The following is a 230,686-nucleotide window of genomic DNA, read 5'->3' on the forward strand; positions in this document are numbered from 1 at the left end:
TCGTCGGACGTCGCGCCGCCCTCCCCGGTGTCCGACAGCGGGGCGGTGCTCGCGCCCTCGGCGTCGTCGGCCGGAGTCGGTGCCGCCGTCATGATGTCCGCGGGCAGCTCAGCCACAGCCAGGCGCGGCCGCGCCGGCCCTAGATCATGGTCCCAGTAGCGGGTTGGAAACTCGTGGTGGAGAGCAGCGCTGACCTTGGCCTTCTTCCGGGTCGCGCTGAGCTTCGCGTGCTCGGCCTCCGTGCTGGCCTGTGAATGCACGGAAAGCTGAGCGACCAGCACGCCGTCACCGATGTGCAGCGGGCCGAAGCCACCGGGACGGGCAGCGACCTGGCGTGCCTCGCCGCGGGTGGGCAGCGCCCACAGCTGGGCGTCGTCGGACGACTCGCCGTCCTCTCCGGTGCGCTTGGCGGTGAAGTACGTGGTGCCGTCCTCCGCGAGGGCCACGGCGCCGATGTTCGCGGCGCCGCGCGTCAACCGTACGGGCGGGGCTGCGGCATCCCCTGAACCGTCGGCGTCGGCGTGAGCCGGATCCAGGTACTCGGCGATGTGCGTGGTGTATCCGGTGCCCTTGGCGTCGAGAGCGGAAACGTGGGCAAGGACGCGGCCGCCCTCCGTGGTGGACAGGCCCGCGAGGCGAGCGGCATCAAGCAGTTCGGTGAGAGTCGTGGAGGTCATCTGGCAATCCTGCCAGGTCATGTGGCGCGGTGCGGGCGGTTTCCAGATTCCGCTTCGACACGGTGAGTCGACATGACCACAGGATGGTCCCACCATCAATGACGCGCCTCCGCCTCATAGGATCACGGTGGCAGGGAGGACGTCGACGTTGATCCCGTGCCTGTTCAGACCCCCGCCCCGGATGCTCGCCCCTGAGCTCCCGACACCTGATTCAGGAGCCGCCATGACTGCTCGACCCCGCACCCTCGGCCGCCGTGGAATGCTCGGCCTGCTCGGTGCCGCCGCCGCGGTTCCCGCCCTGGGCGCCTGTGGCAGCGCGATCACCGGCAAGGATTCCGACTCCGGCAGCGCGACGGTGAAGGTCGGTCACCTCGCCTCCACGCTGTTCTCACCGCTGTATGTCGCTGAGGCGAAGGGGTATTTCTCCGATGCGGGTCTGACGCTGGAACTCGTGGCGATCACATCCGGGCAGGACGGTGTCCCGATGCTCGCGGGCGGCCAGCTCGACGTGATGGTCGCGGGCTTCAGCGCAGGCATGTTCAATGCGCTGCACGAAGGCGTCCAGTTCCAGATCGTCGGCTCCATGGGCATCTCCCCGGGGGACAAGGAAAACTCACCGACTGCTCTCGAGGTGCGCCAGGAGCTGCTCGACGACGGCTCGGTCAGCTCGGTCACAGACCTTAAGGGCAGGAAGATCGGTGTGGCTGGCGGGCCCGGCGCCACCGGCGGATACCTGCTGGCCTCGATGCTCGAGGAGGGTGGCCTGACGCTGAACGACGTCGAGGTCGTGAACCTCTCCACCCCGGACCAGGAGCCCGCGCTCACCAATGGGTCCATCGACGCAGCGACTCCGTCAGCTCCGTTCTCCACCTCGATCGAGGAGGCCGGCGTCGGCTCCCCGCTCGCCGTCCCCGCGCAGGGCGTCACCGGAACCGGGGTCGTCTACTCCGAGAAGTTCGCCGGCGGCGAGCTCGCCCAGCCGTTCTTCTCCGCCCTCGCCAAGGGGGCCGGTGACCTCTCCGATGACGGTGAGCAGACCGACGAGATCTACCAGATCCTCGCCGATGCCACCGGCCAGAAGATCGACGTGCTCAAGGCTTCACCGATGTACACGTACCTGCCCGATCTCGCCCCGCAGCCTGACCAGCTTGAGGCCATGCAGCAGGTGTGGATGACTGGCGGTCAGATCAGCTACGAGGAGCCGCTGGATGTGAGCTCCGTCGTGAATGAGTCCTTCGCGAAGAATGCCGGCTGAGCAGCTGTCGCGCAGGTCACATCCCTGCTGGTGATCAGTACTAAATAACGAAACATCCATGTTGTTCAAGTCGGTGAGGGTGCACTAACCTCCCGCTGTGATCAACGCTCCCCGTTCCCAGCCCACCGTCATCGGCCGCCGCTCCGCCCTGCTTGTGGGGGCCGGCGCCCTCGGTGCGGCTCTGTCCGCCTGCAGCACCGGCCCTTCGGGTGATGCTGAAGCTGCCGCCTCGGATCGCGGTGGCGCGGCCAACTCGGCCGGTTACCCCCGCACCATCACCCACGCCCTGGGCAGAACCGAGATCCCGGCGCCCCCGCAGCGCGTCGCCACTGTCTCGTGGGCCAACCAGGACATCGTGCTTGCGCTCGGCGTCATTCCCGTGGGCGTGACCCGGGTGGACTGGGGCGGCAACGAGAACGGCTCCACTGACTGGTTCGACGCCGCCCTCGACGAGATCGGTGGCGACAAGCCCGTTCAGTTCAGCGAGACCGACGGTCTGGACACCGAGGCGATCGCAGAGGTCCAGCCGAACCTCATCGTCGGCGCCTACTCCGGGCTGACAGCCGAGCAGTACCAGGAAATCTCGAAGATCGCCCCGGTCATCGCCTACCCCGAGGGGGACGTCCCTTTCGGCACCGCCTGGCAAGACGCGACCACCCTGGTCGGCGAGGCCCTGGGCAAGGAGAAAGAGGCTACGGCGCTCATCGAGGAGGTCGAGAGCGCGATCGCCTCCGCCGCCCAGAAGCACCCCGAGCTCGCGGGGACCACCGCCCTCTACGGCACCATCGACCCGGCCGCGGCCGACCAGATCAGCATCTTCACCGCGGTCGACAACCGCCCCCGATTCCTCACCGAGCTCGGCATGGAGAACCCACCGTTCCTCGAGGAGAACACCCCCGACGATGAGACGTTCTTCTTCACCTGGAGCCCGGAGCGGGCCGATGAGCTCGACGCCGACGTCATCATCACCTGGGCGGCGGACGACAACGTCGGCACGACCATCGCTGCTGATCCGCTCCTGAAGAAGATCCCGGCGGTCCAGGCCGGCACCCTCGTCCTCCAGACCGATCCTGCCCAGGTCCTCTCGATCTCCACCGCCTCGCCTCTGTCGATCCCGTGGGCTCTCGAGCACACCCTGCCGGCGATCGCCGAGGCCGCGGCCACGGCCCGGTCCTGACGACACAGCGTGAAACGCCCCGCCGGACCAGCACTGATGGTGCTGATGCCGTTCACCGTGATCGTTCTCCTCGCGTTTCTCGCGCTGGCGCTCGGTGCGCGTCCCGTCCCCATGGACGTCGTGGTCGACGTCCTGGCCGCCGGGGTGCGCGGGGACCGGGGCGTGTCATCCGATGGCGGCATCGAGGCGGCGGCCGTGCTCTCCCGGATCCCGCGCAGCGTCACCGCACTCGTCGTCGGCGCGGCCCTTGCGGTGGCGGGATTCGCCCTGCAGGGCGCCACCCGCAACCCCCTGGGCGACCCGGGACTGCTGGGACTCGGCGCCGGAGCCTCTCTGGCCATGGCCGTCGGGATCTGGGCCGGACTGACCACGGCGCTGCCGATGGTGATGCTGCTCGCGGCCCTCGGGACCGTGGGCGCGGCCGCTGTGGTCCAGGTGGTGGCTGCGGCGGCGAGCCGGACCGCTGACGGCACCGGCCGGGGATCCCCGGAACCGCTCGCCCTCGTGCTCGCCGGCGCCGCCGTGACCGCCGGATCCACCTCGGTGACCACAGCGTTGCTCCTGCTCGCGCCGAACGTGCTGGAACGCTTCCGCTACTGGACTGTGGGCACAGTCGCCCGCACCGACCTGGACGACGCGCTGATGGTCGCTGTGGTCGTGCTCGTCGCGATCACTGCGGTCCTGCTCCTCGCCCCGGGCCTGGACGCGCTCGCACTCGGGGATGACGTCGCCCACGGACTCGGTGCCCGCCCCGGACTGCTGCGAGGGCTGCTGCTTGCGGCCGCCGTGATCCTGACCGCCGCCGCGACCGCACTTGCCGGGCCCGTCGGCTTCATCGGGCTGATGGTGCCTCACGCCCTGCGGCGGCTGCGCCCGGCAGGCACCCGGCTCATGGTGCTCGGCTGTGCACTGTGGGGCGCTGCGCTGCTGCTGGCTGCCGACCTCGTCGGTCGCGTCGTCGTCGCCCCGCAGGAGATCCACGTCGGCATCACTGTGGTGCTGCTGGGCGTTCCTGTGCTCCTGCTCCTCCTGCGCCGACGAGTGATCGCACTGTGAGCGCCCCGGACATCATCACCGCAGCCCGCGGGCGCGAGGTCGGCCGGGCACCGTCGACCGCGCGCACAGCGGTGGCCGCATCCCGCCGCCGGGACCGCACCAGGCTCACCATCGCTCTGTGCGGGCTTGTCATGCTGCTGCTGGCCGCCCTGGCGACACGGGTTCTGCTCGGCGGGTACACGGTGACGGTCGCCGACTTCGTACGGATACTCCGCGGCACCGTCATCCCGGGTGCGAGCTACATCGTGCTGGAGAGCAAGCTGCCGCGGGCGCTGACCGCCGGCTGCGCGGGAGCCGCACTCGGTGCAGCCGGGGCCCTGTTCCGCCGCACTCTGCGCAATCCGCTCGCGAGCCCTGATGTGCTCGGCGTGACCCAAGGAGCCGCAGCGGCGGCCGTCGGCGCACTGCTGGTCACCGGCGGGCGCGGCACCGCTCTGATCTTCGCTGCCCTCGCCGGAGGCCTCGCGGCCACGGCGGCCGTGCGCGGACTGTCCGGTGCCGACGCCCGCCTGCGGGCAGCTGGGGGAGTGGCAGGATCTGCCGGCGGGCAGCGGCTGATCGTCGCCGGGATCGCGGTGGCGGCCCTGTGCCAGTGCGTGGTCGCCGGCGCGATGCTGCAGATGAACGAGCACGACCTTCCCGCCGCAGCCGTGTGGTTGGCCGGGTCACTGTCGGCCGTCACCTGGCCGCAGCTCACCGTCCTGGCGATAGCGCTGGTACCGCTGTTGCCGGTGGCCGGAGTGCTGCATGCCCGTCTTGCTCCGGCCGATCTCGGCGGTGCGCTAGCGCATGGACTCGGCGCGCACCCGTCCCGCACCGGCACGGCGGCGCTGCTGGTCGGGTCGGTCCTCGCGGCCGCGGCCACCGCCGTCGTCGGACCTCTGGCGTTCGTCGCTCTGCTCGCCACCCCGCTCGCCCGCGGTCTCGCCGGCGGTCGTCCCTCCCTGCCCGCCGCCGCACTCACCGGCGCTGTCATCGTGGTCCTCGCGGACTTCCTCGGCGGCGAGGCCTTTGGCTCCTCACGCCTGCCCGCGGGTGTGCTCACCGGAGCCTGCGGCGCCCCTCTGATGCTCTGGCTGCTCATCCGATCCAGGAGACACGCATGACTCAGCACCTGAGCCCCGTCGTGGACGGAGCCGACCCCGCGATCCGCCTGCGCGATGTCGAGCTCGGTTACGGGGGGCACCGCGTCGTCGGTCCCGTGGACCTGGACATCCCGCGTGGTCGCATGACCGTCGTGATCGGTGCGAACGGTTGCGGCAAGTCGACTCTGCTTCGCGGACTGACCCGTCAGATCCCACTCATGGCGGGACGTATCGAGGTGCTCGGCGAGGACGCGCGCGGCATCGGTGCCCGCGACTATGCCCGCACCGTCGCGCTGCTCCCGCAGTCCCCGGTCGTCCCCGAGCACACGACGGTGGCGCAGCTCGTGGATCGTGGCCGCTACCCCCACCGTTCCTGGTTCGGGGCCCGTAGTCGCCAGGACGAGGCCGCCATCGCCGAGGCCGTCGGCCGCACCGGGCTGGTCGACCTGGTGGACCGCGACGTCGCTGAGCTCTCCGGTGGGCAGCGGCAGCGAGCCTGGCTCGCCCTCGTCCTTGCTCAGCGCACCCCGATCGTCCTGCTCGACGAGCCGATGAGCTTCCTGGACATGAGCCACCAGGTCGAGCTGCTGGACCTGGTCGGGACGCTCACAGACCCCACCGACCCCACGGGCCCCGCTGGCCCCACGGGCCCCACTGGAGATGGTGCCCCTCCCGTGCTGAGCGGACCCGCCGATGCGGCGTCGCAGCCGCGACGCGCCACCGTGGTCGCCGTCCTGCACGAGCTCAGTCTCGCCGCCCGCTGTGCTGACCACATCGTCGCCGTCCACAACGGCCAGATCGCAGCCCAGGGCGATCCCGCCGACGTCATCACCCCGGACGTCCTGCGGGAGGTCTTCGGGCTGCACGCCGACGTCATCACCGATCCTCTGCTCGGGCACCCCGTCGTGCTGCCGCGCAGCGAGAAGGAGGCCCAGCCGTGACCGATATGACCTGCGCTCCTATCGAGGTCCTCGCCGTCGCCGATCCCGACCCCGGATTCCGCCGTCTGCTTCTGGCAGGAGCCGCGATCGATGAGGCCTGCCCGCTCCTGCGTCCCGGCCCCGACATCGTCGGTATCCAGCAAGCACTCGACGGGACCGGTGTGCGACCTGTCGCTGACGCGTTCGTGAAACTCCTCGTGCCCGCCCCCGGACGCGAGGTGATCGAGGTCGACGTCGACAGTCCGCTGCGTGAGCAGCTCCACCGCCTCGAGGTCGAGGAGGCCGGGTGGATGCGCACCTACACTGCACGCGCCGTCGCCCGGGTTCGCACCGAGCAGGGGGCTGTTCCCGCGATGCTGGTCGATGTCGCGCTGCACGGCGACCCCGAGGACGCCGAGGACCCTCACCAGGGCCCTGGGCTGCGCTGGGCGCGGGCCGCCCGCCCTGGCGACCGGCTCAGCATGCTGCTGCCCGGCCCTGACATCCCGGCGTGGTCAGCCTGGGCGCCGCAAGGTGCCACCGGCATCCTGGCCATCGGCGACGAGACAGCAGCCCCGGCACTCGTCTCCATCGCTCTCGAGCTCGCAGCGGATCCGACCGCCCCACCAGCCGATGTGCTCATCGAGCTGCCCGCCGGCATCGGCCTCGCCGACACGGTGGATGCCGCGCTGTGCGCCGACGAGGGTCGTGTGCGACTGCGGGTGGGCAACCGCAGCGCGGGCGAGCGCGCCGGTGACTGGGCGATGCGCACCACCATCGACCTGTTGCGCCTGAACGTCGCCGCGGGGGAGGTCCTCTCCCGTCCCGCACCGGTGGCCTGCGGGCCGTTCCGCGAATGGTCGCTCGCGGAAGAAGCTCAGACCGTCGGCGGCCAGGACGTCCCCTATGTGTTCATCGCCGGGGAATCGGCCATGGTCCGTTCCCTGCGTCGGCTGGTCGTCGGGGATGCTGGCATCGATCGCAGCCGTGTCTCCTTCATGGGGTACTGGCGTGAGGGTCGCCCCGAGAGCTGACCTCCACGGCGGAGGCGAAACACCGGGCAGCGCCTCAGCCTGTGTGGTGCTGGACACCTTCTGGCCGGTGAGTATGACGCCGTGTGAACGATGTCGTGCCTGGAACGGCCGCAGGTGGTCCACTGTCGGCTGTGATCGTTCTGGAGCAGCTCACCAAGAGATTCCCGGCGCCGGATGGCGGTGACCCCGTCACGGCGCTCGACGGCGTGGACCTGCACGTGCGCAGGGGCTCGATCCACGGCATCGTCGGCCGCTCCGGTGCCGGCAAGTCGACCCTCATCCGCTGCCTGACCGGTCTGGAACGCCCCACCTCCGGCCGCGTCGAGATCGACGGCGTGGACATCGCCCGCCTCGACGGAGCTGCCCTGCGCCAGGCGCGCCGACGGATCGGCATGGTCTTCCAGCACGCGAATTTGCTGGATTCCCGCACAGCGGCGCAGAACATCGCCCATCCGCTGGAGATCGCGAAGGCAGATCCGGCACACCGCCGGCAGCGTGTTGCCGAGCTCGTCGACCTCGTCGGACTTACCGGCCGGGAGCACAACCACCCCGCGCAGCTTTCCGGCGGGCAGATCCAGCGCGTCGGCATTGCCCGCGGTCTCGCCGCGGAACCGCAGGTGCTGCTGTGCGACGAGCCCACCAGCGCACTGGACCCGTCCACGACCCGCCAGATCCTCGATCTCATCCGCGACCTGCGGGATCGACTCGGGATCACGGTCGTGATCATCACCCACGAGATGAGTGTGGTGCGCGAGATCTGCGATGATGTCACGCTGCTCGTGGATGGCCGCGTGGCCCAGAGCGGATCCCTGCTGGAGGCCGCTTCCGATCCGACGAAGCCGCTGGCCGCTGAGCTCATCCCGCTGCCGCCGGCCCCCACCGGTATCGACGCCGTCGCCGTGGACTGCGACTACGGCCGGAGCACGCGGGTGCATTCCGCCCAGGACATCGTCGACATCGCCGGCACCTACGACGCCGAGGCGACGATCGTCGCCGGCACGATCGAGACGATCAGCGGCGTCCAGGTGGGCCGGGTGCAGATCACCCTGCGCAACCGCGACCACACCGCCATCTCCCGCCCCGGCCTCGAACGTTTCCTGGATGAGCTGCGCGAAGCCGACGTCGTCGCCACGGAGGTGACCCGATGACCGACCTGTTCGAGACCCTGCAGGGCCCGGTGTTCACCGGCCTCGACGCGAACTTCAGCATCTGGACGAACACCCTGATCACCCTCTACATGACCGTCCTGACCATGCTGTTCACCACGCTGATCGGTGTGCCGCTGGGCGTGCTGCTGTTCGAGACCACGGGCTCACGCAACCCCCGCGTGCGTCGCCTGCACGACGTCCTCGGATTCATCGTGAACGTCGGCCGGTCCTTCCCGTTCATCATCCTGATCATCGCCCTGCTGCCGGTGACCAGGCTCGTGGTCGGCAGCGTGACCGGTCCGAATGCGGCGGTGTTCGCCCTGACGGTCTCCGCCATCCCGTTCCTGGCGCGACTGGTGGAGATCAACCTGCGCGAGATCCCCGCCGGGAAGATCGAGGCGGTGCGCATGATGGGCGCCACCCGCTCCCAGGTGATCCGCCAGGTGCTGCTGCCGGAAGCCCTTCCCGGCCTGATCGGTTCCCTGACCACCACGGCGATCGCCGTCATCGGCTACACCGCGATGGCCGGTGCCGTCGGCGGTCAAGGCCTCGGCGACCTCGCCATCCGCATGGGCTACAACAGCTACGACACCGTGGTCATGACAGCCACCGTGCTGGTGCTCGTGCTCATCGTCATCACCATCCAAGCGATCGGCTCTCGCTGTGCTCGCGCCGTCGATCATCGCGCCCGCAACACCTGACCCGAACCCACCACAAGGAGCATCATGTCCGCGTTCACCCGACGCACCCTGCTGACCGCCTCGGCCGGCGCTGCCGCTCTCGCCCTGTCCTCGTGCGGCCTGGCTGGCGGAAAGGACGAGGGGCCGACGGAGAAGGACGGTGTCACGACCATCGTCGTCGGCGCTTCCCCGAAGCCGCATGCCGAGATCCTGCAGTTCGTCCAGGACGAGCTCGCGCAGGAGGCGGGGCTGTCCCTGAAGATCACCCAGTACACCGACTACCAGATCCCCAACCAGGCACTGAACGACGGTGATCTGGACGCGAACTTCTACCAGACCCCGAATTTCCTCGAGCAGCAGGAGAAGGAGAAGGGCTACGAGTTCCACGGCTTCGAGGGCATCCACGTCGAGCCGATGGGCCTGTACTCGGACTCGCTCGCGTCGCTGGACGAGGTGCCCGACGGCGCCAAGGCCGCGATCGCCAATGACCCGGCCAACACCGGTCGAGGTCTGGCACTGTTCGAAGCAGCGGGCCTGATCACGCTGAAGGAGGGCGTCGACGTCATCTCCGCGACCCCTGCCGACATTGCGGAGAACCCCAAGAACATCGAGTTCACCACGCTCGAGGCCGCCCAGATCGCCCGCTCGCTCGGCGATGTGGACCTCGGGGCGGTCAACGGCAACTACGCGCTCGAGGCGGGGAAGTCCCCGAAGGACGACTCGCTGTTCCTCGAGCCGGGCGAGGACAGCCCCTACGGCAACATGCTCGTGGTGCGCGAGGCCGATAAGGACAATGAGGCCCTCGTGAAGCTGAATGAGCTGCTGCACTCCGACGAGGTCAAGGCGTTCATCGAGGAGACCTACAGCGACGGTTCGGTCATCCCGGCGTTCTGAGTGCTCGGGGCGGCCGCGGAAAGGTGAGCGGCCGCCCGCTCAGATCCAGCCGTGCCGTCGGGCGATCGCGACGGCCTCGTGCCGGTTCGCGGCCTGCAGCTTCGCCTGCGCGTTGGACAGATAGTTCCGGACCGTGCCCGGCGCGAGGTGGGCGCGCCGCGCGATCTGCTCAATCGAGGCGCCGTCGGCCGCGAACTCGAGCACATCTGATTCGCGCGGCGTGAGCGGGGACTGGCCGGAGGAGATCGTCTCGGCTGCGAGCTCCGGATCGATCGCGCGGCGCCCCTCGGCGATGCTGCGGACGGCCGACGCCAGCTGATCGGCGGACGCCGTCTTCGGCAGGAAACCCAGCACCCCGGTCTCGAGGGCACGCTTGAGGTAGCCCGGTCGCGGATGCGAGGTGAGGATCATGCATCGCGTGCCGGGGGAGACCTCCTGGGCCTGAGCACAGACTTCCAGGCCATCGCCATCGGGCAGCTGCAGATCCACCACGGCCACATCGGGTGTGTGCTCACGCAGCGCCGCCGTGCCAGAGGCGAGGTCCGACGCTTCGGCAACCACGTGCAGGTCCTCTTCGAGGTCCAGCATGGCGGCCAGGGCACCACGGATCAGGTGCTCATCGTCGATCAGGATGATGCGCAGCGGGTCGGAGCTCACGGTTCCTCCTGGGGTGTGGCCATGCTGGGTGGTGCCGTATCGGAGTCGACGATGAGCTCCACGGTGACACGATCCTGATGCTGCCGGGCATGGAGCCGACGGCCCGGCCCGATGCGTTCGCGCAGACCGGTGAGGCCGGCGCCGGCCGGCAAGTCAACCGGAGTTTCTGCGGCACCCTCCCGGGGTGGGGCGCCGTCATTCGTCACCCGCAGCCCACCCGGATGCAGCGTGATCTCGACACGGCGTGGATGGGCATGGCGCAGCAGGTTCGTGCCCGCCTCACGCAGCGTCCACGCTGCCGCCTCGGCGTGAGCAGCTGGAACATCCTCTACCGCGCCGTCGAGGTGGGTTCCGATCCCGGCTGAACGCAGCAGGGACAGCGTGCCCTGCAGCTCCGCGACCAGGTCAGCGCTGCGATAGCCGCGCACGAGAGCCCGCATCTCCGCGAGGGACCCGCGGGCGGTGTCGGCGATGGTGCGGGCGTGCACGGCGGCCCGCGGATCACCGCGTTCGGCCAGGCGCGTGACCAGCTCGGCGGTCACAGCGATGGTGGAGAGGTCCCGCCCCATCACGTCGTGCACGTCGCGGCTGAAGCGCAGCCGCTCTTCCGCGAGCGCCAGACGCCCTTCGACGGCCCGAGCCTCACCGACCTCGCGCACGAGCTCCAGCAGCCACAGGGAGCTGCGGATCGCGAGCGTCGCGGCCAGCACGAAGCTCGCCATCGGCAGGGCTTCCCGCCAGGTCAGCCCGAGCACCATGGCGAGAAGGGGGACGGCGGCCGCCGGGACGAGGGATGCCTGCCAGGGCATCTGCGTGCTGGGGATCATGGCTGCCGCCATCAGTGTCACCAGGCCCAGCAGAACCTGGGCGTCGGTGAGGCTGCCGTGAAGAAGGTGAACCAGGATGAGCAGCGCCGCGACCGCGCCCGGAAGCATGCACGGGACGGCGATGGTGCGCGAGATGCCAACGCCCTGCAGCCAGCGCCGGAACCACAGGTGCACGAAGGCACAGGTCGCGAGGACCTGCGCCACGAGCATGCCCAACAGGGCCGGGAATCGATCCAGCTGTGCGAGTGGAACGACGGGGGAGGAGAGGAGCGCTACCAGCAGCAGGCCGACGACGACGGCGAGCACCGACCAGACCGTGTACCGCCAGAATGCCGTGAGCGGACGGGCCGCGGGGGACCCGGCCGGCGGTGAAGCCTCTGCGGGTGCAGGCTTCTCGGCATCGTGGAGCTCGGTCACGCTCCCGAGTCTGTCACGACCCTCCGCCGCGTCCGGGTCCACCGCCGCCGCGTCCGTTTTCACCTCCGCCGTGCCCGCTTTCACCTCCGCCGCGTCCGCGTTCACCTCCCCCGCGTCCGGGCCGTTCACCCGCGGGGCTCCCAGCGGAAGGTGCGCGCGACCAGCACGAGGCCGAGCGCGAGCCAACCCAGCAGCACCGCGGTCGGTGCGATCGCCGAACCCCACACCTGCGCGGTGGTCCGCGCCGCACCGTCGGCGTCCACGCCGAGCCATCCGGTGCGGGTCAGCTCAACGATCGCGGAGCTCGGAATCAGCCGCACCAGGCGGCCGAACCACTCCGGCATGAGATCCAGCGGCACGACAGCGCCCGAACCGATGAGGAGCACCGCCATCAGCGGTAGCGAGGTCACCTGGGCGGCTTCCACGGTGCGCGTCATGGTGGCCGTCACGAGTGCGAGCGGCACCAGGACCACGGCGCCCAGCGCGACGCCGAGCACGATCATCAGAGGATGTGTTGGCAGCGGCAGGCCGAGCATCGGCGTGGAGAACGCGCCCATCAGCAGGATCATCGTGACTGCGATGGTGAGTGCCGGCACCGCCGTCGAAGCCAGCACGGTCGCATCGGAGGCTTCACCGGTGCGCAGGCGCTTGAGCACCAGGTCTTGTCGCCGCGCGACGTAGGCCGACAGCAGGTTGTAGTAGACGACGAACAGTAGCGCCATCACGATCATCAGCCCCATGGCTCCGGCCAGTGTCTCGGCCGGGACGCCGCGATTGACCAGGGGCAGCAGCAGGAAGGGGATCGCGACGGGCATCGTGATGGCGACGATCAGTTGCATCCGGTTGCGCAGCAGCAGGGTGAGCTCGGCTCGTGCGAGGCCCAGCAGGCGGAAGCCGGGGCGTCGAGAGGGACGATCCGTCATGGTGGTGGCGGTGGTCTGGGTGTCGTGTGCAGCAGTGGTCATCGGGTGCCTCCGGTGGTGTCGGCCGACGGGTCAGTGCCGGCGATGTCGAGGAAGACGGATTCGAGGCTCGCGGCTCGGGCATCGAGGCGTTCGAGCGTCAGATCGTGCTCGTCGGCCCAGCGCAGCAACGCGCCCAGATCCCGTTGCAGATGGGCGGTCTGCAGCTGGAGGAGGTCGTGATCACGGGTGGCAGTGCCGCACAGATCCGGCAGGGCGGGCGCATGGCGGGGGATGATGGCCCGGATGCTCGCGGGGTGATCGGCGACCACCTGGTCGACGGTGCCCTGCCGGACGATGCGACCGTGGTGCATGATCGCGAGCCGATCAGCGAGCTGCTCGGCTTCGTCGAGGTAGTGGGTGGTCAGGACGATCGTGGTGCCTTTCTCCCGCTGCCGTCGCACGAGGTCCAGGGCACGGGAACGGGATTCGGGGTCCAGGCCGGTGGAGGGCTCGTCGAGGAACAGCAGCTCGGGATCCCCGGCGAGGGCGCAGGCCAGGTCCAGGCGCCGCACCTCGCCGCCGGAGAGGGAAGAGATGCGCGTCGAGGCGCGGTCGCTCATATCGACCTCCTCGAGCAGGGCGCCGACGGGCCGCGGCGTGCTCAGCGTGGAGCACCACATACTGAGTGCTTCGCGGGCGGTGAGATCGGCGGGGAAGCCGCCGGTCTGCAGCATGAGTCCCTGGCGGGGACGTACATGGCGGCGGTGCCGGTACGGGTCCCGGCCGAAGGCGCGCACCGTTCCCGAGCTGGCGGGGGCGAGCCCTTCGAGGACCTCCAGGGTGGAGGTCTTGCCGGCGCCGTTGGTGCCCAGCAGCGCGAAGAGTTCCCCGCGTGCGATCTCCAGGTCGATGCCGTCCACGGCGGTGAACGCTGTGCGTCCGGTGCCGTAGCGGCGGGTGAGGTTCTGTGCGCTGAGCACGACTGTCTCGGGCATGGCAGGTTCGGTGGGTGCAGATGGGGTGGTCGATGCGGTCATGGTGGTCCTCCCAGTCGAAGGGTGCAGCGCCCGATGCGGGGCAGCGGTGCACTCCGGCGTGATCAGCGGTCGGCGCTGAACCAGCCGTGGCGCAGGGCACCCCAGACGAAGCGCGCGCCCATGACCACGATCACGAGACCGATGACGAAGCCCACGATGTGCAGCGGCGGCGCGATGACGAACAGCACGACGCCGGCGATAGCCAGCGAGATGACCGCGCACAGCAGTTCGCGGCTCATCGTGTGCGCCGGGGTGGCGGCCATGAGGTCCACCAGCAGGCCGCGGTCCTCGGTGGGACGCTCGGGGGCCCGGTCGGTGTCGGCGGCGGTCTCAGGGGCGGAACCGGTGTTGTGTGTCGTGTTCATGCCTCCACACTCCCGGGTCGCGGGCGCTGGCAGTAGGGCGCCACATCACCTGGTCATGTGTGGTTCTCACAGCTCTGTGATGACAGATATCACGGGCCGCGCATCGACGGTCGTCTGCCGGAGACGGTCACAGCGCCGCGCTCTCGCCATGACGAAGGGCTCCCCGTCCGAGTGAACGGGGAGCCCTTCGAGCTCGGCGCCTGATCAGCGCCGTGCGGGATCAGGTCGGGGCGTCAGATCATCTCGGTCGCCCCGATCTGGTCGAGCAGCCATGCCATCTCGTCGGCCCGCTGCTCCCACTTCGCGTAGCGGCCTGAGCGGCCGCCATGCCCGGCGACCATCTCGCAGCGGAACACGATCGGGCGCTTCGTCTGGTCGCTGGTGACCGTCTCCCGCAGTCGGGCGATCCACTTGGCGGGCTCGACGAAGAACACGCGGGTGTCGTTGAGCGAGGTCGAGGCGAAGATCGCCGGATACTCGACGGCCTTCACGTTCTCGTAGGGGGTGTACTCCTTCATGTACTGGTACACCTCGGCGGAGTCCACCGGGTTACCCCATTCCTCCCACTCGCCGACGGTCAGGGGCAGCGACGGATCCAGGATGGTGGTGAGCGCGTCCACGAAGGGCACACCCGCGATGATCGCGCGGAACCGCTCCGGTGCGAGGTTCGCGACAGCGCCCATGAGCAGGCCACCGGCAGAGCGGCCCTCGGCGGAGAGGCGATCTGTGGCCACCCACTTCTCGTCCATCAGGAACGCGGCGGAGTCGACGAAGTCGGTGAAGGTGTTCTTCTTGTTCAGCAGCTTGCCGCTCTCGTACCAGCTGCGACCCATCTCGCCGCCACCGCGGATGTGGGCGATGGCGAGCACGACGCCGCGATCCAGCAGCGACAGGCGGGTGGCCACGAAGCTCGGGTCGATCGAGGCCTCGTAGGAGCCGTAACCGTACAGGTAGCCGGGGTTGGTGCCGTCGGCCTGCACTTCCTTGCGAGTGACCAGGGAGATCGGGATCTGCGTGCCGTCGGCGGCAGGCGCCCACAGGCGCTTCTCGACGTACATCTCCGGGTCGTAGTTCGGTACCGGGGTACGACGCAGCACGGTCGATTCGCCGGTGGCGACGGAGACCTCCGCGATGGTGGGCGGGGTGAGCATGCTGGTCAGTTGGTAGCGGATGATGTCCTGCTCCCAGTTCATGTTCTCTGCCAGCCACACGGAGTCGAGCTCGCCGCCGTGGGTGACGTCCCTGGCTCCGTCGATGTCCCAGATCGCAGCGAGGTCGGAGGCGTCGGCGGCGCTGCGCTGCAGGATCCGGACCGTGGCGAGGCCGCCGGAGCGCAGTTCGATGGCGGCGGCACCGGCGAAGGCGCTCACGGACTCGATGCGCTCGCCGTCGGCGGCCTTGACGAGGGTGGTCCACTCGGCGGGGGCGTCGAGCGTGGCAGCGGCGATCTCGAAGCCGACGCAGTCGCCGTTGTGGACGATCAGCAGGTGGTCGCCGGCATGCTCGACCTGGTACTCCAGGCCGGGACGGCGGCCCGCGGTGGGGCGCGGCGCGGAGGTCGGGTCGTTCAGGTCCAGCAGCCAGAACTCGCTGGTGGTGGTCGAGCCGGCACCGATCACCAGGGTCGAGTGATCACCGGAGACGGAGAAGCCGATGGTGAAACGCTCGTCAGGCTCCTCGATCACCAGCTCGTCGGTGGAGGCGTCGGATCCGATGCGGTGGCGCCAGATCTGGTGTTGACGCCAGGCGTCGTCGACGCGGGCGTAGAACAGGTACTGCAGGTCGGGGGAGAAGGCGAGGCCGTAGCCGGTGTTGGTGACGGACTCGTCGATGATCTCGCCGGAGGCCAGGTCCTTGATGCGGATGGTGAAGCGCTCATCGCCGGCGACGTCCACTGCGTAGGCGAGCAGCGCGTGATCGGGGGAGGGCCGGAAGCCGCCGAGCTGGTAGAACTCCTGGCCGGCGGCTTCGGCCTGCGCGTCCAGCAGCACCTCCTCGCCGTCCAGCAGCACGCCCGGCTCGATCTGCGGGACGCCGCCCGGGCCGCGGGTCAGGCCCTGGTGGTCCTTCACACGGGTGTACTTCGGGTAGTCGTCACCTTCGGTGGTGCGCACGATGTACCAGTACTCGCCGTGGCGCACCGGCACGGACAGGTCCGTCTCCTGCGTGTGGCCGATGAACTCTGTGACCAGCTGCTGGCGCAGATCTGCGAGGTGGGCGGTGCGGGCGTCGGCATAGGCGTTCTCCGCCTCGAGATGCGCGATGACCTCCGGGTCGGTCTTGTCACGCATCCACTCGTACGGGTCGACGACGGTGTCGCCGTGAGCAGTGCGCTCGGTGTCGCGGTGCGGCGGGCGGGGTGCTGCGGGGATCGTGTGCGTCATGGTGCAGAGCCTACGGCCGCGGGGGCGCTGGCTCCCATTGCACTCCCGCACAGGCTGGCTGGAGCAGGCTGATTCGATCAGGCGGACCAGATCAGGGTGGCTCGATCAGACCGACCGGATCAGGCGGGCCGGATCCGACCGACCGTGGCGGTATTCGTGGAGCGATGGCGATATTGGCACGGTCCCACGAATACCGCCATGGCTCGACGGCAAGGGTGGTGGTACGACGGACTGCGGCGGAGCCGATCCTGCAGACCGGCCTCCCCGGCCGCATGCGGAGCGGCCCCGCCCCGGGGATGATCCCGGGCCGGGGCCGCTCGGCGAGAGCAGGTGCTCAGGCGTCGTCGGTCGACGGGTCCTGCACGTCACCCTCGTCGGACTCCGCCGCCGCTGGGGCCGGAGCCGCGCCGCTCTTGCGCTTGGCAGCCAGGGCGCCGCCCGCGCCCAGCAGTGCTGCAGCCGCGGCAGCCGGAGCGGCCAGGCCGAAACCGGTGCGCGCCAGGCCCGAGCCGCCGGAGGAACCGGTGCGGCCAGCCGAGCCACCGCCGCTCGTGTCACCGCCGGAGCCGCCGCGTCCGTCGGAGCCGCCGCGTCCGCCGGAGTTGCCCGAGCCGCCCGTGTCGCCGGAGCCGCCCGTGTCGCCGGAGCCGCCCGTGTCGCCGGAGCCGCCCGCGTTGTCCGAACCGCCAGTGTCGTCGGAGCCGCCCGTGTCACCGGAGCCACCGCCGTCAGAGGGGTCGGGCTCCGGTGCCGGCTCGCCGCCGCCGTCGGAGGGATCGGGATTCGGCGCCGGCTCTGCCGGAACAGGCAGCACCTGCACGACCGTCGGCCGCGGGCCCTTCTTGTCGTAGTCCGGGAAGAAGGAGTGCTGGTCTTCGAAGGAGCCGTCCTCGCCCGGATGCTGCACCGAGACGAAGGCCGTCATCTCGGCATCACGCACGACCGGTCCGCAGGTCTCCGCCTCACGAGGAACCGACAGGAACTGCTCGACGCGGCCGCGGGCATCGCCGTTGAGGGTGACGCGGAACAGGCCATCGCAGTAGCCGATGCCGTCGGGGGCGCCGTCCGTGGAGATCCACAGGTTGCCCACCGAGTCGAAGGCCAGGTTGTCCGGGCAGGAGATCGGGGAGACCTTCTCGGTCGGGAAGCCGGAGAAGTACGTGGCGTCGCCCTGGGCGGGGTCGCCGCAGACCATCAGCAGGTTCCAGGTGAAGTCGGTGGAGGTCTGGTCGCCAGCCTCGTCGATCTCCACGATGTGGCCGTCGCGGTTCTCGTAGCGCGGGTTCGCCTCGTCCACGCCCTTCTCCGGGGTGCGCTTGGAGTTGTTCGTGCAGGCCATGTACACGCGACGCGAGTGCAGGGAGGGCTCGACATCCTCGGGGCGGTCCATCTTGGTGGGCTGGACCTTGTCTGCCGCCACGCGGGTGTGCACCAGCACCTCCTCAACGGTCATGCCCTCGACCATGGACTTCCCGTCCTTGACCAGCGGCAGCCATTCGCCGGTGCCGTCGAAGGAGCCGTCGGCGGGGACCGTGCCGGAGCCGTCGATCTCGGAGGCCGGGGAGCTGCCGGTGAAGCGTGCGACGTACAGATCGCCCTTCTCCAGCAGCGTCATGTTGTGGGCGCGGTCGCCCTCGACGTACTTCTCGGCGGAGACGAACTTGTACAGGTACTCGAAGCGCTCGTCATCGCCGGTGTAGGCCACAACATGGCCGTTCTCGGCGACGATGACGTTGGCGCCCTCATGCTTGAAGCGGCCCAGTGAGCTGTGCTTCTTCGGGGTCGATTCCGGATCCCACGGGTCGACCTCGATGATGTAGCCGAAGCGGTTCAGCTCGTTCTCGTAGCCAGCATTGGTGGTGTCGAAACGGTCCTCGAGCTTCTCGAAGCCGTACACCGAGGGCTCGTTCGTGAAGCCGTAGCGCTCCTGCTCGGGGCTGGTGCCCTCGGCCACGAAGTAGCCGTGGAAGTTCTCCTCGCCGCTCAGCAGCGTGCCCCACGGGGTGAGGCCGCCGGAGCAGTTGGCGAAGGTGCCCAGGATCGTGCGGCCCTCGGAGTCATCCGTGGTCTTGACCAGGTCGGAGCCGGCAGCGGGGCCGGTCAGCTCGAACTTGGTCTTGTGGATGAGGAAGCGACGGTTCAGGTCCCCGCCCTGCACGTACCGGTACGGTTCGGAGACGGAATCGCGCTTGAGCTCGACGACGGACAGGCCCTGCGCAGCACGGGAGATCTCCAGCTGCGTTTTCTCGTCCATGGTCTCGGGGAACATGATGCCGGGGTTCGTGTACTCCTGGTTCACGAACATGACAGCGCGAAGACCGTCGGAGCCGGGGATCTCCTGGATCTCCGTGTAGTCGTTGTTGTAGCCGAACTGCTGCTCCTGCGCTTCCGGTGTCTGGTTGTCCCAGTCGAACTCCGGTGCCTCGGAGAACAGTGGGTCGCCCCAGCGGACCACGACGTGGTGCTCGAAGCCCTCCGGCACGACGAACTCGTCGGTGTCCTTGTCCACGGGCGCGATCGCGGTGAACTCAAGCGTGCTCCCGTTGGGGGCCTTCGCGGGCATCGGGCCGACGACCTCAGCACCGGTGGGCTGCGCGAGGGCGCCCTGGGTGCCGGCGAGCGCGATCGCCACGGCGCCTGCGGAGCCGCCCAGAAGGGAGCGGCGGCTGAGCGCCGACTGCGCGATCTCGCGGAAAGTTGTGCCGGCCGAGGTGTTGCAGACCTCGCGAGCGCACTGGTTGTCGCACTTCAGGGCGCAGGTGACCGCCGAGCGCTTGCCGCGGGTATGGCCCTGCATGAGGAGGGGGAGCTGGAGTCGAGCCACGTGTCATTCCCATCGTGAGGTGTGCCGCGGCGGCTCCGCGGCAACTGGAAAAGCTCGGCCTACCTTCTCGTCTTGCTATGGCGAAATGGGGACGACAATGTGAACGCCAGAGGACGGATTCATGTTCTGCATCACAGCTGGTTGATGACTGGGGAGCGGGGCGTCGACGAGCAGCGTCGGGCACGACGTGCGTGATCCGCCTCGCGTCGCGGGCCGCAGGATTGAACGCCGGGTGTCCACGCCGTTACGATGGCCGACGGTAGCGTGTCCGAGCGGCCGAAGGTGCATCACTCGAAATGATGTGTACGGTAACCCCGTACCGCGGGTTCAAATCCCGCCGCTACCGCCGCTGACCTGGGGAAATGCCTCCGGGTTGCGAAAGGGTCCTGCGTGGGCAGGGCCCTTTCTGTATGGGGGCGGGGGTGCAACCGGGGGTTATTGGCCAAAATGTGTGTATGGCCGGGGCGTGTCGTGGCGGGGTCAGGGGTGTGTTCGGCCGGCCCAGCCGTGTTGGATTCCGTTGCCGTCTTCCCAGGAGAAGCTGGTGCCGAGGGTGGGGCCGGGCTCCGGGCCTGGAGTGATCGCCGGTCGCGCTGGTGGCGGTTTCCAGTGCTCTTCGCGTGCGAGTGACCAGGGCTCTCGTGGGGTTGCGGTGAGGGAGTCCAGGAGCCATTCCGCGGCTCGTCTGGCGTGGTCCGCGGGCATTCCGCGGTGGCGTCTGAGGAGGTCCTTGACGGCCGTGTTCTGAGCGCCTTCCAGGGGTGATGTCGTCCGGGGCAGCGGCTTGTCGATGTCGGGGGCGAGTTCGAGCCAGGCGAAGAGGTTCTCGTGCTTGATCAGGCCGCGGAACAAGCCACGAACACTGCGGAGGTCTCGGTGCGTGTACCACCACGGCTTCGCCAATGGCACTGATCGTGGGCGTTCTGTGCCGGTTCGTGCGTAGGTGCGTTGGCGGAGGAACTCGTTCCAGCGTGCTTCCCAGGACGCGTAGGCACCGAGCCAGAGAGCGGCCTGATCGATGTTCTGAATCTTCATGAGCGCCCTGGTCAGTGCCAGGATCTGCCTCCCGGCCTCGAGGCGTGGGGCAAGCGTGGTGTAGCGGCGGACGTTCTGGAAGATGTGGAAGTAGCAGCGTTGGACGCGTGCTTGGGGCCAGTGCTCGTGCACGGCTGCGTGCAGTCCCGTTCCACCGTCTGTGACGACCAGACGTGGTGCGGGCCAGCGCTGCAGGATCTGAGCCCAGGCGATCTTCTTCTCCCGGTCGCACCACTGCCAGTCCAGCACGTAATGACCGTTAGTCGCGATCAGCAGGCACCAGTTCTGGAAGTAGGTGCCATCGAGCATGACCACGTCGTGGAGCTCGCCCGTGGGCAGTGGCGGCGGGACCTCGATACGCCAGCACCAGCGCAGACGGCGGCGGAGCGTGCGATCGCTGCCGGCCCAGGCCGGTGGCCTCTCGCCCTTCAGCAGCCAGGCATGGAACCACTCCAGCTCAGCTCGATGGCTGATGTCGGGACGGTCCAGGACGGTGCTGGAGCCGCAGGAGCGACACCGCCACCTCGTCCGCCCCGCTGAGGTCTTCCCGCTCTTGACCAGGGACTGATCACATACACGACACCGAGGCCGATTACCAGGAGGCGACACCCAACATGCTTCCAAAGCATGTCAACACCCCTAAACCCCCAGGTCAGGGCCCAGAATCAGCCGGATCCATACACACAATCTGGCCTATAACCCGCAACCGGGGTAGGGGCGCTTCAAGCGTCCGGCCTGCCGAGCATGCCCCGAGATCTGCATCGTCCGCCCGATTCGCGCCGCGTCGTCAGTCGTGACGCATCGTCTGATTCGCTGAACGGGCCACCTCGTCCGCGCGCTATAACCTCCGTGTGTTCAGGCGTGGTTCACCTTGGGGTCATCCGGAGTGCACTTGAGATTCGTGCATCCGTCCATAAGGGGGCTCTGCCTGCGGCGTCACCCCATGATGCGATCGTCCGCGTGGTAGATTCACCCCTGCCCGTCAGGGGAAGGCGACACTGTCGCCCCGCCCTCGGCCCCGATGTGGGATCCGGGGGCGGGGGCGGCCCGCCCGTCCAGAGCGCGGCGGGATGCAGAACCGTCGGCCGTGCGCATCTAGCGGTGCCGACCCACCACGCCCGGGGAGTCGTACCCGGACATCCCTGGGCCGAGCGCCTGCACACCGGTGGGACCCAGCGCGTCGCGCCCCTGATCGGTGAGCCGGAACCACGCGATCATGTCGCGCCCAGGTTCACGACCGCCGATCGCCAACCAGGTGGTACCGATGTGTTCGATGATCTGCTCGATCGGCATCGACCACGCAGAGAAGGCACCGTCGGTGACGAAGCCGGCCTCCAGCTCGCCGCGCACAAGCAGGCGCGCGAGAACCAGTGGACCGCGACGTTCGAACTCGTCGTCCGCCACGGCTCCGGCCTGGGTGAGCGCGGCCACCACATGCCCCGGGTGGATGAACGGCTCATTCTGCGCCGCCCGCAGGACCGCCCGCTCGACCCCACCGATCGACGATTCGCGATGTCGGGCAAGAGCCTCCGCTGTCGCGTGGACGGGCCCGCTCGGGCCCGCCGAGCTCACCTGGCCGGAGTGATCAGCCCGCACCACAACCCCGTACGGGCCTGTCACAGTCCACGGCGCCCTGGTCTCGAGCGGCAGTGGGCCGGCCGGTCCGTCGAGGGTGACCAGCAGATCGCCGTCGCGCCCTACCGTGCTCTGCGCGCACCGCGCCCCGAGTGCTCGCGGATCTCGCAGCGTGAGAGCGATATCCGCCAGACGCTGCTCACGAGATTCGATCACCCAGCCACGATCGAAGACACATCGCGTCCCGCGCCGCTCGACAGCGGTGTGGATGATTCGTTGCCCGGTCAATGCCTGCAGCGGGGTCAGAGCCGACGGATCGGGGTCGCCGTGAAGAAAGGGGAGCATCCCTTGATTGTGCCCGCCTGTGCTCACACCTGCATGGCGCATACTCAGAATCCTGCAAGATCCTGCATAGGATGAGGGTATGGCGCAGATCGATGAGAGTGAGGGCAGAGTGACTGGTGGCGTGGACGCCTCTCAGAAGGCGACGGAGGAACTCGGTGGAAGGCAGACGCAGGGCACCGAGACACCTCTGAAGAAGCCACGCGCAGCGGATCCGCGACCCGCCCGTACTCGCGCGGCGATCTTCCGTGCAGCCACGGAGCTGAGCGTGGAGGGTGGCGACCTGACGGTCAACGACATCGTCAAGCGTGCCGGCGTCAGCCGCGCCTCGTTCTACGCGCATTTCTCCAACCTGGAGGATGTCGCCTTCGGCCTCATCCGTCGAGAGCTCGATGAGCTACATCGGCGCGCCAAGGAGTCCGTCGGCGGGGAGATCCCGGTCGATATCCGGGTGCGTGATGCCATTCGCGCCACGACGGCGTTCCTGGCAGAGAACCGTGCTCTGCTGCGCGGCGTGCTCAGCTGGAGGATCTCCCATCAGTCCTACGCCTATGTGGTCGACGTCCTCGCGGAGTACTGGGAGATCGCCCTATCGCGGCTGAGTGATCGCATCCCGGAGGGCATGCCCGCACAGACCTCGCATTTCCTCTCCGGCGGTGTCACGCAGCTGTATGTTGACTGGCTGCTCGACGACTCGGTGGGACCAGACGCTGACCTGTCCGTCGAGGCTGAGCGTCTGGCCTCCGACATCATCGCGGTGCTGCCCCAGTGGATCGTCGGCGACGAAGGGTGGCGCGCGAGCAGCGTCTGATGTGCCCGCGGGGCGGCGGGAGAACACCACTGGCAGGTGACGTAGCCATCACTCCGGGTCACTGCCCGCGCAGCAGCCTCGCAAGCACGCGTGCGCCGAAACGCACGGCATCGACAGGCACGCGCTCGTCGACGCCGTGGAACAGCGGCGCGAAGTCCAGGTCCGCCGGCAGCTGCAACGGCGCGAAACCGTAGCCCGCGATGTCGAGCTGGGTGAGCGACTTGTTGTCGGTGCCTGCGCTCAGGCAGTACGGCAGCAGGTGTGCTCCGGGGTCCTCGGCGCGGATCGCAGCGGCCATCGCGTCGATGAGCGGGCCCTCCCGCGGGGCATCGACCGACGGGTAGACCTGATCCATGATCACCTCGACATGCTCGCCCGTGAGCTCGTCGAGCAGAGCCAGCAGTGACTCCTCGTGCCCGGGCAGGAAACGGCAGTCGATCGTCGCCTCAGCGATCTGTGGGATCACGTTCCCCTTGTAGCCAGCGTTCAGCATGGTGACGTTTGCGGTGTCCTGGAGGGTGCCGCTGACGAACTGACGCGCACCGCGCAGCATCGGTAAGAACCCCTGCAGATCCTCCGGATCCCAGCCGGTGCCGGTGATCTCGGTGACGCCGTCGTAGAGTGCGCGCACGCTTGCCACGGCCTCCAGAGGGAACTCGTGCTCATCGATCGCGACGATCGCGCGGGCAAGACGCACGATCGCGCTGTCCTCGGTGGGCACGGAGCCATGCCCAGCCCGGCCATGCGCACGCAGTCGCCCCCAGGCGAGCCCTTTCTCCGCGGTCTGCAGCAGGTAGGCCCGCACGTCCGCGCCGGTCTCGCGCTCGGGCAGGGTGATCGAATACCCGCCCACCTCGCTGATCGCCTCGGTGCAGCCGGCGAACAGATCCGGGTGCTCGGCCACCAGGTAGCGGGCGCCGTACACGCCGCCGGCTTCTTCGTCGGCGAAGAAGGCCAGCACCAGGTCCCGACGGGGGCGATGGCCGGTGCGCTGCAGGTGCCGCGCCACGGCAAGGATCATCCCCACCATGTCCTTCATGTCCACGGCGCCGCGCCCCCAGATCATGCCGTCGTGGATCTCGCCGCCGAAGGGGTCGTGGCTCCAGTCGTCGGCATCGGCGGGCACGACATCCAGGTGACCGTGGACAACCAGCCCGCCGGCGTTCGGATCCGTGCCGGGGATACGAGTGACCACGGAGTCGCGGCCCGGCGCTGAGCTGAATCGCTGCGTGGGGAGGCCGACGTCGGTGAGGAGCTGTTCAACCAGATCCGCGGCGGCCGCCTCGCCGGGCCCCCATGTCTGCGGGTCGCCGGTGCCGTAGTTCGAGGTGTCGATGCGGATCAGAGCGCGGGTGATATCCACGGCCTCGTCCTGCAGGCACGCGAGCTCGTCGGCGTCGATCATGAGGCTCGCGCTCGAGGAGGCGTTGTCCTCTCCAGCGTGCGGATGCGTCACTGTGTCTCCTGGCGGGTGCGATGGTCGGGTCCATCCCAGCGTAGAGGCATGGAGTGCAGGCAGGTCTGTGCCGTCAGCGTCCGGGCCCGGGGGTGCGGCGGGCCCGCACTCCGCCGCCGAGCTCGCCGCTGGGTCCGCGCACCCCGTCGCGTCGGCGCTGCAGTGCCTCCCGCAGGTACGGCAGAGCGAACTCGACGTATCCGCGGCCGGCCGGCCGGATCAGCTCGTCCTCGATCAGCCGATCCCGATACACCGACTGGTAGCCGTGGTAGGTGCCCAGGCGGCTGGCGACGTCGCTGACGCGACTTGGCCCCTCGTCAGCGAGCATGGCTTCGAGGTATTCGAGCTTGCGCGGCGCGAGATCCCGTAGCGCCGGGCCGTGGATGTTCGTGGCCATCTGCTCGATGGCGCTGGCCAGGGCACGATCGGCGTCCTCCCGCATGATCGTCGGATTCTCTGCGGCGTTCGCCCAGGTCTGGGCGCCGACGTACTGGATCAGATAGGGGTAGCCCTGGGAGATTTCGGCGGCGCGCACCGCCGCATCCGGTTCGATGGTTTTCGACGTCGACGCCACGGTGGCCTGGATCGACGCGGCAGCCGAGCCGATGTCCACCATGCCGATCTCCACTCGGCGTGCACGGCGCAGGAACGTCGTCTTCGGGGAGTCCAGCAGGGTGTGCACGCCCGCCCCCAGACCGGCGCCGACGAAGGCCACGTTCCGCTCGGACCGCACGAGATCCTGGTACGCCTGGGCGAAAGCCGCAAGCGATGCCGGATCCACGGACTGCACCTCGTCGAGCGTGAACAGCAGGCCCGTCTCTGTTCCGAGCAGGTCCGTGAGCCTCTCGAGTGTTGCGGCAGGGGAGAGCGGCTCGGTGTAGCGGTCGACGTGCTCGCCCCGCACGGAGCCGACGGTCGCGAGCGAGCCGCCGGTGAGTCGATAGCCGCGCGCATCCGGGTCCAGTTCCCGCAGGATCTCGACGGCCCGCACACGTGCTTCCTCCAGTAGGGACGCCGCGGAGGTGTGCAGGGAGATGACGTGCCAGTCGTGGTCGCGGGCGATGGACTCCATCTCTGTGAGCAGCACCGTTTTGCCGGTGCCGCGGGCGCCGATCACGAGGCTTGCCCTGGCCTCTGCACCGGGCGCGTAGTCCAAGGCCTGCTCGAAGCCATCGAGGGCATGGTCACGCCCGGCCAGGAACAGCGGCACGGCGCCGAAGGACGCCCTGAACGGGTTGCGCACCGGACTCAGCTCTCCTGCGGCGCGTCGGTGGCGGCGTCAGCCTGGTCGAGAGCCAGGTCTTTCGTCGGCCCCTGCGCCTGCACGCCGTCGCTGTCCAGCAGTCGGGCGGCACGGTCCTCGAGATCTTCCGGCGGGCGGCCCGACAGCATGTGCAGCTCGAACTCCTCGCTGAGCGTCTCGAAGGCCACCGAGCCGCGCACGGAGTTGCCGTGCCGGTCGAGCTTCGGGGCATAGGTGGCGATGCCGAAGCGGGTGGGCAGTGCAGCGATGATGCCGCCAGCCACACCGGATTTCGCCGGTAGGCCGACGTCTGTCACCCAGTCGCCGGCGTTGTCGTACATCCCGCAGGTGAGCATCACGGACAGCACCTGCCGGGACGCGCCCTGCGAGAACACGCGTCGACCGGTCAGCGGATTCACGCCACCGTGGGCGAGCGTCGCCGCCATCACGGCGAGATCGGAAACCGTCACCAGCACGCAGCAGCCGCGGATGTAGCCGTCGACCACCTCGCGTGCATCCTCCTGCATGCTCCCGGCAGCGCGCAGCATATGGGCGAGTGCGAGGTTGCGGTCAGCGGTCCTGAGCTCCGCGTCGTAGGTCGCCTCGTGCATCGCGAGAGGGCGGCCAGCCGCAGCATCGAGGGTGTCGAGCAGACGCTCAGTGCGCTCGGACTGCGTCGCGCCCAGCATGGCATGAGTGCGGATCGCCCCGATGTTCACCAGTGGGTTCTTCGGTCGCCGGGTGACGGCGTCGAGGCTGATCGCGTTGAACTCCTCGCCACTGGGCTCCTCATCCACGGCCTCGCGCACGTAATCGAGGCCGTGGAGATCCAGGGCGGCGCCGTAGGCGAACGCTTTGGAGATCGACTGGATCGGAAACGCGTGCGCTGTGCCGGCGGCGGTCACCTCACCGTCCAGGTCGCACACGGCGATGCCGAGCTGGTTCGGGCGCGCCCCGGACAGCCGGGCGAGTGCAGGGATCTCCCCACCCAGATCGAGATCGCGCAGATCCTCGGCGAGGGACAGAAGGTAGCGGTGCAGTGCGGTCACGATGCGACCGTACAGGGCTCAGAGCTCGGCCTTGTCCTGAAGCTGGCGTTTGATGCGGGTGAGCATGCCGGTCATGCCGCGCAGTCGCAGCGGGCTGACCACGCCCTCGAGGCCCAGCGCGTGCGGGGCGTCGATCGGCACGCTCATCACCTCGCGCACCGGATGCCCGTCAAGGGACTCGGCGAGGATGCCGGCGAAGCCGCGGGTCGTCGGCGCCTCCGCCGGGGCGGAGAAGAACAGGCGAGCCGTCGCGTCAGGGCCGGTGCCGTCGACCTCCGTGACGAGGAACAGGGGGCTCTGGCACTCCGGCACCGGCTCCAGCCGCTCCGGGTGGTCGCCGTAGCGCGCTGGCAGCTCGGGTAGGCCTTCGGAGAACTCCAGCAGCAGTTGCAGTCGATCGCGCGGCTGCAGTGCGTGGAAATCATCAACGATCTGCTGGAACGAAGCCGGCAGCGGGGTCTGGTCAGTCATCGGGTCGCCTTCCCGGGGACCTCGCCGGGAGCGTCGCCGGTGACGACCGGGACGCGGACGAGGTTGCCCCACTCAGTCCAGGATCCATCATAGTTCCGGACGTTCGTGAAACCGAGCAGGTAGCGCAGCACGAACCAGGTATGGGAGGAGCGCTCACCGATTCGGCAGTAGGCGATCACGGGCTGTGACGGATCGAAATCGAGCTCCTTGCGGTAGATCGCCTCGAGTTCGGCGCGGGGCTTGAAACGACCATCCTCCTGCGCGGCGCGCCCCCACGGCACGGAGCGGGCGGTGGGGATGTGACCGCCGCGCAGCGCACCTTCCTGCGGGTAGTCGGGCATGTGGGTGCGCTCGCCGGTGTACTCCATGGGGGAGCGCACGTCGATCAGCTGACCGCCGAGGAAGTCGAGCACGTCTTCGCGGTAGGCGCGGAGAGGTGCGTCCTGCCGTTCGACGACGGGATAGCTCTCGGTGGCCGTGCGCTGCGGCGTCTCGCGGGTCATCTCGCGCCCCTCGGCCTCCCAGGCGCTGCGACCGCCGTCGAGCAGTCGCACGTCGGGGTGCCCGAACAGCTCGAACACCCACAGGGCGTAGGCCGCCCACCAGTTCGACTTGTCGCCGTAGATCACGACCGTGTCCTCGCGGCGGATGCCGTGCGAGTCCATGAGGCGGGCGAACCCGGCACCGTCGACGTAGTCGCGGGTCACCTGGTCATTGAGGTCAAGGTGCCAGTCGATCTTCACGGCACCGGGGATGTGCCCGGTCTCGTACAGCAGCACATCCTCGTCGGATTCGACCACCACGAGCCCGTCACTGTCGAGATGGTCGGCGAGCCACTGGGTGGTGACGAGCTTCTCGGGATGGGCGTAGTCCTGCAGGGACGTTGCCGGGTCCAGATCGACGGGCACAGAGCACCTCCGGTGCGGGTGGGGTCTCAAAGGTGAACGACCCCAGTGTGTCACTTGGCGCCGAAGTCTTCACCGTCGGGCCACCGAGCCGTGACGTGTCAGGCCGCACGCTGCGCTGGGCAGTGCTGACTGGGCAGTCGACGTCGCGTGGATCCGACGGAAGGGCAACACGTGCCAGAAAAGAGTCGGTGAACAGAGTGGCGCCAAGGATTTGATGTCTGGCCATGTCTGCTCCCATCGCGCGTGACCTGCGCTCCTTAGCGTGGGAGCGCACTCACTGCTGATGGCGCCGATCGCCGACGGGCGCAGACGGCCACTGGTGGTTGCGGGATCGTGCTGTGCTGGATCGTTCAGCTCTGGCGAGCATGGCTCCGGTTGCCATCGCAGTGCACCGGGTGCGTGTTGCGCTCGCGATGCTGAAAGGACGCCGACATGACCACTGACCCCAACGCAGGCCCGACCATCGACTCGACCGCAGTTCCCGCTGTGAACCGCACTCATACCCCCACCGTCGGCTCATCCGTTGCTCCGGCTGCTGACCCGACCGTCGGCTCAGCCACGCCCGCGGCCCGCACCGAGCCCCACCGCCTCGTCGTGATCTCCGTCGACGCCATGAGCGACGTCGATGTGCCCTTCGCCCGCACGCTGCCGAACTTCGCGCGCATCTTCGAGGGCGCCTGGGCGCGGGCCACGGCCATTTACCCGAGTGTCACCTACCCCAACCACACCGCGCAGGTCACCGGTCGCACCGCCGCCGGGCACGGCATCTACGCCAATGAGCTCGTGCAGCCCGGCGTTCGCCGCCCCGACTGGTTCTGGGACGCCCGCGCGATCGCCTGCCCCACCATCTTCGACCTTGCGAAGGCGGCGGGTCTGCGCACCGCCACCGTGAACTGGCCCGTCACAGGATGGGCTCCGAGCACTGACTTTTCGGTGCCGGAGATCGTGGACCGGCGCGGGCTCGAGGAGACCCGAGCCCTCGTGCGTGAGGCCGCCTCGGAGTCGGCCCGGGAGTACGTGGACCGTCACAGCGAGCTGATCGAATGGACGAAGAAGCCGCACTTCGGCCGGTTCGCCACGTCAGTCGCAGTGGACGTGATCCGTGAGCAGCAGCCGCATGCCCTGTTCATCCACCTGGTCGATGTGGATTCTGAACGCCATGCGACCGGTCGTTTCACGCCGGAGGTGAAGGCAGCCCTCGAGCGCGTTGACGGCTGGATCGGCGAGATCCTCGCGGCCATCGAGGACGCCGGTCTCGCATCGAGCACCAACGTCGCGATCGTCTCCGACCACGGTCATGTCGAGGTGGGTCGCTGCTGGCGACCGAACACGCTGCTGGTCGACGAGGGGCTGGTGCGCGTGGACGCCGACGGCGAGGTCGAAAGCTGGGATGCCTGGGTCCACGCCTGCGGGCTCACCGGTCAGCTCCATCTTCATCCGGAAGCGTCTGACGATGTACGTGCTCGGGTGCTGGAGCTGGTGCAGGGCTGGGTGGCGGATCCGGAGGTGCCGCTCGAAGCGTTCCACCCGTCGGCGGATATGCGGGAGCGTTACGGGTACGACGGGCCCTTCCTGGGCGTGCTCGAGGGCACAAGCGGAACGAACTTCCAGAACATGTGGGACGGCCGCAGCCTGTACACGCGGTTCGACGAGGACTACTCCTTCCTGCTCAGCCAGCATGGGCACCTTCCCGAGCAGGACATCCAGGCGGTGTTCGCGCTACAGGGCCCCGACGCGGCGCAGGGTGCGCGCATCCCGCGCTGCACCGTACCGGATGAGGCCGTGACCTTCGCTCATCTCCTGGGCCTCGAGATCCCGGAGGCGGATGGCGCGGTCGTGCGGGAGATGCTCACCGGGGATGCTGCGCGGGGTTGACGCTGCGCGGAGCTAACGCTGCGCTCCGCTCGAGCCGCACCAGAACCTCGGCGTGCTCGGTGTGCGGGAACATGTCGACGTACCGTGCGGCGGTGATCTGCAGTGACGGCATGGCCTCCAGGTCGCGGGCAAGGGTCTCCGGTTGGCAGGAGGAATAGACCAGGCGCGCAACGCCGCTCGCCTCGATCCAAGCGGCGAGGTCGCGCCCGAGGCCACGACGTGGAGGGTTCACCACGAGCACATCTGGCGGGCCGTCGGTCTGCGCGGTGCGCTGGGCCCAGGTGGTCGCGTCGGCGCTCAGGAAACGGAGGCGTTCGCCGAGCCCGGCGTCCTGCGCCGAGCGGCGTGCCCCCTCGACCGCATCGGCACGGGTCTCGACGCCGGTGATGAGCGGCAGCGGGTGCTGCGGGCCGCGGCCGACGGGGACGCCTGCGCGGGCGTCGCGTGCGCGCAGGCCCCGTGAGTGGACGCCGCGGGCAGGTTCGTTCGTGCAGGCCAGGGCCGCGTGCAAGGCGAAACCACCCAGCCCGCAGTACAGGTCCCAGACGGTGTGGGGTGCCCAGGCGGCAATCCACCGACCCGCTTGACGGTACAGCTCCCCGGCCACGGCAGTGTTGGTCTGGACGAAGGAACGCGGCCCGGCGTGCAGGGTCGCGTCGCCGGTGGTGATCGGCAGCGTGCGCTCGCCGGCGAGGTGGATGTCGGTGGGGCCGGTGATCGCGGTGGTGTGGTCGGGATGGATGTTCGCCCACACGGAGGTGACCAGTGGAGCGGGTCCGAGCAGTCGGGGCATATGTTCGCGGATGCGCTCGAGGGCCCGCTCGCTGCGCAGGACGAGCTGGACCATCGTGCTGCCATCCGGAGCGGCGGTGACGATGACGTAGCGGATCTCGCCGCGCCGGCGTGCGACGTCGTACGGCGGCACCTGGGCGCGACGGATCAGGTCGCGCACCTGCTGCAACACCGTGAGGACGGGCGGTGGGTACAGCGGGCAGTCGGCTAGGGCGTGTTGCTAAACACCTCTGGCTGGGGTGCGGGTGAGCCTTGGAGGATGTCGCGTGATGTGATCTCGGATCAGGTGTGGGCTGTGATCGGCCCGTTGTTTCCGTCGGTGAGGGCTACGGGGCGCCCACCGGTGGACCGGCGCACTGTGGTGGAGGCCGTGGCGTGGCGGTATCGCACCGGGGCGCCGTGGCGGGATTTGCCGTCGCGGTTCGGGAACTGGAACACCATTTATAGGAACTTTCGCCGGTGGGCGACGGCCGAGGTGTGGGCGCGGGTGTTGGAGAAGGTCCAGTCGCTGGCGTACCAGCGGGGAGACCTGGACTGGGTGACCTCGATCGACTCCACGGTGGTGCGCGTGCACCAGCATGGGGCGACCTTGCCCAGGGACACAGGGGGCCGGATCGAACTACAAGAAGTTCGGGCCGGAGACGCCTGACCACGCCATCGGTCGCTCTCGGGGCGGGCTGACCACAAGGACGCATCTGGTCTGTGACGGGCGCGGCCGGGCGCTGGCGTTCATCCTCACCCCGGGGCAGGCGGCCGATACGAGCATGTTGGTCCCTACGCTGGGCCAGATCCGCGTGCCCGGTGCGGTCGGCAGACCGCGGACCCGTCCGGACCGGGTGCTGGCCGACAAGGGCTACCCCTCGAAAGCGAACCGGGCCTGGTTGCGCGCGCACGGCATCGCCGCGACGATCCCCGAACGCGACGATCAGATCGCCCACCGTCGGAACAGGCCGGGCCGACCGATCGATTTCGGGGAGCAGCAACGGGCCCGTTATCGCGGCCGGAACGTCGTGGAGCGATGCTTCAACCGGCTCAAGCAGTGGCGCGGGATCGCGCTGCGATCAGACAAGACCGCCGGCAGCTACCACGCCGGTCTGTGCCTGGCCGCCGCCCTCCACTGGCTCGCCACCGGTCAGCGTAGCGCGGCTCAGACGTAACGGCAGACCTGGTCGGGGCCGCAGGTGTCGGGGTGGAGGGTGGTGGCCTCGTCGCGGAGAGCGGTGAGGGTGTCGCGCAGTGCGCTCAGGCTGCGCAACTGGTCCTCGATGTCCGCCAGGCGTTGGTCGAGCAGGTCGCGGACGTGGTCGCAGGGCGCCTGCCCGCCGTCGCGGATCTCCAGCACCTGCTGGATCTGGGCCAGCGTGAGCCCGGCGGCCTGGCCGCGGCGGATGAAGTCCAGCCGGTCGAGCACGGTCGGGTCGTAGTCCCGGTACCCCGCGGCCGTGCGGTCCGGGGCGGGCAGCAAACCCTGCCCCTCATAGAACCGCAGCGTCTTGGTGCTGGTGCCCGCGGCGGAGGCGAGTTCACCGATCCTCATGACAGCCCTCTTCTCGGGGTCTCCGGCGGGGTGGGCTTGACCTTGCCCTGCACTGGAAGGTCCATTCTGGCCTCAGTGGAGTATTTCGCCAAGTGATGGGGGTATCTCAAGTGGACCAAAAGGTTGACCTGGCGGTGATCGGCTCCGGGGGTGCGGCGTTCTCCGCCGCGATCCGGGCCCGGAACCTGGGCAAGTCGGTGGTGATGATCGAACGGAGCACGGTCGGCGGCACCTGCGTGAACATCGGTTGCGTGCCGTCCAAGGCGCTGCTCGCCGCCGCCGAGGCCCGGCACGTCGCCGCCGACGCCCCCGGCCGGTTCCCCGGCATCGCCACCGCGGCCGGCCCGGCGGACATGCCGGCCCTGATCCATGCCAAGCAATCCCTGGTGGAGAACCTGCAGGCGGCGAAGTACGTCGATCTCGCCGCCTCCTACGACTGGCCGATCCGGCAGGGGGTGGCCTCCTTCGGAGGCTCCCCAGAGGCGCCGGTGTTGCGGGTCACCGGCCCGGACGGGAGTACCGAGGTGCTCGAGGCTGCCCACTATCTGGTCGCCACTGGCGCACGCCCCTGGGTCCCGGACCTGCCGGGACTGGAGCATGTGGACTACCTGACCTCGACCACCGCGATGGAACTCACCGAGGTGCCCGAGTCCCTGCTGGTCCTCGGCGGTGGGTACGTCGCCCTGGAGCTGGCCCAGCTCTTCGCCCGGCTCGGCTCGACGGTGACCATGCTGGTCCGCTCCCGGCTGGCCTCCGCCGAGGAGCCCGAGGTCAACCAGGTCTTGGCATCGGTGTTCGCCGACGAGGGCATCACGGTGCTGCGCCACGCCCAGCTCGAAACGATCGCCCAGGACGAGACGACCGGTGAGGTAACCGCCACCGCGACGGTCGAAGGCCAGGCCAGCCAGTTCCGCGCCCAGCGGGTGTTGGTGGCGCTGGGCCGCCGTCCGGTCACCGACGACCTGAACCTGGACACCGTCCAGGTCCCGACCGGCGTGGGCGGGGAGGTCGTCGTCGACGACGCGCTGGCCACCACCAATCCGCGCATCTGGGCCGCCGGGGACGTCACCGGGCACCCGGAGTTCGTCTACGTCGCAGCCCACCACGGGGCGATGGTCGTTGACAACGCCTTCACCGGGGCCGGACGCACGGTCAACTACGGCCACCTGCCCCGGGTGACGTTCACCAGTCCCGCTATCGGCGCGGTCGGGATGACCGAGACACAGGCCCTGGCGGCCGGCTACCGGTGCAACTGCCGCGTGCTGCCGCTGGACAACGTGCCCCGCGCACTGGTCAACCGGGACACCCGCGGATTCATCAAGGTCGTCATCGACGACGACACCGGCCGCATCCTCGGCCTCACCGCCCTCGCAAAGGACGCCGGTGAACTCGCCGCCGCCGGCGTCTTCCTCCTCGAGGGACACCAGACCTACCAAGACGTCGCCGCCATGTGGGCGCCCTACCTGACCATGGCCGAAGGCATCAAGCTCGCCTGCCAGTCCTTCACCACCGACCCCTCCCAGCTGTCCTGCTGCGCTTGAAACGGCCACGCAATAGTCGCGCGGCCACCTTTAGCAACACGGCCTAGGTCGACGCCGGTGCCCTGCCCGGGCAGGCCGAGCACAGGGTCGCTCGCGGTGCCGGACACGGCCATCTTGGCGCGGGCGCGGAACCCGGACTCGTCGCCTATGATCGGCGGACCCCACACGGCGCTGTCTTCTGTGCCAGGTCCCAGCAGCGCACGCACGCGAGCCTCGCCGTCGCTGACCTGGCGGGCATGCGGCAGCGCGAGCAGCGTGCACGACCGGCAGGTCGCGGCGTCGAAGTGGGGGCAGTGCACGCGGGGAGTCTAGGCGAGCGCGACGATCCTGCCCGATGGGGAGCCTCGGCTACTGCCGATCCGTGAACCGCTGGGGCCGACGGTGATCGTGCCAGTTCACGGCCGCAGGCGGTGGTGGATCCACCAGTCGTGGTGCGCTCGCGTGAGCCACGCGCCCGGTGCTCGTCTCCCAGTGCGTCACATGACGGCCGATGATCCTGCCCGGTCTCACCGCGGGCAGCAACTCTTTGATGCTGTTGCAGTGCCGGCACAGGCCCTGCAGGTTCTCCAGGGACGTGCTGCCTCCGCGGGACCAGGGGCGAGCGTGGTCGATCTCTCGCACCGGTGCGTCGCAGAACGGTGCACGGCAGCGCTGATCGCGCCAGCGCACCAGCCGTGCGAGCCCTTCCGGCACGGCACGGGACCGAGACTCGACGGCGACCAGCTCTCCACTGGTCGGATGTGTGAACAGGCGGCGCATGACCGCTTCGGGCGCATGCCGAACCCAGTCGGGCACCACCTCAGCGGCGACCGGACCGTACCCTTCGAGCACAGCGGGCTCGCCATGGGAGGGCTCCATCAGCGAGCGCTCGGTGATCACAACGCCGAGGTCGATCCGTACGGGGCTCGTCCCGTCGGCGCGTCCCAGCAGGTGGTCGCACAGCAGATCCGCCATGATCGCGCCGTGGCCACGACGGTCACCGTGCGCACGTAACCGTTCCGCCTCCAGTGAGAGTCGCTTGCGGATCGCGGTGGCCTCGAGCGCAGGCAGATGCGCGTGCAGATCTGCCATGCCGTGCGGTGCGGGACGCACGCTCACCGACCGTTCGCGACCGGCGCGAACAGCACGCCCCGCATGCCCTGCAGGGTCTAGTTGATGGGCCACACGCCCCGCTTCCCGCGCCCACTCACCGGGGCTTGCACTGTCCATGTAGGGCAGAGCCCGAGATAAATGCTCGTCGATCTGCGTGCGCTCATCGGGCCGTAACGGGCCGACGCTGCGTCCCACGGCAAGGGCAGCGGATTCGTCGATCTGCCCATGGGCGAGAGCAGCGAAGAGCAGAGGCATGTCTGTGACAAGACGGTGGGATGCGCGCAGCCGTCGGCGTGCATCTGCGAGCCCGCGACGTGATGCGATAGCCGTCTCGAGAGCAACGGTGCGGCCCTGGTCAGCCTCGGGCGTGCCCGTTGCGGCTTCGTCGGCGCGTGATCGAGCATCACGGGAGGTGAGAAGCCGCGCCTCGAGAGCGCCCGCGGCGTCGCGCACACGGCCAAGAGCGGCGAGCGCGTGGTCCAGATCCGCAGTACTGAGCCTGGGCGGGGCGCCGTCGTGAGTCCCGATCTCGCTCAACCCGGATGCTGCGGACGGTGCGAGCGCGAGCCGTGCAAGCTGTTGCGCGAGCATCTCGAGATCCAGGCCGCCGGCGAGCACGGCGCCATCGGGGCCGACGACGATTCGTGGCCCCTCTGCGTGACGCTCCGGTGCGCCCGACTGCTCGATGTCCATGACTCCACCCTCGGGGAGGGGTCTGACAAACGAAGGCGCCCAAGCCCCACCGAAGGTCACGGAAAGGTCACGAAAGGGTGGGTGGGCGTCGTCTGCGGGGCCAGGTGGTTGATGCTTGCCCGGCCGGGGTGTCATGTGCTGGGCCCGGGTGGATACCGTCTGCTCGGCCAAAGCGGCTGCCGCCCGCCCGGCGTTACGCACCTACTGTCACCCGCCGGACGTGCCTACGGTCACCCGCAGCCCGAGCACATCTCGAGCGGCACCCTCGCTTTCCTCTACCCCTCGTCTTCATCTGCACCGTGCGGCACACTGTTCGCGTGATTCACACCACTGCCTCAGAACCCGCGCCCGCCCACCTCAGCCTGTCCTCCGAGCTGTTCCTGCTGCTCACGAAAGACTCTGGTCGACAGGACTCCACGTCCTACCGGCAGTACGCCCTCGTCGGCGCCGTGCTGGCCGAGCTGCTGCTGCACCAGCGGATCTCGCTGGATGATCGACGTGACCCGCGCGTGCAGGTGATCAGCACCGAACCCACCGGTGATCCTGTGCTCGACCAGTTCCTTCCCGAGCTCGAGAGACTGGACGGCACAGCGATCTCTCGCGTGATGGGTCACCGTCGGATGAACCCCACCGAGGCGATCGGCGGTGCTCTCGCATCCGTCGGCATCCTCGAGCAGCGGCGCGGGCTGTTCGGCAACAGGTGGCCTGTAGTGAACCCGCAGCCCGAACAGGCTCTTCGGGAACGGATCGCGAGGAGTGTTCGCGGTGAGGGAGAGCCCGACAGTCGTGACGCGATCTTGGTGGGTCTGCTCGATGCGACGCAGGTGCTTCACGCGATCCTCCGGCATGATCTGCCGGAGCTGTCTCGCCGTGAGCTGAGCGCTCGCGCGAAGGAACTGATCGAGACGGCGTCTGCCCCAGGCGTCACCAGTGCTGTTGCGAAGCAGATCCGCAGTGCGATGGCCGCGATGATGGCCTCCATGGCCGCTATCACTGCGGCCACGACCGCGACCGCCGCGCACTGAATCCGTGGCCGCGCGGTGACCGGGCCGCACTCGGTCGTGTGTCAGGGCCCTGTCCTATCCTGCCTCTGTCACTCGTGGGATGGAGAGGGAGTCGATGAGCATCCGCATCAGCATCGGGCACGGCGGTCAGACCACCGTCGATGTCCAGGGCGTCGTGCATGCCATCGAGGAGACGGCGAGCGACCTGGCTGAGGCGCGGGCCGTCCGCATCGTGGCCGCACATGCACAGGCTCAGGGGCACCCCGTGACAGCACAGGTCCGTGAGGCCGGGCGCGAGCACCTGCTTCGCATCTACCCCGACGGCCGTGCCGAACGGGTCGCTGGCGCCATCGCGAGCGATGACGCGAGCAGCGTGACCGCCGCTGAGCCGGGGCGCCGCTCCGCGCCGGCCTCTCGTCCTGACCCGGTGGTGCCGATCGATGACGGCATCGACGTCTGGTCCCAGGACGCCGACGGTACCTGGGCCGACGGCGCCATGGCGGATGGTCCTGGTGATCGCGATGCTGCAGAGCAGAGCGCCGAACAGCCCGCTGCACCGCTGGAGATCGCGCCGCACCCGGCGCAGACTCCGGCGCCTCGCTCCGCCTCCAGCCCATCGGCCGCCGAGACGTCCGAGGCCGACGCCGCATGGCAGGCCCAGGCCGCCGCACCCGCGCGAGACGGTTTTCGGGGCCTGCTCGCGAGCATGGGCATGGCCGTGCGGCCCAGCGCCGAGGAACTCGCACGCCGGCGTGAAGCCTTCGACGCCGACCAGCAGCGCAACACCCAGCGGGCGACCGATACGCCACAGAACGCGACGGGTGAGAGCCCTTCACCGGATGAGGGCGGCCCCGACCTGTCGTTCGCGCCGCCCGCCCCCGCGTCACACGATTCGCAGATGCCGGAAACCGCGCAGACCGCAGGACACCCGTATGACCCCCGAGACAAGGAGCACGAGCCGATGCAGGACCCGCAGCGACCCGCCCAACCGTTCCCCGCAGACGATGCTCGCGCACGTCAGCAGGCAAGCGCCCAGGAGCAGCGCGAGCAGGAACGCGCCCGACGCGCCCTGATCCAAACGCAGTACGACGGTCCGCGCACCATTCTGGTGGCGAACCCCAAGGGTGGCTCCCGCAAGACGACCAGCACGTACCTGCTGGCGGCGATCATGGGCATCGCCCGTGGCGGGTTCGTCGTGGCGTGGGATGCGAACGAGACGATGGGAACGCTCGGGGATCGCTCCCTGGCCAGCATCAACACCCGCACCTCGATCGACCTGCTCGAGGAATCCGCCGAGCGGTTCGGCTCGGTGCAGAGCTCGCGGATCAGCGAGATGGACCGCTATGTGCGTCCGCAGGGCGATGCGCATTTCGACGTGCTCGCCTCTGACGACACGCTCATCCGCCAGGACATCGTCGATGCCGACGGCTTCGAGACGGTTCACGAGATCCTCACGCGGTTCTACCGAATGGTGCTGGTGGATACCGGTAACAACATTCGCGCCGGGCACTTCCAGGCAGCGGTTGCGGCCGCAGATCAGCTGGTGATCCCGGTGACGGCAAGCCGCGACTCCGCCAAGGTGGCGCTGCAGATGATGCATGCCCTCACGTCCACCGGTCATGACGAACTGGTCCGACGCGCAGTCGTACTGCTGCAGGATCTTGAGCCGCGAGCAGCCGCCGACGAGGCCTATCTGCGTACCGTCGAGGAGATCAGCGCCGAGTTCGAGAAGCGGGCCGCCGCGGTTGTGTCGGTGCCGTTCGACCCGGCGTTGAAGGCCGGCGACCGGATCGACATCGTCGCGCTCGCCCCGGCGACCCGTGCCGCCTACTCAGAGGCAGCCGCTGCCATCGCTGAGAGCCTGCGATCCGCGATGGAGCCGGACAACGCGCCAGCATCGAACGTGCCGGACCGCGCGCCAGCATCGAACGTGTCAGGTAACGAGCCAGCAGCGACGGCGCCGGCCACGCAGGAGGCGTCGCAGGACCCGGCGCACGATGATGCGTCGGCCGCGAACGCCTTCGTGCCGGATGCGGCCGCGTTGGACCAGACCGTGCCGCGCATGCCGAAAGTCGCCCCTCAGGCCGACGCGGCAGCGGGGGACCAGCAGGGGGCCGACGGCTCAGCAGTCGATGAGCTGAAGACCGACCGCATTCCGCCAGCTCCCGGCGTGGACGGCCGCGAACCGCGCGCCTGAGTGTGCAGTGGCGGCAGCCGTGCCGCCACCGGCGAATACCCGCGAATCAGCGCCCGCGCGTTCGGGCGGTGGCTGGTCGTGCGCTGCGTGATCGCACGCCGTCGGGCCTCAGCGTGTGCGTGTGCGTGCCGTGGCCGGAGCGCTCCACGGATCCTCCGGCCACGGGTGTTTCGGGTAGCGGCCGCGCATGTCCCGTCGGACCTGCTGGTACGGCCCGTCCCAGAAGGAACGCAGGTCATCAGTGACGGCGAGCGGCCGACGAGCAGGGGAGAGCAGCTGCATCTGCACCCGCACGCGTCCGCCCAGCAGCATCGGCGTCTCGGCCAGGCCGAACATCTCCTGCAGCTTCACGGCGGCGACCACGCGTCCGTCGGTGTCATCCGGGTCGGGATACAACAGCCTCACCCGCGACCCCGAGGGCACCTCGAGGTGCTCCGGAGCCAGCGCATCCAGCTGTGCGGCCTCCGGCCAAGGCAGGAGCGCGCGCAACGCAGCGAGCAGGTCGATCCGGTCCAGGTGCCCGGAAGCATCCGCAGCCGCGGCGCCGAGCCAGGCGGCGAGGTCCGCGCACAGCGCAGCCGCGCGTACGTCGGGCCACGGGGCACCCAGTTCGCGGTGCAGCACTCCGAGCCTGTATCGCAGTGATACGGCTGCATCGCTCCAGGTCAGAGCGTCCAGGCCGGCCGCCGTTACGTGGTCGAGCAGTGCCTGTTCCGCCTCGTCGCGTGTCGCCGCCACCGGGGTGGCTCGCAGGGTGATCGCGCCAAGACGCTGCACCTCGCGCACCGACACCGTGCCGTCCCGCACCGTCACCTCGCGAGCCGCGGTACGCAGCGGCGCGCCGATCGCGAGGGCGTCGTCCTCATGCAGTGCCGCGGCGGCTCGTACCACGGCGCCCGTGCCGTCGGCGTGCTGACCCGCTGCCCGCTGCACGTCCCACACGGCGACCCAGTCGCAGCCGATCAGGGTCGAGGCTGGCGGCAGCGCTGCCCGCGTCCCGGCAGCGAGAAGCACGGTGCGTCCACCGGGAAGGCACCGGGCGATCCAGTCCGGGCGGGCGAGCGCGACCACGGCACCCACCTGCTCCGCCTCGGTACGGTTCGTCGCGCCCGACCGGTGGCCGCCCGGTTGGTCCGTGCTCGGCCGATCCGCGCTCCCCGGCCGGGTGTTCGTCATGCGTGTGCGCGCAAGGCGCTCCAGTCGATCAGCCTCGCGTCGCCATCGGCGTGCGCGGTCATCGCGTCCGTGTCGCAGCTGGCGCAGCAGGGCGGCAAGATCCGCGCCGTCGGCCCGTTCATCCCCACTGAGCAGGGCCGTCACCTCAGCGGCACGGCGTGAGCCATCGCCAGAGCGGCCCAGCTGCAGGCGGCTGCCGTCATGCAGCGCACGCGCCTCCCGCACGCCGATAGGCAGCAGCGCGACCTCACGTCCGTGCTCCGTGATGCTGCCGTCCTCCTCCACCAGGCCGAGCGCATGCAGGGCGTGCTGCGCTGCATCGACTTCGAGAGCCGGCGGCGGGGTGAGCAGCGGAAGTCCGTCGCCGCGAGGGGTGCCCCAGCTGGCCAGCCAGAGCATCGCATCGGTGAGATCAGCCGTGGTGATCTCTGGCGGAGCCTGCTGGGGCATGCGCGCGAAGTCCTCTTCGGCGTAGGCACGCACCACCCGGCCCGGGCCCTGACGGGCGGCGCGCCCGGCGCGCTGCGTCGCGGAGGCCTGCGAGGCGCTGACGGTGACAAGCCCCGTCATGTCGCGCTGCCGGTCGCGGCGTACCTGCCGGTCAAGGCCCGCGTCCACCACCGCGCGCACACCCGGCACCGTCAGGGAACTCTCCGCCACCGCAGTCGACACGATGATCCGGGGTGGGCTGCCGGGAGCACCCCCGCGTGTGGCGCGGTCCTGTGCTGCGACGGGCAGGCGGCCATGGAGTGGCAGCACCTCGGGCCGCGTCGGTCCCGTTTGAGGCGAATCTGTCCGAGGAGACGACTCTGCGCCTCCCGCAGCATCCGGTACACGTGCACGCCCCGTACCCGCTGCGCCGACACCGCGCAGCTCCCGCACCACGGCGTCGACCTCCCGGGCGCCGGGCAGAAAGACGAGCACATCGCCCTCATCCCGCGACGCCTCCTCACGGGCCAGCTGAGCGACATGTCGCAGAAAACCCGGGTGAACACCGCGAGCGTCTAGGCGCGGCGTCGGCCCTGGCGCCCAACGGACCTCGAGCGGGTGCAGTGCACTGGGTACCTCGACGATGGTCGCGGGATCGAGCAGATCCGCAACCTGTTGCGCCTCGAGCGTGGCGGACATGGCGCCGACCAGCAGGTCATCGCGCAGCAGACGCGCCTCGGCGAGCATCCCGAGCAGCAGATCCGTCTCGAGAGACCGCTCATGCACCTCGTCCAGCAGCACGGCGCCGACGTCAGGCAGCGCAGGATCGGCGAGGAGCCGACGCAGCAGCACACCGGGGGTGAGCACCTCGATTCGCGCCGACGGCTGCAGGATCCGCTCCCCGCGCACCGTCAGGCCCACCCGCTCTCCGAGCACCGATCCGTCAAGCTCGGCGATGCGGCGGGCAGCGGCACGCACCGCGACCCGACGCGGCTGCGTCACCAGCACGCGGCCGTGCACCCGGTTCGCGACCAGGGGTGGTAGCAGGGTCGTCTTCCCGGTACCGGGCGGGGCGGTGACCACCATGGCACCCGTGGCCGTCGCGCGGTCGAGCTCGTCTCGAGCGCGGGCGACGGGCAGGCCGTGCCCGATTCGGTCGAGGTCGAACGGGTGGGCGTCCACGTCAGTCGATGACGTCGAACTCGACCTGCTTCGTGTCGGGGCAAATGCTCGTCACCGACAGTGTCCACAGGTCGATCTCGATCGTGTCGCCCACGGCCGCCGGATCGATGGGCCGTGGCTCGCCATTACCGATGGTTGCGGTGAGCGAAGCGGTGGCGTCATCCAGCGAGTGCAGGCCGATGCTCAGGGTCTCGCCCGCGCGTTCCGGTAAAGCGGGGTCCGTGGGTTTTCCGGGCTGGACCAGATGCATTCCCTCGCCCGTGCAGCCGCCCGATGGCGGAGTGAAGTCGGCAGGCGCTGGCGTGACCGGGATCGGATCGAGGTCGTCAGGCACGGTGGCGGCGGTTGCGCCACCGTCGGAGGCCGACGCTGCACCGCCCGCATCCGAGGTCGGCCCTGGGTCGGAAGCTGGGCCGGGGTCGGCTGCGCCGGTGCAGCCAGCCGCCAGCAGAACGATGGCGGCGCAGGTGAAGCGAAGTGCGCGCACGGGAAGTCCCTGGGGATCGGGGCCGATGAACAGACATAGCGTATCGGAACGCTCCTGGTCACGGCCGGATCGGTTCAGCATTCGCCCGGCCGTGGCAGGATCGTTCGGGCCAGGCGGAGCGCAGCGAGAGGACCCGTGATGAGCAAGGAGCACCCGGTGCCGCCCACGCCGCGTGCGCTGCGCGGCCGCACGGATCCGGCTCGCCGCGTGCGGCCGGTCGACTGGACCTCCCGACCGGCTCGCCCGCGCAGTCCTCAGGAGGAGCAGGCCCAGGGCGCGGCATCTCCTGCAGGCAGCGCCGAGCCCACGGCGACGGTCCAGCACGAGGAGTCTCAGGCCAAGTCTCAGCAGGAGAACTCCCAGCAAGCGAACTCCCAGCAGGCGGACTCCCAGCAGGCGGAGCCTGCGGCGAAGCATCCGAACGCACGCAGATCCCGTCGGCTCCGCAGCCGCAGCCTTCCCAGTTCCGGCGGGCCGCCGCCGCCCGAGGCGGTGCACGTGCTGCGTCCGGAGGACCCCCGTCCGCTGCTGCGGCCACTGCGGATTCAGGAGGAGCTGATCCGCACCCCGGGGCCGATGGATCTTCAGGCACAGGCGATCGTCGAGGTCGTCGCGCAGCCGGAGCAGGAATGGAGCTCCGATGGCGGGGTCAGTGATCATTTCCTGCGCGGCACCCTCGTGGTCCAGGTCCGACGGTCCGATAACACGGTGATCGGCGTCTTTCCGACCGCCTACGCGCTGCGCGTCCGGCCGGAGGAGGCGGCGCATGATCCCGACCGCGATCTCGAGACCGCTGGCCCGTCGGCCCGTGGCGGGCGCGGCACCCGCCACCCCACCAGCCGACGAGAACTCCTCACGGCGCTCGAGAAGGCGGGATTCACCGTCGCCTCGGGCGGCACGCATGATCGCGTGACGCATCCGGAGCATCCAGGACTGTTCGTGCCGCTCGCCACCACGCCCTCGGACCGGCGCTTCACCCGGCACACCGTCGCAGCAGTGCGGCGAGTCTTCGGCATTGATCTGAAGCGCTGAGGCACGCAGCACGCAGCATCGGTCTGCCCTCAGACAGGAAAGTGCCCCGGCCCGTCCCCACGAGCCGGGGCCATCCCTTTCCCCCGCGTCCCGGTCGTCGGGATCCCGCCTCCTCCTCAGTCAGCGGTCCCTCCGGTGACGCGTTGGGTTGAGTGAAGCACTGCAGTCAGAACGTGGGCTGTGGAGCACCTTCCGATTTCCTGGGAATCGATATGCCGGGAGCTCATATACCGGAAACCGGCTCGCGTGACATGCTCAGCGCTGCTCCTGCACCGGCAACGGCCACTCATGCACCGGGGCGCCGGAGTCGACGCACTCCCGGTAGCGGCGCGTCATCTCCGCGAGCGCCTGCGGGCGGTCCATGCCCCGCAGCTCGAGCGAAGTGACCGTGTCGATCTGCCAGCGGGCACCGTTGCGGCCGCTGCGGGCGCGTTCGGCGAGCACATGCTCGTACCGATCCACCACACTGCCGTCGGCGCCCAGATCCCGCAGACCGTCCATTGCGAGCGGAATGAGCTGCTCCAGCAACAGGTCCGCAACGCGGACCCGACCCAGTCGTGGCCAGCGCACCCGACCCTCGAGGCCCCAGCGGGCGCAGGTTTCGAAATTCTCCCTGGCCTGCTCGAAGCTCATCCGCGACCACAGCGGGCGGCGCTCATGCACGAGCGTGCGCACCAGCCCGTAGAACAGGGCGGCGTTCGCGGCCATGTCCACGGCCGTCGGGCCCGCTGGCAGCAACCGGTTCTCTAGTCGCAGATGGGGGACGTTGGTGCCGGGATCGTAGATCGGGCGATTCCAGCGCCACACGGTGCCGTTGTGCAGCATGAGCTCGTGCAGGCGCGGTGCGGCGCCCTCGGTGAGCAGCGGCTCTTCCGCCATGGATCGTGACTCGGGGATGAGCGCGGGGAACATCCGCACGTTCTCTTCGAACAGGTCGAACATCGAGGTGATCCAGCGTTCGCCGAACCACACCCGGGGGCGAACGCCCTGCGCGGCATACTCCGGCGGTCTCGTATCCAGAGACTGCACGAACACGGGGATGCGCGTCTCATGCCAGAGGCGTCGGCCGAACAGGAACGGAGAGTTCGCCGCGAGCGCTAGCTGCGGCCCCGCGATCACCTGCGCCGCATTCCATGCGGCGGCGAACTGCTCGGGCGGCACCCGCAGATGCAGCTGCATCGAGGTGCATGCCGCCTCCGGTCCGATGGAGTCGAAGGTCGCTTCCAGGCCTTTTCCTTCGCCCTTGATCGACAGCGCGATCTCCTCGCCACGCGCCTCGGACACCGCATGATCGAGCGCCGCATAGCGGGCGCCGGGGGAGCGCCACGCCCCCGAACGGAACAGGTCCTCCTCGAGCGTGGGCAGATGGCCGACGGGCACGATGCGGGCCCCGCTCGCCTGAGCGGCGGCGTCGGCGCGCTGCATCCGCTGTTCGAGCTGCTGCTCGAGCATGCGCAGCCCGTCGCCGTCGGGATGGGTCACCGGCAGGTTCATCTCGAGGTTGAACACCCCGATCTCATGCACGAAGTCGGGGTCATCGAGCGCATCGAGCACCTCGACCGAACTGAGCGCGGGCTGCCATGTGTCCGCGTCGGCCAGGTTCATCTCCAGCTCGACACCGATTGTGCCTTCGTCGACGAACTCGGCGGTGTCCAGGAATCGCTCGAAGATATCGAGGTTGCGGCGCAGCGCATGCCGATACCTGGTGCGTTGACCGCGCGTGTATCGGGTATCGGTGATCTCGCGTCCCATGAGGACCTCCCTGAGCGGCAGTGGGGCAGGCACATCATGCGGCATTCGGGCCGTCGAGGTCACGGCCCGGTCGCGATGGTGAGACTGTGCCAGCATTGCTGCATGAGCACACGCTTGCCTTCAGCCGTCCCGTGGCCGACGGGCGCCGCGCCCCTACCGATCGCCTCGCAGCGTCCGGTTCTGGAGCGCCTTGCCTCCCTTGCCCTCACCCATCCTGACGACCTCACGCCTATCGCGGGCCTCGCTCAGAGCGATGAGGACGTGAGCGCTGATCCGCCGCCGGCGCTCGAGCAGATCGTCGACGAGTTCGGCGGGATCGTGCGCCACGGCATCACTGAACTGACTCTGCTGGCGGAAGAGCGCACCGATGTGGGCCCCTACACGCTGCTCGGCCCCGCCGAGACCTACTACCCGCTGCACGAGGATCCGGAGTCCGCGGTGGTGCTCGCCATCGACCCCGACGGGACGCCGGGGGCCGTGTACGGGATCGGTGAGGACCTCGCCCTCCAGCTCGCTGCGTCGGACCTTGGCGGCTACCTGAATCGCGTGGCCGATGCGCTGCAGGCCGCCGTGGATCCGGCCGTGGTCGGGGATGGCGACGTCGATGCACGTGCCGAACGGGCCGAGCAGGTGATGGACCGCGAGCTCTACCGCGAGGTGCTCGGCATGCAGGGCCTCGGCGATGTGCCGGACGTTGCCCTGCAGCAGGTCACCGAGTGCGCGCAGGACCTGCGCGCCCCGGGCGCGCTACCGGAGGGCACAATCGCTGTTGCGGACCTGCGTGAGGCCCCGCGCGGTGCCCGCGTGGACCTGGTGGACGCGGATCTTCCCGGCGACCCACTCGAACGTTCGGTGGTGTTCAGCCATCGCGGCCTCGTGGTGTGCATCCTGGATACGTGAACAGAAGATCCGCATGGGGAGTTCTCCCCATTCCCCGCTCTCACCTGCACTCTTAGCGTTGATGACCGGTGGCGGAAGCCAATACGGCGAGCGGGCGCATGGGCGGAGGATGAGCGGTTATGGGCGGTTTCCTGGGGGCGGACACAGCAGCCCTGCGTGAGCACGGGTCCGTGCTCACGGCGAGGGCTGGTGAGGTAGAGGACCTCGCCGCGCGCCTGGCCGCGATGGTGGACCAGGTGAACTGGATCGGGCCCGACGCCGAGGAGTTCCGCACTGACTGGGCAGTGCGCGTTCGGCCAGCACTACACGACTGCTCCGATGCCATCCGCTCCCGGGCCGACGAGATCGACACGCACGCCGAAGAGCAGGACGGTGCCTCAGACGTCGGTGGCGTTGGCGGTGCCCTGATGAACGGCGCCGGTGACGCCCCCATCGTCGAGATGCCCGCTGACTCCATCCAGCTGGCGTCCATGTCGATGCCGCTGCAGGCCTTCGGTGCCCTGGGTGATGCGGTCGAATCAGGTCGAGATGCCGCTGGCCGCCTCATGGGCACCGTCCGTGACGCGGGCGAGAGCGTGCTTGCCTTCGCGGCAGGCAAGGCCTCCGGCGACATCGGCGAGAGCACCCTGCAGTTCAACGACTCCGGTATGCAGCTCGAGCCGCCGAAGACCACCGACACCGTGAAGGTCACCTCCGGGGATGACCTGTACCCGGGCTCCGGCAGTGCCCCCTTCGGCATCGACAAGGACGGCGCGCAGATCGAGCTTGAGCCCAACACCCGCTACAGCGTGGGGGAGCGTGGCGAGTACTACACCGACGGTGATGGCCGCATCGTGTACGTCGAAGCCGAGGGCGGCGGCAAGGAGATGAACCCGAACCTGCGTCAGGTGCTGCCGGATGTGACGTACCACGTCAACGACAAGACGTACTACCAGACCGATGAGCTGGGTCGTACCGAGCACATGTACATTCCCGAGGTCGAGGTCGACCGCGACATGAGCCGCAGCCAGTCGATCCAGTCGAAGATCGCTGACCGCTTCGACATGAAGACCTCCGACGGCACGGAAACGATCGAGTTCAACGCCGGCCACATGGAAGCCCGCCAGCTGGGTGGTATCCGCGAGGAGATCAACTACACCCGGCAGTGGGACGATGTGAACCAGGCGCGCCAGGGCACGGATAACATCTACGCCTTCGAGTCGCTGCTGGTGGACGGCATCGAGGATGGCAAGAGCTACTCGTACGAAACGCGCGTGACCTTCGGTGATCAGCAGCCGCCGGGCGTCGGCAAGGGCAGTGAACCGTGGGAGTACGTGCCCGAGAGCTACGACGTGGCGATTCACGAAAACGGCAAGCAGGTCGTTGATGCGCACCTTCCGAACTACCCTGACGGCGCGACGTTCGTGAAGAAGGAGTGACTTCGATGACGCAGAGCACCGAGGCGGCGGGCCCGTCGCCGATGGAGCGCCAGGGCGCGCTGATCCAGGACCTGGCACGTGAGGTGCTGGTGTCGGCAAACCTGTCGGAGACGTGGCGCACGCTGACGATGGCCTTCATCCCTCATGGCACCGGGTGGGTGGGTCGTGTGGTGGTCAAGGACGCCGACGGCAGTGCGCTCGGCGGCGACACCCAGTTCGGTGAGGACGCCCAGATCACGCTGCTGATCGACGCACTGCAGCAGGCCAGTGCCGAGCAGTCGCAAGCTTTTGTGTCGCTGCGGATCGATGCGCAGCGCCGCGAGGAGGATTCTGACCGGATCGCAGTCTCCTCGCAGATGAACTTTGACCAAGACCCGGGTGACTTTGAGGGCGTTGGCGGGGTGGATGCCCTCGTGGCGCAGCGCTGGGTGGAGCGTTTCGGCGCGGACCGCGTGCCCGGATGGGTGGGCGAGCGCGCTCAGTCGCTCTGAGCAGTCGTGACGAGGCCAGCACATCTGCCCCGTTATCCCCATGGGGACTCCTCCCCATGTTCTCAATGGCGGATCGTTTCTAGGCTGGTCAGTGACGACGGGGTGGCATGCGGTGTGATGACTGACGGTTTCGCACGTGAGCCGAACAGGATGTGAGAGGGAGGGCGTTGAGCATGACCGGTTTCTACGGTGCGGACTCTGAAGCGCTGCGCACGATGAGTTCGATCATGGCGCGACGCTCCGAGGCGGTCGCCGATCTGTCGACGGCCTTGCACAGCGTGATCGACTCGATCGAGTGGATCGGCGAGGACGCCGACGAATTCCGCGCGGACTGGACCGGTCGCGTTCGTCCGAACCTGGAGGACTGCTCATTCGAGCTGCGAGATCGTGCGCGTCGTCTGTTGGACAACGCGGATGAGCAGGATGGCGCCTCCACTGTTGATGCACCCGGGGCCTTCAGTCCGGGTGGTGCTGGCGGTGGCGGTGGTGCCGGTGGTGGCAGCGGTGCGGGCGGTGGTGCTGGTAGCGGTGCTGGCGGCAGCGGCGGTGGTGCCGGTGGCGGCGGCGCGGGGGCGCTGGCAGCATTGGAAGCGACCGGCGGCCTGGGCGACGCTGTCGCAGGAACGTTGCTCGGAAACATGGTGGCTCCCGTTCTTGACGCGGTGACCTCCGGTGCGATCAGCGAGGGGCTCGCCTCCGTCCTCGGCCTGGCCGATGGCCCCGAGGGCGGCTTCGCAGAGGTGCTCGGCCAGGTCACGCAGGCCGTGCGTGATGCGCTGGTGGGCGATGGCTCCCCGCCTCTGCAGCAAGCGCTCGCCTCGTTCCTCGACACGCCACTGGGCCGCATCGGGCTGGCGACTGGCCTGCTCTCTGGCATGTTCGGCCCGGCGGTCGGCGGCATGATCGGCGGTGCTCTGACCGCAGGTCTGGTGTTCGACCAGCTGATGTCGACCCTGAGCCCGGGGCCGATGGTGGGCGATGCGATCGGCTTCGATGGCGAGCTCTCCGGTTTGGAATCTGGGGTAGGTCGCGGGGACAGCGTCTCCGACTTCAGTTCCTCAAGCGATGCGCTCACTGATAGCGCCTCGAGCAGCGGTGAGTCCGGCGGCGGGTCGGATGCGGGCAGCGCCGGTGGCGGTGAGTCTGCTGGCGGCGCCGGCGGGGGCGGCGAGTCCGGTGGGGGCTCTGGCGGCGGTGCCGGAGGGGGCTCGGGCGCCGGCGAATCCGGTGGTGGCCACAGCGAGGCTCCGGCAGAGGCTGCCGGTCCTGTCGCTGATAGCCGCGCCCACACGGTCGGTGAGGCCAGCGAGGGCGGCGCCGCGACGTCGGCGGCCCCCGCGGGACGCGTGGGCAGCGCCATCGGCACGGGCGAGGAGGACCTGAGCATCCTTCAGCAGCTGCTGCAGTGGCTTAGCTCCGCCGGTGAGTTCATCGGTTCCCCCGGTGCCTCGGCGGGTGCTGAGATCGGCAGTCGTCTGCGCGACTGAGTGTGCCTTGCTGACCAGCTGAGGACGGGGCCCCTACCCTGGTGGGACACCACAGCGCCGTCGGCGTCCACGCGGCGGCCTCGACCCCAGGAGCCCCGATGCCTGCCCATAATGCCCCGTCGCCCGTTCTTGTGCTTGTTCCCGGGATCGTGGGTGATCCCGATGGTGGCGGTGAGGCTCTGCGCGTCGTTGACGAGCGTGACGCACAGCTGTGCGTCACCGACCTGGGCGTCACGCGCGGTGAGGGCGTGTTCGAGACGATCGGTGTGTTCGATGGCCGCGCCGTGAACATGCGGGCGCATCTGCGCCGCCTGCAGCGCAGCGCCGACATGATCGAGCTGCTGCGTGCCTGCGACACCGATCAGCTGGACCTGGGGCTGCTCGAGCAGGCCGTGCAGCGCGCCGTCCAGGAACACGATGACGTTCCCGAACTCACCGTCCGGATCATCGTCACCGCCGGTGATGAGGCTGATACCCGGCCGTTCGCATGGGTGCATGCCCGCGCTGTCGATGACTGGACCCAGGCGCGTCGGGGGCTGCGCGTGGTCACCCTCGACCGTGGCCTGCCGTCGACTGTGACCGCCACCAGCCCGTGGCTGCTCGCCGGAGCGAAGACCATCAGCTACGCCGTGAACATGGCGGCCGGCCGCGAGGCGGTACGCCGCGGGGCCGACGACGTTCTGTTCACCACGAGCGACGGGTACTGCCTGGAAGGCCCGACGTCGACGCTGCTGGTGCGTCGCGGGAACGAGTTTGTCACCACGCCACCGGATGCCGGTGTTCTGCCAGGCACGAGCGTTGCCTCCCTGTTCGCCGATCGCACAGCCGCTGGGGCACGCTGCCGCGAAGCCCTGCTCACCCCGCAGGAGGTGCTCGAGGCCGACGGGGCATGGTTGCTCTCCTCCGTGCGGCTCGCCGCCCCGATCACACACCTGGATGGCACCGAGCTGCCCGTGGACCGTGCACTCACGGATCACTTCAACGAGGTGCTGCGCGGCCGCTGACAGCGCCGCCCCCACCGGCAGCACCACACCGCACGGTGCTCTGCAGGACTGGCCGTCGTCGTCTGTGCCGGCGGCGCGCCCTCAGGTGGCGAGCAGTGCGCGGGCGAGCTCGAGATCGATCACGAGCGTGTCGATCGCACCGCTGCGCAGCACCCCGCGCACGCCCGGTGCTTTCTCCGCACCGGCGGCCACCCCGATGACGTGGCCGATGCGCAGCAGTTCGGAGAAGGTCACGCCGAGCACGCGGTCATCGGTGGGGGCGCCCAGGGGGATGCCGCCCGCGTCCACGAAGCGCCCACACACATCGCCCACCGGGTTCTGTGCCTGGAAGGCCTGCTCCTCCTCGGGGCTGAGCCGCATCATGCGGACCAGGTGCGGGGACGAGTGATGGCCCATCGACCCGATGCCCACGAGAGCGAGTTCCACGGCAGCCGCGACCTCGAGCACCCGGGCGATGGAGGACTCTGCCCGCAGTGTTCGCACCGCGGTGGCGGACTCGAGCAGGGCGGGGGCGTACAGCATCTCCCCGCGGGCACCGAGCCGTGCGGCGAGCACCCGCAGCACCGACTCGCCGCTCTCGTACTCATCGAGCGCGCTCAGCCCACCCACCAGCGGCAGCACACGCGGCGCGGGACGCAGGCGCAGCGGTTCGAGATGCTCGACGACGCTTTGGACGGTGTGACCCCAGGACACGCCGATGCTGTGTGCGCTCGGGGCGAGTTGTGCGAGCAGGGCGGCGCCTGCACGGGCAACGGCGTCGAGACCGTCGGCGCGCGGCGTATGCACCACGTGCACGTCACGCAGTCGGAATGTCGAGCGCAGCACGTGCTCGAGCGCCGCATCGCGCAGCGGCGGCCCTTCAGGATCGTGGATGGTGATCTCGACGATGCCGCGCTCGCGCGCCTGCGTCAGGATGCGGGAGACGTTGGAGCGGGACAGCCCCAGAACCGTAGCGATCTCCGACTGGGAGCGTCCCTGCTCGTAGTACAGCCGGGCTGCGTGCACCACTGTGGCGGTATCCCGTGCTGCGGGCATGGCCCCTCCTTCATGCAGTGTTCGCCAGACTAGTCTGGAGCAGCCTGCTGAGCGGAGCACCTGATGGATGGACAGTAAGGGGAACAGGGTGAGCACGGACGGTCGATCACCGCGCGTGGGCGTGAAAGCGCTGATCGTGCATGACGGGAAACTCCTGCTGAACCACATCGTCACCCCCGACGGGCATTCGCTGTACGGCCCGCCCGGCGGCGGCCAAGAGCATGGTGAAACCCAGATCCAGGCGCTGATCCGCGAATGCCGTGAGGAGATCGGCGCCCTCGTGGAGGTGCACCAGGTGGCGTGCGTCTACGAGGTGATGACCGACCGACGCTTCCGCGACGGCGCCGCCATCCCGCCGTTCCACCAGGTCAATGTGGCCTTCTGGTGCGGTCTCGCCCCCGGTGAGGAGCCGGGGGAGCCCACCTCGCCGGACGCCGGGCAGGTGGGCTGTGTGTGGCTGCCGATGGAGCAGCTGGACCAGTACGACGTGCGCCCGGCCGAACTCGTGCAGTGGCTCGGATCAGATCCGAGCGCCCGCGAGGTACGCATCGGCGTGACGGGCGAGCAGCGGCGCCGCTCCGCCGCGGATGCTGTCACACCCCCAACTGCCCCATGATCACCACCGATGCCGTCCAGGTCAGCGGCGCGACCGCGGCGGGGGAGCCGTCAGCCAGCACCTTCTCCGGCAGGGACCCGGCCGACGTGCAGTGCACCGCAAGCCAGTCCCACAAGCGCTGCGCCTCCTCGCGCAGGCCCAGCTGAGCGTAGGCCTGGGCGAACAGGGCGGTCTGCGGTGTCCACGAGATTCCGTCGCGCTTCCACCCCTCCCCGGGGGCGACGCCTCCTGCGGGGCGGCGCATCCGCTGCTCGGCCGGGCGGAGAAGGTCGGCTACCTCATCGTCGGCGTGCAGGGCGTAGGGCGGCAGGAGGAACAGCATGCCGGCATCGGCAGTGGTGCCGCCCGCGTAGCGGGTGAAACCGCTCGGGCCGAAGGCATCGCGGATCGCCGCACGCACCTCGACTGCGCGCTCATGGGCGTGAGCAGCCATCTCCTCGCCGATCAGCGCGGGCAGCCGGCCCGCACGCTCCAGGCCGACGGCCACCAGGGCCGCGGTGGCGATGGTGAGGCGCCGTTCGCGGACCTCCCAGTAGTCCGGTGAGGGCGGCGGGAGCCGATCATCGTTCGCCGTCAGCTCGAGCAGAAGCGCCGCGGCGCGGCGGGCAGCGCTCTGGACAGTGCCGTCGGACGCCAGAGCCGAGGCAGCGTTGGTCTCGCGCACCGCTGTTGTGTCGTCGTCGGCGAGGACACTGTCGAGTGCCCAGAGGAACCAGCCGGTGCCGTCCAGCTGCCGCGGTCGCCCGTCGGGAGCATGCCGACGACCGGGCACATAGCGGGCCTCGAACCAGCCGTCGGAGCCGCAGAGCACCGCGAGCTCGTGCACGGTGGCCCAGGCGCGTTCACGCAGCCCGAGCTGGTGCAGGGCCACCGCCGCATGTGCGGCATCCCGCGGCCAGACGTATCGCCAGTTCGAGGACCATCCAGCCACCGGCGCCGGAAGCCCCGTCGACAGCACATGCAGGTCACGCACGGCATCGGTGAGCAGCGGGTTCGGTGCCGAAGACCGGGCAGCGAGCGCCTCGAGCACGCGGTTCTCCTCGGCGCGTAACTCCTCATGCGCGTGTGCATCGGGCAGCACCCGGGTGTCGGGCGGCACTGTCGGCCCGCTGCGGCGCACGAGCACGCGCTCGCCGGGCCCGCGCAGAGCCACGGTCAGGGAGAGCAGGTCTACATGCGCCGGAGGGCGTCGGTGAGCGGTGCCGCTGGTGGTGACCGCCGCGAGTGCGGCGCCCAACGCGATCGCCCCGCGCCGCGCCACCGAGTGGCCCGGGCTACTGTCCGAGCCGGGGGTGGCGGGGCGGGGATGAGAGCTCTGCCCGGGGTCGTCAGTCACCCGGCTCCTCAGCGGCGCTGCCCTGTGCGGCGTGCGATCCTCCGCCGACGAAACGCGCCAGATGCTCGCTCAGAGCGATGCGGCTGGGCTCGTGCACGTACATCATGTGCCCGGCCTCGTAGTACTCGATCTGGATGCGCTGCTCATAGTCCTGCTGCGGGATCTGCAGGTGGGCGAGCACATGCTCGCTGGCGTGGAAGGGTGTGGCCGCGTCGTGGTAGCCGTGGGCGACGAACACGCGTGTGTGCGCAGACTTCCGCAGCAGACGCGAGAGGTCCGTGAACACCTCCACCGCGCGGCCCTCGAACTCCTTGTAGCTCCACGGATGCACGCGGCCGGACATGATCTCGTACACCACATCACTGCTGTACTCGAGCTCGGTGCGCAGGTACTGGTTCATCGCAGCGGTGTACGCGGGCGCGAGCTGGTCGATCGACGGATCGGTCTCCATGGTCGCCGCATTGCGGTCCCCGGCCGGGGCGCTGAACCGGCCGTCGATACGGCCCGTGACCAGGCCGCGTTCGCGCTGCAGCTGGGCGAGGAACGCCATGTGCTCCACCCGCAGGTCGGCGCGCTCCACCCACTCCGGGTCCACACCGATCAGCGCACCGATCCGGGCGGCGGCTTCCTGCTTCTGCTCTGTGCTCAGGCGCTGACCTGCGGCGAGCAGCGCGGGGTACTCCTGCTCAGCGAATGCCTCCGCTTCGTCGACGACGTCCTGCAGCATGCGCCCTTCATGCATGCCGTGCGCATGGGCGATCGCCGCATACGTGGGGAGGTAGTGCACATAGGGGCGGTCATTGCCGGGCGTGAAGCGGATCGTGCCGAAGTCGAGCACCGGCGAGATCAGCGACAGTCCCTCGACGGCCACGTAGTAGCGGTCCATGAGGCGAGCGGCCACGGCGCTCGCGCGGGTGGTGCCGTAGGACTCGCCCACCAGGTGAATCGGGGAGGTCCAGCGGTCGTTGCGGGTCAGCCAGTCCACGATGAACGAGGCAATGAGGTCGCGGTCAGCGGCCAGCCCGTGGTGCCGATCAGGCTTCGCACCGCGCACCGGGCGCGAGTAGCCGGTGGTCATGGCGTCGACCACCACCAGATCGGCGGTGCGCAGCAAGGTCTCGTGATTATCCAGCAGACGGTACGGCGGGCCCGCCTGCTCATGGGCGTCGGGGGCGTCCACGCGGCGCGGCCCCAGCTGACCCAGATGCAGCCAGACCGTCGACGCGCCGGGACCGCCGTTGAAAGCGAAGACGACGGGGCGAGCAGCGGTGTCCTCGACCGAGGTCGCGACGTAGCTGACGGAGAACATTTCCGCGTACGCGCTGCCGCGGCCGTACGTCTCGCTCTCCGGCTCCTCGCGCAGCACGACGGTGCCGGTGGTGGCCGTGTAGGCGAGCGGGCCGTCGGGCAGCGTGATCGAGTGGGCGGTGACGACCAGGTGGTCCTCCGGCTCGGTTGCGTCGGTACTTGTCTCGGCGCGGGTGCTGCTGTCGTGGTTCGCGGCGTCCTCGACGGGCCGGTGGGTGCTGGTCATCGCGGGGCCTCCTGACGGGGTGCGGGTTGAGTGCGATCGTACGGGACCGACGCGGCATCGGCCTCGACACGACGGTGCGGGCCGCACAGCGGCGAGTGGTGTGCACAGCGGCCCTTGCGCGCGGGACCTCGGTGATCATCGGGCAGCGTGCACGCATCGTGGCCACACGGGCCGACTTTCGCGGAACTTCGGGACGAGCGTAAGCGGTACCGTAGGTGCACTGATGTGATGCCGCGTCGGTGCGTGCAGGAGGGGATGCTCCCTGCATCGACCGCTCGACTCGAGGAGGAGCAGTGCGTGCAGTGACGAGGCGAGGTCTGCTCGCCGGATCAGCCGCCGGGATGATCGGCGCGGCCGCGGGATGTGCCCCTCCGGATCCCGGAACCGTGAATCAGGACCCAACGATTCCGCCCGCCGACGGGCCCGTGACACTCACGTACTGGGCGTGGCTCAAGGACCTCCAGAAGGTCGCCGACGTCTTCAACGCAACGCAGGACCGGATTCGTGTGGAAGCCACGTGGATCCAGGGCGGCGGCAGCGGCGGCTACGCGAAGATCCTTTCGGCGGTCGCTTCTGGCGGCGGTCCGGATATCGCCCAAGTCGAGCTGCGGAACGTACCCGAATTCGCGCTGGCCGGAGCGCTCGTGGACCTGTCCCGGTACGGTTTCGCCGACTCGGAGGACCTCTTCGACCCGGGGGCTTTCTCCCAGGTGAAGGTCGGTGATTCCCTGTATGGCGTGCCGCAGGACACCGGTCCGGTCGCCCTGTTCTACAACCGCGACGTGCTCGTTGACGAGCTCGGGCTCGAGCCCCCGGCGACCTGGGAGGACTATCGCGATCTCGCCCGGGAGGTGGCCGACGCCGGAAAGATGCTCACCGTGCTCGACCCCACGGATGGATCCCACCCGATCGCCTGGGCCATGCAGTCCGGCGCTGTGTGGTTCCGCCCCGAGGGCGACGGGTGGATCGTGGATATGACCGACGACGCCTCCGTGCGCGTGGGCGAATTCTGGGACCAGATGCTCAAGGACCGAACTCTGGGCACCAACTTCGGTGTTTTCGCCACACCCGGAATGGCAGCGGCCGGCGATGACAAGGTGCTCTCTGCGATGACCGGTTCCTGGGGTGACGCGCTGGTCGAATCGATTCCCGGCGCATCGGGCCGCTGGGCTGTCGCACCGATGCCAACCTGGAAGGATGGATACGCCTCCGGCGCTCATGGCGGGTCGGCCGCTGCTGTGCTCTCCACCAGTCAGCACCCGGCCGAAGCGCTCGAGTTCCTCACGTGGATGTGCACGGATCCTGCGGGCATCGACGCGATGATCGAGTACTCCGGCATCGGCTGGTCGCCAGCCGCTGACTACATCGGAGAAGTCCGCGAAGGCCCCTCGGAGTTCTTCAGCGGTCAGTCCTACAACGAAGACGTGATCCGCCCCATGGCCGCGGGCCAGAACCTCGACTGGACGTGGGCGCCGCTGATGCAGCGTGCATCCGCGATCCTCGGCGACGGGTTCGCCGCAGCGGTGAACGGATCAACCTCCCTGGTCGATGTGTTCGCCGATACCCAGCGAGAGATCGTCGAGATCATGCGCACCATGGGCCTGGACGCGGAGGAGGCACGATGAAACACCGCAGCGCCCCCTGGATCCTCATGGCACCGTTTCTGGTGCTGTTCATCGGCACCATCATCGTGCCGATTCTGATGACCATCGGTTACAGCTTCACCACGGTCGAGCGCTCAGGCCTGCTCGGAGAGAAGGGCACCACGGCACGGTTCGCTGGACTCGACAACTACCTCGCCGCGCTGTCGAACGTGAACTTCGTGGCCTCTATCGGCCGCATGCTCCTGTTCGGCGTCGTACAGGTGACCGTCATGATCCTTGCCGCCGTGATCCTCGCTCTCCTGCTGGAGAGCGCAGCGGCGAAGTGGCCAGGCTTCTTCCGCTCGGCCTACTTCCTGCCATACGGCATCCCCGGCGTCATCGCCACAATTCTGTGGTCGTTCCTGTACATCCCGGGGCTCAGCCCGATCATCGACGTACTCAGCCTGGTGGGTATCGAGATCGATTTCCTCGGCCCCAACCTGGTGCTGTGGTCTATCGCGAACATCGTCACCTGGACCTACACCGGCTACAACATGCTGATCATCATCGCGCAGCTGAAGTCGATCCCCGGTGAGCTGTACGAGGCCGCCCGGATCGACGGTGCGGGATCCTTCCGCATTGTCCGCTCCATTCAGCTGCCTCTGATCCGGCCGGCGGTGATGCTCACCGTCATCTTCTCGATCATCGGCACGCTGCAGCTCTTCGCTGAGCCGCAGGTGCTGATGACCATGAGCTCCGGCATCACCTCTGAGTACACCCCGAACATGTCGGCCTATGCGTTCGCCTTCCAGTACAACGACGTCGGGATGGCTGCGGCGCAGGCCGTGATCATCGCGGTCTCCGCGTTCACTCTCTCGGCGATAGCCCTGACTGTTTCCAACCGTGCGGGGAAGGACTGACATGAGCACCACGGACCGCTCTGCCGGCCGCAAGCCGACCACCACCATCCTGGTCACGGCGATCCTGGCCATCGTCGCCATGTACTTCCTGGTGCCCGTCTACTGGGTGATCGTCAACGCGACGAAGTCCACCGAGGACCTCTTCGGCACCAATGGCTTCTGGTTCGCCCCCGACGTTCGGCTGATTGAGAACCTCGGCAACGTCCTGACCGCGAACAACGGAGTGTTCCTGCGGTGGGCAGCGAACTCCCTGATCTACTCCGGTATTGGCTCGATCTTCGCCACCTACTTCGCTGTGGCCGCTGGGTATGCCCTGGCCAAGTACCAGTTCGCGGGGCGGAAAGCTGTCTACGCCCTGGTGCTGGGCGGTGTGCTCGTGCCCGGAACCGCCACAGCGCTGCCGCTGTTCTTCCTGTTCAGCGCGATCGGTATCACCAACACGTATTGGGCGGTGCTGATCCCCAGCCTGGTGAGCCCCTTCGGTATGTTCCTCGCCTCGGTCTACGCCGGTGCGGCGGTGCCAGACTCGGTGATGGAAGCCGGCCGTATCGATGGCGCCTCTGAGCTGAGGATCTTCCACTCGCTGTGCTTGCGTCAGCTCACCCCGGCGATCGTGACGATTCTGCTGTTCCAGTTCGTCGCGATCTGGAACAACTACTTCCTGCCGCTGATCATGCTGGCCGATGAGGACCTGTACCCGATCACCCTGGGGCTTTCCAGCTGGCGTGCCCAGACGGACCGCCTGCCGGAGTTCTTCCAGCTGACCATTGGCGGCTCCCTGCTCAGCGTGATCCCGCTGGCGATTCTCATCCTGGTGCTGCAGCGCTTCTGGCGTGGCGGCCTCACCGAGGGTGCCGTGAAGGGCTGAGGTGGCGCGCCCGAGGCGGCTCCGCATCGGTGCTCTAGGGGAGTTGCTTGCGCCGTGGCCGTCGGCGCGGTTCTATGACTCTTAGACACTCTGACGCGCCTGCGACGGGGAGGAACGTTGACCGCGCGAGCACTGAGCTGGGACCGCCGACGGTTTCTGGGTGCGGCACTGGCTGTTCCCCCGGCAGCAGGCCTTATGACGGGATGCGACGCACGGGGAGGGCACGGTATGGGCACGGATAACCCCGACCTGCGCAGCGACGTCGAGCGGGCAGCGCCCGGCGCCGTCGAGGAGGCGGGCAACCTCACCGCGCCCTTCGCGGCGGCGCTGCTCAGCCAGCTTGACCGTGAGACAACGAACCTGGTCTGCTCCCCACTCTCAGCACAGATCGTGCTGTCCATGGTGGCTGCTGGCGCAGGCGGATCGACCCGGGCGCAAATGGAGGATGTGCTCGGCGCGGATGTGCGCACGCTCGGGGAGACCGCGAACACGCTCGCCCAGCATCTGGCCGCGATGGGTGAGAAGGAGCGCGCGAACAACGGCAGCGACGGGCCAGAGCCTCCGCGCGCCTCCCTGGTGAACGCTGTGTGGGCTGCGGACGGACTGGAGCCGACCCAGGCGTTCCTCGATGCCCTCGCCACCTGGTTCGACACCGGTATCTACACTGCCGATTTCACGGACGCGACAGGCCGAGAGGCGGCCTGCGAGAGGATCAACGCGGTGGTCGAGCACGCCACCGAGGGGCTCATCACCGATCTGGTCGCCCCCGACGCGCTGACGGAGCAGACCGTCATGGTGCTGGTCAACGCACTGCACCTGAAGACCGCCTGGCTGAAACCCTTGAACCCGGATGAAGCCGTCGACTTCACCACCTCGGATGGCGAGACTGTTCGCCCCGAGATGCTGACCGGCGAGGTGCCCGGCTGGTACGAGGACGAGCACTGCACCGCGTCGGCATTGCGGGGCACCGGCGGGCAGCTCGCCCTCGCACTCGTCCGCCCCACCGGCGAACCCCACGAGGTGCTCGAGACCTGGGCCGCCGACGGACACCGGCTGGGCGCCGTGCTGCGCGGCATCGAGGGGTCAGCGGATGTCACCACCACGGTGACGACCCCCGGTTTCGACATCGACTGGGATGGCGAACTGACAGATCCACTGAAGCAGCTGGGTATGACCGAGGTATTCGATCCCGGCACTGCGGATCTTTCCGGCATCAGCACGGACCGCGACCTCGCAGTCACCATGGTGTTCCAGAAGGCCGTGATCACAGTGGATGCCGACGGTATGGAGGCTGCCGCTGCAACGGCTGTGGCTGTTGGCACCACTGCCTACGTGCCGCAGGAGACGAAAGAGCTCGTGCTGGATCGCCCCTTCCTGTTCGTCGCATACGACACCGCCTCATGCACCCCGCTCGTGCTGGGCTGGATCGGCGACCCGACGCAGACTCGATAAGGGATCCGGTACGGCAGAGCCGAGAGTTGGCGTGGACAGGTTCGGAGTATCGACGTCGCGGTCTGCGATGCCGACGGGACGTGACCCTGCGGGCCGACGACCTGTGCCACGCCGTGTCGCTGCCTGATTCGCTGAGGCGCGGGTCTTCTGGATGTCGCATTATCGGCGGCGGCGTGAAAGGGTTAACAGATGGCATCCCACGACATTGATTCCCCGCTCACCGGCACTGTTGCCCTCGGCTCTGGAGTTGCCGGCTCTGCCGCTCCCGCCTCCGGGACGACCGACTCCGCCGCCCCCACTCTTGTACCGACGCCCGACGGCTTCCTGCGTCGCGGCGAGCCGCACGTGATCATCTCCGGCGCGATCCACTACTTCCGCGTCCACCCCGAGCAGTGGCGCGACCGCCTCAAGCGTCTCGTGGCCATGGGCTGCGACACCGTCGAGACCTACGTCGCCTGGAACGTGCACCAGCCCTCACAGCACGAGACCACCTTCGAGGGGATCGCGGACCTGGGGCTATTCCTCGACATCGCCGCCGAGGAAGGACTCGACGCCATCGTGCGCCCCGGGCCCTACATCTGCGCCGAATGGGAGAACGGTGGCTTTCCCGGCTGGCTGCTGCGCGATCCCGCCATGCCGCTACGCAACCGTGACGAGCGCTACCTGCGCCACGTCGACTCCTGGTTTGATCAGCTCATCCCCGCCATCGCCGAGCGTCAGGCCGCCCGCGGCGGCAACGTGGTGATGGTGCAGGTGGAGAACGAGTACGGCTCCTACGGCGACGATACCGCCTACCTGGAGCATCTGCGCGACGGTCTGCGTGCGCGCGGCATCACCGAGCTGCTGGTCACCTCCGATGGTCCGGCTCGGATGTGGCTCACCGGCGGCGTCGTCGACGGGGCGCTTGCCACCGTGAACTTCGGCTCGCGCACCCTGCAGGTGCTCGATATGGCCGCTGAGGAGCTGCCTGATCAGCCGCAGATGTGCATGGAGTTCTGGAATGGCTGGTTCGACCACTGGGGCGAGGAACATCACACGCGTGATGCCGCCTCCGCCGCGTCCGAGCTCAGCGACATGCTCACCCACCGGATGAGCGTGAACTTCTACATGGCGCATGGCGGCACGAACTTCGGGCTCAGCGCCGGCGCGAACGACGACGGCACCTACGGGCCCACCACCACCAGCTACGACTACGACGCACCGATTGCGGAGAACGGCGAGCTGACGGAGAAATTCCACGCCTTCCGTGAGGTCATCGCGCAGCATCGCCAGCTGCCGGCCCTCGAGGAGCATTGTGCCCAGCTCGGGATCGAGGCAGTACCGGCGCGCCTGCCTGCACGGGAGCTCGCTCTCGAGTCTGTGGTGCCGTTCCGCGGCACGGACCTCTTCCAGAGGACAGCGCCAGTTCACCCCGTCCCGCCAGCCTTCGAGGAGGTGGGTCTCGAGCGCGGCATCATGCGCCTGGCCCGCGACATCGAGATCACCCGCAACCATTCCGCCGAGGATGACGACAGCCCGGCAATCGATCCGCTGCGCCTGTACGGCCTGCACGACCGCGCGTGGGTGTATGTCGATGGCATCCACGTCGACACGGTCCAGCGCGGCAACGACCCGGTGGCCGTGAACCTCGCCGACCACGTGGAGGCGCTGCTGCCCAAGGGTGGGCGCCGTACCGTGCGTGTCGAGATCCTGGTCGAAAGCCTGGGGCGCACGAACTTCGGACCACGCCTGGGGGAGCGAAAAGGCATCCTCGGCGGCGTCTGGCAGATCATCCGCTACCTCAACGACTGGGAGGTCGACACCTACCCGCTCGAAGGCATGGCGGACGAGCTCCGCGCCGCACTCGATGCGGGCACGTCGATCCTCGATGCCGTGCAGGGTGGGGATGCGGATCCGCGCCGCACGCTGCCGGTGCTCATCGCATCCTCCTTCGAGGCCGACGAACCCACGGATACCTACCTGGATGTGTCCGCTGCCGGACACGGTGTGGCCTGGGTGAACGGATTCTGCGTGGGCCGCTACTGGAGTGTCGGACCGCAGCAGAGCCTGTATGTGCCGGCGCCCGTTGTGACCGCTGGGCGCAATGAGGTGCTGCTGCTCGAGCTTGAGCAGGTTCCGGAGCGGTTGGGTCTCGTCGAGCGCATGCAGTTCGGCGGCGCCGGGACGGGTATCGCGACGCAGGGCTGAGTGCAGGATCCGCGCTGTGCGGCTGTCGATGTCGAGAGCCGCACAGCGCGCCCTGGTGTGGCCCCATCTCGGGGCAACCGCCGCACCATTTGTGACACAACCGTGATCATTCGGGGCCCGCTGATGGTTCCCGGCTTGCTTACCTGGGCTTACTCTGAGTGAACCGATTTGCAGGCGGTTGGGATCACTTACCGTCTGCTCGACGCCACGACGATCGCCCGATGACGGGTTGAACAGCCCGATGAGGGGACGCCCGTGGCGCGGGCACGCTGATCGATCGGCCTGACGCAGTGAAGCGGATCGAGAGAGAGGAGGCCGGGCATGGCGATGCAGGACACCGCCACGGGCCGACGGGACGTCGTCCTGGATGACCCCGTGACGAGCTCCCCCGGAGCAGCGCGAGGCCGTCGGCGCGGAGGAACGAGGGGGCGCTACTTCCTCAACCGACTGGGAAGCTATCTGATCGTCATCTGGGCCGCGGTGACACTGAACTTCATCATCCCGCGGTTCATGCCCGGCGATCCGGCCGAAGCCGTCCTGCGCAAGATCCGCCAGACCACCGGTGAGCCACCCACGGAGGCACAGGTCGAAGCCGTGCACCGCATGTACGGGAACCCCACGGAGAACCTGCTGCAGCAGTACTTCGACTACTGGGTGGGCGTGGCACGGTTCGATTTCGGGGTCTCGACAGCGAACTACCCGACGCCCGTCTCCGAGCTGATCCTCCAGGCGCTGCCGTGGACGCTGTTCCTGATCGGCATCTCCACGATCGTCGCGTGGATCATCGGCACTGCACTCGGCGCGATCATGGGCTGGAAACCGGGCAGCATCTTCGACTCCTGGTTCGCTCCGCTGTCCACGTTCTTCCATGCATTCCCGGGTTTCTGGATCGCCCTCGTGCTGCTGTGGATCTTCTCGATCGTGCTCGAGTGGTTCCCCGTCTCCGGCGGATACGACACCAGCGTCCCGATGTCGCTGAACAACTTCTACTTCATCATGAGCGTGCTGTGGTACGGCGCGCTGCCGATGGGTTCGCTGATCTTCATCGGCTTCAACGGCTGGCTCTTCTCTATGCGCAACGTCATGGTCGCCACCGTCACCGAGGACTACGTCCTGCTGGCACGCGCGAAGGGGCTGACCGAGCGCTCCGTGCTGTTCGGATACGCCGCGCGCAACGCCCTGCTGCCCAACGTCACCGGGCTCGCCCTCGCGATCGGCGGCGTGATCGGCGGTGCCGTGCTCATCGAAGCCGTCTTCACCTACCCGGGTATGGGGTACCTGCTGCAGACCTCCATCACCGGTCACGACTTCCCGGTGATGCAGACGGTGCTGCTCATGCTGACGTTCACCGCGATCATCGCGAACTTCGTCGCCGACTCGATCTACGTGCTCCTGGATCCGCGCGCGGCGGACATGGGCTGAGAGGAGCATCGGAATGTTCACAGGGTTCCTGCGCAACCGTCGCGTGCAGACCGGCCTGGTCATCTTCGCTATCTGCGCGATCGTCGCGATCTTCGGCGACTTCATCCTCGCCGTGTACGGCTTCCAGCCGCTCGAGGTCGACTACGGCAACACCGCCGTCCCGCCGGGCGTCGGCGGTCACCTGCTCGGCACCACGGTCTCAGGTCAGGATGTGCTGGCGCAGCTGATCGCGGGCGCCCGCGGCTCGCTCGCCGTGGGCACACTCTCTGCGCTGCTCGCCATCAGCGTCGGTGCTGTGCTCGGCGTGAGCGCTGGCTTCCTCGGCGGCGTTTTCGACACCATCGTCAACGCGATCACTAACGTGTTCCTGACCATGCCGTCCTTCGCTCTCACGCTCATCGCAGCCGGCTACATCTCGGCAGCAGGCGGCCCGGGCTCAGCCGGCATGGGCTGGGTGCTGATGGCCTTTCTCATCGGCATCTTCGAATGGCCGGGCATGGCGCGCTACATGCGCGCACAGACGCTCACTCTGCGCAGCCGCGACTTCGCGATGGCCACCCGCCTGCTCGGCGAGTCGCGCTGGCGGCTGATCTTTTCGGAGATCATGCCGCACATGCTCGGCATCATCTCCGCGAGGTTCCTCGCCGCGATCATGGCCGGGATCATGGCAGAGGCGGGTCTGAACTTCCTCGGCGTCTCCACCGGTGGCGTCATCTCCTGGGGAACGATGATCACCAACGCACAGAACCAGGGCGCCCTCACGCTCGGTTGGTGGTGGTGGTTCCTGCCGCCGGGTCTCGCGATCGCGCTGATCGGCACTGCCACAGCGTTCGTCAACTTCGGTCTGGACGAGGTCACCAACCCCAAGCTCCGTACCGGAAACAACGCAGTCGTCCGTCGATTTGTGAAGAAGCAGATCGCCGCGGCGCACTGACACCCCACCTCCACTGCAGCGGCACAGTCGCCGCATCCACCCACCCAGAGAAAAGAGCACGTCATGACCACGTTCCATCCCTCACGCCGTCATGTCCTCGCCGGGTCCGCCCTCGCCGCTGTGGCCGCATCCGCGGGCTGCAGTTTCGACAAGGGTGACGGCTCCGGTGGATCCGATGGAGGTGGCGGCGGAAAGTCGAGCATCAACCTCAACTCCTTCGGCCCGAAGCCGACCTTCGTCAACAACTTCAACCCGTTCTCGCCGGCCGATGGCGTGGTGGGATCGAACTACCTGTACGAGACCCTCATGTACGAGGACGTCAACGCCGAGTACGAGATCAAGCCGTGGCTCGCGGAGAAGCTTGACTTCAACCCTGAGCAGCGCACGGCCTCTATCACCCTGCGTGACGACGCGACGTGGTCTGATGGCACGAAGATCACGGCTGACGACGTCGTCTACACCGTGGTGGACCTCCCCAAGCAGGCGGAGGAGCAGAAGGCCAACGCGACCGCGCAGGAGTTCACGGCGAAGAAGGTCGATGACCTCACCGTCGAGTTCGAATGGCCCGAGGACAAGTTCGATGTTGACGGCGATCGCGCCATCGCCCGCCTGCGCATCTACCCGAAGCACATCTTCAGCACGGAGAACCTGGCGAAGTTCACCAACACGGAACCGGTGACCTCCACGCCGCTCACGCTCAAAGAGTTCACGCCGCAGCGTGTGTCCTTCACCGTGCGTGAGGATCACTTCATGGGGCCGTGGGAGCACATCAAGGAGGTGAACTGGACGCCGTTCGGCAGCGCCGAGATCGGCAAGAGCATGATCCTCCAGGGAACCCTGGACTGGGCGACCCTCTCGCTGCAGAACGCCGACGAAACAATCGTGGCCCAGGGCAACCACTACTGGACCGTGGAGCTCGTCGGATCCGAAGGCATCATCTTCAACACCGCGAAGGCACCCTTCGACGACAAGCACGTGCGCAACGCGATCTATGCCGCACTCGACACCGACCAGATCCACAGCCTCTTCGACATCGGCCTGAAGAGCACCAGCCCGACGACGATGGACGAGAAGATCTACGGTGAGAAGGTGGCCGAGGAGTATCGCGCCCCGCACACGGCCGATCCGGAGGCAGCCAAGAAGTACCTCGCCGATGGCGGCTGGACGGTGGAGGGCGGCAAGCTCGCCAAGGACGGAAAGACCTACGACATCTCCTTCAAGACTGTCGCTGACTACGTCAACTGGGCCACGTGGTCCGATGGCGTCAAGGCGCAGCTGAAGGATGTGCTCGGCCTCGACGTCAAGATCCTGAAGGTGCCCGATGCCCAGATCTGGGCGCAGTACGCCAAGGGCGAGTTCGACTTCGGCATGACCTGGATCGGCGGTGGACCGCGCATCTCTGCCGTCTACGCCGATTTCCACTCGAAGAACTTCCTGCCCCTGGGCGAGGAGGCACCGGGCAATGCCGCTCGCGTGAAGAACCCCGAGCTGGATGCGCTGCTGGACGAGTCCCGCGAGGAGTTCGACGAGACCAAGCTGAACGAGCTCGGCTACCAGATGCAGAAGATCGTGGTGGAGGAGTGCTACTGCGGCCCGTTCAACCCGTCGGCCTCCTTCATCGAGGCGAGCGGCAAGAACTGGGAAGGCTTCCCGGGGATGCCACTGAAGAAGGGCGACATCATTCCCCGCCCGTACGGCCCGGAGGGCTGGCTGACCATGCAGAAGCTGAAGCCGGTCAAGTGACCCGTCACTGACCCCCGACCCGAGGTGGTGCGCCCGCTCAGAGGGCGCACCACCCCTCACTCAAGGAGCGCAAGTGGCTCGACGTGAACTCGGAGACGTACTGCTCGATGTGAACGGGCTGTGCGTCGATTACCTGACCCTCAACGGTGCGGTGCGCGCCGTGACGGATGCGAGCTTCCAACTGCACCGCGGTGAGATCCTGGGCCTCGCCGGAGAGTCCGGCTCGGGCAAGTCGACCCTCACCACGGCGCTGCTGCGGCTGCAGCGACCGCCGGCCGTCACCGCCGAAGGGAGCGTCGTGTACCGCGACGCCACCGGTACGGCGACGGAGCTGGTGGGCCGCACTGACAAGGAGCTGCTCCCGCTGCGCTGGAACAAGCTCGCGATCGTCATGCAGAGCGCGATGGACGCTCTCAACCCGGTCAAGCGGCTCGGCGCCCAGTTCCAGGACGTCCTGCAACAGCATGACCCGCGGATGAGCGCGAAAGAGGCCCGCACCCGGGCCCAGGACCTGCTCGCCCTCTCCGGCATCCCCCGTGACCGTGTGGACTCCTACCCGCATGAGATGTCCGGTGGCATGCGCCAGCGCTCACTGATCTCACTCGCCCTGGCCTGCGATCCCGAGCTGGTGGTCATGGACGAACCAACCACCGCCGTCGACGTCGTCATGCAGCGCACCATCATGAGTCAGGTGCTGCGGCTGCAGCGCGAACTCGGATTCGCCATCATCTTCGTGACCCACGACCTGTCGCTGCTGCTCGAACTCTCCGACCGTCTGGCGATCATGTATGCCGGCCGCATCGTCGAGATCGGCCCCGCCGAGGAGCTGTACCGTCGGCCGCACCACCCCTACACGAAGGCGCTGCGAGACTCGTTCCCGCCCCTGTTCGCCCCGTTGAAGGAGATGCGTGGCATCCCCGGGGCGGCGCCGGACCTGACAGACCTCCCGCCCGGCTGCGCCTTCGCGCCCCGATGCCCGCGAGCTATGCCCGTCTGCAACGAGGTCAGGCCCCAGATGGTGTCGGTCGGCGCGACAGTCGACGCCGCCTGCCATCTCAACGACCCGGCGCATGCGGCTGCCGGCGCCGCGGAAGGAGACGCCCGATGAGCACGTCGATGGATCGCGCGACCGAACCGAGCGGCACCGAACCTACCCAACGCGCAGAAGGCGCCGTGGGTGAGGTCGTTCTCGAAGCCCGGGACGTCACCAAGCACTTCGAGGTGCGAAGCCGGAAAGGCACCCAGATTGTTCGCGCTGTCGAGGGCATCGATCTCACCCTCCACCGTGGCGAGATCGTGGCCATGGTGGGCGAATCCGGCTCCGGCAAGACCACCGTCGCTCGCTTGCTGAGCCTGTACTACCCGGCCTCCAGCGGAGAGATCCGGCTGCACGGCAAGCCGATTCAGCACGTCTCCGGGCGGAAAGCGCGCAGCTACTACGCCGAGGTGCAGCTGCTCTTCCAGGACCCATTCGCGTCGCTGAACTCGCTCAAGCCGATCCGGCACATTCTCGGGCGCGCCCTGCGCATCCACGGCCGGGCGACAACGAAGAAGCAGGTCGAGGAGCAGGTGCTCGAGCTGCTCCGACGCGTCAACCTGACCCCGGCTGAGCAGTACATCGACAAGTACCCCCATGAGCTCTCCGGTGGGCAGCGTCAGCGCATCGTGATCGCGCGCGCCCTGGCGGTGAAACCCGCGGTGATGCTCGGTGACGAGCCGATCTCCATGCTCGACGTGTCCATCCGGCTCGACGTGCTCAACCTGCTGCGACGCCTGCGCGACGAGGAAGGTCTCGCGCTGCTCTACATCACGCACGACATCGCCTCCGCGCGCTACATCGCCGATCGCATCAACGTCATGTACGCCGGAGAGATGATCGAAGGTGGCGCATCAGAGCAGGTGATCCACTCGCCGCAGCATCCATACACGCGCCTGCTGCTGGATTCGTCGCCCGATCCCGCCCGTGGCCTGGAGGGAGACCAGCAGTCGCTGTTCGAAGAAGTAGGTGACCTGGGCGAACCGCCGAGCCTGATCACACCGCCGCGCGGCTGCCGCTTCAACCCGCGTTGCCCCTTCGCGATGGATATCTGCAACGAGCAGAGCCCACCGAAGACGGAGGTCACCCCAGGGCACTGGGCACGTTGCTGGCTGCATCAGGAAGGCCGCGCCGACGAGTTGCGCGCTGAGCGGATCCAGTTCGGTGTGCCGCTGTCCAGCCAGGTCGAGCAGAGCGGCCTTGACACGATCCGTGACTTCGAAGCTGTCCGTGAGGAGATCGAGCCGCTGCCGGACGCCGAGGCCCCGTCGGCCGCCGCTGGTGAGCCTGCAGCCGATGCTCCGTCCCATCGCCCCGCACTGTCAGGAAAGGACCAGGACTCATGAGCGATCTCAGGATCGGCGTCATCGGCTACGGCGCCCGGTCGACCCTCGCCACTCACGCCCACAAGCCGGGGGAGGGCTCCCGCGTCACCGTGATTGCGGATCCCACCCAGCGTGCCAAGGACCTCGCCCGCGAGCGCCACGGCGAGGATGTCGCCTGCGTGGACACGGTCGAGGAGATGCTGGCCGAGCACGAGGTCGACGCCGTCATGATCCTCGCGCCCGACTACGCGCACGCCGGCATCGCCCTGCAGACCCTCGAGGCCGGTATCGCCACCTTCTGCGAGAAGCCGATGGCGATCGCCATCGAGGATTGCGACGCCATGCTGACCATGGCGCATGAGAAGCGTGCCCGCCTCTACATCGGCCACAACATGCGGCATATGCCCGTGGTGCGGCAGATGAAGGAGATCATCGACGCGGGGCGGATCGGCCGTGTGCGTGCGATCTGGACCCGGCATTTCGTCGGCGCAGGCGGCGACTTCTACTTCAAGGACTGGCATGCTGAGCGCGCCAAGGCCACCAGCCTGCTGCTGCAGAAGGGTGCCCATGACATTGACGTGATGCACTGGCTGGCTGGCGGCTATACGCGCCGCGTCTCCGGGATCGGCGACCTCGCTGTCTATGGCGACATCACCGATCGACGTGACAACTCCGACCGGATCATGTGGGACTGGTTCGACGCCGACGTCTTCCCGCCGACCACGCAGAAGGAGCTGAACCCCGTCATCGACGTGGAGGACATCTCCATGCTCTCCATGACGCTCGACAACGGTGTGCTCGCCTCCTACCAGCAGTGCCACTTCACCCCGGACTACTGGCGCAACTACACCGTGATCGGCGACGCCGGCCGCCTTGAGAACATGGGCGATGGCGGTGGCGACCAGATCCACATCTGGTCCTCGCGCCGATCCGGCCCCGGGCGTCCCGACGCTGTGGAGGTCATCGAGCGCGGCGACGGCGGCCACGGCGGTGCGGACCCGAACCTGGTGGCGGAGTTCCTCCGCTTCGCCAAGGACGGTGGCGCCACCGACGTCTCCGCGATCGCAGCCCGTGAAGCAGTCGCCACCGGATGCTGCGGCGCCGAATCGATCCGCTCCGGCGGCGTTCCCATCGACGTCCCCGAAGTGCCCGCTGACCTGCGTGCGTACTTCGACGGCGGACAAGCCTGAGCTCGGCGCACGCCATGACGTCCCCGCTTCGCTCCCACAGCGCCGTTACCCTCGCTGATGTCGCGAGAGAGGCGGGGGTGTCGACGGCCACAGCATCCTTTGTGCTGTCCGGTCGCGACGGCTCCACCTCCTCTGGATCACCGGCCACCAAAGCCAAGGTGCGCGCGGCCGCGGAGAGGCTCGGGTATGTCCCGAACCGGTCCGCGCAGGCCATGCGCACCGGCCGCGGCGGCGGGATCGTGCTGGCGCTGGGCACGCTCGCGGATCCATGGGGCGTGGCGCTCGCGCGCGAAGTGCGTGACAGCGCCCTCGAGCATGCCCTGTCCACGCTCGTGCTCGCCGATGAGCGCTGGTACGAGTACCTCTCCGGCGCGAGCCCCGACTGCGCTTTCATCACCGGCGTGGATTTCGTCGACGACGGGCCCGCGAAAGTGCAGCGCCTCGCCTCCGGTCTGGCCGGTGGGCTCGTTGCCTTCAGCACGCTCATGGAACCCGACTCCTTCGACGTGATCCACTCGTCGGCCTTCCCCGCCATCGGGAAGGCCTACCGGAAGCTGCGCGCCCGCCACGCACGCGTCCACTTCATGGCTCGCACACCGCGCGATAACCCCGACGGGGCTCTGGCCGCGCCGCGCACCCGCGCGTTCCTCGACGCCGTCGCCGCGGCAGGTGACGAACCATCAGAGGGCCTGGTCTGCGCGGCTGCCCCAGGAGCACGCGAAGCCCACCATGTGGCCCGCGACTGGCTCTCTGACACGCGGCGGCCGACGGCGGTCGTGGTGAGCACCGGCTACCAGGCTGTTGCACTGCACACGGCCGCGAATGAGCTCGGGCTGCGCTGCCCGGACGACCTCGAGATCATCTCCATCGGGGATGTGCCCGAGCAGTCGCAGCTGTATGGCCCGATCAGCTACTACGGCGTGCGCGATGTGTTCCCCCGCATGGCTGATGTGATCGTCTCCCGCGCCACGGATCGCACCGGCCGGCCTGGGCAGCTGTATCGCTTCGACTGGGAGTTCTTCCCCGGCGCTACCACGGCGGACTGACCGCGGGCCCGCGGTCCCGCTGAGGCCCCGGCCACCAGATCATGGCCGGTACCACCGGGCGGCTCTGCAGTGTTCGGACCGCCCGAACGGTTAACCCGCGACCGGGCGCCCCCCGTACCCCGCCGCCCGGACCCGGGTGTCCTCGTACCCTCCCGCTCGCGCCCGGGCGCCCCCGTGCTCTTCCGCTCGCGCCCAGTTCCGCTCGTATCCTGCCGCCCGCGCCAAGGCGCCCCGCCGTACCCTGGTCGCATGCGTGAACACACCTGGTCTCTGCTCGGCCTGACCGTCCGCGACCTCACCGTCACCGCGCCCCTGGACCACGGTGACCCGGCATCGACACCGATCGAGGTGTTCGCCCGCGTGGTGACGAAGCCCGGCGGCGAGGACAAGCCATTCCTCGTCTACCTGCAGGGCGGGCCGGGATCCGAGGCGCCACGGCCGACGGAAGCCACCAACCCGTCGTGGATGGGGCGCGCCCTGGAGGACCACCAGGTCGTCATGCTCGACCAGCGCGGCACCGGCCGTTCCACCCCCGTCGGCCCCGACACCGCCCTGCCGGCCGGAGCGATCGACGGCGCTGCGACCCTGCGCGAGGCGAGCGTCGAGCAGCGCGTCGACTACCTCCAGCACTTCCGCGCCGACGCGATCGTCGAGGACGCCGAGCTCGTCCGGAAGGCGCTCGGCGTCGACACCTGGGGACTGCTGGGCCAGTCCTTCGGCGGCTTCTGCACTCTGCGCTACCTCAGCGCCCACGCCGACTCGGTCTCGCTCGCCCTGTTCACCGGCGGCCTGCCGTGCCTGGGGGAGCAGCTCGACGACGTCTACACCCACACCTGGCACGGCATGGCCGCCCGCTCAGAGGCCTACTACCAGCGCTTCGAGGGCGACCGCGACGTCATGCGGCAGCTCGCCGAGAAGGCCGACGCCGGCAAGCTCCTCCTGCCCGACGGCCAGAAGGTCGGGGTGGAGCGCCTGCGCCGGATAGGCCATCTGCTCGGAGCGTCCGGTGGCCAGGAGCGCCTGCACTACCTGTTGGACATGCCCCAGGACTCCCCGGCCTTCGCGCACGACCTCGCCTCGCTGCTTCCCTTCGGCGGCCGTAACCCGATCTACGCGGTCCTGCACGAGTCCTGCTGGGCTGACGGCTTCGCCACTCGGTGGGCCGCCGACCGCACCATGCCGCACGGCGTGAAGCAGGACCCGACGCTGCTGGGCGGAGAGCATGTCCCGCGCAGCATCTTCGCGGAGGACCCGGAGCTGGCCATGTGGGCCGAGACCGCCGACGCGCTCGCCGAACATGTGTGGCCTCGCCTGTACGACGAGAAGGCCCTGGCTGCGGTGGATGTGCCCGCAGCGGCCGCGGTCTACTATGACGACGCCTATGTGCCTCGGGAGTGGTCCATGGAGGTCGTGGAGCTCGTGCCGTCGCTGAAGGCCTTCGTCACCAGCGAGTTCGAGCACAACGGCCTGCGCGCCAGCGGCGACGGCGTCTTCGAGCACATCCTGGACCTCGCCCACGGCCGCCGGGTGGCCTGACCCGCGGGGCCGGGCTCGACCCGCCGCCTGGCCTGTGCTGCTGCCGGACCTGGCCCATGCCGCCCTGTCCTAACCTGCCGCTCGGCCGGGCCCGTCCCATGCCGCCTGGCCTGTGCTGCTGCCGGACCTGGCCCATGCCGCCGCCGGGCCGGGCCTGACCCGCCGCCTGGCGTGTGCCGCTGTCGGACCTGGCCCGACCCGCCGCTCTGTCCTGACCTGCCGCCCTGTCCACGCCGCCGCCTGGCCTGGATCGCCGGCCAGCTCCGTAGGAAATCGGTACTGAGGCGTGGCACCGCACTCTCCTGTAGCCATGACGCCACGTGTCAGTACCGATTCCCCTCGACCAGGTAGGTGCCCCGGCTCGCGCCGACACCCGTAAGCCGGTCACCCGCCCTGATGGACCGGCGTGGTGCACCCGGCTCGCGCCCAGTCGGGGTCGGTCGCCCACCCTTGCGAACTGGACAGGTGTGCTCGGTTCGAGCCCGCACCCGTAGACCGGTCACCCACCCTGACGGCCCGGCGTGGTGCGCCCGCCCCTGGGCGGCTCCGACGTTCCCGGCGATCCCTCCCCATGTGTCGGTGATCCACCGGACCGTCACTGCCCTGGCCGTGCCCTCGTCGGATCCTCGACGATCACCACATGGACCCCAGATCAGCGATGCGCCGTCAGCTCGGTGTGTGGTCGGCCGGCGACCTTGAAGCAGTCGGCATGCGGCATCGCAGTATCGCTGAACTGATGCGCGCAGGAACCCTGTACCGAGCAGGACATGGTTGGTATGCCACGTCCTCGACGCCCGCTGCCGTGACCACGGCGCTGCGTCGCGGAGCGCGGCTCACCTGTGTGAGCGCGGCCGCTGTCCACGGGCTGTGGACGCCCCCGTTCGGAGAGGTGCACGTCGCACAGCGTCGAGGCGGCGGACGTCGCTGCCACAGTGTCGTCCATGAGCATCGGCCGGTCGTTCGTGCCTGGCCTGATGATGAGCCGGTCCTCCCGCTGGACACGGCCTTGGTCCATGCCGGGACATGTCTGCCCGGAGAGTCCGTTGCGGTCCTCCTCGAATCTGCTCTCGAGCGAGGGGTGCTTGATCGCGCAGCCGTGGTGGACATCCTCGACAGGATCCCGGTGAGGGTTCGTCGGCAACTCACGGGTCTGCGGGTCGACGCCGGTAGCGGTTCCGAGACGCGCGTGCGCCGGTACCTCAAGCGTCGCGGCGTCCGTGTTCGTGCACAGGTGCAGATTCGCGACGTGGGACGCGTGGATCTGCTCGTCGGGGACCGGCTGATCATCGAATGCGATAGCCGCGAGTTCCACGACTCAGCGGATGCCTACGAGACCGACAGGGAACGAGACGTGCGGGCAATTGCCGCGGGCTACGCAGTCGTACGCCTCACCTGGTACAAGATCTGGGTCGACTGGCAGCGTACCTGCGAGACCCTCGACAGTCTGGTGCGGTCTGGCCTGCACCGGGCGCGTGGCGGTCGGCTGCGTCTCGCCTCTGGGTGAGGTGATCCGTTGTGGTCGACGACCAGCGCGGTGGCCGGTCGGTGGCTGCTGCGAACGGGCGGTTCGTGGCTGTGTTTCCTCGATCGGTAGCCAGGGTCTGCCGACTGGTGGAGGTGTCATGCCGGCCGGGGATTGCGGGTCGGTCGGCAGCTACGGTCGACGGGTGGCCGTGGGCAGTCGGCGGATGCGGTAGGTCGGCGGCCGGCGGCGATGAGTGGCCGGTGCCCATGTGCGACTGCGTGTGGCGGGACGATCCCCAGCACTGACGGCATCGTCGAGCACATCCTGGAGGCCAGCCCGGAGGCATAGCTCGGCCTGAGCAGCTAGCACTGCGGCAGGAACGCCTCCGGGGCCACAGGGCGTTTGTCCTGCGGCAGTTTCTCGACGACGCATAGGTAGGAGCCAATCACCAGCTCCCGCACCAGCTCCTCGTCAAGCCTCGGTCCGGCCACCACGCTGTTCCAGTGTTTCTTGTTCATGTGGTATCCGGGCGTGACCTCAGCGAATTGTTCACGCAGTGCTAGGCCGTCCTCCGGGTCGGCCTTCACGATGAGCATCGGCTCGCCGCGCACCTCCGTGGTCAGCATGAAAACGCGGCCACGCACCTTGAACACGTCCCAGTCCGGACCGAACGGGTGGGTGAGCTCGGCGATTGGTAGGCCGACGGCGCACTCATGGGCGAGGGCGATCAGTTGTGCGGCGTCCATGGCCCCATCGTGCCGTAGTGCGCGAGTTACCGCGCGCATGACCGGACTGCATGATCGGTTTCGGTACCGGAGCGTGCGGTCACCGCCTCATGGTCGCGCGGTGCCACGCTGCAGTACCGAATTTGTGCGGCCCGCGGTCTGCGGGACGTGGAGGCGGAGCTCGCAGGTGGTCTGGTGCCACGCTGCAGTACCGAATTTGTGCGGCCTGCGGCCTGCGGGATGTGGAGGCGGAGCTCGCAGGTGGTCTGGTGCCACGCTGCAGTACCGAATCCGAACGGCCCGCGGTCTGCGGGACGTGGAGGCGGACGCCGCCAGTTGCTCAGGTGTCGGCGGCGAGGCGGAAGCCCTTGTTGCCGCTCGAATCCTCCACAGCAGACGCATGTCGGGCGGCGACCCGGTAGCGGTTGCAGTACGAGTCGTGGCACAGGTACGAGCCGCCGCGCACCACCCGCACGTCCCCGGTGAGCGACGGCGCCGCGCCCGTCATCCAGCGATCCGTGCACCACTCCCACACGTTCCCCGCGACCTCGTACAACCCGAAGCCATTCGGTGGGTAGCTGCGGACTGGGGCGGTGCCCAGGTGGCCGTCTTCCACCGTGTTGCGGGTGGGGAAGACCCCCTGCCAGATGTTGCAGCGATGCTCGCCATTCGGTGTGAGCTCATCGCCCCAGGCGTAACGCGCCTGGTCGAGGCCGCCGCGGGCTGCCTTCTCCCATTCGGCCTCCCGCGGCAGACGCATGCCGCACCATGCGGCGAAGGCCTCGGCATCGCGCAGCGACACATGCACCACCGGATGGTCGGCCCGTTCGCGCACATCGGAGCCGGGCCCCTCTGGCTGATCCCAGCGGGCGCCCTCGACGGCGCGCCACCATGGCGTGCCGGGCGGTTTCGGGCTGCCGCGGCGCAGCTCGGGGGTGAGCAGGGCGGCGAACACGTAGGACCAGCCGAATTCCTCGGCCTCGGTCACATAGTCGGTCTCCGCAACGAAGACGGCGAATTCGCTGGTGGTCACGCATGTGGGGTCGATGCGGAATGCGGGGACGTCCACGGTGCGGATCGGGGATTCGCCGTCGTAGGGGTTGCGATCTGGGTCCTCGGTGCCCATCCGGAAGGGGCCGGCGTCGATCAGCACGGCGCGCTCGGCGCGGGCACGGACGACAGCCACCCGCTGTGGCGTGAGCTCCTCGCCCAGCAGCGCGATCGCGCGGCGACCTGGGGAGGGGGCTGTGACGTGCTGCGTGTGGTGACCGCCCTCTGCGGTTGCGAGGCCGCGTGGGGAGGGGGCTGTGACGTGCTGCGTGTGGTGACCGCCCTCTGCGGTTGCGAGATCGCGCGGGGAGGAGGCCGTGACGTGCTGGGCTTGGTCACTGCCCCCTGTGGTCGCGAGATCGCGCGACGAGGACGCCGCATGCCCGATGCCGGGCGCTGCCGCGGCGTCGCGAGCGGGCCCGCAGCAGGGTGAGGGAGAGGGGTGCTCAGCATTCACAGCATGTGAGCCTACGGTTTTCGATACTGGTCAGGAGCTGCAGACGTCCTCGAGCGGCTTCTCGAAGCGGTACTGCTCGACGTGGTAGGGCCAGTCCGGGCCGGTGTGCCACTGCGAGCAGACCAGGTGCAGCACGTCGAGCGTGGAGCCGGGCACGATGTAGGGCCCGTACAGCTGGGCGACCACATCGTTCTTCTCCTTGCCCCACTCACCGCCGTGCAGCAGCGTGATGTGCTCTGCCTCGGCGATCTTCTCCGGGGAATCGGCGCCGAGCAGGTCGCAGCGGTATTCGGCAGCGTTGAACCAGGTGAGCAGCCATTTCCCGTCGACGACGCGCAGGCACATCTCGCCGACCTGGCCGTCGACCATGATCTTCGGGGTGCCGCCGACGGCCCAGGATCCGTCTTCCTGGAGCGTCTCGTAGGCGTCGGGCTCGAGGATCTTCTCGGCGGCCACGCGTGAGAGGATCGCCGCCTTGTCCCGCTGGAAGCCGGTGGTCAGCAGGTACACGTTCCCGTCGTCGGGATGCGGGTACCAGGTGCACTGCTGGTACATGCCGTCGCCGTGCTGGCCGTCGAACATCTCGGCGCTGCGCTCCCAGGTCTCCCCGGAGTCGGTGGAGGACCAGATCTCGGTGTGCAGCACGTTGCCGAGTCCACGGTTGGCCATTACCCACACGTGCATGGTGTCGCCGATGGTGATCACGTCACCGGGGAGATAGGTGGAGATCACCGAGTCGTTGTGCTCGTAGTCGATGAGCTGCTCGGCGGTCTCGCCGCCCACGGCGCTGGTCCAGGCGATGCCGTCGTCCAGCGGCCGGTCCGGATCGGCGAACAGGCCGACGGGGGAGCGCCAGAAGCCTCCGCCCACCACGGCCTCCTCGAAGGTGTCGCCGAAGATGAACAGGATCCGGCCGTCGGGTGTGACCGCTGGCGCCCCCAGATCGGTGGCCTCCATGCGAAAGCGGGTGGTGATGCCGGGGCCCGTCACGGGGTTCATACGTCGCACGTGTTCACATCCGTCCTCGGTGAAGGCCTTCTCTTCGGTCATCTCGGCGTCCTCCTCGCCGGGGGCTTCGTCCGTCTCGTCGGAGCAGGAGGCCAGGGCGCCGCCGGCCAGGGCCATCCCGCCGAGCACCGTTCCTCCGCGCAGCAGTTCGCGGCGTGCGAGCCAGGGGCGGGGCGGGGGGGGTGGCTGTGCTGGGCTCGGGCCGATGGGCGGCGACGGAGTCATCGGGTGCAGGTCCTCAGGTGGTCGTGGCCGATGGTCAGAGTGCGGCGATCTCTCGGCCGATGCCCTGCACGCGGTACTGCTGCACGTGGTAGGGCCAGTCGGGGCCGGTCTGCCACTGCGAGAGCGCGACATGCATGTCATCGAGCGTCGAGCCGGGCAGGATGTACGGCCCGTAGAGCTGGGCCACCCGCTCGTCGTCCTCCCGACCCCAGTTGCAGCCCCAGAAGAGCGTGTCGGCGAACAGGGGCGGTTCCGTGAGTTTCTCGGCGCTGTCGAAGACGAGGCACTCCACCCGGTAGAGGCCGGCGTTGAAGTAGGTCAGCACCCACTTGTCCTCGACGACTCGCAGACACATCTCGCCGACGTGACCGCCGATGACGTGGACCGGGTCGCCGACGCCCCAGCCGTCGGTGCCGTAGACCTCATAGGCTTCCGGGTTCAGGATGCTCTCCTTCGGGACGCGCTGGAGGATGACTTCCTTGTCGCGCTGGAAACCGGTGGTCAGGGCGTAGACGTGACCGTCGGCCTCGTTGAGTGCCCAGGTGCACTGCTGGGAGAAGCCGTCGAGGTGGTCTGCTGCGAACATCTCCGCTGTGCGCTCCCAGGTCTCCCCGGAGTCCGTCGATGTCCAGATCTCCGTGCCGGTCACGTTGCCGAGCCCGGCGTTGAGCATCACCCACAGGTACATGGTGTCGCCGATGGTGATGACGTCGGCCGGGAGGATCGTGGAGAGGGGGCCGTCGTGTGAATACTCGACGAGCTGCTCGGCGGTCTCGCCGCCGACGGCGCCCGTCCAGCGCAGTCCCTTCTTGAGCTTCACGTCGGGGTCCGCGTACAGGCCGACGGGGGAGCGCCAGAAGCCGGCGCCGACCTTCGCGCCCTCGAAGGTGTCGCCGAAGATCAGCAGGATGCGACCGTCCGGGGTGACCGCGGGGATGCCGAGGTCGGTGGCCTCCATGCGGAAGCGGGTGGTGATGCCGGGGCCCGTCAGTGTGGCGAGCCGAGTGATCTCGGGGCGCCTGGCTCGGGGGTTCGGATCGACGCCGGGGCGAGCCTGAGCGGGGGAGGCCGGGCCGAGGACGCCCGCCGCGCCAGCGGCACCGATGCCAGCGGCGAGTGCACCGCCGCGCAGGAACCCTTTCCGGCTCGTGTGCAGCGCTGGGCTGTTCGGAACGGTGTCCGTTGCATCGTGCTCGCCGGTGGTGTCGTGCGGGGTCCCGGTGATCCTGCGGGTCATCCTCGTCCACATCCTCGTGATCGGCCGGACGCATCGGCGGGTCCGGCGGGTGCCATGACCCTACGTGGACGGACCTGTTCTGGCAATCGTTTACCGACTGGGTTCGCGGTGTCATGCCGCGCTTCGACGTTGTCCACAGGTCGGCGCAGGGGGTGGTTCAGGGGTGCTCGCCCTGCTACCGTCGCACGGCACGACCTGGAACATGTGTACACAGGGGCGTGCTGCGAGCAATCGTGTTCTCCGAATGGACGATCGCGAGCAGCGGGGAGCAGGAGCTCGCCGAGCCAGTCCACGCGCCGCGCATGAGTCCCGGTCCGCTCGCATCCCGCGCAGGATCTCTGGATGCAGCCCCTCAGCAGGACCGATGACGACCCGAGAGGCTCAGCATGAACCAGCAGTCGCCCCGATCCGACCACCGCCGCGGCGCCCCTGCGGCCCACCCCGAGGGGCCGATCGCACGGCCGATGCGGCGGCGCACACTCGCCGGACTCACCGCCGCGCTGCCGGTCAGCGCCGTGCTCGGCGCCGCGGCGCAGGCGGCGCCGCCGGACCCGCACCCCGGCAGGGGCAAGGGGCCCGGCAGAGGCAAGGGCAGAGGACGGAAGGATCCTTTCCGCCTCGGCGTGGAGAACCTCATGGCCGAGCGGCTCGATCTGCTCGCCGGTGCCTCCGTCGGCCTGATCACCAACCCGACCGGCACTGACAGCGCGCTGCGCTCGACCATCGATCTGCTCGTCGATGCGCAGGACGCTGCAGGATTCCGCCTGACCGCCCTGTACGGCCCCGAGCACGGTGTGCGCGGGTCGGTGCCCGCTGGCGGCTACGTCGAGGACTACACCGATGAGAAGACCGGCTTGCCGGTGCGATCCCTCTACGGCAAGACCCAGAAGCCCACGCCGGAGATGCTCGAGGACATCGATGTGCTCGTCTTCGACATCCAGGACATCGGCGCTCGCTTCTACACCTACATCTGGACCCTCTACTACGCGATGGAGGCGGCGGAGGAGAACGGCAAGCGCTTCGTGGTGCTGGACCGCCCCAACCCGCTGGGGCGCCAGGCCGAGGGATTCGTCCTGGAGGATGGGCTGTCCTCCTTCGTCGGCCTCACAGCGATCCCGCAGCGCCACGGCCTGACCGTCGGCGAGCTCGCCCTCTACTTCGCCGACGAGTTTCTTGGCGGGGACCTCGATCTCTCTGTGGTCCCGATGAGCGGCTATGACCCCCGCACGCCGCAGACGGTCGACAGCCCCTGGGTGCTGCCCTCTCCGAACATTCCGACCCGCGAGACCGCGATCGTCTACGCAGGCACCGGTCTGCTGGAGTCGCTGAACGTCTCCGAGGGACGCGGCACGACCACCCCGTTCCTCTGGTTCGGCGCCCCGTTCATCACCGAGGCACACGCCGACCAGATCATCCAGGACCTCTCGGTGCTGCCCGGAGTCCTGTTGCGTCCGATGTCCGCGACACCCACCACGAGCAAGCACGTCGGCGAGTTCTGCGGCGGCGTGCAGATCCATCTGGTCGATGAGGAAGCGATCGAGCCGGTGCGCCTGGGCATCCACCTCATCGCCACGCTGCTGCGTCGCGTCGAGGAGGCCGACTGGCGCGAGGGTGAGAAATGCCGCACGGCCGAGGACACGTGCTGGATCGACAACCTCACCGGCACCCGCCGCACCCGTCAGATGCTCGAGGACGGTGCCGAGCCCGACGCCATCGTCGATGCCTGGAAGAAGGAGCTGAAGGACTTCACCCGTCGTGCCCGTGCGCACCACCTCTACTGACGCGCACGCGCTGACCGAGCCGCCTCGCGGCACTGATCACCGACCGCACCGACCGCACCGACCGCGCCGGCACCGCCGGCAGAGATAAGGACGAGGACAGATGACCCCCACCACCGCACGCTCCACCGCCGATGCGCACCGCACGACCCTCAGCCGACGCGGCTTCACAGCACTGGTCGGCGCCGCCGCGCCCCTCGCAGCCGCTGGAACGGCCGTCGCCGCCCCCGGCACGGGAAAGGGTGACGGCAAAGGCAAAGGCAAAGGCAAAGGCAAGGGCAGGGGCAGAGGCAGGGGTAGGGGGTGCGACCGGGACGCCGAGCAGCTCATCGAGAAGGCCCTCGCCGAGATGAGCATCGAGCAGAAGATCGGCCAGCTCTTCGTGCCCTTCGTGTACGGCTCGACCATCGATGAGCCGAGCGAGCACAACGTGACCGCAACCGGTGTCGAAACGATCGAGGAGATCATCAGGACGTACCATGTCGGCGGCATCATCTACTTCGGGTGGAGCAAGAACCTCGAAGACCCGCATCAGATCGCAACGCTCTCCGACGCCGCCAACGAGGTCGCCCTCGAGGAGGACGGCGCCCCGTTGCTGATCAGCACCGACGAGGAGCGCGGTGTGGTCACGCGTCTGCCCGCCCCGGCCACCCCGACCCCCGGCAACATGGGGCTCGGCGCCACCGGCTCCACGAAGCACGCCGCCGAGATGGCCCGGATCACCGGTGAGGAGCTGCGGGTCTGCGGCATCGCGCAGCCCTATGCCCCGATCCTCGACGTCAACGTCGACGCCAGGAACCCGGTCATCGGCGTGCGGTCCTTCGGCGCTGACCCGCAGGCCGTGTCCGCACTGGGCGTCGCTCAGATCGAAGCCTTCCAGGACGCGAACGTCTCCGCGTCGGTGAAGCACTTCCCGGGTCATGGCGACACCGCGGTGGATTCCCACGTGGGCCTGCCCGTCATCGAGCACACCCGCGAGGAGATCGACGAGCTGGATCTGCCGCCCTTCCATGCGGCGATCCGGGCCGGTGTCGACGCGATCATGACCGCTCATATCGTCGTGCCGGCACTGGACGACTCCGGCCGACCTGCCACCCTCTCCCGGCCGATCCTCACCGGTCTGCTGCGCGAGGAGATGGGCTTCGAGGGTGTCATCGTCACCGATTCGCTGTCGATGGAGGGCGTGCGGACGATGTTCGACGACGATCGTGTCCCGGTCGAAGCGATCCTCGCCGGCGCCGATCAGATGCTCATGCCGCCGGACCTCGCTGTGGCCGTGGCGGGCGTGCGCGATGCTGTGGCATCCGGTGAGATCACCGAGGAACGCCTGGACGAGTCCGTCCGCCGTATCCTCGCCCAGAAGGCGAAGCGGGGCCTGTTCGAGGACCCGTGGGCGCGCCATGACGAGATCGACCGCACCATCGGATCCCGGCGCAACATCCGTGCGGCCGAGTGGGCGGCCGACGACGCGATCACTCTGGTGACCAACGATGGCGGCGTGCCACTCGCGAAGCGCTCCACGGTCCTGGTCACCGGCGCGGGCGGCAACGCCGCCGAGACTCTCGCCGCCGAGCTGCGGGAGCTCACGATCGACGCCTCTGCCGTGGTTCTCGAGGAGATCGATGAGACGTCCTCGCAGCTCGTCGCCGAGGCTGCTGAGGGTGTCCAGACCGTCATCGTGCTCACCTCCTCCTCGTCCTTCGAGACCGCGGACGCGCAGCTCGCCGTTGTCGAGGCGGCACGCGAGAGCGGTGCCGAGGTGATCAACGTGTCGATCCGCAACCCGTACGACGTGGTGCACGTCGGCCCGGTCGCGGCCGCGATCGCCGCGTACGCCGGCATCAGCGCCGTGCTGCGCTCCGTGGCGCGCGTCCTGGTCGGCCGCCACCACCCCAGCGGCACCCTCCCGGTCGCGATCCCGAAGGCCGACGGTACCGGCGAGGCCTTCCCGCTGGGGCATGGGCTGAAAGGCTGACCCGGCCGGTACGGTAGGTTGACTCGATGAGTAAACGTTGTCTTGCTCGAGGCGGCGAAGCCCCACCGGAGACATGCGCACGGGATTCGAGGAGGCACTCACGGCCAGGGAGAACGGAGAGTGACCCGGTGACTGTTCAGCTCACGCCCGGCGCGAAGCGCCACCTGCTCGATGCCTCGCCGTCCCCGCAGGAGCCCTGGTACATCAACGACCACACCCTGATCCGCGACGAGTCCGGCACCTGGCATGTCTTCGGGATCTGGCATCCAGAGCCCGCTGCACCGCTGGACGAAACCTTCTTCCTGCACGCCACGACGGACACGCTTCCTGATGGCACGTGGACCGTGCACGACCCCGTTCTGCATGCACGCACCGAATTGGGGGAGACCCACGTGTGGGCGCCGCACGTGATCCGGCATGACGGCCGGTACTGGATGTTCTACTGCGGCGGCACCGAGGACCACACCCGCTACCGGATCGAGCTCGCCACCAGCGACGACCTGTTCACCTGGGTCCACCACCCTGGCGGGCCGCTGTTCGAGGACGGTTTCGATGCCCGTGACCCCATGGTGGTCCGCGACGCGGAGCGTGATCGCTGGCTGCTCTACTACACGAAGACCGAGACAGTCGACGGCGGGCACCACGAGGTCGGTGTGCGCACGAGCGATGACCTCATCACCTGGTCCGAGCCGAGCGTCGCCTACCGCTCCGAGCAGACCGGCACCTACGGCGGCCCCACCGAATCGCCGTTCGTGGTGCAGGTGGGGGAGCAGTGGGTCCTGTTCGTGTGCGAGTCCGGGATCTACGACTGCACGCTCGCCTATGCCTCCGATGACCCGATGCGCTTCACCGACGACGGACGAATCGATGTCGAGCTTGACGAGCACTGCGCGGAAATCGTCGAGGATCCGGCGAACGGATGCACCTGGATCACCGGCGGCGGCTGGGGCCGCGGCGGGCTGAGCATCCGGGAGCTGGGCATCGAGGAGCTGCCCATCGGGGACCAGGGCGCAGCGGCCGGCGACTGAGACGACGGCCGGCAGCGGCGTGATCAGAACACGTCGGTGATACGGAACTGCTCTGAGTGGTACGCCTTGCCCTTGACCCACTGGCTTGCCACCAGATGCAGCTCGCGTCGGGTGGACCCGGGGATGATGTGGCCGCCGTACAGCGACGTGACGAGGGCATCTCCCTGCTTGTCCCAGGCTGCATTGCGCAGGATCGTGCGCCGTGGAGCCTCGAACATGTTCGCCAGGGGATCCTCCAGCAGCAGCATGTCGATGCGTGGATCGTCGTACAGGAACATCGTGAGCACCCAGACGCCGTCGATGACCCGCCAGTTCACGTGACGAGCTTTCATGGTGAGCACGAAGGACGGCGGGTTCCCCCACGCCCACTGTCCATTGGCGAAGCCCCATGACTCGTAGGCCGAGAAATCGGTCAGCTTCTCCGGGCGTACGCGACGCAGGATCATGCCGGTGCCCTTGAAGTTCTTTGAGAGAACGTAGACGAAGCCGTCCTTCGGGTTCAGGCACATCGTCCCCTGTTGCGCACGGTGTCCGAGCGCGTCACCGGGTGCGAGGTGGTGGCGCTTCCAGGTGGCGCCGTTGTCGCGGCTCGTCCACATCTCGGTCGAGCCGACCTTGCCGAAGCCGTGGTTGAGCATCACCCACAGGTAGATCGTGTCGCCGACGGTGAGCACGTCGATCGGGAAGATCGTGGACAGAGCCGGTTCATGCCCGTGGGTGTAGGGAACGAGCTGCCGCGCATAGTCGCCGCCGACGGCGGACTCCCAGGCGAGCTTGTCGCGCATCGGCTCCTGCCGCGTGGCGTACAGGCCGATGGGCGAGCGCCAGTCGCCGGAGAAAACGCCCTTGTCCCAGGTGTCGCCGAACAGCGCAAGGATGCGGCCATCCGGCGTCAGGGTGGTGATCCCCAGATCAGTGAAGCCTGCCCCGAATCGACCGGTGATCTCCAGACCCGTGATCCTGCCGAGTCGCTCCACGCGTGCCGCTCCGAAATCAGGTCCGGAGCCGGCAGCCGCTGCGGGCGGCACCTGGCCCGCGACGCCCGCCGCGACAGACCCGGCGCCGAGGGCACTCAGTGCGCCGAGCCGGAGGAAAGAGGAACGGGACATCTCTGCAGATGCTGCAGCGCGCTCGGTGGCCATGGGGATCCTTTCGTCGACGCATCGGCTCGCACCCATCCCACCGTGAACGGAGCTGCCACGGAACCGCCCAGCACTACGACGTTCGGCCCGTTCCGGTCCGAACTCTCCGTCGAAGGTGCAACGCGAGCAGGATGCCTCGGTCGAAGGGGCCAGACGTCCGCTCCCGTCGAGCGGGGGTTCCTCGTGCACCCGCCCGGTCGGGAGGTGAACTTTGCACCTCGCTTTCTCCGAGCGCGGGCTCTTCTTTGTCCCACTTCCCGGCTCCTATCGGCCACGACGCCCGGCTCTGTCTGAGAAGCGCCTATTTGAGGCCGGAGGTCTTGATCGAGGCGACGATCTGCTTCTGGAACACGAAGAAGATGGCGATCGTCGGCAGCGCTGCCACCGTTGCGGCGGCCAGGATGTAGTTCCAGTCGGCCGCGTACTGCTGCTGGAACGTCTGGATGCCGAGCTGGACCACACGCAGATTCGGGTCCGAGGTGATCGTCATCGGCCAGACGAAGGAGTTCCAGTTCGCGAGGAAGAAGAACACGGCAAGCGCCGCGAGGATCGGGCGGGACAGCGGCAGGATGATCCGCCAGTAGATCCGCCAATAGGACGCACCGTCGACCAGTGCAGCCTCCTCGAGCTCATCGGGCAGGGAGATGTAGAACTGCCGCAGCAGGAAGATGCCGAATGCGTTGAACAGTGCGGGCACGATCAGCCCGGCATAGTTGTCCACCATGCCCAGAGTCCTGACGATGATGAACGTGGGGATGATCGTCACCGGGGCGCTGACCAGCATCGTCGAGAAGATCGCGAGGAAGATGCGTTCTCGTCCGGGAAAGTCCAGACGGGCCAGCGCGTACGCAGCCATCGAATGGAACCACAGCGAGACGACGGTGACGACAGCCGAGACGAAGAAGCTGTTGACGAGGTATCGGGCGAACGGCACCTCCGAGAACACGTACACGTAGTTCTCCAGGGTGAAGGTCTGCGGGATCAGCGCAGGGGAGTTCACCTCCTCGGCAGTCTTGAACGACCCGATGACCATCCAGACGAGGGGGAAGACGGCGACGAACGCGAGCACAGCGCCGAGCAGGCACAGCAGCCACGACAGGCGGCTGTACGGTCGCCGACGACGCCGTGGACGTGTCGCTGTGGACGTATGCAGGGCGATATCAGTCGTCATGGCTGAATCGACCTCCTCGGGTCGCGAAGAACATGCCGGCGGAGATCACCAGAAGAAAGAGCACCAGGACAGAACCGATCGCCGCTGCGTAGCCGAGATCTCCGAAGAGGAATGCCTGCTGGTAGATGTAGTAGATGAGCAGCGAGGTCGAGTTCGCCGGGCCACCGCTGGTCAGCACGAAGATCATGTCGAGCCCGCCGGTGACGACGGCGACCATGGACGTCAGCAGCACGAAGAAACTCGTGGGTGCGAGCAGCGGGAGCGTGATCCGACGGAAGCGCTGCCAAGCGCTCGCCCCGTCGATTCGCGCGGCCTCATACAGCTCCGCAGGGATGTCCTGCAGGCCGGCGAGGAAGATGATCATGTAGTACCCCATCTGCAGCCAGATGGTGACGACGATGACTGTCGCGAGGGCATAGCGCGGGTCGCCGAGGAACGAGATCCCCTCGATCCGCAGCCATGACAGGACAGAGGCGATCACGCCAGTGCGGTCGGTCAGCATGAACTGCCAGACCATCGCCACCACGACGATGGAGATCACGTAGGGCAGGAACAGGGCACTGCGCACCGCTGCAACACCGGGGAAGCGCTGCTGGACAAGCAAGGCAAGCCCGAGTCCCACGATGAAGATGAGCGGAACCAGCGTGACCAGATAGATGAACGTGACCAGGGCGCTGTTCCAGAACTGCGGATCCTGCGCCATACGGACGTAGTTCTGGATCCCGATGAAGTCGAAATTGCCGAAACCGTCGATCCAGAAGAATCCCAGCACGACAGAGAGAAGCATCGGGACCGCCACGAAGACGAGCAGCCCCACAGCATCGGGAGCGAGGAACAGCGCCGCGACTCGTGCCTCCCGGCGTTGCCGTCGCGTCCTGTGTCGACCGGTGCCGGAGGTTCGTCGTGTCGGTGCAGCCGACGCGGTCGGCTGCGCTGGTGTAGACGTGGTGCTCATACCAGAGTCCCTCCTCGGTACGTCTCGAGGTAGCTCTCGATGCTCGCTTGGGCGATGCCTGCCTGTTCCGCGGGATCGGCCCCGGCGAGCTGAACAGACTGCAGGGCGTCGGAGACTGCTTTGTAGACGTTCGGTGGGAAACGCGGCTCGCCGCGGCCCGTGGGCAGGATCTCGTCGTGGAACGTTCTTTGGTGTTCGTCGGCGAAGTAGTCCTTGGCCACCATCACGTCGTCCACCGATTGCCGGGCCGGCATGTTGCCTTTGACGGGACCGTTCCACTCCGCGAGGTGCTCGATCGAGCTGGGTTCCATGCTTCCGAGTGCTTCCACGGTGAACCGTGCGGCGGCCTCGGGGTCCCGTCCGCGGGCGTTCACGCACCATGCCCAGCCGCCGAGGATCGTGGCGGTGTCCTTACCGGCAGGTGCAGGCATCGGCATGACGCCGAACTCCTTGTCCGGTGCGTTCAGACGCAGATTCACCACGTCCCACACACCGCTATGCCAGAAACCTGCGTATCCGGCGGAGAATGCGCCGACGATGTCGCCGTTGGCGGGCCGAGTGCGAGGCGCGGCTCCGGTGGCGATCGACCGGCCGTAGAGATCGAGCGCCGCAATGGGGCCGTCGTCACTGAACATCGGGCGCTGGGACTGCGGGTCGATCACATCTCCGCCGGTCTGCCACACCCACGGGTAGAACGTGAAGTTCTGGTAGTAGCCGGGGTCGACATCCAGCACCAGGCCGGTGGTGGTGCCACGGCTGAGGGATGCCGCGATGTTGAGCAGCTCATCCCAGTCCTTCGGCAGATCCCCCTCGGAGTATCCGCCCTTTTCGAGCACCGCGGGGTCGTAGAAGAGGGCCAGCGGCTCCTGCTCCATGGGAAGGCCCAGGATCTTGTCGCCGATGGTTCGGGTTCGCAGAGCATCGGGAAAGAAGTCGTCGATGGCCTCCTGCTCCATGAAGGGAGCGAGGTCGAACAGCACGCCGCCGTTCGCATATCGCAGGAAATCGCCCGGTGAGATGAGGAAGATATCGGGCCCCTCCCCGGAGGCGAAAGCGACGGGCATGCGCTGATTCATCTGGTCGCCGGTCATGTAGACCGCCGAGATCTGGCGGTCGTTGCGGCTGTTCCAACCGGAGATGACGTCCTCGAACCAGTCGGATTGCGCGACGAGGTTGGGGTCCTGCTGCGGCGCGGGAGAGTAGAAGTTCCAGAACACCAGGGGCTCGTCATCGCTCCGGGCCCCGCAGGAGGACAGCAACGGAACAGCTGCGGCGGCACTTGCAGCTCCGGCTGTCAGCAACTGACGCCGACTGGGGCGGCCGGCGGGGATGGATGACACCGCTGGGCGCGGTGCTGGATCAGGGTGATGGAGTGTGGGCACAGCGTCTCCTTCCGGGAGAGCTCAAGCGGTCACGTCGAGGGACAACGGACCGGGGCCGCAGAACACCAGGCTCTGCGGCCCCGATCGGGCCGATGCGCTCAGCGCGCTGTCGTGATCTCGACGTCGTCGATCTGGACGAAACGGTCGCCACCGTCGGCGCTGTAGCCAGCGACAACGTCGATGCTGGTCACGCCGTCTGGGATCGTCACAGTGTGCTTGTAGACGTCATAGGTGAACGTGCCGGGCGCCGTGAAAGATTTGATGCTCTTTCCACCCTCCCACCGGGCGCCCACGGCAAGCGTGCTGACTCCTTCCGAGGCCCGCAGAGCTGCCGTGACCAGATAGGAGCTGCCCGGGACCACGGACACGGTCTGATGAATGACCTGCTGTCCGAGCTTCTCGGAGGTACGGATCCAGGCGTTGCGCTTGCCGGTGTTGGCGTGCTCGTCGCCGTTGTCGATGCCGCGTGCGGCCTGCCCGTCGAAACGCCAGGCGCCGGTGAAACTGTCCGTGGCCTCGAAGCCCCCGTCGATCAGCCGACCGGCGAGGTGATGTACCTGCACCTGCGACATCGAGCTGTACCGGTGCGATCCGCCCGGGTGCCCCGTGATGCGCACCCCCGTGGCATCGACGGCGGGGAACGCCACGGTGTACGTCGCACGCTTTCCGGCCTCAGCGCCCGGCGTGAACGTCGGATCGATGCTCTGGCCCTCAACGGGTTTCCACTCGCCGTCACGACGGACCTCGACCCATGGAACGTCGTCGAACCAGCCGCCGTCCTTGGCCACATCACCGGTGGTGAAGGTGAAGGAGTTCACCCGCTGCGTGAACGGCCATTCGACGCCCCACCAGGAGAGCTGTTTGACCTCGTTGTCCCAGTCGGTCAATGACGTCTCGCCTGTGCCGTCGGTGAGGGGCGAAGGATCAGCGGTGAACACCGACTTCGCGATCGGCACCGCGTCGGGGTCGCGCGCGAGGTCGTCGTCGGACGGCACCGTGCGGGTCTCATCGCGCAGCGGTTCGATGTGGTACGTGCGCAGATTGAAGTTGTATGCGGGGTTCGGATCAGGAATGCCGCAGCACAGGTTGGACTGCATCTGCATGGTCTTGCCATCTGCGGACAAGAACTTCGACATCAGAGAGACGCCATAGCCCCAGTGCTGCACATCTTCCTTGGCGGACCGAGTGAAGTCGTGGTACGAGAGCTCATGGAACGGTCCCCACGGGGCTGGTGCCTCATAGAACTGGTGCGAGCCCCAGGTCCAGGCGGACAGGATGTAGCGGTCCAGCGGTGCGTTGTACAGCGTGCCGCCTTGGGAGATGATGCCGCCTTCTTGCCCGGGGGTCGTGTCGATGAAGGTGTTGTTGTAGTTGCGCCGCGGATCCTCGAGGACCGGCTTCTTCTCCTCGATCTTCTTCGACCAGGTGGGCTTGCCCTTCTTACCGACCCCGGTGAAGAACTCCCACTTGCCGCGGACGTCGACCTTGTCTTTGGGGACCCGGGCCAGATAGACGGCGTCCTGCCCCCGCCAGTTGTGGTCGAGCGCGTACGCATAGGCGTAGCGGTCATGACTCCACTCGCCGCCTTTGCCGAAGTCGGCGAACCAGATCGTGGTGAACACACCGTCGGCGAACATCGGCTTCGCGGTATCGGTTGTCCATGTGCGCCCGGAGTCGGTGGACTTCGCGATCGTCGCGGCCGGAGCTTCGTTGAAGTCGAAGGAGAGATCCTGGACGGCGAGGTAGAGAGTCGTGCCCACAGCGAGCATGCCGGTGGGTTTCCGTGTCGTGTTCGGCGTCCACGGGTGCGGAATCACCTCATCCGCCACCGCGAGGTTCTCCCCGCTGAGGGAACCGGGGTCGTCTCCGGTGATGCGTGCGACGCCGATGTCCACGAACCCCTTGCCGAAGCCGTGTCCGTCACCCCAGGCGGAGTAGAGGTTTCCGTCGGCGGACCAGGCTGTGGGCCACAGGTCACCGTCGGACGTCGTGTAGTGCTCCGGCAAGGGGGTGAGCTGTGCGGTGCCTCCCCAGGTGGTCTTCGGTGGACCATCGCCGCCGGCGAAGTCAGCCCGCGCCTGAGGGAAGCGGGGAAGTCCCGCCGCCATCGTGGCGGCGAGCAAAGCGCCTCCGGCGAGAATCGTGCGTCGTCGTGCCTGCATGGTGATCACCTCGTGGTGTTTTCCAATAGGTCGGGCGGTGGGACGTTCTCGTGCTCTCGTGCAGTGTGGGGTTGCAGCTGGCTGTGGGGCGTTAATCGGTGGCTGACCAGGCCGGACGAGGGTTCTACTTCAGCCCCGCCATCTTGATGTTCGCGATGATCTGGCGCTGGAAAATGAGGAAGATGATGATGATCGGGGCCGCAGCGCAGGCGGAGCCGGCCATCAGCAGCCCCAGTTCGGAGGCGCGTTCGGAGCGGAATGCCGCAAGGTACTGCTGCACCTGGAACAGGTCGGGGCTGGTGATCGTCATGATCGGCCACACGTAGGAGTTCCAGAACCCCATGAAGCTGGTCATGCCCACCACCACGAACGGCGCCTTGGACAGTGGCAGGAAGATCCGCAGGTACACACCCCAGCGGCCGCAGCCATCCACCACGGCTGCCTCCTCCAGACTGGAGGGGATGTTGAGGTAGAACTGGCGCACGAAGAAGATCTGACCGGCCGCTGCCATGCCGGGCAGGATCAGCACGGCGATCGTGTCGAGCATGTGCAGGCGAGTGACCACGATGAAGCTGGTCAGCAGGATCGTCATGCCGGGGATGAACATGGTGCCCAGCACGAGCGGCCACACGATGCGCTTGCCCTTGAACTCCAGTCGCGCGAAGGCGTAGGCGGCCATCGAGTTCACGGCGATCGAGCAGGCGGTGAAGATGACGGCGCCGAAGCCGGTCACCGCGAGAGTGCGCAGGAACGACGGGTCCTGCAGGATCTGCGCGTAGTTCTCCCAGCGCCATACGTCGGGGAAGAACTGGAACGGGGTGCGGACCACCTCTGTGCGCAGCTTGAATCCGGAGATCACCATCCACGCCAGCGGGAACAGCGCCATGCCGATGATGATCGCGCTGAACAGGGCCTTGACGAGGGAGGTGAGGATCCAGCGGGGGCTCAGCATCTTCTGCCGACGTGCGCGTGCACGGATCGCCTTGGCGTCATCGCGGTCGAGGATGCCCGCCTCGGGCCCGGCGGCGGGGGAGTGGGGTGCAGTGGTGGGTGCGGACATATCAATCGACCAGCTTCTCGGAGTTGACGACGCGGAAGATCACCGAGGAGATCGTTCCGAGCACGATGAACAGCAGCAGCGCGGCTGCGATGGAGTAGCCGACGTACGCGTCTCCGCGGAAGTGGTTGAAGATGAAGAGGTTCGGCAGTTCGGTGGCGCGGTTCGGGCCACCGCCGGTCATCACCAGCGGCAGCTCGAACTGCTGGATCGCGCCGACGAAACCGGTGATCAGCAGGAACAGGATCACGTTCTTCATCTGCGGGATCGTGATGTAGATCGTCTTCTGGAACCAGTTGGCGCCCTCGAGGTCGGCTGCCTCGTAGAAGCTCTCCGGGATGTCGAGCATGGCGGCGATCATGATCAGGGTGGTGATGCCCATGCCCAGCCAGACCGCCGGCACGGCGATGGCGCTCAGGGCCCATTTCGCATCACCGAGCCACGCCTGGTTCTGGATGCCGAACAGGTTGATGACCGCGTTGAGCAGACCGCCGGAGTAGTCGTAGATCAGCACGAAGGTGATCGAGGCGATCACACCGGAGATCACCGACGGGATGTAGATGCTGACCTTCAGCGCCGTGGAGACGCGGCGCGAGACCGATACCGCGAGGGTGGCCACGAGAAAGGACAGGATCAGGCTGACCGGCGTCGTCATCAGCACGAACATCAGGCCGCGCTTGATCGCGTTCCAGAACTGGTCGTCACTCAAGACGTCCGTGAAGTTCTTGAAGCCGACGAATTCGCTCTCGGTGTAGAAGCTCCAGTCGAAGAAGCTCAGGTAGATCGCCTGGATCGTCGGCCATACAACGAAGATCGACAGCAGGATCAGCACCGGGGCCAGCATGATGTATGCCATTGCGGTGTCCCGTGTGCGGCTCGGATGCACATGTGGCGTCGTGCGCCGGGGCGTAGCCTGCGCTGTCATCGCCTGTCCTTTCTCGTGGTCCCGTGGGCGCGGCTCAGGCGTCCATCTCGGCGCGGATCTCCTTGAGGCCCTCGCGGTCGATGACCTTCTGGATCTCCTCATGCGCCTTCGCCAGGGCGTCGGCGGGGGACATCTCGCCGAGCATGCCGGCCTGGATCGCATCGCCCATCGCCAGGTTCACGTCCCACGGATAGCGGGCCTCCGGGATCGATGCGGGCACGACCTCGTTGAAGACCACGTCGGACCAGTGCGCGTCCTTCGCGCCGGGATCGGCGTTGACCACCTCGGTCACCTCGTCGCGAGCGGGGGCCTTGGTGAACTTGGTGTCGACGAAGAAGGGCTTGAGCACCTCCGGGTCGCCGCCGAGCACCCACTCGAAGAACTTCGCAGTGGCCTCGGGCTCCTTCGCCTTCGCGTCGATGACCCACTTCATATTGCCGACGGTTGAGACGGACGTCGACATGTCTCCGTCGGACTGCACCCACGGGGCCATGCCCGTCTTCTCCACCATGTCCGGGTAGTCGGCGGCGATCTCCGACATGCCCCAGGACCCCTGCGACATCATCGCCACCTTGCCCTCGCCGAAGGGCTGCGCGGAGTTGCCGGCACCGAGCGCCTGGCGCGGAATCCAGCTGTTCTCCTGCAGCGTCTTGTAGAAGGTGATGAGCTCTTCGTATTTGGGGTCTTTGGCGTCGGCCGTTGACCAGTCATCGGAGATCGGCAGGTGGCCGGCCACGTGCATCTGCGCGGCAACTGTGGTCCAGCCGAAGGTGCCCGAATCCACGGCGGTGTTCAGGGGGAACTCGCCGTTGCTCATCACCGGGGCGAGCTTCTTGCAGGCCTCGTACATCTCGTCCCAGGACGTCGGCGGTTTCTCCGGATCCAGTCCCGCTTTCTCGAACAGCTCCTTGTTCCAGTACAGGGTCATCTGCGGCTCCACCAGCAGCGGGAAGCCGTACCACTTGCCCTGGTACTGGCAGACCTCCTTGGCGGAGTCGGTGATCTTGTCGAGCACGCCGTCGCTGAACAGGTCCGAGATGTCGTAGAGAAGTCCGGTGCGGGCTGCGGTGTCCAGGCGGCCCGGGGAGACGTACATATCCGGGGCGTTGCCGGCGGCCTGCGCGGCCTTCAGCTTCTGATCCCAGGCATCGCCGGGGACGACCTGGTGCTTGACGAACACCTCGTCCTGGGCGTTGTTGAAGTCCTCGACGATCTTCTCGTACCAGGCGTTCTCCGGGGTGGTGAAGACTCCGCCCCAGAACTCCACGGTGGTGCGGCCCTTCGCCCGCGGGTCCTCCTTGGATTCGCCCGGCGTGCCGCTGCCGCAGGCCGCCAGGGAAAGAGCCGCGGTCGAAGCTGCGGCTGCCGAGCCGATGAACGTCCTTCTGCGCATGACGTGTCCTTCCGAAGGTGCGACAGTGCACCGGTTGAGGGGTCCGATCCCGTCAGTCGCACCACAGTGTCGCGCTGAGGCGGGCGCGGAGAGATCCCCACTAGCTGAAATCGTTTTCCTTACGCTAGGAACCGTCGCAGGCCGGTGTCAAGGCTTTGGTCCTTGCGTGCCCGCTCGTCGCCAGGGCTTTTCCCTGCTGGTCAGGCGGAATGGAGATTGGGGCTGGCGAGCCGTTGACGATGCGGCGGCTGTGACCGTATCGTGCTAGAAAACGTTTGCCAACCGACGTGATCACCGTTGATCCCCTGTTGAGGAGAGCCCCATGTCGTTCATCTCGCCCCTCCCGCTCGCCCGACTCCGCTCCGTGCAGACCCGCTCCATCAGCCCCGAGAACTTCGATGGCTCCGTCGGTGGCGGCGCGAAGGCCACCGAGGGCACCGGCGCCGCTCCCGGTCGCGACCTGGGCACGGGGTGGAAGATCTCGCCCAGCGTCGCTGTGAAGCCGGGAGAGACCTTCACTATCGCGGACATCTCCGGCGCTGGCGTGATCAACCACATCTGGGTCACCACCCATACCGACCACTGGCGCACCCTCGTGCTGCGCGCCTACTGGGACGGCAGCGAGGAACCCGCTGTCGAGGTGCCCTACGGTGACTTCTTCTGCAACGGCTGGGGTGTGTTCGCCCAGGTCGACTCGCAGATGATCGCCGCGAACCCGCATGGCGGCTTCAACTCCTACTGGCCGATGCCGTTCCGTGAAGGAGCCCGCCTCACCATCGAGAACACCTCCAATGCGGAGGCGGTCGTGTACTACCAGGTGACCTACGAGCTCGGTGGTGACCACAGCGAGGACGCCTACTTCCATGCCCAGTGGCGCCGCTCGGATCCGCTCGAGGAAGCCACCCCGCATGTGCTGCTCGAGGGCATCGAAGGGCAGGGGCATTACGTCGGCACCTACATCGCCTGGGGCGTGAACTCCAATGGCTGGTGGGGAGAAGGCGAGATCAAGTTCTACATGGACGACGACACGGAGTACCCCACGATCGCCGGCACCGGCACCGAGGACTACTTCGGCGGCGCCTGGAACTTCGACATCCCCGGCGAGGGCTACACCGCCTTCACCACCCCATACCTGGGTATGCCGCAGGTGATTCGCCCCGACGGCCTGTACGTGTCCCAGCAGCGCTTCGGTATGTACCGCTGGCACGTGGCCGATCCGATTCACTTCACGAAGGGCCTGCCGAAGGTCGATATCCAGGCGCTCGGCTGGAAGTCCGCTGGCCGCTACAAGCCGCTGCGTGACGACATCGCTTCGACCGCTTTCTTCTACCTCGATCGCCCCTCGACCACGCGCCCGTCGGCCCCGGACTTCGACTCCATGGAGGTCTTCCTGGGCACCGGGCCTGGCCCCCACGTGCCCACCGGCCCGGCCTCCGAGACACCACAGGACTGAGCGCCATGAGCGGCACGGACGCCCCCGAGGCGATCCTCGCGGTGGACGTCGGCACCTCCAGCACCAAGGGCGTGCTGGTGGGCGCCGACGGCACCATCCTGCGTATCGCCACACGCCAGCACGACGTGCAGCGGCCACGCACCGGGCATGTCGAGATGGATCCGCGCGTGTGGTGGGAGGAGTTCTGCTCCCTGACCGCTGAGCTCACCGCACCGGACGATGACGGACGGACTGTGCGCGTGAGCGCGGTCGGCGTCTCGGGCATGGGGCCCTGCATGGCGCTCACGGACGCCGACGGCGAACCGGTGCGCCCGGCCGCGCTGTACGGCGTGGACATGCGGGCCACAGAGCAGATCGCCGCCCTCACAGCAGAGCTCGGTGAGGAGGCGATCCTCGAGCGCGGCGGTTCCCTGCTCACCACGCAGGCCGTCGGCCCGAAGCTCGCCTGGATGCGCGAGCATGAGCCGGATGCGTACGAGCGTGCACGCATGCTGCTCATGCCCGCGACCTTCCTGGCGTACCGGCTCACCGGCGAGTACGTGCTGGATCACCACAGTGCCAGCCAGTGCTGGCCGCTGTACGACCAGAAGGCGCAGGCCTGGTACGAACCCTGGTGCGAGCTCATCGCTCCCGGGCTTCCCATGCCACGCCTGCAGTGGCCCGCCGACCAGGCCGGTCACGTCACCCCGCAGGCCGCCGAGCAGCTGGACGGGATCGAGGCTGGCACCCCGGTGATCACCGGGTCGATCGACGCCTGGACCGAAGCGGTCAGCGCCGACGCCCAGCGACCCGGGGATCTGCTGCTCATGTACGGCACCACCATGTTCCTGGTGGCCACCGCCACGCAGCCGATCCCCAGCCGCACCCTGTGGAGCACCGTCGGCGCCTTCCCCGGCACCTTCTGCCTGGCCGGCGGCATGGCGACCTCCGGTGCGATCACGTCGTGGATCCGGGGCCTGACCGGTGACGCGCCCTACCCGGAGCTGCTCGCCGAGGCCGACGCTGCCGGACCGGGCGCGCACGGCCTGCTGATGCTGCCGTACTTCGCGGGGGAGCGGACGCCGATCCAGGACCCCGATGCACGCGGCACGATCATCGGCCTCACCCTCGACCACGGACGCGGTCACCTGTACCGTGCCGCGCTCGAGGCCACAGCCTTCGGTGTGCGGCACAACGTGGAGGCCCTCACCGAAGGTGGTGCCCCGATCACGCGGGTCATCGCCGCTGGTGGCGGCACACAGGGCGGGCTGTGGACCCAGATCGTCTCTGACATCACCGGCATCGAGCAGGTGGTGCCCACCATCACCGTGGGAGCCTCCTACGGCGCCGCGATCCTCGCTGCCGATCACGTTCCCGGCATCGACGGCACCGCCCAGGAACGTGCCGCCACCTGGAATCCGCCAGCCCAGGTGCTGCACCCCGATCCTGAGCGGCGAGCCCTGTACGAAGAGCTCTACCCGCACTACCGCTCGCTCTACACGAGCACCCTGCAGACAGCCCACCACCTCGCCGGCCTCCAGCGTTGACGCTGCGCCGCGAGAACCACCCGTGAAGGAGCAGACATGACCGCCACCGCCGACCGCACCTACACCCTCCCGGAGCGACGCGACATCGCCCCCGCGCCGGACGGCACCGTCTACATGATTCCCAGCGGTGACCTGCGCGAAAGCGCGAACATCCCCAGCTGGCCCTACCAGCAGGAGCTCGAGAAGCTGGTCACCGAGACCGTCGAGGCTACCGGCCGCACCGTTCGCCGCGCTTTCGAACCGGACCCAGAGGTCGGGCACGGTTTCATCCGATCTCAGCGGATGGGCCTCGAAGTGTTCGCCACCATCCCCACCGATGCCCCGCTGATTGTCGCGATCGCGAACTGGCAGTACAGCCACCACGTGCTCGCCGGTCTGCGCGACCACCGCGGACCCATCCTCACTGTCGCGAACTTCGTGCCGGACTGGCCCGGTCTTGTTGGCCTGCTGAACCTCAACGGCGGCCTGACCAAGATGGGCCGCGAGTACTCGAGCCTGTGGACCGTCGACGGATCCGACGACTACTTCCGCGACGGCATGCGCACCTGGCTGGAGACCGGCCGCCTCGAGCACGACGCCTCCCACGTGAAAGCCCTGCCGACCCTGTCGGACACCCCCGAGACGCAGCTCGGCCGCGCCCTCGCCGACCAGCTGCGCGAGGAGAAGGCCATCATCGGCATCTTCGATGAGGGCTGCATGGGCATGTACAACGCCATCATCGACGACGAAATGCTCAACAGCCTGGGCATCTATAAGGAACGCCTCTCACAGTCCGCGCTCTGGGCGGAGATGCAGACCGTCACCGATGAGGAGGCCGAGGCCATCGGTACCTGGCTGCGCGAGGCAGGCATGACCTTCAAGCTCGGCACCGATGAGGCCACCGAGCTCACCGAGAACCAGCTGCGCTGGCAGTACAAGATGTACATCGCCGCGCTGCGGATCAGCGATGACTTCGGCCTGGACGCCGTGGGCATCCAGTACCAGCAGGGCATGAAGGACGTCTGCCCCGCGTCAGACCTGGTGGAAGGGCTGCTGAATAATGAGCAGCGCCCGCCGGTCACCTCCCGTGACGGCTCCCGCGTGCTGTGGGAGGACCGCGCCCTGCCGAACTTCAACGAGGTCGATGAGGGCGTGGCCGTCGATGCGCTCATCACCCACCGCGTGTGGCGTGCCATGGGCATGGACCCGGCCACCACGCTGCACGACGTGCGCTGGGGCGAAGAGTTCGACGGACAGTACGTCTGGGTGTACGAGATCTCCGGCTCCGTGCCGCCGAGCCACTTCCGGAACGGCTACGCCGACGCCGAGGGCTGGCGCCAGGGTCCGGAATTCTTCCCGGCCGGCGGCTCCACCATCAACGGCGTCTCCAAGCCCGGCCAGATCGTGTGGTCCCGCGTGTACGTGGAGAACGGCGGTCTGCACGTGGACCTGGGCCGCGGCGAGGTTGTCGAGCTGCCCGCCGAGGAGACCACCCGCCGCAAGGAGGCCACCAACCCCGAGTGGCCCATCGCCCACGTGGTGCTGCACGGTGTGACCCGGGACCAGTTCATGGGACGCCACAAGGCGAACCACGCCCAGCTCGTCTACGCTGACGACGCCGTGGCCGCCGACCGTGCCCTGACCGCGAAGGCAGCCATGTTCGAGCGTCTGGGCGTGCAGGTCCACCTGTGCGGAGACGCGAACATCGTGCAGGACTGACCTATGGAGGCCCCGATGGCGACGCGCCGCCCCACCATCCTGGACGTGGCGCGCGCCGCGGGGGTGTCCACCGCCACCGTGTCGCGGGTCATCAACGGCTCGCCCACGGTGGACAAGGGGTTGCGCGCGAAGGTCGAGCTCGCCGTGCAGTCCACCGGCTATGTGCCCAATGCGGTGGGCCGGTCCCTGCGCCGCGGCGGCACCGGCATGATCGCGGTGGTGGCGCCCGACGCGGAGAACCCCTACTTCACGCAGATCATCAGTGAGGTCGAGCGGATCGCCCGCAATGAGAAGCATGCGGTCACCGTCGCCCACACCGAGCATGACCTCGAGCTTGAACGCGAGACCTTCGCCCAGCTCGTGGGCCGACAAGTGGCAGGCGTCGTGCTGATCCCGGTGGATGGCCGCAGCACCGACCTCACGCCGCTGACTACAGCGCGCATCCCGCTCGTCCTGGTGGACAGATGGGTGGAGGGCGCCGCCACAGACCTGGTGGCCACCGACAACGTGGATGCTGGGCGGCAGGCCGCGGCCCACCTCGCCGAGCGGGGTTTCACCCGACCCGTCGTGCTCACCGGCCCCGCTGACCTCGCGGCCACCGAGGACCGTGTGCGCGGTTTCGTCGACACCTGGGCGGCGCGCGGTGTGGAGGCCACGTCCGAGCAGATACTGCGCGGCGACCTGGGGCTGGACTCGGGTCGCACGCTCACCGCGGGCGTGCTGCAGCGTGGGCGATGTGATTGCATGTATGTCACGAACAACCGCATGTCTGCAGGGGCCTTCGATGCGATGCGCGGACGCAGTGATGTGCCCGCGCTGCTCGCCACCGACGATGACCTGTGGACCCGACTGGTGACACCGTCGATCTCCGTGGTGAAGCAGCCGGTGAAGGCCACGGGCCGGGCTGCGGCACGGATGCTCGGCCAGCGGATGCGCAATCCCGACGAGGAGCCATCCACCACCCTGTTGCGGCCGCGGATCGTGGAGCGGGAATCGACGCAGACTCGCAGCAGCTGACCGGTCACGGACCGGCCAGGCACGGACCCGTCGGCTGAGAGATCAGCGGCGTGCACCCGGCAGCGTCGGGTTCGGGGTCTTCGGCAGCGGGTACGGGATGGGCGGCGCCTCGTAGACCTCCTCTTCGACCGGGTAGTAGGCCGCCGTCTGCACGCCGGCGCGGGGTCCGACACCTATCATTTCGGGGGTTGCGCCCGGCGGAAGCTCGACGTCATTGCCACCGAGCGTCTTCTGGACGATGGTGCCATCTGGCCGGATCTCGAATGGTCTGAGTGCCTGATATCCGCCCGCCGTGTTCCACGGCGAATAGCTCTTCTGCATGATGTCGCGGACTTCCTGATCGTACTGGCCAGGGAGGGGAGCGCCCGGCTCCATCCGGACCATCTGCCCGCGGTTGAAAACGGTGATGCTGCCATCGTCATGCTTCTCGATGACTTCCAGGTCACCGATCCGCTGCCCGACCTGCGGATCCGAGTAGTCGAAGAGCTGCGGGTTGAAGGGCAGCTGGTTCAGATCGACGTTCGCTCGCCGGCTCAAGAGGTCGACACCTGGCGTGACCTGTGAGGTGAGCTTCCGCGTGGGAAGGCCCGGCATGTCGGGGTTCCCTGGATCCATGGTGGCGCCGAGCTCAGCAGGCGACAGCTCGCGGACATCGTTAGGGTGCCGCAGTGGCGGATACATGCCTGTGTAGTCGATGTACATGCGGTACGGGGGCTCGCCCGTCCACTGCGAGGGGTCGCCCGCGTCGGGGCGCGGCAGCCGTTTGCCGTCGTAGTAGATGACCTCCTGGTCGTCGGGGTAGCCGGGGTAGGGGGCGGTCTCTTTTACAAATCTGGAGCGGGCCAGGAGCCACCCGGTGGAGAGNCTGCACACCACCGTCGTCTCAACCGACTGGACCGGCCCCGACGCCGAACGGTTCCGCAACGACGCGCACCGTCTGCTCACCGGCGACGTCGCCCAGCTCGTCGGCGGGACCACCGGGGCTCGGCAGGCCGGGGCGGTCTGTGCTGCCTGTGCTGTCTGTGCTGCCAGCGCTCGAGCCGTCGGCCTGTGAGGCGAGGTCCTGTGCCTCGGCCTCGCGCGTGAGCTGTTTCCCGGTCTCCAGCAGGCGGCCGACGAGCTGGGCGACGTCGCCGGTGAGCAGACGGTGCGCGTCGTTGCGGAACCGTTCGGCGTCGGGGCCGGTCCAGTCGGTTGAGACGACGGTGGTGTGCAGCTGCGCTGCGATCTGCCCGAGGTGCTGCGCCTGCGCAGTGCAGAGCCCGCCGTGGGCGGTGAGCTGGTTGGTATCGGCCCCCCAGAAGGTCATGGTTGTTCCTTTCCTCGCGCCGTTGCGTCGGCGATATCTATACCTGGATTGTGGACGGGAGTTTCGTACATGGCGATGGGGAGAAGTCACCGGGGAGACCTACTGGGGGAGAGCTCCCCATGACACCGGAGGTCTGTATGTTTTCGCTGGTCCCAGCCGCTCCTCTGCTCCAGGGGTCTTCCGCTGGGTGCGGTGTATCCAGCGGCAGATTGAACGAGTTTCCTCTCCGGTGCCACGAGCCGTGAACACATCCGTACGATGGGGGAATGGATACGGCGCGCTCTCCCTTCGGCCCTTTTCGTGCTCGGAATGAGCAGACCGCACCTTCGCGACCCGGGGGCGCGATGACACGTCGGAGTGTGGTGGGTGGGGCAGCCCTGGGATCCCTGCTTGCGCTCAGCGGGTGCGGACGGATCGCAGATCTCCCGGGGGTACGGAACCTGCCGTTCGTCGGTGGCGGTCAGGGGCCGGCGCAGATGCTCACGCGTCTGCCTTCGTCGCTGTATACCGACGAAGGGGTCCTCTCGGTGAACTGGACTCGACCAGCGGCGATCGTCGAGCAGCTGGACCTGAGCTCCGGTTCTGTTCTTGGCGCCGGTACTTCGCCCGAGGTGAATCGGCTGAAGGTGGTCACGATCTCCGATCCGGTCACGGGCAACGGCAGCCTTCTGGGGAATGCGGCGGATCTGGACGATCTGGAGCCCTGGTATCAGGTTGAACAGATCCGCACCTGCTCACAGGCCCTCACCGTGATGAACCCGCCTGCCCGCGTCACGGTGATGGAAGGCGCCGGGGACCAACTGGATCTGGTTGAGGAGATGCTCTCCGCGGCATATACGCGCGACGGTGACCTCCTGAGGCCCGATAGCGACCTGCTGGAGCGCGCAGGTCTGCCCGCGCCGGCAGATTCACTCGTTCCGGCGACGATCGGCGCCGTGTGCGGCGACCTCGTGTTCACGTCGGAGGACTCCCTGGAGAGCATCGATGGACGGAACCCACTCTCGCCCGAGGATCTGGGTCTGCAGGAGATGCTCGACGCCATCGACCTGCCCGGCGCACACATTGCTCGCGGGCTCTGGCGGGAGAGCCCTGACGAGCCGTACTCCAGCTACCTGTGGATGAGCGAGCTGGACGGCTTCCCCGATGTCACCACGCGCGGCGCCGTGCGGGCAACGGGTGACCCTCAGGAGCTTGCCGACACCATCGAACAAGCCGCGGGCACGTGGATGTCGGGGCCAGCGGTACAGATCGACTCGCTCGAGATCGAGGATGATCTGGTCATCATCGAGCTGGAGGTCACTCAAGGGGAGAGACCGTACGACGACGCGCTCACGTCGTTGTACCAAGGCATGTCTGGAGCCGATGGTCCCGGGTTGCAGCTGATGCTCTCTCGGTGACCGGAGTGCGTGTGGCTGCTGACGTGTTCGCCCGGTGACACATCGAACGGGAGCCTGACAACGGATTCGTCTGCCGAGTGCCTGCGTCGAAGGTGCCGACGCGGAGCCGTGTGATGGACGCAGGTACTGCTTCGCGACGAGATCGGCACGAAGGTGCTATCCGGGTGCCCTTGTGCGCACAGCAGGCAGAGGGATTTCCTGGGGGTGTGGGGTTGCGGTCCCGCCGTTGCATGAGAGCGCGGCGGGGCCGCTGATCGTGAAAGCGGTCGCTGGGAGCTGAGCGGGTCACTGGTGGAACGCCACGGTGTCGCACGCCGCTCCCGTACATCAACCCAACGTCGTCGCCCCGCGAGGAGTCATTCCATGAGCACCCAGCCCACCCTGATGCCGTTCGCTGAGAACACCGCCGGTGCGTACGCGGCATCGTCGCGCCGCGCGCTGCACCACGGCCATGCCCAGGCCACGCAGCGTCACGCACACCCGAGCCGACGCGATCTGTGGCGGCTCGGCGCGATGAGCGCCCTGGGCGCTGTCGGCATTGCCGGTGCAGGGGGCATGGGGGCCCCGGCCGCCCAGGCCGCTGGCACCACCACGCGCATCGGCCCGATTACGGGGCCGGGGCTGACCACGGCCTTCCGCATGGAGGCCACCGACCTGGGGATCCCGGTGCGCTGCCCCGACGGGCGCGTGCTGTACATCTTCGGGGACACCTTCGAGCGTGCGGGCGTGGGCCTGGGCAACGCCGGCTTCTGGCGCTCGCCCACCGGCCTGTACACCGACGGCTCGCATCCGCGCGACGGGATCCGCTTCACCGGTGCCGTGGGTGGCGAGACCGCGCAGCAGATGCTCCCGTACGAGCACAACGCCAACGGTCTGGGCACGAAGATCCCCTCCGACGTCATCGAGGTGGACGGGATCCTCTACCTGTACGTGTGGAACTCCGGCACGGAGGGCTTCGGCACGTTGAAGGGCACCGAAGTGTGGAGCTCGAAGGACAACGGCGCCACCTGGCAGCCCACCCGCGCGAACTTCCCGGCCGACGCCTGGGGCGGGATCATGCACAACATGACCTGGGCGAAGCACGCCGACGGCTTCACCTACATGTTCTGCTCCAAGTACCGCAGCGGGGACCTGCACCTGTTCCGCATCAAGACCGAGAACCTGTGGGACGCCGCGGCGTACGAGCCGTGGGGCTGGACCCCGGAGAAAGGCTGGGCATGGGGGCAGCCGCCGTCACCAGTCCTGCACGGCCGCTTCGGCGAAATGTGCCTGCGTGAGCTCGACGGCCGGTACCTGCTGACCTTCTTCGACCCGGAGGCGTACAACATCCGCGCGATCGTGATGGATGCGCCGTGGAGCGACCTCACGGTTCTGGATCAGACCACGTTGCTGAACGGCGGCGCCTGGGGCGCCGAGTCCGACACGTCGGTGGCCCAGCTGTACGGCTCCTATGTGGTGCCGGGCTCGACCCTGGGTGATCTGCACCTTGTGGTCTCGCAGTGGAACACCACCGACGGGGCGAAGGACACCCCGTACCACGCGATGCACTTCCGCTTCCAGGGCGTCCTCTGAGAGAGCGCGGCGTCTGGGCTCCCCGCTCCGTTCTGAACAGAACCAACCAGCTGACCGGTGCGCCGAGTTCAGGAGGGACGAGCGGCGCGGCGGACTCGGCTGGGGGAGCGTGACGACAACGCCTGGCGTGACGGGCTCAGGCGGGAAGCGTGAGGATCCGATCGGCGCGGGCAGCGCTCGCCGCAATCAGGCGGGCGTTGTCCTCGTCGGGCCCCAGCGCCCAGGCGCGTGCCGCATCGGGATCCTTCCCGAAGCGTTCGTGGCGGGCGATCAGCCGTTCATGCCGCACGGCCTGATCGACCGTCACGTACCAGACCTGGTCCAGCATCTCCCGGATCCGCCGCCACGGTTCGGTATCCAGCAGCAGATAATTGCCCTCGGTGATCACGAGTGCGACGTGGGATGGGATCTCCAGGGCGCCAGCGAGCGGCTGCTCGAGATCCCGCTCGAAGCTGGGGGCCCAGATGGATCGCTCTCCCGGTCGCGCCGCGGCCACGCGGTCCAGGAGATGCACGTAGCCGTCGGCGTCGAAGGTGTCGGGTGCGCCTTTGCGGGACAGTCGGCCGAGTCTGCGCAGCGGGGCATCGGCCAGGTGGAATCCGTCCATCGGCACGGCACAGGCGAGCTGGGGACCCAGCGCCTCGATGAGGTGCGCGGTGAGTGTTGACTTGCCGGCACCGGGCTCGCCGGTGATTCCGAGGATCCGTCGGCGCCCATCGCGGCGGGCGGCGTCCAGGAGCGCCTCTGCCATCTCGACCAGAGGCGTCAGCTGAGCGTCGTTCACCAGAGCGTCTCCTGCGGGTCATCGGCCGGGGATGGGGTCCCTGGGGCGGCGGCTGGGTCCGGCTCTTGGCAGCTGGAGGCGGTTGGGTCCGGAGCGATGGCGGGCTGAGGCGAGGCGAGAGCTTCGGTGGCCGGGACTGCGCCGTCATGCAGAGTCACCTCCAGCACCTCGCCGCGCAAGGGCAGATGGATCAGGATCCGGTCCGGGTTGAGCCCGGCGGCCGTCAGCGCCTGCGCATAGGTGTGCAGCTGGCCCAGGTAGTGGGCACGAACATGGCCGACGGGGTCCTGCCCGGGGTAGGACTTGTGGTCCACCAGCACGATGCGGCCATCCGGCTGGCGCAGCAGCGTGTCGATCCAGCCTTCCATCACTTGCGCGTCGTCATTCCACCAGGAGATCGGCTGCTCCGTGAGGACCTCAGTGTCTGGGAATTCGGCGGCGAGGAAGGCGTGCCAGGCGTCGCCCGCCTCGCGCAGAACGGCGGCGTCCACGGTGCGGGCCACCATCCAGCGTTCCACGAGCCGCTGCGCACTGGCCTGCTTCTGCTGCGGGCTGAGTGCCGTCAGTGGCAGCGCCAGGTAGGAGTGGATCGCCTCGCCCACTCGCTCCCATTGCGGGCCGCCGCCGGCGATGAGCACCCGGCCGATGCGGCGCGGTGCGCCGACGGTGCCGAGCGCGTCGGCAGAGGCGACCGCGGAGGCCTGGAAGCGGGCCGCGATCCGGTCTCGGGCCGGTCCTGCGGGCCGCAGCGGCACATCGGTCGCGGCGAGCAGGTCGGGGCGCGGGGCGAGGCGGCGCGGCGGCGTGGCGACAAGCTCGTCGACGTCGACCGCAGTGACCTCGGCCGGGATCGACTCAGCGGATCCTGCGACGCGCACGTCGCTCGACGTCCAGCGCACAAGCTCGGTCGCGCCGTCCTTCGCGCCGTCCACGATGAGGTCGTTCAGGACGGTGCGGGATCCGGCGGCGGCGAGCACGCCGGTGCGGGCCGCCCGGGTGAGGGCCACGTAGTGAACCCGGGCCGCCTCCTCTGTCTCCCGGGCGGCGCGGCCCGCGGCGAAGGCGGAGGAGGCCAGGTGCTCGCCGGTCTCGGCCGGAACCGCCAGCTTCGGCCAGAACAGCAGGTCGCGGCCGTGCAGCGGGGCGGTCACGTCGACCCCGTCAGGGGAGCGCACCAGCACGCCCCAGCTGTGGTCGTAGGTCTTCGCCTTCGCCGGCAGGTAGGTGACGACGTGGTCCCACTCCAGGCCTTTCGCGGCGTGGATCGTGCCCACCCAGACGGCGTCGGGCAGGTCCTCCAGATCGGGGCCGTCCTCCCAGGCATCCAGGTCGGCGCGCAGCCCCGACAGCGTCACCGGGGCGCCCTCGGCCCGGCGGCGCTCGGCGGATCGGGCGGCCAGCGCGAGCAGGGCGTCCAGGGAGCGGCGCCGCGCGGACTGCTCGCTCCAGCGTTTGATCCGTTGCGGCAGGTCGAGGGCGTCGATCAGCGCTTGGATCATCTCCTGCGGTGTGAAGCCGATGCAGGCGCGGCGCACGCGACGCAGTCCCGCGAGGGCGTCGTCCTGCCACCAGGTGGCGAACACGGCGTCACGGTCCTCGGCGGCCATGAGGTCCGCGAACCAGGTGTCGTGCGCGCTGTGGTCCTCCAGCAGCACGACGAGTTCGGTCAGGGCGAGAGTGTCGGAGGCGTCCAGAACCGCTGACAGGCCAGCCCGGATGATCTGTGCCTCTCGGGTGTCCCGCAGCGTATGGGCGGCACCAGCGACGGGCACGCCGCGTGCCTGCAGTGCCGCGATGACGGCGTCCCGCTCGGATCCCTTGCGCACCAGCACGGCGGTGCGGCCGGGATCCATCGTGCCGCCCTCGATTCGGACTCGCAGCTGCTCAGCGATCATCGCGGCGTGCTTGGCGGCGGAGAGGGCACCACCGCGGGACTTCTGCGCCTCCCACACCTCGAGACAGCCGCCCTCTGCCTCTGTGGCCCGCTGGGCGGGGATCGCCAGGCGCACCCGTTCCGGCGGCATCCCGATCTGCGCGAACACGGGCGTGAACACGGCGTTGGAGAAGTCCACGAGGCGGGCGGCGGAGCGCCAGGACTCGGACAGGTTGGTGACCTCGCCCTGCCCGAAGATGGTGCCGCCGGATTCGAGGGCGGTGATGATGTCCTGCATGAGGCGCGGGTCAGCGTCGCGGAACCCGTAGATCGCCTGCTTCGGGTCGCCCACCCAGATCTTGTCCTCGATGAGCTGGGACAGTTCGAGGAAGAGGGCGAGCTGTACAGGAGAGGTGTCCTGGAACTCGTCGACCGCCAGCAGCCGGAACCGAGAGGCGACGGAGGCGCGCACCCGCGGTGAGGTCTGCAGGAGCCGCAGAGCCTGCACCTCCTGGTCGATGAAGTCGATGAGGCCCAGGTCAGCCTTGAACCGGGCGTAGTCCTCCAGCGCATGGGCGGCTGTGCCGAGCACCAGCTCCATGAGATCGCGGACGTCCCGCTGCCAGGCAGCGTCGGCAGGGAGTGCCTCCGCGATCTCCTCCGACAGCGGTGCGAGGGTTTTCTTCGCGACCGCACCGAAGGTGCCGTCGGCGATCTTCACCCAGGTCTCCCACGGGGCGCGGTCATGCTTTGCCAGGGTGCGGTGCAGGGAGCGCAGCGTTGAGAGGTCGTTCTGGGTCTTGTTGACGCTGCGGGGTGCGACCTCTCCGGCCTCCAGCTGAGCGGCGAGGTCGGCGATACGCGCCTCCAACTCGTGCAGCCAGCGCGGCCGCTGGTCAGGCACCGGGTCGGGCAGCTCGGCAGCTTCCCGGTACGCCTGCCAGGACGCGTCGACGGCGGCACGCAGGGCGTCGGCGTCCAGACAATTCGTGCGAGCCACGTCGGCGACGCCCCGGACCCGCGCCATCCACGCTTGCTTGCGCGAAAAGGTGTCGTCCTCGGCCCCGTCGTGGGAGGTGCGGGCGAGCAGGTCGCTACGGGTAGCGCCCGCGGTCGCGGCGGTGCGGGAGATGGCTGCGGTGAAAGCGGCCTTCTGCGCGTCGGCGTCGAGCACCTGCACATCGGGGGAGATCCCCGCGTCCAGGGCGTATTCGGTGACGAGCTGGCCCGCCACCGAGTTGACGGTGCCGATCAGCGCCGAGTCGATCCCGCGGGCCTCCTCCACCTGGCGGCGGTCCAGCAGCGTGGAGCGGATCCGGCCGGCGAGCTCCTGGGCGGCTTTCACCGTGAAGGTGGTGGCGATGATCTGCGAGGGGTCCAGTCCCGCGGCGATCCGATCGGCTAGCGAGTGCGTGAGTGTGTATGTCTTGCCGGATCCGGCCGACGCATTGATCACGGTGAACGTCATGAACGATCCCCTCTCAGACCGCACAGGAGCGAGAAGTCGCAGTAATCGCAGCGCGCATCGACCACCAGTGCGTTCTGGTCGCGGGCGATGTCGCGGGCCGTGGCGTAGGTCTTCTTGGCCGCGGAGCGGTCGGTCGCGAGATCCTGGCCTGCGTCCAGCAGGATCTGGCCGCTGCGGGCGGAGACCTCGCCATCGAGAATCGCCTCCAGCGCCTCCTGGATGCCACGCCGACCACGCTCCCACAGACCGTCGACGTCCAGGCGGGTGCGGCCGTTCGGATCCAGGGCGGGGTTCGCCGCCACGAACTCGCCCTGCGCCAGCAGGTAGTAGCCGACCTCGGCGTCGGGGTCATGCAGCGACCAGGCATAGGACGCCAGCTGCAGCGCCTCCCCGGTGTCGAACAGGTCCGGGTACTTCGCGGCGGCGTACGTCCACTTCAGGTCGATAACGAACCGGTGACCGTCGGCGCTCTCACCGAGCACGTCGCGGAAGCCGACGAAGGGGATCGCCTCGGGGCGGCCGTGCAGGGTGAGGGTGACAGGCTCCTCGAAGGCGGACTCGACCGCGGTGATGGTGATGCCCGCGTCGGCGAGGCGGTGGAAGAACTCGGTGAGGGTGCGGACTGCCCGCTCGGTCATATCGGCCAGTTCGACCTCGCGGCCGGGCAGCTCCAGCTCGGAGGCGAGCCGCGGCACGAGCGCAGTGATCTCCTGCCGGATCCGCTCCGGGGTGGGCGCCCCGATACGGCCCTCCTCGGGTGCGGTGTCGACGAGGGACTCGACCACCGCGTGCACGAGCGTGCCGATCATCTGGTTCCCGGTGGGGACGGTGGAGGCAGCGGCTGGGCGGATCCGCAGCGCGTTGCGATAGGTCCACTTCTGGCGGCAGCCGATGAGGTCCTCAGCCTGGCTGTAGGACAGTCTGCGCGGCATCAGGTGCGGGGCCGGTGCGGCCCGTTTCGTGAGGTCCTTCGGCCTGGGTGCGATCTGTGCTGGTGCTGACGTTGTCACCGGGATGCGGGAGCCCGCCACCTCGGCCATGTCGCCGTGAAGAGTGCGGATGACAGGGATCGTGAGCCGGTCCAGGACGTCGCTGACGCCCTCCCCGTCGGCGGCGCGCTCTGCCGCCAGATGGGCGAGGAGCGCGTGCGGGGCGGTGGGCTTCTCGAGCCGACGGCGGGTACGCACCACGAGCAGACGGCGCGCCCCGTGCAGGCCACGCAGCCCGGCGTTCGTGGCCAGTGCCGCGAGGTCCGTGGCGGCGGGCAGACGAGCGCAGAGGCTCTCGAGGGCCGCCCGCTCGGGTGCATCCCAAGTGATCTCACCGCCGGTGGCGGTGTCGCGGTCGGCGCCCCACCACAGCACGTCCCCATCGAGCGGGAGCAGCTGGGCGGGACGGGTGCAGACCCGCCATGCTCGGCTGGCCTCGGCTCCCGCGAGGGGGGAGGCGGCGCGACCGCCGGCGGCGGTCAGGATCTGGGTGATCTCGCGGGGGTGCAGTGGGGCGGTGTCGTCGAGGGCGTCGAGCACGGCGAGGACGGTCTGCAGGTGGGCGGCGGCGCGCAGCGGATGCCCGGTGCCTTGGGCGAGGCCGCGCAGGCGGCGGTCCAGCGGCTCCAGCAGGATACGCAGACGATCAGGGGTGACGGCCTGAGCGGGCAGTGGGGTGGCGACTGCGTCGCACAGGGCGCGCAGGAAGTCGCGGGCGCCGTCGGAGAGGCGAGCCTGGGTGAGCAGATGGGTGACGGCGGTGCGCCAGGCGGGACCGCCGATGCCGGGCTCCTGCGCGAGAGCCTGCTGGAGACGGCTTCGCGCTGGGGCGGGCACGAGCCCGACATGGTCCTCGGCGCCTTCGGGCGCGTCCATTACACGCAGGTCGAGGAACGCGGCGACCTGCTGCACGTCGACGGGCGCGGTGGTGATCGCGAGGTACAGGGGCAGCACCTGCAGGGCGGCACGATCCGCCGACGGCTCGGCCACGCCGAGAGCTGGCAGGTCACGGCGGTGCAGCTCGTGGTCCAGGGCGATGGTGTCCGAGGTGGCGAGGATCTGCAGCGGGCTGGACGGGTCACGCCCACGCAGGTGCCGGGCTGCGGCTTCGGCGGCACTGGCCTCGTCCTCTGCCTCGATGATGGTGAGCTCCGGGTTCCGCCCGGGGGCGGCGTAGACACGCAGCGGCACCCCGTGGGCGGTGAGCGCCGCGATCAGGCGGGACCACAGTCCAGGCAGTGCCGTCGGTTCCTCGTGCAGGAGCAGCTCCTCGATGCCGAGCGGCCACTCGGACTCCGCCTCCAGGTGCTCGACGATCTCGCGCAGATCATCGGCGAATCCGGCCGCGTCTGGCGGCAGATGCTGCTCGATCGCGGCGAGGGCGGCGATCCGTTCGGGTAGGTCCGGAGTTGGGGTGAGGGAGGCCCCGGCGATCACCGCGTCATCGCGCCAGCGCAGCATGGTTGCCGCCGTTGCCCACGGGTCGCGGGCGAAGGATGAGCGCGGCCATGGGTGATCAGCCGCCCGGACTGCAGCGGCATACCGGGCGATGCGCACCGCCGGTTCGAGGGCGGGTCGAGAGAGTGCGAGACGATCCTGCAGGATGCGGACGAGCCCATGCGGGCCCGTGCGCACGACGCCCTCAGCCCAGGCGGCGCCGTCCAGGTGCATGCCGAACTCGATGCGCATCGAACTCCTTCGTCGCAGGTCGCAGGCTCCTCTGAGCCGGTATCCACCACCCTAGGCGAGGGGTCCGACGAACGAGCGTGACACTGCGTCCGACCTGGACGGCCACCGGTTCTCAGCGATTGAAGGGATCGTCCGGCCGTGGCGACCAGCTGAATCCCCGGTCGTGCAGCAGCCGCCCGCTCTCATCGGGTGCGAGGACCAGGTCGACGCCGTCGCCGGTGATGTGCAGGGTGCCGTCTGTCTGCTCATCGACGGTGAGGGTCAGCTCCTGAGCGGGGGACTCCATCCAGTCCTGCACCGTCTGCCCCTCGACCCGCTGGTCATGCAGCTCGACGGTGATCGTGGTCGGGCTCGTCCGCTCGTATCGCCCCTCTTTCAGTTCACCGTTCGCGAGCCGGACTTGTACCCGAGCCCCGAAGGAGCCTTCCTGATTCCCGAAGGCGACCTTCTGCCAGCGCTCGTCCTCGCTGAGCTGCGCAGCGGGCTTGGCCGTATCCGACGCGACGCTCCACACCCCAGCCGGGGTGGCGTTGTTCTGCGTGGGGGCGTGTAGCTGGCTGCTGATCATCCAGCTGCCGACTGCGATGAGCACGACGGCAGTGATCGGCCCGAGCACGTCGGTGATGTGGGCAAGCGGCCGCCAGGGCACGAGCGTGGGCACTGGGCCGCGCCCCACCTCGCCGTGGGAGAGCAGCGAACGCACCAGCCGCGGGATCCACGGCAGCAGAACGATCGCGCCCATCACCAGCAGAGCTGTGGAGAGCTGCTTGACCGGCACGTCATACCCCAGGTTCAGCACCACGACGAACGCCATGTCAGCGATCGCAAGCAGCGCACCGATCAGCGCGGTGCGCCGCCACAGCAGAGCGAGCGCCGCACCGACCTCCGCGAGACCCGCGAGCACCTGGAACAGCGGCGAGTACGCCACCATCCGCCACAGCAGACCCATGGGGCTCATCTCGCCGAAGGCGATGAGGGAGTCGCCCATGTCGGCCATGCCGAACTGTCCCAGTCCCAGCTTCGACGCCCCGTACACCAGCAGCGCCGCAGCGAGCAGGGCACGTACGGCGCCGTGCAGCCACCACAGGATGGTGGTGATGACCAGCCGCATCCGTGAACGCGGCTGCTGCTCGGCGTCCGCTGTGTGCCGTGATTGCGACGCTGCGTCGTCGGACGTTGGGGTGTTGGTCGTGGAGCCCGGCGTCGTCGGCCCGGAAGCCGACGGGTCAGGCGTGGTGGAATCTGTCGTCGAGGTCATGCCTCCACCCTTCCGGTGCTGACACGGTGGTGAATCCCGCGCCGGTCGACATCAGGGCCCTCCACAGTCGCAGACCCGGCCGTGGCCGACTACGACCTGAGTCGGAGTCGTCGGGCAGCGGTACCGAAGCGGTGTGGGCAGAGCCGAGCTGTTCCAGCACCACGTCCCGGCGCGACACAGCGACGGCATGGGGACGGATCAGTGAGTGCCGGCGTCGGAGCCCAGCGCGAAGGTGCCCTGGGCCCGACGTCGTCCCAGCACCGGGTGCGTGGGAACGATGTCGTCCAGGAAGCAGTAACCGTCACGGGTGAAGGCGGCGCGCAGATCACCGCCGTCCGCAGCGGCCGACAGGGAGCGCCACCAGTCGGTGATATCTCCCCAGCCCGGTGCCGCGAGCGATCCGCCGAACTGCTGGACCGCGAGCGCCGAGCACAGCGAGGAGAACTTCAGGCGCTCCGCGAGGGGCCACTCGGCGAGCGTTCCCAGCACCATTGCCGCGGCGAACACATCACCGGCACCGGTGGTGTCGATGGCGGTCACCGGCACCGCCGGGCAATAGGCCTCCTCACCGGTGGAGGAGTCGATCGCATAGGAGCCGTCGGCGCCATCGGTGACCACGGCCAGCGGGACCATCTCGGCGAGCGCTCGCACAGCCCGATCAGGGCTCTCGGTGCGGGTGTAGTTCATGGCCTCGACGGCGTTGGGGGTGAAGGCGTGGCAGTGGGCCAGCGGCGCGAGGTCCGACGTGTCCCACGCCCCCGTCTCGTCGAAGCCGATGTCCGCGAAGATCTTTGCGCCGGACCGTGCGAGCTCGGACCACCAGCTGGTCTCCCCGGCCAGGTCCACCACGGCGGCGCGGGCCCTGGGTGCCTTGGCGATCAGGCTGGAGAGTGGCTCGGGAAGGTCGTGGCCGTGGGTGACCATGGCGCGGTCGCCGTGCGCGGCGATGGAGACGGTCAGCGGCGAGTGGAAGTCGGTGAAGCGTCGCGAGGCTGACAGGTCGATGCCCTCCTCGCCGCTCATCGTGTGCCACATCCAGTCGGCGTAGGCGTCGTCACCGAAGCCGGCGACGAGGCCGGTGCGCAGACCCAGGCGGGCGGCGGCGGTCGCGAGATTGGCGATGCCGCCGGGACTGGAGCCCATGCCCTTGGACCACAGCTCTTCCCCTGGGTCGGGCAGCCGCTCGAGACCGGTGAAGACGATGTCGAAGAAGACGGTGCCGGACAGGAGCACATCCAGCGGCGGGTCCTGCGGCGACCGCATCGCGGCCAACGGGTCCCAGTCGCCGTCCGGGGCGAGCTGCGCGGAGGCGTCGGTGGTGCGCGGGTCCTTCTCGGTCATGATGTCGTGGCTCCTTCGAGCATGCCGCGGATGACGTGTCGTTGCTGGAAGAGGAAAGAGGATCACCAGCCGCCGAGCGGAAGATCCTCGAGGCGGCCGTCACCGGTTCGCGCGAGGCCGCCTGGCAGGGGTTCTCCCTGCACCCCCTGGTGAGCTCTCCCGTCGTCGGTCGGCAACTGCTGGACGCCCGTCATAGTCGGGCGAACTCCCGAACCCAGGACGCCTCGGACTGGATCGGGCGCCCAGGCACCAGGTCATCGCCGTCGACGAACCCCTCTTCACGCTCCCGCAGCGCATCGACGAGCAGCGCCCGATGCCGGGCGAGCTCGTCGGCATGAGCCGGATCCGCCGCCAGATCATGCTCCTCGAGCGGATCGGCCTCGAGGTCGAACAACTGCTCATGCCCGTCGCCGGAGAACCACAGGTACTTGTACCGCTCGGAGCGGATCCACTGCATGGAGTGGTACCCGAGCTGGCCGATCACGTGTTCGCCATGCAAGTGGTCGCGCACCGGACCCTCGCCCGCGATCGCCGGACGCAGCGAACGACCATCGACGCCCTCCGGCACTTCTACCCCTGCGGCATCCAGCAAGGTCGGCATGAGGTCGCGCAGCTCCGCGATCGCATCGACCTCGCCCGTCGGCCCCCACTCGTCACGTATGTAGCGCGGCAGATGCAGCAGGAACGGCACCCGTGCCGACCCCTCATACCCCACCGATTTGCGGTACAGATCGTGGTCGCCCAGCATCTCACCGTGATCGGAGACGAAGGCGATCACCGTGTTCTGCAGCAGACCCTGATCCGAAAGCGTCTCCATCAACCGGTTGATCTGCAGGTCGATGAACTCGATCGCCCCGTAGTAGCCGGCTCGGACCTCGTCATGCACCGACTGTTTGCGGGTGGCGAACTCGGCCTCCACGTCCCCCTCGCGGCGGAAACGATCGAAGCGGCCCAGCCAGTCGCCGTGCGCGCGGCGCGGACCGGGTCGATCGCGGTACTTCTCCCACAGCCACTGCGGTGGATCGAAGGGTGCATGCGGCCGATGGAAGGACATGTACAGGAAGAACGGGCGGGTCGGATCGCGCCGTTGAAGGAAACGAAACGACTGGTCAGCCACCCACCGTGTGGGGTGCAGCCGCTCCTCACGCTCCCACGGCCGCGCCGCCATCGCGTTGCAGCCAGCGCCTGTGTCCTGGTAATCCGCCGACGGGTCACCGGTTTGTTCGCGCAGCCACAGCACGTAATCGTCGATTGCGGCCGACGGGCCCTTCGTCAGGTGCCGCGAGACATGCAGGAACCCGTCGTGCAGCAGCACATCATCGAATCCGCAGCGCGCCCGGTCGGGGAACACGTGCATCTTGCCGACGCCGAAGGTCTGATAGCCCGCATCGCGCAGCGTGGACTGCAAAGTGACCGGGTAGGCGTCCGGGAAAGAGATCCCCTCGCGATAGCCGTACCGGCCATGCAGCTCGGGCGACTTGCCGGTGAACAGAGCAACGCGAGCGGGCACGCACGTGGGCGTTGCCGAGTAGGCGCGCGAGAAACGGTTGCCGTACTGGGCGAGCCGGTCCAGCCACGGGGTGTCGATCAGCTCGTTGCCGTCGGCGCCCAGGGCGTCGGCGCGCATCTGATCCACGCACACCAGGATGATGTTGGGGCGCGTCATGTGATGCGCGTTCTGCGTGTCAGTTGCCTGCATCCGGGTGTGCCCATGGCGGCAGCGGCACCCCATCCGCAGCATGCGTGGGGGCATCCTGCTGCTCGGCCCGGCGGCGCGCCTCAGCAGCCTGCTTTTCGGCATCCCGACGAGCCTGGTCCGCTTGCTGCTGCTGCTCAGCCTGGCGGCGGCGCTGCGCTGCGGCGCGACGGTTGTGGGCCGCCTCCAGCTCGTCACCGAAGTGATCCGCATCCTGCGCGGCATTCGCCTCGAGCATGGCGTTTCGGATCTCTTCGCCCATCGACCCGACGCTGCCGGGGTTCGAGGGCAGGAACAGCACGTTGGAGCGGCCGTTGCGGGCCACATCCTGCATGGTGTCGAAGTATTGGGTCATCAGCAGCAGCTGCTCAGCGGAGTTCTCGATGCCCACCTTCTTCAGCATCTCGTACTGCTCGGCGATACCCATGGCGATGGCCTTGCGCTGCGCGGCCACACCCTCACCCTGCAGGCGCTTGGACTCGGCTTCCGCCTCTGCCTGGGTGACGCGCTTGATCTTGTCGGCCTCCGCGAGGGACTGCGCGGCCACACGGTCGCGCTGCGCGGCGTTGATCGAGTTCATCGAGTCACGCACACGAGCATCCGGGGAGATGTCCTGCACCAGGGTGTTGACGATGTTGAAGCCGAACTCCTGCATGCGGGCGGACAGGGTGTTCTCCACGCTGCGGGCGATGTCGTCCTTCGACTCGAAGGCGGCGTCCAGCTCAAGGCCGGACAGCGCTGAGCGCACGGTGTCGAACACGTAGGAGCGGATCTGCGCTTCGGGGTTCGACAGCCGGTAGTAGGCGTCCACGACCTGCTCGTCCTTGATCACGTACTGCACCGCCACCGGGACGGTCACGAACACGTTGTCCTTCGTCTTGGACTCGATGTTCACCTCGAGCTGCTGGATGCGCAGCGAGATCGGGCGGGTGAGCGTGTCGATGAACGGCATCTTGAAGTTCAGGCCGGGCTTGGCGACCCGCCGGAACTTGCCGAAGCGCTCCACGATGACGTTCTCCTGCGTATGCACGGTGAACATCAGCGATGTGCGCAGGCCGCCGAACAGTAGTGCGGCGATGATCAGCAGGCCGACGACAACGACGGCCAGGATCACGAGGACGGCGATGAGGCCTTCCATGGGTCCCCCTCAGGATTCGACGTTTCAGGCGCGACGGTGCAGGGCAACGCTATCAAGTGCGTCCGACACACGCCGGGGTGAGCTGTGGGGCGTGGTGCGATCTGAGGCCGGGCCGTTGTGCTCAGCGTGGGGTGTCGTGCTCAGGCGAGGAAAGCGTTCACCTCGGCACGGGTGGGCGCGCTCGAGGGGCCGCGTCGGGTCACCGCGATCGCGGCCGCGGCATTTGCTCGGGTAGCGGCAGATTCCCAGTCCGCGCCCAATGCCCGCTCGGCGATCATCACGCCGGTGTGGGTGTCGCCCGCACCGTTGGTGTCCACGGCATCCTGCGGATAGGCAGGGATGTGTGTGCCGCGGCCATGGTGGAACACCACGCAGCCGCGCACCCCATCGCGCACCACCACCACGGCGTGGGAACCGATGCGCCGACGGATCGCCTCCGGGGTGTCCTGCAGTGCATCCAAACCCGTGAGGGCTCGCGCCTCCGCGGCGTTCGAGGTCCACACGTCGGTCAGGTGCAGCATGCGCCGCTGCACCTGTGGTGGGAAGGACGCGAAGGCATCACCCGGGTCGAGCACCACCACCACACCGCGCGGCAGCGCCTCGAGGAACTCCAGCAGCGGCTCTCGCGTGGGCTCGAACAGGCTGTACCCGGACACGCACAGCAGGTCACCGGGTTGCGGCTCCAGACGGGCGAGTGACTGCGCCGTGATGTCGCGCTCGGCACCGTAGACGGTCACGAAGCTGCGTTCGGCCGACGGCTCCACAAGCACCAGGCAGCTGCCGGTGTCGGCATCGGGACGGGGATCGTCGGCCAGGCGTACACCGTCGGCGGTGAGCACAGAGCGCACCAGATCGCCGTTCGGGCCGGTGCCGTGTGCACCGCCGTGCACCGCCTCGGCGCCGCTGCGGGCGGCGGCCAGCAGGATCGTGGCAGCCCCACCCGCGTAGCGCTGCTCACTGATTGCGTTGACGTTCCCGCCGGTGACCGGCAGCTCCGGCACCTCGACGACGACATCGACGAGGGCCTGGGCGGTGTGCAGCACGCGAGGCATGACTGCAGTCTAGAGAGCCCGGGCGTCGAGAGTCCCGCACTCCGAGGCGTCGTGGACGGTCGCTGCGGGCGCGATCAGGCCCGGCGGTCAGTCCAGACGGCGGTGGGCGCGGTCGGTGATCAGGCCGGTGATGGTGACGACGCCGCGACGGGACACGAAACGGCCGGCGCGGGTGACCAGCTTGTTGATCGGCCCGGGCACGATCGCCGGCGACGGGTCCTTCTGGTCCAGGCGGCGCAGGGCCGCGGCGACGACGTCCTCGGGATCCATGGCCGGCAGGTCGCCACCGGCGGCGGGGCCGGCGACGTCGAAGAACTCGGTGCGGGCCGGTCCCGGGCACAGGGCCAGGACGCGCAGCCCGGTGCCGCGCGACTCGTACCAGAGCGACTCGGTCAGGCTCAGCACGTAGGCCTTGCAGGCGCTGTACACGGCCAGGCGCGGGGTGGGCTGGTAGCCGGCGATCGAGGCGATGTTGATGAGGAAGTTGCCGGGGGTGGCACGCAGATCGGCCAGGTAGGTGCGGGTGATGTCGGTGAGCGCGGCGACGTCCAGGGTGATCTCGCGGCGCAGGCGCTCCTGGTCGAGCTCGTGGAAGGGGCCGTTGGAGGCGAAACCGGCGTTGTTGACCAGCGAGGTGGGCTGCAGTCCGCGGCGTTCGAGCTCCTCGCGCAGGGCGGTGCCGGCGTCGATCCGGCCCAGGTCCATCGGCACGACGTGCGCCGCGATCCCGCAGCCGGTCTCGAGGCGATCGGCGAGCTCGCGCAGCCGCTCCTCACGCCGGGCCACCAGGATGAGATCGGCACCGCGGGCGGCGAACTGCTGGGCGAAGTGGACACCGAAACCGGAGCTGGCGCCGGTGATGAGTACGAGCTGGCGGCGGAAGTCGACGGGCTGCATCGGGCGGGTGCCTCCGGGCAGGACGGGGCGCGAGGGCGCCGGGGGAGGGGAGGCCTCCACGTTATCGCCGACGGACGCGCCGCTTCGGGCCCGACGGCGTGAGGTCCCTCGCGGTCACAGCCCGGCAGCGACCTCGACAGCCTGACGGATCGCCCGCTCCGCGTCGAGCTCGGCGGCCACATCGGCCCCGCCGATCACATGGATCCGCGGCACCTTCCCCTCGCGGGCGGCCTCGAGCGCGCTGGCGAGTTCGTCGTTCGATTCCTGGCCTGCGCAGATCACGACGGTGTCCACAGTGAGCACGCGCTCCCGGCCGTCCTCGATGAAGTGCAGGCCCTCGGCGTCGATCCGCTGGTACGTGACACCGCGATGCTCGATGACGCCGGCGTGCCGCAGCTCGGCGCGATGCACCCAGCCGGTTGTGCGGCCCAGTCCCGCGCCGATCTTCGTCTCCTTGCGCTGCAGGAGACGGACCTCGCGGCGTGGTGCTGCGGCCTCCTCCGAGGCCGTGCTCGCTGTGCGGGGCCGGATGCCGCCGCGGTCGCGCGCCGGATCGGTGACGCCCCAGCGATCCTTCCACGCCTCGACGTCCAGGGTGAGCGACGGCCTCGGGGCGGTGAGGAACTCGGCGACGTCCACACCGATGCCGCCCGCGCCGATCACGGCGACGCGCTCGCCGGCCTCGGCGCGGCCCTCGAGCAGGTCCTGGTAGGTGAGGACCCGGGGACCGACTGGCGCCGCCGCGACGTCGGTCGTCGGTGCGAATCCGGGCAGGTCCACCGCGCACGGCCGCACGCCGGTCGCGATGATCACGTCATGGAAGGCCAGCAGGTCCTCCGGCGACGGCCGCGTGTTCAGGCGTATCCCGACCCCGGCGGCCGGCAGGCGCATCCGCCAGGACTCCAGGGCGAGTGCATAGTCCTCCTTGCCGGGGATACGTGCGGCGAGCCGCAGCTGCCCGCCGAGCTGATCAGTCGCCTCGAAGAGCGTGACGATGTGGCCGCGCTCGGCAGCGGTGACGGCGGCCTCCAGCCCCGCCGGGCCGGCCCCGACCACAGCGACCCGTCGGGCGCGTCGGGGCGAGACTGGGGTGATCTGCAGCTCCCGCTCATGCCCGGCGCGCGGGTTCACCACACAGGAGGCCTTCTTGCCGTCGAAGATACGGTCCAGGCAGGCCTGGTTGCAGCTGATGCAGGAGACGATCTGGTTGCCGCGGCCCTGCAGCAGCTTCGCAGGCAGCATCGGGTCCGCCAGCAGCGGACGCGCCATGGACACGAGGTCCGCCTGACCGCTCGCGAGGACCTGCTCGGCGAGCTCGGGGGTGTGGATACGATTCGAGGCCACCACCGGTACATCGACCACCTCCCGCAGCGCCGCGGTGAGCGAGACAAAAGCGCCGTGCGGCACCGAGGTGACGATCGTCGGCACCCGGGCCTCATGCCAGCCGATCCCGGTGGCGAGCACATCCACCCCGGCAGCCTGCAGGGCAAGGGCGAGGGCGCGGACCTCCTCGGCGTCCTGGCCGTCCTCGACCAGGTCCGCAAGCGAGATCCGCCAGGACAGCAGCCGACTCGGCCCGAGCGCTTCCTGCACCGCATGCGCCACCGCCACCGGGAAGCGGCGCCTGCCCTCGGCGTCACGGCCGAAGCGGTCCCGGCGACGGTTCGTGCGCGGGGCGAGGAACTGGTTCAGTAGGTATCCCTCGGAGCCCATGATCTCCACACCGTCGTACCCGGCCTGTACGGCACGCATAGCTGCGATCGCGAAGTCCCGCACCGTGCGCACGATGCCCCGGCGGGTCAGAGCGCGGGCCCGGAACGGCGTGATCGGGGAGCGGCCCCAAGAGGCGGAGGCCGCCAAAGGATGGACGGCGTAGCGGCCAGCATGCAGCAGCTGCATCAGCACGCGCCCGCCGGCGTCGTGGACGGCATCGGTGACCTGACGGTGCTGGCGGGGGAGTGCACGCGTCACCTGCGCGCCGCGCGGAGAGAGCCGACCCGTGCGATTCGGGGAGAACCCGCCGGTGATCAGCAGCCCCGCGCCGCCGCGAGCGCGCTCGCCCAGGTATGCCGCGAGGTCCGGAACATGTTTCGGGTCGTCCTCGAGGCCCACGTGCATCGAGCCCATGACGATGCGGTTGCGCACCGGGAACGGGCCGAGGTCCAGCGGAGACAGCAGCGTGGGGACGGCCGACGGTGACATGCGTCGATTCTGCCAGGGCGGCTGAGGGACCGTGATGCTCACTCTCTGCGGCGCACCGCAAGATCCTCGGGCACCCGCCCCAGCAGGAGCGCCGCCAGGGCCGATAGCGCCAGCATCAGGCCCACGCTCACGGCGACCGCCGCCGGCAGCACCCCTACGGAGTCCGCCGGCCCAAACAGTCCGGTCGCGCGCAGCAGGGCGAGGCCTGCAACTGAGGCCGGCACGCCCACCAGCAGCCCGAGGGGCACCCCGATCATCAGCACCGTCAGCGCCTGCCAGAGCCCGTAGCGACGCACCTGCGCACGGCTCGCACCGATCGCGCTCATGGTGGCCAGATCCGCCTCCGACTCCCGACGCCCGAGGAGCACCGAGAGAACTGTGGCCAGCACCGCCAGCAGGGAGAGCCCCACGAAGCCGAGCTGGGTCAGGCTCGGGGCGCGCCAGTCCTCCGTGAAGCCCAGTGCATCCGGGACGGGCGTCGCGATTGGCCAGACGACCGGGGTGATCGCCGTGATCTCCTGCACCGTGTCCGTCACCTCCGCCGCGCGCAGCGGGTGCACGGGTGTCACGATCTCGCCGATGTACCGCGTGGTGAGGCCCAGCCGCTGAGCCGTCGTCCCGGACATGGCCAGCTGCGGTTCGAATCCACGCAGGAACGTGCCGGACACCGTGCCCGCCGGCGTGGTGGGGGCGCCGGTGTCGGGATCGTGGTCGACAAGCCGTACGGTGCCGTGGTCGTCCACCCGGGTGGCGTCATTGACGATGACGCCGCCGGCGGCGAGCACCTCCGCGGCGTGCTCGGCGCCCGGCAGGTCCGTGGCGCGGATGGCCTCGGGAGTCATCACCACGACCTGGGACGACAGCCAGGTCGGGAAGGTGAAACCGGGCTGGTAGGTCTCGTCCCACGCGACGCACTCCATGGGGGCCGACGGGTCCGTCGCGGCGGTGAAGGACGGCCCCATCTGCTCAGGGCATTCCTTGCCGGGCGCCGGGGCCGCGTCGATCCACCGGGTGGAGAGATCCACCCCGCGCACCGGCTGATGCTCGGTCACCTCACCGCGCGCCTGCAGCTCACGGATCACCGAGCCGATGATCGCCTCGTCGACCGCGTCGCTGACCGGTGTCTCCATGCCGATCAGGAGATGGCCCGGGGTCGCCATCGCCGTGGACTGCGCTGCGATGCTGCGGTGGATGCTCGCTGCGGTCGTGCTCAGCAGGACGAGCGCTGAGGTGCAGGCGATAACGGCCAGCACGGCCGGGAGCGTGCGCAACGAGTGTCGCTGCACGTCCCGGGCCGCCGCCCGCGGCATCGTCCCGAAGGGCAGCCGCGCGAACAGGCGTGCTGGCAGCCCGAGCAGGCCCGGAGCGGCCAGGGCGGTCCCCACGGTCAGAGCGGCCAGGCCCGGCAGCGCGACCGCCGTGAACAGACCCGGCAGCAGCATCGAGAGCACACAGATCGCCGCGCCAAGGATCGCGAGTGCGACCCCGACCCGGGCCAGCCGCAGTCGCCCCTTCTCCGCGCGTGGTGCTGCGCTCGGTCGGTCCGCCAGGGCCTGCACGACATCGAGCCGGGCTGCGCGACGCGCCGGCGCTGCCGCAGTCAGGAGGCCGAGCAGCATGGACAGGACGACCAGAAGGGGCGGAGCCCACCAGGAAATCGGGCCGAGGCTATCCACGATGGCCAGTTCGGTAGCGCGCAGCGCGGCGACAGTGCCCACACCGAGCATGCAGCCGGCCACGGCGCCGACCACGCCGAGGAGCGCCCCCTGCAGCAGCTGGATGGCGGCGGCTTCCCGGGGTCGGGCACCGACAGCGATGGCGAGGCCCAGGGTGCGGCGCTGGCGCTCGGCGCCCACAGCCAGGGCCGGGGTGACCAGTGCTGCCAGCAGGGCGAGCATGCCCAGGGCACAGGCGATCACCAGGGCGATCTGTGCCAGCATGCGCTTGATGTCCACCGGCACCGGGTACAGCGCGGAGCCGTCCGGATAGTGCGTGAGCACATCACGCGAGATCGCGCCGACGCCGGACCGGTTGAGCTCCTTGATCTGGTCCCAGCGCACCGGGTCGGCACCGGTGGCCACGAAGTGGCGGTCGATGCCCGCCTGGTCATCCCGGATCATCGGCGCGATCCACGTCGGCAGCGCCCATGCCTGGGCGCTCGTCCCGTCGACGATCCCGCTGACGCGGTAGCCGCGCGCGGAGTTCTGGACGACGTTGCTGACGCGCCCGTCGGTCGACATCCAGCCGGTGTCAGGCGGGGCGAGGAGCTGGACCGTGTCCTCTACGTGGACCCCCAGGACGCGGGCGGCCTCGCGGGTGAGGACGACGTCCGCCTCCGTTGCTGGCGCGGTGCCCTCGAGCAGCGATGGCATCAGCATCGCCAGGGTCTGGGCATCAGCCTCGTGCAGCTGGAGCCGACTCAGCTCGCGGGCATCGATGTCGCCCACGAGCGTCGCGGCCTCGGCGGGGACCTGCTGGCCGGCCGGGATGGTCAGTTCCGTGGTGGCGATCAGCTCCGGGGAGTTCCACCATTCGTGCAGCGTGAGGCCCGCATTGAGGTGCTGTGCGATGGCCTCGGGCGTGGCTGGCACCGCCTCAGGATCGCGGGGGATCGGTGGCAGCTGTTCGGGCAACTGGATGATCGGGCCGCCCACGGTGGTCGCGGTGACGACGGCCTGGGCGCCCTCCGGCACGGTCGCGAGCGCTTCTTCGCGTGAGGAGACGGCGGGGGAGAGCGTGCTGATCTGCAGCAGCACAGCCGCGATCGGCACGGCGATGACCGCGAGCATGAGCATGGTGCGTCCGCGGTGGGTCAGGGCATCGCGCAGGGCGAGCCGGCACAGCGGCCTCAGGCGCCCCACGGCAGCATCTCCCCTCCCGTGGTGCCGACGACGCGGCCGTCCTGCAGCTGCACGATGCGGTCGGCCCAGGCGGCCAGCCGCGCCTCGTGGGTGACCATCACGACGGCCAGCCCGTCGTCGGCCGCGCGGCGCAGCGTGGTGACCACGTCGCGGGCGGTCGCGGAGTCGAGGGCACCGGTGGGTTCGTCGGCCAGCAGCAGGCGGCGCTCCCCGACAAGAGCGCGAGCGATCGCGACGCGCTGGGCCTGGCCGCCGGAGAGCTCGTTGGGTCGACGATCAGCGAGCTCGGCGATGTCGACCCGCTCGAGCGCCGCGAGGGCCTCCTGTCGGGCGCGTCGGGCTGGGATGCCGGCCAGCTCCCGTGGGAAGGCAACATTCTCCGCGGCCGTGAGCGCGGGAAGCAGGTTCAGATCCTGGAAGACGTAGCCGATCGTGTCGCGGCGCAGAGCGGCGCGCGCCGCCGGACGCAGGGCCTCCAGGGGTGTGCCGCCGATCAGCACCTGCCCGGAGGTCGGCTCGGCGAGGCCGCCTGCCAGATGCAGCAGCGTCGACTTGCCGGACCCGGAGGCGCCCATGATCGCGACGAACTCCCCGACGGCGACCTCGAGGTCGACACCGTCCAGCGCGCGGACCTGCCGGGCGCCGTCACCGTGGACGCGCACCGCGGCGCGCAGCTCGAGCAGTGGCGGGCCGACTGGGACGGAGGGACCCGCGGGGCGCGGTGCGGTCTCGGCGACGGGGCTCATCGTCGGCTCCGCAGCGGAGTCGAGGCGGTCGATCGGGTCACGGCGGACGGCTTCAGAGGTGCGGCGTTGAGCCGTGGCGCCGCGCGGTGGCGTGCGGCGACGCGATCGAGCGTGCCCTCGATGTCGTCCAGCCAGCGTAGCTCGGCCTCCAGGGAGAACAGGTGATGCTCCAGGACGAGCAGCGCGGAGAGATCCTCCTCGCCGAGGTGCCGCCGGGCACGGGTCACGTCCTGCAGCGCAGAGAGGGTCGCGGTGCGCTGCTCCTGCACGACCGCGGCGACGTCCACGCTGGGCACGGTGACTGCGAGGGCGAGCTTCATCACCAGCTCTTGGCGGTCCGGCTGTGTGCGGTCAACGGCGGCGGCCCACCAATCGGTCAGATCGGTGCGGCCCTGATCGGTGAGGCTCCACAGGCCGGCGGTGGACTCGCCCCCCTCCTCGGGACTGCGCACCACGAGACCGTCGCGCTCCAGACGCGTAAGGGTGGTGGAGGCCTGGCCGATGTTCAGTGGGCGGACGTGGCCGGTGACCTCGTCAAAGTCCTTGCGCAGCTGATAGGTGGTGGAGGGCCCTGCGCTGAGCAGGGCCAGGAGCGCGTGGTGGATCGACATCCGACGGCCTCCGTGTGATGGTTACCGAGTAAGGGGTTGCACAGTAACCATAAGCGTGCGGCGATGTCCAGAGCTGATGTTCAGGGGCCGGGCCGCGGTCGCGGCGGGCGGGACGGGGCCCGCGGGCCCCGTGGCGGGGATCGTCCGGCCGACCACGGCTCAGGCATCCCGCAGGGCGGTCAACGGCTCGACCCCGTCGGCAAGATCAAGCAGCCCTTGCGGCGCAGGTCACACCCAGCCCCACCAGATGAGGAAGCGCATCCCGAACTTCCAGGCGATCATGCCGATGATCGCGGCGTACCACAGCACGGTCAGCAGCACCGCCGTGCGGGGCCGCCAGCCGAAACGGTTCGCGAGCGAGGCGAAGAGCATCGGGCCTGTCATCGACCAGATCACCATGCACCACGGGCACAGCGCGTCCAGCACGAAGAAGATCGTGTACTGGAACAGCGTCACCATCGCGAAGCCGACGCCCATACCGATCAGCTGACCCCAGCGGATCCACTCCGGGATGCGGGTGCCGGAGGCATAGAACACGCCCACGGCCAGCATGGCCGCGAAGGCGACGAGCCCGGTGAACGGATTGGGCACGCCCAGCAGATGCCCTTGCCAGGTGACCATCGTCTGGCCGCAGGAGATGAACGGGGAAGCGCTGCAGGACAGATCCTCCGCCTTCGTGCCAGCCGCGCGAGCGAGCGTGGCGAACATCAGCTCGGCGGAGGCAATGACGCCCACCAGGGAGCCGACGGCGAGGATGATGCCCAAGGTGCGCTGGGACAGGGCGCTGCGGGAAGAGGTACTCACGGGGATGAGTGAACACCGTTGGGCTGGACGGTGCCAAGACGCGAGGTCCCGTGACGGCAAAACGGCTCGCGCACGCCGCATCCTCGCGCTCCATAGGCAGGCATGAGCCTCACCATCCATCCGCCGGATTCGCCTCCGACGCTGCGCTCGACGGTGCCTTATCTCTATGGAGAACGCGTGCTCGAGGGCGCTATCGCCAGTAATAGCGAGATCACCTGGAACTCCGCCACCAAACCGTGGATGATCGCCATCACCGAGCGGGGCGGTGAGGGACCTTCTTTCGCTCCCCGGTCTACTCGGGGTCGACCTCCTGCTGGGGCCTATCCCGGAGAGAATCGGTACTGGAGCGTGGCGTCAACGCTGTAGACGGCGGTCGCACCACGCTCCAGTACCGAACTCGTCACGCCGCGCGACGATCGTCGACGGAGCACGCATGCCGCCCCACGCCATGAGAAAAAACGTCGCGCACAGCAGAGCGCATGTGGTCCACTGCTCCGCGTGAACATCACCATCCGCCCCCTGGACGCCAACGCCTCCGATGCCGTCATCGAGCAGCTGCTGAGCTTCAACGTCGCCAGCGACCTCGAGCTGTACGGCGCCTGTGAACAGTACACAGTCGCCCAGCGCCGCGCCGCCCTCACCGACACCGCGTACTTCCACCGCCAGCGCTGGATCGCCGTCACCGAGCCGATCGAAGGAGGCGAGGCGATCATCGGCATAGCAGCCGTCACGCTCCCGCAGAAAGAGAATCTCGAGCAGGCGTTCGTCGGGCTGGACGTCCACCCCGCCTACCGTGGTCAGGGCGTCGCCACACAGCTCATCGAGGAGGCCGTGCGGCCTGCGCTCGAAGCATCCGGACGCCGCACCGTGACGATGTTCGGCAACGTTCCCGCCGACGGCGAGGCCTCCGACCCCTCGTTCGCATGGAACCGCGTGGCACAGCGGCTGGGGGCGAGCATCAAGAATGTGGCGATCGAGCGTCTGCTTGCTCTGCCTGTTCCCGGCGACCGGCTGGATCGCCTCGAAGTGCACGCACAGGAGAAGCTCGGCCCGTATCGCTTCGAGCTGTGGGACGACGAGATCCCCGAAGAACACGTCGCGGCCTACGGCATGCTGCTGCGGCAGCTTGATCTCGACGACCCCGACGGTGACGCCGAGCTCGAAGCCGGCGAGTACTCCCCGGAACGGGTCCGGTCCCTCGTTGCCACCCAGCGTGAACGGGGCATGCGCACGCTGGTCGCCGTCGCGATCGCCCCCGATGGTCAGATCGTCGGCAACAGCGAGATCAGGTGGAGCACCGGGGACGGCGCCACTCTCGCCTGGCAGGAGAACACCCTGGTGATGCCCGAGCATCGCGGCCACCGGCTGGGCCTCGCCATGAAGGTGCTCACTCACCGTCGGATCAGCGAGCTGGCTCCCGACCTACGGGTGCTGGTCACCTGCAACGCGGCGGAGAACCCCTGGATGATCAGTGTGAACGAACAGCTCGGGTACGAGATCGCCTTCCGGGAGAACGTGTATCAGGGGCCGATCGTCGCCGCGGCACCCTGATCCTTTCGGGGTACGGGTTCCCGGCCCTCCGCTCACGCACGCTCGACGGCGACCGCGCCGTCAGGCAGTGCGACGCCCCATCGTGCACGGTGGGTGCACCATGGAGGCATGGCTCGCGATGAGGACTGGATCCCGCCGCCGGTGATGCGCAGCGCCGCCGACGAGGCGATCGATGCTGCGATCGCGCGCGGCGACTTCGACGACCTCGCGCTCGCCGGCAAACCGCTGAGTCTCCCTGCACAGGACGACCCGGATTGGTGGATCCGACAGCGGATCGAGGATGGTGACATTGATCGCAATGCGCTGCTGCCGGCAGTCGTCCTGTTGCGCCGTGAAGCGGACGATCTCGACACCACTCTCGCCGCGCTCGACAGCGAGCAGGCCGTGCGTGACTATGCCGAGGACTACACCTCACGCGTTCTTCGTGATCGTGTCGAGAACCCGCTGACCAGGATGTTTGCGCCGACCCTGGATGCCGACATCGCCGTTGAACGGTGGCGCACGGTGCGCCAGCAGTGAACGCCGTATGCCGCTGACGTCACCGGTACCGGCTGACACGGCGTCATCTCCATCCGGGGTGCCGGACACCGATTGAGAAAGTGTCAGCTTCGTGGACGAAGGGCCCGGCGCACGTCGGCTTTCTTGCGTAGGTTACGACACGTGCCCGGGCACGCCGTCCGGGCGTCCGCACGGGACCGGGTTTTCCCGCCAGTACGACCGCAAGGACGACGACGATGTCATCAAGCACAGATGCACACAACGAAGCAGTGGCGCGCGCCGCGCAGAAAGCGGCCGCGGACAATGACCGCATGCCGACCGGTGAGATCACCGACCCGAAAGCCGCCAAGAAGTTCGACTTCTCCTGGGCGATCAGCCTCTTCGGCACCGCCGTCGGGGCCGGCATCCTGTTCCTGCCGATCAACGCCGGCGTCGGAGGCCCCTGGCCGCTGATCATCGTGACGCTGTTGATCGGCCCCATGACCTACCTCTCGCACCGTGCACTTGCCCGCTTCGTGTGCAAGTCCCCCCGCAAGGGTGAGGACATCACCGTCGTGGCCGCCGACTACTTCGGCAGTGGCGTGGGCAAGGCCGTGACGCTCCTCTACTTCGCTGCGATCTACCCGATCGTTCTGATCTACGGAGTCGGCATCACCAACACGGTCGACTCCCTGATCGTCAACCAGCTGGGCGGCCCGCAGATCCCGCGCGCGCTCCTCTCCTTCGTGCTGATCGGCCTGCTCATGACGGTCATGATCTTCGGTGAGAAGCTCATGCTCACCGTGTCGAACCTGATGGTCTATCCGCTGATCATCATCCTGTTCGTGCTCTCGCTCTACCTGATCCCCTCCTGGGACTTCTCCGGCTTCCATCAGATGCCGAACATCGGCTCGCTGCTGATGACGATCTTCCTGGTGATCCCGGTGCTCGTGTTCGCCTTCAACCACTCTCCCGCCATCTCCCAGTTCTCCCTGGCGATGCAACGTGCGCACGGTGAGAAGGCCGCCGACAACGCGTCGTGGGCCCTCAAGCGCACCGCCACCATCCTGGTCGTCTTCACGATGCTGTTCGTGTGGTCGTGCTCGCTCGCGCTCGGTCCCGAAGGCCTCCAGGCCGCTCGCGAGTCGAACCTGCCGGTGCTGTCCTACCTGGCGAACGTCCGTGACGAAGCGTTCATCTCCTACATGGGTCCGTTCATCGCGATTCTCGCGATCGGCACGTCCTTCTTCGGCCACTACCTCGGCGCAGCCGAAGGCGCCGCCGGCATCGTTCGCGCCGTGGCGCCGCAGGCCGGCAAGAAGACCGTCTCCCTCGTGGTGGCTGTCTTCATCTTCATCACCACCTGGATCGCCGCGATCATCAACCCCTCCATCCTGGGGCTGATCGAGACCCTCGGTGGCCCGGTCATCGCCGCGATCCTGTACATCATGCCGATGATCGCGATCTACAAGGTCCCGGCACTCGCTCCGTACCGCAAGCAGGCATCGAACATCTTCGTGATCATTGCCGGGCTCGTGGCCATCTCCGGCATCCTGTACGGCGTTGGCAACATGATCCTGGACGCCCTCAGCTGAGACCCCTGATCGGTGGGGAGCGTCCGCGCTCCCCACCGCCTCGGAAGGAGATCCCATGACTGTCAGCATTTTCGACCTGTTCAGTATCGGAGTCGGCCCCTCGTCGTCCCACACCGTGGGACCGATGGAAGCGGGAGCTGACTTCGCTGAGGCTCTTCGCGACAAGGGCCTGCTGGAGAAGACCACCGGCCTTGGCGTCGACCTGTTCGGGTCGCTCGCCGCCACCGGCCAAGGCCACGGCACCTTCGGCGCCGTGCTGCTGGGGCTGGATGGCCACCGTCCGCGCTCGATCCGCCCGGACACCGTCGAGTCCCGTCTCGCGGAGATCGCCGACGGCTCGCCGCTGCGGCTCGGCGGAGACGGCCCGGAGATCCGCTTCGGCATCGACGACCTGACCCTGCGTCCGCTTACCTTCCTGCCGCGCCACTCCAACGCCATGACGTTCCGGGCTCTGGACGCCGACGGGGCTGTTCTGTACGAACGCACGTCCTATTCGATCGGCGGCGGTTTCGTCGTTCACGACGAGGATCCCACCGGCGAGAACGCGGACACGCCCGCCGGAGCGGAACTGCCGACCGTTCCGGACGACGCCCCCCAGATCCCGTACCCGTTCCACACGGGTGAAGAGCTGCTGGAACACTGCCACCGCGAAGGCCTGTCGATCGCCGAGATCGCCCTGGCCAACGAGTCCGCGCTCCGACCCCGCGATGAGGTCATCGCCGGCGTGCTCGAGCTGTGGGACGTCATGGAGGAGTGCAAGAACAACTCGCTGACCCGCACCGGGACACTGCCCGGCGGTCTGAACACTCGCCGACGCGCCCCGGCCTGGCACAAGCGCCTGTCAGCGGCCGACCCGGACTTCGACTACCAGTACTGGATCGAGTGGGTGAACCTCGTAGCTTTGGCTGTCAACGAGGAGAACGCCACCGGCGGGCGGATCGTCACCGCGCCCACCAACGGCGCGGCCGGCATCATCCCCGCGGCGATCTTCTACGCCAACCACTACACTCCGCGGGCTCGCGAAGGCGGGCGTGAAGCGCGCCCAGGCATCGTGATCGACTTCCTGCTGGCCGCTTCGGCGATCGGCTCCTGCATCAAGGAGCAGGCGTCGATCTCCGGCGCCGAGGTCGGCTGCCAGGGCGAGGTCGGCTCTGCCGCAGCCATGGCCGCGGCAGGCATCGCGCAGGTCCTGGGCGGCACTGCCCAGCAGGTCTCCAACGCGGCCGAGATCGCGATGGAGCACCATCTGGGACTCACATGCGATCCCGTCGGTGGCCTGGTCCAGGTGCCCTGCATCGAGCGCAATGCGATCGCTGCGGGCACTGCCGTCAACGCCGCGCGCATGGCCCTGTTCGAGGATTCCAAAGCCGCAGTGTCCCTGGACGTCGTCATCAAGACGATGAAGGACACGGGCGACGACATGTCCACCAAGTACAAGGAGACGGCACTCGGCGGTCTTGCCGTGAACGTCGTCGCCTGCTGACCCCGCGAGCCGAGTCCCGGCTCGCAAACCGGCGCCCCGCCCCGATATCTGGATCGGGAGCGGGGCGCCGCTGTGCCTGCGCGCTGGGGTGCGGCCGAGGCTCGCTCACGCGGAGCACGCCGCCACCTCTCGACCTCGCGCGCGCCGCGGTGCGGCCCCGTCCCCTCGCGCGCCGCGGTGCGGCCCCGCCCGCTCGCGCTGTGGCGCCAGCCTGCCCTTGCGCGCGGCAGCGCCGCTCCGCCCGCTCGCGCCGCAGCGCCGCGAGTGGTGGGGAGAATCGGTACTGGAGCGTGCTGCCACCCCGTCCTCGCGCCACCGCACCACGCTCCAGTACCGTTTTTCTCCGGGCCGCATGACAGCTGTCACGGTCGACTCATGACCAGAGAGGATGGGCCGGCAGGACTGTGCTGACCAGCATGGAGACATGCACGACACGACCCGGCCCATCCGCCCCACCGGCTCCCCGGCTGGGGCAGCCCCTCACGCCTCCGAGTCGGCCTGCGCCGTCGAGCTGCGCGGAGTCACCAAACGCTTCGGCTCTCAGAGGGCCGTCGACGACCTCACCCTGAGCATTCCCCGTGGCCAGGTCCTGGCCCTCCTCGGCCCCAATGGCGCTGGCAAATCCACCACCACCGAGATGATCCTGGGCCTGCAGCAGCCAGATGCCGGCAGTGTCACGGTTCTCGGGCGCGCACCCCACGAGGCCTGCCACGACGGTCTGGTCGGCGCGATGCTCCAGTCCGGCGCCCTGCTGGACGAGGTCACGGTCGCCACCATGCTGCGCCTGGTCGCGGGGGTGTGCGCGCACCCGCTGCCGCTCAGCGACGTCGTCGAGATCGCAGACATCGATTCCCTGTTGCGCAAGAGCACCTCGAAGCTCTCCGGTGGTGAGGCGCAGCGCGTCCGCTTCGCGCTGGCCCTGCTGCCCGACCCGGACGTGATCCTGCTGGATGAGCCCACCGTCGCCATGGACGTCGAGACCCGTCGGCGCTTCTGGGAGCGGATGCGGCATGTTGCCTCCGCCGGTCGCACGATCGTTTTCGCCACCCACTACCTCGAGGAGGCCGACGAACAGGCCGACCGTGTCGTCGTCATCGACCGCGGCCGCCTCGTGGCCGACGGCACCGGAGCCCAGATCAAGGACCGCATCGGTGGACGCACCATCTGCGCTGCGCTCACCGCTGTCCACGGTGAGCGACCGGATCCCACCCAGCTCGCCGCCCGCCTCGCTGACCTCCCCGGCGTCAGCTCGGCAGCCGCGGTGGGCGAGGACCGGATCCGCCTGGCCTGCTCTGACTCCGACCAGGTGCTGCGCGCCCTGTACGCCCCGGGCGGCGCTGCTGCCGACGGGCTGCTGGCCGATCTCACCGTGGCCAGCCCGAGCCTCGAGGATGCCTTCGTGCAGCTCACCTCCCACCACGACGACCTGCAGGAGCAGTCATGACCACCGCCGCATTCGCCCCGGACAGCACGCGCACGGAACGCCCCACCGCAGTTGCCTCTGCCGCTACACGCACGGCACGCTACGCTTGGGCGACGACCTGCTCGACCTTCCTGAACATTTCCTTCCTCTTCTTCACCATCGCTCTGCCTGTGATCATGCTGGTGATGGTGACCGGAATCTTCGGCTCCTCCGTACCCGATGAGGCCCGCCCTGCGATGGTCAGCGTCACGATGATGAACATGGCCGCCTACGGCGGGCTCACCGCGGCGATCAACGCCGGCACCATGATCCAGCTGGAGCGCGCGAACGGCTGGCTGCGCCAGCTGATGGTGGCCGGTATGACCCCGGGCACCTTCGTGATCGGCAAGCTCGTCGCCGCCATGGCTGTTGCACTCCCGGTGATCCTGGCCGTTATCGCCGTCGGCCTCATCATGGGTGCCCGGGAAGACGCCCTCCGACTGCTCGCAGCGATCCTCCTGCTCTGGGTGATGCTCCCGCCGATGGTGCTACTGGGCCTTGTGCTGGGGCTCAGCGTGAGGCCGAGCGCCGTTGCCGCGGTGTCCACCATCGCCATGATGCTGCTCGCCGTGGCCGGTGGCCTGTGGTTCCCGACGGAATTCTTCCCGGACTGGCTGAAGCAGGTCTCGTACCTCACCCCCACGCACTGGCTCGGTGCACTCCCGTACAGCGTGCTCAGCGGTGGTGACCTCCCGATGCGTGGCATCGTGACGGTGCTCGCGTGGACGCTGGCGCTGGGCATTGCCTGCGCGCTGCTTCTGCGGCGTGGCGCCCGCACCACCAACCGGCGCTGACTGGACCCGGGCCGGGAGATCCGCTTCTCTGCGCGGACGCATCGTCACGGTGACGCGCTGACTCGTCCCGGCTCGGGACATTCGACTGAGAGGATGAGGCTGTGGAGACTGCCGCAACACCCGCGATGCCCGGGCCTCATCGCACAGACCCTGTGCCGATGGCCCCGGAGACAGTGCGTCCGCTCAGCCTCCGCACCCTGCACCGGGCGGCCCGCGAGTCCGGCGGTCTGCTGTACACCATCCCGTCGCTGGTGTTCATGGCCTTCGCCATCGTGCCGGCCTGGCGCAGCGGATCGGTGGTCGTCGGTGTTTCAGTCACCGCGCTGTGCGCCGTCTACAGCGTGCTGTACGTCTACAGCGTGGCCATGCCCGCCTATCCGCGCCGCGTGGGTGTGGCCTGGCTGATCGCATCCTGGCTGGTGCTCGCCCTGGCGATGATCCCGCTGGGGACGGACGTCGGCTTCTTCGTGATCTACGCGATGATTCTGCACGTGATCGTGCTGCGCGGACGGGCAGGGCTCGCCGCGCTCGGTGTGATCGCCGTGCTGGCCGCTCTCCTCGCCGTGGCCGCCTCGAGCGGCACCATGGTGATGCTGACGGTGATGGGTCTCGCGACTAGTGTGGGCATCCAGCAGGGAATCGAGCGAGAGCGTGCCCAGGAGGCGCTCGCCGAGGTGCAGGAGCGCAACGCGGTGCTCGCCGTGGCTGCCGAGCGTGAGCGGATCAGCCGGGACCTCCACGACATCCTGGGGCACTCCTTGACCACGATCACCGTGTCCGCGCAGCTCGGCCGCCGTCTCGTGGCCGCCGATCCCGAGCTCGCCGCCGAGCATCTCACCGAGATCGAGCGGATCGCCCGCCAGTCCCTCGCTGATGTGCGCGCCACCGTCGCGGGCATGCAGGAGGTGCGGATCGCGACCGAGATCGCGTCCGCGCGCAGTGTCCTCGCGGCTGCCGGTGTCACCGCCGAACTGCCGACCGCCGTGCCGACGATCACGGATGAGCACGCCGAACTGTTCGGCTATGTGGTGCGGGAGGGCGTCACCAATGTGGTGCGGCATGCGAATGCGACGCGTTGCGAGATCCGCCTCGATGAACACAGCGTGAGCGTGACCGACGATGGCCAGGGGCTTCAGGCAGGTGCCCTGGGCAATGGCCTGATCGGGCTGCGTCACCGTGTCGAGTCTGCAGGGGGACGCTTCGTTTTCTCGAGCAGCGCCGACGGCACCACCGTCGGCGCGACGATCCCCGACACGCGTCCGGCCATACGATCGGCAGCAGGTCCGGTCGCGAACCACGCCATGAGCAGTGCCGCAGGGCCCACGTCGCAGGAGGAGCAGCCGTGATCACCGTCGCCCTCGCCGATGACCAGCAACTGCTGCGACGCGGATTGGTGGCGCTGCTCGCTCAGGAACGGGACCTCCAGGTTGTGGGGGAGGCCGCCACCTGCGCTGAGACCCTTGAGCTGGTCGAGCGCCACGCCCCGGATGTGCTCCTGTTGGACGTGCAGATGCCCGCCGGTATCCGGGCCGACGGTCGTGAAGGACCCGCCGACGGCATCGCCATCGCTCAGGAACTGCATGAGACTTGCGTGGGGACCCGCGTGATCGTGCTGACCACCTTCGGGCGCGCCGGTTACCTGCGCCGCACCATGGACGCCAGGGCCGCTGGCTTCATGACCAAGGACGCACCGATCGAGCAGATCGTCGATGCCGTGCGTCGTGTGCACGCCGGCCTGCGGGTGCTCGACCCGCAGCTCGCCGCGCAGTCCCTGGCTAGCGGCCCGAATCCGCTGAGCCGGAAGGAGATCGAGGTGCTGCGTGCCGCCTCCCACGGCGGCACCTCGGAAGACATCGCCGCGCGGGTGTTCCTCTCCACCGGCACTGTGCGTAACCACATCTCCAGCGCCATCGGGAAGCTCGGCGTGACCACTCGCGCGCAGGCTGTGCGGGCCGCCACCGACAACGGCTGGCTGTGACGCCGGTGCTGACGCTCCCAGCCCTGCTGCGCGCCGCCGACGACCCGCAGTGACCGCCGACGGCGGCTCGACGGTGGTGATCCGCGCGCCCTCCGCCACCCCTTCCGTACATACCCCTTGGGGGTATAACCTTGTGCTGAAGGAGGCCCCGTGACTCGTTCCCCCAACGCTCCCACCGAGCTGAAGGCCCGCTCCATCGTGTCTAGCCCGGCTGATGCATCCGCTCCAGCTGCGTCTCGCAACCCGACCAGAACACCCGCAGCAACCGTGGTATCCGGCCTCGACGGCATAGCCGGCGCAGCCCGACAGTCGAGGCAGGCCGACCAGACCGGCTCATCCGACACGGCGTCACTCACCCCGATCGAGCTCGAGATCAGCGGCATGACCTGCGCCAGCTGCGCGGCGCGCATCGAGAAGAAGCTGAACAAGGTCGAGGGCGTGAGTGCCGCGGTCAACTACGCCACCGAGATAGCAACCGCTCAGGTCCCCGCGGGCGTCACCGCGGATGACCTCATCGCGGTCGTGGAGAAGACGGGCTACGGCGCCCGCGTACCGGCCCCGCCGCAACCGCACGCCGCCCCGTCGGCCAGCAGCGAGCGCACCGAACATGCCGAGGATCCTGAACTGCGCGACCTGCGCCACCGCGTGATCGGCGCGACGATCCTCACCCTGCCGGTGATCGCCATGGCCATGATCCCGGCGCTGCAGTTCGACCACTGGGGCTTCGCCTCACTCACCCTCGCCGCCCCCGTGATCGTCTGGGCAGGGTGGCCGTTCCACCGTGCCACTGCCATCAACGCGCGCCACGGCGCCGTCACCATGGACACGCTCATCACCATGGGCACGGGCGCCGCCTTCCTATGGTCACTGGTGGCGCTGTTCATCGGCACTGCTGGCGAGGCCGGGGTGCGCCACAGCTTCCACCTCACCCTCACCCATGGCGACCCGCTCGAGTACATCTACCTCGAGGTCGCTGCCGGTGTGATCACCTTTGTGCTGCTGGGACGCTACTTTGAGAAACGCGCGAAGCGGGACTCCGGCGCGGCCCTGCGTGCCCTGCTCGACCTCGGTGCCCAGCAGGTCACCGTGCTCGAGGATGGCGTCGAACGCACCGTCCCCATCGGTGAGCTCCGTGCGGGCCAGCGTTTCGTTGTCCGCCCCGGGGAGAAGATCGCCACCGACGGGCGGATCATCTCGGGCCGCTCATCGGTGGATGCCTCGATGCTCACCGGCGAGTCCGTGCCCGTGGATGTGGCCGACGGTGATGACGTCACCGGCGCCACCGTCAACGTTTCCGGCCGCCTCGTCGTGGAGGCCACCGGTGTTGGTGAAGACACGCGCCTGGCGCAGATGGCGCAGATGGTGCAGGACGCGCAATCGGGTAAAGCGGAGGTGCAGCGCCTGGCCGACCGGGTCAGCGCGGTGTTCGTGCCGATCGTCATACTCATCGCTCTGGGCACCGTCATCGGCTGGGTCATCGCCGGAGCAGGCTGGGGTTATGCCGCCTCTGCCGGTGTGGCTGTGCTCGTGATCGCCTGCCCCTGCGCCCTCGGCCTCGCCACCCCCACTGCGCTGCTCGTCGGCACTGGCCGCGGCGCGGGCATGGGTGTGCTCATCAAGGGCCCCGAAGCGCTGGAGTCCACGAAGAAGGTCGACACGATCGTGCTCGACAAGACCGGCACCATCACCACGGGCGTCATGACACTGCAGGATGTGCAGGCGGCGGCCGACACCTCGACGCGGGAGCTGCTGGCCCGCGCCGGCGCCGTCGAATCCGCCAGCGAGCATCCGATCGCCGTCGCCATCGCGAGCGGAGCCCGTGAGCAGGTGGGTGACCTGCCCGAGGTGACCGGCTTCGAGAACCTGGCCGGCTCCGGTGTGCGCGGCACTGTCGACGGCCACGATGTGCTCCTGGGCCGTGAGAGCCTGCTGTGGGAGCGCGGCATCCACGTGCCGGCCGAGGTCACCGCTGCGCGCGAACAGGCCGAGCGGGCTGGACGAACTGCCGTGCTCGTCGCCTGGGGCGGGCACGCCCGCGGCGTGCTCGCTGTCGCGGACACTGTGCGCCCCGACGCTGCCGACGCGATCACCCGCCTCACAGACCTCGGGCTCACCCCCGTGCTGCTCACCGGTGACAACGAGACCGTTGCCCGCCAGGTGGCCGCCGAGGTGGGCATCGATCAGGTGATCGCCGGTGTGCTGCCGCACCAGAAAGTCGAGGCGATCCAGCGTCTGCGCAGCGATAAACACGCGGTGGCGATGGTGGGCGACGGCATCAACGATGGCCCCGCCCTTGCGGAGGCAGACCTGGGCATCGCCATGGGATCCGGCACGCATGTCGCCATGGAGGCCGCCGACATCACCCTCGTCCGCACGGACCTGCTCGCCGTGGTCGACGCGATCCGCCTCTCCCGCCGCACCCTGCGCACCATCACGGGAAACCTGTTCTGGGCCTTCGCCTACAACACCGCCGCGGTCCCCGTGGCGGCACTGGGCCTGCTGAACCCCATGCTCGCCGGTGCCGCCATGGCGTTCTCGAGCGTGTTCGTGGTGACGAACTCTCTGCGGCTGCGCAGTATCAGGTCCGTTGGGCAGGCGGCCCGCTGAGCCGTGAACCGTCGGTCCTACCCCGGTGGGGTGTCCTCTCTGCTGCGCATCGCCCGCTTCACGCGGGAACTGACCCCGCTCTACCTCGCGATCATCGCCTGCTCGGTGCTCACGGCCGTGGCCGGGCTCGCCGTCCCCTTCCTCATCGGCAGGGCCACGGACACGGTGGCCGCAGCGCTGGCCGGCTCCACCCCGGTCGATGCGGCGCTGCGCACCGCCATCTGGCTGGCGGCCGCACTGTTGCTGGCTGAGCTGGTGCAGACCGTGCTGTCGAACGTCGGCGGCTGGTACGGCGACGTCATGTCGAACCGGATGCGCACCATCTTGTCCGTGCGGTACTACGACAAGCTGCTGCACCTGCCGCAGAGCTGGTTCGACGCCGAGCTGACCGGAACCATTGTGGCGCGGCTGAACCGGTCGATCACCGAGATCACGAACTTCGCGAAGATGTTCTCGAACATGTTCGCCACCTTGCTGATCACGACGGCGGCGGTGCTCGCCATCAGCGCCTGGTATGCGTGGCCGCTCACTGTACTGCTGCTCATCGTGTTCCCCGTCTACGTGTGGCTCACGGCGCTCACGTCGAAGAGATGGCAGCGGCTCGAGGGCGACAAGAACGAGCAGATCGACATCGCCTCGGGACGGTTCGCCGAAGTCGTCGGTCAGATCCGTGTGGTGAAGTCTTTCGTGCGCGAGCGCTCGGAGCTGCAGGATTTCACCACCCGATTCCGCGCCACCGACTCCATCACGGCCGCGCAGTCTTCGCACTGGCATCGCATGGACTCGCTGCGCCGGGCCGTGCTGAACATCGTGTTCTTCGGGATCTACGCGATTATCTTCGAGCGCACCGTGCACGGCGCCTTCACTCTGGGCGAGATGGTGCTGCTGATCCAGCTGATGACCATGGCGCGCCAGCCGGTGCAGAACATGAGCTTCGTGATCGACACCGCCCAGCATGCGATCGCCGGCTCCAAGGATTACTTCCGGGTGATGGAGACGGAGGTGGACGATCGGGCGGCCAGCATCATGGCGCAGGCCGACGATGCCCAGCAGGCGTCGGCCCCGGCACCACAGCTCGCCCCGGGGCAGGCGATGGTGTCCTTCGACGACGTCAGCTTCGCCTACGAGAAGGGCGAAGACGTCCTCCACCACATCAGCTTCGACATCGCACCCGGCGAGAAAGTCGCGCTCGTGGGAGAATCCGGCGGCGGAAAATCCACCATCGTGAACCTGCTCCTGGGCCTGTACAGCGCCCGGGAGGGCCGCATCGAGGTGGCCGGCCACCAGATCGACACGATCCCGCTTGTCCGCCTGCGCAGCCGCATCGGCGTCGTGTTCCAAGACGCAGCACTGTTCTCCGGGACGATCCGGGAGAACATCGCCTACGGCTACCCCGGCGCCACGGACGAGCAGGTGCGTGCAGCGGCGGTCCGTGCCAACGCCGACCGCTTCATCGAGCGCTTCGAGCACGGCTATGACCAGGTGATCGGTGAGCGCGGCCTGAAGCTCTCCGGCGGTCAGCGCCAACGCATCGCGGTGGCTCGCGCCATCCTCAAGGATGCCCCGATCCTGGTGCTCGACGAAGCCACCAGTGCTCTGGACACCAAGGCCGAGCGTCAGGTGCAGGCCGGGCTCGACGAGCTCATGCGCGGCCGCACCTCGCTGATCATCGCCCACCGCCTGTCGACCATCGCCGGGGTGGACCGCATCGTCACCCTGCGCGACGGGCGGGTGGACGAGATCGGTTCCCCCGCCGAGCTCGCCGTCTCCGGTGGGATCTATGCGCAGCTGCTCGAGCTGCAAACAGCGGGGAACACGAAGAAGCTCGCGAGCTTCGACATCACCGGCTGAACAGGCTCCGGCCCTGGACGATACGATGTCGCCGATCACGTTCTCCGGGGGACAACGAAGGAGCTCGCAATGGGATTCATCCAGGCATTCAAGGGCGCGATCGGCGGCATGCTCGCCGACCAGTGGAAGGACTTCCTCACTGTGCCGGACGGTCTGCCCCAGACGGCGGCACTGTTCCCGGCCGTGCCCCGCGGGCAGAACGCCGGCCGCGGCTCGAATGTGCGCGGCAGCGAGAACATCATCTCCAACGGCTCGAAGATCCTGGTGCCGCAGGGCTACGGCTTGATCACCGTGGTGGACGGCCGCGCCACCGGCCTCATCACCGACGCCGGCGGCTACGAGTTCCGCACGGACCCCCCGGACGCCCGCTCCGTGTTCGCAGGCGATGACCCGCTGGCCTCGACCGTGGGGACCAGCTGGGAGCGCTTCAAGTACGGCGGCCAGCCTGCCTCCCAGCAGCTCGCCTTCTACGTGAACCTCAAGGAGCTGCCCGACAACCGCTTCGGCACCCAGTCGGAGATCTACTGGGATGACGCCTACCTTAACTCGCAGGTGGGCGCCGTGACGCGCGGCTCCTACACCATGCGGATCATCGACCCGCTGCTGTTCGTGCACAACTTCGTGCCCGCCACGTTCATCTCCGCGAACGCGCCGGTGTTCGACTTCTCCGATCCGGACAACTCCGCCGGCAACCAGCTGTTCCGTGAGGTCGTCTCCTCACTGGCCGCTGCCTTCTCCCGGTACACGAATGACCCGGACAAGGGCAACCGCATCACTCGTATCCAGTCGGACTCCGTGGGCTTCGCCCAGAGCCTGTCGGCCGCGGTGGAGGAGGAGTACCGCTGGTCCAGCGACCGTGGCCTGGCGATCGTGAAGGTCGCCCTCGCGGCCATCGAGTACGACCAGCGCACCCGCGAGCTGCTCACGGAGGTACAGAAGGCCGACGCCCTCTCCGGCGCCCGCTCGCAGTCCTACCTCAACCAGGCGGTGGCCCGGGGCGTGCAGGCCGCTGGCGAGAACGGCGGCGGCGCGGGCCTGGCGATGTTCGGCGCCGGTGCCGGTGCGGCCGGCGGCCTCGTGCAGCCCGTCCAGCCGTGGCAGGCCCCTCCGGGCATGCAGCAGCAGGGTGGCCAGGCTCCGCAGGGTGCAGCGCAGGGCCAGGCTCCGCAGGGTGGGCAGGCTCCGCAGGGCGCAGCGCAGGGCCAGGCTCCGCAGCAGGCCACCTCACCGGAGGACCCCGTGGCGAAGCTCGCCCAGTACAAGCAGATGCTGGAGCAGGGACTGATCTCTGAGGAGGATTACGAGGCCGCGAAGAAGAAGGCCCTCGGACTCTGAGATGACCCAGCCGCCGTCGCGGCCCGACTGGGCGCGCCCCGAGGGGCCGCCCGGTCGGGCACCCAGTTCGCAGCCAGGCCCCGATGCCGTGCCGCCGGTGCCGCGACCACCCGCTGGTGTGCAGCCGGGCCAGGGCGCGGTACCACCGCAGTTGCGCATGCCTGGTCCTGTGCCGGGGGCGCATCCCGGAGCTGTCGGCGCCCCTGCTGGACCCGGTCATCAGATGCCGAACACGTCGATGGGAGCGGGCACGGCTGAGCGGTCGGTGCCGCAGTGGCCGCAACAGCGCACCGCAGATGAGACTCGTGCCGCTGCCGCCGGGCCGCCATCCCGGGTCGAGAACCGCACCGATGCGCCCGACAGCACGCCGCCGCGCCCTGACGGTCCCGCCCGGATGCTCGGTCGGGATGAGCTGAGCGGCGCCGAACAGGCCGCCCGCAACGCTGGCCGTCGCGTGATCGATACATCGCTTGGCCGCACCGATGGTCTGACGAAATGCCCGAGCTGCGGCAGCTCAGAGATCGCTTACAGCATCACGGCGCGTGCGCTCGTGTGCTCCTACTGCCGGCACTCCTTCAATGAGGCGGTGGCCGAGCGCGCCTTCGGGCTGGACTCTCCGATCGACCAGCTGCGCGGCACGACCATCGCCTCCGGCTCGGTGGACATCCAGGACGACACCGCCACGGTGGTCACCCTCAAATGCCAGGGCTGCGGCGCCGAGGTCGTGATCCCCGTGCAGGAGACGCTGCAGGCGCGCTGCCATTGGTGCCGACAGACCCTGTCGGTCAACACCCAGGTCCCCAACGGTGCCGTGCCCGATGCGCTGCTGCCGTTCCTCCTCACTCGCGACGACGCGGTCGAGCGAATCCGCGCCTTCGTCGGCGAGCGGCGCACGTTCGCGCTGAGCCGCTTCAAAGACGAGTTCGTGCCTGAGAACGTGATCGGTGTCTACATCCCGTACATGGTCGTGGACGGCAACCTGCATGCTGAGCTGCGGGGACGTGGCGAGATTCAGACTCGCCAGTACACCGTGCGCCGCAAGCGCGGTGACGACTATGTGACCGAGACCTACTACGACGCCGACGTGTATGCCATCGCACGCTCCTTCGACATGCTGGTGGACGACCTCGCTGTGGAATCCGCCAGCCGCTACGACGCACGTGACAACAGCGCCTCGACCAACAACATCCTCAACGCCGTCCAGCCCTACGACATTGAGAATGCGTTCGCGTTCAACCCCAACTACCTCAAGGGGTTCAATTCCGAGCGCCGCGATGTGAACATCGACGACCTCGACGAGCGGATCGAGGACAAATTCCTGGCTGTCGCACGCGCGAAAGCGCTGCCCACCATCAGCGCGTACGACCGCGGCGTGGAATGGACCGAGGAAGGTGTGGCCGTGAGGGGCTCCCGCTGGGTGTCTGTGGCGGTGCCCGTCTGGTTGTACAGCTACGCCGATTCGGCGAAAGGCCCAGGCAGCCTGGTCCACTACATCGCCGTCAACGGCCGCACAGGCTCCACGATGGGATCGGTGCCCGTATCCCACCCGAAGATCGCCGCACTGGCCTGTTCCGTCGGGGCCGTGGTCACTGCTGTCACGGGCGTGATCGCCGCCATGGTGTTCCTGGCCGGCTGAGGAAGGACGCGCGATGCTGTATGAGCTGTTGGCCGAAGGGTCATCTAATTACTCGCTGGCGGTGGTGGCGCTGCCGTTCATCGCTGGCCCCGCGACTACGGTGACGATCTACCTGGCGATCTTCCGCCGCTACCGCAACACCGACAAGCGCTATATCTTCGAGCGGGAATCACGCGTGGCAGTGGGCAATCTGCGTACCGCGGACCGCAAGGTGGGCGAGAACAACCGCCAGAAGTCCAGCCGCATGTCCAGCGCGAACCAGACCAGTCATCTCACACGCGTGCGAAGGATCCGGGTCCCATGACGCCTCCCGGCGTCGCCAGGAGACCGGCTGACCCGGACGGCGAGCGCCCTGGCGCCGCCGTGCCTCGCACCCAGAGCCCCGGCGGAGCATCCCGCGCTGAGCCGCAGGACCACGATGTGATCGTCGTCGGCGCGGGAATGGCAGGGCTCGTGGCTGCAGCAGAGATCGCCGACGGGGGCCGCAGCGTGCTGCTGCTCGAGCGCGAGGGCGAGCAGGATCTCGGCGGCCAGGCCTGGTGGAGCTTCGGCGGCCTCTTCATGATCGACACACCCGAGCAGCGTCGGCTGCGGGTGCGCGACAGCCTTGAGCTCGCCCGGCAGGACTGGCTGGGCACTGCCCGTTTCGAGCGGGCCGAGGACTACTGGCCGCGCCGTTGGGCCGAGGCGTACCTGCACTTCGCCGCCGGTGAGAAGCGCGCCTGGCTGCATGCGATGGGGCACCGCCTCTTCCCCGTGGTGGGATGGGCCGAGCGCGGCGACGGAACCGCCGACGGGCATGGCAACTCGGTGCCGCGCTTCCACATCACATGGGGCACAGGCCACGGCATCGTCGAACCTTTTCTGCGGCGCGTGGAGGAGCACCGTGCGGCGGGCCGTCTCACGGTGCGTACCCGGTGCGCTGTGGAGGAGCTGATCCTCGAGGACGGCCGCGTGAGCGGTGTGCGCGGCGCGGTGCTCGCGCCGGCCACGGGTGAACGCGGCACAGGCTCCTCGCGGGAACGCATCGGAGATCTCGAGGAGCGTGCGGCAGCGGTGCTCCTCGCCACGGGTGGTGTCGGCGGCAATGAAGACCTCGTGCGGCGTCTGTGGCCCGAACACCTCGGGCAGATGCCGCAGAGCTTCGTGCACGGTCTGCCGGCATCGGTGGATGGCCGCGGAATGCTGGCGGCGCAGTCCGTCGGCGCCCGCTGGATCAACTCTGATCGGATGTGGCACTACACCGAGGGCGTGCGCAACTGGAATCCGGTCTGGCGCGGCCACGGGATCAGGATTCTGCCGGGACCGTCCTCGCTCTGGCTCGATGCCACCGGTCGTCGGCTGCCGGCCCCTGCCTACCCCGGCTTCGACACCACGTCGACGCTGCGGCATCTGCGCAGCATCGGGTATGACCACTCCTGGTTCGTGCTCACCGAGAAGATCATCGGCAAGGAGTTCGCGCTCTCGGGCAGCGAGCAGAATCCGGACCTCACCGGCCGTGACGTGAAGGCCGTGCTGGGCAGGGCACGCCAGTCGATGCCTGGCCCGGTGCGAGCCTTCCTTGAGCACGGCGAGGACTTTCTGCGCGCCGACTCGGTGCCGCACCTCGCCGAGCGGATGAATGCCCTGGTGGGACAGAACCTCATCGACGCCGCAGAGCTGGAGAGGGTGATCCGTGCCCGCGACGCGGAGATCGCCAACCCTTTCGGGAAGGATGCGCAGCTCACGGCGATCCGCGGGGCGCGCCGATACCTGGGGGACCGCCTCATCCGCACCGCCGCACCGCACCGGCTGCTCGATCCGAAGGCCGGCGGTCTCATCGCCGTGCGCCTGCATGTGCTGCTGCGTAAAACCCTGGGCGGGTTGGAAACGGATCTGTCCGGACGCGTTCAGCGCACGGAGGAGACAGGCGGCGGAACGCTCCCCGGACTGTATGCAGCGGGCGAGGCGTCAGGTTTCGGCGGCGGTGGCATGCATGGCCAGAGCGCCTTGGAGGGCACTTTCCTGGGTGGTTGCCTGTTCTCCGGCCGACAGGCCGGGCGCGGCATCCTCGCCGATCTGCGCTGATCCGGCCTGCGCTGATCCGGGGTGCGAAGATCCGGGTTGTGCGCCGGGCTCAGTCTTCGAGCTGTTTGGCGTTCTCCGGCAACAGGATCGCGGAGAAGTCATGATCCCCACGCCCGGCATCCTGCTCCTGCTCCAGGGAATCCAGGGCGGCGCGCACCGCAGTCAGCTCAGCTCCGGGCGCGACGTCGTCGGCCGGGAGGTCACCCATGCCGCCGACGGTGTCGAGCATGAGGCGCACATCCTTGGCGATCGCATCGACCGTGAAATCCCCGGGGAAGGTGCTGCGCTCTCCGCGCACGAACGGGCCCTTCATGCCGGCGATGAACGCGAGACCGGTGGCGGAGAGCATGTCCAGTGCATCCTCCGGCTCCGTGCCGGTCGCCTCCGCGAACGCAAGAGCCTCGCGCAGGCCCTGGGCGCTCACGGCCAGAGCCAGATTCGCGAGCAGTTTTCCGACGGCCGCCTGACGGGCACTGGGCACCGGACGCAGCCGGTCCGGGTCCGCCCACGGGACGACCAGCTGTGCGGCCTGCTCACGCAGGGCGTCATCGGCGGTGCCGACGTACACGCCGAGACGACCCTCGCGTGCCGGTCCGAGCGTGCCCACCACGGGGCAGGCCACGTAGGTCGGCACGGCTCGGGCGAATCCGTCGGCGTCGGCAGGGGAGACCGTGGTGGTGTCCAGCCACGGCACCCCGGCCGGGATGAGTGCGGGGGTGATCACGACCTCGCGCACGGTGTCGGGACCGAACAGCGCAGTGACCACCACGTCGGCGCCATCGACCGCGTCTGCCGGGCTGGCAGCAGTACGCGCGCCCGCCTGCTGAAGCGGCGCGGTCCGTTCCGCAGTGCGGTTCCACACCACCAGCTCATGATCGGCCAGCAGATGGCGGGCGAGTTCGGTGCCCATGCGTCCGGTTCCCAGGAAAGCAATCCTCATGGGGCCAGTCTGGCATCCGCACGTCACGCGTGCCGCCGGAGGTCCGGGCACCGCGCGCCTGCGTGCAGAAGGGGGTGCATGGAGACCCTGTGACGGTGTTTGTCAGCCTGTGACCAGCACAGTGGGGACAGAGCTGGTCCTGTCGGCCACACCGGGGCACAATGGAGCGCATGGAGCAGAGCACCGACCACTCCACTGTGACCCGACGCGGAGCCCTTGCCGCTGCCGCAGCGGCGGGGCTCTCTGTGCCGTTCGCCTCCGCGACCGCACAGGCCGCTCCGCCGCCGGGGCGGCGAGGACGCGGCATCTCGGCACGGATCGCGACGTACAACGCCTCGTTGAACCGCTCGAGCCAGGGGCAGTTGCTCGCTGATCTGGAGCGCGGCGATGACCCGCAGATCGCGGCCGTGGCCCGTGTCATCCAGATCAACAATCCTGACATCCTGCTCATCAACGAGTTCGATCACGACGATGACGGGCGCGGCGCGGACCTGTTCCGCACGAACTACCTCGAGGTCTCCCAGTCCGGCTCCACGCCGGTGCACTACCCGTATGCCTTCACCGCCCCGGTGAACACGGGCGTGCCCAGCGGTCTGGACCTCAACGGCGATGGCAAGGCAGAAGGCCCCGACGACGCCTGGGGCTTCGGCGAGTTCCCCGGTCAGTACGGCATGCTCGTGCTCAGCCGCTTCCCGATCCTCACCGAGCAGGTGCGCACATTCCAGAAACTGCTGTGGTCCGCCATGCCGGGCAACCTGATCCCGGAGGACTACTACGGCAGCGACGTCGCCCAGAAGCTGCGCCTGAGCTCCAAGTCGCACTGGGACGTGCCGATCCGCGTGGGTGATCGCCTGCTGCATGTGCTCGCCGCGCATCCGACACCGCCGAGCTTCGACGGTCCGGAGGACCGCAACGGCCGCCGTAACAACGACGAGATCCGCCTGTGGGCCGACTACGTAGCGCCGGGTCACCGGGGTGACTGGATCGTCGATGACAAGGGCACCCGCGGTGGGCTGCATCCCTCGGAGCGTTTCGTGATCCTGGGCGACTACAACGCCGATCCCGTCGACGGTGACTCCTGGCCGGGTGCGATCGATCAGCTGCTGCTGCACCCGCGGATCCGTGACCCCCGGCCGCGCAGCGAAGGCGCCGTCGAGGCCGCGCAGAAGCAGGCCGCGGCGAATCGGGACCACGTCGGTGACCCGGCGCTGGACACGGCAGACTTCACTGACGAGCCCGGGCCCGGGAACCTGCGTGTCGACTACGCCCTGCCGTCGAAGAATCTGCAGGTGACCTCGAGCGCCGTCTACTGGCCGCAGGAGGGGGCTCCCGGCAGTGAGCTGACCGGCTCCTACCCGTTCCCCACCTCCGACCACCGGCTGGTGCGTATCGACGTGGAGCTGCCTGGCGCCTGAGCTGCCACACAGCGCCCAGGCTCGGAAGAGGCACCCCATGATCGATCCCGTCATCGACGTCGCCGAGCTGCGCGAGCCTGAAGGCCGCGCGGGAACGCTGCGGCTCATCGATATCCGCTGGGCTCTCGACGGGTCGAAAGGCGAGACCACGTACCGCACGGGCCATCTTCCCGGCGCGGTCTACATGGACCTCGAGACGGCGCTCGCCGCCCCAGCCACCGCCTCGACGGGACGGCATCCGCTGCCGGATCCGGAGCGCTTCGCCTGGGCGCTCGGTGAGGCCGGCATCGACCCCGAGACAACAGTGGTGGCGTACGACGACACGGATGGGTCGCAGGCCTCCCGCCTGGTCTGGATGCTGCGCGCACTCGGCCAGGACGCTGCCCTGCTCGACGGCGGACTGCGCGCGTGGACCGGACCGCTGCACACCGGTTCCGTGCACGTGGACACCGTGTCGTGCCCGGTGCGGATCTGGGGGTCCGACGTCATCGCGGATCTGGATGAGGTCGCAGCTGGGGTGCCTGTGCTGCTGGATGCCCGCGCCCCGGAACGCTACCGCGGCGAGGTCGAACCGATCGATGCCCGCCCCGGTCACATCCCGGGAGCCCGCAGCGCCCCCACCAGTGTCAACACGGATGAGACCGGACGCTTCCGCAGCCCAGAGGCGCTGCACGCGCAGTTCACCGCGCTCGGTGCGGACCCCGATGGTGACGTTGTCGTCTATTGCGGTTCCGGCGTCACTGCCACCCATGACCTGCTTGCCCTCGAACGGGCGGGCTTTCGCCGGGCGCGCCTGTTTCCAGGCTCCTACTCGCAGTGGAGCGCCCGGGACGAGCTGCCCGTCACGCGCGGCGATCAGCCCTGACGGCACTCAGGCCCGACGGCGCTCAGCCCTGACGGCACTCAGACCCGACGGCGCTCAGCCCTGACGGCACTCAGGCCCGACGGCGCTCAGCCACGCCATCCGGTCACGCAGCAGGATCGATCGGCTCAGCTGCGCACGACCTGCTGACGAATCGCCGTGATGATGCGTTCCAGACGCTCATCGAACTCGGCCTCGCAGCCATCCTCAGGCTCCTGCCCGAGAACAGCCGCCCACATGGGCACGACTTCCTCGTGATAGGAGTGCCCGTGCCCGCCCGGCATCGTGATCGACAGCGGCATATCCGCGGCGATCTGCCAGAACGTGGTCCACGGGAACCATCGCATCGCCGGCGTGACGTCGTGCCCCACGCGCTCGCGCAGCCACCGTGGCTCGTCCCACAGCAGCGACGGCGTCCACCAGGCCACCGGATCGGATGGGTGCTGTGCGTACACAATGCGGGGCGACTGCCAGGGTGCATAGAGCCCACCCCAGTAGTTCTGATGCAGGTCCTGCAGGCGTGTCACGACACGGATACTCGCGCCATTGTCGATGATCGGGGCGATCTCGGGGGACCCCGGACGGGCTGCCTGCGTGATCTCCCGCCACATGGGCGTGAACCCTGGGGTGCCTGTCCACAGAGCCCCGTCGATGCGTGAGAGCATGTCGGGCACATCACGGAACGCGGCATGCCCGCCGAAGGACCCCAGTGACTCCCCAGCGACGAACAGTCGCGGACGTGTCGCGGGCTCCATCTCGTCCAGGCGCTGCGTCACCGCGTCGAACAACAGCTGGCCGGCACGCTGGGGGGAGCGCCGATCCAGCAGGTAGCTCAGGGCGCTCGTGTAGACGGAGTACTGGAGGGATGCGGTCGCGCAGTTCCCGTCGGTGAGGAACTCAAGAGCGGACAGCGACCACTCCTGCAGCCACCCGGTGCCGGTTCCGGTGAACAGCACCAGGGTGTCCCGATCCCAGGCGCCGGTGCGGTCGAGCTCCGCGATCACCGCGTCGACCGTCTGCTCCAGACTGCGGGCGGAGGTCTTCCCGGCGTACACCCGGATCGGCTCCATCGCGTCGGCGCCGACGGTTCGGGAGATCAGTTCGCGGCTCGCGCCCCCGGCGACGATCTTCCGGCCGGGAGCGCCCAGGGAGCGCCAGGACTCATGGGAGTGGGGGCTGCCCGACCGCAGCGGTGAGGTGGGCTGTGGCACATCGGGGGCGATCAGTCTGTTCGCTGCTTCGGCTTGTTCGAGGGCACGTTCCAGGAAGCGGCCGCGCACCAGTCGTTCCACTGCGAGGCCGACGGTGACGGCCGTGAGGATCACCGCGACGGCCTGCAGCAGCCGGGGAGGCAGGTACGGCCGCAGCAGTGCGCGGTACAGCGTGGCGGTGGCCGTCACGGCGCGGACGACCGCGAGGCCGGTCAGGGAGAAACCGATCCCTGCTGCGGTGCCGACGGCATGGGTGGCGAGGTTCTTCGGCTCCTGGTTCACCAGGTGGCTGATCTCGCGCTGACGCAGCACACCGCGCACCCACGAGTAGGCGGAGATACCGGTCAGCGCCGCAGCCCCGAGGAAGCGGGCACGCCGACGATGCTCCGGTAGGACCGTGACCTGCACGCCAAGCTCCCGCATGGCCCGTGAGCCGAGGCGCTGCGCGAGCACACCGGCGGCGTAGCCATAGGTCTGAGACAGCGAGATGTTCGCGGCCCACATCCACCAGGTGCGCGGCAGCAGCGACGGCGATGTCGAGATCCAGCCGGCCACGGAGGCGCCCAGGAAGCCACCGGTGGACAGCGGCGAGACGACGGCAGCATGCCGTGCGCGGTGCCCGGTGGCGCGCGTGATGCGCCGGACCGTGCGCAGAAGAGGTCGCAGGGCGGATGATCGGATGGTCCTTGGACGCGATCGCAGGGCCATGGGATCACCCTAACGGGGCTGCAGTGTCGGGCGGACCCGGTGTCTGGCGGGCAGCATGGCCGAGCAGCGGCACCGTGCGCATGGGCAGGTTCCAGGGGCGTGGACGGTTAGCCTCATGCCATGAAGATCCTGTTGCCCACGACCACGCCCCTGAATCCGGAACTCCCTGATGGCTGGGAGATCGCACGCGTTGACGCGCGCGAGGAGATCCCGGCGGAGCACTATGACGCCCAGGTGCTCGTTGTCTGGGGCGCCTCGCGGCGCCATCTCGCATCGGCGGCACAGAATCTGCAGGACCTGCGGCTCGTCCAGTCCCTTGCGGCGGGCGTCGAGGGTATCCAGGCCGCAGGCTTCGGGCCGAACACTCTGATCGCCACCGGGGCGGGTCTGCATTCGATGACCGTCTCCGAGCACACGCTCGCGATGCTGCTGGCTCTGCTGCGCCGGCTGCCCGCATGCCTTGAGGCCCAGGCGGAAAGCCGCTGGGCATCGGAGCTTGGTGGCATGCAGGAGCTGCGCCCCGAGGGCCGACTCACGAGTCTGATGGAAACCCGTGTGCTGATCTGGGGCTTCGGGGAGATCGGGCAGCATCTCGCGACGCTGCTGCGCTCTTTCGGCGCAATGGTCACGGGCGTGGCACGCAGCCAGGGGGAGAGAGCCGGCACCCCCGTGATCACTTCCGACCGGGTGCCCGACGAGCTTCCGCGCACCGACGTGCTGATCACGATCCTTCCCGCCTCAGATGCCACCAGGCGAGTGATCAACGCCGAAGTGTTCGAGGCTCTGCCCGAGCATGCTCTCGTGGTGAACGTCGGCCGCGGCACGATTCTGGACCAGCAGGCGCTGCTCGAGGCACTGCGCAGTGGCAGCATCGCCGGGGCGGGGCTGGACGTGACGGATCCGGAGCCACTGCCTGCGCAGGACCCGTTGTGGGGTGCGCCGAACCTGCTGATCACCCCGCATGCCGCGGGTGGTCGTCCGGTCGGGGCGAACGAGCGCATCCGACGCAATGTGCAGGCCCTGGTCGACGGCACGGAACTGCTCCACCCTGCGCGCTGAGCGCAGCGACTGGCGCTGAGATCGACCGTGGCTCGTCGGCGCTGAAGCGCTGAGGCGGCGTTCAGGCGGCCTCGGCGCGCGAGCCGAGCCACATGTCCAGGCCGTCGTCCACCCCGAGCCACGGCAGCAGGCCACGCTGCCACTGCGCGCGGGTCATCAGCGAGGCCTCGAACGCCCGACGCACCCGCTCGTCATCGCCAGCGTCCACACCGGTGATCACCAGGTGCGTCGTGGGCTGCTCCTCATCGGCGCCGATGAGAGCATGCACACCGACGGAGACCTGACCGCCCGCCCCGTCCCAGCGGCAGATCGACTGGGGGCGCGTGGGCAGCCAGAAACGGCCGCGACCGCGCAGCCGACCCGCCCCGAGCTGCTCGATATTCTCGAGGAATCGCTCCGGATGGAACGGCAGATCGCTGCGTAGTTCGATCGTCCAGGTGCCGTAGTCCGATCGGCCGCCATGCATGCGCACTGAGCGGACGTCAACGCGAGCATTGGCCTGTGCCGGATCATGTCGCAGTGCCGTGAGGCAGCGCTCCCCGAGGCGATGTGCGCCGCGGACCAGAACCTGCTCGTCGGCGAGCAGATGCTCCAGCAGTTCGAGGCCCGGACCGTCATGCTCGGCGGCATCGATCACAACATCGCAGAACTCGATCTGCGCTGCGAGAGCCTCGCCCACGGCCCGCTCGTCATCGACCGCCCACTGGAGGCCGCGCTCGGCCAGCGTGTCATCGCCCAGCAGATCCTCCACCATCCGCCCCGAGTCCACGACGGTCGCGACACTGGCGATACGGGTACGCATCGGCTGAGCGCTGAGCGCGCGGGTCACCACCCACGGGTCGGCGCTCACGGGCAGCACAAGGGCGATCGAGGCCCAGCGGCCGTCGGCGGCGAGTGCCTCGAGCATGGGCACCGCGTCCTCTCGCATCGCACAGGAGATGCAGGCATGCTCGAGCTCCACCTCACGGTGCTCGATCACGCCGGTCACATCCATGACCAGGCGGTGCATGGTGCCGTGCGCGGCATCGGTGTCGTAGCGCAGCAGCACGGCGCCGGGCTCATCCAGCAGCAGGTCGGCGGCAACGGCGTCACGCAGCACCGGGTCCAGGGCGCACAGCACCGCAAGTGGCATCGAGGGGCGCAGGGCATGCGGATCGGGGGTCATGAAGCTCCTCAGGTCAGTGTGCCGACGCGCGTGGTCGTGAGGGCGTGGTCTCGGACTGGCGTGGGCACACACATTGAGTTGACGATAATGGTTATCAACAACTAGTGTGCGTCGTCATGTCCCGTCACTGTCAAGTCACCGGAGCTCAGCCCTCCTTCGGCAAGCAGGTCTCGCATTCGCACCGTCGGACCTCTCGCCGATTCGATCCGAACATCCAGAAGAAGACGTACTTCGTCCCCTCCCTCGGGCGCCGCGTCACCCTGCGCCTATCAGCCAAGGGCATCAAGACCATCGACACACGAGGAATCGATGCCGTGGTCGCGCAGCTCCTGGCCCGCGGCGAGAAGCTCTGACCCGACACACCCAGGAGAGAACCCATGGCCAAGAAGAGCGATGTGCGCTCCATCGTGAAGCTGCGCTCCACCGAGGGCACCGGCTACACGTACGTGACCACCAAGAACCGTCGAAATACCCCCGACCGGCTGGTCATGAAGAAATACGACCCGGTTCTGCGCCGCGTCGTCGACTTCCGCGAGGAGCGCTGAGATGGCGAAAAAATCCAAGATCGCGCGCGATGCGCAGCGCCGACAGATCGTCGCCCGGCATGCAGAAGAACGCGCCCGTCTCAAGTGCACCATCAAAGACCCCGCGACGTCGGACGCCGAAAGGATCCTCGCCCTGCGCGCCCTGCAGAAGATGCCACGCGATGCCAGCGCCACCCGCCTGCGCAACCGCGACGCCATCGATGGCCGCCCCCGCGGCTACCTGCGCGCCTTCGGCCTCTCCCGCGTCCGGCTGCGCGAGATGGCCCATCGCGGTGAGCTGCCAGGCGTCACGAAGTCCAGCTGGTGACAGCCCCACAGATCCGACCACAGGAGAACCCATGAAACCGGGCATCCACCCCGACTACCGCCCCGTGATCTTCCGCGACAAATCCGCAGACTTCGCGATCCTGACCCGCTCCACGCGCACCTCCGACGAGACGATGGCGTGGGAGGACGGCCGCGAGTATCCGGTGATCGATGTCGAGATCTCCTCGGCATCCCACCCCTTCTATACCGGCAGCGCACGCGTGGTGGACACCGCCGGACGCGTTGAACGCTTCCGCCGCCGCTACGCGAAGAACACTGCCGCGGCGGCCTCCGCAGCAGGGAAGGAGACGGCATGAAGGTCCGTGCTTCCGTGAGGTCACTCGCTCGCATGCCCGGCGCGCAGGTAGTGCGCCGCCGCGGCCGCCTGTACGTGATCAACAAGAAGAACCCGCGCTTCAAGGCCCGCCAGGGGTGAAGCGCGCCGCGCCCTGTCCCGGGGTTCGGGGGCGTTCCCCCGGCAGGATGCGCACAAGGGGCCCGGTCGCCGCGGAAGGATCCGCAGCGACCGGGCCCTGATCATGTCACCCCGCGCCCAGGGCTGAGCAAGGACGCGGGGGTGGCATGTGCAGTCTCGAGCGGGCGAGGTCAGTGCCGTGGGGGCTGCTCCGTCGACGGGGAGCTGTCCTCGGCACGGTGACTCTGGCTATGGCCGGGGCGAGCCGATCCGTCGGTCTTCGCCGCTGCACTGGTGTCGACAACAGCCGTGATCTCGCCCGTGGCCAGTCCCGTGATCTGGGCTGCAACCTGCTCCTGGACTTCGGAGGACACCTGATCCTCCATGCGAGCCTGGACGGAGTCGGAGACCGAATCGGTGATCTCGTTACCCCAGCGCTCGATGAACGCGCGCTGGCGCATCCGCAACTCGAGGCGCTCGATCATCTTCACCTCGATGTACAGCGAGCGCCAGATGGAGATGCACATGCCGATCATCACCACGGAGAAGGGCAGAGCGGACAGCAGGGCGAGCGCCTGCAAACCGGACATGCCGGCGGACGGATCAGGCGAGGAAGCGCCCGCCCACAGCAGGGCCGCAGCGATCACGCCAGAGGCCGAGGCCCAGAAGATGCGGGTGATGCGCGGCGGATTCGTGTCGCCACGGTGCGCGATCATGTCCATCACGAAAGCGCCCGAGTCCGCGCTGGTGATGAAGAAGATCGTCACCAGCACCACCGCCACACCGGACAGCACGGCGCCGAGCGGCAGCGTGGAGAGCGTGTCGAACAGTGCGGTGTTCGCATCGATGCCGCCCTCGTCGGTCCTGAAGTCCACACCGTCGAAGAGGGACTTGTACAGGGCGGTTCCACCCATCACGGTGAACCACAGCATGGTCACGAGCGTCGGCACCAGCAGCACGCCCATGATGAATTGGCGCACCGTGCGGCCGCGTGAGATGCGGGCGATGAACACGCCCACGAAGGGCGACCAGGAGATCCACCAGCCCCAGTAGAAGGTGGTCCAGCTGGAGATCCAGGTGGCGCCGTCCTCGCCCATGAAGGGCATCGTCTGGAAGGACAGCTGCACCAGGTTCTGCAGGTAGTAGCCGATGTTCGCGACCAGGTCACGCAGCAGGAACAGCGTCGGGCCCAGGGCCAGAACCGTCACCAGCAAGATGGCGGCCAGGCCCAGGTTCAGGTTCGACAGCAGCTTGATGCCCTTGTCCACACCGCTCGCGGCGGACAGCGTGGCCAGCGCTGTCACCGACAGCACGATCACCACCTGCACGCCCACCGAATCGGGGATCAGACCGAGGTGGTCCAGGCCCGCGGCGATCTGAGTGACGCCGAAGCCGAGCGAGGTGGCGATGCCGAACAGGGTGCCGACGATCGCGATGATGTCGATCAGATCGCCCACCCACGTATCCGTGTGCTTGCCGAGCACGGGCTCGAGCGCCCAGCGGATCGAGATCGGGCGGCGCCGACGGTGCACGGCGTACGCGATCGACAGGCCGACCACGACGTAGATCGCCCAGGCGTGCAGCCCCCAGTGCAGGAAGGTCTGGCCCATGGCTCGTTGGGCACGAGCGCCGTCCTCCAGATGCGCAGCGTTCGGCGGCACGCCAGCGGGTCCGTCGGCGGCGAAGAAGGTCAGCGGCTCCGCTGCCCCCCAGAACACCAGACCGATACCCATGCCGGCGGCGAACAGCATCGCGAACCAGCTCAGCAGCCCGTACGCCGGTTCCTCGTCATCGGGGCCCAGCCGGATCGATCCGAGTCGGCTCCCGGCGACGACCAGTGCGAACACCACGAAGCCGGTGACCACCAAGATGTAGTACCAGCCCACCGTCGACACCACGGTTGAGTTGAGCGTGGAGATCACGTCGTTGAAGGTGCTCGGCAGAAGCAGCGCGAACCCGACGGCCAGCAGAACGACCGCGGCTGAGACACCGAAGACTCCACGTGCCATCGGCAGTGATTGCGCCGATGGATCGGCCGTATCGGGCAGGGGGTGTTCGGTCGCCTCGCGGGCAGCGCTTCGGCTCATGACTCCTCAGTCCGGGTGGGGTGCAGGGATGCGCGCCCCGAGCCGCCACAGCGCGACAGCGCCAGGGCGCCGCAAGCACCTTAGCGCGATGCGACAAGATGGGCGACCGCGCGGGCTGAGCGATGCGCCACGATCGCCAGTTCCAGGTGGAACTGTTGGTCGGCTGAGGGGCCGCACAGATCCGACACCGCGCGCAGTGCCGTCATCGGGACGCCGAGTGCCGCCGCAGTGTGCGCTGTGGCCGTGGTCTCCATGTCCGCGCTGAGCGCTCCCGGGAACCGTTGCCGCATCGGTTCCGCCAGGGGAGCGGTGACGAACGCGTCACCGGAGAGCATCAGTCCGCGTCGCACGGGCGCATCGCCGTCCTGATGCGAGGCGTGTGCAGCCTGTTCGGCGAGATCGGCCCATGCGGGGTCCGCTGTGAAGCGCTCGGGAGATCCCGGCACCTGGCCGGGGGCGTAGCCGAACGCCGTCGCATCCGCGATCGAGTAGGCGAAGCAATCGCCGACGATCACCGTGCCCACCTCGACGTCCGCCGCGAGACCGCCGCAGGAGCCAACCGCAACCACTGCCCGTGGCCGCGTCTCGAGGATCGCCCATGTGGCCGCTGCCGAGGCGGCAGCGATGCCGATTCCGGTGGTGACCACGACGACGTCGCTGCCACGGAGACGTCCGCGCACAGCGCTGACGCCTGTGAGCGGCGCCGCCACAGGCTGTGCCGCCTCCATCAGCTCGATCACCGCAGCGGCCTCCTGCTCCATGGCGGCGACGATGAGGACGGGGCCGTCGCTTGAGGTGAGAGAGCCACGCGGCACGTTCTCAGAGGTGGACTGGTCTGTATCAGGGTGGGCCTGGCTCATGCGGTCAGCGTAGCGGCGTCGGTTCAGCCCACTTCGCTAGGCTGGAGGAACATGACGCACAGCGGCAGCAGGCCGCGGACAGGAGGCAGCATGGGACGCATCCGGGACGCCGTGGTGATCGGGGCGCGCAGCATCGCTCGCGCTCCCATCCCAGCCGCTATCAGCACGCACGCCATGCGCGAGGCGCGGCAGCCCTACCCTGGCGGCGCCGTGCAGAAGCGCCATGCGATCGACGTCGAGATGATCGGCCGCACCCGGTGCGTGTGGCTGGATCGCCACCACGCCGACCAGGGGCTGATTGTGCATCTGCACGGTGGCGCCTACATCTCGGGGCCCTTTGCCGCCGACTGGTCGTGGCTGTCGCACCAGGTTGATACCCGGGGCTGCGCCGGCCTCATGGTCGATTACCGCACCGCGCCCGATCACCGTCACCCGATCGCTGTGGATGACGCCTCGGCAGTGCTCACCGCTCTGGCGGCCGACGGCCGCATGGATCAGCCGTGGGTTCTCTCGGGCACGCATGCCGGCGGCGGTCTGGCCTTCATCATCGCCCGGCACCTGCGCGAGGAGGACTCGATCCAGTTGCCCGCAGCGCTTGTGGCCATGTGCCCCTGGATCGACCTCGAGCTCGCCAACGCGCAGCTCGCCGAAACAGGCAACGCCGACCCCGTCCATGAGCGGCGTCTGCTGCGCTCCGCCGCCCGAACCTACGCTGGGCGCACCCTGCTGAGTGATCCGGACCTCTCGCCGATCAACGGTTCCCTGGAAGGACTGCCGCCGGTGCACCTTTCCGTGGGTCGCAAGGATTTGTTCCTCTCCGATGTGCAGGTTGCACGTCTGAAGCTGGAGGAGAACGGCGTGCCGGTGGACTACCGCGAGCTGTCCGGCCGGATCGGGCTGCGGATTCGCCCCCGCGGCGGCGAAGATATGGAGCGACTGCTGCGCGAGCAGGCCGAGCTGATCGACCGCGTGCTCACACGCGCCTGACGCTGCCGGGGCCGGATCCGGCCCCGGATCGGTGCGTCGACTCAGGTCGCGACGATCAATTCAGCTCTCGACGATCACGAGTGACACCGGCCCGGTGACCGTGTCAGGCTCCGTCGATGCTCGACGAGCCTGGATGATCCCGGCGGTCAGCAGAGCCTGGCCCAGGAAGTATGTGGCCATCACCGCCACCGCAGAGTTCGGCAACCAGGCGCCCGGCAAGAACCACACCATGCCCAACAGGGCATTGGACAGCATGAAGAGGGTGCCGCCGGTCCAGGTCAACGTGTTCACTCCGGCTGCAAGGAACGCCATCAGCGCGAGCATCACGGCGTAGGTCAGCAGCAGTGACAGCATCTGACCAGCACCGCGGGCGAAGGCGAGAAAGAGGCCCACGACGATGCCGCCGTACGGGATCGCCATCGCATAACGCAGCGGATCACGGTTGCGCATCCACAGCGGGGCGAGCGCCAGACTGAACAGGATCAGGCTCGCCAGGAAGCTCGCCGTGGGCAGCAGACGCGAATCCAGCTGTGGCACGAACGGCGGCAGCAGATCACCCATCCAGGAGCACAGCAACGCCCCGGCGGTCAGCACCGTGGTGCGGTCCGCGCGGCGTGCCGAGAACAGCAGGATGAACAGCAGCAACGGACTGATCAGCGGCTGCGTGATCCGCGAGATGCCGTCGGCACCGAGCGCCATGGCAATCAGATGCACCGCCGCCACCACGGCGTAAGCCGCCCAGGCGGTGAGGACGACGGTGCGAGAACGCGACATACCACCAGGCTAGGAACCAGTCCAGGGGGTGCGAAGCACGCCGAGAAACCAGTTCGGACACGATCAGGTCACGGCGCTGCGCCACGCCGCGTCACATCTGCTGCGGCGCGTTCACTCCCAGACACTCCAGGCCCGTCACGAGCACTCGTTCCGTGAGCGCAGCGAGCGCCGCACGGCCCGAGCGCACCGCGGCGTCCTCCTCCTTCAGGATCGGTGCGGCGTCGTAGAACGCCGTGAACGCCTGAGCGGTGGCGAACAGGTATGTGCACAGGCGATGCGGTTCGAACGCCTCACCCACCTGCTGCACCGTCGGTCCGAACTGCAGCAGCTGCAGAGCGAGCGCCCGACCCGCAGCGCCCTCGACGAGCGGCGCCGCCTGGGGGTCGAGCGCAATATCCTGCGCCTCGGCACGGCGACGGATCGAGCGAATCCGCGCCACCGCGTACTGCAGATACGGGGCGGTGTTGCCGGTGAGGGCCAGCATCCGGTCCAGGTCGAACACGTAGTCCGAGTCATGCGCGGTCGAGAGATCCGCATACTTCACGCCGCCGATACCGATGTCATGCGCGATCGCGGCACGCTCGGACTCCGGCAGGTCCGGCCGCAGCTCGTCGATCACGCCGCGCGCCTTCCCCACGGCCTCCTCCAGCAGCGCCATCAGCCGCAGCGACGAGCCGGAGCGGGTGCGCAGGATCTTGCCGTCCTCGCCCAGCACGGAGCCGATCTTCACGTGCTCGGCCTGCACGCTCTCCGGCAGCCAGCCAGCCTCGCGAGCCGTGGCGAACACCATCTGGAAGTGCAGTTCCTGCGCGGTGCCCACCACGTAGCCGATGCGGTCCGCCCCCAGGTCCTGCACGCGGTGCCGGATCGCGGTCAGATCCGTCGTGGCGTACCCGTAGCCGCCGTCGGACTTGCGAATGATCAGTGGCAGCGGCTGCTCATCGCGGCCCGTGAAGCCCTCGGGGAACACACACAGCGCGCCGTCGGACATTCGGGCGATGCCAGCGTTTTCAAGATCCTCGCAGGTGCGGGCGAGCTGGTCGTTGTAGGTTGACTCCCCGGCCAGATGCTCATCGGTGAGGGTCACGTCGAGCATGTCGTAGATGCGGTGGAAGTACTGCTTGGACAGCGCCACCAGGTTCGTCCAGATCCGCAGCGATTCGGCATCGCCCGACTGCAGGGTCGCTACGCGCCGACGGGCACGGGAGGCGAAATCGGAGCCATCGGCGTCGGGGGAGCCGTCGGTGGCGTCGAACTTCGCCCGTGCCGCCTGGTAGAACGCGTTCGGGTCGGTGCGCAGCTGATCCGCTTCCGGTGAATCCTCGCCCACCTCCAGCAGATGTTCGATGAGCATCCCGAACGGTGTGCCCCAGTCGCCGATGTGGTTCTGACGGATCACCCGATGGCCCAGCAGCTCCAGAGTGCGCGCCAGTGCATCGCCCACCACCGTGGTGCGCAGATGGCCGACGTGCATCTCCTTCGCCACATTCGGTGCCGAATAGTCCAGCACCACGGTGCGCGGCTCAGCGCTGGGCATCCCCATACGCTCATCGGCAGCGACCTGCGCGGTCTGCTGGGCGATCCACTCCGGCAGCAGGGTGATGTTCAGAAAGCCTGGCCCGGCGATCTGCGGTGTCTCGGCAACATCAGCGAGATCCACGTGCTCGAGGATTCGGGCGGCGATGTCTCGAGGCTTCATCCCCAGGCGCTTGGCGAGCCCCATCGCTGCGTTGCACTGGAAGTCGGCGAACTGCGAGGGGCGGATGATCGGGTCGGCATCGGCGTGCTCGGCACCGAACGCCGCCGCGAAAGCGGCCTGGAAGCGCTCGGTCAGCACCATCTCTGGAGCGGTCATGCTCCGAGCGTAGTGCTCGCCCTGCCCGATAGCCCCACTCGCACGCCCGGGTGCGCCGTGACGTGATACGGCTCGCGCCCGGCGCGTCACCGAGGCGGGGAGGTGTGCGCTCCCTAGACTTCCCCTGAGCAGTCGGTCGATGCCGGGGCCGTCGCTGGTGGCGCCTCTCGACGGCATCATCGACGCGGGCATCGCAGTGAGTTCCGGAGCAGCGCGAGCCGATGCACCGGGCAATGGACAGGCAGGAGCGGATGACGACGGACGACGAGCGTCACGACGAAGACTGGATCTTCGCCGCCCCCGACCCTGGCACCCTGCCCACCGAGCAGTTGCCGGGCCGCGAAGAGTTCGAGCGCTACAGCGCCCCGCTGGTCGCTGGCCGTGGCCGCCGCCCCTCCCGCCCTGAGCAGCACAGTGCCGAAACCGTCGATCTGTCGAGTCTGTCCGACGACGTGGCTGAGCTCGCTGAGCAACGCGCCGCTGACAGCGCGGGACGGGCGCGCGCCGCGGGGCCGCTCGCGCCTGGCGGCGCCCGGATCGGTGAGAGTGACGAACCTGCCCCGATCACCGCGCCGCTGCGCGTGCCCACCTACGCCCGCTCCGGCACCACGCCGAATGCTGCTGCTGACGACGATGCACGCACCCCCGTGCTGCCGCGTCGCTTCCACGACCTGGGCATCTTCGATGCGTTGCGGGACCTGTTGGCCTTGGTGTGCCTGGTGATCGCGCTGAGCACGACCTTCACGCTCGGCGAGCTGCGCATCGTGGAGATTGCCGGGAAGACAGGGATCGGCATCGCCCTGATCGGGCTTGTTGTGGTGCACCTGCTGCGCTGGGTGCCGTCCACGCCTCCGCTCGGATTGATCCGCGTGCTGCGCGTCACCGCGATGCTGCCGGCCCTTGCCGTCGGCATCGGAGTGATCGTCGCCGACTTCGTGACCTCCCTGCCTGTCCTGTTCTCTGCGCTGCCCGACGGGCCTCCCGTGGGCGTCGGCGTTGGCGTGGCGATGCTCCTGCTCGGTGCGATCGTGGGCATCGAGCCACGGGCCCACGAGGGCTACCTGCCGGCGGCCACCGCTCGCGCCCGGTCGCGGATGGTGCTGCTCGTGATCGGCGTGACCGCACTGGTCCTGCTCCTTGTCGCGACCGTGATGGCTGTGGGGCGTGTCTTCACCACCGGCTGGGCGTTCTCACTGATGAGCTTCGCGAACACCCTCATCTCCGCCCTGCTGCTGGCGATCCTGCTCGGCTCTGCGATGCGGCGTGAGCGCTCCTGGTTCGTGTTCTCGGTGTCGGCGGTGGGCGCCCTGGTGATCGCCGCGCTCGCCGACAACACGCTGCGGCTCTCCTTCGCCGCACCCGAGTCTGTGGCCACCGGGTACGTGTATCTGCCGCTGCTTCTGTCCGCGTACGGCGTGATGATCTCCCGCTCGTTCGTTCGCACCATGCCGGTGAGCTTCGAGCGCAGCGACTGGCTCGTCTATGCGGTGCGTGCCTTCGAATTCAGCATCCTCATGCACAGCGCGGCCGTGCTGTGGAACCTGGCCGCTGCTATCGCCGCCGGCCGCGGTGTCACCCCCGGTGGCACGGTTGTGCACCTGATGGATGCGCTGGTCTGCGCGATGTTCGTGGCGGTCTCCCTGTTCGCGCGCAAGGCCCTGCTGGAGCGTCCGGCGCAGATTGCCCGCGCCTCCGGTGTGGTCTCCGCTCTCGTGCTCGTCATCGTCGGGTTCCTTGCCGTGATTGTGAACTCCTTGGCCACAGGGGCCGGTGTTGGCCTGGTGACCGGCGGCACCGCTCTCGCGCTCGGCATCGCCGCCGCGCTCATGCTGACGGTGCCCGCCCCGGTGCGTGACGAGTTCGGTGCCCCAGATCTCGCCCGCATGTTCGCTGAGTTCCGGCACCGCAACGCGCGGCGCGATCCGCTGCTGTCACTGCTGCCGGACATCGCTGCCGAGCGTTCCCGCCGCAAGACCTTCCCCCGCACCTAGCCCGTCGACGGCGTCGAGCCCGCCAGTGGGTCGCACATCCCGGCGGCCCCGACGATCCCCGCCGCTTTCGCCTCGCCCCCCGACCCCGTCCCTCGCCTCGACGCGCCCGCATGCGCGCAGCGACCCTCACCGCGCTGCATGGCGCCCGACCCCAGGAGCAGACATGGCCATCTGGACCCTGCACGGCAACGGCAGAACCGTCGCCCCCGACGCCATCGTGAAACCGGAGGAGCGCCTGAGCTGGCCGCTCACCATCGGCATCGGCGCTCAGCATGTGGTGGCGATGTTCGGCGCCACATTCCTGGTGCCGGTGATCACCGGTTTCCCCCCGTCGACCACCCTGCTGTTCTCCGGCGTGGGCACGATCCTGTTCCTGCTGATCACCCGGAACCGGGTGCCCAGCTACCTGGGCTCCTCCTTCGCGTTCATCGCGCCGATCACCGCCTCCACGCAAGCTGACTCGATGGGCGCGGCACTCGGCGGCGTGCTCGTGACCGGACTGCTGCTGGCCCTACTCGGCCTCATCGTGCAGAAGGTGGGCGCCGGCTGGATCTCCCACCTCATGCCGCCTGTGGTGATGGGCTCAATCGTCGCGCTCATCGGCCTGAACCTCGTGCCCACCACCTACCAGAACAACTTCTCGAAGGCACCGCTCACGGCTGTCGTCACGCTCGTGTCCGTGGTGGCATGCACGGCCCTGTTCAAGGGGCTGATCGGCCGGATCAGCGTGCTCGTGGGCGTGATCATCGGGTACCTGTTCGCGTGGAGCCGCCACGAGGTCGACTTCACCGCGTACCACGACGCAGCCTGGCTGGGGTTGCCCGAGTTCCACACCCCGACCCTGAACGTCACCCTGCTGCCGATCTTCCTGCCCGTGATCCTGGTGCTGCTCGCGGAGAACGTGGGGCACGTGACCAGTGTCGGCACCATGACCGGCCGCAACCTCGACCACATGGTGGGGCGCACCCTCACCGCGGACGGCCTGGCGACCTCCCTCTCGGCCGTGTTCGGCGGATCTCCGACCACCACCTACGGCGAGAACATCGGCGTCATGAGCGCCACCCGCGTCTACTCGACCGCCGCCTACTGGGTGGCCGGCATCTTCGCGATCCTGCTCTCGCTCTCCCCGAAGGTTGGCGCGCTGATCAACTCGATCCCGCCGGGCGTGCTCGGCGGCGTGACCTTCGTGCTGTACGGGCTGATCGCGATCGTCGGCTTCCGCATGTGGGTCGACGGCGGGGTGGACTTCTCGCGGCCGAAGAACCAGATCACTGCCGGTCTCGCCCTCGTGATCGCGATCGCTGACCTGCATTGGGAGATCGGCGGCTTCGCCTTCACCGGCATCGCGCTCGGCACCCTCGCCGCGCTCGTGGTCTACCACGGCATGACGCAGATCGGTCGCCTGACCGGCACGGATGTGGAGCGCTCCGGCCTCCAGGGCGGCTGAGCCGACGGGGGAGGCGCGGCACTGCCAGCGCGCCAGGCTCGTCCCGCGAGGCGACGGGTGGAGACATGCGGCATAGCTGGCATGCCGGGTCCCTCCCGCCGGGCCGACGGCCTGGGTCAGCCCCGCCGAGCAAGCAGCACGGCGGCGGTGCGTCCCGGGATGCTCAGCAGGCCAGCATCGGCATCCCACTGCACCTCACGCTGGCGCGGATCCGCCCCGTCGGCGAGCACGGGATGCAGGGCGAAGCTGATCCCGGCACAGTCCTCGATCTGCTCCGTGAGGGGCGCAGGGCCGGCGTTGAGCACCACGAGCACCTGCGCATGCTCCGGATCGACGATGTCGCCGATTGTGTCGTCGATCCGCATCACCAGTAGCCCGGGCGTCGCGCTCGGACCGGCGTTCGGGAAGCTCAGCTTCGCGAGAATCGCCGCGGGGTCACCGAGCGTCAGCAGTGGCGTGCTCGCACGCACACGCAGCAGATCGCACACACGGTCGCGGCACGCGACCATCGCGGCATGGTCGGGCCGCAGCGCGGGGTTTTCAAGCCGAGGCACCATCAGTGGCCACTGCGCTTCATTGCGGTCTGCAGGTGGAAGCCCGACGCCGAAACGGCTGCTCGCGCCGGTCCAATCCACGGCGTTGAAGTGGTCGCCGGAGTTGTACGAGTCGGTATCCAGCGACTTCGAACGCAGCAGCTCCGCGCCAGCGCAGAAGAAGGCGGGGGATTGCCCGAGCAGCACAGTGGCGAGCATGACCACCTGGGCACGCACCCTCTCCTCGAGTGGCGTGTCCACGGGTAGCTTCCACACGCCGATGTCATACAGCGTCTCGTTGTCGTGCGCGTCGACGTAGCTCACCGCTTCCTCGGGGCGGGAGGCATAGCCCGCGACCATGCCGTTGTAGTCCACCTCCTCGGCTGCACGCTCGACACCGTCGGCGCACAGCAGACGCAGATGCCGCAGGCTGCCGCCCATACCGATGCGCACCCAGTCCGTCAGACGCCGTAGCTCATCGGCATCCGCCGCGTTCGCTGCCATACCCGTGGCGCCGCCGTTCGGTGCGAGCGCCAGCCCCGTGCCGAATCCCTGCTGCAGACGCTTGTCGGCATCCGCGGGTCCGCCTCCGTGAACACCATCGCGCAGACGATCGGAGAACGTGCCGATCGACGTGTCGTCGAGCATCCCCTGGATCGCCTGGTCGAAACGAGCACCGTCCATCACCTCACCGAAGTTCCAGCCCTCGCCGTACAGGTAGATCCCGGCGCCGTCCACACCGTCGGCCTCGAGCGTGAGCGCATCCAGCGCGGCGCGCGCAGCCAGCAGGTTCTCCCGGGTGTGATGCCCCATGAGATCGAAGCGGAACCCGTCGACCCGGTACTCCTGCGCCCACAGCACCAGCGCCCGGATCATCAGATGTTCGGCCATCGCATGCTCGGTGGCGACATTCGACGTGCACGTGGATGCTTCCACGCGACCCTCGGCATCCAAGCGGTGGTAGTAGCCCGGCACAACACGATCCAGCAGCGAATACTCGTGCTGGCCGTCGAAGGCGGTGTGGTTGAACACCACATCGAGCACCACCTGCAGCCCCATGGCATGGAGCTGCCCCACCATCTGCCGGAACTCACGGGAGCGGGCGGGTCCGTCCTGCGCACCGTCGGTGGCGTAGGAGCCCTCCGGTGCGAGCCAGTGCCACGGGTCGTAGCCCCAGTTGAACTCGTCCTCATCGGCGACGTGGGCGATAGCCGCCTGCTGAGCGGTCGAGGCCGGCCCCGCCTCGGTCGGGACCTGCGCCCGACGCTGCCGCGAGCGCAGCTCGGGCACGGTGGCGAAGTCGAACGTGGGCTGCAGATGCACGGTGGTCACGCCCGCCTCGGCGAGCTTCCGTAGATGAGCAGTGCCGCGTGCCTGTGGATGGCCGACGGCCGCGTATGTGCCGCGTAGCCCCTCCGGAAGGTCAGGATCGACGGCGGAGAAGTCCCGCACATGCAGCTCCCAGATGGTCTGGCGTGCAGGGTGATCAAGGCGAGGCGCCGGAGTGTCCGTCCAGATCGCCGGCGCCCACCGGGGATCGGCGAGATCGGCAACCACCGCACGCTGCGAGTCGACCGTCAACGCCGTCGCATACGGGTCGGTCACCGTGTTCGCCACCATGCGCCCGACGGATGGCGCATACACCTCCACGCGCCACCGACAGGTGCGGCCCACCCAATCGCTCCCGCCTCGAGCTCGCCACAGCCCGCTGCGCTCATCCCAGTCAGCGGGGAGCTCCGTCTCCGGCCCGTCGGCGGTGTGGTCGCCGAGCAACAGCGTCACCCGACGCGCCGTCGGCGCCCACAGGCTCAGCTCCACGCCCTGCTCATGCACGTGAGGGCCCGGGCCATGTTCTGCGCGGGCAGCATCGGCGTACAGATCATCGAGCACGCCGGGGATCTGCACGCCGGTGGTCGCCAGCGTGCCGTCAGGAGCATGGGCACGCAGATGCAGAGGGCCGCGCAACGCCTCGGCCCAGGCCGCGCGACCCAGGCCGCTGACCTCGAGCGCCACGTACCCGGCAAGGTGGCGGCGGGTGGGCAGCTCCTGGACGGTAAGCGGGTGCGGCCGCATGGACAAGGCGCCGACGGGGCCGCTCTCGGCATGCAGCTCCCAGTGCGCGGTGGCCGGGTTTGCGATGAGATCCGCAGGCGCGGCGAGCAGCGCGGTGCTGAGGGCGTGGGCGCGGGAGGGGGCGAGCGGTTGGTGTGTGGTCGGGGCGGTGGTGGAATCGTGCCCGGTGCTGGTGGCGGGGTTGCCGTGCTCGGTGGGGGCCGTCGGGTCGTGCCCGGTGCTGGTGGCGGTGGTGGAGGAACGGTCGGCATCAGCGGAGGCGCGCATTGCTCCACGGTAGCGGCCCGATGAGACTAGGCGGGTGATGGATCTGGCCGGGTTGGGCTGGGTTGTGCTGTGCACCGCCTGGCCTGCTTGCACCTGCCTGGCTGGGGTCCGTTGCGTGACGTGTGGCGCGTGATTGCCGGCCGGGAGTGTCAAGCTGTGGACGTATTCGTGGCGCCGCGGCAATATCGTCGTAGCCCCACGAATACGTCCACGGATGAACATCGAGGCGGGGCTACGCCCGCTGGGTCGGGGTGGGGACTAGCCAGGCCCGCCTGTGCCCTCGCACGATGCATGCCGGACCTGCTGGCGGCCCCCACGCTCGGTAGACTTCCCGTCATGGCTTCGACCTCCACACATGACCTGGTCCGTCGCCCCTTCGAGGGCATCCCGAACGAGCAGGATCTGGTTGCGATGCGGCAGCTGATCCCGGCCGCCACGATCGCGGCCACGACGACTGCAGAGCACGGCTCCGTGCCGGTCGTGCTCGCGACGGTGCTGCCGATGACCTGGCCCGCGGTAAAGCGGTCTGACGGCTCCGTGATCCTGGGACTGCAGTCCAGCGTTCCCGGCGGCGACCTCTCCCGCGGCCTCGGTCAGGCGCTCGCTCAGGCCCTGCAGACATCGCCGGGCACCCCCGTGGGAGCGATCGGCGTGACGACGGAGTCCCCGCGACTCCAGGATCTGCTGGACCTCAGCGGCGCGTTCGCTATCAGCGTGGAAGATACGTTCGACTTCTGGATCGACCCGGGTTCCGAGCGCACTTCCGACGTCAACCAGGCGCTTGCCCAGGCAAATGAGTCGATCATGCCCACCGCCGCGGTGCCGTCCCTGCCGCATGGCTACTGGGTAAATGCCGGACCCAAGGAACACCTGCGCTGGGTGCTGGATGCGGATGAGGATCGCGTCATCGATGCCGTCGCCCGCCTGCACGCGCGGCGTGAATCCGGGATCGGCGAGGGCACGAAGTACGTCGGCTCTTTCCGTGCCGAAGGCTTGTCGATTCCGGTGTGGGATCTGCCGAAGGGGTATGGCGTCGACGGTGTCGAGGCCGAGGCCGCGGAGTTCCGCGCCCGGTTCGAGGAGGCCCTGGAGAGCACCGAGCCATTGACCGCGCTCGAGCGACGCGCTCGCGGCGGCATCGTGGCGCGCCAGGTGACGCTGCGATGACCACGGTGGGGCCGTTGCAGGAGCATCGGCCCGAGCGGATCGCTGTGGTGATCCCCGCCAAGAACGAGGCCGAACGCCTCGAGGCGACGATTCGCTCTGCCCGCACCATCGTCGGTGTGGACCTCGTGGTGGTGGTCGACGACGGCTCCACGGACTCGACGTCCGCGGTGGCTCAGGGCGCTGACGCACTCGTTGTACGCCACCGCAGCAACCGTGGGAAGGCCGCAGCGATGGCGACCGGTGCACGCCTCGTAGCGTTGCGCGAGGAGGCCGAACGCGCCGCCAGCGGCATTGGGGCTGGCCAAACCGGGGATGCGGGCCCGCGCCAGACGCCGACGGGGGAGACGCTGCCCGGGGCAGCTCAGCCGGGTGAGACGCCGACGGGGGAGACGCCGGCCGGGGCAGCTCAGCCGGGTGAGACGCCGACGGGAGAGACGCCGCCCGAGGCAGACCAGTCCCCGGCCGCCCCGATTGGGCCCGACCGCGCCGGCGGAGCAGGCGCTTCTCACGCCGACGCGGCCCGCGTAACCGATCCAGGCGCCGTGGCGCCGCGCGCCCTGCTGTTCCTGGACGCGGACATGACCGACTCCGCAGCCGCCGCCCAGCCACTGGTCGATGCTGTGCTCGTGGACGGCGTCGACATGGCAATCGCCCTGCTGCCACCGCAGGAGGGTGCAGGCGGCATGGGCCTCGTGGTGCGCACCGCCCGCAACGGCATCCGTCGGGCCACAGGCTGGGAACCGACGCAACCGCTGTCCGGCACGCGCTGCATCACGAGGGAAGCGTGGGACGCATGCCAGCCGCTCGCTGCCGGCTGGGGCGTGGAGACGTCTTTGACCATTGATGCACTGGACGGCGGATTCTGGGTCAAGGAGATCGAGTGCGACCTGCGGCATCGTGCGACCGGTAACGACATGAAGGGCCGCTTGCACCGGGCCGCTCAGCTGCGGGATGTGTTGCGGGCCCTGGTGCGTCGTCGCCATGTCACGCCGGAGACTGCCGCGACAGTCCCCGATGCGAATGACACCGTGGCAGCACTCGACGCCGCCTCGACATCTGGCGCAGAAACACCGCCGGTGGATCCCTCCGAACAGGCTCCCTCCGCACCGACGCCAGCCGCGCAGGCTCCCTCCGCGCCGACGTCTGCCACTAAGACCCCCTCCGCGCCGATCCCCTCCGCGCCGACGCCTGCCGCGCAGGCTCCCTCTGCACAGGCCTCCTCAGCCCAGTCGCCCGAGGAGCGCAGCGCAGGTGCGGCCGATGCCGGGCAGGTGCGTGACAGTGCAGCGGATGCGCGACGCAAACGCCTCCATGTCCTCCCCGTCGCGGGCGAGTTCAGCGATGACCAGTTACGGGCCCTCGGCGATGTCGATGCGCCCGCGCTCGCCGACGCCCTCGCATCCTTGCCCGTGAGCAGTGTGTTCTCCCCTGATGACGTGGTGATGCTCGCTGGCGAAGACCTCGCCTCGCTTGCCGACCTCATGCGATCCGCCGACGTCAGCGAGCAGTTCGCGCCTGAGCATGCGGTGGTGCTCGCCGCCTATGCCGCACGTCCCGCGCCGCATGCGCCGCAGGGAGTCGGCCCGCTCACGCCGGACGAGTTCGTCTCGCTCGTCGTGCACGAGGCCGTTGAGGCGGAGAACCGTGGTGTGTGCAGCACCCATGACGAGAAGCCGGGCGGCGATGGATCCGCCGCGGCGGAGAACCGTGGTGCGGGCAGCGCCAACGGGGCTTCGGGCCCTGGCGAGGGCAGGTGTGGAGCCGCCGGCCCGACGGGGGAATCCCGCCCCGAGAATCACTGACATGAACATATTGCAATACGTGCATATGTGTGATGGGGTATGGCCATGAGCGTCGAGCAGGTTCCGGAGGAGCTGCCTGACGCCGCGCAGCTGTTCAAGCTGCTGGGCAGTGAGACCCGTCTGCGGCTACTGGTCCTCATCGACCGGTCGCCCTGCACCGTCGGCCATCTTGCTGAGCGGGCTGGAATATCCCAGCCGCTGGTCTCCCAGCACTTGCGTGCACTGCGCGACGCCGGGCTCATCTCTGCGACCCGCAGCGGCCGCGAGATGCGGTATGCCGTGGTGGACCACCACGTCACGCATGTTGTCCGTGACGCTCTGGATCATGTCCGAGAGAGCATCACCCGCCCGGGAGATGCAGATGGCAAGGAGACACCATGAGCGATCACAGCACCGCTGAGCACACCAAGGACGAGCACACCCACGGCGAGAACTGCGGCCACGAGGCTGTCCAGCACGGCGACCACGTGGACTACATCCACGACGGCCACAAGCACGCCGAGCACGAGGACCACTACGACGAGCACTGAGTTCGAGCAACGCTGAGCTGACCGCGGCGCCCCGCGCCCGCAGCAGTGTCAGTGACCACCTCTGGCGGCCTCGGCATCTGCGGATGTCGGGGCCGCCTTCGCGTTCGGCGACACCGACGGCGCAGGCAGGATCGCTGGCAGCCACAGCAGCCACACGACCAGCACAGCCCCCACCAGAACCGGACCGGTGTCGTTGACGGCATACCCCAGCCAGGCACCCGCCACCAGAGCGATCAGCACCGGACGGGCCACGGGATGCGCCGCCTCGAGCGCTGCCAAGCGTCGCAGCCGCAGCCGACGGGGCATCAGCATGGCGGCCGAGAGCACCACGGCCGCCACCAGCACCGGGATCAGGACCGGGAAGTCCAGCGGCATCGACAGGTTCTGCGCGAGCTTGCGTGTCACCACCGTCGTCAGTTCCCCGCCGAGCAGATCGTCGATGAAGCGCCCCAGATGGGTGCGCTGCTGCGGCGGCCGCAGCCAGTCCAGCACGGAGACCGCGAGCACAACGGCCACAGCTGCCGCACCCAGGCTCGCGATCTGCCACGGTGTCACACGCCGATTGCTCAGCAGCAGGGCCAGCAGCCCGAATGTCGGCAGGGTGACCAGCATCGACCCAAAGTCTGCGCCCATCGACGGGGCCACACAGACGCCCGCCACGATGATGCCTGCCGCGAGCGTGATGAGCACACGTGCGCGCCGGGAAGCCACAGCCGAGAACAGGCATAGCAGCCCCATCAGCACGGCGCCGAGCACCAGGCCGAACAGGTGATTGGACAACCCGTAGTACCGACCCCCGGAAATGGGCTGCGCCCCCAGCGGTGAGGCGACCTGCAGATGGGAACCCGTAGCCGATTCGAGCAGCACGATCCCGGCCACGATTGCGGCCGACGCACCAGCGGGCCCGAACCTGCTGCGCCGCCAGGGCCCGAGCAGTACAGCGGCAGACAGCACCGCGGATCCCGCCCACACCCAGGCGGTGAGTGCAAGAGCCGGATGCTCGGTGCGCCACCACGGCACCACCTGAGCCACAAGGCCGACGGGCTGGGCCAGAGGCGCCATGACCAGCAGCGCCCGCCCGAACCGCAGCGCACGTGGCCGCCGTGCTAGGGCCGGCACGAGCACCAGCACAGCGCCGACCGCTCCGAGCAGCAGCCAGGATCCGAGCGCGAGCGGTGTCGCCGGATCCACCAGGCGGGCGGCGAGCGTGCGGTCGATGACCTGCTGCTGCGGATCGCTGCTCGGTGCCCCCTGAATAGCCTGCCCGGGAATCGGACCGCTCGCCTCCGCATCATGACTGTCGAGGATGGTGGGCAGAACGTCTGTGAGGATCACCAGGCCGTCCTGTTTCGTCGACCCGCTGACGAGCGTCTGCCCCGGAAACGCCGTATCCATCGCGACCTGCAGCCCGGCGGTGCGTGACGGCACGGATGTGATGGTCTGCGCGGCGGTGTCTGCCGACGGCCCGGTAGCGGCGACGGACAGCAGCACAGTGCGCGCCAGGGTAGCGTTATCGCAGCCACCGGCCGCCCCGAGCACCTGGTCAACACGTTCATCGAGCGCCTGCAACGCGTCGGCGCGGTCAGCGGTGCCCGCCACAGGGAGCGCACCGATATCAACGAGCACGAGGCCATCTCCAGCGAGCGCCGAGCGGAGACGGTCGACCGGCACCGCAGCGGTGGCGTCGATCTGCTCGACGCCGCCGGGGATCGGGGCCCACTGGTCGGTCGGCGGGTTCGGGATGCCAGCGGAGCGGGGAGCGGTCTCGGCGAGTCCGCGGTACCCGGTGCGCAGCGTCTCCAGGCCCTGATCCTGGGTGGAGACGCGCGTGGTGGAGGTGGTGTTCATCGCGCCGAGCCCCGCGTGGTCCGCCAGGCACTGCAGCGCAGGGGTCTGCTCTGCGGAAACGTCTTCCCAGGTGAGGCCCGCTGTGGCCACCACGATACGGACTGGCCCGGCGGAGCCGTCGGCGTGCGCCGTCGACGGAAGGAACACCATGAGAGTGAGTCCCACCAGCGCGCAGAGCGTCGTGATCGGAGCGAGCGCAGGGGCCGCCACGCGGCTGAGCCACGGCGAACGAGAGCGGTGCCACGGTCGTGCAATTGCCGCAGCGGCACGCCGTGCGGGCGCGGCGGGGGAGGGGGTACGGCCTGCTGGACTCATCATGAGCATCGTACGAGCCCACCCAGACGATCCTGGAGGCCGACGGGACAGACGCACCGCCAGCTTATGGCGGTGACACGATGGGGTCGTGAACTCGCAGCATGAGCCGACGCGGACAGTGCCGCGCTCCGGGGCCCTGACGGAACGGTGGAGCATCCCGTGATGCGCCTAGAACCCCTCAGCTCCGCTCACGCCGAGGACATTCTCCGCGGCCAAGACGAGTATCTGGCCGCGGAAATCAGCGGGCGGCGCTGGGACGCGCAGAGCCTTGCTGCCTTCCTCGCCCGCGTGGAGCGTTGGCGCGCGGACGGCCCACTGCGCGAGTACGCCGCGCGTGACGGTTCGCGCCTGGTGGGTGGCGCCGGCGCAGTCCTGCTGGGGGCGGGCCTTGACCACGGACAGGCAGCACTCACGTACTGGGTGCTCGCCGCACACCGCGGCCGCGGATACGGCCACCTGATCGCCACCCAGGTCGCGCAGCTCACCGCGGCGGATCCACGGGTCCAGGAGCTCGTGTTACGCATCGACGCGGAGAACCTCCCCTCGCAGGCTGTCGCGCGGCGCCTCGGGGCGCAGCGCACCGGACGATGGGCGCGCCATCCCGGCGATCACACACGCCGCGTCGAGGTATGGACCCTGCCCGCGCAGGAGGTCGCCGCCCAGTTACCCTGCCGCTCATGACGCGGTACGGATTCCTGGGTCCCGAGACCACCTTCACGCACCAGGCGCTGCTGCAGGCGCTCGAGGCTCGAGAGAGCACGGGCACGCGCACGCCGCCCGAGCAGCTGCAGCTCGTGCCGGTCTCCACGGTTGCCGCTGCGGCCGCCGACCTTATCGCCGGTGACCTCGACGCCCTCATGGCACCCATCGAGAACTCCGTTGAAGGCGGCGTCTCCGGCACGCTCGACGTGCTCGCCGCGACCGACGCGATCACGATCGTCGCCGAGCAGGTTGTGCCGATCACCTTCGTGCTCGCCGCCCGTGAGCCGATGGCGCTGGACCAGGTCGAGTCTGTCGCCTCGCATCCGCATGCGCAGGCGCAGGTGCAGGGCTGGCTGCGCACTCATCTGCCCGACGCCCGCATCGACGCCGCCTCCTCTACGGCGGCAGCCGCACGCGACCTGGCCTTCTGCGCACCCGAGGATGCGCTCGGCCGCACAGCGGTCTGCTCACCACTTGCCGCAGAGCACTTCGGGCTGCACGTTTTGGCACACGGGATCGAAGACACCGTCGGCGCCCAGACCAGGTTCGTGCTGGTCCAGCGGGAAGGCAGGATCCCGGCGCGCACAGGCGCTGACCGCACCACGATCGTCATCAAACTGGCGCATGATCGCGCCGGCGCCCTGCTGGAGGCGCTCGAGCTGTTCAACGCCAACGGTGTGAACCTGTCCCGGATCGAGTCGCGGCCCACCGGTGATGCCCTGGGCCGGTACTCGTTCTCGATCGACGTCGAGGGCCATCTGGAAGACCGCCGTGTGCAGGCCGCGCTACGCGACCTGCACCGGGTCTGTCCCGCGGTGCACTTCCTCGGTTCGTATCCGCGATTCGACGGCACGTCCTCGCGTGCCCGTGAAGGATTCGAGGACAGTGCCTACGACACGGCTGTGGAGTGGGTGCGGCAGCTCAGCTCGCTCATCGAGCCTCCGCAGTGACGCACACTCAGTGACGGGACGGGACCCGCAGCACCAGGGAGCCGGCGTCGATCGTGGCGATCATGTGGGTCGCTTCGGCTGCGGTGTCGCCATCGAGCTGCACCGGCTGCGGCTTCGTTGTGGCCACCCGCACGGAGGCGGTCAGGTAACGCTCCATGGTCGAGAGCTTCACACCGCCCGGCAGACGCGGGTTGACGAGCTTTGTGACCACCTGACCGAAGCCTGCGGCACCGCGCCAGCCAGCCACCAGCACTTCGAGCCTGCCGTTGTCGATCGTCGCATCAGGCATGAGCACCAGTCCGCCCGGCAGCTTGCCGACATTGCCGATGATGACGGTGCGGGCCTTGAGCTGGTGGCGGGAACCATCGGGCAGCGCCACATGCACGTACTGGGAGCGGCCCAGGATCGTGCGGACACCACCGACGACGTACGCGATCCAGCCCATGCGCTTCTTGAGCTCGGGGTCGGTGTTGCCGATCATCTCCGCGTCCGCACCGTATCCGGCCATCACCAGGAACACCTGTTTGTCGGCCGTGCGAGCTTCCTCCTCGGACATGCCGGTGCGCAGCCAGCCCACATCCACCGGGTGGTCGTGCCCGGTCAGGGCCGCCGCTACCGCTGCCTCCGGGCTGTTCAGCGGCACGTCGATGTTGCGGGCCAGCAGGTTGCCGGTGCCCACAGGCAGAATTGCCATGCGCACATCGGTGCTGGCAAGCGCGCCTGCGACCATGCGCACGGTGCCGTCGCCGCCTGCAGCGAACACGAGGTCGCATCCATCCTCAATGGCCTGCAGTGCCTGGCCGCGCCCGGGGTCGTCCGGGCTGGTCTCGTAGAAGCGTACGTCGGAGATGCCCGCGAGGCGGATGCTGCTCTCGACGTTGCGACGGAACTGCGATGGGTCATCGAACTTCGAGGGGTTGACCACCACGCCCACGCTCTCGAGTGCGCCGGCGGGGCGATCCTCGTTGTCGGCGTCCGACGTGCCGCCTCGGCCCGATGCATCGCCCGAGCTCGTGAGCTGCTCGGCAGTGCGGCGCAGCTGTTCCATCTCATGCTGCTGGTGTGCGTTCGAACGCAGCACCACCACGAGCAGCACGATGGTCACGAGAGCGAGCACTGCTGTGATCGCGGTGAGCACGAGGGCGGTGATGTCCATGGGCTCACTGTAGTGACGTGGCGACGCGTGCGTCAGCCTGCACGGAAGTCAGGCACTGTGGCGTTGCGTTATGCCGTTGCGTGTGGGGTCATGGGGTGCGACTGCGCCTCGCCGACCCCAGCGGGGTGCATGCCCGCCGTAGGCTGGGAGCCATGACGAGCGACGTGCATCCCGAGACCCCGCAGACAGTGCTGGTGGTGGCCGGGATCCTGCTGCGCGAGGTGACCGACGGGCTCGAGGTATTCGCAGCGCGGCGCTCGCCGGAGCGTCACGTCGGCGGGCTGTGGGAGTTCCCCGGTGGCAAGGTCGAACCCGGGGAGACGCCGCAGGAGGCGCTGGCCCGGGAGCTGCGTGAGGAGCTGGCAATCGACGTCACGGTCGGCCCGCATGTGGAGACCACCCGGACCGCGCAACGCGGCGTGATCATCGAACTGGCCTGCTATTGCGCGACCCTGAACGGTCCCGAGCCGGCGCACAGCACCGACCACGACGCGATGGGCTGGATCCAGGTCGACGCACTCGGAGACTACGCGTGGGCCCCCGGCGACGTGCCGGTCGTCGACGGCCTGGCGGAGAAGCTGGATCGGTCAAGCGCTTGCCACCGAGGAGATGCATGATGGCGCAGCACCTACCCGATGGCATCTACGAGAAGCTTCTCACCGATGACGTCGCGTGCAGTCTCCGTCTACTCCCTGCGGATCGCGAATCCACTCTGTCAGCAGGCATCGACGACGCAGACCTTCCCCACGTGCTGTCGCGGCACATGGCTGCTCGCTTGGAACAAGTGCTTGCCGCCCTGCCGACTCGTCGCGATCGACTCGCCTTTGCCACGCACGTGGCGACCCTGCTCTCCTTGGACGAAGATGCCGTGAGCGAGGAAGACGGACCCCGCTTACTGACCGAGGTTCGTCCACGAGCCCAGGCCCCCAAGGCGCGCCCATCGACGCCCCTTAATGACGTTGCTCTGTTCACCAATGGGCCCAGCGACCCGCAGCTCGCCGCTGAGCTTCGGCTCGAGATGGCGAGTGCAGACCGAATCGATCTGCTGTGCGCCTTCGTGCAATGGAGCGGTATCCGATTGTTGGAGGGGGCGCTGCAGCACGCTCGCGATCGCGGTGTTCCCCTCCGCGTTCTAACCACGACCTATATCGGCGCGACCGATCGCAAGGCGCTGGACCACCTGGTGCGGTCCTATGGCGCCGAGGTTCGCGTGAACTTCGATGCCCAATCGACACACCTGCACGCCAAGGCATGGTACTTCCACCGCAACAGCGGTTTCAGCACGGCGTATGTGGGCAGCTCGAACATGAGCCGCGCTGCGCTACTGGATGGCCTCGAGTGGAACGTTCGCGTCTCTCAGACCTCAACCCCGGGGCTCCTCCACAAGTTCACGGCGACCTTCGAGTCGTACTGGGACAGCCCCGCCTTCCAGTCGTATGACCCCGACACGGACGCTGATTACCTCGACGCCATGCTCATAAAGCACGGCGGTCGGGGAGGCGCCTCGGTGACGGAGATCAGTCGGCTCGACGTGCGGCCGTACCCGCATCAGGCGATCATGCTGGAGGAGCTCGCCGCTGAGCGCGAGGTCCACGACCGCCACCGCAATCTCCTGGTGGCAGCGACCGGCACCGGCAAGACCGTCATTGCCGCGCTGGACTACAAGCGACTCGCCTCCGTGATGGGCGGCGCGCCCCGTCTGTTGTTCCTCGCTCATCGCAAGGAGATCCTGGAGCAGGCGCTGCGCACCTTTCGCGAGGTTATGGGCTCAGGTGCCTTCGGCGAGCTCTTCGTGGATGGTGCGCGGCCGGTCGAACGACGTCATGTCTTCGCGTCGGTGCAGTCCATGGCCCGCCGCGAAGAACTTGAGGCATGGGCTCCGCACCACTTCGACATCATTGTGGTCGACGAGTTCCACCATGCAGAAGCTGACTCCTATCGACGTCTCCTCAACCACTTCACACCTCGCGAGCTGCTCGGTCTGACCGCCACTCCGGAACGCGCGGACGGACGCGCAGATCTCAGCCTCGAGCTCTTCGACGGCCGCATCGCCTCCGAGCTGCGACTGTGGGATGCCCTCAGCGCCGACATCCTGGTGCCGTTCCACTACTTCGGGATCGCCGACGACGTCAGCCTCGAGGGACTGCGTTTCCAGCGAGGCCGCTATGACGTGACGGAGCTGGAGAAGATCTACACCGGCAATGACGCTCGTGTGCGTAAAATCCTTACAGCCGTCTCTGACAAGGTGACGGATCCTCACCGAATGCGTGCTCTCGGGTTCTGTGTCAGCGTCGCTCATGCCCGATACATGGCGGACCGCTTCACCGCCGCCGGAATCCCTTCGCTCGCACTTGACGGATCTTCCGGCCGAGAGGAGCGCCGTCAGGGACTCGAGAAACTACGCGACGGCCGCGTGAACTGCATCTTCGCTGTGGACCTGTTCAACGAGGGCCTCGACATCCCCCACATCGACACGGTCCTCATGCTGCGACCCACCCAATCGGCGACCATTTTCTTGCAGCAGCTGGGTCGTGGTCTCCGCCGGGCTGAAGGGAAAGCTGTGCTGACAGTCCTGGACTTCGTCGGCATGCAGAACAAGCAGTTCCGTTTCGACCTGAAGTACCGAGCCCTCACCGGGCTCTCCCGTACTCGGCTGGTGTCATCGATCGAAAAGGGGTTCCCGTTCCTGCCACCCGGCTCGCAGATCATCTTCGATCGCGTCGCCCAGGACATCGTGCTGCGCAACGTAAAGAGCCAGCTGACGCTCAGCACGCGAGACCTCGTCGTCGACGTGCGTCAGCATCTGCCGCAGGGCGTCGAACCGTCGGACTACACCCTGGGCATGTATCTGAGCGCTGCAGATCGTGCCATCGCGGACATCTATGGCTTTCGGAGCAGTCGGACGTTCCAAACCGAGAAGCGGCCATCGACATGGCGGACGTTCGTGGACTGGGCGTTCCCGACCGCACGACAGCCCCTCAACGATGAAGACCAGGAGATCCTGCGGCGTGTTCAGTCGCTGACGCACTGCGATGACGAGGAGCGTCTGTCGGCCTATCGCCAGTTGCTCACGGCACGCTCCCTCCCCGAGCACATCGAGTCGAACCTATTTGCTGCGATGCTCTACTTCTCGATCTGGCCATCGGGATACACGGGTGGGATGCGGGCGGGTCTCGAACGCCTGCGGTCACACCAGACCGTCCTCGCTGAGCTTCTCGGTGTGTTCGATGTGCTGTCGGATCGTTCGCGTGTCCGCGCCAAGCTCTTGGCCGGACGACTCGCGGCCACTCCGCTGCGTTCACATGCCCGCTATTCCCGTGAGGAACTCCTTGCGGGGCTCGGCCTGGGTACGCTGGATCCGGGAACACCAGGGGCGATCCGCGAGGGTGTGAAGTGGCTACCGGGGCTGCAAACCGATGCCCTGCTCGTGACGCTGAAGAAGTCGGAGGCGGACTACTCACCGACGACCATGTATCGCGACTACGCACTGGCGCCTGATCTCTTTCACTGGGAGTCGCAGAGCACCACCTCGGCAGAAAGCCCCACGGGCCTTCGCTATGTGAACCACGCGGCGAACGGCACGCACGTGGTCCTGTTCGTACGGCGAGCCAAGACCGGCGATCTTGGCACCGAGCCTTACACCTGTCTGGGCACTGCTCAGTTCGTCAAGGCCGAGGGCTCCAAGCCCATGCAGATCATCTGGAAGCTGGATCGAGGGATGCCGGCGGAGCTACTCGTTGACGCCCGCGCCGTCGCCTGACCTGGCACGAACCGTCGGCCCAGCAGCTGTTGCCTGCGACCTGACCCCATGCCTCAGCTGGTAGTGCCCTTCCCGGGCTTCGCCCCAACGGCGGAACCGCAACCAACACCAGGTTCATCGAACTCCACCACGGCGTCGTCTGAGGCATCCACACGTCAGACAACGACCGCCTCCGCCTGCGCCTCACCGCAGGCACTCTGAACCCACGATCCACGTTCAACGGCGAAAAGCCGGAAACCAGCCGACGACAGGGCCATCCGGGGCACGAGCGGCCGCCTGCGGACCGGTACCCTGGGCCCATGATCGATCTGCGGCAGCTGCGAGAGAATCCGGACCGGGTCCGCGAGGCCCAGCGTGCGCGGCGGCGTGACCCTGCTGTGGTTGACGCCGTGCTCGCGGCCGACGAGACGTGGCGGGAGTCCACCGCGGCGTTCGAAAGCAAGCGCGCGGAGCAGAAGACTCGTGGCAAGGATGTCGCCAAGGCCCAGGGCGAGGAGAAGCAGGCTCTGCTGGCCGAAGTCAAGGAGCTCGCCGCCGAGGTGAAGCAGCTCGAGGCGAAGACCCAGGAGGTGCTCGCCGAGCGTGACCGGCTGCTGCGCACCATCCCGAACATCGCCGAGGGCGCCCCCGAAGGCCTCGAGGAGGACTTCGCGGTGCTCGAGACCGTCGGCGAGACACCGACTTTCGACTTCCCCGTCAAGGATCACCTCGAGCTCGCCGAAGGGCTGCGCGCCATCGATATGCAGCGCGGCGCGAAGGTCTCCGGTGCCCGGTTCTACTTCCTCACCGGCGTGGGTGCCCAGCTTGAGCTGGCGCTGCTGAACGCCGCCATGGAGCAGGCGGCCTCCTACGGGTTCACCCCGATGATCACCCCGACCCTCGTGCTGCCCGAGACGATGGACGGCACCGGCTTCCTGGGGGAGCACGCCGACGAGGTCTATCACCTGGACAAGGACGATGACCTGTACCTGGTGGGCACGAGCGAGGTGGCCCTGGCCGGCTACCACAGCGGTGAGGTGCTCGACCTCAGCGACGGCCCGATCCGCTACGCCGGCTGGTCGGCCTGCTATCGGCGTGAGGCCGGCAGCTACGGCCGCGACACCCGCGGCATCATCCGCGTGCACCAGTTCCACAAGGTGGAGATGTTCTCCTACTGCACCCTCGAGGAATCCTACGAGGAGCACGAGCGGCTGCTTGCGTGGGAACGGGAGATGCTGGCACGTGTGGACCTGCCGTACCGCATCATCGACACCGCCGCCGGCGACCTGGGCACCTCAGCCGCCCGCAAGTTCGACTGTGAAGCGTGGATGCCCAGCCAGAACACCTACCGAGAGCTGACCTCCACCTCGAACTGCACCCAGTTCCAGGCCCGTCGCCTGAATATCCGCGAGCGCACGGAGGACGGGCTGCGTCCGGTTGCCACGCTCAACGGCACATTGGCCACCACCCGGTGGATCGCGGCGATTCTTGAGAACCACCAGCAGGCTGATGGCTCTGTCCGCGTGCCGGAGGGGCTGCAGCGATTCCTGGGCGGCCGCGAGGTGTTCGAGGTCCTCTCCTGAGCCCCGCCGACAGCTCGAGGAGCCGCAGCACGCTGGGCGGCCGGCTCCGTCGTGCCCTGGCGGCCCTGCGTCATCGGCGGTTCCCCCGCCGGTCAGACGCCCCTGCCACACTGCCCGCTAGGGATACCGCCCAGCGCAGCCTGACCGATCTCGACGCCGCCCGCGACCGCGTGGCAGCTGCCCTGGAAGAGATCCCGGCCGGCGACGGGCCCCTGCTGATCGGCCTGGATGTCGACGGCACCCTCGTGGACCACGACGGCGATATGACCGACGCTATGCGCGAAGCGCTGCGCCGTGCCGCCGACGAGCATGAAGTCGTGATCGCCACCGGCCGCTCTGTTGGCGCCACCGTGCCGATCGTGAAAGCCGCCGGTGTGCAGCATGGTTTCGCCGTGTGCTCCAACGGCGCCGTCACCCTGGGCATCGAGAACGGCGAGCATCGCGTGATCGCGACCCGCAGCTTCCAGCCCGGGCAGGCGCTCGCCACACTGCGGGAGGTCGCCCCCGATGCGCACTACGCCGTGGAGATGGCCGACGGCACCTTCCACGCGACCCCCGGATTCCAGGACGCCAGCTTCGGCGTGCGTGCCATCGAGAACGACATCGAGGAACTCATGCAGCTGGAGGCCGTGCGCGTGGTGGTGCACGTACCGGATCTCAGCCCGCAGGAGTTCAGCCGCGTGGTGGCCGAATCCGGCGTGCAGGGCGTCGAGTACGCGATCGGGTGGACGGCCTGGCTTGACATGGCAGCCCCTGGCATCTCGAAAGCCAGCGCCCTGGAGGAGATCCGCGCCGAGCTCGGCATCGACCGCGCCCGCACCGTGACAGTGGGTGACGGTTTCAACGACACCGAGATGCTCCAGTGGGCTGGCGTCGGTGTGGCTATGGGCCAGGCGCCGCAGGGCGTGAAGGACAGTGCCGATGTGGTCACCGCCTCGGTGTACGACGACGGCACGGTGATGGTGCTCGACGCGCTGCGGGCTTGAGCCGCCGGTTGAGCTGCAGGCCCGAACCGCGCGGCGTCAGCCGACGAACAGCGAGAACAGAAGCACCATTCCCAGACCCACCAGGGAGTTGCAGAGCTGCAGCAGCCCCCACGTCTTCAGTGTGTCCTTGACGGAGAGGCCGAAGTAGCCCTTGAACAGCCAGAACGACGCATCGTTGATGTGGGTCAGTGTGTTGGAACCGGCGGCGGTGGCCATGACCAGAAGGGCCGGGTCGATCCCGGCGGTCATCGCACCGGTGGCCGGATCCATCACCGCGGCGGAGATGATCCCGGCGGCGGTCATTGCGGAGACGACGCCCTGACCGGTGGCCAGACGGATCAGCACGGTGATGAGCCACGCCATGATGTAGGGATTGGCGGAGGTGCCGGTCATCAAGCTGCCGATGAAGTCACCGATGCCCGTGTCGATGATGACCTGCTTGAGGGCACCGCCGGCACCGATGATCAGCACGACACCCGCGATAGCCTTCACAGCCTCCTCGAACTTGTCCATGACCCAGGAGAACGGCCGCTGTTGTCTCGTGCCGAACAGAACGAATGCGGCGAGCATGGCGATCGTGATGGCGACGGGCGACGAGCCGATGAAGTTCACGACGTCGTGCGCGAGGGTCCCCTCGGTGAGCCAGATGTTCGCGATGGTCGCAGTGATCATGATGATCGCGGGGATCAGCGGGGTCAGAATTGACACGAGGAAGCTCGGTCGCCGGTCGGCGGGGACCTCTTCGTCCTGTTGCATGATCGCGGGCACCGCATAGTCGAGATTGCCCAGGAAACGGGGAAGGACCCACCCGGTCACAGCCACGGTGGCGATGGCGATCGGGACGCCATAGATGTAGGTCATGCCGGTGTCGGCGTGATAGGCATCCACCAGGGCGACGGGGCCGGGCTGCGGCACGAACAGCGAGTGCGCGGTGGTGGTGGCGGCCACGGCAGGAATCGCCAGTTTCATGAACGGCATCTTCGCCTCGTGCGCCACGGCAATGATCAGCGGGGCCAGCACGATGAAGGCGACTTCGTAGAACATCGCCAGACCGAACACGGTGCCGGCCAGCACCATCGAGATTTTCACCCAGCGCAGGCCGAGCGTGGTGATCAGCGTCTGAGCGATCTGCGTGGCGGCTCCAGAGTCCACCATCAGCTTGCCGATCACCGCGCCGAACACCACGATGATGGCGAGAGACCCGAGGGTGGAACCGAAGCCGTTCTGGATCGTCATGAGCAGGGAACCCAGGGTGATCGAGTCACCGGGGATCCAGCCTGCAGCGATCGACACCATCTCGCCGATGCCGATGAACAGCGCGGCGAGCAGCAGCGCCAGCATCGCGTTGAGCTTGTACCTCATGTTCAGAAAGAACATCAGGGCGATGCCGAGCACGATCCAGAGGATGTGCAACCACTCCATTATTCCCACCACCATTCGTCGTCGAACAGATCCCGGCGCCGAGCCGGACGGCGAGCGGGGACCGGGTGCGTCCGACCGATGCGGATCTGGGCCGACGATGGCCCGCGCGCCACTGTAGTGGTGCCAGGCTAGGGACGGTGCGCTGTCACGCCCAACACCAGGCCATCTGTTGCCGTCGAAGGATGATCACCGCGCGACGCGCAGCACGACCTTCCCCAGGTGGCCACCGCGGGCGAGAACCTGATGCGCCTGGGCGGCCTGCACGAGGTCGAAGCGCTCCTGGATCGGGATACGGATGCTGCCGTCGGCCAGGAGGGGCCAGACGAGTTCGCGGGTGCGGTCCAGGATCTGCTTCTTCGCGGCGAGATCGAGGGACCGCAGAGTCGTGCCGATCACGCGTAAGCGTTTGACCATGAGCTGACCCACGGGAAGCTCCCCGGTGGGCCCGCCCAGTATGCCGATGATCACCAGCCGGCCGTCGGGGCGCAGACTGCGCACATTGCCCCTCAGCGCGGGACCGCCGATCATGTCGAGGATCACGTCGGCTCCACCATCGGCTCGTACCGCCTCGACCAGGTCGGTCTCGTGCCGGTTCCATACCCGATCGGCATGCAGGGCGCGCACCTGCTCGGCGGCATCCTCGGAGCCGACACTGGCGAGCACACGAGCACCGAGTCTGTGGGCGATCTGCACGGCGGCCGTTCCGATGCCGCCGCTGGCGCCGTGGATCAGCACCGTCTCACCTGCCGTGAGGTGCGCCTCGATGACGAGGTTCGAGACGACGGTGGCGCACACCTCGATCACACCGGCAGCGTCGACGGGATCCATACCGCTCGGAACCGGCAGCAGCAGATCGGGATGCACTGCAACGGTCTCGGCGTAGCCGCCGCTTGGCAGAAGCGCCACCACCTGTTCGCCGGTGTCGCGGCGGCGGCCGCAGACTTCGAGCCCCGGCAGATCCGAAGCGCCGGGCGGGGGAGGGTAGGAGCCGGAGACCTGCGCCAGATCGGCACGATTCACGCCGGCAGCGATGACATCGACCAGCACCTCACCGTCGCGTGGTGTCGGCTCGGGCCGCTCCTCGGGCACGAGTGTGTTCTCGGGGGAGATCGCCATGGCGCGCATGGGACCACCGTAATGCGCGGTCATGAGGCAACCTCGGATACCCTAGACGTCGCTCCCTTCGGGGCAGCAGGAGGGTTGTCAGAGCGGCCGAATGAGATGGTCTTGAAAACCATTGTGCAGTAACCCTGTACCGCGGGTTCGAATCCCGCACCCTCCGCCGTGTGACCAGTGATGATGCTGCTTTGCGTGCAGCATCATCCGTGCAGGATCACTCGAGCGAGCCGGTGAGCCCCGGCAGCCACAGCGACAGCGCGGGCACGTACGCGATGAGGAACAGCAGTGCGATCAGCGCGGCGAAGAACGGCAGCAGGCGCGGCACCACTCGTTCGATGCTCACCCCCGTGATGCCGGTGGAAACGAACAACACCGACCCGACCGGCGGGGTCATGGTGCCGATGCACATCGCCATGATCAGCACCATGCCGAAGTGGACCGGGTCCATGCCCACGCTTTCTGCGATGGGCAGCATGATCGGGGTGAAGATGAGGATTGCCGGCGTGATGTCCAAGAACGTGCCCACGGCCAGCAGCACGATGAGCATCAGCGCGATCACCAGCGGCCCGGAGGACGCGACCGAGAGCATGGCGTCGGTGATCGCCCCGGGGATCCCGCTGAACGCCATGATCCAGCTCATCGCACTGGATGCGGCCACGAGCAGCATCACCACGCCAGTGGCGCTCACGGTGTCGCGAATGATTCGCGCGATCGCCTCCCGGTCCAGTGCCCGGTAGATCAGGGAGAGCACCAGGCAGTACACGACGGCGACGGCTGCACCTTCGGTGGCGGTGAAGACGCCAGCCACGATGCCGCCGACCACAATGATGATCAGCAGTAGCGAGGGGACGGCGCGCAGCAGCACAATGAGCCCCTGCCGTAGGCCGACGCCCGTGCCGCCACGCAGCCCCTGGCGCAGCGCGATCACGGTCGCCACCGCGATCACCACGAGGCCCATGAGGATGCCGGGAACGTACCCGGCCATGAACAGCGCTGAGACAGACACGCCACCGGCGATGGTGGAGTAGACGATCGCTGCGGTGGTCGGCGGGATGAGCAGACCGGTGGACGCAGAGGAGACGTTCACCGCGGTCGAGAACGCCGGGTCATACCCTTCCTCCTCCTGCCGCCGGTGCAGGGTGCCACCGATCGCGGCAGCGGAAGCCACCGCAGACCCGGACAGGGCGCCGAACAACATATTCGCCACCACATTGGTGTGCGCAAGGGAGCCGGGCACACGACCGACGATCACGAGTGCCAGGTCGATCAGGCGACGCGCGATACCGCCGCTGTTCATGATGTTGCCGGCCAGGATGAACAGGGGGATCGCCAGCAGCGGGAAGCTCTCCACGCCGCCGGTCATCTGCTGTCCGAGAACGAACGTGGCGTCGCTCCAGCCGAGCACCGCGACGATGGTGACGAAGCTCGAGACACCGATCGCAATGGAGATCGGGACCGATGCGAACAGCAGCAGGAAGAACAGCCCGAACAGCAGAAGGGCAGCACCAAGGGCGCTCATCGCTCACCCTCCGTTCGTGTCGCGGGGCGGATTTCGTCCGCCGTGGAGCGGGTATCGCCGGTGAGGGTGGAGGACCCGGTTGCGGGGGCCGCCTGCGCTGCCTCGGCTGCCGGGCTGCTCGTGCCGCCCGCCGACGGGTCCAGCAGGGCCGTGATCTGCGCAAGAGCGATCATCAGGCCGCTGATCGGGACGATCGCGTAGACGGCGCCGCGGGAGATGCCCAGCAGCGCCGACATATCGCCCAGCGAGGACAGCACCAGCATCACGCCGCCGACGCCGAGCACGAGCACGGCGAACAGCAGCACGAGCACGTCCACGGCGCGGGTCAGTCCGCGCCGGGCGGGGGCTGACAAGCGGTCCGGAAGAATCGACAGCGCCATGTGCCGACGCTCGAGGAATGCGTACGACGCCGCGAGGAAACTCGTCCAGATCAGGGCGTAGCGCACGAGCTCCTCGGTCCAGGCGGTGGGCTGGTTCAGCGCATAGCGTGTGACAATTTGGATCATGACCAGCACGGTCATGAGTACAAGCAGCGCGCCCGCGCCCCACAGCAGGGCCGTGGCGAGGCCGCGGCGGATGGTTGCGATGCCTCTCATGTCAGCTCTCCTCAGCCTCGTGCCTGATCGATGATGGCCAGAACGTCGGCCACTTCGGGGAAGTCCGCACCGAACTCGTCGACCACCTCACGGGTTGCTTCCCGGAAGGCCTCCAGGTCGACGTCCTTGATGAACTCCACGCCCATCTCGGCCGCCGCGGAATAGGACTCCTCGATGCTGGTGGCCCAGTCCTTCTTGTGCTTCTCGGTGGCGGCTTGCGCGGCGTCCCGCAGAGTGGCACGGTCCTGCTCATCCAACCGCTCCCAGGCGGGTGTGCCGATGGTGAGCAGGTCGGGGATGCGCGTGTGCTCGGTCAGGGAGAAACACTTCGCTACTTCACCGTGCCCGGACTGGTCGAGCGCGGTCTCGTTCGATTCGGCGCCGTCGATCAGCCCGGTCTGCAGGGCGGTGTAGATGTCGCCGAAGGCCATGACGATCGGGGAAGCGCCCAGCGCGGACATCATCCGCACCTGCGTGCGCATGTCCTGGATACGGATCTTCAATCCGGCGGCGTCCGCCGGTGTACGCACCGGGGTGCTGCCGGTGTAGAAGGAGCGGGCGCCGGAGGTGAAATAGGTCAGTCCCAGCAGGCCAGCATCCTCATTCGAGGTGAAGAAGCTCTGCATGGCGTCGGAGTCGAGCGCCGCGTAATAGTGCTCCTCGGAATCGAACACGTAGGGCAGACCGAACGCGTGATAGCCCGGGTTCCAGGCGGCGAGCCCCGGTGAACCGACGCGGGTCATATCGACGATCCCTTGGCGCAGCTGGCCGAGCACCTGGGGTTCGCTGCCCAGCTGCCCGCTGTCGAACATGGAGATCCGCAGCCGACCCTCGCTGCGCTCCTCCACCTCAGACGCGAAGGCGGCGAGGGCTTTCGACGTCACGTGCTGTGGATCGAGGCTGCTGGCCAGTGACAGCGTCAGCGGTGCGGCGCTGCTGGCGTCCGCGCTGGTCATCTGCCGGGAAGGGTCGCCGCAACTGGCGAGTGCCATCGACCCAAGGCCGACGGCACCAGCGAGCGCCAGAGCACGGCGCCGGGTGGGGAACGGGTAGTTCATCGCAGTGTCACATTCCGATCATGTCGAAGGGCTCGACGCTGACCACGATGCGGTGGTCGGCGCCGTCGTCCGGCATACGCACCAGGGCGCGGCCGAGCTCCGGGTCGTAGTGCCAGGCCCGCTGTGCCGTATCGAAGCGTGGGCGGTGCAGCTCCTGGTCGATGCGCTCACCGTCAATCTCCACCCAGTACGGGGCGCTGGACGGGCAGATCACGTCCCACTGCAGGTGGCTGAGTGGGCTGCGGAAGGAGCCCGAGCGCGTCAGTGTGATCTCGATGCGGTCGCCACCGGTGACGGTGATGGTGGATTCGCGCAGGTCACCGCGCTCGTACGCGCGGGTTGCGCCGTCGTCCTCGTAGAGCACGAACTCGGCGGGGCCGTCGGCAGCGGCAGGGGGAGCGCACAGGATCCGCAGGCTCTCGGGTCCCGCGCCGGTGAGACTCATCGGCTGTTCGGCAGCGAGCGGCAGGATCGCACCATCGGGCAGGAACAGCGGGATGGAGGAGAGATCCACGTCCACGGTGACCTCCTGGCCGCCCTCGTACACGCGTCCTGTGCCCAGCTCGTGGAAACGCCGCCCGGCAGGCAGACGCACAGTGCGGGTCCGCGCGCCTTCCTCGAGCACGGTCGCGACCAGCAGGGCATCGCCGAGCATGAACTCGCTGCTGGTGGCATCCAGCGCCGGGTCCTGCTGGAACGCAGAGACCAGTGGCTCCATCAGCGGCAGACCCTCGACATGCGCCCGGCGCATCAGCGAGTACAGGTAGGGCGTGAGCCGGTAGCGCAGCAGGATCGCCTCGCGCACGAGCGGAGCGACCGACGGATGCATCCACGGCTCAGTGACCGTGTTGTCGCTGTTGACCGAGTGGATGGAGAAGCGCGGCTGGAAGATGCCGTGCTGCACCCAGCGCAGCAGCAGCTCAGGGCCGGGCCGCGGGCCAGCGAAGCCGCCGATGTCGCAGCCGTGATGGGCCACACCGGACAGGCCCATCCCGAGGATCGTGGCGATGTTGTTCTGCAGCGATCGCCACGAGGTGAAGTTATCGCCCGCCCAGGTCTGCGCGTACCGCTGAATACCGGCGTGCCCGGCGCGGCACACCACGAACGGGCGAGCGTCGGGGTCAACGGCGCGAATCGCGTCATGGGTGGTGGCGCACATGAGGTTCGCCATCACGGTGCGCAGTCGACCGATGGTGGCGCCGTGGCCTTCGAAGTCGACCCGGGCGTCCTGATCCACGATCGAGTCGTACTCGCAGTTGTCGTTCCAGACCGAGAGCGTGCCCTTGTCGAGCACGGCCTCCTGCAGCCACGTCGCCCAGGCCTCGCGGGCGGCCGAGGATGTGAAGTCGACGAACCGGCCGGGTCCGCCCCACCACATGCCACGCTCGGCGCCGGGGGCGACATCGGCGTCGCCTGCATCGCCCTGTGTGCCCTCGGCGGTGCGCACGAGGACGCCGGCATCCGCGAACTCGCGCAAGCGCGGGTGCACGTCGAGGATGCCGGGTTTCACGTTGGGGGAGACGACGATGCCGCGCTCACGCATCGACGTGAAAAACTTCTCGGGATCGGGGAAGCGGTCGTCGTTCCATGTGAACACGCAGCGTTTCGGCCCGTCAGCGGTGTCCTGGGTGGTGTAGCCGGAGGAGAGCTGGAAGCCGTCCACAGGGATGCCTTCGCTGCGCGCGGTGTCGATGAAGTTCACCAGCGCCTGGTCGCAGTCGCGGTCCAGTTCGGCGTAGAACATGGACGAGGCGAGATAGCCGAGCGCCTGCCGCGGCAGCATGGCGGAGCGGCCGGTGAGCATCGTGAGGCGCCGCACGACGTCACGGATCGACGGGCCAGCGATGACGAACAGATCCAGGTCCCCGCCGTCGGCGCGCATGCGGGTACGGCGTGGCCAGTAATTCGAGTGCTCGCGCGCGAAATCCAGATCCAGTGCCCACGTCGTGTGCCAGAACACGCCGCTCGCTCGCCGGGTGGCGCGGTCCAGGCGGATCCCGGCCGGGATGTGCTTGTACAGCGGATCCGAGTGCTCGGGGTCGTAGCCGAGTGCGTCCTTCGGGCTCAGTGTCAGGGTGCGACGGGACTTGTCCAGGCTCCCGGTGCTCTCACCGAAGCCGTAGAACGCGTCGCGCTCGCCGGTGACGGCATAGTGCAGCACACGCTTATTGCTGTCCTGCTGCCAGGCGATCCCCGGCACGTCGCGGTGCAGCACCTGGCCGTCCTGATCTGTCACCGTGATCGCGAACGGGCTGCGATCGACACGCACGGTGAGCCGGCCGCCGCTGAGCAGCACGTGGTCGTCCTCCTCCGCGTCGATCGTGAGCGGGAGGGGGTCGACGCGAGTGCGCTCCTCGCCGAGCACAGGATCGAGGCGGTCTTCCCAGGCGGTGGTGACCAGGCTGTAGGAGGCTTCCTCGAAGGCTCCGTCGAAGCTGGCACGGATTCTCAGCACCTCGGGTGTGAGCAGCAGCAACCGGATTTCCGGCCCGCTGGTGATCAGACGGATCCAGGGGCCGTCGGTGTGGACGGCGTGCAGCGCACGGGCGATGAGCATCGCTCTCCGGCTCCTTTGGCGGTCTCGGCACAGGGCAACGCAGGGAAACACAGCAACGATGTCGAGTCAGTGTGACACGTTCCACCGGTTGCCGCGCATTGTCGTCGATGAGCGTCCCCAGCGCCAGCACGTGGCGTGCGCTGCGGCGGCCGAGTGCTCGCGCCGTGACCACCGGCAAATGGTGGCAACGCCTCCGGTGACGGTCGTGACGCGCGCCAGGATCGGTCCTATGAGCGACGATGCCTTCGAGCCCCACCCGGACCGACTCCTCCCCGCTGATCCGGGGGTGCGCGCCATCGCCCGAGACATCTACGGGCAGATGAAGGACCAGTCCATCATCTCGCCGCACGGCCACGTCGACCCGCGCCTGCTGCTGGATGACGCCCCCTTCCGTGACCTCGCGGCGCTGTTCATCACGCCCGACCACTACGTCACACGGCTGCTGCATGCCCGCGGCGTCGCGCTCGAATCCCTCGGCGTCGGCCAGGGGCCGCTCGAGGAGAAGGACGCCCGCACCGCCTGGCGCCTGCTCGCCGAGCACTGGCACGCCTACGCCGGCACCCCCTCGCGCTACTGGATCGAACATGAGCTGCATGACGTCTTCGGCGTGCGCCAGGCGCTCGCCCCCCAGACCGCCGACGCGATCTACGACCAGGTGGCTGAATGCCTGGCCCGCCCGGAATTCTCCCCACGCGCCCTGTTCGCACAGTTCCGTATCCAGGTGCTCGCCACCACCGACGACCCCTGCGACGACCTCGCCGTCCACCGTGCCCTGCGCGAAGATCCCGAGATCACAGGTCGCGTGGTGCCCACCTTCCGCCCCGACAAGTACCTCGAACCGGCCCGCGCGGACTTCGCGCAGCTCACCGACGCGCTCGGGGCCGCCGCGGACCATCCCGTGGACACCTACGTCCAGTACACCGAAGCGCTCCGCCAGCGCCGCCTGTTCTTCCGGGACAACGGCGCTGTCTCCTCCGATCACTCGCATGCCGATGTCGGCACGGAGCGCTTGAACGAGGCCGACGCCGAGCGGCTCTACGCGCAGGCACGCCGCGGAGAGATCACGGTCGAAGCCGGTGCCGCGCTGCGTCGGCATCTCATGAGCGATCAGGCCCGCATGGCGGCCGACGACGGTCTGGTCATGACCCTCCACCCGGGGGTGCACCGCAACCACCACCGCGGCATCCACGAGCGGTTCGGTGCCGACGTCGGGTTCGACATCCCCACCGCGATCGACATCGTGCACGGCCTCGAGCCCGTGCTCAATGACGTCGGCCTGAACCCCGGATTCCGTCTGGTGCTGTTCACCATCGACGAGACGGTCTTCTCACGAGAGATCGCGCCACTGGCGGGCGTGTACCCGTCGGTGTACGCGGGAGCGCCGTGGTGGTTCATCGATGCGCCCGACGCCATCGGCCGGTTCCGCCGCGCCGTCTCCGAAACGATCGGATATTCGAGAACCTCTGGGTTCATCGACGACACCCGGGCTTTCTGCTCCATTCCCGCCCGGCACGACATGGCGCGCCGCGTCGACGCCGCGCATCTTGCCGGGCTCGTGGCCGAGCATCGGATGCGGATCCAGGACGCGCTCGCGCTCGCCGAGACCCTGCCCGCACAGCAGCCGCGGTATGTGTTCCGCCTGGGCGAGGACTGACGCCGCCCCCGGTTCCTACTCCCCGCTTGCCAGCACGTCATCGAGCGCTGCCGACGTTCCCTGCTCGTGCATGAGCCGCAGGAAACGACGGTACGGCTCGGTGAAAGCGGGCTGCTCGGCAAGGTCGCCGAACAGGGTGGTATCGCGCAGGAACGCGAGTTCGTCCCCGGTTCCTCCCTGGTCGGTGGGTAGCTGGCGCCGTGCCGCCTCGATGATCGCGTCACCGCGGGCATCGACCACGTCGATCGGCTCTCCCTGCTCGTCGACCCCTTCCGCATACCGTGCCCAGGAGGCGACCACAGCTGCCGCGTGACGCACATCGCCGCCCGCCGCAAGACGTTCGCGCACCACCGGCAGCAGCCACGGCGGGATCCGGTTCGAGGAATCCGCGCATAGTCGCGCGAGCGTGTCGGCCACATGCTCGTTGCCGTACCGCTCCTCGAGGGTGCGCGTATAGGCGTCCAGGTCCACGCCGGGCACGGGGCGCAGGGTGGGGCGAGCTTCGCGCAGCCAATACCGGCGCAACAGCTCCACGATCCGCGGCTCGCGCATCGCTTCGTGTGCGTACCGGTGGCCCAGCAGATAGCCGATGTAGGTAAGCGCCTGATGTGTCGAGTTCAGCAGGCGCAGCTTCATCAGCTCGTACGGCTCAACGTCATCGACGAGCTGAGCGCCTGCGTCCTCCCAGGCGGGGCGGCCCTGCGGGAAGTGATCCTCGATGACCCACTGTTCGAACGGCTCGGCCACCACCGGCCAGGCGTCATGCACACCGAGCGCGGCATCGGCGTCCTCACGGTCAGCGGCTGACGTCACCGGGGTGATCCGATCCACCATCGTCGCAGGGAAGGCCACCTCCCGCTCCATCCAGGCGCCCAGCTCAGGGTCGAGCGCCGTGGCGAAAGAGCAAAATGCCCGCTGCGCCACCTCCCCGTTGCCCTGCAGGTTGTCGCAGCTCATCACCGTGAACGGCGGCAGGTCGCGTTCCCGTCGCAGGGCGAGCGCCGCGGTGACCACGCCGAACACGGTGCGTGGCGTGGCTCCAGGTTCGAGGTCAGCGGCGACGTTCGGCTCGGTGAGGTCGAAGGAGCCGTCGGTGCGCGAGACGTTGTATCCACCTTCGGTCACCGTCAGCGACACGATACGGATCGCCGGATCGGCCAGTCGCTCCAGCACCGCCTGCGGGTCTTCCGGCGCGTGCAGGTACTCGATGAGCGAGCCGATCACGCGCCGGTCCCGACTGCCGTCCGGGTGCTTGAGGGTCAGCGAGTACAGGCACTCCTGCGGCGCGAGGGCTTCACGCATCGCCGAGTCCGAATCCAGTAGGCCGATGCCGCAGATACCCCAGTCCTCGTGACCACCGGCGGCGAGCAGACGATCGGTGTACAGCGCCTGGTGTGCGCGATGGAAGCCGCCCACACCGATGTGCGCGATACCGGCGCGCACACGCGAGCGGTCATAGGTCGGGCGCGCCACCTCCGCAGGCAGCTCGTCGAGCACGGCGGGGGACAGGCGAGACGTCATGGGGACCTCCAGGCGGAGCCGCGGTCGCTGGCCGCGGCGTTGAGGCCGACATCATCGGGGATGCCGGGTGGACCGTTCCTTGACTGTACGGGACGGCAGCACCGCACAGAGCAACCGAGGTCCGTTCTCCGCGGCACCCGTGGATCGATCGTGGCAGGGGAGGTCGGACGTCCGGCGCGGTGTCGTGCCGATATCGTGAGGGCGGGGGCTGGTCCAGGGCGGTCTTCCGCGATCAGGCCTTCCTGTCCTGCCCGCCCCTGCACCAGCCCGTTTGCGCCCTGCAGCGCCCGCCCAGCTGAGGAGAATCATGGCCGCACCTGTGAAGCTCGCCGTCGGCGACCGAGCCCCCTCCTTCGACTTGCCCACAAGCGGTGGAGGGAGACTGAGCCTTGCCGACCTTGCCGGAGCGCCTGCGGTGCTGTGGTTCTACCCGGCGGCGAACACCTCACTGTGTACGCGCCAGGCCGTCGACCTGCGCGACCATCACCAGATGTTCACCGATGCCGGGTATCGCGTCGTGGGCATCTCCCCGGATCCGGTGGCGGAGCTGGATCGGTTCGTTGCTGAACAGCAGCTGCCATACACCCTTGCGGGCGATGAGAGCCACGAGGTGATGTCTGCTTACGGCGCGTGGGGCGAGAAGAACATGTACGGCAAGATCGTCGAGGGTGTGATTCGCTCCACCTTCGCCATCGACGCCGACGGCGTTCTCACCTTCGTCAAGTACCGCGTGGGCACGCCCAAGCACATTGCGCTGCTGCAAGAGAAGCTCGGCCTCTGATCTGAGGTCTCTGATCTGTGGCGTAGGCCGATGCTCCTCTCGGGCCGGAGGCGCCGTGACACGGTGCACAGACCGCCGCGAACCGCGTGCGGGTGCGGTGCGGGCGTGCTGCCCCGGCCATGCGCCGCCGACGTGGCCCGGATCGCTTTGTGAGCAGGTGATGCTCTCCGGTAGTGTGTCCTTCGCGCTTGCTGCCGTGGGTGGCTGAGCGCAAGGAGACGTGGCAGAGCGGCCGAATGCGCTCCCCTGCTAAGGGAGTAGGTGGTGAGAAACCGCCTCGGAGGTTCAAATCCTCTCGTCTCCGCCCAGTGGAGGGGCCGCCAGCTCGGCAATAGCCGGAGCGGCGGCCCCTCCTCTGCCTCCGGCTCTCCCACACCGGCGTGTCTCGGCGAGCCGGGACCGTCCACCAGGCCACGCGGCCCGGTCGGCGGGGGCATGCCAGCGGCTGAAAGGGGTCGCCTCCGGTGGACTCTGCATCCATGCCTCGAGTGAAGCCGTCTTGCTGTACATCGGCGTCGAGGCGGTGGATATAGGTGGCCAAAGCGTGTTCGAGGCTCTTGCTGGCGGCGGTCTCGTCGCCGTTGCGCAGTGCGAGCAGGAGTTCGCGTGCCTGATCCTCGACCTCGGTGCGGAGTGCGAAGCCCAGGGGATCGGAGAACGCTGCGATCCGAGACATGATCGCGATCGTGTACATCGAGGTGGTCAGGAACCGGTTTCCGGTCTGCTCGACCAGGCCCTGGTGCAGTTCGAGGTCGGCGTCGGCAGCGGTCCGCAGGTCACCGGCGTCGAGGGCGGTCCGCAACTCGTCCGCTTTCTGTTCGAGCGGGGCGAGTAGTTCCGCGACGGCATCCGCGCACCCGTCGGCCGTCAGCGAGCGGATGCGACCTGTGAGGATGCGGATCGCCTGCATCTCGACCGCCGTGCGGTACTGGATGAAATCCCCCACGGTGTCCCGCCCGAGCCGGGTGACGCTCACTCCGCGCCCAGGTTGCTGGCGAAGCAGTCCGTCGCGTACGAGCCGTTGGCATGCCTCGCGCAGGGATGAGCGGGAGATTCCCATCTGCTTGGCCACCTGGATCTCGGGCACCTGGTCACCCGGCCTCAGTGCGCCGTCGTAGATCGCCCCGCGCAGCTGGATCTCCGCCTGATCGATGATCGAGAGACGCTCGACGGCGTGAACAGACGGCAGGTTCACAGGCTGAGAGGTCTGACGCAACGCGACGGCTCCGGTGAGTTCGACAGATGAGATGGGCCGCCATCGTATCCGGGCAGCGATCACGTGCCGCAGACGTCACGGACCCGTCACGATCGAGCGTTTCTCTCCGCTATGGGGGTCCATCCGTCGGACATCTGTCTTACGGTGGCGAGGATCGAATGTCAGATTGTCCGACAAATTGATACGCCGACGAACGACACCCGCAACGTGACAACACCTCTGCTTGACAACGCTGTGCGACGAGATCCCGGATCCGCGCTGCCGCACTCACAGACCAGGCGGTGCAACCGGTGGCTGTCGCACTGACCGGTGTCCGTCGACCGCACTCCCACCCGAAAGGAATCGTGGCTATGCACGATCGCCGCACGTTCTTCCGCGCCAGCGGACTTGTCCTGTCCACCGCTGCTCTTGGCCTCGGCGCCACCGCCTGCAGCCGCACAAGCGCGGGTGGCGGAGCCGCTGGCGATGGCGACCTGCTCGAGCGGCTGCGCAAGGCCGGGAAGATCACCGTGGCCTTCGCAGGGGAGGCGCCGTACAGCTTCGAGGACGATGGCGAGCTCACGGGGGCGACGATCGCTCTGCATCGCGAGATCTTCCCTGCTCTCGGCATCGACGAGGTCGAAGGCGTCCTCACCGAGTGGGGTTCCCTGATCCCCGGCCTGAACGCCAAGCGTTTCGACGCTGTCAGTGCCGGCATGTCGATTCTCCCGGATCGCTGCTCCGAAGCGGCATTCACCGATCCTGAGATCCAGTACACGACCGCGATCCTCACCCCCAAGGGCAACCCGGAGGGCCTGGAGAACCTGCAGTCCTTCGAGGGCAAGGACCTCAAGCTCGCCACCATGTCCGGTGCTATTGAGAGCGACTACTGCGAGCAGCTCGGAATCGACAACATGCAGGTCCAGAGCCCGCAGGATGGAGTCGACGCGGTCCAGGGCGGTCGTGCCGACGCCTTCGCTCTGACCGGTATCTCTCTCAAGTACATGGTGGAGAAGCAGGGCATCGATCTGGACGTCACCGAGTCCTTCGTGGCTGAGGTCGACGGTGTCAAGCAGTTCGGCGCAGGCTCCACTGTGCTGCGTCCCGACGAGGACTCCGCCAGCCTGCTGAAGGCGTACAACGAGGAGCTTGGCAAGATCATGGGCGACACCGAGCGCTTCCTGGGGATCGTTGGCGACTTCGGCTTCACCGAGGCCGAGATCCCACCGGAGGAGATGACGACTCAGATGCTCTGTGAGGGTGATCTTTCCGAGCTGCAGTGACCTGCGCCCTCACAAGGGCGGTCGCCCTTGAGTGGCCGCCCTTGATCGCTGACGAGCTTCATCCTCTCGGAGGTGTCATTCGATGGAATGGCTGAACGACAACGCGTCCTCGCTAGTTGATCGGTTGCCGCAGTTCGCCGACGGTATCTGGGTGACCGTTCTGCTGACCGTGCTCGGAGCGGCCGGAGCATTCGTGATCGCGATCGTCTTTGGGCTAGCCAGTGGTCACCGTTCAGCACCGCTACGCACCGTCTCCCGTGTCTTCGTCGAGTTCTTCCGCGGCACCTCACTGCTGGTGCAGATCTTCTGGCTCTTCTACGTGCTGCCGCTGCTCGGTTGGGAGCTGGAGCCGCTGGCCTGCGGAGTCCTCGCCCTCGCGCTGAACTACGGTGCCTACGGTGCAGAAGTGGTGCGCGGATCCATCGCTTCGGTTCCCCAAGGCCAGTATGAGGCGATCAGCGCGTTGAGCTTGTCGCCGGTGCGCGGCATGGTGCGGGTGATCTTCCCGCAAGCGTGGGCGCTGATGCTCCCCTCGCTCACCAACCTGTTGATTCAGTTGCTCAAGGGCACCGCGATCGTCTCGTTCATCACCCTGCATGATCTGTATTTCCAGATCAGTCAGCTGCGTAAGGACACCGGTACCTGGTTCGCCTTCGGCATTGGCCTGCTCGTCTACTTCCTGCTCGCCTATGCCCTCACCCTGATCATGAATGCTCTCGAGATCCGTGCGAAGCACGCGCTGGGACGCGGCCCGAGCCTGCGCGACTCGCTGGGGACACTGCTGCGCCCCGTTGATGCGATGCCCGCCGAGGGGAAGGTGGCGACATGAACGACGTCTTCAGTCCCGAAGCGTTCGGTGAGGTCTTACCGGTCCTGTGGGCTGGCTTCAGGATCACGCTCCTAGCCACTGTGTTCGGCACGCTGATCGCGGCCGTACTCGGACTCGTGCTGGCGATTGCGCGTCGAGGCCTGCCGCGCGTGGTGAGCATCCCGCTGATTTCCGCCGCCGAGTTCGTCCGGATGACGCCGCTCGTGGTGCAGCTGGTCTTTGCGAACCTCCTGCTTACGCAGTTTTCATCGCTCACGATCGGCATCTGGGTGCTTGGCATCCACTACTCGACGTACATGGCCGAGGTCTACCGGGCCGGCATCGACTCCGTTCCCAAGGGTCAGTGGGAGGCGGCGACGGCGCTCTCGATGTCGCGTCGGCGCACCTGGCGGGCCGTGGTGTTGCCGCAGGCAATCCGCAACACGCTCCCGTCACTGGGCAACTACGCCATCTCTATGTTCAAGGAGACCCCGTTCCTTTTCGCCATCGGCGTGGTGGAGATGGTCACCGCCGCCCAGCAGTACGGCGCCTCCACCTTCCGCTACACCGAGGCGTTCACACTGGCCGGCATCATCTTCCTGCTGGCCAGCTACCCGACGTCCGTGCTCGTGCGGAAGCTCGAGTCGCGCATGGCCTATTGATCCCAGGAGGGACCGCATGACCACAGACGATCACACCGCGGCGGACCGCGTCAGCCAGAGCGACACCGGCGACGGTGCGCCAGGAGCAACCGCCCCGACCATCGAGTTCCGCGACGTGCTCAAACGCTTCGGCGACAACACCGTGCTGGAGGACCTGAACTTCTCAGTGGATCCCGGCCAGCGGGTGACGCTGATCGGGCCGTCCGGCTCCGGCAAGACCACCATCCTGCGGCTGGTGATGACCCTCGAGGAGCTGACAGGCGGTTACATCTTCATCGACGGTGAGCCGCTCGCTTACGAACGCGTCAATGGCAAGCGTGTGCGGCTGAGCGATAAGCGTCGCCGGGAGAGCACGCGGAAGATCGGCATGGTCTTCCAGCACTTCAACCTGTTCCCCAACATGACTGTGCTGGAGAACATCATCGAGGCGCCGATACACGTGCTCGGGCGGCCGAAGGAGCAGGCAGTGCAGTCTGCGCAGGAACTCCTGGAGCGCGTGGGCCTGCGCGGCCGTATGGACGCGCGCCCCTCGCAGCTGTCCGGTGGTCAGCAACAGCGCGTAGCGATCGCCCGAGCTCTGGCCATGGACCCTGAGGTGCTGCTGTTGGATGAGGTGACGTCCGCGCTCGACCCCGAGCTCGTGGGCGAGGTGCTCTCCGTTCTCGAGGACATCGCTGATACGACGGACATCACCATGCTCATCGTCACGCACGAAATGCAGTTCGCCCGCGATGTTTCCCAGCGGGTGATGATGTTCGACCGCGGCCGAATCGTCGAGGAAGGGCACCCGGACAAGATCTTCTCGGATCCTGACCATCGGCGCACGAAGGACTTCCTGAGCGCCGTGCTCTGAAATCCGCCCGCACAGCGAACGACGCGCGGCCGAGTCCGAGGGATCGCCGCGATGCGCGATACCCTATGCCTGCCCGATCCGCGCCGCTGCGGTCGCCTGGATCGGCGGCCGACGCGGTGCCCTGTGAGGAGAACCGCGTGAGCAACACCAGCCCCGCCGAAGGCCTGCACGTCCCGACGCTGACCAGTGAGTTCCCAGTCGTCGGCGATGATCCGCACATCGACGCCCCGTTGCGGGCCACCGTGCGTCGGCTCTCCACCCTGCTGGGCCGCACCCTGGCAGAGCAGCACGGTCCGGAGCTGCTGGAGCTTGTCGAGGACGTGCGCCGCGCCACCAAGGAGGCGAAGACCCTCGGTGACACCGAGGAGGCGCGCGCTGTGCAGAAGCGTCTGGCGGCGCTCCCGCTCGAGCAGGCCACCGCGCTCACCCGCGCCTTCACCCAGTACTTCCTGCTGGCCAACGCCGCCGAGCAGGTGTACCGCGTGCGTGCCATGAACGAGCGTCCCGGCTCCGAGTCCTGGATTCCGCGCACTATCCGTGCTGTTGTCGAGCAGCGGGGGAGTGACGCCCTGCAGCAGGCGGTCGATGCGCTGGACGTGCGCCTTGTGTTCACGGCCCACCCCACGGAGGCGTCACGTCGGGCCGTGCTCACGAAGCTGCGCCGCATCTCCGAGCTTCTAGAGGCCGATACTGCTGAGGGCAGCCGGGAGCGTCGCCGCCAAGACATGGACCTCGCCGAGGTCATCGAGTCACTGTGGCAGACCGATGAGCTGCGTCGGGAGCGTCCCACCCCGCAGGACGAGGCACGCAACGCCCTGTGGTACCTGCGCGAGATCCACCGCCACACCATGCCCGACCTGCTCGACGATTTCCGCGAGGAGCTGCGTGAGCACGGCGCCGATCTGCCCGCTCGCGCCGTGCCCTTGCGCTTCGGAACCTGGATCGGTGGGGACCGCGACGGCAACCCATACGTCACTGCCGAGGTCACCCGGGAGGTGCTGCAGCTCCAGGCCGACTCGGCGCTCGATATCGCCATCGAGGCGCTCACCGGCCTCATCGCGGAGCTGTCCGTCTCCAGCGTGCTCACCGGTGAGGACGAGCAGCTGCGCGAGAGCCTGAACGCGGATCTCGCCCTGGACACCCGCATCACCGAGGTGGAGCGCAGCCTGTACGAGCAGGAGCCGTATCGACTGAAGCTCGGCATGATGCGGGCGAAGCTCGAGGCCACCCGTGAACGCCTGCACAACGGCTCGGCACATGAGCCCGGCCGTGACTACCGCGACGGTCATGAACTGCTGGATGATCTCGACGTGGTGCGCGATGCGCTGCGACGACACCGCGGGGTGAAGGCCGCCGACGGCGCACTCGCGATCATCGAGCTTGTGCTCGCCGGATCCGGTCTGAACCTGGCCACCATGGACATTCGCGAGCACGCCGAGAAGCACCATGAGGTGCTCGCCCGCCTCTTCGACCGGGTGGGAGAGCTGGGACACCCCTACGCGGAACTTGACCGTGCGGAGCGTACCCGGGTGCTGTCCGCCGAACTCGGCTCCCGCCGACCGCTCGTCGGCAGCGCGATCACGGAGGACCCGACGATCCTGGACGACGCGACACGCACCACCTACGACGTGTTCCGCGAGATCCGTGAAGCGCATCGCCGCTACGGCACCCAGGTGATCGAGACGTACATCGTCTCCATGACCCGAGGCGTGGACGACATCCTGGCTGTGGCGCTGCTGGCCCGCGAGGCAGGGCTGGTCGACCTCACCGGCCCGGGTGAGCATCGCGCCGACATCGGCTTCGTCCCGCTACTGGAGACGGTGGAGGAGCTGCGCCATGCCGGCGAGATCCTCGACGGGCTGCTGTCGGATCCGTCCTACCGCGAGATCGTGCGGCTGCGCGGCGATCGCCACGAGATCATGCTCGGCTACTCCGACTCCAACAAGGAGTCCGGTGTGATCACGAGTCAGTGGGAGATTCATCAGGCCCAGCGTCGACTGCGCGACGTCGCCGCCCGCTACGGCGTCACCCTGCGTCTGTTCCACGGCCGTGGCGGTTCCGTCGGCCGCGGTGGCGGCCCCACCTACGATGCGATCCTCGCTCAGCCGTACGGCGTGCTCGAGGGCGAGATCAAGTTCACCGAGCAGGGCGAGGTCATCTCCGACAAATACATGCTGCCGGCCCTGGCCCGGGAGAACCTCGAGCTGTCGCTCGCAGCGGTGCTGGAAGGATCCGCGCTGCACACCGCGCCGCGCACCACCGCTGAGCAGCTTGACCGTTTCGGCGAGGTCATGCAGCAGGTGTCTGACGCCGCTTTCGCGCGCTACCGCACTCTCGCCGATGATCCGGACCTGCCGGAGTACTTCGTGACCTCGACGCCGGTGGAGCAGCTCGGCGAGCTGAACATCGGCTCCCGCCCCTCCAAGCGCACCACGTCAGAGAAAGGTCTGGACGGTCTGCGTGCCATCCCGTGGGTGTTCGGCTGGACCCAGTCGCGGCAGATCGTACCCGGCTGGTTCGGGGCCGGCTCGGGTCTGAAAGCCGCCCGGGAGGCGGGCCTGGAGCAGGACCTGCAGGACATGATGCGGCACTGGCACTTCTTCCGCACCGTCGTCAGCAACGTCGAGATGACACTGGCGAAGACCGACATGCAGATCGCCGCGCATTACGTGTACTCGCTCGTGCCTGAGCGGCTGTGGCCGCTGTTCGACCGGATCCGTGAGGAGTACGAGCTGTCCGTGGCGGAGGTCGAACGCCTCACCGGTGTGCTGGAGCTGCTGGACAACCAGCCCGTCCTCAAACGCACTCTGGCCGTGCGTGACCGCTACCTCGACCCGATCTCCTACATGCAGGTGGCCATGCTGCAGCGCGTCCGCGCCGAACAGGCCGCCGGTGTGGAGATCGACCCAGAATTGCAGCGCGCCCTGCTCACGTCGATCAACGGCGTCGCCGCCGGTCTGAAGAACACCGGGTGAGCACCCCGGCGCGCGTCAGCGCGCCGCGGTGCCGTCCACGGCGAACTCGTCGATCGCGGTCAGCTCGTCATCGCTGAGCTCCATGTTCTTCAGCGTGGAGATGTTCTGCTCCAGCTGATGCGTGCTCGAGGCGCCCACCAGGGCGGTGGTGACCTGCGGGTGCCGCAGGGCCCACGCGAGCGCCAGCTGGGCGAGCGACTGGCCGCGGGCGTTCGCGATCTCCGTCAGGCCGCGCACCCTGTGCTGGTAGTCAGGGTCATTGACCTGCTTCACGCTCAGCGACGGCGACGAGCTGGCGGCACGCGAAGACTGCGGCACCCCGCTCATGTACCGGTTGGTGAGCAGGCCCTGCTGCAGTGGGGAGAACGCCGCGATACCGATGCCGAGTTCGGTAGCGGTCTCCAGCAGCCCGTTCTCGATATGGCGGTTGAACATCGAGTACGACGGCTGGTGCAGCGTGAGGTCCACACCCATCCGGTTCAGGATGCGTGCCGCGTGCCGCGTATTCTCCGGCGAATAGTTGGAAACGCCGACGTACAGCGCCTTGCCGGTGTGAACCGCGTGGGCGAGCGCGCCCATCGTCTCCTCGAGCGGTGTCTCGGGGTCCTCACGATGGTGATAGAAGACGTCCACGTATTCCAGTCCCAGCCGCTTCAGGGACTGATCCAGTGAGGCAAGCAGGTACTTGCGGGAGCCGCCGTCACCGTAGGGCCCCTCCCACATGGGGAAGCCGGCCTTGGTGGAGATGATGATCTCGTCGCGGTACGGCATCAGATCGCGCTTCAGAATTCGGCCGAACTGCTTCTCTGCCGATCCAGCGGGCGGGCCGTAGTTATTGGCCAGATCGAAATGGGTCACGCCCAGGTCGAAGGCGCGGTGGACGATATGGCTCAGTGTGCGCGGGTCGCGATCCCCACCGAAGTTCTGCCACATGCCCAAAGAGATCGGCGGCAGCAGCAGGCCGGAGGCCCCGGCGCGACGGTACGGGGTGCTGTCGTAGTGGTATGGGGCGGGATGGTAGGCGTCCTTGCTCATGCCACGAGTCTACGGTGAAACCACACCGCTGAGCCGGGACCGTGCAGGTCAGTGCGAGAGCACGCCCAGATCGCGCAGACGCTGCAGCAGGGCGTGACCATCGGGGCCACGCACCAGAGCAGGGCTGTCCCCGCCCGTGCGCCTGCGGTCAAGCGGACGCAGCGTACCGTGAGCGAGGAGCTGCTCGGACTCGGTGAGCTGACGGATCGCGATCGCTGTGACGGCCTGCGGGTTCTTCGCGGCGAACTCGCTGTAGATGACCGGATCGTGCTGGCCGTCATCCCCGATGAGGATCCACTGGATGTGGGGGAAGGTGCTATGTAGCCGGTCGAGCGACCGGTGTTTGTGATCGGGGCCCGAACGGAAGAAGCCGGTGTTCGTCGGCCCCCAGTCGGTGAGCAGCAGCGCGCCGCTCGGGTACCCGTTCTTGTACAGAAAGCGCTGCAGGACAGGGAACACGTTCCAGGCGCCGGTGGAGAGGTACACAAAGGGTGCGGTGGGCAGTTCCCGGGCGATGCGCTGGTACAGCATGGGCATGCCGGGCACGATCTTGCGCGAGGACTGGTGGACGACGAACGCGTTCCAGAAAGCCAGCAGTGGCCGCGGAAGCCAGGTCACCATCACGGTGTCGTCGATGTCGCTGACCACGCCGATGCGTGCCGTGGGGTCGACGACCTGGACCTCGGCCGTCACGGCGTTGTCCTTCGTGGTCCACAGCTCCACCTCGTGGCGGCCCGGCTCGAGCGCGACCTCCAGGACCGTATCGACGAGTCCGGCGCGGTCCGCGCGGGTCGTGAACTCCTTGCCGCCCACCCGCAGATGCACGGTGCGTTCGGGGGCGACTTGGCCCGCGAAGTTGCGCCAGCCGCGCACGGCCATCGACCGCATGTCTGTGACGGGACGATCGTGGTGATCCGCTCGGGTGCGGGGAGACGCATACAGCACGCGCGCGAGCACACGCACGTTCTGGGTCGTGCCGTAGCCGTAATAAGGCTGCAGGCGCAGGTCCCAGCCCATGCGACGCAGAAGGGCGCCGACGCGGCGGTTCTTCACGTCTTCCACGCGGGCGGCCCAATGTGGGCGATCACCCTGAGCGCGAAGAGCGCGGTTGAGCGGGCGAAGCATCAGGGGTCTCTCCGGCGCAGTAAGCGATGCAGAAGGGAGGACAGCCGACGGGCCACTGGGTGGGCGACCAGGCAGATCAGACGTCGCGGGCCATCTTGAACCAGGCGCCGTCGGCATCGCCCTCGACGACCTCCCAGCGGTCGCCGGTGTCGCGGAAACCCAGCGACTCATACAGAGCGCGAGCCGGCTCATTGGTGGGGCCGACGTACAGCGTCACGGTACGTGCACCGTCCTCCTTCGCCCACGCAAACACGGCCTCGGCGAGGTCACCGGCGATGCCGACCTTGCGGAACGCGGGCGTGACCCACATGGCCTGCAGCTCGCGCTCGTGAGCGGGAGCGTCGTTCTCGTGGCGGCTGGCAACGAGGCCCACCGGGGTGTCGCCGTCCACAGCCAGGAACCAGGCCGCTTCCGAGACACGCTGCTGCCAGCGCTTCTCGTCATAGGTCGATTCCTTCTCCCAGCTCTGCCCGAAAGCCTCCGGGTCGGTGCTGAGGGAGCGCAGACGGATCTCGCGCACCAGGGGCCAGTCGTCGTGCTGAGCGCGGATGATGTCGGCCATGGCTGTCCTCCTGTGCCGGATGGGTTGGCGGGCGAGCGAGCCGGAGCTGGGTGCTCCGACGCGGAGCAACGTCGAGAGCTGTTCCCCCCGATCGGCTCCGCGAACGGTTCGTGAGGCCCGGGCCGATCCCGCGGCGTGGACCGGGACAGGACCCGTTGCCATCATAGGGCCCAGCCGGGCGGTGCGTCGCATCCGTCCCCATCGGTGAGCGTGCGCTGGCACAATGGAGCGATGAGCCGACTGCGGGTCCTGACCGTGTGCACGGGCAACGTGTGCCGTTCTCCGGCCGCTGCCGTGATGCTGCGGGCTGCCGTGGAGGAGGCTGGCCTCGCCGATCGCATCGAGGTGAGTTCGGCTGGCACCAGTTGGGAAGCCGAGGGCATGCCTATGGATGAGCGCACCGTGCGCGCCCTGGAACGCGCTGGTTACCCGTGCTCGGTCCAGCAGCACACGGCACGCGCAGTGCATCTCTCGGATCTGGCCACCTGGGACCTGGTCCTCCCGATGACGCTCGAACAGGCGCAGACCCTGCGGCGGATCGCTGAACAGATCCCCCCGGAGCACACCGCGCCCCGCATCGTGCTGTGGGGGCAGTTCGATCCGGCGAACGACGTGGATGCGGCGGAGGCGGATATGTCGGTGCCAGATCCCTGGTACGAGGGGCAGAAAGCCTTCGACCGCACGGTGCTGGCGATGCAGCGGGCGCTGGCGTCGATCGTGGTGTATCTGCGCGGTGAGCTGGAGCAGCTCGAACGTACCTGATGCGGTCGACGTTGCGCGCGGACCACGCGCTGCGTCAGTCCAGCGTGGTGTTCTGCGCGCGTCGACCCGGCCTGCGGCGACGCCCGTGTTCCATGACGGCTTCTCGACGGGAGCGCCAGGTCGCCCCGATGAAGCCGGCTGCCGTGAGGAACGCGAATCCGAAGGCGCCCACGAGGATCTGGCGCAGGCGGCCGAAGGGGCTTTCGGTGTCGTTGACGAAGGTATTGAGCAGGGTGACGAACGGGCCGTCGTCGGCGGTGTCGGCGGGAGGCGGTGTGCTGGGCGTCCGCGCGGGGGAGGCCACAGCGCCCTCGGTGGAGCTCTCCTGACCGGTCGAGTCCGAGCTCACCGACTCTTCTTCCCCGCGGCCCGTGCGCTCCAGGGACCGGGACGGGGGCTCGGTGGGAGTGCTGCTGCCGCGTGCGACACGTGTTGCTCGGTCTTCACGCGATGCCTCACCCTCGGATGAGTACCGTGCGGGCGGCTCGACAGGGGCGTGCTGCTCAGCGGGATCATCGACCGCTGACGGGTCATCCGGTGCCGTGGACTCGTCGTTCGCGTCTCCGGCCTCGGGTGCTTCGGTTGGTGTGGGGGAGGTGGGCGGTTGGCTGGGTTCGCCCGGCTGTGACGGGGAGGGCGTGCCGGGGCCAGGCGCAGTTCCGCGTGTAGGCGTCGGGGTGGGCGTGCGCGTTGGTGGCGTGGTCTGGGGTGGGGTGCTCGGAGAGGCCGACGGCGTCGGCTCCGTTGTGCCCGGCTTGGATGGTGTGCCCGGCTCCGTCGTGCCCGGCTCGGACGGTGTGCCCGGCTCGGACGGGGTGCCCGGCTCCGATGGGGTGACCGTATCCGAGGGGCTGCCTGTGCCCGATCCCTTCGAGGGGGATGGCGAGGCGGGCTCCTCGACCGGTGTTCCGATGGAGGGCTGGTCTTTGTCGCCGTCCGACGGCTGCGGGGCCGCAGGAGTGGCGGGCGCCGTGCTGCAGACTGCGGCGGGTGGATTCGGTGTGTCACAGGGAGGCTCGGCCACCGCAGAGGTCGGCAGGAGCAGGAGCGCGGCGGCGCCGCCGCCGCTGAGCATGCGCGTGTGTGCCCGCATGCACTGCTCCTTTCTGCCACGCATTGCTGCATCGGATCCGGGTTTCCGTGCTGATCGCACGGTTCCAGACGTGCCTCAGGTCACAAAGCCGTGACCCGGTCCAGAAGAATACCGCACCAGTTCTTTACCTTCTCACCATGGTTGCGCTGGGGAGGGGCACTGAGCAAGAGCCTGTGCATACTGCCACGTAAGGCGCGGTATTCGATCGTCGCTGCGGCGTGGCTGCAGTGGTGATCAGGCGCCGAGCACACCGTCGACCAGGTCTTTCGCCTCAGCCTGCACGTGGGCGAGATGCTCCTCGCCGCGGAAGGACTCGGCGTAGATCTTGTACACATCCTCGGTGCCGGAGGGGCGTGCGGCGAACCATGCCGACTGCGTGGCGACCTTCAGCCCGCCGATGGCGCCGCCCGCCGGAGCGGTGGTCAGCCGCGCAGTGATGGGCTCACCCGCCAGCTCGGTGGCGGTGACCTGATCGGCGGTCAGCGCCTTCAGCCGTGCCTTCTGCTCTCGACCCGCTGGGGCATCGATCCGGGCGTAGGCGCTCGTGCCCAGTTCCTCCACGAGCTCGGCGTGCAGCTGCGAGGGGCTGCGACCGGTCACGGCGAGGATCTCCGAGGCGAGCAGCGCCAGGATGATGCCGTCCTTGTCCGTGGTCCAGACGCCGCCGCCATGCCGCAGGAAGGAGGCGCCGGCGCTCTCCTCGCCGCCGAAACCCACCGACGAGTCGAGCAGCCCCGGCACGAACCACTTGAAACCTACGGGGACCTCGAACAGCTCACGCCCCAGGGACGTGACGACGCGGTCGATGAGGCTCGAGGAGACCACGGTCTTGCCGACCTTCGCGCTTGCGGGCCACTGGGGTCGGTGCGCGAACAGATAGCGGATCGCCACAGCCAGGTAATGGTTGGGGTTCATCAGTCCCGTATCCGGGGTGACGATGCCGTGGCGGTCTGAATCAGCGTCATTGCCGGTGGCGATGTCGTACTCCGAACGCTTCTCGAGCAGCGACGCCATCGCCCACGGACTCGAGCAGTCCATGCGGATCTTCCCGTCGCGGTCCAACGTCATGAACGCCCACTGCGGGTCGACGGACGGGTTGACGACGGTGAGATCCAGGTCGTGCATCTCACCGATCGTCGCCCAGTAGTCCACGGACGCACCGCCCAGCGGATCAGCGCCGATGCGCACACCGGCACGACGGATCGCCTCCAGGTCGATCACATCCGCGAGGTCGCGCACATAGGAATGCAGGTAGTCGTGGCGTCCGGCGGTGGCGAGGGCAGTAGCCCGATCGGTGCGGCGCACCTCCCGAAGCCCGTTCTTCAGCAGCTCGTTGGCGCGGTCGGCGATTCGGGCAGTGGCATCGGAGTCGGCCGGGCCGCCGTGTGGCGGGTTGTACTTGAAGCCGCCATCACGCGGCGGATTGTGGCTGGGCGTGACCACGATGCCGTCGGCCCGACCGGGGTCCTCGGCCGCGCGCTCGCGGTTATGCACGAGGATCGCGTGCGACACAGCCGGGGTGGGAGTGAACCTGTCGTCGGCGTCGATCAGAACGCTGACGTCGTTGGCCACGAGCACCTCGAGCGCGGTATCGAAGGCGGGACGGGACAGAGCATGGGTGTCGCGGCCGATGAACAGTGGTCCGCTGATGCCCGCATCGCGGCGCAGCTCGACGATGGCCTGGGTGATCGCCGCGATGTGGTCCTCGTTGAACCGCCCGTCGAGCGAGGAACCGCGGTGCCCGGATGTGCCGAAGGCGACGGCCTGATCCGGGTCGGAGGCGTCAGGGTGGATGTCGTAGTACGCGTCAAGAAGGGCGTCGACGTCGACGAGATCCTCCTCGAGAGCCTTCTGACCTGCACGTGGATGCTGCATGACGACGATCCTCCCACCAGGGTGTCGGTTCGGGGTGCCGGGCGGTCCATCGCCACTCTAGGGCAGGTCGCGGCATGGCGCGCGGGCGGCCCGATACGTGGGAGAGACGGATCCGCCGACGGATCAGCGGCGCCGCACCATCAGCACGATGCCCACGATCGTGAGAACAAGCCCCACCAGTCCTGCGAGCACCCCGATCACAGGCCCCAGCAGCAGCGGGAGTGCGATGCCGAACATCGAGTACGGGCCCAGATAGGCGGGGGCATCGGTGCCCGTGCAGGTGATCGTCGCCGTCGTGTCCGAGGTGGCCGCCACGCCGAGCGCCTGGCGGTAGGTCGAGCCGTTGCCGAACGTCACCTCCGCATCGGAGGCGATCGTGGTGACACCACCGCTGGCCGTGCAGGTAGCGTCGGTCGCCTCAGCCGGGACGTAGACGAACACCATGTGGTTCGCTTCGAGAGTGATCTGCTGCTCGGCGGCGGTGAACTCCGTGGGCCCCCGCCCGGCATCGCCGACGACGGAGCTCATGGCCCAGGCGATGCCGCCGATGAAGAACACAGGTGCGATGACCACCAGGAGCACGAGCCCGAGGGCCAGCGGCACACGGGCGCGGCGCCGCGGCCGTGTGGGCGGTTCGCCCGAGCCTGGACCGCCGAGCAGCGTGCTGCCCGTCGGTATGGTGTGCGGGCCCGAGGCTGCGCCGTCGCCGCTGGGCGCGGAGCCGCTGTCCACAGGACCAGGCAACCCGTACGTGGGGCGGGCACGTCGAGGGCGGCTCGCCGTGCTGTCGGACTCGGTCATCGGGCCTCCTTCAGATCGCCGACGGTCAGACTAGCGACCGAGCCCGAACGGCAGCCGAGCATCAGGGTGCCCCACTCCCTGTCATCCCAGTCGCAGTGCCAGCACCGTGAGGGCAGCAGCTGCCGCAGCTGAGGCCACCGGTGTCGCCAGCCAGACTGCCACTATCCGTGCCACAACCGGCCAGCGCAGATGGCGCGGTCCCAGGCCGAGCCCCACGCCCACCACACTCGAGGCCAGGGTGTGTGAGGTCGACATCGGTATATTCAGCCCGAGCACGCCGACGCCAAGCACGATCGCGGTGGACGACTCCGCGGCCAGGCCCTGCGCTGTGCTCAGGTCGCTCAGCCGTCGGCCCAGGGTCCGGATGATGCGGTGGCCGCCCATCAGCGTTCCGGCGGCGAGAGCAAGGGACAGCGGCACGGCCGCGGACAGTGCAGCCTGCGGATCCAGGCCGCCAGCCCAGACGGCCATCGCCACAAGGGTCATGGGAATGCGGATGTCATGGATCCCGTGTCCGGCCGCAACGGCACCGGCCGATATGGTCTGCGCGAACCGCAGATGCCCGGCACGCAGCATCTCCGTGCGGCCCAGAGCCAGCAGCCCGCGCATGAGCAGAAAGCTCAGCGCAACTGCCACCAGCGGTCCTATGAGCAGGGGCAGCATGATCAGCTGCATCGTCGCGTCCCACGGAATGCTCGCCCCCACGACCCAGGAAGCTCCGAGCACCGCTCCCAGGATCGTGTGCCACGTGGACGTGGGCATGCCCATCCACCAGGTGAGTATCGACCAAGCCAGCGTGGATAGCACCACGGCGCACAGCACGAGTCCGAGCATGTCAGGCGCGTCTGCGAGGGTGCGCGCCAGGGGAGTCAGCTGCAGCAGATCCGCGCTCCACCCAGCACCGAGCGCCATCAGCCCGGCGCCTAGCAGCCCGCCCAGCAGGTTCAGCGTCGCGGCCACCCCCAGGGCGGTCGACTCGCGCAGGGTGCGCGTGGTGATCGCGGTGGACACCGCGTTGGAGGCGTCATGGAATCCGTTCACGTACGCCAGCGCCACGGCGAGCACTACGAGCGCTACCAGGGAGCCCGAGTCCACCTCAGGAGTCCTTGACCCGCAGCATGTCCGCGATGCGGGCCACCCGCTCGAGCAGTTCGAACGTGGTCGAGACCGCGTAGATCACGTCGCGCTGCAGCATCATGTCCGTGGCGGCGCCGCCCGCACGATACAGCTCTCCGAGCGCCTGACGGCACAGCCGGTCACCCTGGTGCTTCACGGTGCGCATACGTGTGTAGTAGCCCCCGAGATGATGCACGCGCCGCAGCTGCCAGGACGCCTGCATGGTGTACTCGGCGGCGTGCTCGAGAGCCTCAGCGGCCTCCAGCAGGGGTGTCGAGAGCGCGCTGAGTCGGGTGATGACAAGCAGCTCACCGGTGTGCTCGAGCGAATCAATGCAGTCAGCCATCGTGAGCGCGAGATCGTAGAGCAGCTCCGCCTCATACGGGGTGATGAGGGAGTCCGCCAGACGCGTGGCGATGCGAGCTGAGATCTCGGTGGCACGCGAGGAGTTCTCATGCAGGATCGGCACCAGACGAGTGCGCGCCTGGGGCCCCTGCCCGAGGATGCGCGAATGGGTCACTGCCGAATCCGCAAGAATCTGCGCGAGCTCCGCGAACTGGCCGGTGAGGGGGCGCTCGCCGCGCGTGGACAAGCTTCTGACCATCACACCCTTACCTGTTCGGAGCGCTCTGTGCCCAGGAACTGTTCTGATGTTGAAGCGATGGGGCGCCGGACCGGGATGCGCCTGTCGGCGCGTATGCCGCTCGAAGCGGCGCAAGGTGGAGCCCGGGGCAACCGCGGCCCGGCGCGTGCCTCATCGTAGAGCACGCGAGCCCGGGCGAGCCAGACGGATGCGTGTTACGTGGGCGTCATCCGCGCGTCACATGCACGTCACTCGAGGGTGTCGCGGTCGGCCAGACGGGCAGCCGCTGCGAGATCCTCTCCGGTAGTCAGCAGACGGCCAGCCTGGGTGGTCAGCTCCTCCTGCGCCGACGCGGACGCAGCGCGGTCAGCCAGATGCGCTGTGCCATGGGCGCAGATCACCGCCACGGCGCCAGCGCGTGCCAGAGCAAGAGCCAGGTCGCCGGTGAAAGCTCCGCGCAGAATCTCATCCAGCGTCTGAGTGACCTGATGGGCATCCGGCGGCTCAGCGAAACCGGCCAGGTAGCGCAGCCCAGGCACAGTCGCGGCACCCTCGCGGTAGCGATGCACCACATCCTCACCCTGCGCATGCACCCAGGTGTGCAGCACATACAGCCGCCACAGCGCCCCCGGCAGGGTCTGCGCGGGCGAGCCCGACCACAGCATGGCCAGATCCTCCAGGCCCTCCTCGCGCACCAGCGTGACCACACGCTCGACCACGTCGGGGTCAGAGGTGTGCAGAGCACCGTCCAGCAGAGCCGCGGCGGAATGGTGCGCGAGCTCGGTGCGGGTACTCGGGTCGGGGGCGCCTTCGATCGCCTCCGCGGTGCTGTCGAAGAGAGAGGCGGGCCGACGGAACCTGGCAGAGCGTTCTGACATGTTCGCCATCATTCCACTCACCGATCCCCCCTCGCTGATCCCGCGTGCCGATCATGTCTGTCCGGTGACCGCATAGTCTGAGGGCATGACGATCCCCCGCCAATTGGGGCCGGAGACAGGCCCTCGACGGATCCTGCCGGACTTCTCGCGCAGCGATGCGACGGTCGAGCGCATGATCGAGAGCCTCGATGGGCCGCCGGGCCGCGCCGCTCATCGGGGTCCGGTGCGTGTGCTGGTGCCAGCCGCATCGGTGATGGACACGGCGATCCGCGCCACCATCAGCGCTGTTCTGCTCGGGGTGGCGCTTGTGCTGGTGGTCCTCGTACTGGTGCTGCTGTTCAGCGTCGACGACGGCCACGCGCCGGGAATCGGCATGGTGCTGGTGCTGCTGCTGCTCGGTACCCTTGCGTTGGTGTTCGTGCTGTTGGCGGCGCGTTTCGCGGTCGTGGCGCTCGGCACAGCGCGGGGACGCGTGGAGATCACGGAGCAGGAACTGCGCGTCGTCGGCGGGCTGCGCACGCGCGACGTGCCCTGGCGGGACGTGCTGGCCATCGAATCGCGCGTGATCCACCCGATCCACGGGCTCACCGCGGCTTTGCGCCTGCGGGATGGCACACGCGTGGTCATGCCGGCCTTCGACCGGCACATCTGGTCCTATTCCGCGCCATCCGGGCAGGATGTCCGAAAGCTGCGACGGATGCTGCACGACCGGGAACAGGCCACCTACCGCCCGCGTTGAGCACGTCGGCGGCACCGAGCCGAACGGCGAACCGGTGCGACATACGCGCCTGCGGGGGTCTGGATGATGAGTCGACCCCGTGAGGGGGAGGAGATTTCGTGGACGCTCTGATGATGACGCTCGGCTCTGGCTGGGTGAGCGGGGTGCGGCCCTACTTCATGGTCTTCCTGCTGGGGCTTACCGGCAGAGTCCTCGACCTGCAGCAGGTCCCCGCCGTGCTACAGCGCACCGATGTGCTGGTGATCGCGGGGATCATGCTGGTGGTCGACTTCGCGGCCGACAAAATCCCCTATCTCGATTCTCTGTGGGATCAGGTGCACACGGTGGTCCGCCCGATCGCGGGTGGGGCGCTCGGCTACCTGCTGGCGGGAGAGACCGACACCGTCACCGCCATCGTCATGGCGATGCTCGGCGGCGGCATGGCGCTCGGTTCACACCTGACGAAGGCAACGACGCGCGCCGCGGTGAACGTGTCACCGGAGGGGGCATCGAACGCGATCGTGTCCACCACCGAGGACGTTGCTGCCGTGGTCATCGGCGTGCTCACGATCGCGCTGCCGGTGCTGGCGGGCATCGTCGCGCTGCTGTTGGTGGCCGCCGGCATCTACGTGGCGATTCAGATCCACCGACGGATCCGTGGGTTGCGGCGTCGGCTGCGTGACGCGCGGAAAGCACGCGCGGCGCGAGCCAGGGGAGGGGCAGCGCCCTCCTGATTCGCGCCGCGCGTGGCGGTGACACGGCTGCCCAGTGTTGGGGCCGTCCGCCCTGGGGTATTCGGCCGACGTGCCCCCGGTCCGGGCGCCTCAGACGGCAGGCGCCTGACTGGCGCCTTGCTCCCACAGCGCCGCAATAGCCGCCTCCAAGCCGTCCCGGTCCAGATCCGAGACCGTCAGCACGCCATCATCGTCCAGCGGCAAATGCCCGACCTTCCAGGAGCCGCCCTCCTCAACGTGGAACATGAGCGGAACGGCATCCTGCGGGGCGGAGGCGTCGGTGCGACGCAGCGAGACGGTGCGTTCCTTACCCTCCGCCAGGAACGCCGAGCACACGCCCGCGATGGCGACAGGCACCTGCGAGGGGTCCGGCAGCGCTGTGATCGCGAAAGAGTCGAGATCATCCTGCGTGAGCATCAGTACGGCCTGATTGGCCTTGACAATGAATGCCATCCGCATCGCGTCGCCCTGGGCGAGCGCGATCCCCAGCCAGCGGTCCGCGGCGGTGAGGGCGGTAGCGATAATCTGCGCTTCCTCGCCCAGCAGCCACTGTCCATCCTCGGAGTAGGCCACCTTGCCGCGGGCGTGCAGCCCGGAGGTCACCGCAGCAGTCACGTACTCGCGCGCCTCCTCGGGGGCGCGGCGCAGCCCGATCTGCTCGCGGGTGATCTCCCCGGCGTCGGTCGTGCGCAGATCGAGCATGAAGTCGATCTCGTAGGCGGTGTACGTCGTCTGGCTCTCGTCAACCGACGGAGTCATGGTGGTCTGCTCGGTCATGTTCTCCCCTGATGCTCGCCCGGCGCACTGCCGCGCCGCTTGCCGGCACCAGCTTCTCAGATGCGGGAGAGACTGTGCACCTCACGTCTCAGCGGATCAGAGCGGCAGCCACGGCAAGCCTGGCCTCAGAGCAAGCCGCGCCGCTCCACGAGGTGCCGCACATCCCTGTCCTTCCCGCGCAGGGCACGGTAGGCATCGACCATGTCCACCGAGCCGCCCAGCGCCAGCAGTTCACGGCGGAAGCGATCGCCGATCTCGCGCAGAGGGTGGCCCGCGGTGAGCTGTTCCTCGAACCAGGCCACGGCGTCGGCGTCGAAGACCTCGGCCCAGAAGTAGGAGTAGTAGCCCGCGGCGTATGACCCCGAGAAGGTGTGGTTGAAGTACCCGGTGCGGTACCGCGGTGCCACGAGCGGATGCGCCAGATGCTCCTGCTCGAGCTGCTGCGCCTCGAAGGCATGCGGATCCGATGGGATCTGCTCGGGCGCAAGGCGATGCCAGCGCCAGTCCAGAACGGCTGCAGCCAGGTACTCCACGGTGGAGAAGCCTTCGCCCCACAACGCTGAGGTCCGCACCGCCTGCAGCAGCTCGGATGGGATCGGCTCATCCGTGTCGACGTGGCGCGCCCAGTGCTCGACGATGCCGTCGCGCAGCGCCCACATCTCGTTGACCTGGGAGGGGAACTCCACCACATCGCGGGCTACAGACGTGCCAGAGACCGATGCACGGTCCACGTCGCTCAGCAGCCCGTGCAGCGCATGCCCGAATTCATGGAACAGCGTGCGCACCTGATCCAGGGACACGTAGGCGGGCTGACCCGGCGCCGGACGAGAGATGTTCAGGGTGTTCGCGATCACCGGGCGCATGCCGTGACGCCGCGACTGAGGCACAACCGCGTTCATCCAGGCGCCACCGCGCTTGGTGTCACGAGTGAAGAAGTCACCGATGAACAGGCCGATCCCGGTGCCGTCGGCGTCGAAAACCTCCCAGATGCGGGCCAGCTCATGGTGGGCCGTCAGGTCATCTCGCTCCGTGAAGGTCAGCCCGTACACCTCGCGCGCGGCACGGAACACGCCGTCAACCAGCACCCGATCCAGCACCAGGTACGGCTGCAGAGCAGCCTCGTCCACTGCGAAGTCCTCGGCGCGTACCCGGTTCTCGTAGTACGCCCAGTCCCACGGCTCGAGGTCGGTGATCCCATCGGCTGCGGCCCGCTCGGCGATCCGTGCGGCTTCCCGGTCGACGTTGCGCATCGCAGCCGGCACTGCGGAGGCGAACAGCTCGTCCACTGCCGACGGGGTCTTCGCGGTGCGGTCGGCCACCGCGAGAGAGGCGAAGTCCTCGAAGCCGAGCAGCTGAGCCTTGCGGGCGCGCGCGTCGGCGATCCGTCGCGCGGGGCCCCAGGTCTCCTCACCGCGCTGGAGCGAGGCCCGATGGAGCTTTTCGCGGGTGGCGCGCACTGTCAGGGACCCCAGCAGGCCCTGCACCGTGGGCAGCTCCAGGGTGAGCAGGAACCCGTCGAGCCCTGCATCCTGGGCGGCAGTACGGGCGGTGGCGAGCTGCGCCGCATCCAGGCCCGCCAGGTCGGCTTCGTCCCGCACGTGCACTGCGGCCGCCTTGAGATCGGCGCGGACCTGCTGAGCGAAGGTCGTCTCCAGGGTGCTCAGTTCCTGATTCAGCTCTGCCAGCTGTGCCCGGCCGGCCTCATCGAGGCGGGCACCGCGCAGCACGAAACGCTGATGCATCCGCTCGAGGATCTGCTGCTCTTCGCGGTCCGAGCGCGGCCCGGCTGCGTGCAGCGCGTCCACACGGGCGAACAGCTCGGGGCTGAGCCACGTCGCATCGGCCAGCGCCGCGAGCCGCGGGGAGATCTCCGACTCGATACGGATCAGCTCTTCGGTGCCGTTTCCACCCATTTCATGGAAGAACACTCGCGAGACCCGAGCCAGCAGGGCGCTGCCCTCATCGAGCAGTTCGACCGTGTTCTCGAATGTGGGCTTGGCAGGATCTGCGGCGATCCGCTCCAGGAGAGCTTCCTGCTGCGCGATCCCGGCGTTGAAGGCCGGCATGTAGTGCTCGGGGCGGATCGCGGCGAAGTCCGGCAGCCCGTAGGGGAGGGCCGACGGCGAGGCGAAGGGGTTATCGGCGGGCAGGGCGAGTGAAGCGCTGGAGTGCGATGGAGCCATTGCCCCAGGCTAGTCACTCGCCCTGTCCGGCGCAGGTCAGGAGAACAAGGCGTTGATCTTGTCGTTGTACTCCGTGAAGTCGGCGCCGCTGATCTGGCGCTGCCAGATCCGGTCGAAGGCCGGCTGCATGATCGCCATGATCGAGGCGGAGTTCTGCACCAGCGGGTACAGGCCGGTCTGGCCCTCCGTGACCCGGTCCGTGAAGGCGCTGACGTCCAGACCGTCGTCCTCGTAGGAGGTGATTGCTGCCGTTGTGCCGACGTCCGTTGCTGGGAAGAACGGAGCGCGCTGCCCGATCAGCTGCTGCGCCTCATCGGAGGCGAGGAATGCGATCAGGCGCGCCGCCTCCTCCTTGTTCTGTGACTGGGCGCTGATGGAGTCGCCCAGCCCGTTGAACACCGAGACGGGATGCCCGATCGGGCCCGCCGGCAGTGGTGAAAGCCCCAGGTCGACACCGTCGAGCCGGTTGAAGGTGCCGATCATCCACGAACCGGTCATCGCCAGCGCAGCGCTGCCCGATTGGATCTGCGCGGTGGCCGGGGAGGAATCCCCGAAACGCCCGAACGGCGGGAAGAAGCCTTTGTCTACCAGGCCGAAGTACCAGTCGATGGTCTTGACGAAGAGTTCATCATCGAAACGGAAGCGGGTGCCCCACACCGGTTCATCAGTCCAGTGCCAGCCGGTGGACAGCGCGAAGGACCCCCACGTGGTCTGGCCGACGTAATCGATCGAGGGGTCGGCGGCGAGGCCGAAGGTCGCCACATTTCTGGCATCGAAACCCTTCTCGTCGCCGCGCACACCGTTCTTGTCGACGCTGAGATGGGCGATGATCTGCTCGAAGCTGCCGCCGTCATCCGGGTTCCAGTCGAGCCCGTACAGGTCGTCTTCCGACACACCGGAGTTCGCCAGGCGTCTGCGGTCGTAGGCGAAGGCGATCGTGTCGTAGTCCTTCGGCACGCCGTAGCGTTTGCCGTCCTGACCGGTCCAGAGGTCCTGCAACCCGTCCTGGAAGCGTGAGGCAGACAGCTCATCAACCGGCGCGAACCCGTCCAGCGGCGTGATCACACCGAGCTTCACGAACTCCGGGAAGCGCGCCAGGTGGTCGGTGAACGCGTCGGGCCCGGCCTCTGCGACGAAGCTCGCGGTGAGCTTCGTCCAGTAGTCGTCAAAGCCCAGCTGCGTGATGCGCACCTCGATATCGGGGTTCTTCTCCATGAACCGGTCGATCGCAGCCGAGTATGCGGGCAGCTGCAGGGCATCCCACAGCCAGTAGTCGATCGCCACCTTCCCGCGTGCGGTGCTCGCACCGCAGCCTGCGAGAGAGGCGGCTCCCGCTGCCCCCGCCGCGAGACCGGCCGTGCCGCCCAGGAGCGAGCGGCGCGACACTGCGCGGGGATCGGACCGAAGTGTGTGTCGTCGGGGAGTCATGGGGTGCACCTCACTTGATCCCGCTGAAGCCGATGGAGTCCACGATCCGCTTGGCGAACAGGGCGAAGAGGATCAGCATGGGCGCGGCCGCCACGAGCGTGGCCGCCATCAGGCCGGACCAGTCCGGACCGGTGCCCGGTGCCTGCGCCCGGAAGACACCGAGCGCGACCGTGAGCACGCGGGAGGCGTCGGTGTAGGACACCATCAGCGACCAGAAGTACTCGTTCCATGCCGTCATGTACGTCAGCAGCGCGAGCGTTGCGAGCGGCGCCGAACTCATCGGCAGCACCAGGGTGAAGAACACCCGCACCTTCGAGGCGCCGTCGATCAGAGCTGCCTCCTCCACCTCGCGTGAGATGTTGTTGAAGAACTGCCGCAGGAAGAAGATGGCGAACGGCGAGATGAACAAGGTGGGCAGCATGATGCCCAGCAGGGTGTCCACCAGGTGCAGGTTCTTGATCAGGATGAAGTTCGGCAGCAGCGTGAAGATCTGCGGGATCATCATCGAGGCAAGGAACACCATGAACACGGTCTCCCGGCCCCGCCAGCGCAGGCGGGAGAATGCGTAGGCGGCCATGGCGCAGGAAAAGGTCTGCACGACGGTGATCGACGTCGCGACGATCACCGAGTTCAGCAGATACCGCCAGAAGTTGATGGAGGCGCCGGAGCCGCCCTGCGCGATGGCGGTGTCGACGTCCTGCAGGCCGAACACGCGCTCGAAGCCGCCGGTGTTCAGGCCGACGGGCAGCAGACTGCCCGGATTCGCAGCCAATGCGTTGTTGCTGGACAGCGCTGTGCGCAGCATCCAGTAGAACGGGAACAGAGTGATGAACAGGAAGATGATCATCACCGCCCAGGCGAGGATCTTCCTCCAGGGGAACGGCTTACCGGGCCGCGTGGACGGGACGCCCACGGGGCGCTGCGCTGCAGCGTCGACGGCGTCGGTGCTCTGACTCATCGTGTGCTCCTCAGTCCAGATCCGATTCGCCGGCACGGCTCAGCCTGTATTGGGTAAAGGTGATCACCAGCAGGATCAGCAGAAGCGCCACCGACAGCGCCGAGGCGTAGCCGAACTCGTACTCCGCGAAAGCGTTCTGGTAGATGTACATCTGCAGAACGCGTGAGGCATCGGCAGGGCCGCCCTGGGTGGTCACCGAGACTGTGTCAAACACCTGGAACGAGCCGATGATCGTCATGATCAGCACAAGCGCCAGGATCGGCCGCAGCAGCGGCATGGTGATGCGTCGGAACATCTGGACCTCGGTGGCGCCGTCGGTGCGGGCTGCCTCGTAGAGGTGACTCGGGATCGACTGCAGCCCCGCGAAGATCAGCAGCGCCGTGTAGCCCATGTGCCGCCACACGTTCACCAGCGCGATGGTGGGGATCACCCAGGCTTCGTTCGACCAGAACTGGATCGGGCCGATCCCGAACCACCCCAGCGCGATGTTCGCGATGCCGAGCTGCGTATCGAGGATCCACAGGAACACGATGGCTGCGACGACATTGGAGACCAGGTACGGGGTCAGCACCAAGGATCGCAGGATCGTGGACTGCGTGAGCCGCTGCATCAGCACGGCGATCACGAGCGCGACGATGGTCTGCACCCCGATGTTGATGACCACATACAGCACGGTCACCACCAGGGCGTTCCAGAACACCGAGTCGGCCAGCATCTCCCGGTAGTTCTGCAACCCCACCCAGGTGGGCGGGGTGAGGGTCGTGTACTCCGTGAAGGAGTAGTAGATGCCGGTGATCATCGGCCAGATGAGGAAGACGAGCAGGCCGATGCTCGCCGGTGCGATGAACAGCAGCGCGAGCGCCGTGTCATCGCGGTGACGGCGCCTGGCGCCGCGTGCCGACGGTGAGGTGGTCATGGGTGTCCTTTCCGCCGATCTGCAGTGATCAGATTCGTCAGGAAGCGACGGCTTCGAGCTCGAGCAGGAACGCCTGCTCGGGGGCGAGGTTCGGGGTGGCCAGGCCCGTGAGCGTCAGCGCAGAGCCGGGCAGGACCAGGCCCTCCGGTCGTGAAGCGAGGGGCCACCACGCGGGGGCCTCGAGGATGTGCGGGTCGCCGCTGGGGGCAAGCAGGCGCACCCGGTAGCGACGCGCATCGTCGAGCCCTCGCAGCCGCAGCGATCCGCGCGGGGACAGCGCCGAGCTGGACAGCGCCGCGAGGGAGAACACGGCATGGCTCTGGTCATCGGCGACGACACCCTGGATCTGCAGCGATGTATCCGCGCGATCCACGCGCACCAGAGTGCCGGTGAACAACAGCTCTCGCAGGCGCTTGTACGCGCTGATCCATTCCCGCAGTTCGATGATCTCCTCATCGGTTGCCTGCGCGAGATCCCATTCGATGCCCAGATGGCCGAACAGGGCGGTGGCTGCGCGGAAGGCCAGGGAGTGCAGACGGCCCGTGGTGTGGGAGCGGCCTGAGGCGATGTGACTGCCCATCAGCTCCAGCGGGATGAGCTGTGCGGTCCAGCGGTTCATCTGCTGGCGCTCGAGCGGGTCGATGCAGTCTGACACCCACACGCGGTCGGTTCGTTCGAGCACCCCGAGGTCGACGCGTGCGCCGCCGGAGGAGCAGGACTCGATCTCCAGACCGGGAAAGCGCTCCTTCAGCTCGTCCATCAGGCGGTAGGCAGCCCGGGTCTGCGCGGACACGGCAGCGGCGCCGGTCGCGCGGGTGCCGGATTCGATCAGGTCACGGTTGTGGTCCCACTTGACGTACGAGATATCGGTGGATTCGAGCACCGCGACCATCTGGTCGCGGACATGGGCGTACGCCTCGGGGATCGACAGGTTCAGCACCTGCTGGTGTCGCGAACGTACGGGGAGGCGGTCCGGGCCGGGCGCCATGATCCACTCGGGGTGGGCACGTGCCACGTCGGAATCCTCGTTGACCATCTCCGGCTCGAACCACAGGCCGAACTGCATGCCCAGGTCCGTCACGTGGTCCGCGAGCGGGGCCAGGCCGTCCGGCCAGATCTCCGCGGAGACCACCCAGTCGCCGAGTCCAGAGTGATCATCACGCCGTGAACCGAACCAGCCGTCGTCCAGCACGTACCGTTCGACGCCGAGGCTCGCGGCGCGATCGGCGAGGTCCTTCAGGCGATCGAGGTCATGGTCGAAGTACACCGCCTCCCACACGTTCAGCGTGACGGGCCGGTTCAGGCTCACGTGGTGGTCCCGCGATCGCAGGTGGCGGTGGAAGCGTGCGGCCACGGCATCCAGGCCGATGCCGTAGGCGCCCATCACCCACGGGCTCTCGTACGAGGCGCCGGGGGCAAGGCGGCCCTCGCCGGCCAGCAGCAGCTCACCACCGCCGATCACCTGGTCGCCGGTCCACAGCCGTTCCGCCCGATGCACATGGTTGCCGGAGAAAGCGGTGTGCACGGCACGGATCTCACCGGAGGCGAAATCGAAGCCGGCCGGACCCGTGTGCAGCACGTAGGCGCTGTCAGCGCCCGTGCGGCCGCGACGGTTCTCGCGCACATGCGCGCCAACGCCGAAGGCGCTGCGTTGCGGCACCCGCTCCTTGCCCCACCGTCCGGCAAGGTCGAGGATCTCGTCGGCGTCGGGGGAGGCGGGCAGCGTCAGGGTGAGGCCCTGTAGCACGTAGTCGTCGTCACCGGTGTTCGTGAGCTGGGCCCGTTCGCGCACGAGTCCGCTAGCCAGCAGCTCGACGGTGAGCTCCACGCGGATCCCGGCAGCCGGGTCCTCCAGGGTCCACACGGCGGCGCCGGCACCGGTTTCGTGCAGTGCGCCGTCGGTGCGTCCGGGTGGAACCGTGACGCCGGTGACGGTCAGGCGTGGGGAGAAGAACGACCCGTCGGCGCGAGCCCCGGAGATGCCGGGATGACCGGTCCATGCGTCGGCGAGCTGCGGCAGGATCGCCACGCGCACGGGCTCATCGGCACCGTTGTTCGGCACCGTGTGCACGCTGGCGTCCGCGATCGCCTCGGCATCCGCCCCGCTGAGCGGCCCCAGGTCATCGCCCCAGTGCAGGATCGCTGGGGAACGGTCCCCGCGGGCCTCCAGCAGCACCGACACATCCGATGCGCGAAGGTGGACAAGGGCGGGGCGGACGGACGACGTCATGCAGGGACCTCCGGAGACGAGGCGACGGCGCGCAACGACCCGGGCAGGGGCAGGGCATCGTCGCTCTGACTGATGATGTAAGCGCACCGTACACGCGCGGGCCGACAGACACCGAGGGCTGCAGTCCCGCAGGCGTGGTCTCGCACGCGCGGATCCGTCGTCCCGGACGGGACGTGCGCTCGACCCCGAAAGGGGTGCGGCTCAGCGCCCCATGCCCTCCCGGCTGATGCGCACCATCTCCTCACGGTCCACGACCTTCACGCGGGCACGCGGTTCACCGTCGGCGTCCCGGCTGGCAGCGCCTAGCGCCTTCTCGTGCTCATCCAGTGCCATCCAGCCGTCCCACGTCGTGTACTCCACGCCGCGCTCGTCCAGCAAACGCAGGATCGCATCGGGATCTCGCTCGGCTGCGGTCGGCACACGGTCCTCGCGCAGGTCCTCCAGCAGCGAGGTGATGGTTTCCAGCGCGTCGGACTTCGTCGCGCCGATCAGGCCGACGGGCCCGCGCTTGATCCATCCGTTCGTGTACAGGCCCGGCTGCACCGCACCGGCGGCGTCCACCACACGCCCGGCCTCATTGAGGATCACCCCGCGCTCAGGGTCATAGGGCACCTCGGGCAGCTCCGAGCCGAAGTAACCGACGGCGCGGTACACGGCCTGCAGCGGGTAGTCGACCATCTCGCCGGTGCCCACCAGGGCGCCATCCTCGTCCAGTCGGGTGCGCTCGAACCGCATGCCCGTGACACGGCCGTCCTCGCCGAGCACCTCGACCGGGCGATGCCAGAAGTGCAGGTGCAGACGGCGCCGCACCGCCCCGCCATGCGCATCGACGGGTTCCGCACCAGAAGCCTCCCGCTCCTTCTGCTGCTCGAGCCAGCCAACGAAAGTCTGCACCACCTGATCGGTGCGTTTATCGGCGTGGATCGCCTCCCACTCCGCATCGGTGACCTGCTCGAGGTCGCGGGGGTCCATGACGATCTGCACGCCGTGTGGATGGGCCAGCTCACGTGTCTCCAGCGGGCTGAACTTCACCTGTGCCGGGCCGCGGCGGCCGAACACGTGCACGTCGGTGGTCTGTGCAGCTTCGAGCCCCTCGTGCACGGTGGCGGGAATCTCGGTGCGCAGCAACTCATCGGCGCCCTTGGACAGCATGCGCGCGACATCGAGAGCTACATTTCCGTTACCGATCACCGCGACGTCACGGGCGCTGAGGTCCCAGCTGCGCGGATAGTCCGGGTTGCCGTCGTACCAGGCGACGAAATCGGCGGCACCGAAGGAGCCATCCAGGTCGATGCCCGGGATGGGGAGATCGGCATCCTTCAGAGCGCCGGTGGCGAAGACGATTGCGTCATAGTGGGCGCGCAGGTCATCCAGGGTGAGGTCGGTGCCGAACTCGACATCACCCAGGAAGCGGATGTCGCCGCGGCCCAGGATGCGGTGTAGGGCCGTGATGATGCCCTTGATACGCGGATGGTCGGGGGCGACGCCGTAACGGATCAGCCCAAAGGGCGCGGGGAATCGATCAAAGATGTCAGCCTGCACCTGCAGCTCACCGCCCTTGACGGGGGCGGAGCGCATGAGAGTCTCCGCGGCATACACCCCGGCAGGACCGGAGCCGATAACGGCTAGGCGAAGGGGCTGGGAGGAGGACATCTCACCTCAGTCTCGTGGCGCAGAGCGCCGGGTCGAGCGCCGACTGCGCGACGCAGGGATTTCCGCACCACTCTATACGCGAAAATCGCGGCCGGGATGCGTCGTTGCGCACCCCGGCCGCGATCGCACAGGCGTGGGTCTCAGGCGGTCTTGCGCTCTGAGCGCAGGTAGCAGGCCCAGAAGTAGACGCCGACGAAGACAGCGCCGCCGACGATGTTGCCGAGGATCACGGGAACGAGGTTGTTCCCCAGCACGGCCAGGGGAGTCAGGGCGTCGTAGTCCGCCTGGGTGACGCCCGCATCGGCGAGCACCTGACCGCTCCAGAACGTGTCCCCAGCGAAGTACTTCACCAGCAGACCCATCGGCAGCATGAACATGTTGGCCACCGAGTGCTCGAAGCCGGCGGCCACGAACAGCGAAATCGGGCCGACCACGGCGATGACCTTGTCAACCACGGTCTTGCCACCGAGGCCCACCCAGACCGCGAGACACACCGCGAAGTTCGCGAGAATGCCCAGGAAGAAGGCCTGGTGCCAGTCGTAGCTCACCTTGGCCAGGGACACATCGAGCACGATCTTGCCCCAAGCGCTCTTGTTGGTGGCGTGGGTGCCAGCCAGGAACACGAGCACGGCCACGAGCACGGAGCCGATGAAGTTACCGCTGATGGACCCGGCCCAGTGCTTGAGCATCTGGCCCACGGAGATGCGCTTGGTCAGCAACGGGACCACGGTCATCGTGGTGCCGGTGAACAGGTCGGAGCCGGAGATCAGCACGAGCCCGAGGCCCACGGAGAAGGTGACACCGCCCAGGATCTTCGCGATACCGGTGGGCCACTCGCCGGCCATGCCCTGCTGGGACGTGACCATGTAGATGAAGCCGAGGGCGATGAAGGCGCCGCCGGTCAGGGACAGCAGGAACATCTTGCCGAAAGGCATCGTGGCCTTGGCGTACATGCCGTCGTCGAGGGCCTTGGCGAGGCCCGCCGGCGCGGGGAGGGCAGTGGCCGGGGCTGCGGGGGCCGGTGCGGGTGCGCCCTGGGGAGACGAGGTCATTGCTCATCCTTCTACGTTGGAAAGGGAATGCTGGCTGCACGTTCGGCGACCCCGCGCGGGGCGCGGGACGTCGAGGCCGCTGACGGCCCAGGGGAGGCACTGCGGATGCGCACGGTGCGCCGAGCCCCGAAGGCCGACTGCCAGGGTACGCCCAGCCCTGTCCGAAGGCGCCTGGTTCTTCTGGTTAACACCGATTCGGGACCGAGTCGTGACCCTCGCCTGCGGCCGGCACCACGCTCACGCGGACGTGCAGCCCGTCAGTAGCCCCTGGCGGCCCCACCACGATGCCCGTCAGCGGTGCCACGTCGGAGTAGTCGCGACCCCAGGCAGTGGTGACGAAGCGTTCATCGACCACGGCGCGGTTGGTCGGATCGATGTCGACCCACCCGGTGCCCGGCACCAGGACCGAGAGCCAGGCGTGGGACGCGGCCGAGCCGATCAGTTCCCCCGCTGGGGTCGTGGCCAGTGCACTGGGAGATTCGGGTGCGGGTGCTGAGGCGGTGCGCAGATATCCGGAGACATACCGGGCGGCGAGCCCCATGCTGCGTACCACGGCGATGCCCACATGGGCGAAGTCCTGGCAGACGCCACGGCGACTGGCCAGCACCTCCTCCAGGGTCGAGGCGACCGTGGTGGCACCGGAGTCGTAGGTGAACTCGTCGTGGATCAGCGCTGTGAGCGTTGAGAGAGCGTCGCCGATGGGGCGCTCCGGATCGAACACGTCGCGGGCGATCTCCTGCACGGCACTGCTGATCCGCACGCGTGGGGACTCTCCCGTGAAGTCGTGGCTCGCCCCGGGCACCAGCGGACCCCAGTGGGGCGGTGTGCAGCGCTCCCACGGTTGTGCGATGGCATCGGGGGCGTAGATCGGTGCCGTGACCTGCACGAGGGCACGCGAATGAAGGTCGAGGTGCTCGTGAGACTCCTCCACCAGCAGGTAGGTCGAGGAGTTCCCGTAGAAGTCGGTGTGGGTGCTCAGGCGCGTGGGCTGGGGAGAGACGGTGACGTCGTGGGAGAGGACACGTTGGAACGCGGTGGTGCGCGGCTCCACATGCGCGCGCCCATAGTTGCGTGTGACCGCTGTGCGATACCGGTACGCGGTCAGGTGGTGGACGCGGTAGGTGACCGAGGCGGCGGTGTCGGCGCCTCGGTCACCTGTCGGCACACAGGGTGGCAGCTGCTCAGACATCCTCGATCCCCCAGGGTGGGGTGCGCTCGCCGGGCCGGAGGTACCTGTTCTCCAGGGCGAGTGTCGCCCCCGGGGCGGAGCCGACGGTCGAGTCGTCGATCGCCGGATCGTCGGCGATGCCGCTGTGCTCAGGCTGGAGCACCCAGATGTCCTTCATCGCCTCGGGCGCGGCGTCCAGAGTCGTCGCGATCCCACCGGACAGCACGCTGAACCCGTCGGCCGTGGCGACCATCAGGAGCCTCAGGGCCAGTGGGCGTTGCACGAGCTCATCGCCGCCGCTGGGGTCCAGGCAGCAGGACGTCGCGATGCGATCGAGGTCGCTGAGATCCGCGCTGCGCAGGTGGAGGTCCTCGTGCAGCAACTCCCGGCACAGATCCGGCAGGGCCTCGCGCAGCGCCGGATTCTCCAACAGACCGGCGCCTATGGGGTTGACGACGGCGATGTCGCCGGTGCGGGCAGCCTCCACCAGTCCCACGACACCGCCGATCGGTGAGGGGCCCAGGTCCAGAGGGTCTAGATGGGCCGACGGGACCAGGCGCAGCAGCGTATCCACGGCATCACCCGTGTCGATCTCGCCACCGGGCGCGCGCAGCACCACGGCGCCGCCGGTGGTCTGCAGGTCACTGCAGACGACGGTGGGGGCTCCCAGGAGGGTTGCGAACCGGTGATGGTCGAAGGCGAGCATCGGGTCAGCGTCATCGGTGATCACGACGACGCGGCCAGCGCGTTCCGCGCGGACAGCGCGCCGGTGCAGCTCCGTGCGTACGGCATCGAAGAACGGACACAGGTGACGCACGGCGGTGGAACGGTAGAGCTCCGGCGCACTGCGGGAGAGGACGCGTCTGATTTCCAGGGTGAGACCTGCGCCCTGCGGCACCTCGATGTCGTCGGCGATGACGCGCCACGCGCCGTCCGTGTCCTGTACGACGCGCACGCCGAGCATGAACAACCGATGGCCGCCTGGAGCGGGCAGGCCGATCGCGGGACGCAGGTAGGCAGGGTCGCGCAGCAGCTCGGCAGTGGGAGCCACGGTGTTGTCCAGCAGGGCGCGCGGGCCATACAGGTCCGCGAACACGGCGTCGAGCAACCGAGCTCGCTGGATGAGTCCGGCAGTGAGGTCATCCCACTGCGCAGCGGTGAGGACCGCGGGAACAGGGTCCACCTGCGCTGGCGCAGGCGCGGAGACGTCGGCCGCAAACATGGTTGAGGCGTCGCGTGCGGCGCGGAGCAGGCACGCCGGACCCATGGCGTCGAGCTGGTCGACGAGGGTTCTCGGCGCGGTGTTACTCACGCGGTCATCGTAGGTCGTGGCCGCCGGAAGGAACCCTCCGGCGGCCACGTTTACCTACCGTGGGTGTGCTCAGGAGCCCTGGATGACAGGCGGGCCCTCGGAGGGCTGCACCACCACGAAGCCGGGGCCGTGGAAGGCCAGCTGGAAGGACTCTCCCGAACCGCGGCCGATCAGGGAACCCATCTTGAAGTCATTCTTGATCTGCGGCTGCAGATTCGCCGACCAGCACACGGCGGCCTGCGGGTCCACGTAGGTGGGCTGACGCGAGCAGTCCAGCAGCATCGGCGGGCCGTCGGAGGTCAGAGCCACCATGCCCTGGCCCTGAAGGAACAGGTTGAACAGACCACCCGCCATGAAACCGGCGCCGCCCAGGGAGCGGATATCCCATTGGATGGTGGAGTCGAACGCCAGCATGGAGCGGGTATTGAGGGTGATGGCATCGCCCTCGAGCTGGATCAGGAAGATCTCGTCGGCGTGACGGGCGAAGAAGACCTCGCCCTGGCCGCGCACCCGCATCATGTTGGCGCCCTCGCCCGTGGCCATCTTCTTCAGCAGCTTCATGCCGCCGCCGGACCCCTGGTACGAGAAGTCCATCTGACCCTGGTACGCCACCATCGCGCCGGCAGCGGAGACAATCTCCGGTGCCTGTGGGTTCAGGACGCAACGCAGCATCTTCGATGACTGCAACGCCCAGCGATCGGTGGTCTGGCGCTCCTGATTGCCCGCGTCGAACAACGTGCTGCGCATCTTTCCCCCTAGCGTCGCTGCGGATCCGGCACCGATGCGGTGCCTTTCTGCTCCGGTGCGGCGCCCCGATAGCGCCGCTGCCGGATAGTCTCACACACGCGGATGACGGGGCACAGATGACGGGGAAGCGCGGCGCGGTCAGCCGCGGCCGACGAGCTGGTACTCCCCGGCCTCCTCCAGCGCTTCGCGCACCTCGTCGTCGCTGAGCTCGCGGTCAGCTGTGACAGTGAGGGTGGATTCTCCGCCCGCGACGAGGTCGACGGTCGCCTCCGTGACGCCGTCGAGGGCGCTGACCTCTTCGCTGACAGCCTTCACGCAGTGTTCGCAGGTCAGTCCGGACAGGACATAGGTACTCGTGCTCATGGTGTTCTCCCATCTGCTGCTCAGAGTTTCTGTGCGCGGCCCGACTCCGGAGCTCGGGTCCGCGCCGCGAACTCCTGCACCATATACCCCTGGAGGGTATGAGTCGAGAGGGGTTCGCCGAGAGGTGGACACACCGGGATGCGCCCGCCTCGTAGCATGGCGGCCATGGTCCAGGAGCAGACACCGGCGCGTCGGCGCACCGATCCGCGCCTGCTGACCCTGGAACAGGACTCCGGCTACCGCATTCACGGCCGGATCGGTTCGGGCGGCATGGGCATCGTGTACCGCGCGCAGGACGCCGACGGGCGTGATGTGGCGATCAAACTGCTGCGCCATGAGATCGCCGATGATCCACGTGCTCGTGACCGGCTCGCTCGTGAGGTCGCGGCACAGTCGAAGGTTCGCTCCGACTCGATCGTCCGGATCGTCGACGCCGAGCTCGAGTCCCCGGACGCCTTCGTGGTGACCGAATACGTGCCCGGACCGACCCTCGACGAGGCCGTGCGGACCGTCGGCGCGCTGCATCCCGAGGTTGTGCGCGAGATCGCTGCGGTGCTGGGTGAGGCCCTGCAGCGCATCCACGACTCCGGGGTTGTCCACCGCGATCTCAAACCCTCCAACATTTTGCTGCGCGGCGCCCGCCTTGAAGATCTCACGGGCTTCGATCCCGACGGTGACCGGCTCGATCCGGTGATCATCGACTTCGGGATCGCGATTGCCGCCGAGGAATCGCGGCTGACATCCACCGGTCTTGTCATGGGCACTGCCGCCTATCTCGATCCGGAAGTTGTGCGCACGAACCACACCGGTGCTGCAGGGGACTGGTGGGCGCTCGCCGCGCTTCTCGCCTTCGCCGCCACCGGCCGGGAGCCCTTCGGGTCGGGCCGAGCCGACATCGTGTTCCTGCGTGCAGAGCGCGGCGACCTCGATGTGGACGGCCTCCCGACGCAGCTCGCCGCCTGGCTGCGCGCGGCGCTGCAGGCTGAGCCGTCGAAACGCCCGGAGCCGCGCGCCTGGATGACGCGGCTGGCCACACTGGATCTCGAGGAGTACGACGATCCGGGGCCCACCGAAATGCTGCCAGCCGCGGATGGCCGCGATACCGGGCACCTGGCCGCATCCGACACGGCCGATGGGGAGGATGCGACCGAGGTGATCCCTCGGATCGACGACAGCACGCAGGCGCTACCCGTCGTACCGACGCCGAACGAACCGTCGCCAGCTGATCCGCCGACCGAGATCCTCGACGCGGTGCGGGATCCGACGATGCCACTGCCCGTGGTGCGTGACGCCCCACCGCTGCAGAATCCACCCCAGGCGCCCCAGGTGCCCCTGGAGCGAAGAGGTGACGTTCAGCAGCGCCCGTACGCCCCGACGTCCTTCCCGCCACAGCATCCTGTGCAGCGCCCACCACAGGCTCCGCCCCTGACTTCGCAGCAGCATCCCTACGCGCCTGCCCGGCCAGCCCAGCCCATGCCCGCGGGCATGGTGGGGCCCATGCCGCCGCACGGCGCCTGGCCCACCCCGATGCCACCTCCGCCGCGTCGTCCGTTCCTGATCTGGATGGGGCACGTGCTGCTGATCGCCCTCGGGGCCGTGGCCCCGTACATCGCGCTCACGCTGGTTCTCCTGCTCGGTGCACTCGCCCGCACCTGGGAGCGCAGCCACCGCTCGATCGTCCAGCATCGGCTGCGCGGTGGCACGGGAGCGGGTCCGCTGTGGACCAGTGGCATGGCGGCTCCGTTCCGCTTCCTGCTGGGCCTGTTCGAGACAGTGGGCCAGGCGATCATTCCGCTGATGCTCGGCCTCCTGATCGGTATCGCCGTCGATGCTGGCTGGATGCTCTGGAGCGGGTCCCCGCCTGCTGACGGCGTCGCCTTTGCCATTGCCATCGGTGTCACCGTGCTCGTGACCTGGGTGGGACTCGGCTCGGCTACGACGCGCCGCGGGGCGCATCGCATGGTCGACGCTGCGGCGCCTGACCGGATTTGGGGACTCGTCGTCGGGGTGCTGCTCGTGCTGTTGATCGGTGCCGTGGTCGCCACGATTCTCGCCCGGGATGGCATGGTGGATTACTTCCCGTTCCCTGCACTACCCCGGCTCGAGGACATTGCCTTCTGGCGACGGTGAGGTAATGCGGCCGCTAGACTTCCCCGCGACCCCGAGCCGAGCACAGCCCTGAAGGCGCAGGAGGAACCATGGCATCGACCCCGTCGTCCGGGCCGTCCAAAAAGCGCGCAGCCGCGAAGGATACGTCGGCGGCCACGGCACAGGAGCGTCGTGCTGCACAGCGCGAGCGGATCCGGAAGGAGCGCGAAGCGGAGCTGCGCCGCCAGCGCAACGTCCGCACCATCGTGATCGCCGCTGTGACCGTGGTGGCGCTCGTGCTCGTTGGCGGCCTGGGCTACGCGATCTGGACCCAGCTGCGCCCCGCTGGCCCCGCCACCGCGCCGAGCAATGTGGCATCGGGTCAGGCCTACCTCTCCTACGGTGCCCCCGCCGATTCCGGTAAGCCCGTGGTGGAGATCCACCTGGACTTCATGTGCCCGTTCTGTGGCGAATTCGACAAGGCGAATGCCGAGGACATCTCGACGATGATCGAGAACCAGGAGGCGCAGATCCGGATGGTTCCGCGCCGCTTCCTGGATGCGCAGTCCACCACCGGCGACTACTCGACACGGGCCGCGAACGCCTACGTGTGCATGTACGAGCAGGACCCGAAGGCTTCCCTCTCCTTCCAGCAGCTGCTGTTCGAGAATCAGCCGGAGGAGGGCTCTGCCGGGCTCAGCGATGAGCAGATCCGCGGCTTCGCCGAGCAGGTGGGCGCCACGGAAGAGACTCTGTCCTGCCTGGAGAAGCAGACCTACCGTCCCTGGGTGCGTCAGGTCGTCGAGCCGTACGCGGCGGAGAAGAAGCAGGGTACGCCCTACGTCGAGATTGACGGCACGAAGGAGAGCGTTGATCGTTTCAAGACGCCGGGCGCGCTGCGTTCCGCGGTGCTCGAAGCAGGCGGGGCTGCGCCATCCGACGCAGGCGGAGCCTCTGACGCGGGCGGTGCCTCTGACGGCGGACAGGGCTGAGACGCGAGAATTAGCCAGGAATGAGCATTCGGGTCGACGACTCGGGTAGTCTCACGTGGTCCGGGCTTCAGTACCCGGATCGGCGGCCTCGTGCCGCCTCGCTGGAGTGGCGCAATTGGTAGCGCACCTGTCTTGTAAACAGGTGGTTGCGGGTTCGAGTCCCGTCTCCAGCTCTGCGTCCGACGCTGGGTGGCCCCACCCCACAGGACGATGGCCTCATCGACTCGATGGTGCCGCCGCCTCAGGCCTCGTCGGTCACCACGGGGATGGCCGTCGTGGTGGTCATCGGCTCGCCGTCCTCCGAGAGAGGGCGCACCTTCAGCCAGTAAAAGCCGTGACCTGCCAGTGTGAGAGTCAGCTCGCCGTCGTCATCGATCGCGGGGAATTCGTGACCGCCGAACACGTCACGCACGGTGCGTCGGGCGAGGCCGCCCAGATCCAGGCTCGCGGTGACGGGCCGCCCCGAGAGGTTGAACACGCACAGCAACGTCTCGGCATGCGCCTGCGCTGCCTCCCCGTGTTCGGCGCCGTCGTATGTACGGGTGAAGGCGAGCACGCGATCCGTGTCTGCCGGGATGTTCCGGTAGGCGCCCAGACCGAAGGCATCGTGCTGGCGGCGCACCGCGAGAATCCAGCGCACGAAATGCAGTAGGGAGCCGGAGTGGGCCATGTGTGCTTCGACGTTCGTGGTCGAGTAGTGGTAGACGAGCGACTGGATCACCGGCAGGTACAGCTTCCCCGGATCGGTGATCTCGCTGAACCCGGCGTTGCGGTCCGGCGTCCACTGCATCGGGGTGCGCACGGCGTCGCGGTCCTCGAGCCAGATGTTGTCGCCCATTCCGATCTCATCGCCGTAATACAGGAACGGTGAACCCGGCAGGGACAGCAGCAGCGCATGAATGAGTTCGAGCTCGGCGCGGGAGTTATCCAGCAGGGGAGCCAGGCGCCGACGGATGCCGACGTTCGCGCGCATCCGCGAATCCGGTGCGTACCAGCCGAGCATGGCGGAGCGGTCCTCCGGGGTGACCATCTCGAGCGTCAGCTCGTCGTGATTGCGCAGGAACGTGCCCCATTGAGCGCCACGCGGGATCTCCGGGGTATCCGCGAGGATGTCGATGATCTGGTGTGCGCTGCCCTCGCGCAGCGCATAGAAGATCCGCGGCATGACGGGGAAGTGGAAGCACATGTGACATTCGGGGGCGTCCTCGGTGCCGAAATACTCCACAACGTCACGGGGCCACTGGTTGGCCTCGGCAATGATCACGCGTCCGGGCCAGTTTTCGTCCACGTAGGCGCGCAGATGCTGCAGGAACTCGTGGGTGGCTGGCAGGTTCTCGCCGTTCGTGCCCTCTTCCTCGTACAGGTACGGGATGGCGTCGGCGCGGAACCCGTCGATGCCCTTGTCCAGCCAGAACTTCACCACCTCGAACATGGCGTCGTGCACGGCGGGGTTGTCGAAGTTCAGATCCGGCTGATGGGAGAAGAAGCGGTGCCAGAAGAACTGGCGGCGCACCGGGTCGAACGTCCAGTTCGACTCCTCGGTGTCCACGAAGATGATCCGGGCGTCGGGGTATTTGTCGTCGGTGTCGGACCAGACGTAGAAGTCGCCGTAGGGCCCGTCCGGATCGGATCGGGACTCGAGGAACCAGGGATGCTTGTCCGAGGTGTGGTTCATCGGCAGGTCGATGATCACGCGGATGCCGCGCTGGTGTGCTTCGGAGACGAGCCGTTCGAAATCGGTGATCGATCCGAACTCTGGCAGCACCGCCTCGTAATCGGAGATGTCGTAGCCGCCGTCGCGCAATGGGGACGCGAAGAAC

The 230,686-nt window shown here is 68.3% G+C and carries 183 protein-coding genes, 4 tRNA genes and 1 pseudogene (2 of these 188 running past the window's edge); 97 read left to right on the top strand and 91 right to left on the bottom strand.

Annotation, left to right across the window (positions count from 1 at the left end):
* A protein-coding gene (locus tag C8271_RS02225) for a S9 family peptidase (RefSeq protein WP_106505937.1) crosses the window boundary here: on the bottom strand, positions 1–677 show its 5' end (the start). It extends 1,447 nt beyond the left edge of the window; only the first 677 of its 2,124 coding nucleotides appear in the window; its start codon is at positions 675–677; its stop codon lies beyond the left edge, outside the window.
* A 223-nt stretch (positions 678–900) separates the two neighbouring features.
* Between C8271_RS02225 and C8271_RS02230 the strand changes: the two genes are divergently transcribed.
* From C8271_RS02230 to C8271_RS02270, 9 genes are all read left to right on the top strand, one after another.
* Positions 901–1,932 (top strand): ABC transporter substrate-binding protein, encoded by a 1,032-nt coding sequence (locus C8271_RS02230; RefSeq protein WP_245920769.1) that lies wholly within the window; start codon positions 901–903, stop codon positions 1,930–1,932.
* A 97-nt stretch (positions 1,933–2,029) separates the two neighbouring features.
* Positions 2,030–3,109, top strand: a complete 1,080-nt coding sequence (locus C8271_RS02235; protein WP_245920771.1) for an iron-siderophore ABC transporter substrate-binding protein — start codon at positions 2,030–2,032, stop codon at positions 3,107–3,109.
* Between the two features lie 9 nt (positions 3,110–3,118).
* On the top strand, positions 3,119–4,165 hold the full coding sequence (locus tag C8271_RS02240; RefSeq protein WP_245920773.1) for a FecCD family ABC transporter permease: 1,047 nt from the start codon (positions 3,119–3,121) through the stop codon (positions 4,163–4,165).
* On the top strand, positions 4,162–5,271 hold the full coding sequence (locus C8271_RS02245; protein ID WP_245920775.1) for a FecCD family ABC transporter permease: 1,110 nt from the start codon (positions 4,162–4,164) through the stop codon (positions 5,269–5,271). Before C8271_RS02240 ends, C8271_RS02245 begins: the two co-directional genes overlap by 4 nt.
* Positions 5,268–6,191 carry an ABC transporter ATP-binding protein gene (locus tag C8271_RS02250; protein ID WP_106505939.1) on the top strand — a complete coding sequence of 308 codons (924 nt, stop codon included), beginning with the start codon at positions 5,268–5,270 and terminating at the stop codon, positions 6,189–6,191. Before C8271_RS02245 ends, C8271_RS02250 begins: the two co-directional genes overlap by 4 nt.
* Positions 6,192–6,196: 5 nt before the next feature.
* Positions 6,197–7,204, top strand: a complete 1,008-nt coding sequence (locus tag C8271_RS02255; protein ID WP_106507812.1) for a siderophore-interacting protein — start codon at positions 6,197–6,199, stop codon at positions 7,202–7,204.
* 131 nt (positions 7,205–7,335) lie between these two features.
* The gene (locus tag C8271_RS02260) at positions 7,336–8,352 is read left to right on the top strand and encodes a methionine ABC transporter ATP-binding protein (protein ID WP_106507813.1); all 1,017 of its coding nucleotides are present in this window, start codon (positions 7,336–7,338) and stop codon (positions 8,350–8,352) included.
* On the top strand, positions 8,349–9,053 hold the full coding sequence (locus C8271_RS02265) for a methionine ABC transporter permease (protein ID WP_106505940.1): 705 nt from the start codon (positions 8,349–8,351) through the stop codon (positions 9,051–9,053). The genes C8271_RS02260 and C8271_RS02265 overlap by 4 nt, the downstream gene beginning before the upstream one ends.
* Positions 9,054–9,077: 24 nt before the next feature.
* The gene (locus tag C8271_RS02270; RefSeq protein WP_106505941.1) at positions 9,078–9,926 is read left to right on the top strand and encodes a MetQ/NlpA family ABC transporter substrate-binding protein; all 849 of its coding nucleotides are present in this window, start codon (positions 9,078–9,080) and stop codon (positions 9,924–9,926) included.
* 39 nt (positions 9,927–9,965) lie between these two features.
* Here C8271_RS02270 and C8271_RS02275 read toward each other — a convergent pair whose 3' ends face one another.
* The 7 genes from C8271_RS02275 to C8271_RS02310 all read right to left on the bottom strand — a co-directional run bounded on the left by C8271_RS02275 (position 9,966) and on the right by C8271_RS02310 (position 19,342).
* Positions 9,966–10,583: a response regulator gene (locus C8271_RS02275; protein ID WP_106505942.1), complete on the bottom strand. Its 618-nt coding sequence runs from the start codon at positions 10,581–10,583 to the stop codon at positions 9,966–9,968.
* Positions 10,580–11,827, bottom strand: coding sequence for a sensor histidine kinase (locus C8271_RS02280; protein WP_138774508.1), 1,248 nt, complete (start codon positions 11,825–11,827; stop codon positions 10,580–10,582). Before C8271_RS02280 ends, C8271_RS02275 begins: the two co-directional genes overlap by 4 nt.
* A 125-nt stretch (positions 11,828–11,952) precedes the next feature.
* Positions 11,953–12,792: an ABC transporter permease gene (locus tag C8271_RS02290; RefSeq protein WP_106505944.1), complete on the bottom strand. Its 840-nt coding sequence runs from the start codon at positions 12,790–12,792 to the stop codon at positions 11,953–11,955.
* A complete protein-coding gene (locus C8271_RS02295) occupies positions 12,789–13,769 on the bottom strand; it encodes an ABC transporter ATP-binding protein (RefSeq protein WP_106505945.1) in 981 nt (326 codons plus the stop codon). Before C8271_RS02295 ends, C8271_RS02290 begins: the two co-directional genes overlap by 4 nt.
* A gap of 62 nt (positions 13,770–13,831) precedes the next feature.
* On the bottom strand, positions 13,832–14,134 hold the full coding sequence (locus C8271_RS02300) for a hypothetical protein (protein WP_106505946.1): 303 nt from the start codon (positions 14,132–14,134) through the stop codon (positions 13,832–13,834).
* A 233-nt stretch (positions 14,135–14,367) separates the two neighbouring features.
* Complete coding sequence (locus C8271_RS02305) at positions 14,368–16,518, bottom strand: S9 family peptidase (RefSeq protein WP_106505947.1); 2,151 nt, start codon at positions 16,516–16,518, stop codon at positions 14,368–14,370.
* Positions 16,519–16,852: 334 nt separating this feature from the next.
* Positions 16,853–19,342 carry a PhoX family protein gene (locus C8271_RS02310; protein ID WP_106505948.1) on the bottom strand — a complete coding sequence of 830 codons (2,490 nt, stop codon included), beginning with the start codon at positions 19,340–19,342 and terminating at the stop codon, positions 16,853–16,855.
* A 258-nt stretch (positions 19,343–19,600) separates the two neighbouring features.
* Between C8271_RS02310 and C8271_RS02315 the strand changes: the two genes are divergently transcribed.
* A tRNA-Ser gene (locus C8271_RS02315) sits at positions 19,601–19,688 on the top strand.
* A gap of 134 nt (positions 19,689–19,822) precedes the next feature.
* On the opposite strand, the gene C8271_RS02320 is transcribed toward C8271_RS02315, so the two are convergent.
* Together C8271_RS02320 and C8271_RS02325 are read right to left on the bottom strand one after the other, a co-directional pair.
* Positions 19,823–20,986, bottom strand: a complete 1,164-nt coding sequence (locus C8271_RS02320; protein WP_106505922.1) for an IS1249 family transposase — start codon at positions 20,984–20,986, stop codon at positions 19,823–19,825.
* Positions 20,987–21,472: 486 nt separating this feature from the next.
* Positions 21,473–22,297 (bottom strand): hypothetical protein, encoded by an 825-nt coding sequence (locus C8271_RS02325; protein ID WP_106507814.1) that lies wholly within the window; start codon positions 22,295–22,297, stop codon positions 21,473–21,475.
* Between the two features lie 79 nt (positions 22,298–22,376).
* Between C8271_RS02325 and C8271_RS02330 the strand changes: the two genes are divergently transcribed.
* On the top strand, positions 22,377–23,105 hold the full coding sequence (locus C8271_RS02330) for a TetR/AcrR family transcriptional regulator (protein ID WP_106505949.1): 729 nt from the start codon (positions 22,377–22,379) through the stop codon (positions 23,103–23,105).
* A gap of 58 nt (positions 23,106–23,163) precedes the next feature.
* Here C8271_RS02330 and C8271_RS02335 read toward each other — a convergent pair whose 3' ends face one another.
* From C8271_RS02335 to C8271_RS02355, 5 genes are all read right to left on the bottom strand, one after another.
* Positions 23,164–24,510 (bottom strand): M20/M25/M40 family metallo-hydrolase, encoded by a 1,347-nt coding sequence (locus tag C8271_RS02335; RefSeq protein WP_106507815.1) that lies wholly within the window; start codon positions 24,508–24,510, stop codon positions 23,164–23,166.
* A gap of 124 nt (positions 24,511–24,634) precedes the next feature.
* Complete coding sequence (locus tag C8271_RS02340) at positions 24,635–25,804, bottom strand: ATP-binding protein (protein WP_170957770.1); 1,170 nt, start codon at positions 25,802–25,804, stop codon at positions 24,635–24,637.
* Between the two features lie 5 nt (positions 25,805–25,809).
* Positions 25,810–26,853 (bottom strand): glutaminase A, encoded by a 1,044-nt coding sequence (glsA, locus tag C8271_RS02345; RefSeq protein WP_245920778.1) that lies wholly within the window; start codon positions 26,851–26,853, stop codon positions 25,810–25,812.
* An 18-nt stretch (positions 26,854–26,871) separates the two neighbouring features.
* The gene (locus tag C8271_RS02350) at positions 26,872–27,324 is read right to left on the bottom strand and encodes a SufE family protein (RefSeq protein ID WP_106505952.1); all 453 of its coding nucleotides are present in this window, start codon (positions 27,322–27,324) and stop codon (positions 26,872–26,874) included.
* Positions 27,321–28,232, bottom strand: a complete 912-nt coding sequence (locus C8271_RS02355) for a sulfurtransferase (RefSeq protein ID WP_106505953.1) — start codon at positions 28,230–28,232, stop codon at positions 27,321–27,323. The genes C8271_RS02350 and C8271_RS02355 overlap by 4 nt, the downstream gene beginning before the upstream one ends.
* A 432-nt stretch (positions 28,233–28,664) precedes the next feature.
* Here C8271_RS02355 and C8271_RS02360 point away from each other — a divergent pair, with 432 nt between their 5' ends.
* The gene (locus C8271_RS02360; RefSeq protein WP_106505954.1) at positions 28,665–30,107 is read left to right on the top strand and encodes an alkaline phosphatase family protein; all 1,443 of its coding nucleotides are present in this window, start codon (positions 28,665–28,667) and stop codon (positions 30,105–30,107) included.
* On the opposite strand, the gene C8271_RS02365 is transcribed toward C8271_RS02360, so the two are convergent.
* On the bottom strand, positions 30,082–31,059 hold the full coding sequence (locus C8271_RS02365; RefSeq protein WP_245920780.1) for a class I SAM-dependent methyltransferase: 978 nt from the start codon (positions 31,057–31,059) through the stop codon (positions 30,082–30,084). The genes C8271_RS02360 and C8271_RS02365 overlap by 26 nt on opposite strands.
* 99 nt (positions 31,060–31,158) lie before the next feature.
* On the opposite strand from C8271_RS02365, the gene C8271_RS02370 reads away from it, so the two are divergent.
* Positions 31,159–32,056, top strand: a protein-coding gene (locus tag C8271_RS02370) for an IS5 family transposase (protein ID WP_425428182.1) whose coding sequence is annotated in 2 segments (ribosomal slippage) — positions 31,159–31,503 and positions 31,505–32,056 — 897 coding nt in all. Because the reading frame shifts where the segments join, the coding sequence is not laid out codon by codon here.
* Here C8271_RS02370 and C8271_RS02375 read toward each other — a convergent pair.
* A complete protein-coding gene (locus C8271_RS02375) occupies positions 32,047–32,436 on the bottom strand; it encodes a heavy metal-responsive transcriptional regulator (protein WP_106505956.1) in 390 nt (129 codons plus the stop codon). The genes C8271_RS02370 and C8271_RS02375 overlap by 10 nt on opposite strands.
* Positions 32,437–32,546: 110 nt before the next feature.
* On the opposite strand from C8271_RS02375, the gene merA reads away from it, so the two are divergent.
* A complete protein-coding gene (gene merA, locus C8271_RS02380) occupies positions 32,547–33,977 on the top strand; it encodes a mercury(II) reductase (RefSeq protein WP_106505957.1) in 1,431 nt (476 codons plus the stop codon).
* Between the two features lie 348 nt (positions 33,978–34,325).
* Here the strand turns inward: merA and C8271_RS02390 are convergent, their stop codons facing one another.
* Complete coding sequence (locus C8271_RS02390) at positions 34,326–35,762, bottom strand: HNH endonuclease (RefSeq protein WP_170957772.1); 1,437 nt, start codon at positions 35,760–35,762, stop codon at positions 34,326–34,328.
* Between the two features lie 317 nt (positions 35,763–36,079).
* Between C8271_RS02390 and C8271_RS02395 the strand changes: the two genes are divergently transcribed.
* Positions 36,080–36,787, top strand: coding sequence for a GOLPH3/VPS74 family protein (locus tag C8271_RS02395; protein ID WP_170957773.1), 708 nt, complete (start codon positions 36,080–36,082; stop codon positions 36,785–36,787).
* Positions 36,788–36,881: 94 nt separating this feature from the next.
* On the top strand, positions 36,882–38,963 hold the full coding sequence (locus C8271_RS02400; RefSeq protein WP_106505959.1) for an AAA family ATPase: 2,082 nt from the start codon (positions 36,882–36,884) through the stop codon (positions 38,961–38,963).
* A gap of 108 nt (positions 38,964–39,071) precedes the next feature.
* On the opposite strand, the gene C8271_RS02405 is transcribed toward C8271_RS02400, so the two are convergent.
* Positions 39,072–41,750, bottom strand: a complete 2,679-nt coding sequence (locus C8271_RS02405) for an ATP-dependent RNA helicase (RefSeq protein WP_245920782.1) — start codon at positions 41,748–41,750, stop codon at positions 39,072–39,074.
* 1 nt (position 41,751) lies between these two features.
* Positions 41,752–42,237 (bottom strand): hypothetical protein, encoded by a 486-nt coding sequence (locus C8271_RS02410; protein WP_106507818.1) that lies wholly within the window; start codon positions 42,235–42,237, stop codon positions 41,752–41,754.
* A gap of 138 nt (positions 42,238–42,375) precedes the next feature.
* On the opposite strand from C8271_RS02410, the gene C8271_RS02415 reads away from it, so the two are divergent.
* Positions 42,376–43,269 carry a type II toxin-antitoxin system HicA family toxin gene (locus tag C8271_RS02415; protein WP_106505960.1) on the top strand — a complete coding sequence of 298 codons (894 nt, stop codon included), beginning with the start codon at positions 42,376–42,378 and terminating at the stop codon, positions 43,267–43,269.
* 255 nt (positions 43,270–43,524) lie between these two features.
* Here C8271_RS02415 and C8271_RS02420 read toward each other — a convergent pair whose 3' ends face one another.
* On the bottom strand, positions 43,525–45,021 hold the full coding sequence (locus C8271_RS02420; protein WP_106507819.1) for a glutamate-cysteine ligase family protein: 1,497 nt from the start codon (positions 45,019–45,021) through the stop codon (positions 43,525–43,527).
* A 102-nt stretch (positions 45,022–45,123) separates the two neighbouring features.
* Here C8271_RS02420 and C8271_RS02425 point away from each other — a divergent pair, with 102 nt between their 5' ends.
* The 5 genes from C8271_RS02425 to C8271_RS02445 all read left to right on the top strand — a co-directional run bounded on the left by C8271_RS02425 (position 45,124) and on the right by C8271_RS02445 (position 50,321).
* A complete protein-coding gene (locus C8271_RS02425) occupies positions 45,124–45,921 on the top strand; it encodes a hypothetical protein (RefSeq protein WP_170957774.1) in 798 nt (265 codons plus the stop codon).
* Between the two features lie 119 nt (positions 45,922–46,040).
* The gene (locus C8271_RS02430) at positions 46,041–47,339 is read left to right on the top strand and encodes a DNA/RNA non-specific endonuclease (RefSeq protein WP_106505961.1); all 1,299 of its coding nucleotides are present in this window, start codon (positions 46,041–46,043) and stop codon (positions 47,337–47,339) included.
* A gap of 5 nt (positions 47,340–47,344) precedes the next feature.
* Complete coding sequence (locus C8271_RS02435) at positions 47,345–47,830, top strand: hypothetical protein (protein WP_106505962.1); 486 nt, start codon at positions 47,345–47,347, stop codon at positions 47,828–47,830.
* A gap of 173 nt (positions 47,831–48,003) precedes the next feature.
* On the top strand, positions 48,004–49,317 hold the full coding sequence (locus C8271_RS02440) for a WXG100 family type VII secretion target (protein WP_106505963.1): 1,314 nt from the start codon (positions 48,004–48,006) through the stop codon (positions 49,315–49,317).
* A gap of 98 nt (positions 49,318–49,415) precedes the next feature.
* Positions 49,416–50,321, top strand: coding sequence for an aminotransferase class IV (locus tag C8271_RS02445; RefSeq protein ID WP_106505964.1), 906 nt, complete (start codon positions 49,416–49,418; stop codon positions 50,319–50,321).
* An 81-nt stretch (positions 50,322–50,402) separates the two neighbouring features.
* On the opposite strand, the gene C8271_RS02450 is transcribed toward C8271_RS02445, so the two are convergent.
* Complete coding sequence (locus tag C8271_RS02450) at positions 50,403–51,356, bottom strand: sugar-binding transcriptional regulator (RefSeq protein ID WP_106505965.1); 954 nt, start codon at positions 51,354–51,356, stop codon at positions 50,403–50,405.
* Between the two features lie 88 nt (positions 51,357–51,444).
* Between C8271_RS02450 and C8271_RS02455 the strand changes: the two genes are divergently transcribed.
* The gene (locus C8271_RS02455; RefSeq protein ID WP_245920784.1) at positions 51,445–51,972 is read left to right on the top strand and encodes an NUDIX domain-containing protein; all 528 of its coding nucleotides are present in this window, start codon (positions 51,445–51,447) and stop codon (positions 51,970–51,972) included.
* Here C8271_RS02455 and C8271_RS02460 read toward each other — a convergent pair.
* Together C8271_RS02460 and C8271_RS02465 are read right to left on the bottom strand one after the other, a co-directional pair.
* The gene (locus C8271_RS02460) at positions 51,950–53,308 is read right to left on the bottom strand and encodes a glycoside hydrolase family 15 protein (RefSeq protein WP_106505967.1); all 1,359 of its coding nucleotides are present in this window, start codon (positions 53,306–53,308) and stop codon (positions 51,950–51,952) included. The genes C8271_RS02455 and C8271_RS02460 overlap by 23 nt on opposite strands.
* Positions 53,301–54,842, bottom strand: coding sequence for a S10 family peptidase (locus tag C8271_RS02465; RefSeq protein ID WP_106505968.1), 1,542 nt, complete (start codon positions 54,840–54,842; stop codon positions 53,301–53,303). Before C8271_RS02465 ends, C8271_RS02460 begins: the two co-directional genes overlap by 8 nt.
* Positions 54,843–55,228: 386 nt before the next feature.
* Between C8271_RS02465 and C8271_RS02470 the strand changes: the two genes are divergently transcribed.
* From C8271_RS02470 to C8271_RS02535, 14 genes are all read left to right on the top strand, one after another.
* A complete protein-coding gene (locus C8271_RS02470) occupies positions 55,229–56,467 on the top strand; it encodes an ABC transporter substrate-binding protein (RefSeq protein ID WP_245920786.1) in 1,239 nt (412 codons plus the stop codon).
* Positions 56,464–57,345: a carbohydrate ABC transporter permease gene (locus C8271_RS02475; RefSeq protein ID WP_106505969.1), complete on the top strand. Its 882-nt coding sequence runs from the start codon at positions 56,464–56,466 to the stop codon at positions 57,343–57,345. Before C8271_RS02470 ends, C8271_RS02475 begins: the two co-directional genes overlap by 4 nt.
* Position 57,346: 1 nt before the next feature.
* Positions 57,347–58,213 (top strand): carbohydrate ABC transporter permease, encoded by an 867-nt coding sequence (locus C8271_RS02480; protein WP_106505970.1) that lies wholly within the window; start codon positions 57,347–57,349, stop codon positions 58,211–58,213.
* Between the two features lie 228 nt (positions 58,214–58,441).
* A complete protein-coding gene (locus C8271_RS02485) occupies positions 58,442–59,665 on the top strand; it encodes a serpin family protein (RefSeq protein WP_106505971.1) in 1,224 nt (407 codons plus the stop codon).
* 189 nt (positions 59,666–59,854) lie between these two features.
* Positions 59,855–61,852, top strand: coding sequence for a glycoside hydrolase family 35 protein (locus C8271_RS02490; protein ID WP_106505972.1), 1,998 nt, complete (start codon positions 59,855–59,857; stop codon positions 61,850–61,852).
* A 321-nt stretch (positions 61,853–62,173) separates the two neighbouring features.
* Positions 62,174–63,274 carry an ABC transporter permease gene (locus C8271_RS02495; protein ID WP_245920789.1) on the top strand — a complete coding sequence of 367 codons (1,101 nt, stop codon included), beginning with the start codon at positions 62,174–62,176 and terminating at the stop codon, positions 63,272–63,274.
* Between the two features lie 13 nt (positions 63,275–63,287).
* Positions 63,288–64,208, top strand: coding sequence for an ABC transporter permease (locus C8271_RS02500; protein ID WP_106505973.1), 921 nt, complete (start codon positions 63,288–63,290; stop codon positions 64,206–64,208).
* 63 nt (positions 64,209–64,271) lie between these two features.
* Positions 64,272–65,951: an ABC transporter substrate-binding protein gene (locus tag C8271_RS02505; protein ID WP_106505974.1), complete on the top strand. Its 1,680-nt coding sequence runs from the start codon at positions 64,272–64,274 to the stop codon at positions 65,949–65,951.
* A gap of 73 nt (positions 65,952–66,024) precedes the next feature.
* Positions 66,025–67,059: an ABC transporter ATP-binding protein gene (locus tag C8271_RS02510; protein ID WP_106505975.1), complete on the top strand. Its 1,035-nt coding sequence runs from the start codon at positions 66,025–66,027 to the stop codon at positions 67,057–67,059.
* Complete coding sequence (locus tag C8271_RS02515) at positions 67,056–68,333, top strand: ABC transporter ATP-binding protein (RefSeq protein ID WP_245920790.1); 1,278 nt, start codon at positions 67,056–67,058, stop codon at positions 68,331–68,333. The genes C8271_RS02510 and C8271_RS02515 overlap by 4 nt, the downstream gene beginning before the upstream one ends.
* The gene (locus C8271_RS02520) at positions 68,330–69,502 is read left to right on the top strand and encodes a Gfo/Idh/MocA family protein (protein ID WP_106505976.1); all 1,173 of its coding nucleotides are present in this window, start codon (positions 68,330–68,332) and stop codon (positions 69,500–69,502) included. The genes C8271_RS02515 and C8271_RS02520 overlap by 4 nt, the downstream gene beginning before the upstream one ends.
* A gap of 14 nt (positions 69,503–69,516) precedes the next feature.
* Complete coding sequence (locus C8271_RS02525; RefSeq protein ID WP_106505977.1) at positions 69,517–70,548, top strand: LacI family DNA-binding transcriptional regulator; 1,032 nt, start codon at positions 69,517–69,519, stop codon at positions 70,546–70,548.
* A 249-nt stretch (positions 70,549–70,797) separates the two neighbouring features.
* Positions 70,798–72,084 (top strand): alpha/beta fold hydrolase, encoded by a 1,287-nt coding sequence (locus tag C8271_RS02530; RefSeq protein ID WP_106505978.1) that lies wholly within the window; start codon positions 70,798–70,800, stop codon positions 72,082–72,084.
* A 640-nt stretch (positions 72,085–72,724) separates the two neighbouring features.
* Complete coding sequence (locus tag C8271_RS02535; RefSeq protein WP_106505979.1) at positions 72,725–73,588, top strand: hypothetical protein; 864 nt, start codon at positions 72,725–72,727, stop codon at positions 73,586–73,588.
* A 323-nt stretch (positions 73,589–73,911) separates the two neighbouring features.
* Here the strand turns inward: C8271_RS02535 and C8271_RS02540 are convergent, their stop codons facing one another.
* The 4 genes from C8271_RS02540 to C8271_RS02555 all read right to left on the bottom strand — a co-directional run bounded on the left by C8271_RS02540 (position 73,912) and on the right by C8271_RS02555 (position 78,251).
* Positions 73,912–74,295: an MmcQ/YjbR family DNA-binding protein gene (locus C8271_RS02540; protein ID WP_106505980.1), complete on the bottom strand. Its 384-nt coding sequence runs from the start codon at positions 74,293–74,295 to the stop codon at positions 73,912–73,914.
* Positions 74,296–74,614: 319 nt separating this feature from the next.
* On the bottom strand, positions 74,615–75,460 hold the full coding sequence (locus C8271_RS02545; RefSeq protein ID WP_106507824.1) for a formylglycine-generating enzyme family protein: 846 nt from the start codon (positions 75,458–75,460) through the stop codon (positions 74,615–74,617).
* Between the two features lie 351 nt (positions 75,461–75,811).
* Complete coding sequence (locus tag C8271_RS02550; protein WP_212591314.1) at positions 75,812–77,014, bottom strand: glycoside hydrolase family 183 protein; 1,203 nt, start codon at positions 77,012–77,014, stop codon at positions 75,812–75,814.
* 34 nt (positions 77,015–77,048) lie between these two features.
* On the bottom strand, positions 77,049–78,251 hold the full coding sequence (locus C8271_RS02555; protein ID WP_106505981.1) for a glycoside hydrolase family 183 protein: 1,203 nt from the start codon (positions 78,249–78,251) through the stop codon (positions 77,049–77,051).
* Positions 78,252–78,637: 386 nt separating this feature from the next.
* Here C8271_RS02555 and C8271_RS02560 point away from each other — a divergent pair, with 386 nt between their 5' ends.
* From C8271_RS02560 to C8271_RS02570, 3 genes are all read left to right on the top strand, one after another.
* The gene (locus tag C8271_RS02560) at positions 78,638–80,032 is read left to right on the top strand and encodes an exo-beta-N-acetylmuramidase NamZ family protein (protein ID WP_106505982.1); all 1,395 of its coding nucleotides are present in this window, start codon (positions 78,638–78,640) and stop codon (positions 80,030–80,032) included.
* Positions 80,033–80,132: 100 nt separating this feature from the next.
* The gene (locus C8271_RS02565; protein WP_106505983.1) at positions 80,133–82,004 is read left to right on the top strand and encodes a glycoside hydrolase family 3 protein; all 1,872 of its coding nucleotides are present in this window, start codon (positions 80,133–80,135) and stop codon (positions 82,002–82,004) included.
* 128 nt (positions 82,005–82,132) lie between these two features.
* The gene (locus tag C8271_RS02570; RefSeq protein ID WP_170957775.1) at positions 82,133–83,032 is read left to right on the top strand and encodes a family 43 glycosylhydrolase; all 900 of its coding nucleotides are present in this window, start codon (positions 82,133–82,135) and stop codon (positions 83,030–83,032) included.
* Between the two features lie 23 nt (positions 83,033–83,055).
* Here the strand turns inward: C8271_RS02570 and C8271_RS02575 are convergent, their stop codons facing one another.
* The 8 genes from C8271_RS02575 to C8271_RS02610 all read right to left on the bottom strand — a co-directional run bounded on the left by C8271_RS02575 (position 83,056) and on the right by C8271_RS02610 (position 93,219).
* Positions 83,056–84,174 carry a DUF4185 domain-containing protein gene (locus C8271_RS02575; RefSeq protein ID WP_170957776.1) on the bottom strand — a complete coding sequence of 373 codons (1,119 nt, stop codon included), beginning with the start codon at positions 84,172–84,174 and terminating at the stop codon, positions 83,056–83,058.
* A gap of 301 nt (positions 84,175–84,475) precedes the next feature.
* Entirely contained in the window at positions 84,476–85,345 is an 870-nt protein-coding gene (locus C8271_RS02580) for a carbohydrate ABC transporter permease (RefSeq protein WP_106505986.1), read from the bottom strand.
* Entirely contained in the window at positions 85,335–86,300 is a 966-nt protein-coding gene (locus C8271_RS02585; protein ID WP_106505987.1) for a carbohydrate ABC transporter permease, read from the bottom strand. Before C8271_RS02585 ends, C8271_RS02580 begins: the two co-directional genes overlap by 11 nt.
* Positions 86,297–87,682, bottom strand: a complete 1,386-nt coding sequence (locus C8271_RS02590; RefSeq protein WP_106505988.1) for an ABC transporter substrate-binding protein — start codon at positions 87,680–87,682, stop codon at positions 86,297–86,299. The genes C8271_RS02585 and C8271_RS02590 overlap by 4 nt, the downstream gene beginning before the upstream one ends.
* Before the next feature lie 98 nt (positions 87,683–87,780).
* Complete coding sequence (locus tag C8271_RS02595) at positions 87,781–89,844, bottom strand: DUF4185 domain-containing protein (RefSeq protein ID WP_106505989.1); 2,064 nt, start codon at positions 89,842–89,844, stop codon at positions 87,781–87,783.
* A gap of 124 nt (positions 89,845–89,968) precedes the next feature.
* On the bottom strand, positions 89,969–90,904 hold the full coding sequence (locus C8271_RS02600) for a carbohydrate ABC transporter permease (RefSeq protein ID WP_245920795.1): 936 nt from the start codon (positions 90,902–90,904) through the stop codon (positions 89,969–89,971).
* Between the two features lies 1 nt (position 90,905).
* Entirely contained in the window at positions 90,906–91,826 is a 921-nt protein-coding gene (locus C8271_RS02605) for a carbohydrate ABC transporter permease (RefSeq protein WP_106505990.1), read from the bottom strand.
* A gap of 34 nt (positions 91,827–91,860) precedes the next feature.
* Positions 91,861–93,219, bottom strand: coding sequence for an ABC transporter substrate-binding protein (locus C8271_RS02610; RefSeq protein WP_106505991.1), 1,359 nt, complete (start codon positions 93,217–93,219; stop codon positions 91,861–91,863).
* 322 nt (positions 93,220–93,541) lie between these two features.
* Between C8271_RS02610 and C8271_RS02615 the strand changes: the two genes are divergently transcribed.
* Genes C8271_RS02615 through C8271_RS02630 form a run of 4 tightly spaced genes read left to right on the top strand, consistent with a single transcriptional unit; the run spans position 93,542 to position 98,913 of the window.
* A complete protein-coding gene (locus C8271_RS02615) occupies positions 93,542–94,672 on the top strand; it encodes a glycoside hydrolase family 172 protein (protein WP_106505992.1) in 1,131 nt (376 codons plus the stop codon).
* 5 nt (positions 94,673–94,677) lie between these two features.
* Positions 94,678–96,198 carry an FGGY-family carbohydrate kinase gene (locus tag C8271_RS02620; RefSeq protein WP_106505993.1) on the top strand — a complete coding sequence of 507 codons (1,521 nt, stop codon included), beginning with the start codon at positions 94,678–94,680 and terminating at the stop codon, positions 96,196–96,198.
* Between the two features lie 36 nt (positions 96,199–96,234).
* Positions 96,235–97,896: a fucose isomerase gene (locus tag C8271_RS02625; protein WP_106505994.1), complete on the top strand. Its 1,662-nt coding sequence runs from the start codon at positions 96,235–96,237 to the stop codon at positions 97,894–97,896.
* Between the two features lie 15 nt (positions 97,897–97,911).
* On the top strand, positions 97,912–98,913 hold the full coding sequence (locus tag C8271_RS02630; RefSeq protein WP_170957777.1) for a LacI family DNA-binding transcriptional regulator: 1,002 nt from the start codon (positions 97,912–97,914) through the stop codon (positions 98,911–98,913).
* A gap of 883 nt (positions 98,914–99,796) precedes the next feature.
* On the opposite strand, the gene C8271_RS02640 is transcribed toward C8271_RS02630, so the two are convergent.
* Complete coding sequence (locus C8271_RS02640; protein WP_106505997.1) at positions 99,797–100,222, bottom strand: hypothetical protein; 426 nt, start codon at positions 100,220–100,222, stop codon at positions 99,797–99,799.
* A gap of 344 nt (positions 100,223–100,566) precedes the next feature.
* On the opposite strand from C8271_RS02640, the gene C8271_RS02645 reads away from it, so the two are divergent.
* Complete coding sequence (locus tag C8271_RS02645; protein WP_106505998.1) at positions 100,567–101,619, top strand: hypothetical protein; 1,053 nt, start codon at positions 100,567–100,569, stop codon at positions 101,617–101,619.
* Positions 101,620–101,982: 363 nt separating this feature from the next.
* The gene (locus tag C8271_RS02650) at positions 101,983–103,191 is read left to right on the top strand and encodes a glycoside hydrolase family 183 protein (protein WP_106505999.1); all 1,209 of its coding nucleotides are present in this window, start codon (positions 101,983–101,985) and stop codon (positions 103,189–103,191) included.
* A 136-nt stretch (positions 103,192–103,327) separates the two neighbouring features.
* Here C8271_RS02650 and C8271_RS02655 read toward each other — a convergent pair whose 3' ends face one another.
* The 14 genes from C8271_RS02655 to C8271_RS02720 form a co-directional block, all read right to left on the bottom strand.
* Positions 103,328–103,975 (bottom strand): nucleoside/nucleotide kinase family protein, encoded by a 648-nt coding sequence (locus C8271_RS02655; RefSeq protein ID WP_245920798.1) that lies wholly within the window; start codon positions 103,973–103,975, stop codon positions 103,328–103,330.
* Positions 103,972–107,316 carry a UvrD-helicase domain-containing protein gene (locus tag C8271_RS02660; protein WP_106506000.1) on the bottom strand — a complete coding sequence of 1,115 codons (3,345 nt, stop codon included), beginning with the start codon at positions 107,314–107,316 and terminating at the stop codon, positions 103,972–103,974. The genes C8271_RS02655 and C8271_RS02660 overlap by 4 nt, the downstream gene beginning before the upstream one ends.
* A complete protein-coding gene (locus C8271_RS02665) occupies positions 107,313–109,994 on the bottom strand; it encodes a PD-(D/E)XK nuclease family protein (RefSeq protein ID WP_106506001.1) in 2,682 nt (893 codons plus the stop codon). The genes C8271_RS02660 and C8271_RS02665 overlap by 4 nt, the downstream gene beginning before the upstream one ends.
* A 112-nt stretch (positions 109,995–110,106) precedes the next feature.
* A complete protein-coding gene (locus C8271_RS02670) occupies positions 110,107–111,252 on the bottom strand; it encodes a hypothetical protein (protein ID WP_106506002.1) in 1,146 nt (381 codons plus the stop codon).
* A 198-nt stretch (positions 111,253–111,450) separates the two neighbouring features.
* Positions 111,451–112,593: a carbohydrate kinase family protein gene (locus tag C8271_RS02675; protein ID WP_106506003.1), complete on the bottom strand. Its 1,143-nt coding sequence runs from the start codon at positions 112,591–112,593 to the stop codon at positions 111,451–111,453.
* Between the two features lie 190 nt (positions 112,594–112,783).
* On the bottom strand, positions 112,784–114,259 hold the full coding sequence (locus C8271_RS02680) for an arylsulfatase (protein ID WP_106507828.1): 1,476 nt from the start codon (positions 114,257–114,259) through the stop codon (positions 112,784–112,786).
* 19 nt (positions 114,260–114,278) lie between these two features.
* The gene (locus tag C8271_RS02685) at positions 114,279–115,427 is read right to left on the bottom strand and encodes an SPFH domain-containing protein (protein ID WP_106506004.1); all 1,149 of its coding nucleotides are present in this window, start codon (positions 115,425–115,427) and stop codon (positions 114,279–114,281) included.
* Positions 115,428–115,567: 140 nt separating this feature from the next.
* Positions 115,568–116,479, bottom strand: a complete 912-nt coding sequence (locus tag C8271_RS02690) for a PfkB family carbohydrate kinase (protein WP_106506005.1) — start codon at positions 116,477–116,479, stop codon at positions 115,568–115,570.
* An 87-nt stretch (positions 116,480–116,566) separates the two neighbouring features.
* A complete protein-coding gene (locus tag C8271_RS02695; protein ID WP_106506006.1) occupies positions 116,567–117,376 on the bottom strand; it encodes an SDR family NAD(P)-dependent oxidoreductase in 810 nt (269 codons plus the stop codon).
* Positions 117,377–117,490: 114 nt separating this feature from the next.
* A complete protein-coding gene (locus tag C8271_RS02700; protein WP_106507829.1) occupies positions 117,491–119,578 on the bottom strand; it encodes an NADPH-dependent 2,4-dienoyl-CoA reductase in 2,088 nt (695 codons plus the stop codon).
* Positions 119,579–119,616: 38 nt separating this feature from the next.
* Complete coding sequence (locus tag C8271_RS02705) at positions 119,617–122,439, bottom strand: ABC transporter permease (protein ID WP_106506007.1); 2,823 nt, start codon at positions 122,437–122,439, stop codon at positions 119,617–119,619.
* Positions 122,427–123,185 carry an ABC transporter ATP-binding protein gene (locus C8271_RS02710; protein WP_106506008.1) on the bottom strand — a complete coding sequence of 253 codons (759 nt, stop codon included), beginning with the start codon at positions 123,183–123,185 and terminating at the stop codon, positions 122,427–122,429. Before C8271_RS02710 ends, C8271_RS02705 begins: the two co-directional genes overlap by 13 nt.
* The gene (locus C8271_RS02715) at positions 123,182–123,796 is read right to left on the bottom strand and encodes a PadR family transcriptional regulator (protein ID WP_106506009.1); all 615 of its coding nucleotides are present in this window, start codon (positions 123,794–123,796) and stop codon (positions 123,182–123,184) included. Before C8271_RS02715 ends, C8271_RS02710 begins: the two co-directional genes overlap by 4 nt.
* A gap of 228 nt (positions 123,797–124,024) precedes the next feature.
* Complete coding sequence (locus tag C8271_RS02720) at positions 124,025–124,600, bottom strand: vitamin K epoxide reductase family protein (RefSeq protein WP_170957779.1); 576 nt, start codon at positions 124,598–124,600, stop codon at positions 124,025–124,027.
* A 498-nt stretch (positions 124,601–125,098) separates the two neighbouring features.
* Between C8271_RS02720 and C8271_RS02725 the strand changes: the two genes are divergently transcribed.
* The 14 genes from C8271_RS02725 to C8271_RS02790 all read left to right on the top strand — a co-directional run bounded on the left by C8271_RS02725 (position 125,099) and on the right by C8271_RS02790 (position 143,436).
* Positions 125,099–126,151: a GNAT family N-acetyltransferase gene (locus C8271_RS02725; protein WP_106506011.1), complete on the top strand. Its 1,053-nt coding sequence runs from the start codon at positions 125,099–125,101 to the stop codon at positions 126,149–126,151.
* A gap of 108 nt (positions 126,152–126,259) precedes the next feature.
* Entirely contained in the window at positions 126,260–126,670 is a 411-nt protein-coding gene (locus C8271_RS02730; RefSeq protein WP_245920800.1) for a DnaJ family domain-containing protein, read from the top strand.
* Between the two features lie 215 nt (positions 126,671–126,885).
* On the top strand, positions 126,886–128,223 hold the full coding sequence (locus C8271_RS02735) for an SLC5/6 family protein (RefSeq protein WP_106506012.1): 1,338 nt from the start codon (positions 126,886–126,888) through the stop codon (positions 128,221–128,223).
* A 55-nt stretch (positions 128,224–128,278) separates the two neighbouring features.
* Positions 128,279–129,706, top strand: a complete 1,428-nt coding sequence (locus C8271_RS02740; RefSeq protein ID WP_106506013.1) for an L-serine ammonia-lyase — start codon at positions 128,279–128,281, stop codon at positions 129,704–129,706.
* 424 nt (positions 129,707–130,130) lie between these two features.
* Positions 130,131–131,150, top strand: coding sequence for an ABC transporter ATP-binding protein (locus C8271_RS02745; RefSeq protein WP_106506014.1), 1,020 nt, complete (start codon positions 130,131–130,133; stop codon positions 131,148–131,150).
* The gene (locus C8271_RS02750) at positions 131,147–131,962 is read left to right on the top strand and encodes an ABC transporter permease (protein WP_106506015.1); all 816 of its coding nucleotides are present in this window, start codon (positions 131,147–131,149) and stop codon (positions 131,960–131,962) included. The genes C8271_RS02745 and C8271_RS02750 overlap by 4 nt, the downstream gene beginning before the upstream one ends.
* Positions 131,963–132,120: 158 nt before the next feature.
* Positions 132,121–133,308 (top strand): sensor histidine kinase, encoded by a 1,188-nt coding sequence (locus C8271_RS02755; RefSeq protein ID WP_170957780.1) that lies wholly within the window; start codon positions 132,121–132,123, stop codon positions 133,306–133,308.
* Positions 133,305–133,940: a response regulator transcription factor gene (locus tag C8271_RS02760; protein WP_106506017.1), complete on the top strand. Its 636-nt coding sequence runs from the start codon at positions 133,305–133,307 to the stop codon at positions 133,938–133,940. Before C8271_RS02755 ends, C8271_RS02760 begins: the two co-directional genes overlap by 4 nt.
* A 360-nt stretch (positions 133,941–134,300) precedes the next feature.
* Positions 134,301–136,547 (top strand): heavy metal translocating P-type ATPase, encoded by a 2,247-nt coding sequence (locus C8271_RS02765; RefSeq protein WP_281260371.1) that lies wholly within the window; start codon positions 134,301–134,303, stop codon positions 136,545–136,547.
* 30 nt (positions 136,548–136,577) lie between these two features.
* A complete protein-coding gene (locus tag C8271_RS02770) occupies positions 136,578–138,398 on the top strand; it encodes an ABC transporter ATP-binding protein (RefSeq protein ID WP_106506018.1) in 1,821 nt (606 codons plus the stop codon).
* 69 nt (positions 138,399–138,467) lie between these two features.
* Positions 138,468–139,733, top strand: coding sequence for an SPFH domain-containing protein (locus tag C8271_RS02775; RefSeq protein ID WP_106506019.1), 1,266 nt, complete (start codon positions 138,468–138,470; stop codon positions 139,731–139,733).
* Between the two features lie 223 nt (positions 139,734–139,956).
* On the top strand, positions 139,957–141,369 hold the full coding sequence (locus C8271_RS02780) for a TFIIB-type zinc ribbon-containing protein (protein WP_245920802.1): 1,413 nt from the start codon (positions 139,957–139,959) through the stop codon (positions 141,367–141,369).
* Positions 141,370–141,382: 13 nt separating this feature from the next.
* Positions 141,383–141,673, top strand: coding sequence for a hypothetical protein (locus tag C8271_RS02785; protein WP_106506020.1), 291 nt, complete (start codon positions 141,383–141,385; stop codon positions 141,671–141,673).
* Positions 141,670–143,436: an FAD-binding dehydrogenase gene (locus C8271_RS02790; RefSeq protein WP_106506021.1), complete on the top strand. Its 1,767-nt coding sequence runs from the start codon at positions 141,670–141,672 to the stop codon at positions 143,434–143,436. The genes C8271_RS02785 and C8271_RS02790 overlap by 4 nt, the downstream gene beginning before the upstream one ends.
* Before the next feature lie 49 nt (positions 143,437–143,485).
* On the opposite strand, the gene C8271_RS02795 is transcribed toward C8271_RS02790, so the two are convergent.
* The gene (locus tag C8271_RS02795) at positions 143,486–144,376 is read right to left on the bottom strand and encodes an NAD(P)-dependent oxidoreductase (RefSeq protein ID WP_106506022.1); all 891 of its coding nucleotides are present in this window, start codon (positions 144,374–144,376) and stop codon (positions 143,486–143,488) included.
* 170 nt (positions 144,377–144,546) lie between these two features.
* Between C8271_RS02795 and C8271_RS02800 the strand changes: the two genes are divergently transcribed.
* Positions 144,547–145,791: an endonuclease/exonuclease/phosphatase family protein gene (locus C8271_RS02800; RefSeq protein WP_106506023.1), complete on the top strand. Its 1,245-nt coding sequence runs from the start codon at positions 144,547–144,549 to the stop codon at positions 145,789–145,791.
* Between the two features lie 37 nt (positions 145,792–145,828).
* Positions 145,829–146,656, top strand: coding sequence for a sulfurtransferase (locus C8271_RS02805; protein ID WP_106506024.1), 828 nt, complete (start codon positions 145,829–145,831; stop codon positions 146,654–146,656).
* Between the two features lie 125 nt (positions 146,657–146,781).
* On the opposite strand, the gene C8271_RS02810 is transcribed toward C8271_RS02805, so the two are convergent.
* Positions 146,782–148,572, bottom strand: coding sequence for an alpha/beta hydrolase (locus C8271_RS02810; RefSeq protein WP_106506025.1), 1,791 nt, complete (start codon positions 148,570–148,572; stop codon positions 146,782–146,784).
* Positions 148,573–148,692: 120 nt separating this feature from the next.
* On the opposite strand from C8271_RS02810, the gene C8271_RS02815 reads away from it, so the two are divergent.
* The gene (locus C8271_RS02815) at positions 148,693–149,631 is read left to right on the top strand and encodes an NAD(P)-dependent oxidoreductase (protein WP_106506026.1); all 939 of its coding nucleotides are present in this window, start codon (positions 148,693–148,695) and stop codon (positions 149,629–149,631) included.
* A 61-nt stretch (positions 149,632–149,692) separates the two neighbouring features.
* On the opposite strand, the gene C8271_RS02820 is transcribed toward C8271_RS02815, so the two are convergent.
* Positions 149,693–150,796 carry a GTP-binding protein gene (locus C8271_RS02820; protein ID WP_106506027.1) on the bottom strand — a complete coding sequence of 368 codons (1,104 nt, stop codon included), beginning with the start codon at positions 150,794–150,796 and terminating at the stop codon, positions 149,693–149,695.
* Between the two features lie 116 nt (positions 150,797–150,912).
* Here C8271_RS02820 and rpmB point away from each other — a divergent pair, with 116 nt between their 5' ends.
* From rpmB to ykgO, 5 genes are read left to right on the top strand one after another with little or no spacing between them, the layout of a single operon-like run.
* On the top strand, positions 150,913–151,149 hold the full coding sequence (rpmB, locus tag C8271_RS02825; protein ID WP_106506028.1) for a 50S ribosomal protein L28: 237 nt from the start codon (positions 150,913–150,915) through the stop codon (positions 151,147–151,149).
* A gap of 24 nt (positions 151,150–151,173) precedes the next feature.
* Positions 151,174–151,341 carry a 50S ribosomal protein L33 gene (rpmG, locus tag C8271_RS02830; RefSeq protein WP_106506029.1) on the top strand — a complete coding sequence of 56 codons (168 nt, stop codon included), beginning with the start codon at positions 151,174–151,176 and terminating at the stop codon, positions 151,339–151,341.
* A gap of 1 nt (position 151,342) precedes the next feature.
* Complete coding sequence (gene rpsN / locus C8271_RS02835) at positions 151,343–151,648, top strand: 30S ribosomal protein S14 (RefSeq protein WP_106506030.1); 306 nt, start codon at positions 151,343–151,345, stop codon at positions 151,646–151,648.
* 31 nt (positions 151,649–151,679) lie between these two features.
* Positions 151,680–151,964 carry a type B 50S ribosomal protein L31 gene (locus tag C8271_RS02840; RefSeq protein ID WP_106506031.1) on the top strand — a complete coding sequence of 95 codons (285 nt, stop codon included), beginning with the start codon at positions 151,680–151,682 and terminating at the stop codon, positions 151,962–151,964.
* Positions 151,961–152,083: a type B 50S ribosomal protein L36 gene (ykgO, locus tag C8271_RS02845; protein WP_106506032.1), complete on the top strand. Its 123-nt coding sequence runs from the start codon at positions 151,961–151,963 to the stop codon at positions 152,081–152,083. The genes C8271_RS02840 and ykgO overlap by 4 nt, the downstream gene beginning before the upstream one ends.
* Positions 152,084–152,253: 170 nt before the next feature.
* On the opposite strand, the gene C8271_RS02850 is transcribed toward ykgO, so the two are convergent.
* A complete protein-coding gene (locus C8271_RS02850) occupies positions 152,254–154,149 on the bottom strand; it encodes a BCCT family transporter (RefSeq protein ID WP_170957781.1) in 1,896 nt (631 codons plus the stop codon).
* An 80-nt stretch (positions 154,150–154,229) separates the two neighbouring features.
* Positions 154,230–155,009, bottom strand: a complete 780-nt coding sequence (mtnN, locus tag C8271_RS02855; protein WP_106506033.1) for a 5'-methylthioadenosine/S-adenosylhomocysteine nucleosidase — start codon at positions 155,007–155,009, stop codon at positions 154,230–154,232.
* A gap of 90 nt (positions 155,010–155,099) precedes the next feature.
* Here mtnN and C8271_RS02860 point away from each other — a divergent pair, with 90 nt between their 5' ends.
* Complete coding sequence (locus tag C8271_RS02860) at positions 155,100–155,996, top strand: alpha/beta hydrolase fold domain-containing protein (RefSeq protein ID WP_106506034.1); 897 nt, start codon at positions 155,100–155,102, stop codon at positions 155,994–155,996.
* 60 nt (positions 155,997–156,056) lie between these two features.
* Here the strand turns inward: C8271_RS02860 and C8271_RS02865 are convergent, their stop codons facing one another.
* Both C8271_RS02865 and argS read right to left on the bottom strand, forming a co-directional pair.
* Positions 156,057–156,770 (bottom strand): lysoplasmalogenase family protein, encoded by a 714-nt coding sequence (locus tag C8271_RS02865; RefSeq protein ID WP_106506035.1) that lies wholly within the window; start codon positions 156,768–156,770, stop codon positions 156,057–156,059.
* Positions 156,771–156,861: 91 nt separating this feature from the next.
* Positions 156,862–158,625 (bottom strand): arginine--tRNA ligase, encoded by a 1,764-nt coding sequence (gene argS, locus C8271_RS02870; RefSeq protein ID WP_106506036.1) that lies wholly within the window; start codon positions 158,623–158,625, stop codon positions 156,862–156,864.
* Between the two features lie 251 nt (positions 158,626–158,876).
* Between argS and C8271_RS02875 the strand changes: the two genes are divergently transcribed.
* Positions 158,877–160,616 (top strand): DUF7937 domain-containing protein, encoded by a 1,740-nt coding sequence (locus C8271_RS02875; protein ID WP_245920805.1) that lies wholly within the window; start codon positions 158,877–158,879, stop codon positions 160,614–160,616.
* 163 nt (positions 160,617–160,779) lie between these two features.
* Positions 160,780–162,063: a uracil-xanthine permease family protein gene (locus C8271_RS02880; RefSeq protein WP_106506038.1), complete on the top strand. Its 1,284-nt coding sequence runs from the start codon at positions 160,780–160,782 to the stop codon at positions 162,061–162,063.
* Between the two features lie 116 nt (positions 162,064–162,179).
* Here the strand turns inward: C8271_RS02880 and pulA are convergent, their stop codons facing one another.
* Positions 162,180–164,936 (bottom strand): pullulanase-type alpha-1,6-glucosidase, encoded by a 2,757-nt coding sequence (gene pulA / locus C8271_RS02885; protein WP_106506039.1) that lies wholly within the window; start codon positions 164,934–164,936, stop codon positions 162,180–162,182.
* A gap of 336 nt (positions 164,937–165,272) precedes the next feature.
* On the opposite strand from pulA, the gene C8271_RS02890 reads away from it, so the two are divergent.
* The 4 genes from C8271_RS02890 to C8271_RS02905 are packed head-to-tail and all read left to right on the top strand — an operon-like array spanning position 165,273 to position 168,435.
* Complete coding sequence (locus tag C8271_RS02890; protein ID WP_106507834.1) at positions 165,273–166,103, top strand: DUF5926 family protein; 831 nt, start codon at positions 165,273–165,275, stop codon at positions 166,101–166,103.
* Positions 166,100–167,905 carry a glycosyltransferase gene (locus C8271_RS14350; protein ID WP_342751932.1) on the top strand — a complete coding sequence of 602 codons (1,806 nt, stop codon included), beginning with the start codon at positions 166,100–166,102 and terminating at the stop codon, positions 167,903–167,905. The genes C8271_RS02890 and C8271_RS14350 overlap by 4 nt, the downstream gene beginning before the upstream one ends.
* A gap of 45 nt (positions 167,906–167,950) precedes the next feature.
* On the top strand, positions 167,951–168,286 hold the full coding sequence (locus C8271_RS02900; protein WP_106507835.1) for an ArsR/SmtB family transcription factor: 336 nt from the start codon (positions 167,951–167,953) through the stop codon (positions 168,284–168,286).
* Entirely contained in the window at positions 168,283–168,435 is a 153-nt protein-coding gene (locus C8271_RS02905; protein WP_106506040.1) for a zinc transporter permease, read from the top strand. The genes C8271_RS02900 and C8271_RS02905 overlap by 4 nt, the downstream gene beginning before the upstream one ends.
* A gap of 48 nt (positions 168,436–168,483) precedes the next feature.
* Here the strand turns inward: C8271_RS02905 and C8271_RS02910 are convergent, their stop codons facing one another.
* The gene (locus C8271_RS02910) at positions 168,484–170,601 is read right to left on the bottom strand and encodes a rhomboid family intramembrane serine protease (protein WP_245920807.1); all 2,118 of its coding nucleotides are present in this window, start codon (positions 170,599–170,601) and stop codon (positions 168,484–168,486) included.
* Positions 170,602–170,760: 159 nt separating this feature from the next.
* On the opposite strand from C8271_RS02910, the gene C8271_RS02915 reads away from it, so the two are divergent.
* Both C8271_RS02915 and pheA read left to right on the top strand, forming a co-directional pair.
* A complete protein-coding gene (locus tag C8271_RS02915; protein WP_106507837.1) occupies positions 170,761–171,279 on the top strand; it encodes a GNAT family N-acetyltransferase in 519 nt (172 codons plus the stop codon).
* The gene (pheA, locus tag C8271_RS02920; RefSeq protein WP_106506041.1) at positions 171,276–172,250 is read left to right on the top strand and encodes a prephenate dehydratase; all 975 of its coding nucleotides are present in this window, start codon (positions 171,276–171,278) and stop codon (positions 172,248–172,250) included. The genes C8271_RS02915 and pheA overlap by 4 nt, the downstream gene beginning before the upstream one ends.
* 7 nt (positions 172,251–172,257) lie before the next feature.
* Here pheA and C8271_RS02925 read toward each other — a convergent pair whose 3' ends face one another.
* On the bottom strand, positions 172,258–173,406 hold the full coding sequence (locus tag C8271_RS02925; RefSeq protein WP_106506042.1) for a diacylglycerol/lipid kinase family protein: 1,149 nt from the start codon (positions 173,404–173,406) through the stop codon (positions 172,258–172,260).
* A 152-nt stretch (positions 173,407–173,558) separates the two neighbouring features.
* Between C8271_RS02925 and C8271_RS02930 the strand changes: the two genes are divergently transcribed.
* The 4 genes from C8271_RS02930 (at position 173,559) to C8271_RS02945 (ending at position 179,714) form a co-directional block, all read left to right on the top strand.
* Entirely contained in the window at positions 173,559–174,023 is a 465-nt protein-coding gene (locus C8271_RS02930; RefSeq protein WP_106506043.1) for a (deoxy)nucleoside triphosphate pyrophosphohydrolase, read from the top strand.
* Positions 174,020–177,166, top strand: coding sequence for a DEAD/DEAH box helicase (locus C8271_RS02935; protein WP_212591315.1), 3,147 nt, complete (start codon positions 174,020–174,022; stop codon positions 177,164–177,166). Before C8271_RS02930 ends, C8271_RS02935 begins: the two co-directional genes overlap by 4 nt.
* Positions 177,167–177,465: 299 nt before the next feature.
* A complete protein-coding gene (gene serS / locus C8271_RS02940) occupies positions 177,466–178,728 on the top strand; it encodes a serine--tRNA ligase (RefSeq protein WP_106506045.1) in 1,263 nt (420 codons plus the stop codon).
* Positions 178,729–178,868: 140 nt separating this feature from the next.
* Positions 178,869–179,714 carry an HAD family hydrolase gene (locus tag C8271_RS02945; RefSeq protein ID WP_425428200.1) on the top strand — a complete coding sequence of 282 codons (846 nt, stop codon included), beginning with the start codon at positions 178,869–178,871 and terminating at the stop codon, positions 179,712–179,714.
* A gap of 36 nt (positions 179,715–179,750) precedes the next feature.
* Here C8271_RS02945 and gntP read toward each other — a convergent pair whose 3' ends face one another.
* Together gntP and C8271_RS02955 are read right to left on the bottom strand one after the other, a co-directional pair.
* The gene (gene gntP, locus C8271_RS02950; protein ID WP_106506047.1) at positions 179,751–181,136 is read right to left on the bottom strand and encodes a gluconate permease GntP; all 1,386 of its coding nucleotides are present in this window, start codon (positions 181,134–181,136) and stop codon (positions 179,751–179,753) included.
* A gap of 186 nt (positions 181,137–181,322) precedes the next feature.
* Positions 181,323–182,285 carry an NAD(P)H-quinone oxidoreductase gene (locus tag C8271_RS02955; protein ID WP_245920812.1) on the bottom strand — a complete coding sequence of 321 codons (963 nt, stop codon included), beginning with the start codon at positions 182,283–182,285 and terminating at the stop codon, positions 181,323–181,325.
* Positions 182,286–182,330: 45 nt separating this feature from the next.
* Here C8271_RS02955 and C8271_RS02960 point away from each other — a divergent pair.
* Positions 182,331–182,418 (top strand) — tRNA-Ser (locus C8271_RS02960).
* A 51-nt stretch (positions 182,419–182,469) separates the two neighbouring features.
* Here C8271_RS02960 and C8271_RS02965 read toward each other — a convergent pair.
* The 4 genes from C8271_RS02965 to C8271_RS02980 are packed head-to-tail and all read right to left on the bottom strand — an operon-like array spanning position 182,470 to position 187,985.
* Positions 182,470–183,774, bottom strand: a complete 1,305-nt coding sequence (locus tag C8271_RS02965; protein WP_106506048.1) for a TRAP transporter large permease — start codon at positions 183,772–183,774, stop codon at positions 182,470–182,472.
* A complete protein-coding gene (locus C8271_RS02970; RefSeq protein WP_106506049.1) occupies positions 183,771–184,370 on the bottom strand; it encodes a TRAP transporter small permease in 600 nt (199 codons plus the stop codon). Before C8271_RS02970 ends, C8271_RS02965 begins: the two co-directional genes overlap by 4 nt.
* 11 nt (positions 184,371–184,381) lie before the next feature.
* Positions 184,382–185,428 (bottom strand): TRAP transporter substrate-binding protein, encoded by a 1,047-nt coding sequence (locus C8271_RS02975; protein ID WP_106506050.1) that lies wholly within the window; start codon positions 185,426–185,428, stop codon positions 184,382–184,384.
* Positions 185,429–185,435: 7 nt separating this feature from the next.
* A complete protein-coding gene (locus tag C8271_RS02980) occupies positions 185,436–187,985 on the bottom strand; it encodes a glycoside hydrolase family 31 protein (RefSeq protein WP_106506051.1) in 2,550 nt (849 codons plus the stop codon).
* 229 nt (positions 187,986–188,214) lie between these two features.
* Between C8271_RS02980 and uxaC the strand changes: the two genes are divergently transcribed.
* Positions 188,215–189,639, top strand: coding sequence for a glucuronate isomerase (gene uxaC / locus C8271_RS02985; RefSeq protein WP_106506052.1), 1,425 nt, complete (start codon positions 188,215–188,217; stop codon positions 189,637–189,639).
* Positions 189,640–189,654: 15 nt separating this feature from the next.
* Here the strand turns inward: uxaC and C8271_RS02990 are convergent, their stop codons facing one another.
* Positions 189,655–191,160, bottom strand: coding sequence for a mannitol dehydrogenase family protein (locus tag C8271_RS02990; protein ID WP_106506053.1), 1,506 nt, complete (start codon positions 191,158–191,160; stop codon positions 189,655–189,657).
* Positions 191,161–191,464: 304 nt separating this feature from the next.
* Here C8271_RS02990 and C8271_RS02995 point away from each other — a divergent pair, with 304 nt between their 5' ends.
* A complete protein-coding gene (locus C8271_RS02995) occupies positions 191,465–191,941 on the top strand; it encodes a peroxiredoxin (RefSeq protein ID WP_106507839.1) in 477 nt (158 codons plus the stop codon).
* Between the two features lie 214 nt (positions 191,942–192,155).
* A tRNA-Ser gene (locus tag C8271_RS03000) sits at positions 192,156–192,245 on the top strand.
* Between the two features lie 294 nt (positions 192,246–192,539).
* On the opposite strand, the pseudogene C8271_RS14420 reads toward C8271_RS03000, so the two are convergent.
* Positions 192,540–193,220: pseudogene (locus tag C8271_RS14420) on the bottom strand (GntR family transcriptional regulator); the annotation flags it as partial.
* A 287-nt stretch (positions 193,221–193,507) separates the two neighbouring features.
* Here C8271_RS14420 and C8271_RS03015 point away from each other — a divergent pair.
* The 5 genes from C8271_RS03015 (at position 193,508) to ppc (ending at position 199,717) form a co-directional block, all read left to right on the top strand.
* Positions 193,508–194,419 (top strand): transporter substrate-binding domain-containing protein, encoded by a 912-nt coding sequence (locus tag C8271_RS03015; protein WP_106506055.1) that lies wholly within the window; start codon positions 193,508–193,510, stop codon positions 194,417–194,419.
* 82 nt (positions 194,420–194,501) lie between these two features.
* Positions 194,502–195,248: an ectoine/hydroxyectoine ABC transporter permease subunit EhuC gene (ehuC, locus tag C8271_RS03020; protein WP_106506056.1), complete on the top strand. Its 747-nt coding sequence runs from the start codon at positions 194,502–194,504 to the stop codon at positions 195,246–195,248.
* Positions 195,245–195,889, top strand: a complete 645-nt coding sequence (gene ehuD / locus C8271_RS03025) for an ectoine/hydroxyectoine ABC transporter permease subunit EhuD (protein ID WP_106506057.1) — start codon at positions 195,245–195,247, stop codon at positions 195,887–195,889. The genes ehuC and ehuD overlap by 4 nt, the downstream gene beginning before the upstream one ends.
* 16 nt (positions 195,890–195,905) lie before the next feature.
* On the top strand, positions 195,906–196,742 hold the full coding sequence (gene ehuA / locus C8271_RS03030; RefSeq protein ID WP_170957783.1) for an ectoine/hydroxyectoine ABC transporter ATP-binding protein EhuA: 837 nt from the start codon (positions 195,906–195,908) through the stop codon (positions 196,740–196,742).
* Between the two features lie 179 nt (positions 196,743–196,921).
* Complete coding sequence (gene ppc, locus C8271_RS03035; RefSeq protein ID WP_425428201.1) at positions 196,922–199,717, top strand: phosphoenolpyruvate carboxylase; 2,796 nt, start codon at positions 196,922–196,924, stop codon at positions 199,715–199,717.
* Positions 199,718–199,732: 15 nt separating this feature from the next.
* Here the strand turns inward: ppc and C8271_RS03040 are convergent, their stop codons facing one another.
* From C8271_RS03040 to C8271_RS03050, 3 genes are all read right to left on the bottom strand, one after another.
* Positions 199,733–200,752, bottom strand: coding sequence for an aldo/keto reductase (locus tag C8271_RS03040; RefSeq protein ID WP_106506059.1), 1,020 nt, complete (start codon positions 200,750–200,752; stop codon positions 199,733–199,735).
* Positions 200,753–200,800: 48 nt separating this feature from the next.
* Complete coding sequence (locus tag C8271_RS03045) at positions 200,801–201,877, bottom strand: App1 family protein phosphatidate phosphatase (RefSeq protein WP_106506060.1); 1,077 nt, start codon at positions 201,875–201,877, stop codon at positions 200,801–200,803.
* Between the two features lie 76 nt (positions 201,878–201,953).
* Positions 201,954–202,439, bottom strand: a complete 486-nt coding sequence (locus C8271_RS03050) for a GNAT family N-acetyltransferase (protein ID WP_106506061.1) — start codon at positions 202,437–202,439, stop codon at positions 201,954–201,956.
* A 231-nt stretch (positions 202,440–202,670) separates the two neighbouring features.
* On the opposite strand from C8271_RS03050, the gene C8271_RS03055 reads away from it, so the two are divergent.
* Positions 202,671–203,201, top strand: coding sequence for a low molecular weight protein-tyrosine-phosphatase (locus C8271_RS03055; RefSeq protein WP_106506062.1), 531 nt, complete (start codon positions 202,671–202,673; stop codon positions 203,199–203,201).
* A 34-nt stretch (positions 203,202–203,235) separates the two neighbouring features.
* Here C8271_RS03055 and C8271_RS03060 read toward each other — a convergent pair whose 3' ends face one another.
* On the bottom strand, positions 203,236–203,550 hold the full coding sequence (locus tag C8271_RS03060; protein WP_106506063.1) for a hypothetical protein: 315 nt from the start codon (positions 203,548–203,550) through the stop codon (positions 203,236–203,238).
* Positions 203,551–203,878: 328 nt separating this feature from the next.
* On the opposite strand from C8271_RS03060, the gene C8271_RS03065 reads away from it, so the two are divergent.
* Positions 203,879–204,388: a hypothetical protein gene (locus C8271_RS03065; protein WP_106506064.1), complete on the top strand. Its 510-nt coding sequence runs from the start codon at positions 203,879–203,881 to the stop codon at positions 204,386–204,388.
* Positions 204,389–204,528: 140 nt separating this feature from the next.
* Here the strand turns inward: C8271_RS03065 and pgm are convergent, their stop codons facing one another.
* The 5 genes from pgm to C8271_RS03090 all read right to left on the bottom strand — a co-directional run bounded on the left by pgm (position 204,529) and on the right by C8271_RS03090 (position 209,547).
* Positions 204,529–206,169, bottom strand: a complete 1,641-nt coding sequence (pgm, locus tag C8271_RS03070) for a phosphoglucomutase (alpha-D-glucose-1,6-bisphosphate-dependent) (protein WP_106506065.1) — start codon at positions 206,167–206,169, stop codon at positions 204,529–204,531.
* 123 nt (positions 206,170–206,292) lie between these two features.
* Entirely contained in the window at positions 206,293–206,970 is a 678-nt protein-coding gene (locus C8271_RS03075) for a hypothetical protein (protein WP_106506066.1), read from the bottom strand.
* Positions 206,971–207,051: 81 nt separating this feature from the next.
* On the bottom strand, positions 207,052–208,065 hold the full coding sequence (locus C8271_RS03080) for an inorganic phosphate transporter (protein WP_106506067.1): 1,014 nt from the start codon (positions 208,063–208,065) through the stop codon (positions 207,052–207,054).
* A gap of 1 nt (position 208,066) precedes the next feature.
* Entirely contained in the window at positions 208,067–208,690 is a 624-nt protein-coding gene (locus C8271_RS03085) for a DUF47 domain-containing protein (protein WP_106506068.1), read from the bottom strand.
* 227 nt (positions 208,691–208,917) lie between these two features.
* On the bottom strand, positions 208,918–209,547 hold the full coding sequence (locus tag C8271_RS03090) for a hypothetical protein (RefSeq protein ID WP_245920815.1): 630 nt from the start codon (positions 209,545–209,547) through the stop codon (positions 208,918–208,920).
* An 85-nt stretch (positions 209,548–209,632) separates the two neighbouring features.
* Between C8271_RS03090 and C8271_RS03095 the strand changes: the two genes are divergently transcribed.
* Together C8271_RS03095 and C8271_RS03100 are read left to right on the top strand one after the other, a co-directional pair.
* Entirely contained in the window at positions 209,633–210,286 is a 654-nt protein-coding gene (locus tag C8271_RS03095) for a PH domain-containing protein (RefSeq protein ID WP_106506070.1), read from the top strand.
* 98 nt (positions 210,287–210,384) lie between these two features.
* The gene (locus C8271_RS03100; RefSeq protein WP_245920817.1) at positions 210,385–210,999 is read left to right on the top strand and encodes a DUF4126 domain-containing protein; all 615 of its coding nucleotides are present in this window, start codon (positions 210,385–210,387) and stop codon (positions 210,997–210,999) included.
* Between the two features lie 90 nt (positions 211,000–211,089).
* On the opposite strand, the gene C8271_RS03105 is transcribed toward C8271_RS03100, so the two are convergent.
* The 12 genes from C8271_RS03105 to C8271_RS03160 all read right to left on the bottom strand — a co-directional run bounded on the left by C8271_RS03105 (position 211,090) and on the right by C8271_RS03160 (position 225,786).
* A complete protein-coding gene (locus C8271_RS03105) occupies positions 211,090–211,776 on the bottom strand; it encodes a hypothetical protein (protein WP_106506071.1) in 687 nt (228 codons plus the stop codon).
* A gap of 125 nt (positions 211,777–211,901) precedes the next feature.
* Entirely contained in the window at positions 211,902–213,959 is a 2,058-nt protein-coding gene (locus tag C8271_RS03110; RefSeq protein WP_106506072.1) for a M3 family metallopeptidase, read from the bottom strand.
* A 36-nt stretch (positions 213,960–213,995) separates the two neighbouring features.
* Entirely contained in the window at positions 213,996–215,387 is a 1,392-nt protein-coding gene (locus C8271_RS03115) for an ABC transporter substrate-binding protein (protein ID WP_106506073.1), read from the bottom strand.
* A gap of 10 nt (positions 215,388–215,397) precedes the next feature.
* Entirely contained in the window at positions 215,398–216,345 is a 948-nt protein-coding gene (locus C8271_RS03120) for a carbohydrate ABC transporter permease (protein WP_106506074.1), read from the bottom strand.
* Positions 216,346–216,355: 10 nt separating this feature from the next.
* A complete protein-coding gene (locus C8271_RS03125) occupies positions 216,356–217,261 on the bottom strand; it encodes a carbohydrate ABC transporter permease (protein ID WP_106506075.1) in 906 nt (301 codons plus the stop codon).
* Between the two features lie 37 nt (positions 217,262–217,298).
* Positions 217,299–219,491 (bottom strand): alpha-galactosidase, encoded by a 2,193-nt coding sequence (locus tag C8271_RS03130; protein ID WP_106506076.1) that lies wholly within the window; start codon positions 219,489–219,491, stop codon positions 217,299–217,301.
* Between the two features lie 201 nt (positions 219,492–219,692).
* A complete protein-coding gene (locus C8271_RS03135; RefSeq protein WP_106506077.1) occupies positions 219,693–221,144 on the bottom strand; it encodes an FAD-dependent oxidoreductase in 1,452 nt (483 codons plus the stop codon).
* Positions 221,145–221,284: 140 nt separating this feature from the next.
* Positions 221,285–222,196 (bottom strand): formate/nitrite transporter family protein, encoded by a 912-nt coding sequence (locus C8271_RS03140; RefSeq protein WP_106506078.1) that lies wholly within the window; start codon positions 222,194–222,196, stop codon positions 221,285–221,287.
* A gap of 184 nt (positions 222,197–222,380) precedes the next feature.
* Positions 222,381–223,385, bottom strand: coding sequence for a transglutaminase family protein (locus C8271_RS03145; protein ID WP_106506079.1), 1,005 nt, complete (start codon positions 223,383–223,385; stop codon positions 222,381–222,383).
* Positions 223,378–224,676, bottom strand: coding sequence for a circularly permuted type 2 ATP-grasp protein (locus tag C8271_RS03150; RefSeq protein ID WP_245920819.1), 1,299 nt, complete (start codon positions 224,674–224,676; stop codon positions 223,378–223,380). Before C8271_RS03150 ends, C8271_RS03145 begins: the two co-directional genes overlap by 8 nt.
* Positions 224,677–224,745: 69 nt before the next feature.
* Positions 224,746–225,423, bottom strand: coding sequence for an AIM24 family protein (locus C8271_RS03155; protein ID WP_106506080.1), 678 nt, complete (start codon positions 225,421–225,423; stop codon positions 224,746–224,748).
* A 138-nt stretch (positions 225,424–225,561) separates the two neighbouring features.
* Positions 225,562–225,786, bottom strand: coding sequence for a heavy-metal-associated domain-containing protein (locus tag C8271_RS03160; RefSeq protein WP_106506081.1), 225 nt, complete (start codon positions 225,784–225,786; stop codon positions 225,562–225,564).
* A 165-nt stretch (positions 225,787–225,951) separates the two neighbouring features.
* On the opposite strand from C8271_RS03160, the gene C8271_RS03165 reads away from it, so the two are divergent.
* From C8271_RS03165 to C8271_RS03175, 3 genes are all read left to right on the top strand, one after another.
* A complete protein-coding gene (locus C8271_RS03165; protein WP_245920821.1) occupies positions 225,952–227,916 on the top strand; it encodes a serine/threonine-protein kinase in 1,965 nt (654 codons plus the stop codon).
* Positions 227,917–227,984: 68 nt separating this feature from the next.
* Positions 227,985–228,866 carry a DsbA family protein gene (locus C8271_RS03170; RefSeq protein WP_106506083.1) on the top strand — a complete coding sequence of 294 codons (882 nt, stop codon included), beginning with the start codon at positions 227,985–227,987 and terminating at the stop codon, positions 228,864–228,866.
* Between the two features lie 100 nt (positions 228,867–228,966).
* Positions 228,967–229,039 (top strand) — tRNA-Thr (locus C8271_RS03175).
* Positions 229,040–229,107: 68 nt separating this feature from the next.
* On the opposite strand, the gene treS is transcribed toward C8271_RS03175, so the two are convergent.
* Positions 229,108–230,686, bottom strand: the 3' portion of a protein-coding gene (gene treS / locus C8271_RS03180; protein ID WP_106506084.1) for a maltose alpha-D-glucosyltransferase. 203 nt of this gene lie beyond the right edge of the window; only the last 1,579 of its 1,782 coding nucleotides appear in the window; its start codon lies off the right edge, out of view — the gene reads right to left on this strand; it ends in the stop codon at positions 229,108–229,110.

Source organism: Brachybacterium timonense (genome assembly GCF_900258505.1).
Lineage (GTDB): Bacteria > Actinomycetota > Actinomycetes > Actinomycetales > Dermabacteraceae > Brachybacterium > Brachybacterium timonense.

Bases quoted from the DNA above. Each gene is read 5' to 3' on its own strand.
- C8271_RS02230 (WP_245920769.1), top strand. From the start codon at position 901: ATGACTGCTCGACCCCGCACCCTCGGCCGCCGTGGAATGCTCGGCCTG.
- C8271_RS02250 (WP_106505939.1), top strand. From the start codon at position 5,268: ATGACTCAGCACCTGAGCCCCGTCGTGGACGGAGCCGACCCCGCGATC.
- C8271_RS02255 (WP_106507812.1), top strand. From the start codon at position 6,197: ATGACCTGCGCTCCTATCGAGGTCCTCGCCGTCGCCGATCCCGACCCC.
- C8271_RS02265 (WP_106505940.1), top strand. From the start codon at position 8,349: ATGACCGACCTGTTCGAGACCCTGCAGGGCCCGGTGTTCACCGGCCTC.
- C8271_RS02270 (WP_106505941.1), top strand. From the start codon at position 9,078: ATGTCCGCGTTCACCCGACGCACCCTGCTGACCGCCTCGGCCGGCGCT.
- C8271_RS02290 (WP_106505944.1), bottom strand. From the start codon at position 12,792: ATGACCACTGCTGCACACGACACCCAGACCACCGCCACCACCATGACG.
- C8271_RS02295 (WP_106505945.1), bottom strand. From the start codon at position 13,769: ATGACCGCATCGACCACCCCATCTGCACCCACCGAACCTGCCATGCCC.
- C8271_RS02300 (WP_106505946.1), bottom strand. From the start codon at position 14,134: ATGAACACGACACACAACACCGGTTCCGCCCCTGAGACCGCCGCCGAC.
- C8271_RS02305 (WP_106505947.1), bottom strand. From the start codon at position 16,518: ATGACGCACACGATCCCCGCAGCACCCCGCCCGCCGCACCGCGACACC.
- C8271_RS02325 (WP_106507814.1), bottom strand. From the start codon at position 22,297: ATGCTCCCCTTTCTTCACGGCGACCCCGATCCGTCGGCTCTGACCCCG.
- C8271_RS02330 (WP_106505949.1), top strand. From the start codon at position 22,377: ATGGCGCAGATCGATGAGAGTGAGGGCAGAGTGACTGGTGGCGTGGAC.
- C8271_RS02335 (WP_106507815.1), bottom strand. From the start codon at position 24,510: ATGATCGACGCCGACGAGCTCGCGTGCCTGCAGGACGAGGCCGTGGAT.
- C8271_RS02350 (WP_106505952.1), bottom strand. From the start codon at position 27,324: ATGACTGACCAGACCCCGCTGCCGGCTTCGTTCCAGCAGATCGTTGAT.
- C8271_RS02360 (WP_106505954.1), top strand. From the start codon at position 28,665: ATGACCACTGACCCCAACGCAGGCCCGACCATCGACTCGACCGCAGTT.
- C8271_RS02375 (WP_106505956.1), bottom strand. From the start codon at position 32,436: ATGAGGATCGGTGAACTCGCCTCCGCCGCGGGCACCAGCACCAAGACG.
- C8271_RS02390 (WP_170957772.1), bottom strand. From the start codon at position 35,762: ATGGACATCGAGCAGTCGGGCGCACCGGAGCGTCACGCAGAGGGGCCA.
- C8271_RS02400 (WP_106505959.1), top strand. From the start codon at position 36,882: ATGAGCATCCGCATCAGCATCGGGCACGGCGGTCAGACCACCGTCGAT.
- C8271_RS02415 (WP_106505960.1), top strand. From the start codon at position 42,376: ATGAGCAAGGAGCACCCGGTGCCGCCCACGCCGCGTGCGCTGCGCGGC.
- C8271_RS02420 (WP_106507819.1), bottom strand. From the start codon at position 45,021: ATGGGACGCGAGATCACCGATACCCGATACACGCGCGGTCAACGCACC.
- C8271_RS02425 (WP_170957774.1), top strand. From the start codon at position 45,124: ATGAGCACACGCTTGCCTTCAGCCGTCCCGTGGCCGACGGGCGCCGCG.
- C8271_RS02430 (WP_106505961.1), top strand. From the start codon at position 46,041: ATGGGCGGTTTCCTGGGGGCGGACACAGCAGCCCTGCGTGAGCACGGG.
- C8271_RS02435 (WP_106505962.1), top strand. From the start codon at position 47,345: ATGACGCAGAGCACCGAGGCGGCGGGCCCGTCGCCGATGGAGCGCCAG.
- C8271_RS02440 (WP_106505963.1), top strand. From the start codon at position 48,004: ATGACCGGTTTCTACGGTGCGGACTCTGAAGCGCTGCGCACGATGAGT.
- C8271_RS02445 (WP_106505964.1), top strand. From the start codon at position 49,416: ATGCCTGCCCATAATGCCCCGTCGCCCGTTCTTGTGCTTGTTCCCGGG.
- C8271_RS02450 (WP_106505965.1), bottom strand. From the start codon at position 51,356: ATGCCCGCAGCACGGGATACCGCCACAGTGGTGCACGCAGCCCGGCTG.
- C8271_RS02465 (WP_106505968.1), bottom strand. From the start codon at position 54,842: ATGACCAGCACCCACCGGCCCGTCGAGGACGCCGCGAACCACGACAGC.
- C8271_RS02475 (WP_106505969.1), top strand. From the start codon at position 56,464: ATGAAACACCGCAGCGCCCCCTGGATCCTCATGGCACCGTTTCTGGTG.
- C8271_RS02480 (WP_106505970.1), top strand. From the start codon at position 57,347: ATGAGCACCACGGACCGCTCTGCCGGCCGCAAGCCGACCACCACCATC.
- C8271_RS02485 (WP_106505971.1), top strand. From the start codon at position 58,442: ATGGGCACGGATAACCCCGACCTGCGCAGCGACGTCGAGCGGGCAGCG.
- C8271_RS02490 (WP_106505972.1), top strand. From the start codon at position 59,855: ATGGCATCCCACGACATTGATTCCCCGCTCACCGGCACTGTTGCCCTC.
- C8271_RS02495 (WP_245920789.1), top strand. From the start codon at position 62,174: ATGGCGATGCAGGACACCGCCACGGGCCGACGGGACGTCGTCCTGGAT.
- C8271_RS02500 (WP_106505973.1), top strand. From the start codon at position 63,288: ATGTTCACAGGGTTCCTGCGCAACCGTCGCGTGCAGACCGGCCTGGTC.
- C8271_RS02505 (WP_106505974.1), top strand. From the start codon at position 64,272: ATGACCACGTTCCATCCCTCACGCCGTCATGTCCTCGCCGGGTCCGCC.
- C8271_RS02515 (WP_245920790.1), top strand. From the start codon at position 67,056: ATGAGCACGTCGATGGATCGCGCGACCGAACCGAGCGGCACCGAACCT.
- C8271_RS02520 (WP_106505976.1), top strand. From the start codon at position 68,330: ATGAGCGATCTCAGGATCGGCGTCATCGGCTACGGCGCCCGGTCGACC.
- C8271_RS02525 (WP_106505977.1), top strand. From the start codon at position 69,517: ATGACGTCCCCGCTTCGCTCCCACAGCGCCGTTACCCTCGCTGATGTC.
- C8271_RS02530 (WP_106505978.1), top strand. From the start codon at position 70,798: ATGCGTGAACACACCTGGTCTCTGCTCGGCCTGACCGTCCGCGACCTC.
- C8271_RS02535 (WP_106505979.1), top strand. From the start codon at position 72,725: ATGGACCCCAGATCAGCGATGCGCCGTCAGCTCGGTGTGTGGTCGGCC.
- C8271_RS02540 (WP_106505980.1), bottom strand. From the start codon at position 74,295: ATGGACGCCGCACAACTGATCGCCCTCGCCCATGAGTGCGCCGTCGGC.
- C8271_RS02550 (WP_212591314.1), bottom strand. From the start codon at position 77,014: ATGACTCCGTCGCCGCCCATCGGCCCGAGCCCAGCACAGCCACCCCCC.
- C8271_RS02555 (WP_106505981.1), bottom strand. From the start codon at position 78,251: ATGACCCGCAGGATCACCGGGACCCCGCACGACACCACCGGCGAGCAC.
- C8271_RS02560 (WP_106505982.1), top strand. From the start codon at position 78,638: ATGAACCAGCAGTCGCCCCGATCCGACCACCGCCGCGGCGCCCCTGCG.
- C8271_RS02565 (WP_106505983.1), top strand. From the start codon at position 80,133: ATGACCCCCACCACCGCACGCTCCACCGCCGATGCGCACCGCACGACC.
- C8271_RS02575 (WP_170957776.1), bottom strand. From the start codon at position 84,174: ATGGCCACCGAGCGCGCTGCAGCATCTGCAGAGATGTCCCGTTCCTCT.
- C8271_RS02580 (WP_106505986.1), bottom strand. From the start codon at position 85,345: ATGACGACTGATATCGCCCTGCATACGTCCACAGCGACACGTCCACGG.
- C8271_RS02585 (WP_106505987.1), bottom strand. From the start codon at position 86,300: ATGAGCACCACGTCTACACCAGCGCAGCCGACCGCGTCGGCTGCACCG.
- C8271_RS02595 (WP_106505989.1), bottom strand. From the start codon at position 89,844: ATGCAGGCACGACGACGCACGATTCTCGCCGGAGGCGCTTTGCTCGCC.
- C8271_RS02600 (WP_245920795.1), bottom strand. From the start codon at position 90,904: ATGTCCGCACCCACCACTGCACCCCACTCCCCCGCCGCCGGGCCCGAG.
- C8271_RS02605 (WP_106505990.1), bottom strand. From the start codon at position 91,826: ATGACAGCGCAGGCTACGCCCCGGCGCACGACGCCACATGTGCATCCG.
- C8271_RS02610 (WP_106505991.1), bottom strand. From the start codon at position 93,219: ATGCGCAGAAGGACGTTCATCGGCTCGGCAGCCGCAGCTTCGACCGCG.
- C8271_RS02615 (WP_106505992.1), top strand. From the start codon at position 93,542: ATGTCGTTCATCTCGCCCCTCCCGCTCGCCCGACTCCGCTCCGTGCAG.
- C8271_RS02620 (WP_106505993.1), top strand. From the start codon at position 94,678: ATGAGCGGCACGGACGCCCCCGAGGCGATCCTCGCGGTGGACGTCGGC.
- C8271_RS02625 (WP_106505994.1), top strand. From the start codon at position 96,235: ATGACCGCCACCGCCGACCGCACCTACACCCTCCCGGAGCGACGCGAC.
- C8271_RS02630 (WP_170957777.1), top strand. From the start codon at position 97,912: ATGGCGACGCGCCGCCCCACCATCCTGGACGTGGCGCGCGCCGCGGGG.
- C8271_RS02640 (WP_106505997.1), bottom strand. From the start codon at position 100,222: ATGACCTTCTGGGGGGCCGATACCAACCAGCTCACCGCCCACGGCGGG.
- C8271_RS02645 (WP_106505998.1), top strand. From the start codon at position 100,567: ATGACACGTCGGAGTGTGGTGGGTGGGGCAGCCCTGGGATCCCTGCTT.
- C8271_RS02650 (WP_106505999.1), top strand. From the start codon at position 101,983: ATGAGCACCCAGCCCACCCTGATGCCGTTCGCTGAGAACACCGCCGGT.
- C8271_RS02660 (WP_106506000.1), bottom strand. From the start codon at position 107,316: ATGACGTTCACCGTGATCAATGCGTCGGCCGGATCCGGCAAGACATAC.
- C8271_RS02665 (WP_106506001.1), bottom strand. From the start codon at position 109,994: ATGCGCATCGAGTTCGGCATGCACCTGGACGGCGCCGCCTGGGCTGAG.
- C8271_RS02670 (WP_106506002.1), bottom strand. From the start codon at position 111,252: ATGACCTCGACGACAGATTCCACCACGCCTGACCCGTCGGCTTCCGGG.
- C8271_RS02675 (WP_106506003.1), bottom strand. From the start codon at position 112,593: ATGACCGAGAAGGACCCGCGCACCACCGACGCCTCCGCGCAGCTCGCC.
- C8271_RS02680 (WP_106507828.1), bottom strand. From the start codon at position 114,259: ATGACGCGCCCCAACATCATCCTGGTGTGCGTGGATCAGATGCGCGCC.
- C8271_RS02685 (WP_106506004.1), bottom strand. From the start codon at position 115,427: ATGGAAGGCCTCATCGCCGTCCTCGTGATCCTGGCCGTCGTTGTCGTC.
- C8271_RS02690 (WP_106506005.1), bottom strand. From the start codon at position 116,479: ATGCCTCGCGTGCTGCACACCGCCCAGGCCCTCGTCGATGTCGTCGTC.
- C8271_RS02695 (WP_106506006.1), bottom strand. From the start codon at position 117,376: ATGCAGCCCGTCGACTTCCGCCGCCAGCTCGTACTCATCACCGGCGCC.
- C8271_RS02700 (WP_106507829.1), bottom strand. From the start codon at position 119,578: ATGTCACCGTCGGCCGTCCCCACGCTGCTGTCTCCGCTGGACCTCGGC.
- C8271_RS02710 (WP_106506008.1), bottom strand. From the start codon at position 123,185: ATGAGCCCCGTCGCCGAGACCGCACCGCGCCCCGCGGGTCCCTCCGTC.
- C8271_RS02715 (WP_106506009.1), bottom strand. From the start codon at position 123,796: ATGTCGATCCACCACGCGCTCCTGGCCCTGCTCAGCGCAGGGCCCTCC.
- C8271_RS02730 (WP_245920800.1), top strand. From the start codon at position 126,260: ATGGCTCGCGATGAGGACTGGATCCCGCCGCCGGTGATGCGCAGCGCC.
- C8271_RS02735 (WP_106506012.1), top strand. From the start codon at position 126,886: ATGTCATCAAGCACAGATGCACACAACGAAGCAGTGGCGCGCGCCGCG.
- C8271_RS02740 (WP_106506013.1), top strand. From the start codon at position 128,279: ATGACTGTCAGCATTTTCGACCTGTTCAGTATCGGAGTCGGCCCCTCG.
- C8271_RS02745 (WP_106506014.1), top strand. From the start codon at position 130,131: ATGCACGACACGACCCGGCCCATCCGCCCCACCGGCTCCCCGGCTGGG.
- C8271_RS02750 (WP_106506015.1), top strand. From the start codon at position 131,147: ATGACCACCGCCGCATTCGCCCCGGACAGCACGCGCACGGAACGCCCC.
- C8271_RS02755 (WP_170957780.1), top strand. From the start codon at position 132,121: ATGGCCCCGGAGACAGTGCGTCCGCTCAGCCTCCGCACCCTGCACCGG.
- C8271_RS02775 (WP_106506019.1), top strand. From the start codon at position 138,468: ATGGGATTCATCCAGGCATTCAAGGGCGCGATCGGCGGCATGCTCGCC.
- C8271_RS02780 (WP_245920802.1), top strand. From the start codon at position 139,957: ATGCCGAACACGTCGATGGGAGCGGGCACGGCTGAGCGGTCGGTGCCG.
- C8271_RS02785 (WP_106506020.1), top strand. From the start codon at position 141,383: ATGCTGTATGAGCTGTTGGCCGAAGGGTCATCTAATTACTCGCTGGCG.
- C8271_RS02790 (WP_106506021.1), top strand. From the start codon at position 141,670: ATGACGCCTCCCGGCGTCGCCAGGAGACCGGCTGACCCGGACGGCGAG.
- C8271_RS02795 (WP_106506022.1), bottom strand. From the start codon at position 144,376: ATGAGGATTGCTTTCCTGGGAACCGGACGCATGGGCACCGAACTCGCC.
- C8271_RS02800 (WP_106506023.1), top strand. From the start codon at position 144,547: ATGGAGCAGAGCACCGACCACTCCACTGTGACCCGACGCGGAGCCCTT.
- C8271_RS02805 (WP_106506024.1), top strand. From the start codon at position 145,829: ATGATCGATCCCGTCATCGACGTCGCCGAGCTGCGCGAGCCTGAAGGC.
- C8271_RS02810 (WP_106506025.1), bottom strand. From the start codon at position 148,572: ATGGCCCTGCGATCGCGTCCAAGGACCATCCGATCATCCGCCCTGCGA.
- C8271_RS02815 (WP_106506026.1), top strand. From the start codon at position 148,693: ATGAAGATCCTGTTGCCCACGACCACGCCCCTGAATCCGGAACTCCCT.
- C8271_RS02820 (WP_106506027.1), bottom strand. From the start codon at position 150,796: ATGACCCCCGATCCGCATGCCCTGCGCCCCTCGATGCCACTTGCGGTG.
- rpmB (WP_106506028.1), top strand. From the start codon at position 150,913: ATGTCCCGTCACTGTCAAGTCACCGGAGCTCAGCCCTCCTTCGGCAAG.
- rpmG (WP_106506029.1), top strand. From the start codon at position 151,174: ATGGCCAAGAAGAGCGATGTGCGCTCCATCGTGAAGCTGCGCTCCACC.
- rpsN (WP_106506030.1), top strand. From the start codon at position 151,343: ATGGCGAAAAAATCCAAGATCGCGCGCGATGCGCAGCGCCGACAGATC.
- C8271_RS02840 (WP_106506031.1), top strand. From the start codon at position 151,680: ATGAAACCGGGCATCCACCCCGACTACCGCCCCGTGATCTTCCGCGAC.
- ykgO (WP_106506032.1), top strand. From the start codon at position 151,961: ATGAAGGTCCGTGCTTCCGTGAGGTCACTCGCTCGCATGCCCGGCGCG.
- C8271_RS02850 (WP_170957781.1), bottom strand. From the start codon at position 154,149: ATGAGCCGAAGCGCTGCCCGCGAGGCGACCGAACACCCCCTGCCCGAT.
- mtnN (WP_106506033.1), bottom strand. From the start codon at position 155,009: ATGAGCCAGGCCCACCCTGATACAGACCAGTCCACCTCTGAGAACGTG.
- C8271_RS02860 (WP_106506034.1), top strand. From the start codon at position 155,100: ATGGGACGCATCCGGGACGCCGTGGTGATCGGGGCGCGCAGCATCGCT.
- C8271_RS02865 (WP_106506035.1), bottom strand. From the start codon at position 156,770: ATGTCGCGTTCTCGCACCGTCGTCCTCACCGCCTGGGCGGCTTACGCC.
- argS (WP_106506036.1), bottom strand. From the start codon at position 158,625: ATGACCGCTCCAGAGATGGTGCTGACCGAGCGCTTCCAGGCCGCTTTC.
- C8271_RS02875 (WP_245920805.1), top strand. From the start codon at position 158,877: ATGACGACGGACGACGAGCGTCACGACGAAGACTGGATCTTCGCCGCC.
- C8271_RS02880 (WP_106506038.1), top strand. From the start codon at position 160,780: ATGGCCATCTGGACCCTGCACGGCAACGGCAGAACCGTCGCCCCCGAC.
- pulA (WP_106506039.1), bottom strand. From the start codon at position 164,936: ATGCGCGCCTCCGCTGATGCCGACCGTTCCTCCACCACCGCCACCAGC.
- C8271_RS02890 (WP_106507834.1), top strand. From the start codon at position 165,273: ATGGCTTCGACCTCCACACATGACCTGGTCCGTCGCCCCTTCGAGGGC.
- C8271_RS14350 (WP_342751932.1), top strand. From the start codon at position 166,100: ATGACCACGGTGGGGCCGTTGCAGGAGCATCGGCCCGAGCGGATCGCT.
- C8271_RS02900 (WP_106507835.1), top strand. From the start codon at position 167,951: ATGAGCGTCGAGCAGGTTCCGGAGGAGCTGCCTGACGCCGCGCAGCTG.
- C8271_RS02905 (WP_106506040.1), top strand. From the start codon at position 168,283: ATGAGCGATCACAGCACCGCTGAGCACACCAAGGACGAGCACACCCAC.
- C8271_RS02910 (WP_245920807.1), bottom strand. From the start codon at position 170,601: ATGATGAGTCCAGCAGGCCGTACCCCCTCCCCCGCCGCGCCCGCACGG.
- C8271_RS02915 (WP_106507837.1), top strand. From the start codon at position 170,761: ATGCGCCTAGAACCCCTCAGCTCCGCTCACGCCGAGGACATTCTCCGC.
- pheA (WP_106506041.1), top strand. From the start codon at position 171,276: ATGACGCGGTACGGATTCCTGGGTCCCGAGACCACCTTCACGCACCAG.
- C8271_RS02925 (WP_106506042.1), bottom strand. From the start codon at position 173,406: ATGGACATCACCGCCCTCGTGCTCACCGCGATCACAGCAGTGCTCGCT.
- C8271_RS02930 (WP_106506043.1), top strand. From the start codon at position 173,559: ATGACGAGCGACGTGCATCCCGAGACCCCGCAGACAGTGCTGGTGGTG.
- C8271_RS02935 (WP_212591315.1), top strand. From the start codon at position 174,020: ATGATGGCGCAGCACCTACCCGATGGCATCTACGAGAAGCTTCTCACC.
- serS (WP_106506045.1), top strand. From the start codon at position 177,466: ATGATCGATCTGCGGCAGCTGCGAGAGAATCCGGACCGGGTCCGCGAG.
- gntP (WP_106506047.1), bottom strand. From the start codon at position 181,136: ATGGAGTGGTTGCACATCCTCTGGATCGTGCTCGGCATCGCCCTGATG.
- C8271_RS02955 (WP_245920812.1), bottom strand. From the start codon at position 182,285: ATGACCGCGCATTACGGTGGTCCCATGCGCGCCATGGCGATCTCCCCC.
- C8271_RS02965 (WP_106506048.1), bottom strand. From the start codon at position 183,774: ATGAGCGCCCTTGGTGCTGCCCTTCTGCTGTTCGGGCTGTTCTTCCTG.
- C8271_RS02970 (WP_106506049.1), bottom strand. From the start codon at position 184,370: ATGAGAGGCATCGCAACCATCCGCCGCGGCCTCGCCACGGCCCTGCTG.
- C8271_RS02975 (WP_106506050.1), bottom strand. From the start codon at position 185,428: ATGAACTACCCGTTCCCCACCCGGCGCCGTGCTCTGGCGCTCGCTGGT.
- C8271_RS02980 (WP_106506051.1), bottom strand. From the start codon at position 187,985: ATGCTCATCGCCCGTGCGCTGCACGCCGTCCACACCGACGGCCCCTGG.
- uxaC (WP_106506052.1), top strand. From the start codon at position 188,215: ATGAGCGACGATGCCTTCGAGCCCCACCCGGACCGACTCCTCCCCGCT.
- C8271_RS02990 (WP_106506053.1), bottom strand. From the start codon at position 191,160: ATGACGTCTCGCCTGTCCCCCGCCGTGCTCGACGAGCTGCCTGCGGAG.
- C8271_RS03015 (WP_106506055.1), top strand. From the start codon at position 193,508: ATGCACGATCGCCGCACGTTCTTCCGCGCCAGCGGACTTGTCCTGTCC.
- ehuC (WP_106506056.1), top strand. From the start codon at position 194,502: ATGGAATGGCTGAACGACAACGCGTCCTCGCTAGTTGATCGGTTGCCG.
- ehuD (WP_106506057.1), top strand. From the start codon at position 195,245: ATGAACGACGTCTTCAGTCCCGAAGCGTTCGGTGAGGTCTTACCGGTC.
- ehuA (WP_170957783.1), top strand. From the start codon at position 195,906: ATGACCACAGACGATCACACCGCGGCGGACCGCGTCAGCCAGAGCGAC.
- C8271_RS03040 (WP_106506059.1), bottom strand. From the start codon at position 200,752: ATGAGCAAGGACGCCTACCATCCCGCCCCATACCACTACGACAGCACC.
- C8271_RS03045 (WP_106506060.1), bottom strand. From the start codon at position 201,877: ATGCTTCGCCCGCTCAACCGCGCTCTTCGCGCTCAGGGTGATCGCCCA.
- C8271_RS03050 (WP_106506061.1), bottom strand. From the start codon at position 202,439: ATGGCCGACATCATCCGCGCTCAGCACGACGACTGGCCCCTGGTGCGC.
- C8271_RS03055 (WP_106506062.1), top strand. From the start codon at position 202,671: ATGAGCCGACTGCGGGTCCTGACCGTGTGCACGGGCAACGTGTGCCGT.
- pgm (WP_106506065.1), bottom strand. From the start codon at position 206,169: ATGCAGCATCCACGTGCAGGTCAGAAGGCTCTCGAGGAGGATCTCGTC.
- C8271_RS03075 (WP_106506066.1), bottom strand. From the start codon at position 206,970: ATGACCGAGTCCGACAGCACGGCGAGCCGCCCTCGACGTGCCCGCCCC.
- C8271_RS03085 (WP_106506068.1), bottom strand. From the start codon at position 208,690: ATGGTCAGAAGCTTGTCCACGCGCGGCGAGCGCCCCCTCACCGGCCAG.
- C8271_RS03090 (WP_245920815.1), bottom strand. From the start codon at position 209,547: ATGTCAGAACGCTCTGCCAGGTTCCGTCGGCCCGCCTCTCTCTTCGAC.
- C8271_RS03095 (WP_106506070.1), top strand. From the start codon at position 209,633: ATGACGATCCCCCGCCAATTGGGGCCGGAGACAGGCCCTCGACGGATC.
- C8271_RS03105 (WP_106506071.1), bottom strand. From the start codon at position 211,776: ATGACCGAGCAGACCACCATGACTCCGTCGGTTGACGAGAGCCAGACG.
- C8271_RS03110 (WP_106506072.1), bottom strand. From the start codon at position 213,959: ATGGCTCCATCGCACTCCAGCGCTTCACTCGCCCTGCCCGCCGATAAC.
- C8271_RS03115 (WP_106506073.1), bottom strand. From the start codon at position 215,387: ATGACTCCCCGACGACACACACTTCGGTCCGATCCCCGCGCAGTGTCG.
- C8271_RS03120 (WP_106506074.1), bottom strand. From the start codon at position 216,345: ATGAGTCAGAGCACCGACGCCGTCGACGCTGCAGCGCAGCGCCCCGTG.
- C8271_RS03125 (WP_106506075.1), bottom strand. From the start codon at position 217,261: ATGACCACCTCACCGTCGGCACGCGGCGCCAGGCGCCGTCACCGCGAT.
- C8271_RS03130 (WP_106506076.1), bottom strand. From the start codon at position 219,491: ATGACGTCGTCCGTCCGCCCCGCCCTTGTCCACCTTCGCGCATCGGAT.
- C8271_RS03135 (WP_106506077.1), bottom strand. From the start codon at position 221,144: ATGTCCTCCTCCCAGCCCCTTCGCCTAGCCGTTATCGGCTCCGGTCCT.
- C8271_RS03140 (WP_106506078.1), bottom strand. From the start codon at position 222,196: ATGACCTCGTCTCCCCAGGGCGCACCCGCACCGGCCCCCGCAGCCCCG.
- C8271_RS03145 (WP_106506079.1), bottom strand. From the start codon at position 223,385: ATGTCTGAGCAGCTGCCACCCTGTGTGCCGACAGGTGACCGAGGCGCC.
- C8271_RS03155 (WP_106506080.1), bottom strand. From the start codon at position 225,423: ATGCGCAGCACGTTGTTCGACGCGGGCAATCAGGAGCGCCAGACCACC.
- C8271_RS03160 (WP_106506081.1), bottom strand. From the start codon at position 225,786: ATGAGCACGAGTACCTATGTCCTGTCCGGACTGACCTGCGAACACTGC.
- C8271_RS03165 (WP_245920821.1), top strand. From the start codon at position 225,952: ATGGTCCAGGAGCAGACACCGGCGCGTCGGCGCACCGATCCGCGCCTG.
- C8271_RS03170 (WP_106506083.1), top strand. From the start codon at position 227,985: ATGGCATCGACCCCGTCGTCCGGGCCGTCCAAAAAGCGCGCAGCCGCG.